The following is a 230,686-nucleotide window of genomic DNA, read 5'->3' as shown; positions in this document are numbered from 1 at the left end:
CATTTACATTAAGAAATGATATTGAACGCGAAAGAATAACTGCAAGCTGGAGAGGATATCGTCATCTCAGCGGGCTCAAAGTCAGAGGGCAAAGGACTAGGACATCAGGAAGAAAATCTGGTGCAGTAGGAGTTGCAAAGGGGGGAGGACAAGCAGCTCCAGTAAAGAAAGCAGCAGATCCAGCAGCAGCTCCAGCAGCAGCTCCAGCAGCAGCTCCAGCAGCAGCAGACTCATCGGAGAAAACTGAATAGGTGTTTTAGATGGGAGATCCAAAATATCCACGAAGAGTCTGGAGGAAGCCAAAGAGACCTCTCAATTATGAATTAAAAATGGAAGAGTTGAAAACTTTGGGTACATTTGGGTTAAGAACTAAACGAGAATTATGGAAAGCACATACTGAACTTTCAAGAGTAAGACACCAAGCAAGATCATTACTTGCATTAAGACAAGAGGTAAGAGCAGAGAAAGAACCAATTCTTATGAAATCTCTAGCAAGAATTGGGTTAGTTAGCAGCGACTCAACATTAGATGACGTTTTAAATTTGAATGTGAACGATTTGTTATCACGCAGACTCCAAACAATTGTTTCAAAAAGATTAGGATTTACAACACCATATCAAGCAAGACAGGCCGTGATTCACGGGCATATAATGATTGGAGAACGAAAAGTGAACATCCCATCATATACTGTTGCTGTTGAAGAAGAAGACAACATACACTTTGCACCGGAATCAAAGATACCAGAAATGTTAGAGAAGAACAAATCCAAATCTCAATCAGAAACACCTGCAGCAGAAACACCTGCAGCAGAAACACCTGCAGCAGAAACACCTGCAGCAGAAACACCTGCAGCAGATGAAGAAACCAATACAGAAAAATAATATCTAAAACAAGAATCATAAAAAAATAGTTCGTAGAAAAAAATATTCTTTCAAGAAATGGACTTAATTTTCTGCAGTAAATAATCGAGAATATTCTTTTTCTACCATTTCTAGAAATTTTAACTGATTATTCCCAGTCTTGAGCATAGATGAAATAATGCTACCTCCAGCACCAACACCTTCTTTTACAAATCCTTCAGAAAAAGATCTCAAACCGGAATATTTTGAATTTTTTAACCCAGGATCTACAGAGATTGCAGGCACATCAGCAATTTGCTTAACCATATTAGTAAAATTAGCATTTTTGTCATCTGTAACATAAGAAGTAGTTCCAATGACAGTAGATTTTTCATCAAATCCAATTTTAGATGCAAATGCCAGGACAGCCAACATTTGAGTTCCACCTGCCAACATAACATCAGATACACTAGAGGCTGAACTCAACATGCCAGATACAAATGGAATCATAGGATCTCCAACCTTTGAAATAATATGATATGGGTGTTCAGAAGTAATTCTTTCTAGAGCATTATTAACAATTTGATTTTTTAGTGCAGTAGGATTATTAGGCATGCTGGAGCTTACATTAGCGTCAAAACCAAGTGCACGTAAAACAGCTAATGCAGTAGTAGTCCCACCAGGAATACTTTCACCTATAATTAGGCAATCAGTTAACGAAGATAAACTACGTCCAACTATTCTTCCAAAATCAACTGCACGAGAAACTTGGGAGTCAGTTAAGGCATCATTAACGGAGATATTTTTTCCAGTAGGCAGTTGTGTCTCAATAACAGGAAGTTGAGGAACTACCTTACTTCCGGCATTAATTGTAAGATGAGGAATACTAGATGATTCTAAAGCTACTTTTGTCAATAATGCAGGAGTAGGTTTGCCATCAGGAGTCATAGGTATTTTTTCAATTGTTTTACAATAACCATAGTGAAGATATTCTGCATCTGCTGCGGGGGTAAATTTGATCAAATCAGAATTGGTTCCTGCCAAAGTAATTCCAGGAATCTCACATGTTTCAGTATATGAGGTAACAAAAGAAAAAAGAAATCGATTGCTAGATTTAGTATCATCTATGAATTTTTCAGCAGATTTAGAGTTTCCAAATAATTTGAAATTTTCCAAAAAATCACTAACCCATCATGTCTATGAATTCTTGCTCAGTCCTTTTTTGCAATATTAGGTTAGTTATTTTTTCTTGTCTAATTGTAGATGTTTCAGATGGACCATAATTATGACCGGGATACAAAACCAGATCATCATCTAGTGAATACAACACATCAAATAAGCTATGAAATAGATCTTTTGCACTTCCTCCAGGCAAATCAATTCTACCACAATTTCCCACAAATAACGTATCTCCTGTGAAAATTTTTCCATCACCAATCAAACAAATGCTGTCTTGTGAGTGTCCGGGAGTGTGAAGTACCTTCAATTTTGTGTTACCAAACTCTATAAAATCACCATCCTTGACCACCAAATCATTTTTCAGTTCAGAGAACTCATGTTGAATTACAGGTGCTTTGGTAAACTGAATCATTTCGTCATTACCCAATGTGTGATCAAAATGATGATGTGTGTTTACGATGTACTTCACATTAAGATTATGTTCTTTGATGATAAGTTCTAGTTCTACAAGATCCCAAGAAGGGTCAATTATTATTGCATCATTAGTATCGTCATCAGCTACAATATAGCTAAAGTTTTGCATATTTCCAACCTGAATTTGATATACTCTCATAATATACCAACTTCAGCTTCTGGAGGGATTCCAATTTTTTCTGCATACAGGTTTCCTGTTAAATCTCTACGTTTTGGAATACCTTGTTTCATTTTATGAAATGTCACCGTCATGTCACATTTTGTAAATACATTTGCAGTATTCCCAGTTTGTGGATCTAAACCAGATGGGACGTCTACTGCAAATTTAAAACAATTCATTTTATTGATATAATCAATTGCAGATGCATAAGGTTCACGTATATCACCTGTGATGCCCGTGCCAAAAATGCTGTCAACAATAATGTCGGGTTGAAAGTCAAAATCAAGTTTTGAATTCGGATGTAAATTAACTGATGGCATTTTTTTTAAAATTGACCAGTTCCAGGTGCTTTCTTCGGTTTTTATCATTTCAGGTGTTCCAAGTAAAGAGACAGTCACTTTTGCATCGTATCCAGACAGATGTCTTGCCATCACCAATCCATCACCACCATTATTTCCCATTCCAACAAAAATTAGAATATTTTTTGATTTTACATTTCCAAATTCGCCAATAAGTCGTTTAACTGATGCGGCACCTGCATTTTCCATCATGAATTTTTTTAAAAAACCCATATCATGACCTTTATTTTCAATCTGATACATTTGATCTACAGTAATATCCATACTTTACAAAAAAAACATGTCCAAATTAAGAGTTTTTCAAAAATTGAGAATAAAAATACCAAACGACTTTATCCTAGTTTTAAATATCAATATCATGACCTTAAAAAATGTAAAAATATCATTGAATAAAATTGCAAAATCCCTTGAAAGATTACAAGACGACAGAGAATTTTTACTGAAAAATTCAAGAGAAATCATCGTTTTATGTAGCAGATCAATCATTGCAACACATAAAGGAGATTTGAAAATAGGTAAAAAAAATGCACAGCAAGCTGAAGTTCTTTTAAAAAAATACCGAAAAAAATTAAATGTAAATTTGAAAAGGTATCTAGTTACCCCTGAGCAAGAATTTGTAGAAGCAATAGCGCTTATTGCTATTGCAGAAAAAAAAGAAATCCCATCTAGTCAAAAGCTGGCAGTCATGCCAGAATCATATGTATTAGGATTACTAGATTGTATAGGAGAATTAAAGAGAATGGTATTTGATAAACTTCGAAATAATGAAATCAAAGAATCAGTGCGTGTTTTTAACATAATGGAGAATTTGTATCTTCAGCTTTATACTTTTTCAATGTACGACAAAGTCGTAAAAGAAGCTCGTAGAAAAATAGACGTAAACAGAATTTTAGTAGAAGATGTCAGATCGGCCATCACAGAAGAAAAAAGAAGATCAGAAATGATAGAAACATTACAAAGTTTAGGAAAGTGATTTTAAGAATATAATGCGGGCGATGGGATTTGAACCCACGAACTCCTAAGAGACTAGCCCCTCAAGCTAGCGCCTTTGGCCAGGCTGGGCGACACCCGCAACAAAAATTCCATGTATGGTTTTTATAATCCTTGGTTACTTTTCCGTTCGTATGTTAATTCCTGTTAGATGTTTTACATGTGGAAATTTGATTGCAGACAAATACGAGGAATATGAAAATAAAATAAAAGCAGGAGAAGATCCTGCCAAAGTACTAGATTCACTTGGAATAGAGAGATATTGTTGTAGGAGAATGTTATTGACTACAGTAGAGACAATTCAGCAAGTAATCCCATTTTATGAAGCAATTGAAAGAAGAAAACAAGAAGTTCAATCGGAATTAGATTAATTTGGCCAAAATTACATCCATTAAAGGACGTATTCTATACAATAGTAGAGGTAGTAAAACAATAGAAATAGATGTTGAAAGTGACAATCAACACCTAGGAAGAGTTTGCGCTCCATCAGGAGCAAGTGTTGGCAAGTATGAAGCAGTCAGTTTTCCAGATGGAAAACCAGAAAAAAGTTTAGAAATTCTAAACAATAATACTCAAAAATTTGTAGGGTTGGAATCCTCAGATTTAAAAGAAATTCACAATACCTTGAAAAGTCTAGATGACACGAACAACTACTCAAAGATAGGAGGAGCATTAGCTTTTGCAGTTACAATTGCGGCAATGGAATCAGCATCAAAATCTTTGCAGCAACCATTGTTTAGAACATTGTCATCTGAAGAATCTTTTAGATTCCCATTCCCATTAGGAAATATTCTGGGAGGAGGAGCTCATGCAGGTCCCGGCACACCAGACATTCAAGAAATTTTAATTTGTGCAACGGGCTCAAAAAGCATAGAGGAAGCCATAGAGACCAATTTAGCAGTGCATAAAGAATTGCGCAAGATGCTTGAAAAGGAGGATCCTAACTTTACTAACGGAAGAGGAGATGAAGGAGGATGGGCTCCAAAATTAGAAAACCAAAAAGCATTAGAAATATCTGCAAGAGCTTGTGAAAGTTTAGGATTCACATTAGGAAAAGAAGTTTCGTTAGGAGTAGACTTTGCATCATCAACACAATGGAATGAAGAAAAACAAAAGTATTGTTACGACCGAGCAGGATTTGAAAATTCCAGAGAAGAACAAATTGATTTTGCTGCAAATATTATTGAAAAGTACAAACTGATTTATGCAGAAGACAGTGTTCATGAAGAAGCTTTTGAAGATATGTCTGAACTAACTGCAAAATTCCCAAAAACTCTAGTTACAGGAGATGACCTTACTGTGACAAATAAAAATATCCTTGGAAAAGCAATAGAAATGAAATCATGTAATGCAGCAATTTTGAAAGTCAACCAGGCAGGTAGTCTTTTTGATGCACTTGAATTTGCAGATCTAGCAAATAATAACAACATCAAATTAATCACATCCCATAGATCAGGAGAATCTACAGACTCTCAAATTTCACATATAGGATTAGCTACAAAATCAAAAATGCTCAAAGTAGGAGTAGTAGGAGGAGAAAGAGTATCCAAACTTAATGAGCTTTTACGTCTTTCAGAGCATGATTTAATACGCGGTATGGCAGAGATTTAGAATCATCATGAGTCAACAAGCAGAAACGACAGACATCAAGAAGAAAATACTCACCACAGGAATAAGAGTGGGAACTCAAGTTAAAACAAAATTCATGAGACCTTTCATAACAAAAGCAAGCCCAGAAGGCCTCTACATGCTTGACTTAGACATTACTTTAGAGAAAATTCAGACTGCTGCAAAATTCATCAACAGGTTAGGGACAGAGAAACTTATCGTATGTTCAGGAAGGCAATATGCAGAGACGCCAGTTGAAAAATTCTGTGAAATTTTAGGTTCAAAAAAACTGCTGGGCAGGTTTATGCCAGGCACCTTAACAAATCCAACATTACCATACTATATTGAACCAAGATTGGTTTTAATTTCAGATCCACAAGTAGACGAACAAGCAGTTACCGAAGCTACCAATGCAGGAATACCAGTTATTGGAGTTGCAAATACGGATAACATCACATCTAATTTGGATGTAATAATTCCTGCAAACAACAGAGGAAGAAAAGCTCTTGCAACAGTGTATTGGTTACTAGTTAGACAAATCCTAATTGAAAAGGGCGAATTAAAAGAGGATGAGCCAATGAAATATGAAATAGATGATTTTGAAACAAAGATCACCGAAGAGGAAATCGAATAGAATTACAAAATATCAAGGGTTCATTTGAAATCTAAAGCATCAGCACCTGGAAAAATAATTCTTTTTGGAGAACATTTTGTAGTATATGGAATAAAAGCAATACTTTGTACAATTGATAAAAGAGTAACGGTAACAGCTGAAAAAACAGATGAACAAAAAATTTCAATCAATTCAGCAATTGGGAATTTAACAGTAGAACCAAACCAAACCATAACAAAAATTGAGTCACCTTTAAAGCCATTTTATTTTTTAGCAAACAAGACATTACAAGAACAAAACCAAACAGGTGGAATTAAAATCACAATAGATTCAGAAATACCAGTAGGGTTAGGACTAGGATCATCATCTGCTTGTTGTGTTGCAGGAGCAGCGGCAATTTCAGGTTTGTTTGAAAAAAAAACAAGAGAAGATATCTTGAAAATTGCCATAGATGCAGAAAAAACAATTTTTAAAAATACATCAGGTGCAGACTGTACGGTTTGTACATATGGGGGTATTGTGCAATATGATGTTAAAAATGGATTTACAAAAATAAACACAGATTATAACTTAGGATTTGTAATTGGAAATTCAAACACTCCACATTCTACATATGAAGTAGTAAAAAGAGTAAAACAATTCAAAGACGAAAACAAGGAAGAATTTTCCAGATTATGTGAAGAAGAATCAAAGTTAATTCAAGAAGTATTGGTATTATTAGAACAGAATAAAATCAAAAAACTCGGTGAAAAAATGAATCAAAACCAAGAATATCTTGAAAAAATAGGAATATCAAATGAAAAACTAAGAGAAATGATCAAACTAGGGCAAAAGTCAACATATGGAGCAAAAATAACAGGTGCAGGAGGAGGAGGATGCATAATAACTCTCACAGACAAAACAAATCAAAATCAGGCAATTAGTCAATTTAGAGAACACAATCATGACTGTTTTGATGCAAAAATTGATTTTGAAGGACTGCATACTTTTTAATTGAATAGATAATTTTGAACAACATGATTCTAATAAAATTAGGAGGTTCAATCATTACAAATAAAGAAAAACCATTATCGGTTAGAAGAAAAACAATAGAAAATGTCTGTAAAGCACTTAAAAAAATTGAAGAGCCAAAAATAATAGTTCATGGAGGAGGATCTTATGGACATTATTGGTCTGTCAAGTATGATATGCATACAAAAGAAAAGAAATATGATTTGAAAGGAGTATCCATTGTCAAAAATTCAATGATTGAGTTAAACAAAATAATTTTGGATTCTTTGTTAAAAAATAAGATCAATCCCTATTGTTTACCACCAACAGACTTTATGTTTGGAAATAAACCCATACCTAAAAAAATAAAAGAGATGGAAAAAATTGCAAAATCAGGTTTAGTGCCTGTTACGTTTGGAGATGCCTTATGGCATGGTCAAAATAAAACATTTATCCTATCAGGAGATAAGATCATAACACACATTGCAAAAATTCTAAAACCAAAATTATGTATCTTTGCATTAAATGAAGATGGATTGTATTCTGATCTTAAAACAAAAAAATTGATCTACGAGCTAAAAGGAGAGAATCCAAAGATAACTCAGAACACCATGGATGTTACCGGTGGCATGACAAGAAAGGTAAATGAAGCAATAGAGATTTCACGGATAGGTATCAAGGTATTTTTTGTAAATGGAAACAAACCTGAAAGAATTGTAAAAGCGATTAAAAATAAGAAATATGAAGGTACATTGTTTAAGGGGAAAAGGAATGCCTGAAGAATTAGTGATTTTAGTAGACAAGGATGATAATCAAATAGGCCTAGAAGAGAAGGTAAAGTGTCACTTACCAAATGGAAAATTACATAGAGCTTTTACTGCCTTGCTTTTTGACCAAGATGGGAATTTAGCACTTGCAAGAAGAGCAAAAGAGAAGATGTTGTGGCCTGGAGACTGGGATGGAACGTTTGCAAGTCATCCGAGAGAATCTGAAAGTTATGTATCATCAGGCGAAAGAAGAATGCCTGAAGAATTAGGAATAAGTGGAAAATTAGATTATTTGAACAAATTTGAATACCATGTCAGTTACAAAACAATTGGTTCAGAAAATGAAATTTGTGCAACTTTGATAGGAATCATAGACAATCCTGAAAATCTAAAGAAGGTGGAAGGAGAAATAGATGAAATAAGATGGATTTCGTCAAAGAAATTACTTGAAGAAATAGCAACAAATCCCGAAATATTTTGTCCATGGATGCTTATTGCCATAGTATTAATTGAAAAATCTAGAAAAGATAAACTCGATAAACATACAAACATACTATCGACATGGATTAATAGTGAACTTCATGAAGGTCTAATGAATGCAATCAGTAAACATTTGCCTAATGATAAATGGAGAATAATAGATGAAAAAAACAAAACAGATTGAAAAAAATGCAAAGATTGTAAATAGACATCTCAATTTAAAACTCAAAGGAAATCCAAAAAAACTCTATGATGCAGCAGGTCATTTGATCGTGCATGGTGGGAAAAGACTTAGGCCATACATGGTTTTTCAAAGCTGTAAGATTTTAGGGGGAAGATCATCCAAAGCAATGCCTGCAGCTAGTGCTGTAGAAATGATCCACAATTTCACATTAGTACATGATGACATTATGGATAATGATGAAGTTAGACATGGGGTTCCTACAGTACATAAAAAATTTGGAATGCCATTAGCAATTCTTGCTGGAGATGTGCTATTTTCCAAAGCATATCAGGTAATTACTCAATCAAAATTATCCTCGGATGCAATCACAGAGTTAGTATCAAGGTTAGCTAAAGCATGTGTTGATGTTTGTGAAGGGCAATTGTTAGACATCAAAATGGCTGATGAAAAAAGAATTCCCACACAGGCAGAATACATCAACATGATAAGCAAAAAAACAGCAGCATTATTTGATGTATCATGTGCTATGGGTGCAATTTGTGCAACAAGAAAAAACAAGGACATTAGAAATCTTTCCACATTTGGAAAAAATTTAGGAATTGCATTTCAGATAACAGACGATCTTATTGGTGTAATGGGTGATCCAAAAATTACAAAGAAACCAGTAGGTAATGATTTGAGAGAAGGTAAAAAATCACTTCCGATTTTAATGGCCATTAAATCATCAAAAGGGAAAGATAAAAAAACTATTCTTAATGCATTTGGAAATTCAAAAATTACAAGAAAAGATCTTAACAAAGCAGTGGAAGTGATTCGCTCCATAGGAATTGAGGAGAAGGTTAGAAGGCAGGCACTTAGTTATGCATCTAAAGCTGAAAAATCATTAGAGACATACTCAGGACCAAACAAGAGAGAATTAATTGTATTATTAGACTTTGTAGTAAAACGAAGTGTATAAACAACAGGTAGAAAAATTTGGATGAGAAAATAAAAAAAGAGATAAGAAAGCTAGCTCTTCAAAATGCATTTGAGCATAAAGGTCAGACGCAAGATAAAGTTGTTTTAGGAAAGATTTTGGGAACAACTCCAGATCTAAGATCTAAAGTAAAAGAAATTTCTCAAGATATTTCAAAGATAGTAGAAGAAATTAATCAACTATCTACTGAAGAACAAAAAAAAGAAATTGAAAATGAATTTCCAGAACTATTACAAACAAAGAAAAAACCAGAGGAACGTGAAGGATTACCAGAATTAGAAAATGCAGTAGATGGAAAAGTGGTTACAAGATTTCCACCAGAACCAAATGGTTATCCGCATATCGGACATGCAAAAGCTGCTATCATTAATTCAGAGTATGCAAAAATGTACAACGGGAAATTCATTTTAAGAATGGATGACACAAATCCTGAAGCTGAAAGGATGGAATATCATGCAGCAATAAAAGTAGGCCTAGAATGGCTTGGAATAGAGTTCGATGTAATAAAAAACACCTCAGACGATATGGAAATTTTCTATGAAAAAGGAATTGAATTGATCAATTCTGGAAAAGCCTATGTGTGTACCTGTAAGAGAGACGACATAAGTAAGAACAGAAGAGAAAGAAAAGCTTGCAAATGCAGTAGAGAAGGTGATGAAAAAAATAAAAAAAATTGGGAGAAAATGAAAACAAAATTCAAGCCTGGAGAAGCTATTGTCAGATTTAGAGGAGACATGAAAGCAGATAATGCTGTAATGAGAGATCCAGTATTGTTTAGGATAATTGATGAAAAACATTACACAGTTGGTCAGAAATATAGAATCTGGCCTAGTTATGATTTTGCCGTAGCTATAGAAGACAGTATAGATGGAGTCACTCATGCATTTCGTTCAAAAGAATTTGAATTAAGAGAGGAAGTCATATACGCAATCTTAGACGCATTAAAAATGAGAAAACCATACCAAGGTTTCTTTTCCAGATTGGAGTTTAAAGGAATGCCAATTTCAAAGCGAATCATTAAACCATTGATAGAAGAAGGAAAAGTTTCATGGTACGATGATCCAAGACTACCAACACTTGAAGGCCTTAAAAGAAGAGGCATAAAGCCAGAAGCAATTAGAAAATTTATCATGTCCTTGGGCTTAACGAAGGCAAATACGCTAGCTCCGTTTGAATCACTTGAGGCATTTAATCGAAAATTTGTAGATGCAGATAGTAAAAGACTGTTTATGGTAAAAAATGCGAGATTACTAAAGATAAAAGATTTAAAAAAATCATCAATTGAAGTTTTGAATCATCCGGGAAAAAATGACGAAAAAAGAATAATTAAGATTGATGAAGAATTTTTTATTTCTGGAGAAGATGCAGATAATATTACACAAGAAGATGAGATTAGACTTTTAGGGTTAGGAAATATAAAAATTGAAAAAGAAGGATCAGAATTAGAAGCTAGATTTATTGGAGAAGAAGAATTAAAAGATATTCCAAAAATACAGTGGGTTCCAAAAAAAACTGCACATAAAATCAAGATGATAATTCCAAGAGTATTATTTAATGAAAATGAAGAGTTTGATGAAGAAAGTCTAGAAGAGTTTGATGTTTATGTTGAACCATATTATCTACAAATAAATGAAGGAGAAGAAGTTCAATTCATTAGATTTGGATATTGTAGAAAAGAATCCCAGACTCAAGCGATTTTTACTCACAAGTGATGATAAATGAAAATAGCACGATTTTTACATAACAATGCAGAAACATACGGTCTTGTTAATGGAACCAGAATAGCAACAAGAGATGAGATCACATACCTGACAGGTGTTCCTATCCCCCACAGTGTCAAAGATTTTCTTTTTGATGGATGGTATGATGAAATAAAAAACAAATTAGAAGATCTGCCATATACTGAAGATATTTCAAAAATCAAATTTCTGCCTCCTATCCCTAATCCAAATAAGATTATTTGTTTGGCATTTAATTACGTAGATCATGCCAAAGAACAAGGATTACAGGCACCAGATGATCCTGCAATAGTGATAAAACCTCGAACGGCACTAAACAGTACAGGAGCAGATATTGTGTGTCCAGATTTTGTCACACAATTAGACTATGAAGTAGAATTAGCAATGATAATTGGAAAGAATTGTAAAAACATTAGTGAGCAAGAAGCAGCCAAAGCAATATTCGGATATATGGTATTCAACGACGTCTCAGCAAGAGACATACAATTCAAAGACAAGCAATTCACTAGAGGAAAGAGTTTTGATTCCTTTGCGCCATGCGGTCCATGGATTACTACAGTAGACGAGATTGAAGACCCTCAGAATTTAAAACTCACTACAAAGGTAAATGGAGAAGTACGACAAAATTCATCTACAAGTAACATGTTCATAAAAATTCCCCAAATAGTTTCAAAAATATCAAGAGTTATGACATTAGAGAAAGGAGACATCATATCTACTGGAACTCCTGCAGGAGTTATGTTAAACAAACCTAATGCAGTATTTCTAAAAGATGGAGATAAAATAGAAATGGAGATTGAAGGTTTAGGAGTCTTAAACAACACAATAAAAGTTGTCAAGTCTAATTAAATAAGAGATTTTTTCATAAGATGAAAAGATAATTTATACTCTAAGGAATCCAAGAAAAGACATCGTTGATTGGAAAGAATTTGAATTTGATCATATTTTCCATCTTTTGCAAAATTTTGTAAGAATAAAATTATTTGTGAATCAGTTTGAGCAGAACCAGAAAACAAAGTAACAATCAATGTTTTTTCAAAGTGTTTTGAATCAGTCATAATTGCAACAGTAGTCAAATCATCTATTTTTGCTGAAATAATTTTTTTATTTGTAGAGAGATATGAAAAATTATTTTCATCCATTAAAACCCATCTCCAAGAATCAACATAACGAGAACACAATCCTAAATTAATTGAATTTGTAAAACATACAGATTCAAAATTAGATGTAGTTTTTGGTAATAATGAAAAAAAATACCAAGTCTGAAAGATTTCATAACCTAATGAAGCGGCCATTGTAAGGGAAGCATTATTTTTTGTATCAATAAGCATGGACGAAGATCTTATATTCTTCTTTTTTCCTATAAGTTCAACATGCTTTACTAAATCTGAGGCTACTTTTTGTCTTCGAAATTCATAATCAATTCGTATTCCTTCTATCCACACCTGATCTGGAAAGAAAAGAGCATGACAAATTCCAATTGGAATATCTTTTTCAAAAACAAATAGATTTCCTTCATCAATCCAATAATCCCATACTTTTTCAATATAATCTCCCCAAGAGAAGGTATTCTTACAAAATTTTAGGATCAATTTTCTATCTTCATTTCTAGCCTGTCTAATCATCATGTTCACGATATACGAAAAAATATTAAGAATGATCAGATAAAAATCACATTGGGAAAGATTTTTGCAGGTAAAACAACAGATATTGTTCCAGGTAAAATGATAAAGGTATCAATCGATGGAAGAGAAATCTTAGTTACAAACATTGATGGTAATTTTTATGCAACAGACGATTCTTGTACTCATTCAGGTGCCAGTTTATCTGAAGGTAAATTAGATGGCTGTACTATAACATGTGGATGGCATGCTGCAGAGTTTGATTGTAAAAGTGGAAAAATGACAAAATTCCCAGTAAAAATTAGAGATTTGACAGTGTACAGCACCTCTGTAGAATCTGATAGTGTATTTGTAGAGATGTAACTATATACCTCTAAATTTTAAGAAAAGATGTTAGAATGGCCGACGAAACCCAAAATAAAGAATCAATGAAAGAAGCAGTAGAAACATTAGAACAAATTGTGGCAAGTAACTCAACCCCAAAGACAATTAAAAAATCAATTACAGATCTAATTGCAGATTTAAACAACAATGAATATTCTTTATCTGTGAGAGCAGCAAACACCATTAGTTTGCTAGATGATGTGACCCAAGATCCCAACATGCCTTCCTATGTAAGAACACAGTTGTGGCAAGCAGTATCAAAACTGGAAAGTATAAGAGAATAAATGCAGTTAATATTCAGTACACACATTGAGGATTGACGAATATTTAGAAACTCTACCAACAAATTTAATCAATGGAGAAGATGCTCATCTTTCAGAAAAATCATTATTAGAAATTTTCAAACTTGTTGATTTACAACAAGATGATGTTTTCTATCATTTAGGATGTAGTAATGAAAAAAGCATCAAAATAGCAATTGAAGAATTTGGAGTACAAAAAGCTGTTGGAATTGATAACAATCAAAGAAAAATTGAGGATGCAAGAAAAAATCTCGGAGAGGAAAACAAAAACGGGAAATTAATTTGCAGCAACATAGAAGAATCAGATTTTTCAGATGCATCAGTTATTTTGTTTTGGTTCGCAGATGAGAAAATAATCAATACAATGATGAAGAAATTCAAGGAATTAAAAACAGGAACTAAAATAATTACAATATGGGGGCCACTTCCCAATTGTCTTCCAGATGAGGTAGATTTTCCATACGTAGTCAATAAAACCCCATTTAAGAAAGCAAATAGCATGCAAGAACAACTACTATCAATATTTAAGGTCAAATGTGTAGATTTTGTAACTGCTTGGGAATTTGCTGAAAGATATACAAAGGCAATAGGAGATCCTGCAATTAAGAACGATCGATTTTTAACAATTATTCAGACTCTGATAATATGGCTAAATGCAAAGAAATTAGGAGTTGCATGTGGAGATGAAATTCCAGAGTCAATTCAAACATATATCAGTATCATGAAGATGAATTTTGACATAGACTTCAGTCATATGCTAGACGAATAAGCATCATCTGCAATCCTTTTATTTTGTTTAGATGTGAACATAATATGGAAGAGAGGATTCACATCAATGTCTCAGCTATTGACTATGACAAAACCAGTAAAGCCTTAACACATCAGTTATCATTACTTGAAGAAATGGTACATGGAGAAGAAGATTTTGTAATGACTGATTCGGAATTTGCATTTGGATGGCATTTTTTTGTACTAAGTGTCAACAGATCATTAATTCAAAAATTAGTAGAGATGATGGGAAAAGATTTTGAAAAATTAAAGGGAAAAGGAACGGAAAAGAAATTTCTTGCATGGTTAATGAAAAATGTTGAAAGTAAATCCCCACGGTTTAAGCTTGCTTTAAAAGAGGAAATGGAATCAAGCAAGTATGGTATTTTTTAAAAATGCAGATCCGGAATAACCAATATTTAATTTTATAAAAGAAGAAAAAAATTGTTAAAAATCGATTCAACATCAAATTTAGAAATAAATCAGCAAATATCAAAAAATCATTTCTAATTGCTACTTTTTTTACATGTAGTCTATTACGATTAAGAAAACCAGTTTCATTTTTTGATAACTTCTAGTGTTGCTAGGACTACATACCACTGTATCAAGAAGCATGTCAAGTAAGTTAGGCATGATTCTGCATTATAATTCAAATACAAAAGTGAGGGCCTTCGAGGGGAATCGAACTCCTGTCCGAGGATCCACAGTCCTCTATACTAACCACTATACTACGAAGGCCACGATAATGAAAAAATATTCAACCAGTAATAATCTTTAACTTACGACTGGAAATTAGCCTGTAGATTTATTATTAACTAGGAAATAGCTAAAATATGCGATTATGGTGGATTGCCATGGCTATTACAATTGGACTCTCTTACGCAGGAGCCAACTATTTGATGCCATTCAAGTAGAAGTCAATTAGATCATTTTTTGTCACTTGAATGAAAAATTCAGTGTTGGGTTAAGCGATCGCTTTAAATTTGTTGTATTGTGCTACCAATCGACTTGAGAAAAGGATTCATCACTAACAGATTGCGTGCAGGTAGGAAATCTATAGAAAATACTATTGAGAATAAAATCGAAGTAGTAGACGGAAGAAAATTTGTCTGGACAGATTTACAAAATCCAGATAGAAGTGATGTTGAGAAATTGGCTCAAAAATACAATTTCAATAAACTAAACATAGAGGATTGTATGACTAAATTTGAACTTCCAAAATTAGATAGTTATAGTGACCATTTTTTTGTAATATTACATTTCCCACCAATATCTCAGAAAATTGGTATTTCAAAGAATAGTCAACTTTCAGTATTTTTAGGAAAAGACTTTTTGGTGACAGTACATCAAGGAGACTTGAAACCATTAGTAGAATTAGTAGATATTTGCAAATCAGATTCAGATATTGAGCGAAAAAATAGATTATTAGAAAAATCATCAGGATTCTTACTTCATGAGATAATCGACGTATTGGTAGATGATCTTTCACATACATCTAGAAAAATTATTGCGAATTTAGATGAAATGGAAGATAGAGTATTTGATGAAACAAAACCAGTAGCAAGAAGTATTGCATTGCTCAGAAGAGAGATCAACAGATTAAGAAGAATAGCAAATCCACTAAAGAAATTTGTTTTAGAGATTGCAAAAAATATCAAAAAATTCTCGGAACGAGGAGATGAGGAATTGACGTTATATTTTGATGATGTTATTGATCACATTGATAAAGTGATTGAGACGTTGGAGGAATCAAGGGAGACTATGGAAATTTACAAAGACACAGATTTTGTATTAAGTACTGAAAAAACAAACAAAGTACTTGCAGTGTTAACAATAATTTTTACTTTGGCTATTCCATCAACAGTTATCGGAACATTCTATGGAATGAATGTGAATTTACCTGGAGCCACAATGGGAGAGGGAGAAATGATGGTCTTAGGTCCATTTTCAACTTTCATTGTCATCATACTCGCATCGGCAATTCCTGCAGCATTGATGTTTGCATATTTTAGAAAGTTGGGATGGATCAATAGCTAAAGAAGCTGTTTAGAAAAATAGGATTACAAAAAATATCTTGTTCTTGATTTTTTTATTATGAGAATTACGAGATTAGATAAATACAAGACAATTTTATCTAAATTGTGGGTAAAATACGAATAAGAACCGGTAGAGGGACAGGCACCATGGAAGTTGACGATGATCCTAAGAATTGGTCCGGAGATGAATTTCGAAAAATTCAAAAAATAAGAAAGAGAAAAGCTGCAAATAGAATGGTGCATACAGGTAGAGGGACAGGTTCAAAAAAACTTGGGGACCTTCCAGATGCACGACCCAGACCATCAACAGAAGGAATGACTAGAATTACCGGTAGAGGGACAGGTTCAAGGAAAAGCAGAAACAAAGGATCAAAAGAATAACATCAAAAATTGGTTTTAATCTGAAATGTATAATTTTGGTATTAGATTTTGACATCAGGGTTATTGGATTTTAGCTTCTCCCAGTCTGCAAGAAAATTATCCAAACCAATAGTTGTTAGAGGATGTTTTAACATCTTTTCTAGAACTGCCGGGGGTAAAGTCACTACATCAGCACCAATTTTTGCAGATTCAACAACATGCAGTGGATGTCTAACACTTGCAACAAGAATTTCAGTTTTGAATTCATAGTTGGAGAAAATTTCTTTAATCTCTTTGATTAAATTCATGCCATCATGACCAATGTCATCTAATCTTCCAATAAATGGGCTAACATATTTTGCTCCAGATTTTGCAGCAAGTAAAGCTTGATTTGGAGAAAATATAAGAGTGACATTAACAGGGATACCCTGAGAGGATAACGATTTACATGCTTTTAATCCAGCAGGGGTCATTGGGACCTTAACTACCACATTATTACCATATTCACGAAGTCGTTTACCTTCTTCAATCATTCCATCATATTCGGTACTCACCACCTCTAAACTGACATCGCCAGAGATAATTTTGGTAATTTCAGACATTGCATTTTTAGGATTTCCACCTTCTTTAGACATCAAGGAAGGATTAGTAGTAATTCCATCAAGCAAACCCATATCATTGAATTTTCTTATGGACTCCAAATTTGCAGTATCAAGAAAAATCTTCATATCTTTTTATTCCTAATTTCTTTTACCTGTTTTGCCATATTAAAAGATGTTATTCCGTGTTTCTCCAATAGCAATCCAACCTCATTATCCCTTGCAGATTCACCGAACATATCTTGAGCTCCAATCCGCTTTATTGGCACAGGATAGGATTCAGAAACAGATTCTGCAATAGCGGATCCCAATCCACCAAAAATATTATGTTCTTCAGCAGTAACAATACAACCCGTCTCCCGTGCTGCTTTTTCTAAGAGGTCATGATCTATGGGTTTCACAGAGAACATATCCAAGACTCTACAAGAGATACCCTCATTATGTAAAATTTCTGCAGCCTCTAAAGCCATTCTAACAGTTATTCCACATGCTGCAATAGTACAATCAGATCCATCACGAAGAGTAATACCTTTACCAATTTTGAATTCTTGTGATTCAGAATGGACTAGAGGAGTTTTAGATCGTGCCATCCTCATATAAAATGGACCATATTCATTTGCCATCAAATGAGTTAATTTTGAAACTGCAACAGTATCAGAGGGAATAAAAACTCGGAAATTTGGAATCGCTCTCATTATAGCTATATCCTCAATTTGTTGATGAGATCCACCATCAGGTCCAACAGACAAGCCACCATGAGATACAACCAGTTTTACATTCAGACCTTGTCTGTTGGGAGGAGACGGATAAGCTACGTTATTTCTAATTTGATCAACTGCTCGTCCCGGTAAAAATATTGCATATGTACTGGCAAATGAAATCTTTCCAGATACGGCCAAACCTGCTGAAACAGTAACTAGATTTGCTTCTGCAATTCCAACATTAAAAAAGCGTTCTGGAAATTCTTTTCCAAAGCTAGAAGTTTTTAAAGAATCAGTAGTATCAGCACCCAAAACAACAACATTAGGATTCTCTTTGCCAACTTGAATTAAGCTCTTAGCATATTGAGTTCTCATATCAGTCATTACGGGATCATTCAAAGAAAACCTGCCTCCATTGCAATTTGTTTAATTCGTTCTTGTTTTTTTCCTACCACATGCAATCCTATCCATTTTTTTACCAAATCGGTTCCACCGGATTTTTGTGCTTTTTCTAGCAGCAAACGTCTTCTTGATTTGAGGACTTCCTCTCGAAATGCCTTTACTGCCAAGGGTAAATTATCTTGTCCTACGATAGCTCCACCACCAACAAATACCCTTGCACCATCAGCAAACACAGAACCAATATTTTCCAAATTGATTCCACCATCGGCTTCAATATAACCAGAAAAATTATGTTGCTTTAAAACGGAATTAATTTTAACCATCTTGGCATGAGTGCTTTCAATAAACGCTTGGCCCGATTTCCCAGGTACAACAGACATAACAATTAGCTGGTCCAAGGATGAAAGGAAATCATATGACCAAGATGGTAAATCAGTATCAGGGTTTATTGCAAGACCAACTCCAACTTGATGTTGTTTGAGTAAATCATGAATTTCTCCAAAACTATTTTCATCAGTTACTTCAGCATGGACAGTAATGATATCACTACCCGCTGCAATGTAGTCTTTGATATGTCGTTCAGGTTCTGTTATCATTAAATGAGAATCAAATGGGATTACAGTTAAAGATCTTAGTTCTTTGATTTTGTTGTGATCAAATGTTTTGTTTGGAACAAATTTTCCATCCATAACATCAAGATGAATATAATCAGCTCTTCCAGATACGCATCGTTTTACTTCATTCTCTAAATTATTCATATCCCCGGCAATAATTGAGGGAGCAATCATAAATTGTGAATCTAGTTCATCAAGAATTACGGGAATCACATCTGAGTCAGGAGCTTTTCCATGCCATTGAGGATTATCTTCCATATGCTCTATGGATTTTCCTTTTACAGTTCTTGAGATAATAATAGTAGGCATACCTTTTGTTGCCTTTGCTTTTGTGATAGCAGCATCAATTTGCTCAACTCTATGTCCGTTTATTTCAATAACATTCCAACCAAATGATCTCCATTTGTCACCAGTTTTCCATCGTGATGCATCTTTCCACATTTCAGATAGATCATCACCCTCAAGTCTTTCATCTAATGGCATAATTCGTTCAGTGTAAGAATCCTGTTGGATGAAATTTCGGTCAAGAAAGGCAGTTAGATTATCTACTTTGTATTTTGCTGCAGTCATGGCAGCTTCCCAAATTTGTCCTTCATCAGATTCGCCATCTCCAATTATGGTGTAAACATGATGATCTTTAGAATCAAGTTTTGCAGCTAGTGCAATGCCCACAGAATATGACAAACCAGTCCCCAAGGAACCGCCACAAAATTCAACCCCTGGACATTTTAAATCAGGATGACCCTGAAGTTTACTACCAAATTTACGCAATGTTTCAAGTTCAGATTCTGGGAAATAGCCTGCAACGGACATGTTAGAGAATAAACCAGGAGCTGCATGTCCTTTTGATAAGACCAAGCGATCTCTATCTTCCCATTGAGGGTTTGCAGGATCAAATCTCAGATGTTTACCAAATAAACAGCCTAAAATTTCTGCCATTGAAAAAGATCCTCCAGGGTGACCTGAACCTGCAATATTTGTAGATCGGATCACTAATTTTCGGGCTTTGAGGATGTTCTTTTTAATTTGATAATAATTAAGCCCCATCTGTAACAACATCTTTGTAAATTTAATAAAAATCTACTTCCAAGAAGATAAAATATGATCGCATAAATGTCTCATAAAACATTACAGGAAAATAATTTTTTGGGATTTTGATATTTGGAAAATCCATATTTTTAAATTCAAAAAAAATAGAAATCCCAACAACAAAAAAAATCAAACCCTCATAAGATATTGTAGAATTATGGGATTGTGAACATGTATAGAAAACCCTAGAAAATCATTTTTCCTTGCAAAATTTACAAATAAAACAAAGTAACAGAGAAAAAATACAGAATGCATTGAAACTGTTTAGAAAAAGAAAATTTTGATAAATCTAAATAAGTCGTTAAAATTAATCAGTCATATTGATTATTAAAGTAGACAACAAAATTAACAAAAAAACTCAAATGCTCTGTGTTTTTTTGGTAGAAGAAACAAAACAACTATTACAATTAAAAAAATACAACATCAATTCAGATCCTTCAGTCAATCAATCTTTAGGAGATATTGGGGGAAAACTAGGAAAATTAGGGCTAATCCCAACTCCCAAGAATAATCAATTTGATAGGGTATTGTTAGCAGGATTAGGAAAAAAAGATGAAATAACAAGAGATACGATTAGGTTTGTCACAGGAAAAATTGCACAAAAAGCAAGGGAATTAAAATTAAAAGAATTTTCCATAATTGTCCCTCCAACTTCAATAAATGAACCAGGTTCTGCTGTTTCTCAAATTGTAGAAGGAGCAAAAATGTCGCTATACAAATTTGACACATTCAAAAAAGAAAAAGCAACGGAATCTCCAAAATTAACAATTATAATTCCAGAATCAGAAGAGATTAAAAAAACAGCTAGAACAGCTGAAATTATTGCAGAAGGGGCAATATTCACTAAGAATATAGCAAATTTACCTCCAAACGAATGTACACCTAACACACTTGCAAATATTGCAAAAACAATTGCAAAAAAGAACAAGATGAAGTACACAGTAATATCCAAACAGGAATTAAAGAAGAGAGGCTTTGGAGGAATTACTGCTGTTGGACAAGGAAGTAAGAATGAACCAAAGCTTATCATCTTAGAACACATGCATGGACCTAAAAATGAAAAACCAATTGTCCTAGTAGGAAAAGCAGTGACATTTGATACTGGTGGAATTTCATTAAAGCCAGGAGAGAAAATGGATGAGATGAAATTTGACAAATGTGGGGGATGTACTGTTTTAGGAATAATGAAAGCTGTTTCAGAACTAAAGATTCCATTGAATATTGTAGGAATAGTTCCATCTGTTGAAAACATGCCAGGTGGAGAATCATATAGACCCGGAGACATTATCAAGTTGTATAATGGTAAAACAGCAGAAATACTAAATACAGATGCAGAAGGAAGATTGATTTTAGCAGATGCATTATCCTATGGAGAAAAACAATATTCTCCAAAAGCAATTATTGATTTTGCTACTCTTACAGGAGCTTGCATAATTGCATTAGGAACTAATGTAGCAGGATTAGTATCAAACAACAAGCAATTAACAGAAAAGCTGAATGAATCATCAGAGAGAACAACAGAAGAGATCTGGCAACTTCCATTGAATCAAGATTACATGGACATGATCAAATCAGATGTTGCAGACATGAAAAATATAGGAATTGGTAGAGCAGCTGGAACAATAACTGCAGCTGCATTCTTAAAAAATGCTATAGAAAAAACACCCTGGGCCCACCTAGATATTGCAGGAGTGGCATGGACACAAATTGCAACCAAAGAAAAAACATACAATCCAAAAGGGGCAACGGGATTTGGAGTAAGACTAGTTCTAGATTATTTGCAAAATTTATGAAACTAGTATCCACGACTGTTTCTGTCTGGTTTTCCAACATTTGGATTTCTGAATCCATGTTTTTCCATCATATGATTTAAAAATCTAATATCATCAGAAAAGATTTCACCACAAACACTACAATTTAGCAATAACCTTGTACCTGAACATCAATATTAAAAGATTGATTAGAAATTGAAAATGCCAGCACTGTTGCTTCCCAAGGGCTCTCGCATCTTAGTAGCACAACAGCGACGTTAGGTTTGACTTCCAAGTTCGGAAAGGGATTGGGTCGCACCCTAACGCTATGGCCGGCTTGAATTTCGTGCCAGAGTCTCATCTATTAATCTAACGCCATCCTGAAATTCTCAAAATAGGTATAAAACAAAGAAAATATGCAAACAAGACATGACACATAGAGTAGCAGTTTTAGATCAAGAATTGTGTCAGCCTAAAAAATGCGGTTTAGAGTGCATAAAATATTGCCCTGTCAATAAATCAGGAGCAGATTGTATTGTTTTAAACGAAGATTCAAAAAAAGCCCAGATTGATGAGGATATTTGCAATGGATGTGGAATATGTGTCAAAGTATGTCCATTTGATGCAATCACCATTGTAAACTTGGCCAGTGAATTGGCCACAGATAAAATTCATCAATACGGTCCCAATTCTTTTCGATTATACAAGTTACCTACACCAAAGAAAGGAGAGGTAGTCGGATTATTAGGAAGAAACGGAATGGGTAAAAGTACAGTTGTCAACATTTTATCAGGAAATTTAAAACCAAATTTAGGAAGATATGAAAATCCTCCAGAATGGGATGAGATTCTAAAATATTATAGTGGAACAGAGTTAAAGCAACATTTTGAAAAAATTAAACAAAACCAGATCACGGCATCAATAAAACCACAACAAGTACATCATGTTGCTCAAGCATTTAATGGAACGGCAAAAGAACTTATTGAAAAATATGATGAGAGAGGAAAATCAAGAGAATTAATTAGAGAATTAGGATTAGAGAATTCCTTAGAGCAAGATTTGAATGAGCTTAGTGGAGGAGAGTTACAAAGAATAGCAGTCGCAGTAGCCGCGTCAAAGGATACAGAATTCTATTTTTTTGATGAACCATCATCGTACAATGACGTTTTTCAAAGAACAGGAGTTGCAAGAGTAATTCAGAATTTGGCAAAATTAGGAAAAAGCGTGATGGTAGTAGAACATGATCTTACTTTGTTAGATTTTCTTAGTGATTATATCGAAGTACTATACGGAGAGCCTGCAGCATATGGAATTGTCTCTAATGTATTATCAACAAAAGTAGGAATCAATGTATTTCTAGATGGATATTTGCCAAATGAGAATGTCAGGTTTAGAGACAAAAAGTTTTCATTTGATATTTCATCCTCATCTACAGATGAATTTCAAGAAGGTAGTGAAGTTGTTACATATCCCAGACTAGAAAAAAAATACCCATTTTTTCAAGTTACAGTAGAAGCTGGAAAAGTTAGAAAAGGTGAAGTGCTAGGCATAATGGGAGCAAATGCTCTTGGAAAAACAACAATGATGAAAATGATAGCAGGTGTAGAAAAACCAGATTCAGGCAGCATTGATAAAAAAATCAAGATTGCATACAAGCCACAATATCTACAAAATAAAATTGATGTGGAAGTAATAGCAGTGCTAGAAAAAGCAAACAATAATCAAATTGAGGGAAGCATTGAAGAAGAACAAATTCTAGATCCTTTGAAAATAAAAAAATTATACAATAAATCTATCAAAAATCTTTCAGGAGGGGAATTACAAAAAGTGGCAGTTGCTTCTTGTCTTTTACAAAAAGTAGATCTTTATGCATTAGACGAGCCTTCAGCGTTTTTAGATGTGGAGGACAGAATCGCCGTTGCAAAATTCTTACAAAAATTTGTTCGATCATTTGGAAAATCAGCAATAGTAATTGATCACGATTTACAATTGATGGATCTAGTTTCAGATTCAATGGTAATATTCGAAGGCGAGTCAGGAGCATATGGAAAAGGAACATCACCTATGCCAAAAGCTGATGCAATGAACAGGTTTTTGAAATCATTGGATATGTCATTTAGAAGAGATGAGAAAAGTTTGAGGCCCAGAGTCAATAAACTTGAAAGCAGATTAGACAAAGATCAAAAGAAATCTGGAAATTTTTATTACAAAAATTGACTAGAATGCTAAAAAAGGCGCTAGAAGATGTACTTTCTACAAGTGAGAGTGAAGAGTTAATTTCAGCTTTTGATCAGATTGGGGATATCATCATAGTAAGAATTCCAGATTCCTTACTTTCAAAAAAAGATATCATCGGTCAGACTTTGTTAAAAGAAGTAAAGATTGTAAAAAGTGTATTTTACCAAGCCTCAGCAGTAGAAGGAGATTTTCGTACTAGAGATTTAGAAATTCTAGCAGGAGAGGATAAAACAGAAACAGAATACAAAGAATTTGGATGCAGATTTATTGTTGATGTTGAAAATGCATTTTTTTCACCAAGACTCTCAACTGAGAGAGAAAGAATTGCAAATTTAATCCAAAACGGAGAGGTAGTAAATAATATGTTTGGAGGTGTTGGTATGTTCTCAATACTTGCAGCCAAGAAAAAGAACTGTACAGTTTATAGTTTAGATATCAATCCAACAGCCTCAGAATTATGTGAAAGAAATATCAGATTGAACAAATTAAAAGGAACGGTGATCTCAATTAATGGAGACGCTTCAGAGACAATAAGAAAGCAACTGAATGATAAATCAGATAGGACGTTAATGCTATTGCCAGAAAGATCAGATGAATTTTTGGATGATGCGATAAAGACTACCAAAGATGGAGGAATAATACATTACTATGCACACGTACATGCCGACAAGAAATCAGAAGCTGGAAAAATTACAGAAGAACATTATTCGAATATTACAACAGTAAAATCTGAGATTCTAGGCTCAAAGATTGTAAGAGCTGTAGGACCTAGATATTATCAAACAGTCGTAGATGTAAAAATCTCAAAATAGTTAGTCATCAGACGTGATAGAAGCAGGAGATGGTTTTGTAGTGGCCATAACATACCCAATCCATGCAATCACTCCAAGAATTCCACCGGCAATCATAAGAATAGATAGTTGTAAAACAATAGGGCTCCATTCAGACAACATCAAAAGGTAGGCATAGACAAAGAAGCCACCAATACACAATACAAAGATCATTATCCCCATGCCTTTCCGTCTGTCCATGGCGGAAAAGTTGGCAGCGAGTTATTTATTGCTTTGAACTAGTTTAATTCGATTGCCATAAGATATGCATCTTCCCCATCTCTATAATAGGCATTTAGTTGCTGTCGTATAACAAAGCCAAGTTTTTCATACAATCTCACGGCATCAGTATTACTACAACGTACTTCAAGATAGAATTCATCACATTTTCGCAATTTTACTCCCGTAATGGATTCTTCAACAAGAGCTTTACCAATTCCTTTTTTTCTATATTCATCAAGAACTGCAACAGAAACTACGTGACCTTTTTTTACAAAACCTAATTTTTTAAAATTTGAGAAACCATATTCAGTTTTACACATGATGTAACCTACATGCTTACCTTCAATTTCTGCTACAATGAATGCCTCTGGAAGTTCGGCAAGCAGACTCTCATAAAAATAGTCAGAGTAATGTTCAGGAAGTGTTTTAAGATTAATTTCCATTACAGGAATAAGATCGCCTGATTCTGCTCTTCGAAGATTACATTCACCAAGTTGGCGAAGAATGACCTGCATATTATTACATACACAAGTATCAATATTTAATTTTAAACCAAAAGACCATTAATAGAAAGAATCAAGGAGGAGCATATGGAGGAATTTTCTCAAGAAGATGTCTCATCATTGGTCAATTCCATGTTTCATGTTAGTGATTTTACAAAGACGGAATTTTCATTAGAATTCAAAATTGAGGATTCGGATTTTCGAGAAAAATTCGAAGAGTTGGCAAGAAAGTTAGAGGATATGAATTATGTATGTAAATTAGAAAAAATAGAAAACGAAAAATTTGTTTTAATCCAGAAATTTACACGTAAAAAAAGACGATTCCTAAATTCAAAATGGTTACCAAGAATATTGTTTGCAGTAGTCATTGGATCTGTTATGTATGATGGATACCATATCACAGAAAGATGGAACACGATATTAGACATTGGAGAACCAATCAACATGGCAATAATTTATACAATTTCACTTATGGGAATAATAGGAATTCACGAACTAGGCCACATGATAGCAGCAAAAATACACAGATTAAAAACCACATGGCCATACTTTATCCCCGGAATACCAACAATCACACTATTCCCAACATTTGGAGCATTAATCTTATCCAAAGGATTAACAGTAAACCGAAGAATTCTTTTTGATGTTGCAATAGCAGGACCAATTGCAGGTTTGGTCATAGCTATTATTGTTGCATTATATGGTGCATATACTGCACCAGTCCTTGATCCAGATTTTGCAAAACAGATGTACGAGGAAGGATCTTTAGCTGATTTTAGTTTAGGAGAACCACTCTTTTTGAAAGGTGCACTTGCAATGTTTGGAAAAGGAGACACTACGGGAAATGAGGTAATAGTTACTCCAGTTCTCTGGGCTGCTTGGTTTGGCTTTTTTCTTACATTTTTGAACTTAATGCCAGCGTGGCAATTAGATGGCGGACACATGGCAAGAACAGTGCTAGGTCGGAAATGGCATAAATATATGACATATCTGAGTTTCATAGTTTTAGCGGCAATAGGATTTGGTTTTGCTGCATTGATTTTTTATTTTTTGAGTAGAAGTAATTTGAGTGCAGAACCACTTGATGATGTATCTCCGATAACAAAAAATAGAAAATTAGCCTACATAGGAATTATCGGATTGGCAGTATTGTGCGTACCTATACCAGAAAATCTATGTGTTCCAATAATTAGAACAATGTGTTTATTTTAGAAACATCATCGTAACAACAATCTGGCCCCATCAGTAACTACTGAAATTTTTTGTCTCGGACCTTGAGTTTTCAGAATGTAATCCATAGAATTTTTGATTCCATGCAGAGAAATTAGATTAAGTTTGTTAACATAGAATTCAGGAAGAATAGAAACCAAACCAATTTGAAATTTCTTTTGAATCTCGGATAAAAATAAGAGATTCTCCATTCCATCAATGTATTGTGTAGGATTTCTAAGTTGATCTAAGGACAATCTGCCCTCCATATATTTTTGAAGAGAGTTAGAGCCAAGACCAAGTTTACATTCAGCAACTAAAATAGCAAGCCCATCATTTTTTATAGCATTTGAACAATTCCACAAAGAAGAAAGAGAAGTAGAAAGAGAGTCATTGCTTGAATCTTTGCCAGTGCTTATTATCATAGTTTTTTGTGGTTCAATATCTTTAATCGCATGGGATTCCAATATCTTTGTGGTTGACATAGTTTCAGATGGATGACCAATTGTAAAATCAATTATCCCATTTGAATTTGCAACAATTTCAATTCCCTGAATGTCAAAATTATCAGAGAACTTTTTTGCTTCGTTCAGATTAGAAGGATGTTGTCCTGATGCAGGATTGTTTCCTTGACGTTTTGCATAAGCAGATAACATAGATTCGGTCCCAAATTTTTTAATCAGTCGGGTTGAAATGGTCTCATAGCCAAACAATCCATCAAATTCCATCTCTGCTAAAAATACTAAATTTGAAGAAGAGAGATCAGACCCATCAAATTCATTTATTGAGCTGCCTTCAGGCAAACCACTTTTTATTGAATTAATTATTGTTTTCTCAGCAAAAATTTTAGGAAAAGGGATTGATTTTTGTTCACACAACATGAATAGAGAAGAGATAATTTTTTGTATAGATTTGGAATTATGCAGAACCACAAGTTCTAATGGTTTTGATAAATCAATTTGTTCTAGTTTTTTGGTAATTTCAGGATCATCTAAGGTTTTTTCATCAGAATCAATTCTTTGATCAAGATTCTCAGCTCTTATATCTAAAACAACATCAGAATGACCATAATTCAGCCAAATCTCAGGCATGATTAAGAGACAATACAAACCAAAATAAATCCACTGGGATTAATAAAAATATGGAATTTGTAAAAGAATTTGCAAGATTTTTACACGAAAATGAAATTATAAAATTTGGGGATTTTACCCTAGCAAGTGGTAAAAAAAGCTCCTATTATGTAGATTTAAGACTAGTTCCAAGCTATCCTCAGGAATTTAGGAAGATGATAAAATATCTTGAAAAAGATATTGAAGAAAGTATAGGATTAGATAATTTTGATTCTATCGTGTCAGTACCTACGGGTGGTTTGGTAATTGCTTCTGCATTAGCAATAGAAACAGTAAAACCGCTAATTTACGTAAGAAGCAAACCAAAAGATTATGGGACTTTAAAGATGATTGAGGGAAAAATTCAACAAGGAATGACAGTCTTGATGATTGATGATGTTGCAACAACAGGAGGATCTGTAGTAAACGCAATAAAATCTCTAAAGGACGCAGATATCTCAATTAAAGATGCATATGTCATGGTAAATAGAATGGAAGGTGCAAACAAAGCATTGGAAGATTTGGGAGTAAAATTACATTCCATATTAGATATTTTGAAAATTTCAAATGCACTACATGAACAAGGTATTATAGATAAAGAAACTTTGACTAAAGTTAAAAATCAAGTAGAAGAGTAACTTGGCAGCTCAGACAAATGCCTTCCAATCATCAATTCAGATATAACTCTGATTCTTCATTGCAGCCAGTAAATTCTAAATTTAGTTATTTTAAAACTAATTGAAATAAATGGGCCCGAAGGTTCTCGCTTTCTCCAGCATTCGAAACCTCTAATTTTCTTAATTTTTTCAAGGTTTCAATAATCTATCGTCGTTATATTTTATAACAGTTTAGTATTCTAAATCATAATCTCTTACATGTTGTGCTGGGGATATAGTTATGGGGTTTTAAATAAGACCCACGTGGAAATGTGGTAAAAAATCACTTGGAATACTAGTGAGTTTTTTTTTAAGATTGCTTTAGATTCTCATTTTTTGGTTTGTCTCTAAATGGGCTTATTATTTTTGAACACAATAATGAACCCAAAAATAAATTAGGTATTGTTATTTCTGCAGTCCAATTACAACGATGCTCTCTTTCCAAGGAATTCCAAATTCTTCAAAACTCTCTTTTACTCTGGATTTACAATTTTCTGGAACGCAGATGTAAAACGGGATCCGTATTTTTTCAGAGGTTTGTGTTTTTGACAAACGTCTTGAAAAATCAGTAAACTGTTCTTTGGTGATCTGATCTGACAATTCATCACAGGTTTTTGTCAATCCAATGTATACCAGCCCGTTCTTTTTGTCTATTGCAAGAACATCCGGAGAATGGCGCTTGATTTTCATGGGTTTGCCATAATTTGGATAGTTGGCAAGTGAAACCTTCAAGCCTTTCTTCAGAAATTGATCAATTAACCGTTTAACAAGAAAATCGTGTTCCTTACTAGTCTGCATGCAGTCTCCATGTGGAGGCTGATTTTTTCTTCACAGTTTCTTGCGTGTTTTAACAGTAAAAGAGTGTTTGTACTGAGCTTTCGAATCTCAGTATTATGATAACTGGAAACTTACTTCTCGTGAATTCTCAGTCCCTTGTAACGGTTTCTTATTGTGACTTCTGTTACCCCAGACGAATCTGCAAGATCTCGCTGTGTTACAGGTATTTTATTTCGTATACAAGAAATGTACAATGCCGTTGCTGCAAGTCCCATCGGGTCTTTGCCTGAGGATTCATTTCGTTTTTTTGCAGAGTTCAAAATTCTTATGGCATCCCTCTTTGTCTTTTCAGAAATATCCAATTTGCTTGAAATCCTTGCAATGCACTGAACAGGATCTACTACTGGCATTTTGAGGTCTAGTTCCTGGTGTAGCAGTCTGTAGCATTTACTGATGTCTTTTCGTTTAACATTGGCAGCATAAGTTATGTCTACAAGGGTTCTAGGGGTTTCTGCGTCCCTGCAGGCAGCATAAAGAGATGCTGCAAGCATTGCAGAGATAGAACGCCCCCTGATGAGGCCCTTGTTTAGCGCCTTTCTGTAAATGTATGCTGCTTTTTCTATGACTCCTGGAGATATTGCAAGTTTGTCCTTCAGTCTGCCTAATTCGCTTAATGCCTGTCTTAAATTCCGATCTGTCGACTGAGCAGACTGGCTCCGGCTATCCCATGTTCGTAATCTCTCAATGGTGTGTTTCATTGACGATGTGAGAGGCCTTCCTGTTGAATCCCTGTTGATTGGGCTAATTACTGTAGACAGCCCCTTGTCGTGCCTTGTAAGGGATGTCGGACCTCCGGTTCTGGCAGAATTTTTGTCGCTTTCTGTTGAGAATGTTCTCCATTCCGGACCAGAACTCTGGATTTTCTCTGAAACCACATAGCCACAGTTCTGACATACTAGCTCGCCTACATCCTCATCAGACACTATGGAATCTTTTCCACACCTAAAACAAACGGTTTTACCGTTTTCTTGAACAACCATTATCGGCTGTTTCCGTCCTGATTTACCAAAATTTTATTTCCTTGTCACATACTTGCTTTTAGACATAAGATAGAAGGATTGTGTATGTATAAGAATTGTTGTATGTTTGTACCCACGTGGAAAAAATAATTTTATTCTGATGAAAAATAAGTATGGCAGAATCTGGCAATTATTTACTGTAAAATGATTTCAGACGGTTCCCTCATCTAGTTGTATCAAGATCAATCCGATATTCTCTATTTTAGACATGAACAAGTTTACATTTTTATCAATAAATGAATAATATGTTACCAAAGAAATGAAGAGATGTCCCTTATGTCAAACAGAATACAATGACGTGACACGAGTTTGTCCGTTAAGGCACTGTTCTAACTGTGGCTCATTACAATTACAGTCTCATAAAAAAAGGAGATTTCAAACATCACGAGCAAAACAGAACTTTGCATTCCTCTTACCTCCTTTGGGATTCTTTGTGTTGGTTTATGGCTATCTGTTTGTTCAAGGAGACATGATTCCCTTTCTCAGCATCGTTGCAGTTTATTCCGTGGTTTTTATCGGAATTTTGTTTAAAGTAACAATAAGAAATATCGATTGCAAAGAATGCAATGCAAAAAATTTTCCGTTTGTCAGTGACATCGACATTGATTCAGCCAAACTGAATGGAGATTTGGTCGATAAGGAAGATCTGACAAAGAAAATCGCCAAGACCGTTCTTGAAGGACTGTCCAAAGAGCAGAAAAAACACAACAAAAAAGATATCATGGTAAGAATAGTGGGTGCAGTTTCCCTGATAGTCATTGCAGGACTTGGAACTTTCTTTGTAAACCCTGATGATGTTTTGCTAGGAGAAATAATCGATTTGATAAAATCATTTCAATAAATAGAAACACTCATTTTTTCATAAAACCAGTTTGTGTGATTCTTTTGGATGGGTGCAGTTTTTACAGTCATCCTTGAAAGTCATCTCATCTGGTTTTTCTAAAGTTCAATACAGTGTTTTTCTTTGACATGTAAAACAAAATTTGAATTCCTTTTGGACGTAAAATCACAATATGTGCATTTGAATATTGATTGTTGTCTAGGTGATCCTGATTTCCTACTCATATCAAGTTCTAATTTCATTGATTAGTGATAAAACTTTTCTTTGAAGACGTTACTTCTTTTCGTTTTCTTCACGAGTTGGAAAAAAGAGAGAAAAAGAACAACTCACCTCCCTTTAATACTTGAACGACGTATAATAATATAGATATGAGTTTTAGAAGATGTGTTCACTGTAGTAGGGAATACGAAAGTCTGTATGATAGGCCTACCTGCTCCTCTGAATGTGCAATGGAAACATCATCTTCAATCGAGGTTAAAAGTGGTTAACAGTAATTTTCCAGAATTCTGCTCACCTCAGGTTGGAAGTCATGTGGAATCTCTCAAAAGTTATGCTTTACCAGATTTTATTCTGGCCCTTGTTGCAAAAGAATGCAAGTCAGAACTTGCCAAGAAAGGAAGAATTGATAAGAAATTACACAGTATGAATGAGGAATCTATAGACTTGCTGTACAAGATATTTGTAAAATGTGACAAAAATGAGTCAGGACAGTATGCATTGTACAGATTTTATGCATACATTGCCAGCATGTATTACAAGTGTGAAGTCTTGATCAATGAAAACATACTTGGAAAATCAGGAAATAACTACAAAGTTCCTGTAGCAGTAAAAAGCAATGGAATGTACATTTCAATTGCCGTAAACAAAGACACTGGGAAACAAGTAAACAAAAGGGATGCCACAAAATTTTACAACATGGCAGATGACATCAAAAAAGGAGAACACGGAACCATGTTGTATGATGCAATTTATGCTTCTTCGGTAGGATTCAACGGTGATGCCTTAGTGGAGCTTGAGAGATTAGATGAGGCAAGAGACAACGATTCTGAAAATCAATTAAATTTTAAAACAGCATATTTTGAAAACGATATTTACTCTATAATCTAGCGTTGAACTTCGTTTCAAGACTCATAAATTACAACAACATGTTTTGCAGTGTTTTTTAAAAACTAGGATTTATAGCTAATTTCGTCCAGTTCCTTCAATATTCCCTCTCGCTGCAACATTAAGTTCTGAATTTCAAACTGAATTGTTCTTGCATCCCATTTTGCATCGATCAAGGTCCAAATTCTTTCAAGAATCTCTTGTTCTGTTTCTATCTGATCATTTGTTAGTGAAGTTATTCTAATATCTTCCAAGTAATTCTATTTGTCATTCTGCTTAAAAAACTGGCGTATTCTGAAACAATGATCGAATCCAGCGGGTCACTATTCTGTTTGAAATGAAAGAAATTTTCTTGCACACATAATACTACAAAACTCTAGATTTTTGTCGATTGTTTTTTTACAAGTCAAACAAGAATTCATGTTAGAACCTAGTATCTTACGTGTCCTCTAAGATAGTCGTCATTTAGACACTCTATGCAGCAAAATTCCGAATTAAATAACTCAAATTCCTTTCTACAGTTTTTGCATTTAAGAATCATGAATATCCACGGTTCTCCCATTTTTCCATCTGTGTGCATATCATGCCCTGGTCTACGCTAACTTCTTGTTTGTTGATGATTAATAGAATTTTTTTAAATTCTTTCAAATTTTCATACAGGAAATTTGAGATTGCAGATGACTTGGACCTAGCTCCAACCACTCCAAAAGCCAATACGAGGTCTTGTGGCAGGTCAACCTCATTTCTGTATATGTATTCTTTTAGCCTACATTCAATATCGTCTGCAACCAAGACAGACGTTGTAAATGGAAATGTTTCATCCTTTGAGCCTTCTTTTACAGCAAAGATCTTGTTTGCAATGGGAACAGGATTGCCTTTTATTCTAATGGTAATTGGAATCTCTACAAGATTCATGTGAGTTTGAGTCATGACGACTTTTTGCAAATGTCTCCAACATTACAAAAACTGCAATTATCATAGCTAAAATAATTATTCATGAATTGGGCCTAGATAGACTTGAACCTGTCTGGCTCTGAATTGAACTGAATTCCAAAAAATCATTCTGCATTATACAACACGTTCCTCCCTATAAACTAGCGTTAATCTCTTGGTATAATAGGAGTGAATTCCCCACAAGATGTACTTGTCAAAATATGAATCACCAAAAGTTAACGTAAACATGAATGCAGCTAAAGGAGTTGTAATCGGAATTGTTATTCTTATTATCATTGGGGTAGTAGCTACCTCATCAGTAAAGATAGTTGATTCTGGCCATAGAGGAGTACTTTTGCACTGGAACGCAGTCGATCTGACAAACCCTCCACTTGATGAAGGTCTACACTTTGTTGTACCCTTCCAAGATGAAGTAGTGAACATTGAAGTTCGTACACTCAAATATGAAAAAGAGACTAGAAGTGCATCAAAAGATTTACAGACAGTAGAGACAACAGTTACTGTCAATTATCATCCTGACAAAGAGGCAATACACAGACTGTACAAGAATTTGGGACTTGACTATGAAAATAGAGTGATTCAGCCCGCAATTGAAGAAACTGTAAAACAAGTTACTGCAAATTATAATGCAGAAGAACTAATTACAAAAAGACCCCTAGTCAAACAAGACATTGAATCGTCTATCCGAGAAAGATTAAATCAATTCGATGTTGTGACAGAAGTAATCTCAATTACTGATTTTGAGTTTTCTCCGTTATTCTCTCGTGCAATTGAATCAAAGGTGGAGGCAGAACAAAAAGCTCTCAAAGCAGAAAATGATTTGTTAAGAATAGAAGTCGAAGCAAAACAAAGAGAGGCCAATGCCATAGGTGTGGCAAATGCAAACATTGCAGAGGCAAAAGGAGAGGCAGAGGCAATCTCAATTATCAATCAAGCACTTGCTCAGAATCCCAATTATCTGGAATGGTTGAAAACACAAGCGTGGGATGGCAAACTACCATTAGTGGTGGGAGAGGGTGGAACTCCATTTATTCAGATTCCAGTAACTCCATAATCTGAAAACCCGATCCTTTTTGAGATGATATTTTTGGTACCTAATCTACTTCGTTATTTTTTATGCATTGCAGCCTTGACATATTCATAATTCCGTCAGAGTATAGCGGCTAAAGAAAAATATTCTCATGCCAAAGCCGCCCGACTAGAAGTTATCATCTATATTTGAGAACACTGGAATAAAAGAACAGTCGTACAAATATTGAACGAATTTTAAGATCTGCTCTTTTCTTTGTATCTTGTGATATTTCATCTCACATAACAAATTGAATGGCTCTTTTGTTTAGTGAACTTTTGCGTTAACATTTATCCAATCAGTGTAATTTCAATGAATAATCAGTGACTTATACTACCTTGAGTGTGATAGAGTAATGGCAGACTATTTGGGTGACAACAACAAAAGAAAAGTTCATGATCTTCTCAATCAAAAAGAAAATTGTCAGATTGATGAAATTATGATAGTGCACAAACGATACTTTATTCCAGACACTTTTGTACAAGCAAATTCTGAAGGATACGATAGCTGTATTTGGTGCATTGGCGATTCCCAAGAGCAACACAATTACCAAGAGTAATGTGAGATTTAGACATAAAACTACAAAATAACGTCGATATATATCAGAGAAAGACTTGCCAAAGACGTGCTTAAAAGAATAATTAAAAAATTACAATTTGGTTTTTGCAATACTAAAGTTAGCGATGATATAGACAAATCCAGAAATCTGAAAAAAGAAACCATGGGAGAAATAAAAATAAATGAAATACCAATGTGAACATTGCAGCTTTCATTGGATAGGGACTTCGTATACTTTTGATGAGGTACGTGAACATGAAAAAACTCATTTGAAAAAGAAGACTTTATCAAATGATAATTTGGAGTAAATCCTGCAACGTTGTAATGTTATAGAATATAGGAAGATGAAAAGTTAGATTGCATATGCAGTTCCTTTAGTTTCAAAAAAAGTCAACCTTGTTTTAGTATCTATGTAATTGAAATTTCCTTTTACAGTTACCGCAAAATCGTTGTTTGGTTTTTTTACTTTCAGTACCTAAATATGTTCCACATCTATCACATTTTTGTTTAATCATTATTTATTTTCCAATCCATAAACATTACAATAAAAAGTCAAGTCACAACATCCTTTGATTTTTTATCTCTTGTCTCACAATCTATCTTTTGATCCAATTTCAGACTCTTGTATCGATTTCTAATGGTTACTTCTGTAACATTTGCAGCTTCTGCAATATCCCGTTGAGTCATATCCTCACAATTTTTGACACATGCCAAATACAATGCTGATGCTGCAAGACCCATCGGATCCTTTCCTGCAGACTCTTTATGGGCTTGAGCTACCTTGAGTACTTTTACAGCATAGCGCTTTGTCTTTTCTGTAATGCCAAGAATGCTTGCAATTCTTGCAATACATTGAATTGGATTCACCACGGGCATCTTTAGACCCAATTCTTGATGCAGTAATCTGTAATTTTTTGCAATATCTTTTTTCTTGAGATTGCCAGCATCTGCAATGTCTTTTAAGGTTCTAGGTGTTTCAGTGTCTCTGCATGCCGCATAGAGCGATGCAGCAATTATTGTTGATATTGAACGTCCCTTTACCAGTCCTTTTTCCAGTGCTTTTCTGTAAAGATATGCTGCTTTTTCAACTATTGAACTAGAAAGAGAAAGTTTGTCTTTTAATCTAGATAACTCATTCAACGCTTGTCTTAGATTTTTGTCTGCAGATACGTTGACCTTGCTTCTACTATCCCATGTTCTCAGCCTTTCGACTGTATTTTTCATGGTTGATGTAAGCGGTTTTCCCGAAGAGTCACGATTTATTGGATTGATGACTGTGGCAAGTCCCCTATCATGCATGGCAAGCGATGTCGGAGCTCCTGTTCTGGTAGGATCAGTACTGCCTCCTTCTTTTGCAAATGCTCTCCATTCTGGTCCTGAATCTTGTACTGTGTCAGAAACAACATAACCACATTTTCCGCAATATCTCTCCCCTGTTACACTGTCTGTTACTATCCCTTTTTTTCCACAACGTCCACATACAGTGTCAACGTCGATAATTTCTAAAACCAAAAATATGACCTGTAATGAATGGTTTTGCTTACTATAAGAACCGGCTTATTTTGTGATATTTTGTCAAATGTGCTACTTTTTTTCATTTTACTAACAAAACAAGATATTGAATCATAGTTTTGTCAAATACTAACCGTTCTTATAGATGGGAAATTGTGTCTAGTCATGTCACAAGACAGAAAGATGTACAAATGTACATGTGCAGACTGTGGTAAAGACTCTGAAGTTCCTTTTGAACCAAAGGAAGGAAGACCTGTATATTGCAGAGAATGTTTGCCAAAACATAGAAAGTAGAAGATTTTAGATTAGTTTCGTTTGATTAATTTTAAACTTAATTATTTTATTGAATTCTCATAACCTATTTTTTTACATACAATTTACAATCAGACATGCGGATCCAGTTTAAATTAGACACCAAAACCAAGTTTGTGTGTCAAACAATACAAAAGATACAATTTTCATTGGCAAGAAACCATTGATGACCTATGTCACTTCAGCTATAATTCAGCTGGCAACATTGCCTCTAATCACAATCAAAGCTAGGGGACTTAGCATTGCCCATGCAGTTGATGTGGTCCAGATAGTATTGCACAGAACCAATCCCGCATTTGTGATTGGAGATGTCAAAATTGATTCAGAGTCATTAGAGTCACAAGACGGTAGAACTAGAAATGTTTCAACAATTGAGATTTCAATAAAAAAGAAAACTGTATAATTTCGTCCCTTCAGGCTGCAAACGATGTCTTATCACAAGTGTTTTTGGCTGTTTAATCACAGATTTTTTTGTTTTTCTCAGCGTATATAGACAGTTTTTATCTATATACTTGTGCACATCAAGATTTATAGAATTACATAAAATTATATAGAAATTCAGGCACAAAATCTCAAAATTATGCCGGTATAAATAAGAGAAAAACTATCTAAGGTATGTTTAAAAAAATAATTGAAAAACTGCAATACGGTTCTTGCAAGGTCAAAATTGACAAAGAGTCAGACATAACCAAAAAAACAGAAAAAAAGAGTTCAAAGGATGTAGAAAAATAAATGGCATATCGCTGTAAACATTGCAATTTTCGTTGGGACTCATGGGATGGTAATTTCCAAAAAGTACTAGATCATGAAAAGACTCACAAAGGAAAGGGTGGTAACTGATGCTGACTTGTAACAAATGCTATAATGGCCATCATGATCAATGCATGGGAAAAGCTGGAATGTTTGATTGTGGTTGTGGGTGTCTTAAGAAATAATCTCAAACAAGAAAATGTTGTTAGAAAAAAACAGAGACAGTCTGAAAATATCTCTTAAAGGAGCTAACGTTCCATGAACATACAGAGAATGTTACAGAAATAATGGAAAAGCATTTTGGAAAAAGAACATAATAGCAAACCAATAATCATAAAGGATACAGAATCCAATACGGGCATAATCCTACTCAATACATGTGTAAATTGTGGTGAAAAATTCAAACCGGTAAACAGCATGACATATGAGACATTATGTGATTCATGCCAAAAAAATAAAATCTAACTAAACAATATGTCATGATTTTTGATATGGGTTAAACTATAGTGGTAATGATGCAATCATGGGTGCATAAAATATTCTTCAGTGCATTCTTTGCAACAAAACTCACTTATGAAAAGTTCAAAATCCTTTCCACAGTTTTTACATTTCACATTCATAACATCATCCATTATCTCAAAAGTGTCCCTTCATTATCAACTGGACTCCCAATACAATGGCTACATTGCACAAATCCTTCTTTTTCTGCCTGGTCAAGGTGTCTGGAACAAAGTAAACCCTGTCTTTTTTTTCACATAGTATAGCATGCATTCTGGTTTCATTGCAGCCAAATGGTGTGCAATCATACGGGATTTGTCGCCCATATAGCCTGCCAATATTACCTGCATCCTCTGTTTTGATTGGAATAAACGAATTGTACAACACAAGCAAGATGTTGTTTTAAATCGACACTTTCAGAGTGGAATAAGGTATTTTTGTCACATTTCAAACTAGTCATATATCATCAACTTCTTTTCTTCAAGCATTGAGTGCAACGCGTGTACAGAACGATACACATCTTCCTCTACTTTTCCGCCAGTACACACCAACTTGCCTGATGCAAAAACTAGAATCACGGTTTTTGGATCAAGCATCCTGTGAATCAGTCCTGGGAACTGTTCTGGCTCATACATGCTTCGTGGCAATGTCCTTACTGCCTTTTCTATGTTCACCCTGCCACCAAGATTGATGGATGCCACAATGTTTTGGACTTTTACTGTGGCTTCATTTTTTATCTTGATTCCTCCTTTTCGAAGCTTTTGAACCACTGTTTTTACGGCTTTTCTTGCCATGTCTTCTGATTTGGCACCTGTACATACCATCTTTCCCGAGCGAAAAAGCAATGTGGCAGTTTTGGGGTTTTTTAATCTGAAGACTGCACCTGGAAATTGTTCAGGATTCCATTCTATATCTGGGAATTTTTTTGTGACATCATCAAGATCTAGTTGTTGCTCAATTGTTGCAGAAGCAACAACATTTTCTATGCTGACTAGGGGTTTAGATTGAGCCATCGTCCTTTTGATTTGAGATATCTGGTAATGAGACCAGTATGATATTGGCTCCACGTAAAAGTATCTTGTCTGGATTTTTGACATCATCTCCAGATATGTCCTTAGAGTCAGTAAGGACGAGGTTCATCATTTGATCAAAACCTTGTAAATTCCCCTGTATTGTCCTATTATCTCGAAGTTTGATCACTATTACTTGGTCTAGATAGTCATCTAACGTGTTGATTATTTCAGAAGACAAATGCTACCTCGTTAATCTTTACCCATCTGTGTCTTGGATTCATTTATGCAACAGCCCCCACATTAGTTTCAGTCTTACACAAGTTCATCATGCATCTATGACAAAGATACTCGCCAGACGTATTCTTACAACCACAATCACAGGTACACGTATAATCATTCATAAATTGAGCCTAGAGAGACTTGAGGCCGTTTGGCTCTGAATTGAACTAAATTCCAAAAAATCATTCTGGTGTTGTTATGTCTATCCGTCCTATAAACGGGCGTAATGTCTTGGTTGTACTAATTTTCATCATTTCCCCTCTTGATTGCCGTTGTTCAAAACAACATAATTCCTTTGAAATTACAGATTACGATCAAGAGTTCTATTCACAATTTCGGAAAGTTTCGGGAAAATTCCCGAATTGATGCCGAATTGATATTGCTCATCGATCAAACTTTCGGAAACTCTCGGAACCTTTTGCCGAATTGATAAATTATTACTCCGAATTGATACCGAAAAGATAGTTTCTGAAACCTAACTGATGCCGAATTGATAATTCATCTCACCGAATTGATAAAAAATATCAAAAAGACAGTTCGTTACAACTGCTTTTCCAACATCAGCATATGCCTTCTGGGGTGTTGTCGTTTCTATTTTTGTAATGGTTGTACAACCACAGCCCTCCAAAGATTGCAATCACCACTCCGACAAAAATTAAGAAGGCCTTTACGATACCAGAGTTTCCATCAATGTTGACTCCTTTCTCATCTTTGAGATATTTTGCAAACTCTTCTGGCCTTTCCTTGAACTGTACAAAATTCCTCATACTGTTTGCACGGTATGTCCGGGGTTTCTTGTCAGGTCCCCTTTCTCTACTGCGAGGTTTTCTTTCAGCAGAATCTGTTTCAGGTTCATTATAACTTTCAAAGGTAGTTTCAACATCCACACTATTTTCTTCATCCATCATATTACGTCACCTCCCCTGGCCATGATGCTGCTACCAGAAATGATTTTTTCAATTGTTTTCTTGTGGAGATTCAATACTCCTTCTTGTGTTTTGTTTTTGATTTTGTTCTGCAAGGAGATTAGGTTGCTTCTGGATATTCCAAACTTGTAGGAATCTCGTGGTCTAATGACCAATATCATCTCTTCTAGATTGTCATAAACGGTACAATCTTGGTCTGGAGTGACTCCTAGAATGTTAGAAACATCAAGGTTTGCCACCTCCTTTCCAACATATTTTATCAAATTCCTGTCCAGTTTCATGCATAATCTGGGCAATAATCCCGTATCTACTCCAGATTTTGCCTCTATGTGGTTGGCATAATCATCCAAGGTTTCACCTAATGGCTTCCAGTAGGGAACAGTGTCTGCAGAGTCTGAGTATTTTTCTCCAGTAGAATAATTTGTAAACTGCATGTACTGGATGTATTTTCTCTGTTTTGCATCAAGATATGGAAGTACAGGAATTATCACGTTGCCTCTACCATCTGTCTTGCATCCTGCACCAACAAGTATTTTGTTGAAGGGTCAATAGATCTATGTGATTTATTATTTTTAGCAACGGAGAGATTTCTAGAAAACACGCCCTTAAGAATAAGAATAAAATTTAAAAAAGATCGTAGAGATCTGATACTGTTTTTGGAACCTGGATCAGATAAAATACAAATATTTGAAATCAAAGGCAGTGAATTAAAATCATCAAAGAAGGGTCAATTTTACACCACGTCTGTTTTTCAATTTGGAGGTAACAATAACAAATTAACAGAAGGCATAACAATAAACCGCTTAACAGAAGATGTAGAAATTTCAATAGGCAATAAAACAAATTGGTTTATGCTGTTGAAAATATTCTCCAACATAGCAAGATATGGTAGAGAAGGCACTCAAGATAAAAAAGGAATGATGGTAACCGTATCACATGAAATTCCTTATCCGATTATCAAAGATTTTATGCAAAATAGACCATTGACATAGATTAAAAATCAATATTTCATATTATGTGTTAATTCAAGTTCTTGCAGTTATTTTCAAGTAATTTTTTTTAAAAATTTATTTCAATTTTTTGGAAAAAAATATTAATTTAAATTTTAATCCACGTGGGTACACTTTCAACCACCTAAACTATAACCCCTTACATGTTGTGCTGGGGATATAGTTATGGGATTGAATAACGTACCCACGTGGGATTTTTTTTACACAAAAAAGCCTATCTCCCATTGGAAATCTTTACTGATTCCTTAAAACTAATCAAAATGAAATGTTATATCGATATCTCTACTAGTTACACCTTGTCCCTAGATATTGAATGTGGCAATTGTGGAAAGATAATAAAAACTATGAAACTACTCAGATCATTAAAAGATACAATGGGAAGTTTTTCAAACAGGTGCCCTTTCTGCGGAAAATTACTTTCTGTTGCAGATTTTTCAATAGATGTTGAAAAATTATAGAATTATTCTAATTCTTCAAAGGAACTATTGTAGCAGTTTGGGTTTGATTTGAGTTGTTCTTCTACAAGTTTTTTTGAAAAGTTGTGCTGCTCTATCATGTGTTTTGGAATGTCATTGCACTTTTTTTTGCATGTCCTGCACTTGTATTTCATGTCTTATTTTCATCCTTACAGCGAAACTATAGAAAACCAACAGGATCTCTTTTACACGGTTTTACTCAAAGTTCTCAACCCTAAATCCTGAATGACACGGTTTATTCAGTTTCATCAGGCAAGCATCAAAACTGATTATCGGTAAGAAATTCATGAATGGTAAACTCGCCATGGAAACGTCATTCCTTTCAGAAACATCTCAGGTTCATGGAAATTCAAATTATTCTTTGTGCCAAACCCACAAATTATTATGATCATCATCCTAATTATCTTCCATTTTTTCCAATACGTTGTTAATGAGAATGGGTTCAATCTTTACTTCTTGCTCTCTAATGATCACCATGGTTTTTTTAAATTCATGTAGTTTTTCATGTAGGAATTGCGATATTTCTGACGATTTGGAATTTCCTTCTGGAATCCCAAAAACTACCACAATATCATGAGGGGCTCCATTGTTTCTGTAGATGTATTCTTTGAGTTTGCATTCAATTTCTTCTCCTATTAACACGGATCTTGAAATTGTGAATTTTGCTTCTTTTGAATTTTCGTTAATCTCAAATATTTTGCATATTATTGGAATTGGATCTCCAGTTACTCTTACTGTAATTGGGATTTCAATTATGCCTGTTCTGACTTGATTCATAAGGTTTTCAAATATTCTCCATTTTGAAAAAAGACAGAAAAAAAATCATACAAAAATAGTTCACCCTAATCAACCTCCGTAATCTGATTAGCGATGGTTTTATTGTACATCGTCATCCCCACTTTCCTTTATCACCTTTTCAATAATCTCTATTTCGATATTCTCTGGATATTTGGCATAAATCTGAGTTGAATAATTCCTGCAAGAGTTAGAGGAGATGTCCTTGTCTGAGCCAACCACGACTGCCTCAAGATCTGATTTTACCAAAATCTTTGCCTTGTCTAGCTGCTTGTCTCCTGCACATATGTCAAACTGCATCATGGACTTTTCATGTCCTGCATTTACAAGTGAGCGAACCTGAACATGGGGTTCTATTGTTTTGGTCTCGGGAAATTCTGTATTGTGCGCGTGTATCTCAACAAATTTGTTGTAAATTCTCTCTGTTCTGTCATCTCCCTGATACTGCCAAACTCTGTCTTCGTAAAGATCCATGCAGTCCTGCAGGTAACTTATGAAAAAGTGCTCTTCTTGAAACTCAGATTTGTCTTGAACAACATAGGTGTTGTACAAAACATTGCACATGATAACTCTGGGATCAATAAACGATTCTTCTGGAGTCAATACTACGGGCTCTATGATTGACTCTTCTTTTATTGTGTCTATTGTCAATATGTTGTTTTCAATCAGAAATTTTATGGAATCAAGATATTCCTGATCAGATATTTTTTCTTCGCCATACCACAACGCGGTGTTTTTTACCCAAGCTGGAATAGATTCTCCTGAGGAATATGCAATACTACCAGAGAACAAGACCAGAACTGGGATTGCAACAAACAGTTTATTCATCGTCCAACCCAAAGTAACTACACATTACAGCAATTCCTAGCAAAACAACTATGGGCATTACATAAGATGAATATTTTTTATTCCAAAGAAGTCGTCGGTCTAACATCTAGGAAATCACCACTTTAACTTTGCACAAATTTTTCATGCAATCATTACAGAGATATTCGCCCGTAGGATTTTGACAGCCGCAATCGCAGACACACGTATAATCATTCATGAATTGAGCCCAGACAGACTCGTGGCCGGCTGGCTCTGAATTGAACTGAATTCCAAAAAATCACTCTGTTACTAGTAGTACATTCTGCCCTATAAACTAGCTATAATAGGCAACAAGTGCAATCAACATCATGTTTCTTAATCTGGCAGATGTGACCTTACAAGTGCCGCAAAGTGTTGATCTGTCTGTTATTGCCATAATGGTAAGCTCAGCTACGGCGATAATTCTTGCGTTTATGGTGTTGATTACATGGAAGAACATACGGGAGAATACAAACGCAACATATTCTCAACTATTACGGGGATTCCAGGAAGATCTGACTACTCGTCTTAACAAAAACTCTGTTCTCAAAACCACTGAAGATTGTGAGAGGTATGCAAATGACTACCTGAATACTGTAGATGAGATTGCGTTTTTGGCCATAAATGGAAAGATCCCTCAAGGGATTGCCAGGTATCTTGGAAGGTTCTTTGCATATGGTTTGAACATTATTGACTGGTACAACGGAATGGTGGGAGAGGATTTTCTAAAGACTGCCAAGAAAAACTGGCCAAACTATTTTCTGTACTGTGAGAAATACGAAATACACCTAAATCCTGAAGACAAGCTTCCAAAAATTATGCTTGATTACAATCAGCTACAAGACAATGAATCCCACTGATTGAAAACCAACACACTCCAGATGGTTATTGTCATTTCAGCAGATATGATTGATTTTAAAGAACACGAGTATTAAAAAAGAAGTTATTTGTCATGTTGCATACTATTCAAGAATTCGATTATTTCATCAATTATGGGTTCAATCTTTGTGTTCGATTCTGTAGATATTAGTACTATGTAATTGTTCATCGGAATCGTGACTATCTTTATTTTCTTTCTTTTTGACACCATGTAGTCTAGTGGTCCCAATACATCATCAAGATCTTTTTTCATGAATAGTTCTAGCGCATGCTCCATGCAGATCTTATACTGTTCTATTTCTGCAATTGGAACAATTCCTTTTTTGTAATCTCCTGCAACAAGATTTCCCATATTGTTTATGACTCCTACAAACCTGATTTTTGGAAAACCCAGAATATGCTTGCTTATAGATTCCCAATTTGGTATGCTTTCAAATGTTAATTTTGACATCACAATTAAGAGTATTCATCAGTATTAAGAGTATGTCTCATTGTCAATGAAATGAAAAATAGCCTTCAACATTTCACTAATTGTTATCGATAGTATGGAACCTGAATTTTTTCCATTATCTTCATGTCTTTTTGCATTCTAATCTTCTTTATTGCATTCTCAAAATGTTTGGACGTTACTTTAATGGAGTCTATTCTCTTTTCCATTTCTTTTTGTTCTGTATACTTTACAAGAAACTCATGTATTACAATAGATACTGCAGTGTTTGCAATAGACGCGACATCTGCGCCACTTAGGTCTTCAGTCACATCTGCAATTTTTTCAAGATCTACCCAATCAGGATTACTTCCAGATTCAGTTTTTTGAATCTTGTCGATTGGAATCTCCTTTGTAGTAATCTCTAGTATCTTTTTTCTGCCTTCTTTGTCTGGGAATGGAACCTGGATGATCTTGTCAAACCTGCCCGGTCTTAACAGTGCGGGATCAAGTATGTCTGCTCTGTTTGTTGCAGCTAGCACCACAACACCATAAAGACTTTCCATGCCATCCATTTCAGTCAAGATCTGACTGACAATTCTTTCAGTACCTGTTGTTTCTCCGCCAAATCCTCTAATGGGAGCAATTGAATCAATTTCATCAAAAAACACTACACATGGTGAGGCTTGTCTCGCCCTTCGAAATACCTCTCTAATGCCGCGTTCAGACTCTCCAATCCATTTTGAAATCAACTCAGGGCCTCTTACTGAGATAAAGTTAGATTCACTTTCTGTCGCTATCGCCTTTGCCAGCATGGTCTTTCCAGTGCCACTTGGCCCATGAAGCAAAATGCCTCGAGGTATCCTGTGGCCCATGTTGGCATAAAGAGTGGGATATTTCATCGGCCATTCTACTGCCTCTTGAAGTTCGCGTTTTACGTTTTGCAGCCCCCCTACATCTTCCCAAGACACATCTGGACTTTCTATAAAGACCTCTCTCATTCCAGATGGCATAACTTCTTGTAAGGCGTTTTGATAATCATCATTATTTACAACAAGTTTTTTCAAAACTTTAGCTGAAATTTTTTCTTCTGCCAAATCAATTTCAGGTAACAACCTTCTCAAACATTTCATCGCCGATTCTTTGCACAAATATTCCAAATCAGCTCCTACATATCCATGGCTTTTTGCGGCAATTTTTTTCAAATTTACATCTTCTGTCAATGGCATGTTTCTTGTGTGTATCAAGAGTATGTCATGTCTTCCTTTTTTGTCTGGTATTCTGATCTCTATCTCTCGGTCAAATCTCCCAGGCCTTCTCAATGCGGGATCAATTGCGTTTGGTCTGTTTGTGGCAGCAATAACAATTACTTTCCCTCTTACTTCCAAACCATCCATTATTGAAAGCAGTTGAGAGACAACCCTTCTTTCAACTTCACCGGAAACCTCATCTCTTTTTGGTGCTATTGAATCAATCTCATCAATGAATATTATGCTGGGAGCGTTTTCTCTTGCTTCTTTGAAAATTTCCCTTACCCGTGCCTCACTATCCCCATAAAATTTACTCATAATTTCAGGACCAGAAATACTGATGAAATGCGCATTGCTTTCATTTGCAACTGCTTTTGCCAAAAGTGTCTTGCCCGTTCCAGGTACGCCATAAAGCAGTACTCCTTTTGGGGCCTCTACACCTAGCTTTTCAAAAATTTCTGAGTGCTTTAATGGAAGCTCAATCATCTCTTTTACTTTTTTTACCTCCTCAGTCAAGCCTCCAATATCCTCGTAGGATATCATTGGAACTCCTCCCAAAGAGTCCCTTTTTTTGCCAACATGGAATAGAGTCTTGGCAGTAACAATCACAGCGCCAGCATTGGCAGGGATTATTCCCAGTATATGAAACGTAATCTTCCCGCCAAAATACGGCACCATTACAGTATCGTCTTTTGTAACCGGAATGTTCTCTAAAGAATCTGCAAGATACCTCTCTTCAATTGGCGGAATAGAGTCAAGTGGTGTAACAATAATTTTTTCTGCAGGAACTGCCTTTATCTTCTTGACCTGAATTGTGTCAGATATTGCAATTCCCAAATTATTTCTTGTAAGGCCGTCTATCCTAGCTATTCCCTTTTTTTCATCAGATGGATATAGCGGTAAACATTTTGCAACAGACCTTTTTTTACCTTTTATCTCGATGACATCGCCGGTTGTTGCACCAAGTAAATTCATCGAATCATAATCAAGACGAATTGCATTTCGTCCCAAATCTCGAGAATACGCTTCAATTGCCTTGAGCGAAATAGAATTTTGAGCTATACGTTATACTCTTTTACTAACCCTTATACCTTGTTAATTTGGAAAATCATCCTTAAGTACAATAATAACATGCATTATCTATACTTGAGAAATTGCCATCCATATTCAATGGTTTGAAAAAATCAAAACATAATCAAGAAGAGATAATACCAGACAACATTCTAGTGTATGAAAAAAACAGCTCAGGATACTGATTAAATGACGCTTGTAAAAGGTGTTTGGTACGACAATGAGTTGAATTACAAGTACGGTGATCATAAATTTGAATTGTTGCCAAACAGTAACGGAGTTTCAATTGTAGTGTTCGACCTGTCTGGAATCAAGGATGCATCTTTCTTTGATGAACATGGCGTTATGTAAGAAGATTAAACCCACTTGATGTTTCAAAATGAGACTGGAGCTAATCAGTTTTTTATAATTTTAAAAAATCAAATTACAGTAACTACGTGTACAGATTTACATCATAATTTGATGGGGTTTATTACTGTGAAAAACCCATCTGATGTTATGATAAAAACAAAACAAATTCTAAAAATATTTCCTGATAGCTTTGACAGGGAAACAATTTTGCTAGGAATCAAAGAAACTAGATACAACTGACCTAACACTGCTTTTTGAGAATAGAAGAAGGGCGATTCGTCTTATTGATGTGAATAGAGGTTTGAGACAATTACAATTTCTGTAAAAACAAGTCTAGGTTATAGCAATGTTTGATTTTTTATTTCTTGAACTACAGTCTATCTTTTGATCTAACTTCAGACTCTTGTATCGATTTCTAATGGTTATTGTTGTAACATTTGCAGCTTCTGCGATATTACATTGAGTCTTATCCTCAAAATTTTTTATACATGACAGGTACAGAGCCGCTGCTGCAAGACTCATGGGATCTTTACCTGCTGATTCTTTGTGCTCTTGAGCCACCTTGAGTACCTTTACGGCGTAACGCTTTGTCTTTTCCGTAATCCCAATCTTGCTTGCAATCCGTGCCACACATTGGATTGGATCCACAACAGGCATCTTTAGGTCTAATTCTTGATGCAATATCCTGTAACATTTTGCAATATTCTTTTTCCTGAGGTTGCCTGCGTCTGCAACGTCTTTTAGTGTTCTTGGGGTTTCAGCATCCCTACATGCGGCATAGAGTGAGGCTGCAAGCAACGGCGAAATTGAGCGTCCCTTAACCAGGTCTTTCTCTATTGCTTTTCTGTAGATGTATGCTGCCTTTTCAATAACCGAATTAGAAAGTGAGAGCTTGTCTTTTAACCTGGACAATTCACCTAATGCCTGCCTGAGATTCCTCTCTGCAGATGCATTGGCTTTGCTTCTGCTGTCCCATGTTCTTAGTCTTTCAACCGTATTTTTCATGGCCGACGTAAGCGGTTTTCCAGAGGAGTCACGGTTTATCGGATTGATTACTGTAGACAGTCCTCTGTCATGCATTGCAAGTGATGTAGGGGCTCCTGTTCTGGTAGGATCCGAATTACTCCCGTCTTTTGGAAATGCTCTCCATTCTGGTCCTGAATCTTGTATTGTATCAGAAAAAACATATCCGCATTTTCCACAGTATCTCTCCCCTGTTATGCTGTCTGTTACCATTCCATTTTTTCCACAACGTCCACATACAGTATCTACATTAATAATTTCTTGAACCAAAAATATGACCTATAACAATTAATCTTTCTTCCTATAAGAACCGGCGTATCTTGAGCTTTATTTGTAGAAATATTCAAAAAAATAAAATGACACATTTGTTTTGAATGAGATGAAAATCACGTTTTGCACATGATGTAAATACTTTGATTGGTTAGTTTGACAGTTCTAATTATTTTCCAATCTCTTTAGCGCAATGAGATGAACATGTGGAATTACCATACAGGCTTTCATATTCTCTATCACAATGAATACATTTTCTAAAACTCATGTATTGTATAGGTGCTTATAATATAAAAGATAGCACATCTTGTATGCATACAAATATTTTCATATTTATCATAATAAACAAGAATATCGTAATTATGATTTTAACATGAACATGATTCTTTACTCGTTCATGATATTTATTACAAAATAAATTTAGAAGATTCTGATTTTAAAATTATTTTAATTAAAAAAATAAAATTAAATAAAATAGATTGGGACAAATATCTTAAACAATTCCAAAAATATTCAATATGTAAAATTGGAATTAATCCGAAAAAGTATACGCCCTATTATAATATCAAACTAAATTGAAAGAATCCCAATCAATTAGCATAAAAGAGAAAGAATTGGTACTGGTCTATTTTTCTTTTTTACCTGATTCTTCTTTTTTTGGCTCTTCTTTTTTGTTGTCACTGTCTGCTGTCACTGTAGGGTTATTTTCTTTATTTTCCATATCTATATAGGCTGCTTTTACTATATATACCCAAACATTGATAATTTATAGAAATACAGAAAATTATATAGGATTTCAGGCATAAAATCCAGAAATTACGCCGGTATATATCAAAGAAAGACACATCAAAATCATGTTTGAGAAGATAATAGAAAAAATGAGGTTTGGTTCTTGCAAGACCAAAGTTACAGAAGATGGAGACAAATCTAAAGAATCTAAAAAGAAACCAGAGGAGAAAACAAGATAAAATGAAATACCAATGTGAGCACTGCGATTTTCATTGGATAGGAACTTCGTATACTTTTGATGAGGTACGCGACCATGAAAAAACTCACTTGGAAAAAACAGGTAAATCATATTTGAGGCATGCAAAATAATGTCAATTCGTTGCAAGGTCTGCAACTCTAAAAAGGTTGTAAATTCTGATCAAAAAAATTCCGATATAACTTGGGAATGCCCTACTTGCGGTAATCTTATCGATGATAATGGGAATATTGTAACTTCAATAAAGTAGAACTTTTTAATCTATTGTTTGTGATGCAGTACTTGCAAAAAACATCATAAAATTCTTCATTAATCATACAATGTAAAAAAACAATGGATACGTGTTATTATTCTATGAAATGAGAGCAATGGTTAGTGTGCCCTAACTTTACGCGCCTTTAATACAAACAACAACACAATTTAATTGATGAAAATTAACTCTTGCAGAAAATGTGGAAATTGCATGAAAGTGTATCAAAACTGCCATGTTTGCAAAAACCCGATAGAGTTTATTTGCCACAAATGCAATATCAATACAGAAAAGGAAATTCACTCTGATTGCATGATCAAAGAAACAGCTGTTGTGGCCTAGTGAAAATTTGTGACTATTTTACAAAAAATTGAAGAGATAAATCTAGTTTGCAATAACTGCAGCATTCCTAGGTTTGTAACTGACGGAGTAACAGGTGAAGTCGTTTGTTCTAGCTGCGGATGCGTCGTCTCAGAAAATGCGGTAGACAGAAGAGCAGAACGCAGAAACTTTTCGGATAAACCAGACAGCACAAGAACGGGTCCAGGGATATCCCTGAAAATGCATGACAAAGGTCTCAGTACGGTAATAGGTATGTTGAACCAAGATTCAGTGGGAAAGCCGCTTTCTGCAAAAACTGCACAAACGTTTGGCAGGCTGCGAAAATGGGACAGCAGATCCCAGGCAAAAAATTCAGCAAACAGGAGCCTGAGAAATGCACTTGAGGAACTAGACAAGGTACAGTCAAAGTTGGGACTATCCAGTATTGTGATTGAGAGGGCGGCTCTTTTTTACAGAAAAGCAGCGGAGAAGAATCTTCTTCGGGGCAGAACTGTAAAGGGGATGGCTGCAGCATGCCTGTATGCATCATGCAGGGATTTGGGCCACATCAGAACCCTGACCGAGATTGCAAAGCAGGTTCATATTCGAAGAAAAGACATTGCAAGTTCATACCGGTCGCTGTTTAAAGAACTTGGATTTGTAGTCACAATATCTGATCCAGTAAAATCCATCAGTAAGATTGCAAGCAAAATCGGAATCACAGAAAGGACAATACGTAAAGCAGTCCATATTTTAGATGCAGCCCAAGATGCAGGAATTGTAGCTGGTAAAAATCCAGAAGTTGTCGCTGCTGCTGCAATATATGCGGCATGCATCGTAACAGGGGAAACAAAATCCCAAACAGAAATATCTATAGCTGCAGACATCAGTACTGTTTCTCTAAGAAACCGAATTCTGGACTTTAAAACAGAGATGGGACTGTTCTCTGCGGTAAACTAGGTTTTTGGTTTTAGAACATAACATAACTTTGATGTGTCATGAACGATTCAAAAAAAAATTTATTGCAAACAAACATGAACAATCCCAAAATATCTCCCAAAGGAACTAACATTACTGGATATTACAGAGAATGTGAGGAGGGCAACTGTCACAGACTAATACCATGTCCTCATGTCCGATGTCAGGAACACAGAACAGACATGGCAATAAAGGACTGGAATGTACCCCATATTGAACCATGACAGAAATTTCTAAAATCAAACTAACTGAAGATGATTTTGTTTTGGTTGGAATGAACTACAATTATTTCATGATTCCAAGACTTGCATATACCAAAGAGAATCTTGAAAAACTAAAACGGCAGATACTTGACAATCAGAAGATGACAGCAGAATTAAGAACGATATGGGATGATGATGATAATGGAGTGCATGATGAATCTCTAGGGAAAGTCTCACAGGTGTTGGAAAAATATTTTGGCAAAAGAGAAGAATAGTGATAATGCTAGTACCACAAGGGATGTGGAATTTAGAATATCTATATCAAGCGAAGATATCGATAAAATCGAGACAAAAGTCAAGAATGATGACGGTGATGCTGAAACACAAAATAACTCTCTTGCCGATGGAGTGGTTTTGACTAATACGTGTGAAAACTGCAGCGTCAAGTTTGCCCCAAAAAATAGCATTACTTGTGAAGTGTGGTGTGAATCCTGTATCGGAAAAAAACAAAATGTGATTTGGATGGGCGTATTGCCAAAATGACTTTTGAGGTTACTGGGAAGAAATCTCAACTGACAGAAGAGAGGGTAAATCGCACTACTGAATACATGCACAAAGACATACCTGATGGCACTGAAGTCTGCATACTAAAGCACCCTTTGTCCGTTGAGGAATGGGATCAGATTTTGCAAAACCAGAAAATAATGGCAAGTTTGCTTGAGTTGCAGGATAACTCACAGCAAAGTCTTGATCACATGCAGAATGTTAATTTCATAATAGAACATGGTAAAAACAAGATAAAGCAAATACGCAGAAGAATTTCTGAAAACGAGGTAAAGCTAGAATCAATGGAATCTCATTCAGACTATGACTACAAGGACTTGCTCAAAGAATTAAACGAGGAAGAAAAAGAACACGAAAAGGACCTGAAACTTTTTGTGGATTTACTTTGCAAGTACAATATAACAATAAGATGATGTAAAAACTAGACATTGTCTTATGCTCAAGACTTTACAAAACCATATTTGTTATTTCTACCAATGATTGCCCCTTCGCATCATTCTGGAGTCTTTTTTTGTAACCATGCTTGTTCGTTTATTTTATGACATTTGCAGTCAGAAGCCTTTGTCTTGCAATTTTTTTGATGCAGTTGTTTTTTGCATTTGTTGCAGTTTGGATCTCTCCAGCTTGCCTGATTGCCGCAGTTTGCACAATACAAACTTAGTTTCTCCAAGAGATACGGCATATCTCTTTTTGCCATTCTTGTTTTTCTTTTAGTTGTGCAGATGAATTTTTTAACATACATTATCATGTTGTGCTGTCTTATAAGGATCAGGTATATGGTACGGAGTAATTACAGCGTAGCTGAGTAGTTAATTCAGTCCTTCCTTGCAGATATGCGAACTCACACCACTACGCTACTAATGTTATCTCAACATGTCTTATAGTATTTTCACATTGCGGGGGTTAATTAGGAAGAAAACACCATCAACATCATGAACAATTCTATTTCTTATAGGCAAAAAGCATGCTCAGACTGTAAAAGAATGAGATGTCATGATGGGTGTAATTGTGACTGTCATTGGGACCGTAACAGGTGAAGAATTGTCATACAACAAAGTGAATCGAGATACTTGCCCTCATAATGCAAAAGTCAAGATGGCAGGGTACAAGAACATGTATGAATGCACACGATGCCACAAATTCATTCCATATGATCCTGATACGGTATAATCATCTCTTATTTCTTTACCTGATTTTCTGATGACGTCGATCGTTATTTTATCCATATTTTTTCGACAATTTCGGGAAAATCTCCGAACTGATACCGAATTGATACCAATAATCGATCAAACTATCGGAAACTCTCGGAACCTTTTGCCGAATTGATAAATTATTGCTCCGAATTGTTACCGAATTGATAATCTGCTTAGTCCGAATTGATAATTCATTTTTCCGGATTGATATCGAAAAGATAGTTTCTGAAACCTAACTGATACCGAATTGATAAAAATTATCTCCGGATTGATAATTATCTTTCCGGTGCTGTTTTCTATCATTCCTGCAAATTAGATTCACATTTAATATAATCATGCACAGAATCTTGAATTATTCAATTCATGCAGTCGATTATGTAGGTAAATTAAGTGCTAGCCTTGCTTTTGTTGTTGTCTATGCGTTCCAAGTGTACAGAAGATACAAAGATCATAATATACGTTTGATATTGTTTGTGCAACCACATTCACATGGACATCTTTTTTGCAACTATAAATCAGCCCATGTCCATTCCGGGTATTCCTACACTACCTCCTGGTGGCGCCATTGCAGAACCTCGTGAGGATGCAACAACGTTGTCAATCCGTAGTATCATGTTTGCAGTCTCAGTGGCGGACTTTATTATCTGCTCTTTGACCTTGACTGGTTCCATTATTCGTAGTTTTTCAAAATCTGCAATAGTTCCGTTAATGACATCCACGCCGGTGAATCTTTCTCCAGCACTTTGCTTTGATCGCAGTTGTGTGATGGTATCAATTGGATTCATTCCTGCATTTCTTGCAAGTGCAAGTGGAATGGATTCAAGAGCATCTGCAAACCTTTCTACTGCAAGCTGCTCTCTCCCTGAAAGCGTCTTTGACCATTCCCTGAGTTTTAGTGCAATAAATGACTCAGGGGCGCCTCCGCCATAAACTATCTTTGGCTTTTCAATTACGTCCTTTACGACCATCAGTGCATCATGCATCGATCTGTCTGCCTCGTCAATTACTCTCTGAGTGCCACCTCTTAGAAGTATGCTGATTGCCTTCGGATTCTTGCATCCTTCAATGAACACCCAGTTGTCCTCCTCTACTCTTCTTTCCTCCACATTTTCAGCCAGGCCTAATTCAGCATCATTTAGATCATCTACTCTTCCAACTATTCTGCCTCCAGTGGCCTTGGCAAGTTTTGTCATGTCGCTTTCCTTGATTCTTCTGACTGCAAGCATTCCCTCCTTGCTCAGATAATGCTGAATAATGTCATCAATTCCCTTTTGGCACAAAACAACATTTGCACCAGTTGATTTTATCTTGCTTACAATATCTTTTAGAATCTGGCTTTCCTCTTCCATGAATGACTTTATCTGGTTGGGGCTTGAGATGTTCAGTTTTGCCTCAAACTCTGTCTTTTTGATTTCAAGTGCGTCATTGAGCAAAGCAATTCTTGCATTTTCAATTTTTCTTGGCATGCCACTATGAACGATTTCCTTGTCCAGTATTATGCCACTTACCAGTTCACTATCTGAGATGGAACCCCCTGCCTTTTTTTCTATCTTTATGTTGTCAAGATTTACCTTGAATTTTCCATTCTTTTCTTCAATGACTTTCAGTACGGCATCAACTACCAATTTTGCAAGATCGGTTGCTTCAATGGATACAAGCTTTGTCTGCATCGATGTGTTTGCAATCTTTTCAAGCGTTTCCTTGTCTTTTGACTCAACGCTTATTGTGATTTCAAAGAGGAATTCTATCGCTTTTTTTGAGGCCTTTTTGTAACCGTCGGCAATTATTACAGGATGAATCTCGTCATCAATCAGAGATTCTGCCTTTTCAAGCAAAGCACCTGCAAGGACTACCGCTGATGTTGTACCGTCTCCTACCTCGCTGTCTGTGGCCTTTGCCACCTCTACCATCATCTTTGCAGCTGGATGCTGCACGTCAATTTCCTTTAGGATAGTTGCCCCGTCATTTGTGATGGTGATGTCCCCTAGAGAATCAACTAGCATCTTGTCCATCCCTCTTGGACCAAGGCTTGTCTGAATAATTTCTGCAATCAGCTTTGCTGCCCTGATGTTGTTTCTTTGTGCATCACGACCACGTGATTGTTTTGTTCCCTCCTTGAGCAAAATTACAGGTACCCCTTCCGAAGTAGTTCCAACTTGAGACATTAGATTCTTCAGTTTAGTTTTGATGTATTTATTGTGAGGTCATGATTTTCATTTTTGAGTTAATATAGTTTTGACTTATGAGCCATACATGATTATTTCCGGAAAATATGAGGCTGATTTTTACCGAAAGGCAGTACATACAATCAAGGTAGACAATGAAGTCATGTAAGTAGTGCTACAAGAAGGCGTGTTTCCAACGTCATCAAAATCTTTGGTTCTTGGAAAGATTGAGGGCAAGCATGGGAAAATAAAATCAATTTGGAATTAGAAGAGCACGTGTTTGCAGAGGAGGAAAAAGAGATCACAATTGATCAGCATGGAAAGGAAAGGGAGATATCATACAAGGTACACTCCAACACTCGAAAAAATTATCCAAAAAAAATCCTGGAAAAAAATAACAAAAAGAATTTTGAATTTACCAAAAAATTTGCAATACAAAAACTAAAGGATCGATACTGCAAAATCAATTGTCATCTCATCTGTCGTTTTTGCAATTGTAAAATACATAATGTCAAGTAAACTGGCAAATCTCAAAGGCATTCGAAAGCTCCTTGGACTAGCCTCTGTCATAATTGTCGGAATAGAATTGGCATTTCTAGGTAGGCTGTTTGATCTGTATACAATTGCTGCAAGTGTGATTGCTTCAGTGGGAGTGGCTTTTGCACTTGTCTCTTTTGCATTGCAAAATCACCTCAAAAACATGGTGTCTGGCATTGGACTTTACTTGAACAAGAGAATTGACATTGGAGATATTGTGAAGATGGATGGCAAAAAGGGAAAAATAATTGAATTTCATTTGATGAAAACTGTGGCAATAATGGATGATGGAAGATTCATGAACATTCTGAATCTAAAATTTAATGAGATAATCACTCTGATTTCTCATGACAATAGCAGAAAAAAGTGAATTTACAATTATGGTGAAATGTAGTTTTTGTTGATCATTTCTGTATAAGAACCCATTTTTGACATGAGATTTTGTCATGAATGTCAAATGCAAGAACTGTGGAAAGGAGTTTGATCTTTTTACAAGCGAATTCTGTTGTAAGGGATGCTCTGAAAGGCATTATTTTAAAAATTAAAGGATGAAAAGAACATGGCAGGATACCTTGGGGACAAAAAAACGATGACTGTACACCATCTGGGTAATAGACAAAAAGAATGCAACATATACCATGTAGAAAAAATATACAGGCAGTATTTTACCCCTGATTTGTTGGAAAATGCAGTCTCCTTGGGCTTTAAGCCGTGTAAATGGTGCAATTAAGAAAACAGATTACTATGTTGTAGTTCTTGTAGTACTATTTTGATCAGGCATCCATTGCATCTCTGATTCTTTTTTTGATCATCAAAATATGTTGAAATTTACAGTCATTACAACAAAATCTTTCTGTGGTTCCGTTAAACACATCTCCACAATGCATACAGATTAGTTCCATTTTTTGTCAATTGTTCCCAGCACTAATCATAAGCCATCAGGTTTTTCTGTTCAAGCTCGCTATGAATTAGATTGACAGAACGAAGTATCTCGTCTTCTTTCCTTGCACCGACACAAACTAGTTTTCCGGATGCAAAAATCAGAATGACCGTCTTTGGGTCAAGCATCCTGTGAATCAATCCTGGAAACTGCTCTGGTTCATACATGCTTCTTGGAAGGGTTCTTGCAGCTTGCTCCAAACTTACCTTGCCCCCAAGGTTAATGGACGATACAATGTTTTGTACTGTAACTGTAGGATTGTTTTTTATTTTGATTTTACCTTTTCTTAGCTTTTGAACTACTGTGTTTACTGCTTTTACTGCCATCTCTTCTGACTTGGAGCCAGTACATACCATCTTTCCTGAACCAAAGAGCAGAGTGGCAGTCTTTGGATTATTTAGCCTGAAGACGGCTCCTGGAAACTGCTCTGGATGATATTCTACGTCTGGGAATTTTTTTGTAATGTCATCGAGGTCAAGTCGCTGCTCAATTGTAGCAGAGGCAACTACGTTGACTATTTCAATTATTGGTTTGGTTTGTGCCATGTTGATCTCTCAGAAGTTACCTGTGTCTTATAGTAGAAAAGTTAACAGTTTTTACGTAAATATGTGAAATCCAAGAATGCTATTTTTTGAATTGATTCCAAATGATTTTCAATTTGAGATGTACAGAATTCTGGAAAATTACTGTTAACCATTTTTTACCTCAGTTGCAGATGATATTTCCACGACACATTCAGAGGAACAAGTAGGCATGTCAAACAAGTTTTCATACTCCCTGTTGCAATGAACACATCTTCTAAAACTCATCTCTATATTATTATACATTGTTCAACTATTAAAAGCACATCCACTGTTCATTTTATTCGCTTTTTTTTGAATTTTATTTTTCTAGATTAACAATTGTGATTTTTTTGGTTACTGATTCTTGCATAACAAAGTGTTATTTACTTTGAGAGATGTCCAATCGTACTGATGATTATATCAACGGGTTCTCTCTGATTTTCCTCAAAACATGATGAACATTACCTGCCGAATTATGAAGTAGAATTATTTTTATCATGATGATGAAATTTTCAAACATTTATCTAAAAGTAAACTTAGACTTACTCCAACGTTAAAAACAAGCAATCACAAAAAAATTAGTCTTCCTCTGCAATAACTTTCTCGATTATCTCAATTTCTATGTTCTTTGGATGTTTTGCATAGATTTGTGTCTCGTAATTTCTGCAAGAGTTAGAGAATATGTCCTTGTCCGAGCCAATCAAAATTGTTTCAATGTCTGACTTTACCAAGACCTTGGCCTTGTCCAACTGTACATCGCCTGCGCATACATCAAACTTTATCATGACTCTCTCATTGCCAGTATCCACTATTGAGCTGATTTCAACATGAGGCTCTATCGGCAAAGTAGGAACAGACTGGATGTTTTGTTCGTGGATTTCAATGAACTTGCTGTAGACTCTTTCTAGCCTGTCCTCTCCTTGGTACTGCCATACCTTGTCCTCGTATAGATCAACGCAATCATTGACGTAGCTTATGTACGAATGTTCTTGGTTGAACTGGAATTCCCCCTGAGAGACATATGACTGATACAAGATATCGCAAGTAGTAATTCGAGGATCATTGAAGGACTCTTCTGGTGTCAATATTATGGGCTGCTCAATTAATGCTGTTGTTTCTTTTGGCTTTTCAATTATTATTATGTCATTCTCAACTAGGAACTTTATTGAGTCGAGGTACTCTTGTTCAGACGTGGTGCCATCCCCATACCATTTTGCTGTATTTTTAACCCAATCCGGAACGAGTTGCTCAGAATACGAGATGGTAAAAACACCTGCAGCTAGAACAAAAATGCAGAGAAAGGCAACCAAAAAGATATTCAATATGTTTCTATACCGATGGTTTTAATTCAACTTTTTGTTCATTGTACACACAAGAATCACCTTGATCAAACCAACACAACGGCATTTTTTACTTATATAATGTTGGAATATTTTCGTACAGAGTAAACAGGGTATTCAAACCTTGTATTTACGGCATAACTGCCAATTTTCTCATATGCAAAATCAGCATTTTTTTTCACAATTCTGTATATGCCTCTTCCGATTATCATGCTGTTTTGTTTTGCCAGGTGATTTATTTTTACACACCTGTTCACGGCGGTCCCAAACAAATCTATGTTGGGGGAAAAGTTTGTTTTCATTATGCTGACCTCCCCATAATCTGCACTTATTCGGTAATTTATTGGTGGCACTTCTATCTCCTTAAAATATTGATTAATCTCGCCATGAATCCCTGTCATTTTTAAACCACAATTCAAGCAATTGATGAATTCGGAATTTGTTTGCGTTTCGGCAAAATTTGGAAAATAAAACAAAAGACAGTCACCTATGTTTTTTATCACAAACCCCCTGTTTTGATCAATAATCTTTGCCATAATATTCAAAAAACTCCCGTAATACTTTTCAAGTTCTTTTGTTGTTAGCACTGAAGAAATCTCTGAAGAGTTTACGATGTCTATTACCCCTATACAATAATGCTCAGATTTTTTTAAGAAATTAACCATGTATTGAGGCGTCTTAGGATCAAATGACGTCATGGATTTGAGATAATCAATACCTGAAATAACAGATTCTTTCACTCAAAACGCTCCACATACTTTGTTTGCCTCACACTATTAACTGATGCTAATTATGAATCATGTATTTTTAGACGTTAACTGATGTTTTGTCAAGATACATACCCATAGTCTTAATACAAACAACAACCATACAATGTGATGTCAAAATTATTAATTGAAAACACTTCAGATTGGCGGTCTGCAAGCAAGTACATTTTGGGTTTGCCAGAAATCAGGTTTGTTGGAGTCATAAACGATATGGGGAATCTGGTCTTAGGTGAATACAAAAAAGGAATTGTTCCAATTGCAGAGGTTGATCAGTACAAGATGTGTATGGAGCATGCGCTGGAACTATTCATGAAAAAAGATCTTGATGGCACATTGGGACCGCTAGATTACATTGTATCAAAGAGAAAGAATGTAGCAATAATCACGATTCCGGTGAGCGATTATCTTGTGTTGATATCTGCAGAGCCTAATGCAAAGATTGAACCCATTATTGAAGAGATACTCCAAAAGTTAAAGATGCTCAATAGACCATAAAAACAATCAAACCATTTTGAAATGTCTGAACGCTTTTCTATCATTCCAAGTTTTTCAAATAATGATTATCTGTCTAAACTTCCAATACCGCTATCGGCAGATACTTGTTCATAGTTATTGGTGTGACAGTTAGGGCATACTCCTCTGGCAAATTTTTCATAGTATACAGTTCCACAGTCAGAGCATACTCTCAAATCTTTTACATCTATCATACCGTTTAACCAAGTTATGTAAACTTAAGCGTATAGATGCAGTTTAGCAAATTAGCACCAGTACAAATAGAAGCAGTAATACAATCAACTATGCTGTTTTGTGAAAAATGCAAAAATCGAAGACTGCCAAAATGAATGAAATTGGAGAACGCCACTCTAGGGCTTTGTGAAACTTGTGGCAATTTTGCTGATGTAAAAAACTATGTTATTCTTGAAGTTGAAAAGTGGTAGAGTTTAGATTATAGTAAACTGCTTTTTATTAGTTTTAAAATTAAGCCTTTCATCAACAATCCATTTTTAAATATTATTTTTGAATAATGGTTAAATTTTTGAAATGTCAAAATAGCATAATGGAGATAATGGGTCGTGGCTTCAAACAGATACTTCAAGAGTCTCCATTATATTTTCATCTTGGGCTAAAGTTTGCCGGTTACAAGCTGTTTAACAAGCGAAGTCCATTTTATGGGTCTGCTGATATCATCAACGTATGCAATTTACACTGTGAGCACTGTTACTGGTGGCTGAACAGAAAGGAAGAAAAAGATCTGACTCTGGAGCAATGGAAAAGCATCATCGATGAGAAATTTAAGAAAAATCATGTCTTTATGGTGACTCTTGTAGGAGGTGAACCTCTAATGAGAAAGGATGTTGTAGAGTTGTTTGTAAAGGAATTCCCAAAAAGAGCATGCGTTGTTACAAATGGAACATATCCAATTCCACATCTCAAAAACATCTACTTTTATTGGATATCGATTGATGGAGACAAAAAAATTCACAATCAAATTCGTGGCGACAACGCATGGGAGAGCACTCGAAAAAATGTTATTGACTATGTTAAATCAAATGGCAAAAATGCATGGAAAGACATCTGGATAACCATGACAATCAACTCTAAAAACTACAAAACCATAGAAAATGTAATTGATGACTGGAAGGATTATTCCAACAAGATTGGATTTCAATTTCACACTCCATTTATGAAAAACGATCCATTATGGATGCCATTTGGAAAAGAACGAGACAAAGTAGTAGATAGATTGCTGGAACTAAAATCAAATCAATACAAAGATTATATCGTAAATCCAAAACACCAACTGGAAATAATGAAGAAGAGCTGGGGCGGAAAAGGAACCACTCCAATTGACTGCCCTACATGGGCCATAATCTCAGTGGATCATAAGGGTAGGGAGAAACTTCCATGTTGTATTGGTAGTGCAGAAAAGGATTCTTTGAAACCAATATGTGAGCAATGTGGACTCGGATGCTATTCTGTACTGATGGGATATGGAATAAAACAATAAAGCAAAATATGGTTAGCACATAGTTTCTTTTTGAATTTTTACCTGTTCTATCAGGTAATGTTCTTGCACTCACATTTTTTCTGTTTATCAAACCTTGGGAACTTTAGTTTGTGACATACTTCGCAGTATAATTGATCTGTCATACATCTTTACGTCTGTTATAGTATTTCCCCTTTGACCATAGTTTGAAGATATGCATCTGTAATAGTTTTTGGATTCTCGTATTTTTTGATTTATCATGATCTTTTGATTTCAACAGATAACGTCTAGAATTCTGTCTGAGATGATAGCATTCTATTTTTTACAAATTATCGATAAATTCAACTACACTGATTTTTTTTGAATGATATTTCCTCCACTTTCATATCCACGTGGGTACTAAAATCAACACCTAAACTATATTCCCTTACATGTTGTGCTCCTACTTGAATTTGAACCAGTCAACTATTGATTATACTTTCCAAACCAACAATCAATCCTAAATAAAATCTACCATCAAATTATCAGTACATTTCAAACCAAATTCTAATGTTATTCTTATCACGGCAAAAATAAAATATATTCAAAAAAACTTTAGAAACAAAACCAAAGAACTACTTTATCACATAGTCAGTATTGTAGAAGAATACGAGGAGATGGGTTACAACCTTACTGTAAGGCAGGTATATTATCAATTGGTGTCAAGAGACATTGTACCTAACAATCTTGGATCATACCAGCTTACAAGTCGTGTTCTCAAAGATGCCAGAATGTCAGGTTTGGTAGACTGGGACACAATAGAAGACAGAGTACGGCAGACAATTATGCCAAACGAGTTTGATGATGTAACAGAGTTTATCAATGCTGCAATAAACTCATACAGGCTGCCAAGATGGAAAGACCAGGATCATTATGTGGAGGTAATTGTAGAAAAAGAGGCACTTGCTGGAATACTGCGTCCATTGACTAATAGATACCATGTTCTTTTGCTTCCAAACAAGGGATACTCTTCAGCTAGTGCAATTCATGAGGCAGCTCAGAGATTCATATATCAGACATCATCAGAGGAAAAACAATGCCACATATTGTATCTTGGTGATCATGACCCAAGTGGGATGGACATGGTACGAGACATACAAGACAGGTTAGATGAGCTTTTGTGTACTGTATCAGTTGAAAAGATTGCCCTTACAATGGAGCAGATAAAACAATACAATCCACCACCAAATCTTGTCAAAAAGTCAGATTCCAGGTCAAAAAAGTATGTCTCTGAATATGGAAACAAATCATGGGAACTAGATGCCCTAAAACCTGAAGTATTAAATGAACTGGTAGAGTCTAACATCAAAAAGTATCTTGATATGAAAAAATACGACGATGTAGTATCTCAAGAAGAACGTGAGAAACTGAGACTAGTTGAACTTTCTAGTGTTGTTTGAGGATAAAACAGATAGTTAAGTTAGTTTCCAAAATCTATTTACCAACCGATATGCGGTTCACTGGTTCAGTTCATCATAACGGTTCATCAAAAATACCATATTTCATGTATTATAATAAAAAGTGTGGGAACTATGCCGATGAACCGTGTTGGTGAACCGACATAATTGTTATTTTGTTCCAATATTCGGGGTCTATAGAGTCCAGAATCCTTTGAATCTTGTCTTGAGTGTCCTCATAGCACCAAACCTCGACTTTTGAGAACCATTGCAGATTCTTTGCCATGTTTGATTTGACCTGCTCTGGATGTGCTCGTATCTCTTGTGGTGACTCTATCTCTATTGCTATTCCATTTGCCACATCAAAGCTCTCGTTGTCAAGTGTTGGTATGGATATTGCATCTGGTTGCTCTATTGTGATGTCTTGCTTTAGGATCTCAAAATAACGTCCATGGTCCAGATGATGTTTTTTTGCCTCCTGAATCAGGAAAAACGATTCCATTCCTCCCTCGCGTTGATTCTCCAATGTTGGATTGAATAATTTTTCTAGCTTGTCTGAAATACTATGCTCGATTCTAGATGATGTTTTTGATGGACTAATTGATACTAATCCCATGTTTGCAAGATTTTGTAGTCGCACCTTGGCATCAGCCTTATTGACTCCTGAGATTCCCGCAATGTCAGATAGACTCGGACGATATGATTTGTTGTCTGTATCCTGTCGGTTTTTAATCAAATTGTGCATTACTATGCATATTTTATGGTGTTTTGGCTTGTATTCAGCAAGACGGATAGATGTCATTTCTAGAATCTTTTGACTCTTTTGGATATCAGTTGGACCTGTTGGTATTTGCCGTTGTTGTTCCTCCTCTTTTATTTCTGCCTTAATTTCAGTCTCTTGTGGTGTTTGCATGTACTCAGAAACTGGAGATGATGACGTTGTCGTTTTCGCATTTTCATTGTCATTATCTGTTCTCTCAAGCAGTTTTTCTATTCTGTCTACAAGCTCATTGTTGTTTATACGACACATGTCAAGTGTCTCATTGCAGTATCGGGATATTTGTGGAACGTGCACATCTTCAATCTCCTGCTTTACTGTTCTTTGCAGAAAATTGCTTACTGTTTCATCCATTTTGAGATTAGATGCAAATTCTGTTACCATGTCTTGAATAGAATTTGCATCTTGTTTGTGATCTTCTCTCATTGATGCTGCTGTCTCTTTGATGATAGCTACAGTCTGCTCCAGATGTTCTCTCATTGAATAAAGATCATCTGAAAATAGCTCTTCTCCTCTTTTTATTCCCCACGAGAATGTTTTCCATGATACTGCTCCGCATATGCCTGCTAGTGCAACTGTTAGTACTGTATCTAGAGGCTTCACATCAACAATTACCTGTGGTACCAGAGGAGATATCACAATACCATTTACAACTGCGATTCCCAGTATTGTGAGAAATCGTACTGCATTCTCCTCAATTCTGACTCTCTGCATCCTTCCTGACTGCAGGGATCCTCCTATGGCAAAAGGCAATCCAACCATACTGACAAGAGATACTATCAAAAGTATCATGTCCAATGGAGGCATCTTTACTGGCGTACCTCCTTCTGGTCACTCTTCTTCTTCAGAGTTGTATTTTCTTCTATTGCTTTTGTGTGATCTCTTTTCACGCAATAGAATAAATGATTTGCATATAAGCAGAAAATTTTCCAGTTTCCCCTTTTATACAAACCACAATACCATATCATGAAAGAAAATTATTCAAATCAAAAGAAATCACATGCATTATTACTTGCAGAGCTAGACAGACTGCAAAAAATTACAGGCAACAACCAACTGTTTGACCTCATATGGTCCCCTCAAAGTGATTCAGATATAGAGGGAAAAGTTGATGAAAACACAATTACAATTTATTCTGAAAACATTGCAGACGCAATGGACACATTGCAACACGAGTTTATTGACTATGTCGTTAGTCAGTCAATCAAACCGTATGTCAAGCTGGTAAACTTGTTGATGTCAATAATCACAAAAGATGCATATGAAACAAAAGAAGATGCAGTGGAATCTTTGTTGAGGTTAATGAATAATAATAATAATAATTGTTCTACATGCAATTAGTTATTTTCTTTCTGTCTTCGCATAATAACACGATTCTGTGCCAATTCCTTTATCGGTTCCCACCCTTGACATATGTAGTGTAATAGCTGCTCATCATTTTTTATTATCTTTCCATCATATTGTTTTTGTTGATATTGTATGTCTTTAGCAGATGTTGCAGACGACGTTAATGACATCATCTTTATTATTTCTTGTCTTAGTACATTTGTCTCTTGCTCAATGTCAGAAATTTTTTTGTCATATGCATTAGTCAAACTATTATTGTCTTCTCTTTTGTGTTTTTCAATTTTGATCTTTACAGGATCAATTCCATAAAGCTTTGCCTGTTCTCTCCACATATCAAGTAACATCTCTTTTTTGTTTTGAGATGAGCTGTTGTTCTTTTCACTGTTTAGGGTACACAGAAACTGTTGGCTTTTAGAGTATGCCCTTCTCATGTCTGAGATCATCTCATCAGTTAGTCTTCCCTTGTTTGTAGTGTATCTTGCCTCAATGTCTCCCTTGTGACCCATAAAGAACTGTCTGTATGCATGAGTCATCTTTCCATGGCTTTCAGCTAATAGCAATTGTGTGTCAAAGTATGCACGCAAAACATACGGTCTTGCTTTGGTTATGCTCCAGATTGCTTTTCTAATGTCTGCTGTGATTCGTGGTGTTGTGATTAGTCCTGTAGATGATTTGAGAGTTTTGCATTTGCCTCCTCTTCTTGATTGATATCCTTTCTCCAAATATATTACAGGTGAATTTTTGGCAAGGCTTTCTCCAGTTGAGATTCTTTTTCTCATGTAACCTAGAACATACTCACACCCTTCAGCAGGTAAGAATGTAAAGTACTTGTTTTTGGTCTTGCTTAGTGATGCCCTAACAGTTATCGCTGCAGGTATTTGTGCAAAACTGACTGTTTTACCATCATCTGTAATCACCAGATCATTCAGGTCAGCTAGCTTAAGACCGTCTGTTGCATCATAATTTCCCATAACTTGCGGTCTGATACCTGAAAATGCCATCAGACTGATACTGGCTCGAGTTCTGGGATTTGACACGTTGAGAATTGACTGCAGTTGCTCTTTTGTTGGTACTTGTTCGTCTTGTATATTTACTGGGATTCCTGCATTTGCAATTCTTATCTTTCTTTTTGGTTCTATGTAATTAAAGACAAGCCATGATTTTATTGATTTGAGTATTCCTTCAATGTAATTTGGTGCATAATTTTGTGATTCAAGCCATGACACATGGTCAAGTAACATATCTTCAAGCTTGATGACATCTCTTTTTCCAATTTTTACAAGAGAAGATGGCGTGGTGTCTGTCCGGTAACAAAACAGACTCAATCTTCGTAGTCTAATGTCTGCATTTAGCTTGCTTCCTCTACTTGTGTTATTATACCAACGTTGTACGTTTTTGTCATGCAGAAGATCTTTTGTTACAGGTTTCTTCTTCTTTTCAGACATAATTTTTCTCCATAACATCATATTTCATTTGCTTAAAAGCAGGTCTCGAATACTGGAGAATATGGGCCCGAAGGGCTTCGATCCCTTGGCTCACCGGTTATGAGCCGGTTACTCTACCAAGCTGAGTTACGGGCCCTAGCTAATGAAATTTTTTTTAGGGTATAAAATGTTATGAGGCTAGCAATACTCTTCGTAACAACTATCAAGCAACAAATGTTGTGCAGAGATTGATTTCTCAGCAATTTCAACAAGATCTTTAGAAGGAGTACTTGATTGTTCCAAGATATTTCTCCAAGATGCAGCGTGCCTAATATCAGCTTCAGTATGAAGTTTAAAGTATTCAGTTGCCGCATGGTTTGTCATGCCATAAAACTCAGCTAATCCATCAAGTTTTGTCTGACTAATTTTAGGAATTTCCTTTTCAAATGCATACATGGCACAAGACCCACTTTCATATGTATTCATTAAATCATTCAGGTCGGATACCGCATTACGGGTTTTTGTTAATCCTGAGTATTTAGTCAGAGTTTCTTCTGAAACACCAAGTTCGCCTGCAAATTTGATCCAAGGCAAGATATGATCAGATTCTTCTTGCTGATTTGCAATTAATTCATCAACTACAGATTCAGGTGCTTGTTCAATAATTGGACTCATAAAAGAGGGAACAGATTTAACCAATTGAAAATATTCCTTTGAATAGCCAGCCAAACTTTCTTGTGACAATTTGCCATCAGACCACATCTGATAGAATGGATGTTTTAACAAGCTTCTTTCTTCAATAATTTTGTCAATTTTACTAATAATACTCATATCTCATCTCCTAAATCGCCAATAAAAAAATCTTTGCGGTTTACAAAAGATTTTATGGTCAAAATTTTAAATTTTCTTGGGTTCCAGTGGTGTAGACCGGTCAAGCATACTGCCCTTTCAAGGCAGTGATCCCGGGTTCAAAATCAATCGATGAAAATCCCGGCTGGAGCACCAAGATTTAATTACTAATGAGAAAAATTTTTGATCAGGCCATCTTGGACAGAAAGAATATCGAGATCAATCCGCTACTTGAGACATATGGAAAATACATAGAGAAAATAGACAAAGCATTAGACAAAGAATTATCTCTTTACACAGAGTCTGAGTTCATTGAGCCTTTGAAATATTCTTTAGATGGAGGAAAAAGGATTAGACCAATCATTTTGGCTCTTGCTGCAGAGAGCGTAGGTAAAATTGATGAAAATACGCTAGCGGCAGCATGTGCAGTTGAATTTTTACATATGGAGTCGATAATTCATGATGATATCATAGATAATGAAACGATGAGAAGGCAAAAAGATCCTTTTCACATAAAATATGGATACAATACTAGCATATTGACAGGAGATTTTGTTTTAGGTTTGATTCTGGCAATATCATCCAGATTAGACAATGCTAGAATTACCAAGGACTTGGCAACAACTGCGATGTTAATGAGTGAAGGGGAAATGATTGAAAGCAGACTAGAGACAAGTGAAGATGTTACATTTGATGATTACCTCAAAGTAATAGAATACAAAACTGCAACTGCATTTGAAGTTGCATCTAGAACAGGTGCTATTATTGCAAATGGAAATGAAGAACAGATAGAAGCGTTGATGGAATATGGAAAAAATATCGGAATAGCTTATCAGATTAGAGACGATTTGTTAGATTGGAAAAACGAAGACAAGCTCTTCAATCTATTAATCAAGAAGAGTTCTGATCCAAGAGATGTTTTTAACAAGATGGAGGAATTGTTAAAAGAATATTCAGAAAAAGCAAGGAAAGGACTTAGAAAAATTCCAGATAGTGATGCTAAAAATAATCTAGATAATTTAATTAATTTTACTTCCTTTAACGCATAATACCAAAACCAATTACTGGTGAGGCGTATTCTACAAATTGAATAAGTGGTTCTGGATATACACCAAATCCAACCAAGAATACAATTGAGAAGATCATTACAGCAATTACAGATTTTGGTTCTGATACTCTCTTTTCAGTTTCACCTTCAAAGTACATCTTTCTAGTAATCCAACCATAATATGCAAGAGACAAAGCACTGTTAAGAACTCCTGCGATTGCAAGCCATGGGGCCCACCATATTGCAGAACTAGCATCTAAGGCACTTCCAAACAACACCAGCTTACTCCAGAATCCAGATAGTGGTGGAACGCCTGCCAATGCAAATAGAGCAATTACCATACCAAGAGCAGTAATAGGCATTCGTCTACCTAGGCCTTTTAGTTTATCAATATGGGTAACTGCAAGAGTAGTAACAATTCCGGCAATGGCAATAAATGCTGCACCCTTCATTACTGCGTGATTCATAATTTGATACAGTGCTCCTTGTAATCCTAAGGAGCTATGAGGAGCTACTGCCAATCCAATCAGAATATATCCAGCATGTGCAATGCTGGAATAAGCTAGCATTCTAGAAATGTTCTTTTGCATAATTGCTGCTATGTTACCAATAGTCATTGTCATGATTGCAATGACACCAAGCGCTAGAGTCCAGTCAAGATTTAGAACAACCATTCCGAGAACTACAATTCTAATAGTTGCTGCAAATCCAGCTTTCTTTGTTGCAGCTGCTAAAAGTGCAGTAATAGGTGGTGGAGAACCCTCATAGGTATCTGGCAGCCATTGATGGAATGGTACCAATCCCATCTTGAAACCAAATCCAGCAATAAACATTCCAACAGAAAGTAATGCCAGAGGAAGTAATGATGGATCAAGATTAGAGTAACCTTCTATGACTTCTCCAATATTTGTAGAACCTGTTAGACCATATGAGATAGATATTCCGTATACTATGATTGCAGAAGATAGGGCGCCAAATAGGAAGTACTTTAATGCAGCCTCATTTGAGCTAGGGTTCTTTTTCATAAATCCAACCAAGATGTATGTTGGAATACTCATGAGTTCCCATGCTACAAACAACATTACCAAATCAGTAGAGTAAGCTACTAGGACCATACCTATGGTTGAAAGTAAAATTAGAGAATAGTAGACAGCAGGAGAATTATGTTTTCTCATATAATTAAAAGAACCAACAGTAGTGAAGATAGCTACAATTAACATTGCAATTGCAAAGAATCCACCAAATGCATCATCAATAATTACATCTTCGGAAAATAATGCAGAGGATGCAATATTCTCATTGATGAATTGATATCCAACATATCCCATTGATACAATTAATGCGGCAAAAGCGATTATGGCATAGAATGTATTGGAACCTTTTTCCTTTCTTGCAATACTGATAATTGGGAGAACAATTCCAACGGTACCCAAAATTGCGATTAATACAAGTGGAGTGGAAGTAATTTCTAACATTTCATCTCTCTCCTACATCAACAATATCAGAATCACGAAAAGTAATCCTGCTCCAAATACGAACAAGTATGATTGTGAGACACCAGTTTGGGTTCCTTGAATGACTCGGGCACTCCAGCCAACTGCTTTCTCGAATCCATCATTCATACCGTAATCAATAGCTGTCTTTTCAAAGTATCTGAACACACCTCTTGCAAGCCATAATGGTGCAACAACAAAACACCAATAGACCAATGCGTTGAGATACCATCTGTTTAAGATGACTTTGTGAATTGCATAGAAGAAAATGTTAGAGTTAACAAACTTGACTGGATCAACCCATCTGCCTATGTAGAATACATAACCCAGTCCGATTCCAATTGCAAATGCCGCCAATGATGAACCAAGTGCAACTGGATTAAGTCCTTGTAAGAATTCAGGTAAGATTGAATCCTCAACAGCCACATGGTCAGCATGAATTCCAAATGAATGATCCAAGTATTCAGCAAATAGGTGATGCAATCCTTCTTCGGCAGAAAGTCCTATCAAACCAATACCGATGGTCAAGACAGCAAGAATTCCGTATGGAACCCACATTGATAATGATGCTTCATGTATATGATGTCCTTCTTCTTCCATTTTTTCAATATGTTTGCTCTTCTTTCCAAAGAAGACCATACCAATCATTCTTGTGGTATAAAATGCAGTGATAACTGCAGTTAAGACAGCAATAGCATAAAGAGGCATGGCCCATTCATTTCCAGATTCATAGACGGCTGCAAATATTGCATCCTTACTCCAAAAGCCGGTTGTGATAAATGGAGCACCCATTAAACCTAAACCTGCAGCCCACATGAAGGCATAAGTCTTCTTCATGTATTTTCTCAAACCACCCATATCAGTCATAAATCGAGATCCTACAATATGCAACAATGAACCTGCTGCCATGAATAATGAAGCCTTGAACATAGCGTGAGAAATTAAGTGGAAAAATCCTGCAGTATAACCATCAACGTATTGATGAGATAATCCTGCAACACCCAAAGCCATCATCATATAACCAATTTGAGATCCAGTAGAGTAGGCCAACACTTTCTTAATTTCAGGATTAACCATACCTTGAGTAGCCAAAAGTAATGCAGTAATTGCTCCAACCCAAGCTACAATTTCAAAGAACTGATCTGCAAGAATTCCTGCAGCACCCAAAGCAAATACAATTGGGCCTATCCTTGCAACTAGGAATACACCGGCTTTTACCATTGTTGCTGCATGGATTAAGGCAGATACTGCGGTAGGACCAGTCATCGCCTCCAACAACCATTCATTTAGAGGAAATTGTGCAGATTTACCTATTGCTCCACCAAAGAGTAAAACAAATGCAGGGACCAGTAATCCCTGAGCAGACATTGCAGTTGCCCACTCTGTGTCACCCATCAATTCTTTAAATCCAAAAGTGCCTGCAAACAAGAATATCAATAGCATTCCAGCAATCATCATCACATCACCTACCTTGGTCATGATGAAAGCCTTCATACCAGCATGAGTAGGAGCATAATAATCTAGCAATCCAAGGACAGTACGTCCTTCAGTACCAACATGATCTTTCTTCTTATCACGATACCAAAAGCTGATCAATGCATAAGATGCAAGTCCTACCCCTTCCCATCCAAAGAATACTTGAAGTAAGTTGTCAGAAAGAACAATCAATTGCATTGAACCAATAAAGAACATCATCCAGAACCAGAATCTGGTAATGTCTTTATCGCCTTTCATGTATCCAGTACTGTAAATCATAATTAGGAAGGAAATCCATCCAACAACATTTGCCATTATAATAGACAGAGGATCTGCCAAAACTCCTCCCTTGAGTCCGATTGCTTCAATCCACATAATTTGATCATGTATTTCGTAAGCTTCTAATGCCATTGGAATCATTGATGCAGCTGATAATGCACTCATCAATGCAAATCCAACTGCCACAAAACCAGTTGCATTCTTTGACACTTTACCAATACCTGGCATGATAAGTGCAGCAATGAATGGAAGAATCCATACTAACCAGGCACTTTCAGCACCTGCTTCAAATAACAATGTAGCAGACTCAGTAGCCATATCTAGACCCCCAACACTCCGTTCATGTAAGGAATAATAGTTTGCAAGAAGATATCAGGATAAATTCCAACAACTATACTAAATCCAGCCAACAACATCATTGGGGCGGTCATGTACCAGCTGCCTTCTGTTACTTTCTCCAAGTGTTCAGGAGTTTTTCCAAAGAAGACACGTTTTAGCATCCAAAGCATGTAAGACATAGTAAGTGCAGTGGCAACAAGTCCTAATCCGAAGATTACTGCTCTTAGTGTTGACCCTTCTTCGATAGCAGTCTCTAGTGCACCATAAAATAGAATCCATTCGCCCATAAATCCACTAGTTGGAGGTACGCCCATAATTGTTAATGCTCCAATAACTGCACAAACAGCAGTTATTGGCATTTTTCCAGCAAGACCTCCAAGTTTGGAAATACTTCTGGTACCAACTTTGACAATAATTATTCCGGCCATCATGAAGAGAATGCCTTTTCCAATTGCGTGAGTAACATACATCATTTCTGCTCCAGCAAGACCCAGAACAGAGAGTGAGCCAATTCCAAACAAAAGATAGCCCATTTGGCTAATACTTGAATATGCAAGAAGTCGTTTTATGTCATCTTGCATTAATGCCATAGCACCACCATAAATCATTGTAACAAGACCCCACATGTGGAACCAAATGGAAAGGTCAGCAAATGTAGCGGGCAGGAATTCCACTATTAATCTAAAGATACCGTAAGCACCAATTCCAATCATTGCAGGGGACAGTAGAGCACTAATTGGAGTAGGTGCAGAACCGTGGACATATGGAAGCCATACATGGAACATAAAGACAGCTAGTTTAACACCTAGCCCTATGGCTATTGCAACTGCAGAAGCCAGTACAACGTCTTGTGGAATTTCAGATTCCTTGATGTCTACAAAATCAAAGCTTCCTATGGAGAGTCCTATCATTAAGAATCCCAACAACAAAACAACCGCGCCAGCATGAGTCCAAAAGAGGAACATCAAGCCAATCTTTCTTCGAGGACCATCACCCCACAAGGCAACCAAAAAGAAACCAGGAATTAACATAACCTCAAAGAATATGTAAAATTCAATCAAGTTAGTAGCAAGTACAGTACCAAGCATTCCCATTGCAAATACCAAATAAAGTGCAAAGTAAAGACCAGATTTTGCATTTACATAATTAGAAAGAGAAGAAGACTCGACTACAGAAGATTGTCCACTTGAGGAAGAGTTGATTTTTTGTTCTTCCTCATATTGTTCGTGGAATTTGTGAATCATGTATGGCTTAGAATACAATGCCAAGATTGTAGACAGAACATAGATCATTATTGCAAATGGAGATGCGAGACCATCCATCAAGAAACCAAATTCGCCAAACAGATCTGTCCAAGGATAACGCTCTTCTACAGTTCCTGAAAGAGCGGCATTAATTACAAGAATGGTAGTATACAAAAGTACAGCAAAAGTAAACCACATGGCCGGAGTAGGACCTACTTTTCTTCCCAAAATGTATGCTATAGGAGACAAAAGTAGTGGCAAGAAAACTGCCTGTAATAATGCATATTCCATCAGCCTTTCAAACTCCTGAAATCTGCGATATCAACATTCTTGTACATACGATATGCAACGATAATCAATGATAATCCTACACCAACTTCAGCTGCTGCAATTGCAATAGAGAATAAAGCCATGGTTTGACCCCCACTGGCTGGTAAAAATCTACCAAATGCAACCAAGTGGAGATTTGCCGCGTTGATAATTATTTCAACTGCAAATAGCATTCTAATGAAGTTTCGTTTAACTGCTAATCCGTAAATGCCTATACCTAACAAGGCAACAGAAACAAGTGAAAAATCAACTAGTTCGTTGGTCATTCTCCACATCCTCTCTCTTTGCTAAAACCAATGCACCAGTCACAGAACCTGCTAAAATAAGACCCATCAAAATCAATGCAGGCCAATAATAAGTTACAAAGTCAATTCCGATATCACGAAAATCGATTGGAGGTTCATCGGTAGTAATTGTTTTGATTCCAGAATCCAAGAACACAGAACCTAGAGCAACCATAGTTACAAGCATCAATCCAATGCCAGCAAATTTTCGTCTTTTATCTTCAACTTTCTTAAAGATAAGTTCTCTTTTGACAAGCATAACGGTAAACAGAATCAAAACTGCAATTGAACCAACATAAACTGCTAACTGGAACAAAGCAACAAATGGAGAATCCAACAAGAAGAAGAAACCAGCTATTCCTCCAAGAGTTCCCATCAAAGCAATAGAGCCATAAATCAAAGAACGTAACTCCAAGGCAGCAATTGCAGATCCTATTGTAATAACAGTCAAAGCTAAGAATACAGCATCAGCCATGAGTTGCACCTCTATCTGTAATTTGGATTTCGCTATCTTGTTCAACATAAGGTTTCACTGCTAATTGTGCAGGAGTATAGATCAGTCCTTCCTTGGAGAAGGAAGAAAGTTCGTAATCATTGGTCATGTATAACGCATAGAATGGACATGCATCAACACACAGACCACAGAATACACATTTGCCATAATCGATTTGAGGCATGATTGACTTTTTATTTTGAGTCTGTTTATCTGGTACCTTAACCATGGCAATAGCCTCAGCCACACCTTCACATGCTATTGAACATAATTGACAACCAGTACAATGGTCATGGAAAAGCATATGTCTTCCTTTTAGTCCAGCAATTCCGACACCAGTAGAAGGATCAAATTGATATCCATCACCTACAAATTTTAGTTTCTCTTCTGGATAACGGAGGGTAAATCTCTTAATTGCTATGTGCTTGATTCCTGAATTTAATGCACGAATAATACCTGTTGCAGTTCCCATTATTGTAGTCCTCCCGGTCCTAGCACTCCAGCGTAAAGCAAGCCTAGTGCAATAAAGATGTTAACGAATGACAAACCAATCAGTTTGGTCCAACCCAGACTAAGCAACATGTCAATTCTGATTCTTGGGAAGACGCCTCTGGGCAGCAGAATAAAGAAAATGACTCCAACTGTCTTGATGACAAACCAGAAAGTACCATTTAACATTGCTTGATCAAAAAGAGGCAACCCAGGGAAAGGTCCGACCTTAACAGGGCCCATTTGAACTCCAACAAGAAGTTCTTCTGGGAAAGGTGGTACAACCATTGGTCCATGCCAACCACCAAGGAATAATACAACAAACAAAGCTGCAAAAGCGTATAATTTTAGATACGTTCCAAGTTGGACTAATCCATACATCATTCCAGAAAATTCAGTAAGCCATCCAGCTACAATTTCACTTTCGGCTTCTGGTAGATCAAATGGAATTCGTTCCAATTCTGCAAGCATAGTTATGAAAAATATAATTGCACCAACTGGCAAGAAAACTATCCAAGGGAAATTAGACTGACTCGCAGCTATTTCAGATAAATTAAGCGTTCCAGTAACAATTACAACTCCTAAAAGTGAGAGAATCAATGGAATTTCAAATGATACCATTTGGAACAAAGCTCGAATACCACCTATGAATGGGAATTTACTATTTGCAGACCAAGCAGAGAGAATTGTGATTATTGGGAAAAATCCAATTACAGCAAATACACCAATTAATCCAACATCCACGTCTGCAACCACCCATCCAGGAGCAACAGGAATTAATGCAACAAAAGCAGCTGCAGTTGCGACAAACAACACAGGCGCAGCCCAGAAAATAGGCTTGTCTGCCTTAGCAGGGATGATAATCTCCTTAGAAATAAGTTTTAGACCATCACCCATTAATTGTAAAATACCTTCAATTTTCCCACAATAGAAAGGACCTACTCTTAATTGTAATTTTGCTAGCATTTTCCTTTCAATGAAAATAGTACCTGCAGCTATTAATGCAGCAAAACCAAATCCAGGGAATGCCATTACTCTAAACATATCAGTTGCCATAAACGCATGAACAATTGGAAGTGTACGAGATGGATCTGCAAGCCAAGTCAAAGCTAAGAATGGTGTTAATAATTCGCCATCTATTACGGGCATTTCAATAAAGAATAATACAACTTGAATAGCTGGAATGCCTATAAGAGAAAGTATTACAACAACCCAGAACACATTATCAAGTAAAGACTTGATAAATTCACTTAGTTTGAATCTTGGTGCAATAACAGACATTATCTATCTGCCTCCACTGGCCAATAATTAAGACTCCAATAAACAGAAGGCATGTTACCCAGTTTTTCACCCTTAAGCAAATATGGTAAGGCTATCAGATTTCTAAATGAACCAACACTCATTTTAAGTCGATAAGGTTCAGGTTTACCATCAGATACAATATAACATCCTAAAGATCCTCTTCCTGATTCCACTCTTTTATACACCGAACCAATTGCTCCTTTTGGATTGGGTTTTAACTTTACACGAACAGAACCAGACTTTGGCATTTTTTGCAAAGCCTCTCTAATTATTTTACAGCTTTCCATCATATCAAGCCATGGAACACGAGAGCGAGCATACGAATCTCCTTCTTTCATAACATGAGTTTGAAAATCTAATTCATCGTAAACATCGTATGGTTCTTTTTTCCGTAAATCATAATCCACACCACTAGCTCTTAGAACGGATCCTGTTGTTCCAAGTCTAATTGCATCTTGTCTTGATAATATGCCAGTATCTTTAGTTCTTGAAATAAGTATAGGATTATCATAGAACACTGCTGCATATTCTTTGATACGTTTTTCAAAATAGTTTACTTGACGTAAACATACATCTTCAAAGTTTGGTGGTAAATCATTTCTGACTCCACCTGGAACAAAATGTGCATGTGTAACTCTTGCTCCAGTCATTTTTTCCATCAGATCAATTAAGAGTTCACGATCTCCGGCAGGCCACATAAACATTGTAGAGTGTCCTAAGAAAATACCATAAATTGCAAGCCAATACATGGTATAGATACATCTGTTTAATTCTGAAGCAATGACTCGAACATATTTAGCACGTTCTGGAACTTCGATTCCAAGTAATTCTTCAACTCCTAGAACATAAGGATAAAGAACATTACAAGAGTCATGAATCACAGGTCGTTCTAAGTGAGGAATATTTAGGATATAGTTTCGATACTCAGCCATTTTCTCTTCTCCCCTATGAACATAACCAGGATCTGGATCACATGCAACTATGTAATCACCATCAATTTGCACTACAATTCTCATATGACCAGAACCAGGATGTTGTGGTCCGACATTGAGAGTCATAATTCTCTCATCAACTTTTTGGAGTGCCAATCCAGGTGGTAGTTCTGCAGACATTATTATCTTCCCTTTATTGCAAAGTCCTTTCGTAATGGAGGTAAATCAGCCCAATCTTCAGGCAGTAAAAGTCGTCGATTATCAGGATGCCCATCAAAATACACACCAAACATTTCAAAAACCTCTCTTTCATGAAATTCTACACTGTAAAATATATCTCTAAGACTAGGAAGTTTAGTGGCATCATTTCCGGGGATTGGATCTTCTTCACGTTGTGCTCTGGTTGACAGTACAAGAATCTGTCTTGCTAACGAGGGATCAGTGTAAGATCCAATATGATAAACAACCTCAATTTCTTTGTCTTGAGGATGGTCTACACCAGAAACAGATTCGACATGATCATAATTTAGACCATCACGCACAAATTCAGCCACATCATGAATATTTTCCTTATCAGTATCAATTTGTATTCGATCCTCCTTTACAAAAGCAACCTTGACTTTGTCGCCAAATTTTTCAACAATTTTATCAGAAATACTTTTCTCAAATGCAGGTATTTCAGCGGGTTTTTCTTCTTTTTTTGCAGCAGGTTTTGCAGCAGGTGAAGGAGTAGACTTTTCTTCAGATTTTGTATCTGCAACAGGTTTATCAGAATCAGAACTCATTATACAAACTTCCTAGCCTTCATTCTCTTAATTTTTTCTTGTAATAGCATACATCCTTGAATGAGAGTTTCTGGTCTAGGTGGACAACCTGGAACATAAACATCAACTGGAATCACTCCATCAATTCCAGGAAGTACATTGTAAGAATCAAAATACAGTCCACCGGTAATTGCACAAGCGCCCATTGCAATAACATATTTTGGTTCTGGCATTTGATCATAAACTAATCTTAAACGAGGTGCCATTTTTCGTGTGATGGTTCCTTGTACAACAACTAAGTCACACTGTCTCAACGATCCAAAAGCTTCAATGATTCCAAAACGTTCAACATCAAATCTAGGACTTGATGCAGCACCAAACTCCACACTACAACATGCAGTTTCAATATGAACAGGCCAAAGAGACCATATCCTACCCCAATTGATGGCATATCCAAGAGGTTTATCAATTGCCTTCTCTAGAATATCACCTAGTTTACCTACGAAGACATTTGCATTTTCTGGAGTCACAAGATCTTTTAGCAATTTTTATCCCCTATCCCCATAATGATAGTTTGTATAAAAAACTACCATATGTTACGTCTCCCTGATTGATACAAAGCAAAAGCCATTGCGCCAAACATGATGGCAAGAAATCCAATCATTGGTAATGTCGCACTCTTTGGTAATTCCAAAAGAGCACTTCCCCAAGCATAAAGGAAAATTGCCATTACGTCAAAAATAACGAACATCAGAATATACGGATAATACTGCATCATGAAATGAGTTCGTCCTTCTCCCGATGGAACTTGTCCACATTCCATAGGCAAGAATTTAACAGGATTACTTCGTTTACGAGGAGAAATCATTCTAGAAATTATCAAAGCAGGTGCCATTGCTACAACTGCAAAACCAAACATCAATACAACGGTACTATAATTGCCCGCTAATTCCCCGACCAATTTAGCTTTTGACCCTAATTTTTGTATAAAAAGGTATGCTTCCCTTTTTCGATCAAATTTTACAAAAAATTAATTTTGTAAAGTACTTAAAAGGTGAAGGGTTAACCCGATCATGGCACTAGAGATCGGAGACACAGCACCCAACTTTGAGATTCCAGATACAGATTTGAAAATGCGTAGTTTAGAAGAATTCAAAGGGAAAAAAACTGTTCTATCATTTATTGTGGCTGCAAGTTCTCCTGTATGTGAAGTTGAATTATGTACATTCAGAGATTCATGGCAAGAGATAGCAGATCTTGGGGCTCAAGTAGTAGCAATTAGCAATGATGGACCATTTGCCAATAAAGCATTTGCAGAAAAACATAACTTCAAGTTCCCATTACTGGCAGATTACAACAGCAAAACAATAAAAGATTATGATATTTTGATGAAGGATTTACTCCATATCAAAGATTACAATGCAGCAAAACGTTCTGTTTTTGTCATAATGGAAGATGGAAAAATAGGATACAAATGGATATCAGAAGATCCATTGAAAGAACCAAACTACGAAGAAATTAAAAATTTCCTAAAATAGGAAAAAATTTCTTTTTTTATTCTAAGTCAGTAATAACGTCGCCTTTAGCAACTGTCATGCCTTCTTTGATTTTGAGATTTTTAACAGCGCCATCTTTGTGAGCCTTTACTGCTACTTGCATCTTCATTGACTCTAAAGTACAAACAACATCACCTTTCTTAATTGAATCACCTTCGGCAACTGCGATAGATACAACTTTTCCAGGGATCTGACTTTTGAGTGCTAGTTGAGCTCCGCCTGCACCGCTGCCTCCAGAGTTTTTGAAAACAACTTTGTCAAAGTGGGTATTCATGTTAAGTGTAAGGGGGACGTTGTCAATTACAAGATTCATTTCATTAGTCAAGGCTTCAAGATATTTTGCTTTATGATATTGGTTGTCTAGTATGAATTCTATTCCTTTTGAATCCATACTAAGTATTCTTAGTTGATGTTCTTTGTCATTAATTTTAATTAGATAGTCATTGTTCCCTAAGTTTTCAACAATTCTTCCATCAAATGATTTTTCCACGTCTTGTATTTTATAATTCATCAATCATCAATCCAATTTATTTTTCCAGTTTGAACTATTTGAGCTGTTTTGAACGAGACTCTTAAAGTATTCAGAGTGAATAATTCCTGCTGCTAGTGCTGCATCACTCTTTTCTTCTTTTTCTTTCTTCAAGTCTGCGGATAATCTATCAATCATATCATAACGTTTCAAAAAGTCAGTAGAGAGTTCGCCATTTTTGTATTCGTCAGAATTTAGAATTGTTTTGTAAAGAGGAATTGATGTCTCAACACCTTGTACATACATATCATTTAATGCAGTAAGCATTCTTGTTCTGGATTCCTCAAAGGTTGGTCCCCAAGTACAAAGTTTTGCCATTAATGAATCATAAAATGGTGATACAGTACATCCAGGATAAAGATAAGTGTCGCATCTAACGTTTGGTCCTGCAGGAATTGTCACATCTGGGACTGGTCCGGTTGATGGTGCAAAGTCCAAGAATGTATCTTCAGCATTTATTCTACATTCAATAGCATAACCATTCATCTTCAAATCTTTTTGTTTGAATGGGAGTGGTTCGCCGTTTGCAATATCAATCTGCAGTTTGACAAAGTCCAATCCAGAAACCATTTCACTAATTGGGTGTTCTACTTGCAGTCTAGCATTAATCTCAATAAAATAGAATTCTCCATTGTCTGCTCTTAAGAATTCAGCAGTACCAAGGTTGGTATAATTCACAGCTTCTGCAGCTTTTACAACTAGTTCTCCAATTTCTTCTCTTTTTGCTTCATCTACCACTGGAGATGGAGTTTGTTCAATTAATTTTTGATTTCTTCTTTGAATAGAGCATTCTCTCTCAAACAGATGTACTGCATTACCATGATGATCTCTACACATTTGGTATTCAATGTGTCTTGTTTTTTCTAGGAATTTTTCAACAATGATTGCAGACTTTCCAACAGCAGCAATAGATTCAGACGTTACTGTTTCAAAACCTTCACGAAGTTCTTTATCATTAGTAACTAATCTAATTCCACGACCTCCACCACCATAAACTGATTTCAAAAGGACGGGATAACCAATTTCATTTGCAATTTTTTCTGCTTCGTCAGCTGTATCTACTAATCCAGGACTGCCAGGAACTGTTGGAACTTCAGCTTTAAGCATTGCAGCTTTACATTCCATTTTATCACCACATAGATTCATAGAATCTGCGGAAGGACCAATGAAATTGATTTTATTTTTTTCACATAGTCTAGCAAAATCATCATTTTCTGAGAGGAAACCATAACCAGGATGTACAGCATCTGCACCAGAAGATAACATTACGTCAAGAATTTTTTCTTGATTAAGATATGATTTGGCAGGAGCTGCCTCTCCAATGTGATAAGATTCATCGGCTTTTTTCACATGTAAAGAATTGTAGTCCTCATCGGAATATACTGCAACAGTCTTAATTCCTAATGCATTACATGTTCTAATTACTCTGAGCGCTATTTCCCCTCTGTTTGCGATAACTACTTTCTCAATCATTTTAATCACAGGTTGATATTTCCATGTTTTCTAGGAAGTTGTTTCTCTCGTTTATTTGCAAGCATTTTAAGTGCTTTTATTAACATAGGTCGGGTCTCAGATGGATTAATTACATTATCAACAGTACCATGAGATGCTGCAACGTAAGGATTTTCAAATTTTTCTGTAAACTCGTCAATTAATTGCTTCTTGACAGATTCAGGATCACTAGCTGATGCCAACTCTTTTCTGTTCATAATTTTTACAGCTGCCTCTCCACCCAACACTGCACAACGAGCAGTTGGCCAAGCATAATTAATGTCAGTTCTAAGATTTTTGCTTCCCATTGCAATGTAAGCGCCACCATATGCTTTTCCAATAACTAAAGTAATTCTGGGAACGGTAGCTTCACAATATGCATAAAGCAATTTACTTCCATGCCTAATGATACCGTTGTGTTCCTGGTTAGAACCTGGCATGTATCCTGGAGTATCTACAAGAGTGATAAGTGGTATGTTAAATGCATCACAAAATCTAATGAAACGTGCGGCCTTGTTTGAGGAGTCAATATCAAGTGCACCTGCAAGATGCATTGGATTGTTAGCAACAATCCCAACCACTTGTCCATCCATTCTAGCATAACCAACAACAATATTTGGTGCAAACAACTCATGAATTTCAAAGAATTCGTTGTTGTCTACAATTGAATTTATGATATCCTTCATATCATATGGTTGAAGAGGATTTTCTGGAAGAACATTGATGAGATTGTTATCTAATCTATTTGGATCATCATCATTAGCAATTTTTGGGGGTTCTTCTGAATTATTTTGTGGAATAAATGAAATTAATTTTTTAATATAATCCATGCATTCGTATTCATTTTGTGCTACAAAATGTGCAACTCCGCTTTTTGAACCATGGGTCATTGCTCCACCCAAATCATCAAAGGAAATCTCTTCACCTAAAACAGTCTTTACTACATCAGGTCCTGTAACAAACATACTACCTGCTTTCTCAACCATTATAACAAAATCAGTCATAGCTGGAGAATATACTGAACCTCCTGCGGAAGGACCAATACTTGCAGTAATCTGAGGAATAACCCCAGAGGCCAATTGATTGTGATAAAATATGTCTGCAAATCCATCAAGACTCATTATACCTTCCTGAATTCTGGCACCACCAGAATCCATAATTCCAATAATAGGACAGCCTGTTCTTACTGCATGATCCATTAATTTGGTAATTTTTTTAGCACCCATTTGGCTCAATGTACCTCCAAGAACTGTGAAATCATAGGCAAAAACAAAAATTTGTCTGCCGTTAACTGTTCCATAACCACCAACTACACCATCAGTATAGAACTTCTTTTTTTGCATATCATACTCATGATAATGATGAGTAGCTAATGGGTCGATTTCTGTAAAACTTCCTTCATCTAATAAAAGATTAATTCTCTCTCTAGCAGTTAATTTGCCCTTGTCATGCTGTGCTTGAATTCGATCTTGCCCTCCTCCTTGTTGAGATTCATTATTTCGTTTTGAGTATTCTTCAATCTTTTCTGAATGCATGACCTACTATATCCCTTAAAGTATTCCTATATTAATTTAGTTTGGTGTTCTTCACACCATAGGAATTTATCAAAAAAATCAATAAAGCTAAAAAAATTACAAGCCTATGAGTTTAAAATTGAGAATTTTTTGTTTGTAGATTTCTTGTACTTGGTTAATGCAGAAGTATCATCAGAACATTGTTTGCACAAACAAAACGAGGACACGTTAGGTATGTCACAACTTTCTTGAAATTCACATTGGGAGCATCCTGCAGATTTGCCACAAACCATACATTGCAACTCGGTTATCTCGGCACATTTCTCGTGTTTTACTCCCAAGTCCTTTGCCCATAATCCAATTTCATTTACATTGATCTTTTCTTTGCATATGATACAAGTACCTGGAAACTTCATCGGAATTTTTCTCCAGCTCATTTTGTCAATTCAATCTCCTTTTCCAATATATCCCCAAACATCTCTTCAATTTCCAGATCCAAAGTTTTCTTATCCAAACAAAACAAAATACATGGTAAACAAAAAGTAATAACTGCACTAGAAGAAAAATGTAATTTTTTTGCCAAGATTGACGATAGTGATTTTAGTTTTGCACCATCCCAACGTATACGATTCAGTAATGGCCATGATATATTGTATTTAGAATATCTAATTCGATCATCACTGCGATACAGTTGAAGTAGAATTTCATTAAGATATCTTAAGAGTCGCCAATTTTGAGTTTTCAAGATCTTTCCGTAGAGGACATCAGCGTTTGAAATTATTTCCAAATATTTTGCTAGAGAAGAATTATCAATAGAACTTGTAATAATGCTAGAATAAAATGCATCTATCTTTTCTCTAGGATCAATTTGCATAGAATACAAAATTCCTCTAGCTTCTTCAATGGATTTAGCTTTGAAGAATGCATTAACACCATCTTCTATATTGATTTTTTCAAAAGAAGCTTCAGTTTGGGGATTAAAACCACTCACTAAAGATTGTGCCAAATTTATCATGGAGCGAATATCTCCACGAGATTGATCAATTACTTTAATCATAGAACCAGGGCTAAGTTTTGAGTTTTCTTTTTTGAGAATATTTTCAAGATAAATTCGCAGAAGTCTCAAAGGTATTTTTTTGAAGTAAACTGTTTTAACTGTTTTTTTGATATTTTTCATTTTATCTTGTGAGTCATCATTTGCTGCAAGAATTATCGGGACGGTTGGTTCTTTTAGAATATCAACAAGTGCAGCTGCACCACCATAATCACTTCGACCATGAATTCCATCAACTTCATCCACAAAAATCATAGGAGTTCCCAAAATGCTGACATTACTCAAGACAGGTGCAAGAATCTCATTTATCCTTGATTTACTACGTACGTCACTTGCATTAAGCCCAATCATATCGTATCCAAATTGTTTGGATAAAAGAAAAGCTATTGTCGTTTTTCCAGTTCCAGGGGGGCCAACAAGAAGAAGTGGTTTAGTACCTTTTTTCCATTTTGCCATCCATTCCATTACTAAAGATCTAGATTCTTCATTACCTATCATATCAGAGATTATCTGAGGTCGATGTTTTTCTGACCACATCAAATCAATCACTTTGGAAGTTGAGATTCAAATTCAGACCATTTGTTGGCTTTTTCTAGTTGATTATACCAATATTGATTGTAATGTTCAACGGTCAAAAATAAAAATTCTAAAAATTCTTTGTGAGAAAAATTTTCAGGCAGTAATTCAATTGCAAGTCTAGCATCTTTCAAATACAAATTGCTTTTCTCCAAAGTAATTTCAAATCCCTTCTTTACATCATTTGCCAACAGAGAATAATACAATGGCCAAGAAGGAATTTTTACAAATCCATTTTTGATAGAGTCTTCAATTTCATTACCACAGCCCACACCTTCAGCTGCTCTTGCCATACCCAAATAGAAAATTTCACCCAATGGATTTTCTGCCAGAGCCATATTTCTTCCTGCAGTCCCCATAACTGCCCTGTATTTTTTGTAAGATAGTGTCATTTCTTCTTCGGTAATGCTAGTGGGTTTTGACTTTAGTTTCTCATCAAGATATTGACCTATCCTAGCATCTTTGAATCCTTCTTCAAATTCATGAAGTACTTTGTCACCACCTTTAGAAATTTTATCTCGTGCGAGTTTTAGGATATATGGATTCATGAGCTTATAATCATCCAGATAATCTAGATCTTCATCTTTATCGACTATTCGATCCATGGGTTCACTTAGATCAATTGCAAGAATATGTCCCTCAACCATATCTTGTCTAAGTTGTGGGTCATTTTTTCCATAGTATTCAGATGCTCCATCAAATAAAGCGTTAAACACAGGAAAAGTCATTTTAACAAAATTAGAATTAAGAATTCTCAGAACTCTATCTTTCAATACCTCGGGATTTTCTAATTTTGTTTTGATTGGGTCAATCTCAGAAGAATTTAGGATTATTTCAGTGGAACCAACTTCATTGCCAAAAGATTGTTGTGTAGAATTGGGATTGGTATCAGACTTTATTTCATTGAGAAGTCCCTGAGCAAATCGTTCTGCAAAATTTGGAAATTCAGTTTCAGTTTCTTCCTTGTACTTGTTGAATAACTTGAAGCCTTTGGATTTAAACAAGCCTTGTTTTAGAATTTGTTTTCCAGGTTTAGTACTCATCAATGCTTCTTTGCTAACAACAGACTGATCTTTACCACTCACAAACTGTACCTTGTTTATTGTTATTTATGCTTTCAAAATTATTTACTTCACTTAAATTACGAGGATGAAAATATTTCATGTGGAAGTTATTGAGATCCTTCGCGAAGTATCAAATAGAATCTATGAAAACGTAAAAGATCTTGCAGGAACAGAACATGCTGCAGGTGACTTTGGCGTGGGGGCTGGAGGAGACATATCTCGCAATATAGATATCACTGCAGAAAGAACTGTTTTAGATTATCTAAAAGAAATTAACTTTGAATGCGTTGTACTTGGTGAAGAATGTGGCAGAGTAGAATTATCAAAAAATCCCAAAGGTTATGTCATAATGGATGCCATAGATGGTTCTGCAAATGCTGTACGTGGAGTTCCGTTTTTTTGTAGTTCACTTGCTTTTGCAACTGAAAATAAACTTAGTTCAATCACAGATGGAGTGATTACAAACTTGGCAAATGGGGAGATGTATTGGGCTTCAAAAAATAAGGGCTCATTTCTTGACAATCAGCAAATACAGGTAAATGATGCAGAACCAATTTACAAGATAGTTGGCATAAACACATCTGGCGCAACAACAGAATTAATGAAGCAACTACATCCCATTTTTGAAAATCACAACCACACTAGACACTTTGGAGCCAATGCATTAGAAATGGCATTATTTGCAAGAGGTCTAATGGATATTTTTATTGATTTGAGAGGAAAAATAAGAATACAAGATATTGCTGCGGGATACTTGATCGTAAAAGAAGCAGGCGGATTACTATTAGATGCAGATCTAAATCCACTTGATGCAGACCTTAGTTATGAGACAAGAGTATCATTTATTGCAGCAGCAAACAAGAAAATTCTGGATGAAATAATGGCTCAGATTAAGAAATAAAATAAATCCAAAATCAAAAAGTAGTAGAAAATACCGAATGTATTAACAGTCATAAGAGAAATATATTTATCCAAAGTCAGGAAAAATTCTTTCGATGGTAACTGAAAACAAGGCAAAAATAACATACATGGAACTACTAAAGGAGGATCTTGTTGTGATACGATTGGTTCCAGAAAATGGAATGCCCGAATACAAAACAGGGCAGTTTTTGACAATTGGCCTACCAATACCATCTGAGAAAAAAATTGTTAGAAGAGCATATTCTATAGCATCACATGCTGAAAACAGAGATTATTTTGAATTCGTAATTAGATGGGTTAGAAAACCATTACCAGGTCGTGTAACCACAGAACTATTTTATGCAAATGTAGGTGATGAAGTATTTTTAGGAGATCCTACTGGCGCGGCTCTTCAGATTAGTGACATATTACCAAATGGACAAAAAGATAACAGACGAGTCATCTGTGTTGGTGGAGGAACAGGACTAGCACCATTTATTGCATTTGCAAAACATTTTCACGATACTAATGACAAAAGAGAGGTAGTTGTTTTGCACGGTGCCAGTTATGTGGATGAATTAAGCTATAAACGATTATTGACAGATTTAGAAATGGAAAGTGAGAAGAGGGGAAGAGATCAATGGAATTTTAGATACAGAGCAGCAATAAGTAGACCAAAAGAATTTTTCAACAGATCTTGGAATGGTCACGTGGGAAGGGTTGAATCATTTTTCAAACCAGATAAAAAAACAGGTCTGTCACCTGTTGAAGAAATGGTTGGAGAAGAGATAACCCCAGAAAACACAATAATTTACATTTGTGGGTATCAAGGAACCATTGACGGGGTAATTGATTATCTAGGTCCCAAAGGATTTGTAACTGAACATGACAAAAAACCAGATGGTAGTTTTGCGATCAAGTACGAATCATATGGATAAAACTGCTGCCATAAGACATCCTATATAATAAAAAACTAATTTATCACTATACGAGACATACCTGTGGATTTTTATAGTGAGGATTTTTCATAAAAGTATGGCAAAACTCAAGTGTATGGATTATGGTTTTGAATGTGATTTTGTTGCAGAAGGGGAAATAGAAAAAGTAATAGAAGATTTTAGGAACCACACAGATGAAGAGCACGGAATTGATTATTCAAAAGAAGCAATAATGCAGTTCTTACTAAGAAAATCCGGATTATAGAAAATTAAGAATCCAATCGCTGCATGGTTGCAGATAGAATTGGAATCTCTTTTGCAATGATTTTTTCAATGGCAGGTACAATGCCAGATCTTGCTTTGGCACTCTCTTCATAAATTTCTGCAACTTGGTCTCTAAACAAAAGTTTGATTCCAGGAAGTGCAGTTATTCCTTCATCGACGGTTCTTGGATCAGAGATATCTAGAATCAAAGTTCCTTTTTTCTTTTCTTCCATGACAAGTCTTATTCTATCAAAAGTAATCAAAAAGTAATCAGAAGTAGTTGCAACAAAAATGATATCGTATTTATCAAATCCTGCCAAAACATCATCAAAATTAACTGGAGTTCCACCTAGCAATGTGGAGAACCCTGTCGCACGTTCGAGTGTTCTGCTAGTGACATCAAATTTGATTTCTTTTTCGTTTAGGGTTTTTGCAATCATGGCAGCAGGTTCACCAGTTCCAACAAGTAATACTTTTTTCTTTGCATCAAGTCCTGCTTTCTCATCAACAAGTTTTACTGCAACATCACCTAAAGAAATAACATCATTAGAAATACCAGTACTATCTCTCATTCTACGAGACAAGCGCATTACGCTTTCAAACAATTTGTTAAGAATTTTTCCAGAAAGGTCTTCTTCTTTGGCTTTAGAAAATGCCTCTTCAATTTCATCATATACTTCTTGTTTACCTACAACTATAGAATCAACACCAGAAGCTAAACGTAAAAGATGAAGATATACATCGTCACCCTTGTAAACTTCCAAGGTTTGATCAAAATGATCAATGTCAATTTGTTCTAGGGAGGACAAAGAAACCCACGTATCCTTAATCTTGTTTAGGACAAGAGTTTTACCTTCTGCTCTTCTTACATCAGGAGAATCTTCAGTTTTAACATTGCTTACAGTAAAAATTTCAACTCTGCTTGCAGTTTGAATTATTACACATTCATCAACACCAGGAATTTTTTTAAATTCTTTGGCAGCTGCAATTACATCTTTGAAAGCAAATTTAGATAAAGCAAAGAGAGGTACATTCTTGAAGGTAACTCGTGCATTCATTACATCAAAACTTACATTATTCATATTTCATCAACCTTAAGATTTTACCTTCTTTCTTCCATCTTTGGCTGTCCTAAAAACATTCATTCCAATAAAATAATTTTCGTGCAATGATTCTAAATAGGTAATTTCATTTTCTGCATCATTAATTTCTTTTTCAGTTGATTCTGGATTATTCTTTAATTTTTCAAGTTTTTCTTTTGCCTCTTCCATAAATGAATCCACTCCCCTTTCATAATTTGAAAGTCCACCGAATTCGGGACTCAGAACATGTTCAGGAACATATTGAGGAGTTTGATCTTGTGGAATCTCTGCCTTCCTAGTAAGAGATTCTTGTTCCTCAGCTGACAGTATTGGCCTTGGAAATCTATCTTTTTTTGCCAAGAAAAATTCAGGTTCTCCCATTTCTCGTCTAAAAATTTCTTCGCCTTGACGTTTGAAGGTATAATCAAGACCTTTTGCATTATCAGCTTTTACTTCATCTGCAATTGCCTTGTATTCTGCTTCAGCTGCTGCTTCTGCTTCGGCTTTGGCTTTGGTTGCTCTTTCAAGTGCTTCCCTGGCTGCAGCTTCTGCCTCTTCAGCTGCTTTTAGTGCAGCCTCTGCTTTGGCTGCTGCCTCACCTGTTTTATCTTCTTTAGGGGCAAAAGTTTCTTCAGGTGCCTTAGTTTCTTCAGATGCTGATTCTGCAGTAGTTTTTGACTCTGCTATAAGGTCTTTCTTTTCCTCAGACATCAAAATTATCTGAAATTCCCTGAATTTTAATATTCGTGTAAGAATAGTGCCGATTTCTAATTTAACACCACAATTTATCATAAAATATTGATTTATGTCTAGATAGATCGTAAAAATAAAAAATTTAGTGGCGCCCTCGGCGGGATTTGAACACGCGTCTCAGCCGTGACAGGGCCGAATTCTAGACCGGGCTATACTACAAGGGCACAAGTAGTTGGAGCAAAATTGCCAGATTAAAAGTTTCTGCCATAACAAAAAATTTTGTAAAAGACTAAATTATACACGAAGGAGATTTTCGTGAGGGTCTATGGCGCAGCCAGGTAGCGCACCGGACTTTTAATCCGGTTGTCAAGGGTCCGAATCCCTTTAGACCCGCTACTTTTTCTTTTTAGTTATAGAATCTATTTGACTTTGTAAGGATGCAAGTGAGGATTGGATATGGTTTTCAAGACTTGTCACATTAGTTCTAAGATCATTAATTTTTTGGACCCTATCCTTGATCATTCTTTTTTGTTCATCGTAACCTGAAGAACCAAAAGACTTTCTCTCTTTTAAAGAGGAGACAACAGTGATATCGGAAATAATTGCAGACAAGACCTTTGGATCAACTTCAGTATCTTTAACAGAATTTTTTATGTCAATCATAGATAATTTAGAAACGGGTTTTTTTGATTGATGAGCATATTGTGTTAATAATCCTGCAATTTTATGAGTTATTCTAAATGGGATTCCTTTTTGAACTAGTTTTTCAGCAACATCAAGTGCCACAAGATTACTAGATTCTGTTACTTTCTTCATTTGTTTTTTATTTATTTTGAGTGTAAGCAAGATTGATTTCATAATAATCAATGCACTGATTGAAATTTTAGAGGTAGACCAAATAGAAGATTTGATTTGCTGTAAATCTCGTCCATATCCAGATGCAAGACCCTTGACGGTTGTCAACATCATAGTCAAATTTCCGATAACTTCTGCAGTTTTTCCTCTTGTTAATTCCAAAATATCAGGATTTTTCTTTTGAGGCATAACACTTGAAGGAGATGTGAACTCATCAGCAAGTTCAATAAAAGAAAATTCAGAGGTAGACCAAATAACAAAATCCTCTGCAATCTTACTCAAGTTAGTCATCAAGATTGAAACAACGGACACATATTCCAAAACAAAATCGCGAGTACTTGTAGCATCAATAGAATTTTCCACAATACTATCAAAACCTAACATGGAAGCTGTACTTTGTCTATCTATTGGGATGCTAGTTCCACCAACAGGTCCTGCACCCAAGGGACTGTGATTTACTCTCTGAAATGTTTCATAAAGTCTTTCAAAATCACGAAGTAGCACATCAGCATGTGCCAAAAAATAGTGAGATAAAAGACCTGCCTGAGCTTGTTGAAGATGTGTGTAAAGAGGCATTATTGTTTTTTGATTATCTTTAGCTACAGAAACCAGTGCTTCAGATGTATCTAAAATACAGTTACATAAAACAAGAATATCATCTCGAATCTTCATTCTTAAATCCAATACAACCTGATCATTTCTTGATCTTGCAGTATGCATTTTGCCACCACTGGCCATACCTGCTTTTTGAATTACCAAGGATTCAATTAATTCATGTATGTCTTCAGTATCAGAGGATTCAATATCACCAAATTCAGATTTCTTCAAATCTTCTAGAGCAGATAATATTTTTGTTACATCTACTTTTGAAATAATTTCATTTTGGTATAACATCAAGGTATGTGCTTGACTGCCAATAATATCGTAGAGTGCTATTTGAGAATCATCTCTGATTGATGAAACATATTCTAAAGTAATACCACTCAAATCAGAGTTCAAACGAGAACGATACATTACCTAGGGTTCTAGAATGGTTATATATAGCATCGATGCTTTTGCCGACATGAGCCAAGATATCAAACAGCTTAGAGTCAAGATCTTTGACGAGTTATCAAAAATAGTAGATCCTGAAATCAATACCTCAATTGTCGAATTGGAATTAATTGACGAAGTGGATATTAACAATAATGATGTAAAGGTTGATTTACACTTGACCAGTCCTTTCTGTCCTGCTGTTTTTGGATTCAAGATTTGTCAAGACATACACGATAATCTGTTAAAAGTTGATGGAGTAGATAATGTCAAAGTGAATGTTTCAAATCACTTTATGGCAGAACAGATAAACAATCAAGTAAACAACAGTCCAAATCCTAAAAAATTAGGTTAACTTCTAAATCCTAGCAGGTAGCCTCTTAGTAGTTGGATACCCATTGCAGGATCAACACCCTTAGGACAAACTTGACTACAAGAACCAGCAAAATGACATCTCCAGATTCCGTGAGATTCGTCAATAACCTTTAATCTAGAATCTTTTCCTTTATCTCTACTATCTGCAACATACCTATATGCTTGGGCCAATGCTTGTGGACCAACAAATGAAGAATCAGTAGCCATAGTAGGACAAGCAGAATTACACAATCCACATTTGATACAATTGGCAAACTGTATGTATTGTTCCAATTCTTCAGGAGATTGTAAGAATTCTTTTGCATCGGATTCTAATTCAGTGTCATCTCGTATAAGATAGGGTTTGATCTTATGATGAGTATCAAATAATCTTTCGAATTTAACTGCGAGATCTCGAATAATAGGAAAGTTGTTCATAGGTTCCACTGTAACTATATCAGAATCAAGTTCACTAATTTTTGTAAAGCATGCTAGTCTTGGTTTTCCATTAATTATCATGCCACATGAACCACATGTTGCTTGTCTACAGGAATATCTAACGGCCACAGAATGATCAAAATGTTTTTTCACCTCTAAGATTGCTTCTAGAACTGTAGTCCATTTCTCATAAGGGATTGAAAATTCCATAAACTTGCTAGAATCATCTTTTTCTGGATTAAATCTGGCAATTCTTAGAGTGATAGATTTTGATGGAGATAAAGGAGTAGATGTCTGTTCATCTGCAATACTAGAAACTTGAGCCACTTCTATACCATCCCCATGTTTGTCATAATAATTGTTCTGGAACCATATGCTATCAATGCAATCATTGCTGCAAAACAACCATAAGATACAGCTTTTTCATAGGCCTTTCCTTGTTTTAATTCTAATAAGATAACTCTAAGACCATTGAATCCATGAATAGATAGTAAAATGAGGATTAGTTCCAACATTATTGCGTATGGAATAAACCTGTAATTTGCAAGCACATTTTCATAATCTAATGATTCAGCATATCCTTGTGTCATACGCATTAGAATATGGACAGCTACCAAAGCAACAGCTGCCAAAGCAGTCCCATAATGAATTTTCATAATTGTACTTTCTCTCATATCATTCACCAAACATTACTGCCATACCATACATCATTGCAATTGCTGCAAGAATAATTGCAGAATAAATCCCTATCTTATGTCGGTAGTTTTGGGATGCTGGATCATACGGATAATCAGGTCTAGCAGGTTTTCCAACACCGACTCCACCATGTCCTAACATCACTCGAATTCCATTTACAGTATGAAAAACACACATAGCAATTACAATGGACATGATGATGTGTCCCTCAGTGCCTCCAATGAGATCCATGAATTCATCCCATCCAACTCGTCCTCGAAGAATGTTGCTTGTTTCATAAATATGACCTATAAAATATGCCAAAAGTCCCAGTCCACTTAATCGCATTAACCAATACGCTACTCGTTCAATTCCAAATCGTCCAGGATTTGCCATCCCTTTGATGCCTTCTTTATGTTCGTCTTGAGTCATCTAGTATTTTCTCTCCACTGGTTGATACTTAGTAATTGTGACAGGGTGGGTTTTCATAATTGGTTCGTTTGGATCATAATAAGCAAGGGTATGATGTAAAAAGTTTGCATCATCACGTTTAGTATAATCAGTTCTGGCATGTGCTCCACGAGATTCTTTTCTGTTAATGGCACCAAGTAAAACAATTTCTGCTACACGGAACATGGAATCTAACTCCATAACATTGGTGAAATTTGTGTTATACTCTTTTGCTTTATCATCAACATGTTTCCAAGTTTGTTTTTTTAATTCTCGAATTTTCTTAAGACCTGCAACTAGATCAGTCTCGTTTCGGTAAACGTATGCTTTTTCATTCATAGTATCGGTTAATTCTTGTCTTATCTCATATGGATTGGCATTACCATTGCCTCTAAAGATTCCATCATAGATTCTTTTTTCTTCAGATGCAACCAAATGATGTGGCCATGGATTTGATGAAGTAAGATTTTGAATATAATCTACTGCCAATTCTCCTGTTACTTTACCCCACACAATACATTCAGATGTAGAATTAGCACCAAGGCGATTTGAACCATGTACACTATTACAAGCTGCCTCACCTGCAGCCCAAACTCCTTGAATTTCTGTTGCACCATTAATGTCAGTATGTAGACCTCCCATCATATAGTGACATACTGGTCTAATGTCTAGTAGTTCTTGAGCAGGATCAATTCCTGAAAATTTTATGGATATCTCTCGGATTCCTCCTAATTTTTCTTTAATTTTTTCATCGCCAATGTGTCGTAAATCCAGTTTCATACAATCAACACCGGTTTCATGCTTAAACCCACGTCCTTCTAAAATTTCAGTCATGATTGATCTTGAAACAATATCACGTGGTGCCAACTCCATTTTACTTGCAGCATATTTTTTCATGAATCGTTCTCCTTTGTTATTTAACAAATAACCACCTTCACCTCGTGCACCTTCTGTAATCAAAATACCTGAAGGTAAAATTCCAGTTGGATGGAATTGTACAAATTCCATATCTTTAAGGGCCATTCCAGCACGTAATCCCATATCAAGACCGTCAGGAGTAGAAGATAATGCATAAGTTGAAAAGCTGTATAAGCGTCCTGCCCCACCAGTTGCAATTATCAAAGCTTTGCCCTTTATTGTATAAAATGTACCAGAGGACAATTCAATTGCAGTAACTCCCATGAATTGTTTTTGATCATGAATAATCGAAGTTACAAACCACTCATTTAGATATTCAATATTTTCAAATTTTTGGCAAGTGTCATACAATGTTTGCATTTCAAAAAATCCAACTTTATCAGAAGCATAAGTTGCTCTAGGAAAGCTGTATCCTCCAAAATTCCTTTGATCAATTCTTCCATCGGTTCTTCTAGACCAAGGCATTCCCCAGTGTTCTAATTGATGCACTTCCTTTGGCATCTCCACACAAAGTCTCTCTGCCACATCTTGATCTGCTAGAAAATCACTTCCTTTTACAGTGTCATAAACATGAGACTCGATTGTATCTCCTTCATCTTCAAATAGTACAGCTGCAGTTCCGCCCTCTGCAGAAACAGAGTGTGAACGCATGACTTGTAATTTAGAAACAATGCCAATTTTGAGATTAGGTCCCTTCTTTGCAGCAGCTATTGCTGCTCGCAAGCCTGCAAGGCCAGATCCACATATTATTAGATCAAAATCTACAGAATCAACCATTTTTCAGACAACCTTGCTAAGAGCGGGTTAAATATGTAGTAATTGACAAAAAATCTTCGAAATATTCAAATATATCACTAGTGATATTGCTAGTGATGATATCAGAATGGTTTCAAAGAGTAGGAAGCTCAGTACCGAGAGGATTTTCCAGGTATTTCATTTTAGAATTATTGAAAGAGAAGCCCCATACTGGAAAAGAAATAATTGATTATGCAGTAGAGCAAAGCAATGGTGTTTGGAAACCATCACCGGGATTAATCTATCCGCTACTTGGAAGATTGTTAGATGAAGAGTTAATTGAAGAAACAGAAGGTAGGTATCAGCTAACCAAAAAAGGTGTGGAAACAGCCCAAGACGTAGACAAGATAAATGAAATTGTGAAAAAACAATTAGACGTTTTGTTCAGATTAGGAAATGTCGGAAAATTTGTAGCAATGGATCTTCTTGAAAAAATATCTACAATGGGATCTATTCTTAGTTCAAATATTACAAATATGACAGAAGAAGAAACTCAAAAATATAAAAAATTCCTTCAAGAAGAATTAGCTAAAATTGATCAAATGAATTCTCAGAAGAAGGGGAAAGAGAGCAAAATTGAATAAGAATAAAATTTGAAAAGTAGAAATTAATCTCTTTTTTCATATCTGGTAATGACCTCACTTACTAGACAGCAGAAGTCCATAGTTTTTGGATCGTGGTTAGGTTGGTCATTAGATGGATACGACCTGGTGTTGATGTTACTTGTAATTCCATTAATTAGCACATTATTTTTTCCTGCTGAGGACCCAACATTTTCACTATTGACTACCTTTGCAGCTTACATCATCACTTTAATTATGAGACCTTTTGGAGGAGCATTTTTTGGAAACTTTGGGGACAAACATGGACGAAAAAAAGCTATGATAATTACTATAATGGGTTTTTCGGCTGCAACGTTTGCAACAGGACTACTACCAACTTGGCAAATGGTAGGTGTTCTTGCTCCAATTTTACTAATTGGATTAAGATTCATGCAGGGATTTTTTGCAGGAGGCGAATGGGGCAGCGGAGCTGTAATAACTATGGAAACAGTACCCAAAGAAAAAAGAGGAATACTTTCAGGATTTTTGCAAAGTGGTTTTAATTTTGGATTTGTACTTGCATCAGTGGTATTTTTTGGAGCCGTGTCATTATTTCCAGAAGAACAATTTGTAGACATTGGTTGGAGAGTGATGTTTTTCACAGGAATAATTCCTGGCATAGTTGCTTTATTTGTCAGATTTAAGATGAATGAGTCAGAGGTCTGGCTAAAAAAACAAGAAAGCAAGAAAACAGAAAAAGCACCACTAAAGAAACTACTTTCCAACAAAGACGGCAGAAAGAAATTCATTTTTTCTCTTATTTTGATGACCGGTCTGATGTATGCATATTATACCTCAATTGGATTTTATCCAACATTTTTGCAAAATTACGTTGAAGTAGAACAATTTCAAGTTTCGATGTTGATGATAGTGGCTACAACTACATCCTTGTTTGGACAAATATTTACGGGATATCTTAGCCAAAAAATTGGCAGGAAGAAAACAATTTCAATTTTTGCAATAGCAGCCATTATTGTTGCAATTCCTGCATTTTTTGGATTGTATTATTCGGAGACTGTTTTTGAAAGAATAGCATATACAATAATTCTGATAATGGTTGCAACTACGGGATTTGGACCAATACCTGCATTTTTGTCTGAAAGATTCCCTACGGAAGTACGCAATAGTGCAAGTGGATTTATTTACAATGGGGGTTTGATTTTTGGTTCGTGGGCGCCATTAATTGCAGTGACAATGATATCCAAAGGAGTTGAATTGATTCCAATATTTCTAGGAATAAATGTGATAATTGGTTCGGTGATTATTTTGATTGGTGCAAAAATCAATCCAGAAACAAGAGATGTAGACATCACGAAATAATACAAGAATTTTTAAAATCATAAATAATTCAGTGAAAAAATAGAAACGTGAAAAGTTTACGTAGAATGTTAAAATCAAAAAAACCACTTGTCATTCCAGGGGTTTACGATGCAATTAGTGCCAAGATTGCCAATAAAGTAGGATTTGAAGCTATGTTTCAAACTGGATACGGCACATCTGCATCTTTGTTTGGAATGCCAGATTATGGATTCATCGGTGCAACAGAAACAATAGACAATGCAAGAAGAATTTGCAGAGCATCAACAGTACCCGTAATTGTTGATTCAGATACAGGATATGGAAACGCGCTGAGTGTTTGGAAATTAGTTAAAGAGTTAGAAGCGGCTGGAGCATCAGGTATATTTCTTGAAGATCAGAAATGGCCAAAAAGGTGTGGCCACATGCAGGGAAAAGAAGTAGTATCACAAGAAGAATATACTGAAAAATTATCAGCAGCAATGGATGCAAGAGAAAGTAAAGAATTCATAATTGTTGCAAGAACAGATGCAAGAGCAACAGAAGGACTAGATGCGGCAATCGAACGAGGATTACAAAACAAAAAGACTGGAGCGGATGTAATTTTCGTTGAAGCACCAAAATCAATAAAAGAAATGGAGAGGATTGGGAAGGAGATTAACGCGCCACTAGTTGCAAATATGATTGAGGGAGGAGAAACACCACTGACTCCTTCAGAAACATTATCTAAAATGGGATTTAATATCATACTTTATCCCCTATCAGTATTGTATGCCAACACCTATGCAACTTTGAATATATTAAAAGAGTTAAAGAAATCCGGAACAACTACAAAATACAAACAAAAAGTTGTAAATTTTGATCAGTTTAACGACTTGGTAGAACTCTCAAAATTCAAAGACATGGAGAAAAAATATAGATTTACAAAAAGAGAATAAAAGAAAAAATTTCAAGTAAAGTTTCTTTATGCTTGATTTCTCTTTACTTCAATTTCTATTGTTGAAACGTTTCTAGTTCTACCGTCTTGCGATTCTAATGACTCTGAGCCAATTTTAATTTCGCCTATAGAGTATCCTGCATTTTCAGTTTTTCGTGCAATGATTTGAGCTACATCCACAGCACGTCCAATGCTGAGTCCTCTAGCTTTGATGTTGACGGCAGGCAAGTTTGCCAATTGAATTAGCGTTGATGTTACATATGCCATCAATGGTTTCTTACCAATGAATATGGTGTCTCTGGCTTCGGTTGACATACGATTTTAGGTATTTAAGGATAATTTAAAGCTAAGAGGATTTTTTCAGAATCAAATGAAAAAAATTGAAAGAATTGAACTGTTATTAACAGTAAAAATTGAATTTAATGAGAACTTGGAAAATATTATGAAAGTTTTGGAATTTGGCAATAGTAAAGAAAAAATTAGAATATTAGAGGGTTTGCCTGAAACCGAGGACGAAAATATTATTGAAAAAATAATTTCAAGATTAGATGATGACGATATTGAAGTAAGAGGAGAAGCCTTTAGTTGGCTCATACTAAACAAAATGAAAATTACAAAATTCTTAGTAAAGGCACTTGGTTCACCAAGTAAAAACATCAGAGGTTTTTCAGCATTAGTATTGGCAAATAGAAATGATGTGGATTCAATTCCAGAAATCATGAGACTTGCAAATGATGAACGATCTATGGTTAGATCCTGCATAGTGGGTGCTTTAGGATATCTAAAAGCTCATGAGGCCAAAGAGATAATACTTAAGTCAATTTTTGATCCAAATCTAGAGGTTAGAAAGAGCGGACTTCAGGCAATGATTGATTTGAAAATTCCAATTTCAGATAGCAAGATGAAGGAGTTTATTGAAAAAGATGAGGATTTAGAGATGAAAAAATTAATGGTAAGAATAAAAGAAATTAGTGGACCGGAAGGGATTTGAACCCTTGATCCGATGCATGCCATGCACCTATCCTACCAGACTAGACGACCGGCCCATTATCAGAATTCTGATTGAATAAGATTTTTCAAATTGGTTATTAACGTTTAGCGGTTAATTCAGATTTAGTTTATACGATTAACACAATATATTTAACCGTCAATATGGTGATTGAATCGTTATGGTAGTGGATAACAAAGCAACTGTCACTTATGTTCAATTGTTAAAAGAAGATCTTGTAATAATCAGATTTGTTCCAAAAGACGGTCCAGTACCTGAATACAAAACAGGACAGTTTATCACATTAGGGTTACCTAATCCGACAGAAGGTGGAAAGATTGTAAGAAGAGCATATTCAATTGCATCTCATCCAGAAAATAGAGATTACATTGAGCTTGTTATCAGATGGGTTAGAAAACCACTTCCAGGAAGATTGACTACGCAAATATTTAACGCAAAAGAAGGTAGTGAAATTCTTTGGTTAAAACCAACTGGACGAGCACTGCTAATTAGTGAAGAATTGCCAAATGGAGAAAAAGACAACAGAAGAATTGTCTGTATAGGCGGAGGTACAGGTATTGCACCATTTGTCAGTTTTGCTCAACACTTGCATGACACAGGAGATAAACGAGAGATTATTGTTTTACACGGTGCTAGTTATGTTGATGAATTAAGCTACAAAGATTTGTTAACTGATTTAGAAAATGAGAGTATTGCAAAAGGTAAAGATGTTTGGAATTTCAGATACAGAGCAGCAATAAGTAGACCACAAGAATGGTTTAACAGATCTTGGTCAGGTCAAGTAGGAAGAGTTGAGACATTTCTAAGACCAAGAGAGAATGGAATTTCGCCACTAGAAGAGTTAATTGGAGATAAGATCACAAAAGAGAATACAATATTCTATGTTTGTGGATGGCAAGGAACAATAGATGGAGTAATGGATTTCTTAAAACCAAAAGGATTCGTAACAGAACATGACAAACGTGAAGACGGAAGCTTTGAAGTCAAATACGAATCATACGGATAAAAAAATCAGGCCATCATTGAAATATCAGATTCACAAGTTCAGATCAGTTTGATCACTGCTCTCTATCTTGCTCACTTAAATCCTGTAACAAATGCTCATGTGGAGATAATTTCAGAACTAATAGACAAAGCAGACAAGGTAAAAGTAATGCCAGTAGTTTTCAAAGATGATAAAAGAGAAATCAACAGTAAAAGCTTTCCATTTAACTTTCAAACTAGAAAGAAAATGCTAAAGGCAGTTTTTGGAGATAAAGTAAACGTTACAGACGACTATGCGTTTTTTGCGCCATTTAAAAAATACATGCCCCCACTTTTGTCACCAAAGTCATGGCAATTAAGAAAACAGGTTCTCAGAGGAGTTGAAGGAGATTATTTTTCATACACAGGAGACAAAGCAGAAGGATACATGCTGAAAATTTACAGATTAAAGCCAAAAATTGGAAAAAGACGCTCATTATCTGCCACATCTGTAAAAGAAAAGCTCTATGAGGCAGCATTAGACAATAAATCATCATCTTGGAAGGAAGACGTTCCAAAAAGTGTTGTAAAAATAATAGAAGAAGACTGGGAAACAGTCCAGAAATTTGCAAAAATGGAAGATGAAACCACAAGAGTTGCAGGAATGAAATTTCCAAAGGAAGGATGGTCAAAAAACAAATGACAGTTAGACTAAATCACAAAGAATTCTTCTAATACATATTATTTAGCAGAGGGGATGATTGTAAGTATCAATAATTTCAAAAAAATTATTGTAATTGAAAATAGATTAATACGCACTTTGATAAAATTTTACTATGAAGCTTCCACTTTCAAAATATGTTTGGTTTGATGGAAAATATATTCCAGTAGAAAAAGCTAAGGTTCCCATTACAACTCATGCAATTCATTATGGAACCTCAATCTTTGAAGGAATTAGAGCATATTGGAATGAAAAGAACTTGTTCATATTCAGACTTGAAGAACACGTAGAAAGATTCAGAAGGTCAGGTCAGTTTTATAATATTTCATTAAATTTTTCTGATGAGGAAATTACCAATGCAATAATAGGAATATGCAAAAAAAATAAAATAAAAAAATCTTGCTACATAAGACCATTTTATTTTGTTGGAGATTACGGAATAAACTTGCATGTTACCAAGGATGCACCTACCAGTGTTGCAATCTTTTCTTTTCCTTTTGGAGATCTATTTAACAAAAATGGCATAAGTGCAGGGATTGTGTCGTGGAGAAAATTTTCAGATGCATCAACACCAACACAAGCAAAGATGGGAGGAAATTATCTTAATTCAATAATTGCAACACAAGAAGCAAAGAGAAATGGAGTTGATGAGGCAATATTACTTGATCATGTAGGAAATGTCAGTGAGGCCCCAGGTGAGAATATCTTTATTGTAAAAAATGGTCAATTATTGACACCGTTACTTACATCATCTGCACTTGATGGAATAACACGTGATGCAATAATTAAAGTGGCAAAAGACTTAGACATAGAAGTCCTGGAAAGAAACATCACAAGAAGTGAGCTATTAGCTGCAGAAGAGGTTTTTTTGACTGGAACAGCTGCGGAGATCACGCCAGTCACATCCATAGACTCACAGATAATAGGAAACAAAAAGCCAGGAGACATTACAAAAAAGATGATGCAAGAATATACAGACATCGTAATGAATCAACATGATTCGTTTGCACATTGGTTAACTGCGGTGTATTAGATGAAAATTGTGCAGATAGGAACTGGAGGATGGGGTAAGAACCATACCAGAATTTTGAGCCAGTTAGGAGTACTAACAGCAATATGCGATTCAGATAGTAACAGAAGCAGAGAATATGCAGAAAAATATTCTGTGAAGAGTTTTCAATCAATAGATGACGTGATAGCATCAGAGGAGTTTGATGGAGCTATAATTGCAACACCTACATCAACTCATGTAAAGATTGCAAAAAAATTGCTGGAAGCAAAAAAACATGTTTTTGTTGAAAAACCAATGACTTACAAAGCTGAAGATGGAGAGATGCTTGCAAAGCTTGCACAAAAAAATAAAGTTATTCTCACATGTGGATACATTGAACGATTCAATCCAGCAGTAGATACAGTAAAGACAATCATTGATGAAAAAAAATACGGAGAGTTAGTCATGTTAGAATTTCATCGAGAAAATAGAATGCCTTTACATATAAAAGATGTTGGAATAATCTACGATACATCTGTACATGATATTGATACTGCAAACTGGTTATTTGGAGACATGCCACATGTGGTATTTGCAAGAGCAGGTAAAATAAGACATGAACATGAGGATTTTGCAAGCATCATGCTAGGATACAGCGATGACAAAGTTGCCATTATTTCATCAAATTGGATTACTCCGAAAAAAATCAGAAAATTCAATGCAGTATGTACAGACGCAGTAATTTCATCAGATTTTATAACACAAGAGATCATTATAGAAAAAAATGAAGAAAGTACTACAATCCAAAATGAAAAGAAAGAGCCACTATTACTAGAAATTCAAAGTTTTTTGGGAGCAATTGAAGGTAAAAATCAACAACTAGTTTTGTCTCAGGAGGCAATCAATGTTACCAAAATTGCCGAAGCTGCACTTTTATCTAGTCAGAAAGGAGTTCCAATATACCTAGATCTAAAATGAATAGGAAAATGATTGATATTTTAGCATGTCCAATTGATAAAAACCATCCTTTAGAATTATTTGAAAGCAAAGCAAAAGAAGACATAATTTCAGAAGGGGCATTATTTTGTACAAAATGTTCTAGGTTTTATCCTATTATTGAAGAGATACCCATCATGCTTCCAGATGAATTAAGAGATAAAAAACATGAAATGGAGTTTCTTAAAAACAACAAAGAAGCACTGCCTGAAAAGATAATTTCAAAAGGAAAACCATGGCATTTGTGAAAACATGACTGTTACAAATTTTATTTCAGAAAAGACAAGGATTGGAAAAAATGTCAGGATTTGGCATTTTGCATATGTTGGAGACGATGTGGAAATTGGAGACAATGTAAAGATAGGATCCCTTGCACATATCGATTATAATGTAAAGATAGGTGAAAATACAAAGATTGAAGGACAAGCATACGTTCCTCCTCTTTCACGAATTGGAAAAAATGTATTCATTGGACCAGCAGCAGTTCTCACAAATGATCCTTATCCAATGTGTGATAAGATGGTAGGAGTGACAATAGATGACGGAGCAATTATTGGTGCAAGATCAGTAATCAAAGCAGGGGTAAGAATAGGAGAGAACAGTGTTGTTGCAATGGGAGCAGTGGTTACTAGAGATGTTCCAGACAATACAGTGGTGATTGGAGTTCCTGCAACTATACGATATACTAGAGAAGAATATGACAAAAAACAAAGAAAATGGAAGGAAGATTAAGAATTAATTTCTTTTTTGAATATCCAGTTTTTTAATTTAGATAATATCAAAATCCACAGTATAACCAATATTACTGCAATTATGGCCTTTATTCCAGAGGAGATAAGCCAATCTAGATCCCCAAATCCAGATACAGAGATAGGTCCCAGTACAGTTACCATTATTCCACCTCCGATAAGAATTAGAACCCACATTGCAAAAAGAAATCCAAATATTCCTGCCTTCATATAGAAATCCCCCTTGTCATTAATGCAGTAATTATTGCCAAGGATCCAGAAAACACCGCGAGTTTGAATATCGCCATTGCTACTTGTTTTTCAGAAAGAGGGCCACCTGCAAGAATCAATCTAACCAAAGTTACAGGAGCAGATTTGTCATTTGTGGCTTTTAGTTTCATATCATCTGTGTGTTCGACTGGCTTTCCCTTTAGCTGTCTGTGTTCTACGATTCGTTTTACACTAGACAAAAACAAAAATGAATTGATAACTGCAGGCAACAATACGACTGCGGCTATTATCTCCACCCCGCCAATAATTGCAATACAACCATACATTGCACCCAATGTTAAAGCGCCTGAATCACCAGGAAAAATCTTGCTTGGAATTTTATGGAATTTGTAAAATGCCAATGAGACAAAACCTAGAGGAAGACTAACTATGGCAATCTCATAATTTTCCAAAATGAAAAGACAGATTGATAGTGTAAAGCTTGCAATCACCATGAATCCACTGGCAACGCCATTTAGAACATCAATGGAGTTTATTGTATTTCCTGTAATTGGTATCATCAAAAATATCAATGCAATGTAGAGCGCAGGTATCTGAACCGAACCAAATAAAGGAAAAGACAAATCCGAATCATACACACCAAACACAAGAATTGGTATTGCAGCTATTGCAAGGGTTACAGGTTTAAACCAACCACCCATAACTTTTCTATCATCTATAAAGCCAATAATAAATGCAGCAAAAGTGGTAATAATTAGCGCAAGTATTTCATTTATCTGAAAAAATCCGTAAAGAATTAACTGAGATGCTAATATTCCTACAATTATAGAAGGACCACCTGGACGCACTACCATCACATGCTCTTTCTTATTTACATCTTGGACTGCCAGATTTCTATTTTTGAGGAATTTTATTAAAAATGGAGTAAAGAAAGACACTACAAAAAAAGCAACAATACAAGAGACAATTGCAGGGAGTACTAATTCAATCAATATCTAATCCTTCGTAGTTCAATCTTTATGTTATCTGCAATTGTTGAACCAATTTTATCTATTTCTGCTAATTTATTCACAGGAATTTTTGTCAAATCATCCAGATTCCTGATATTGTTTTTGTAAAGAATTCTAGCTCGAACCCTACCAATTCCTTTGACTCGTACAAGATCAAGCAGTTCTTCACGAATTCCGTAGACAATCCTTTTTCTAAGATTATCAAGTTCATCCAGCAGATCTGCGCGCTCTACATGTTTTGAGATCTCCCGTAGACAGTAAGAGAGCCAATTTGCAGTCTCTGCCATCCTGTGCATGTCCCCAGATTCTATGCCCAAGTTATCAGAAAGGGATAGCTCAGAAGATTCTGTTATCCATGCATTTAAGGCAAGTAGGCTTCTTGAGCAGTCATATTCTGAAATAGATTCGAGTAATTCTGAAGAATTGTTCTCAATTAAGACACTGGCAGCCTCATAATCCTTGTTCCGTAGCGAAAACTTTGGAAAGAATTCATCACATTTTGATATCAGGTGCAAAAATCCAAATGTGTGTTTGCCATCTGGAGAGATATTTTCAACTGCGTCTCGAAAAGACGTTGCAGTAAGAGGATCAATATACAACATTGATGTCTTTTTTCCAAATTCTGTTGCAGCATATCTTTCACCTTTTTTTACTATCAGATATTCGCTTGAAAGAAATCGCAATGAGATGTCAATTGCAAACTTTATGGTGGGCTTGCGTGATTGCATTCCACCCAATGTCTGCAAAAAAAACTCCAGAATCTCATCTTTTTTGATTCCAGGATTTGTGACCACAACGCTCAGAACATGAGTACGCAAAGACTTGTCATCAGTTATCTTTGATATTATTGGTTCAGGTTCTCCATTAATGTAATAGTCAATCAGATCCTCAGTGTTTCCATTTCCAACAATAATTGATTCACCATAGTCATCATACTGCGGTCTGCCTGCTCTTCCACATAGTTGCTTGTATTCTAAAATACTGATAGGTCTGTTTGCCCCAACCTTTGCATTATATCTATTAATGTTTGAGATTACAACTCTTCGGGCAGGAAGGTTCACTCCGGCTGCCAAGGTAGGAGTAGAAGACAATAGTTTGATTGTCCCTTTACGAAATTCTGTTTCAATTGTATCTCTGCAATTTTGGTTAAGCCCAGCATGATGAAATGCAACTCCTTTTTTTATGAGCAATGCAAGTGTCTTTACTAATTCAGTATGTTCATTTTCAGACAGGATTTTCTTTGAGGTTTTCTCTAAATTTTTCAGATCTTTTTTTTCTAAAACCTGGGAAACTGCATCTGCTGCCTTTGTTGCAAGAGATTTTGAACGAGTTCTAGTTTCGGCAAAAACAAGAGATTGCCCACCTTCTTTTACTGACTGAACCCCAAGGTCAATAGGAGTTCCACGTATGCTTCGTTCAACCTCAAATGTTTTGCCATCACTCATAGTCACTTCTCCTCCATCACACACACCTTCAGATAGCGGTACTGGTCTCCAGTCATTTTTTACTAGATTACATCCAAGCCAGTCAGCTAGTTCTTCAGAATTGGTAATTGTTGCGCTAAGACCTACAATCTGGGGTTTTGTTTCTAGTAATTTTAGCTGAGTTAAGATCATCTCCAACGTTGGACCGCGACTCTCATCTCCAATCAAGTGGACCTCATCACTGATAACCAGACCAATATCCTCAATCCATTCAGCACCGTGCCTGATAATAGAATCCATTTTTTCATTAGTCAAAATCAAAATATTGTTTTTTTCTAGATTCTTTTCTAGATTCTCAAAATCCCCAGTAGAAATTCCTACCTTGATTTTTTTGCCTAAAGGAATCTTTTCTAGTTTTTTGAACTCTGTAAATTTTTCAGCTGCCAATGCACGTAAAGGGCTTAGATAGATCACCTTTTTGCCAATACCATTATGATTAAAATCATCATTATCACTATTATTTTTGGAGAGGTGACTTAGCATTGCAAGCATCGCTATCAGAGTTTTTCCACTTGCAGTAGGTGCAGAAACAAGAATATTTTTTCCGTCCATCAATCCCAACTTTACGCTATCTGCCTGTGGCGGATAGAGTTTTTCAAAGCCTTGAGAATGTAGAAATTCAATTGCAGAATCAGGTAGAACTAATTTGGCTATTTTCATACTCGGTTATAATGACCGGGTTTTGATTCATAAATAGATGCTTCTCTGAGCATTCTTCTAATGTAGTTTCTTGCTTCTTCTTCTGTGAATTTTTCAGTCTTTTCAAGTTCCTTGACAAACGCTTTTTCCTCAACGGGTACCTTGTTGTCACCTTCAAGTCCTTTGAGGATATCCATGAACAACTGCATCTTGGATACTTCACTTCTGGGTTTTCCTTGTAGCACACCAAGATCAACTTTACCTGTGTTAACATCAACACCCGCATCTTGCAACATGCTCTGAACTAGAAATATTGCGCGTTCGGCATCTTCTTCTTCAACTTTATCTTTCATCAGAAGTCTTGCTCTGGCAGTAGACAACCTAATAATTCCTTCAAGTTGTCTAGGAGTAACCGTAATCATCTCTTCAGATTCTACATTTCTCATTTGCAAATAATAGTCTAGAATTTTCTCCTCTGCTTCTTTTGTAAGATCAGGTGAAGAACGTTTTGCGTACGCAAGATATTTTGTCAGTAAATCAACATCAATAACTGAGCGCTTGTCTGTTCCCTGAGGAGTATGCAGTTCAATAATGTGTCTTGCAATTTTTTCATCTCTTTCTTTGGTAGGAATATCCCTTACAACAAAAATAAGATCAAATCTTGTAAGCAATGGAATAGGGAGATTTACATTTTCAGTGATATTTTTGAATGGGTCATATTTTCCATACATTGGGTTTGCTGCAGCCAAAATAGAAGTTCGGGCATTAAGTGTTGCAACAATACCTCCCTTTGCAATACTGGCTGACTGCTGTTCCATCACCTCGTGCAGGGCACTTCTATCTTCAGGTTTCATTTTATCAAATTCATCTATACTTACAAGACCTTGATCACCTAGAACAACTGCACCTGCCTCAAGCATCATGATTCCGGTTTTATCTCGTACTACAGCAGCAGTAAGTCCTGCTGCAGTTGAACCTCTTCCTGAAGTATACAACCCTCTTGGTGCGATTCTTGCACAAAACTTTAGCATCTCACTTTTTGCAGTACCAGGGTCTCCGACTAAAAATACGTTAATGTCACCCCTAATCTTACTTCCATCTCCAAGGGGCCTTTGATTTGATCCTACAATAAGCAACAAAATCGCCTCTTTGATTAATGACTGTCCCTGAATATGGGGTGCAAACGAATCAATAAGTCTCTGATATACATCTGGACTCTGTCCTAATGCCTTGATCATTTTTTCTTCTTCAGGAGAAATTTCCTCTCTTTCTATTTTACGAGATGTTTTAGATCCACGACCACCTAAAAATTCAATATTATTTCCTTCAATTCTTAATCTGTATAATCCGCTGTGTCCTCTCTGCACTCCTGAAACAGATTCTTGTTCAACACGAACAATACCAGTTAGGATAATTCTATCACCTGGACGAGAATTATCGACAAGGTCTTGCCTAATTGTAACATCAATGTAGTGAGGAAGTTGGCCAGGAGGTAGATCCTCAGGAAGTTCCTGGAGTCTTAATATTTGAAAGTCAATGAATTTGCTTGCCTCAGGTTTTAGCTCAAAATCTCGTTGCTTACAGTTTGGATTATCACATACTACTGGGATTTTTACATCCATTCCCTTTAGTTGGATTACTTTGGTTTGGTGTTCATCAGGACAAACAAAAACAAGTTCTTTTGCAAGAGGTTTTACTTCAGATGCCCTCACTACCATTCCAGAGACACTGGTAATTTTTCCAATTGTCTCTGCATTGATTTGTCTTAGACTTCTTTGTAGAGGATAATTTACTAGTCTTACTCGAACTTCATCTTTAATTTTTTCAGCATATTCAGGAAATCGTATCTGTAATGCTTCTTTGATTGCTCTGGAGAAAGCATCAAAGATTCTGTCTGGATCATCAGAGAACATGGTTTCTATTTCTGGCTCCAATACCAAATCATTGTAATCGACTATGATGTATTTTGCATTCTTTGGCATCATCTCATCGATTGCCTCTATGTACTTGTAATTTCCAAACTTGTCCTTGAATCTAGTAAGAAAGTCTCTTACCTTATCAGACAATGCAGAATCAGTAAAAGTGCTGGTTTGTTGTTTACTCATTTTGATCTCCCCTTATCTGTTTTTCAAACTCTACGCTATTGTCGTAGATTGTTTTGTAAAAGATATTTTCCTCGACTGTTAGCTTGTTGTATAGATCAGAATTGAGTTTGATAGAGTCTGCAAGCTTTACTAGTTTGCCTCGTCTCATCCTAAATAATTCAAGCATCATACTTTCAACGCGATCAAAATCATCTCGATTCAGATGTTTCATGGACTGCTTTAGTTTAATGTAGAAATGTGGATCAAGTCCAGATATTTGATAATCTCCTGCCATCTTTTCTTTTGACAAGGCTTGTTTGAGTGCCGTTATCATGTCAGGAGCATCGATTGTGGCCAAGTTGTTATCAGCCAGAATCTGGCCAATCCATTGGGGCATATTGATTACCTCTCCTTGAGTTCCTTCAGTTTTCATTCCTGCAACATTAAATTTGATATCTTGATTAACTGTAACTTTAGCATCCTTTAGGGCATATCCAATAGAATGCACTTTTGCTACTTTCTCTATTTCCATTTGAGATCACTTATCATCTCTTAGATCCTCATGTATGGGATCGATCAATTCTATTAACAATTTAGTGAGATCAATTGATCCTAATTAACCTCCGCCTGATCGCACAATGAATACCGATTTTTGAGATTTTAATGTAAGGTATTTTGCAATAACCAATCCGGGTTTATTAATGGGGTTTGAGCCAATTGAACTGGTATGTCCGTAGAAGCAGGAATGTGGGTAGAAAAGTATCGACCTACCAAACTATCAGAGGTAGTAAACCAGACTGATATAGTAGGTAGTCTCGAGGCCCTAATCAAAGATCCCACAGAGATGCCGCACCTAATGTTTTCAGGATCGGCAGGAGTAGGAAAAACAACTGTTGCACTTTGCATTACAAGACAGATTTTAGGAGAGTATGCCAATGACTACACACTTGAGCTAAACGCATCAGATGAAAGAGGAATCGGCATGGTCCGAGAAAAGGTAAAAAAGTTTTCAAGATTTGCAGGCATGGCAGATGTTCCATTTAAGATAATCATACTAGATGAGGCCGATGAGATGACTTCAGATGCTCAGACTGCACTTAGAAGGATCATCGAGGATACTGCAAAGATTTGCAGATTCATACTAATTGCTAATAATATTTCAAAGATAATCGATCCAATCCAGAGCAGGTGTGCAATCTTCAAGTTTACTTCAATTTCAGAAGAAGATGTAATTGGCAGACTAGAGGAGATTGCAAAAAAAGAGAAAGTCAAAGTAGACAAGAAGGGATTAAAGGCAATCTATGACTATTCAGAAGGAGACCTAAGACACGCAATCAACATCTTGCAGGCAACTGCAAGTTTGGGTGCAATAAATGAGACAAACGTAAAGGCCACGTCAGGACTTTCAAAGACTAGCGATGTTGGAGACGTGCTAAAGTTGGCGCTATCTGGAAAGGTTGCAGAGTCAAGAGAAAAGATGATTGAGTTAATCAAAGTATACGGAATGTCTGAATCAGACTTTCTAAAATACATCAACTCGGTAGTCTTCAAATCAAAGCATTCTAACTTGGCAGAGATTCTGGAGATAATTGCAAAATACGATTATAGAATTCTAGTTGGCGCAAATCCTGAAATTCAATTATCTGCAATGCTTGCAGAGATAGCAAATGTAGAAAAGTAGATTTTTTGTGTATTTTTTAATTAAAAACAGCGGATTTGATTCACATAAATGCTTCTATATGTTTTTCAAATTGGAAATTGATAGGAATACTCCACGGATATTTGTTAGAAGGTTCAGGAAGTAACATTTGGACCAGATCCATTGTTAGATCATTATGCAGAAATGGAGAAACCGTTCACCTTGTTTGCCAAGAAAATCACCCTGAGAAATATGATTTCATATCTGAATTTCACTACCATTCAGATGATTCTGACCAAGTAAAATTCTCTCGAGATGTTCCTTATGAAGGAAAATGCATAATGCATAAGCCTCAACTAGGAGATGTACTTCCGGTTTATGTTTGGGATAAATACGAAGAGTTTCCAAATGCCACCCCAATGATAAAACTATCAGATTCCGTAATCGAGGAGTATGTAAGACGCAATGCGAAAGCTGTGTTAAGCATAGTAGAGCAGTATGGACTAACTGCATTGCATGTAAATCATGCTGTCCTGATGTCAGTGGTAGCTCAAAGAGTAAAAAAGATCACTTCCGTTCCTTTTGCAATAATGCCGCATGGAAGTGCTTTAGAATATGCTGTTAAAAAAGACAGAAGATTTTTGGATCTTGCAACTAGTTCGTTTGAATCTGCAAAAAAGATTTTTGTTGCCAGTGAGGAGATGAGAAACAGACTTTCAGACATTTTTCAATCCCTTCCTGAGATCAACCAGAAAATGGTTCGACTTAACTTGGGAGCAGATACAAGCCTTTTCAAACCAATTTTACATGACATGCGAGTTCATAACATAGAGAAGCTTTGCAAAAAATTACAGTCTGTTTCTCGCGGAAAGGTGAGAAAACAATCAGCGATACTGAGAGAAAGTCTTCAACCTGATCTACAATTACAAGAGATTACAGAGTTGATTACATCTACAACGGATTATCAGATAAAAAATCCAGACGAGGATATTGAAATCAAACTAAGAGGAATAGATTGGAAGCATGACAAGATCATTCTGTTTGTAGGGCGTCTCATAGCTGGTAAAGGAATCCAATCTTTGATAGCATCTCTGCCATTGATTTTTCATATGCATCAGGATGTAAAAGTGATAATTGTTGGACATGGACCTTTGCGTGAGATCATGGAGATCTTTTTGTGGTCCTTGGAAAAGGGTCAAAGAGAGTTAGTCAAGAGAATTGTCATGTGGGGCAAATCTCTTGAAGGAAACATAGACAACATATCTTCTTTTGAACATGTTCAGTCATTTTTTGATGTTTTGGAAAAAAACAACGAGTTAGATTCGTACTATCAAAAAGCAAGAGCATATGTGAACTCTGACAGAGTACTCTTTACAGGTTACTTGGGACACGAGGAACTATGCCATCTGTATCCATGTTGTGATATAGCCATCTTTCCATCTATAGTAAAGGAGGCAGGACCATTAGTATTCTTGGAGTCAGTCGCCTCTGGTTGTTTTCCATTGGGCACATATTTTGGCGGAATGGCAACAAACATAGATTCAATTTCAAAGAAACTGCCAAACCAGAAAGATACAGAACTAATGAGGATCAGCATAGAAAAGGAAGATACCATTTTTGACATTGTCAAAAACATTGATGGAGCATTATTGCTTGACGGAAAGTATCGATTTAAGTTAAGTGAGATAGCTCATGAACTGTATGATTGGAGTAGTATAGGGAAAACAATTTTGGCAGAGCTGAAATCAATGCACTAGTTTTCGTCAGATCATATGTGCAAATCAATCAATGATCAAACAGTAACTGGATTCATAGAACCAATGCAGGAAAAAAATTTGTCATGAGGTATGACGGTTTATGGTTTCAGACAAATTCAGATATCTAAAAATTCAGATTGCTGGCAGATCTATTTTTTGATGTTTGAGTTTGGTTTAGATTGATTTTCTCGGTTGTGTGACTACATAGTTCGCAGGCAACAAAAACCAAAACGCAAAGTGCCTAGAAGGTTTTTGGTCTTAAGCTCCAAAATGTAATTCTTTTCTTGTGTATTGAATCGATATACAAAAATAATTTAACTGGGATTTATCCAATCATTTTTGTAATATTTTTATCAAAAAAACTAATTTCATCTAAGTCCCAAAGTTTCTATCATTACACGCATCTGTTCTTTTACAATCATGTCAAGATTTTCAATTTTTTTTGTTAACTCTTCAATATCTGCTCTTAGTTGATTGTTTTCATCTTGAAGTTGTTGGTTAGCAGACTTTAGTGCAGTATTCTGACTTTTTAGTATTTCAAGTTCATTGTTAGATGTTACGGTTAGATCATTTATAGATGATGATATTCCTGAGGAGGGTTGAATAGATTGCTGTGGATTTGATTCAGATGCCTCATTGCTAGATTCATTTGATGTGGAAAAAGAGTTTCCAATATCATTGTTGCTATCATCATTATTCATAAACGTGGTAGTTTCCTGAATACGGCCATTATACGTCACTTCAACCGTAAATTCACCATTGATTTGCCATACAGACGATTGACGTTGTAATGGCGAAATTATTGCCTCAAAGGAATTATCATTATCAATAGAAATGCTTCTTGCATACACAATTACATCATCAGAGGAAATCACTCTCAAACCAAGAGGGATAGTTTGACTAGAATTATTTGTTGTTCCAAATATCTTGACGGAATCATTGGGACCATATACTGTCTTGTCAGTGTCTAGCGTAATCTGTAATGTTTGCAATGTTGGAGATGATTGTTGTGATTGTGTTTCATCAATAGCCTGTGCATTATCAGAGGATACTATTGTAGCTTCAGCCATATCTGAAGGCATACTTTCACCAAATGAATTAATTGCAGAAACACGGTACTGATATGTCAATCCCGCAGTAAGACCAGTGTGGGAATATGATGTGATGGAAGGATTTCCTGTATTTGTAACCAAAATTGAATAGTTGAACTCTTCACTTGTCTTTGATTCTATCTTGTAGCCAAGCAGTGGTGATGAACCAATATCAATTGGTGCAGACCATGACAAGTTGATTCTGTTTTGTGAGATCGTAGTGGCTTGCAAATCTACTGGTTGGGCAGGAACATTAGTTGAGGACGAGGATGATATGATATTTGAGTCATTGTTGATACTATTATCATCCTGCGTGGAACTAGAATTGATTTCATCCTTCTCAGGATCTGTTATCAGCGTATTTGCAAGATTTTCACTAGATGGTTCACTTGTCCCAAGATCATTTATTGCGTAAACACGATAGATGTAGGTAGTATTTGGAATTAATCCGATGTGGGAGTATGTAGTATCAGTACTTTCTGTACTATCTATTACTGTAGAATAGGATGAATCATTAGCGGTTCTTACTTCGATTTTATAACCAGTAATTGAATTATTATTAACTGAATCATTTTCTGGTGCAGACCATGACAAGTCTATTTGAGTAGATAATACAGGTTTAATTTTTAGATCAGTTGGACGATCAGGAACATCATCAGGTGCTGGAAAGCTAGAATTAGTATCGTAGTTGTCATTACTATTATTTGATGTTGAGGAAGAAGATAGAGTTACAGTAGCTGTCTCAGAAACGTCAGTTGCACCACGTAGATAATTGGCAGCTACTACAAAGACATATGATTTATCTGTCTTTAGATCAGATATAGTGTGGTTAGTATCAGAACCAATGATGCTGGCAATTTCAGTATATACACCAGGTACAATCTCTTGTTTTATTATGTATCCCTGAATAATTTGACCATATGTTTGAGTAGGTGGATTCCAGGTTAATTCAATGGATGTTGAAGATACTGCCTTTGCCACTAAGTCAGTTGGAACATCAGTATTCTCAATGTCTGTATTTTGTGAACTAATGCTATTGCTGAAAGTTTTCACAGTGGTACTGCTTGAAGGCTCACTTTCTCCTGCAGGACTTATTGCCAAGACTCTATATGCATAAACTGTATCAGGAATCAGATTCGTGTGAGAATAAGTAGTATCATCATTTCCAGTGTTTTCCACAATTATTGAATAGTTTGGGTCAGTGTTTGTCCTTGCCTCAATCTTGAATCCAGTTATTGAAGTGTCACTTTCATCAGACAAGTACCAAGAAAGATCTACCTGTGTGTCTGAAATTACGTTTGCCTTTAGATCAATGGGAGGATCTGGTACGGTATCAGACAATGGTGGAGACGAAGAGTCTTGTTGATTGTCCTCAGACTCTTTGTTAAAATTATTATCAGAAGATGAGGATGATGAAACAATCTCAAATTCTACAGAATCCTCAACATCATTATAACTAATTATTATTTTATAATTTCCCGGTATCCAGGTAATTGTATCATATGAGGTAGAAAATACATTATCGTTTACGGGAGTGTAGGCATTTATGATAGTGTTACTATCAGAATCAATAATTTCAATCTCTACTATGTTAACTTGTTCATTAACATCTTGAAGATCAAGAGTACCAGATATTTTGACCAATTCGCCTTTGAAATAAACTGACTTATCAGTATTAACATCAGCAAACGCCAAAGAGGGAGTAAACAAGACAACAAAAAATAATAGTACTGTACTTGCAACAAATAAAGAATTGTTTTGATTGGACACCAACTTATTTCTAAAACTTATTTTCCTGTGTATGATAAAACAATAATTGTTTGTTAGCGGTATGGTTTTATTTTAAATAATTTGTTTGTATAAAATTGTATGTGTTAGTGATACTTTCAGATCATTCAAAAGAAATGCAAAGGAGGTAGTTGTTGGGAATAAGACTAGATTGTGGGGAATAACCTATAACATATTCTCATTTCTTAACGAAACGGACTAAAGTAGTTAAAAAAAGGATTCATTATAATTTTATTTTTTGTTTGTGGTGCGGTTTTATTTTATGTAATAATAAGATGTGAAATAGGAAATAAAAGATTACAACATAAAAATAAAGAATGTCATGAATTGGCTAATCGAAATATGTTTAAAGTAAATTCGACATAAGCAAAATACAAGTGAAATTTAGATTAAAATTATTCATAGTATTATTGGTTGTATCAATCATTCCAATATTTTTAGTAGGCATAATTAGTTACTATGACAATCAAAGAACAATAACAGAACATACATTAAATAATTTAGAATTTTTTATAGAAAAAGAGAAGAAGAATATTACAAATACGATAAATTTTCATTCGGAACGATTAAACTTTATCTCAAATAGAGCAGAAATATTACAAACAATTCAGGACTATAAAAAACCGTCTGCAGATGTTAATCGAGAAAAAATTGATGAAGTTTTAGAGATAATTAAAAATGTTGTTGGAAATGCTGAAAAAATTTCTATCATAGGTGTAGATGGAACAGTTTTGACATCAACTAAAATTTCAGAGATAAATCAAGAACAGGCCTATGAGAAATTTGAAGAAATAAAAAACTCAGATCAAATAACAATAGATTATATTTTGACAAATGAAGGACGTCCAGTGATATTATTTTCCAAGGGGTTGATTTTAAACGAAAGCATGATTGGTGTTATTTTTGTAGAATTTCAACCAGAGAGTATATTTGGACAAATTAATGTAAATGCACTAGGCAGAACAGGAGAATTTGTCATTGCAAAAAAGACCCAAGAAAACAAAGCCTTGTTAATTTATCCATTGATAATAGAAGAAGATACAATTTTACAAAAAACAATTTCAATGGAAAGACAAAATATTCCCATAGTTCAGGCACTTTTGAATAATCAAAACAGTTTCCTGAATTTAGTTAACGATAACGATGAGCCAATTTTAGCAGCAACTGGATATATTGAAGAAGTAGGTTGGGGAATGGTTGCAAATATCAGCAAATCTGAGATTTTCTCATCTTTACAATTTAGTGTGTTGATTTTGATTTTTGTTATAGCTGCGATCAGTATTGCAGTTGTGATAATATCGATACTATTATCCCAAACTATTGCAAGACCTATCAAGGAAATGGTAAATGTTTCAGATCAAATAACACGTGGGAATTTAAACGTAAGATCCAAAATCAACACAAAGGATGAGTTAAACATACTCTCAAACTCGTTAAACGATATGATTGAATCGCTGGAAAAGAAAATAAAGATTGAAGCTGAATTAGAGGACTCAAAAAACCAGTTAAGAAATGAAAGAATCAAAACAATAGGTATGCTTGCATCACAAATCGCACATGATATTAAAAATCCATTATATATAATAAAAAATTCAATTGAGATAATTCGTAAGAAAAATCCAGAAAATAAGATCATCATACGAGAGATCAATCGAGCAAATCGAGGGATAGCAAGAATATCACACCAAGTTGAAGATGTTTTAAATTATGTCAATCCAACACAAACAAGATTTATCCCAGGATCATTGCTAAAAATCATACAGTCTACGATGGATACAGTGAAGATACCTGAAAAAGTAGAGGTAATCCTGCCTAAAAAGGACATTCTTGTAGAATGTGACGCAGAAAAGATGGAATCTGTTTTCAATAATATCATATTAAATGCAATTCATGCAATAGGGAACACAGTAGGTAAAATAACAATACGATTAATGCAGGATAAAGATAATGCAATTATAGAATTTGAAAATACAGGACCCAACATTGAGGAAAACGTGCTACCAAAAATATTTGAACCATTATTTTCTACCAAAGAAAAAGGTACAGGGTTAGGATTAGTAAGCTGTAAGAATATAATTGAAACACATGGAGGAAATATATCGGTCAGATCTAATCCAGTTATTTTCAAGATCAAAATTCCGCTCAAACATGAAAACACTAAGAAAACATAGTAATAGATAAACCAATGATAAGGAAAACTACACAATGCCAGAAAAAAAAATAATTTTAATTGCAGACGATGATTTAGATGTCCTGGAATCCACTCAATACATGCTGCTAGAGGAAGGATATGATGTCATAACGGCAAATAATGGTGAAGAAGCAATTAATGCATATAAAATACACAATCCAGGAATTGTTTTACTGGACATAAGAATGCCAATTATGGATGGTTATGGGGCTTTTTTTAGCATAAAAAAATATGATCCAGATGCAAAGATAGTTTTCATTACAGCATTTTCTGTGGACAGCCAGAAAGCAGAAAAGGCAAAAGAGATGGGGTTACTAGATTTGTTGCAAAAGCCTATTGAATTTGAAAAGATAATTGAAATAATCCAGAAATATTATTGATTAAGAATCATGTCCATAAGTAAGATATTGTCCAATCTTTTTTTGTAGTATAGTTTTGATTCTTCAAAAAATGTAAAGTACCAATTTTGAAGATCTTTATCACCAAGAAGTATTTTTTGAAGTCTTTCTACGTTTGAATGGAGAACTTTAGTTCCAGTTTTTGTGGCCCTGTATAGTAAATTTGTATAAAACCACAATGAGATTTGATTAGCAAGATCAGATTCTTCAATATATTCAAAATTTTTCTTATATTTCACAGAAAGATAGGACATCAATTCATACAGAGGTGGATTTACTCTCAAAGCAATGTCCAAGTTATTTAATAACAGACCTTTAGACAAAATTTGAATTTTATAGACATCTTTTCCTATTACTGATTTGAGATAACCCCATTTGCCAAAAACTTTGGGCAGGATAGCAGCATATTTTGATGCCATGATATCAATCTGATTTTCGGTCAAATTCAACACATCTAAACAATACAATATTCCATGCAAGGTCAACCTGTACTTATCACCAGGATATCTTTTGTAGCTTTTTCCATCTTTTGTTATCAAACCCATATCCAAAATACCTGAATACGGTTTCCCTCTATCGGTTCTTCCAACTAATAAGCGTCTGTACTCTTTTTCCTTGGTTTTTGTTCTAGACAGATCTCCTGCAAATTTAATTTTAGCCATTTCCCAAGTTGTCAATAAACCGTTTAATGCTAAAATTTCTAACAGTTGTTGAACATTTTTTTTATGTTTTAATGATGTGGTTTTCAGATAAACAGAACCATATAATTTATGAGCAGTAGGACGTGTGTACAGTTTGTAAGATTCAAGATTTCCATTGTTTGGTTGGAAATGCAAGTTATGTGGAGTCATAATACAAGAGATAACTATCACATTAGTTAATTAACTTACTATCTAATCAGAAAATTTTTTTTGAAACCACACCGCAATCAGAAAAATATCTTCAAATAATTCTTGTGACTAGAGATAAATGAATAATTGAGATAGGGTTAATAAAAAAAATACAAGTCATTGGTCCTAATTTGTTACCTATCTCAAATAATTCCCTTAACAGATTAAATGAAATACATAATTAGATTCTAGTCCAAGGGGATTCACTGTCAATGTTGTAACAGTAAATTAATTAGTGAAATTCCAATAGAAATGTGAGATGATAAAGAAAAGCATTGGGTCTAATTTTTTATAAAACGTGACCTATGTTGAGAAAATTTTGTTTGGTGCAGGATGTGCTTTTCTAGTATCCCGCACCCAAGCGCAGAGAGAGGGATTTGAACCCCCGTATGCTTGCGCACACAGGCTCTCAAGGCCCGCGCCCTACCGAGCTAGGCGACCTCTGCAAGAATTGTTGCAAAATGGTGATTAAAATTTGTTGAGGATGAAATAAAAATGAAATTTCAAAAAGAAGAAAAAAGAAATAGTTTCTTTAATCGTGTGCGTGTGGGTTTACAGAACCAGATTCCATCTTTACAAAAGTACCATCTGCTTTTTCGTGATACTCTTGGTATGATGGTTCAATCAAGATTGCGTGAGTTGGACATGCTTCTTGGCAAGCCATACATTGTGTACAATCATGCTCTCTGATTGGCATTGATTTGTCAGTATAATCAAGACGCTCATCTTGTTCAGTCAGACCAGTTCCATCAAAAGTTGCATCCAAGCATTCTGCAGCTGGAATGTCTTTCTCAGTTCTATACCACTGGAATGTTTGAACAGGACAAACACTCATGCAAGATCCTGCTGCAACACAAGAGTCCCAGTCAACTGCGACTGTGGTACCGTGAATTCCAAGTGGAACTTGTTCTTCACCGCGTGCCTCATATGCTGCTTTGACATCATCATTTGAAAATGCCTCACCATCGGTTCTACCGTGTCCCCAAATGAAGTGTTTGTTTTCACCATCAGAATGACTGGTTCTTCCAACAACTTCTAGGTTTTCGACGAATTTCTCATCTATTGGCATGAAGTGGTTTATTCAAAATATTATTTAAAGCTAGACAAAATTAGTCGCGACTAAATCCATCATCATAAGATCACATTAATAAAGAAAGAAAATAGGAAATTTGAAAATAATTTTTCTAGTCGTGTGCGTGTGGGTTTTCAGAGCCTGCATTCATCTTTTTGTAGGTACCTGCTGCCTTTTCATGTGCCTCTAGATTTGACTGGTCAACTTTGATGGCCTGTGGCGGACAAACAGAAACACATGCCATACACCAGATACAGTCATGCTCTCTTATTGGATCTGCCTTGTCTGTGAGGTCTTTTCTTTCATCTTTGACAGAGCTGCCAATTCCCTCAAAAGTTTGACCAACAACATCTTTTGCTGGAATATCTTTTTCCGTTCTATACCACTGAAATACCTGAACAGGACATGCTTCAATACACGCACCATCTGCAACACAAGAGTCCCAGTCAACTGCAACCATTGTACCGCTCACACCAAGTGGAACTTGTTCTTCTCCTCTTGCCGCGTAAGCTGCCACAACATCTGCATCAGCAAACACTTCTTTTTGTGAGCCATCAGTGTTTGTCTTTGTTCCAGGACCCCACATAAAGTGGAAATTTCCATCTGGATCTGAAATTTTTCCAATCGGCTTTAGGCCTTCAGGAAAATTCTCTGCTATTGGCATGATTTGAAATCGCTGCAGATATTATTTAAAGCTAGACAGGAGTAAAACAGTAAACCTTGTAAATTATCAGTCATGAATGGAGTTTCCTTACGTTCATAACGTTGTATGATCTATTCTGGAAGAGAAGAAACTATGGATATTATCAAGTATGATGTGTACAGAGGACCAAATCTTGGAGTATACACAGTAGTAAACGATTCGACTCTTTTGTTGCCAATGGGTTTTGCACAGACAAAGGCTGAAAAACTTGCAAAGTATCTTGAGGTGGATAAATATCACTATACATCAATTGCCAACACCAGACTGATTGGTGCACTATCAGTGATGAACAACAAGGGAATGCTGTTGCCAAAAACTGCATTTAGTTCTGAATATGACTTTTTGAAAAAAGAGACAGATTTAGAAATTGGGGTGTTGGATTCAAAATTTACAGCTCTTGGAAATATCATATGTGCAAACGACAAGGGAGCAGTAGTTTCCCCATGGCTCTCTCAAAACGATTGTCAGACAATAAAGGACGTATTAGGCATAAATGAGATTATTCAAAAAAGGATTGCGGGATTCAATCAGGCAGGAGCAGTAATGGTTGCAAATAACACTGGTGCTGCAATCCATCCAGAGGCAGACGAGGAAGACATGAAGAATTTTGCCAATGTTTTAGGCGTAAAAGTGGAGCAGAGTTCAATTAACAACGGAATTCCGTTTGTGTCATCAGGAATTCTGGCAAATAACAAAGCCATAGTTGTAGGTACACTAACCACAGGACCTGAAATTATGATGCTTACTCGGGCATTTCTTAATTGAGAATAGATTTTGGATCCTCTGTGAGTTTTTCTAAAGATATAGTGCCTTCCTTTCCATCTTCCATATCACGCAACAAGACATTTCCCTCCTCTAACTCGTGAGGCCCTACAATAATTGCAAGTTTTGCTTCTCTTGCAGACTCCATCTGTTTTTTTAGATTTCGTCCTGCCAAGTCAATGTCAGCTGGTATGTTGTTTAGTCGCAACAAAGATGCAATAGAAATTGCAACCTTTTGCATTTCATCATTGATGTACATTACTGCAATTCTTTGTTGTGTTGATTCTGCAATTACATTTTGTTCTTGCATTGTCAGAATAATTCTCTCAACCCCCCCTGCAACTCCTGTTGCACCGATGTCTTCTCGGCCAAAGGCTTTTGTCAGCTCGTCATAGCGTCCTCCACCTGCAAGTGCACCAAGTGAGGAGTTCTTGTCAAATACTTCAAAGACCATTCCTGAATAGTAATCAAGTCCCCTAACAATTCCAAAATTAATTCTGATGTTAGACACTCCACGATTTTCCAAAGAGTCAAAGAGCGCTTTGAGTGAATTCCATGAATCTGAATCCAATGTAATAGTGTCAAATAATTTTTCAACTTCTACAATTGTTCCCTTTATTTCTGAGAACTCTAGTATTTGCTGTAACTTTTTCTCATTGTATCTATCCTTGAATTCATCTATGATTTCTTGTTTTGATTTTTTCTGAATCTTGTCCACTGCTCTTAGCATATCGCCTACTAGTTGAGAATCAACTGAATCAAATGTCTTGTTGATAAAAGACTCTACTAACTTTCTGTGGTTAATGTCAATTGTAATGTCTTTGAGTAATAGCGAGTCAAAGAGTCTAGATGTGATCTCTATAATTTCTGCTTCAGATTCAAGGTTTGGTTTTCCATATACTTCAATATCCCACTGATGAAAGTATCTGTAGCGTCCCTTTTGAGGCTCATCATATCTGAAGACTCCACCAAAACTTGAGAGCTTGGCAGGTAGTTTCATTGACTTTTGAGAGGTTGCGTATCGGGTCAGGCCAACTGTAAAGTCAAATCTCAAGGCTATCTCCCTGTCTCCTTTGTCCTTGAAATAGTAGATTTCATCTTTTATTGCAGGACCAGACTTTGTCTCAAGAACTGAGAGCAATTCAATTGGTGAGGGGTCCATAAATGAGAATCCGTACAGATTTGATAGTTGCTTGAAGTGACTTCTTACGTGTTCTATGTTGGCGTTTTCCTGTTTTTCAAAGTCTTTCATCCCACGTGGAAGTTCCAAGATATTGATTGGACTTGATCTGGAAATTTAAGCATTAGTGCGATACAAGACGACAGGGCAGGTAAACTATGCAGAACTATGCAGCAAAATTTTTTGTCGTGTTATCTTTGTTAACAGAAACCTAAAATGTTTTTGAGACGTAATTGAAGGCTATGGCAAATGTTGTTTCAAAATAAGAACGGATTCAAAATGAGAAAGATGGAGGACCATACACAAAAGATGAGAGAACAAAAAGACAAAACGAGGTTGCCAGACTACACTTTGAATACGGATATTCTGCTGTAAAGATTGCAGAGATGATGAAAGTAAATCGCAACACAATAAACTCTGACATAAAGTATCTGTATTCTGAAATCAAAAAGGAACTAAAGCAAAACACAGAGAACTTTGTTTTAAAGCAAATTGCCAGACTGGAAGCACAGAGAACAAGAATTGAAAACAAATTAAGAAAGGCAGAATTGAAAATATCATAAAACAGGAAAAACTTTTGCTTGATGTTGATTCAAAGATAAACAGTTTTCTAATTAAGATAAATACAAACAATGAAAATGAAGAGTCAAGTCCAGACATTCAAGACAAAAAGATTAAGGAATTTGTTTTGTACATACTTGTAAAATACAACAGATGTGATAACCAACACGGTCTAAGCGATGAGAAGATTGCAAGTGGGATCATAAATATTTGGAGATGTTCTGCAGAGAACGCAGAGAAAATACGATCATATTTGGATGGCATGGGCTTGAAGTACTGCCAGAAACGCCATGAAGGAAGTTTTGTTTATGATTTTCTGGAATTTGCTTTTATGCAACGATATGTTTGTCCTGAGGATTCCTTTTTAGAAGATTTGCAGGAATTGACTGCAATACAGAGATGGTATAACACAGAATCGATAAAACTAGATCTCTCATACTATGAGAAATACGGTAAAGAAGAAAAGTGGTCCGAAGAAATCTTTGAGATACATGAGCAAGAACATCAAGAAATTAGTAAAAAGGCTGCAAAAGACATAGGTGCAGTTACAACAAAATTGCTCAATAGTTTTTCAGACCAAAATTCACATGATAGGTTTGTGAAATTCATAGACGTGTTCTTTGCCGAGAAATCATTGCAGAGTGTAAAAACAAAATATACATGATAACATATCCTATTGAGAATAGATCAGAAAACTTTCCTCTGACATGGCGAAAATAATTCAAGCGCTTAACACATAAAAATTCCTTTGACAATTGACAAGCATGGCAGAAGGAAAATTTGGAACATCAATTAACTGCATAGATGGCAGAACACAGATTCCAGTAGCCCAGTGGATAAAGGACAACTATTCTGTTGATTATGTCGACATGGTAAATGAGCCTGGATGTGACAAGCTGTTACCAGGAGACAACACTGCAAAGATTGAAGAGGTAAAAACAAAAGCCTTGATTTCAGTTAATGCACACAAGTCATCTGTAATTGTCGTTGCAGGACATCATGACTGTGCTGGAAACCCAATATCAAAAGAGGAGCACATCACTCAGATAAAACAATCAGTTGATGCCATAAAGGCATGGGGTTTGTCAGTTGAGGTTGCCGGTGTCTGGGTAAATGACCAGTGGCAGATAGAAAAAGTTCAATAATTTCTGGATATAGAAGATAGGAAAATTACCATCCAGAAAAAATCAATATTTTTTAAAAATTTATCATTAGAAGAGGGTTTTGTCAAAAAATTAAGAAATACATGAAATTCCTATAAAGACCATGAATAACCAATTGAAAAAAACCTTGTCAATAAAGATAAAGAGATTGGACATGTTTCCAAATCATTTTTTTGGAATTGTAGAGATAGACAAAGAAGAGTACAAGATTAACATTCAAGGCCAGAGCGTACTAAGAGAGCAACTAATCAAGTTGCCAGTACAGTTTAGAGATGAAAAGGCATTATTACACCTAAGTGGAGTTAATGAAGGAGCTTTCTTTGAAGACATTGTTAACTATCAAGGAGAATCAGAGTGGGTAGAAATTGACTCAGATAGAATCTTGTATTATTTGGCAGATCATCAAGATCAAATTAAAACCATAGATGTTCTAAGTAGATTCTGAATAATTGATTATTCTAAATAGCATTTAGTATTTGCACTTGAATGCCTGTAGATGTAACAACAACACAAAAATCCATAGTGTGTCCTCAAACACTTTTGTTTTTACTCGAGAATGATTTTTGGATAAGAGACTATAGAAATCCAACAATGAGATAATAAAAAAATAATTTATCTGATAAAAAACCATAGTAATTTTGAGAGTAAGAAGAAATGGGAAGCATAACTAGTCTGGAAAAGATACTGTTTAATGGAACTTTAGAGGGAGGCTGTCTCATCTAATGTCAGTCCTGACTGCATCAGAAATAGCAGAATTGGAAAAAGAATGTAGTTTAATTCTTGAAAATGACGATGTAAAGTTTGTCGGGGGGATAAACAATCTGGGTAACCTTATTGCGGGAGGCTTTAGCAAGAAAATGAAATCAGTAGGATCCGAACAAACATGGAAGATGATGTACATGCAGCTGAAACTGGACATTGAGATGAGAAAAGACTATGATGAATTATTTGGTCCGGTAAGATATGTCATATCCAAAAGAAGAGATGTGGAGAAGATATCCATACCTGTGGGATCTCATATGATTTTGGTTATTACCAAACTGAATTTTGAGATTGCAAAGATTGAGGAGATTATTGCTACTTTCAAGTCGATTCTAGATAATTCATCTTGACTTGGGCAAATTTGCATTTTATACTCCACATATACCAAAAAATTGATTAGAGATTATTGGTGGAAATAACTATTGGACTATGAAAGATTTTGCTCACAGATACTAAAAATTGATCCCAAAATTCGATTTGCATCAGTATATGATGAATGGGCCAACAGGGTTGGAGGAGGAATGCGTGAGGGAGTAGAAAGCCTGCTTTCAGACCATGCCGAAAAAGAACTCGTCAGCCTCTCGATAATGGATTGGAAATCACGAAAGGACACATCAAAATGGCTTGGCAAGACAAAGTACACTCTTGCTGAATACGATACAATCAAACGATTTTCATTTTATCTGGGCAATGACTATTTACTTCTTGTGTCATGTGAAAAAGAAACAGACACAAACATTGTGGTTGACGAGGTAATACGTTTGTACTATGAAAACCAAGAATAATTTTCAAGATTATAACCAAAAGCCAGCGCTAGTATCTTGGTGATAGCCCAAGTGAATAAGGATTGTTCTCATTTACAAAACAGAAAATAGACGAGAGACAGTTTGACTATGTTCTTGGAAGGATACTCAGTCTCAACCTTGTGGAAATTGCAATTATTGACGTTATGGACACTGTCAGTATCATTACAGCTATTGTTCCAAATTCAGGAACTATTTTGGTTCCAGTTATGGTGAATGATTTTGCACTAGATGAAACTTCATTGATTACCAATACGGTAACGTCATCACTAAATTCTTGAGTAAATTCGTCTGTCATGACTCCATCAATAGACACTGAGGATATTCCACTGATCAAACTAGAAGGAAGAAACAAGGTCAACGTGTTATCATCGTTTAATGTATTTCCTTTTAATTCAAAAGAAATTGATTTTGTACTCTCATCAATACTTGCGTGATCGATTAATCGATTAAACTTGTATTCAATATCAAAAATATTAGCACCTTCTCCAAAATCAAGACCTACGTTAGGCAAGACACTGTGACCACTAACTACACTTACAAGACCGGTTCTCCACGGATGTAGAGTACAATAATATGGAAATTCTCCTATTTCTGTGAATTTTTGTACAAAGAACTTTCCAGGATCAATCTTGCCACTATCAAAAATTCCATTAGGACCATCCAGAGGATTCCCAGAAGTAACGGTATGAGCAACCGTATCTCCATTTCTCCAAAAAATCGTATCATTTACTATGATCTCAATGAATCCTGATGTGTCTCCATCCTTCTCACTTGACCAATGAAATGGAGAGTCCTTGTCAGCAGAACCAGAAGGGATATTGACGTCATATGATAACTCGGCAAATACAGTTGATTGTAACGGAATTGTAATCAACACTACAAGCATCATAACCCAAATCAGTTTTCGCAATTACAGTACCTTGAAAATTTTTGGATTTAAAGATAGAATATGATTTTCAATGATGAACACAAAATAATTTATCTTCTTTTAGTCTCTCCTGCTATGTCTCCCACAATCTCTTCTAGCAGATCCTCTACAGTAATTATGCCTTCTAGGTTTTCATGTTCATCTAAAACAATTGCCATGTGGCTTGCATTTTTTTTAAGAGATTTCAGTAAGTTACTTATCCTTTCGCTTGAAAAAACAAAAAAAGGTTTTCTTGCAATCTTTCCTAGTTTGGTTTTCTTGTATTCTTTTTCAGGCAAGCGTGCAACATCCCAAAGATGTAAGATTCCTACAATGTTTTCTGGAACCTTTGAATAAACAGGTATTCTTGAGAATCTTTTTTCCCGTATTTGTAAAATAGATTCAGACAAGGATTTGTCAGCATCCAGTGAAAAAAGATATTCTTTGGGAGTCATTACCTTGCGAATTGGTTTGTCGTCAAATTCAAGTGCGTTGTGTACCAACTTATGCTCTTCACGCTCAATTGCCTTCTCAGACAATCCCAAATCAATTACTTCCTTGATGTCTTCTTCAGTAATTGGTTTTGGGTATGATGAACGTCCAACTAGTTTCAAGAATGCTTTGGTAAGATACTCTAAAAGCAATACAACAGGATACATTAGATAAGTAAACACAAGAAGGAATCTGCTAAAGCGCAGAGCCACTTTTTCAGACTGAATGTTGGAATATGTCTTTGGCAAAATTTCACCAAATACCAATATGACAAAAGTCATGAGTCCAATGGCAATTCCAACACCTTGATCTCCTAATAGCTTGATTGAAACGTCTGCAGCCAGTACTGAGGATGCTACGTTAACCAGTGTGTTTCCCAAATTTACACTAGAGGTCATTCTACTTGGGTTTGATTTTAGCTTGTATAGGGCAAAAGCACCACGCACTTTTTTGTGATAAAGCATCATGACCTTGGCGCGTCTGGTTCCCACAATTGCAATTTCAAGGCCACTGAACAATGCATAGAATCCAATAAGAACCACTATTGCAACGATTTCGATAAATTCCAATTGAATAAAAATGCTCTTTTGCAAAGTTAAATGATTTCTCAAATTCCATAACTGAGTTTTTTAGATATGTTAAATATCAAGAATCTGCAAGTAAAATCAATGACATATGTAGGTGAGTTAGATGCGTGCGAGTCTTGCAGAAATGTGTTTGCAAAAATGGTAGGAACAACCAATATTCTGGTGAGTTTGTGAGAAAAATGTCTAGAGTCTTTGATCATATTTTAGTACCATATAACGACACACCAGGAAGTCAGAGGGCCTTTAGAAAATCAATTCAGATAGCAAATTTATCAGGTGCAAAGGTTACAGTCCTCACCTGTATTGAAGATTGTCACATGTTTGGGTTTTTTAAAACCAAGGCAAGCAAGATAGCATTTGAAAGAGAGAGAAGACTGGTAGTGGGGAAACATGCAAGCATGAAAAATTTTGCCGAAAAACACGGAGTTTTGATGAATTCCAAGATAGTAAAAAATGGGATTGCAGGTGAGAAAATACTTGAATTTGCAGACAAACATGACGTTGATCTAATTGTTATGGGTAAAAAGAAATCACCATCACACTATGAAAGGATACATTATCATAGTACAATAGAGGCCGTATTCAGAAATGCACATTGTGCCACCTTAATTGTGTGAGAAAAACATAGAAATCTCAAATATCATCCATAAAAATTTCAGACAAAATAAAAAACACAAGCAAAATCACATGATTGAAAAAGATAGAGGTCACATCATACATGGACAAGTGTCTATTGATAGAAAAGTTTCTTTTTAAAAAAGACCTTCCATACCAGAAATTAGAGGGAAAAACATTTGAGGATGTCGAATTGGCTCGCTATATCATTACGGCTCCAGATGACCTAGCTCCAAACATTATTGATAGTCTTTCAAAGATAGTAAACACAAAACAAAGAGACATATTCATAACAACAAATAAAATTGATGCAACCGTATCTGAATACCTACATGACCTTGTAGGTAAAATAAAAAAGCCAAAAAAGATACCCCAAGTGGTAGAGGAACTAATTCCTCAGACAGAACCATTTGTCCATTTCAAGAAAGATCTGCTCATTATGATAATGATATCCACTGTAATAGCTTCAGCAGGATTGTACATGAATAGCCCAGCTGTGGTTATTGGTGCAATGTTGATTTCTCCGCTAATAGACCCATTGACTGTTTTTTCATTTAATGCAGCAATTGGGAGGCCAGAAAAAATGCTTAGATCGTTTGTTTCAGGATTCGTATTAATCGTTACAGTAGTCGCGGTAAGCTCTACTGTTTCACTTATTGCAATACAATTTGTAGAACTACCAATTACGCATGAGATTGAGACCAAAACTTCACCATCACCAGTTGACGTGATACTTGGAATACTGTTAGGAGTGGCGGCTGGAATTGCAATGGTATCAATAATTCCAGGAATTCTTGGAGTGGCCATTGCTGCTGCACTGGTTCCACCAGCCACAGTAATTGGAATCGGATTAGCACTGTTTAATTTTGACATATTCAGTGGCTCATTATTGCTTCATCGTCAAATGTAGTAGGTTTAGTTTTGGGATGTACCATCGTCTTTCTTTTGAGGAATTACCCCCAGAAAATATCATGAAAGATCAACTGCAAAAAAATATTTGACAGGTACGATATTATTTTACATTTGTTTGGGAATAGTTTTGGTTATTTTGAGTGTATTCTTTATCGATTATCCATTTTAGGGACAGAACATAACATAACAATTAAGAAAATTTCGAATGGTTAAGATAAGCAAATATGTCATTGCTTTATCAGCACCTTCTCATCAACAGAAAAAATAATTGTATTTTATTCAATGACTCGAATTAGCTCTTTGAGTTTTCTTCTGGATTTTGGAGACTTTTTCTTGTCAGGATAACCAATACAAAGAATCGAAGAAGGCTTTAATTCTGTACCAAGAATCTTCTTTACTTTTTCTTCATCAAACATTCCTATCCAAATTGTGCTTAACCCTAATCCAGATGCTGCAAGCAATGCAAAAGATGCTGCAATAGTTGCATCCTGCAGTGAGAATTTCTCTAAAATTTCGGTGGGAAATTTCAGTTTAACTCGCGAGGGATCAGTACAAAATACCATAACAACAGGGGCATTTACGTAAGGTTGTTTGTTTGCAGCTTCTACAAGTGCTTCTTTTGCAGAATTATTTTTTATTAGAAATACTTGAAATCCCTGAAAATTCCCTGCAGTTGGGGCCACATCAGCAGCCGAGAGAATTTTGTCAATTTTCCAATCTTCAACCTTGGCCTTGTCAAATTTTCTGGTTGAGCGTCTTGTAGATAATATTCTAAATAGATCAGTAGGAGAAAGATCTTGTTGGAATTTCTGTGGTTCAGAAGAAAGAATTGCCTGAATTAAAGATTGTTTGGATGATTTTCTTTGTGAATTGGTATTATTTTTTGGTAAATCTTTGTCATCTCGTATCCATACTGACGGATAGAACTCCTTTGTTCCCACGTATACGTATTGAGGCTCATGAGGAACCTTGACAAATTCCAATACTTGTTCCTGAATTAAGGTGGTTTTCGCCTCAAGTAATCTATGATTTTTTAGAATAAACTCAGTAACATCAGAATTGATCCTGATCATGCTAGATTGATCTTCTAATTCTACTTCGCCAGTGCCATTAGACTTTAGAATTTCCACCAGATCCTCTAGTTCTTTTTTGTTTAGGATTACAACATCAGTGTCATCCTCATCAATTCCTTTCCAGACTAACCTGCATCCATCTTTAGAAAGGTATGACGGTTCTATGGTATGAAATTCCATAATATTATTCGTTTTGAACATTATAAAAAAGGAGTAGGTTGAAACTGGAAGAAAAATAAAAAATAATTTCTGGTTGGAAAACTAGCTTTCTTCGTCTAGTATCTTTCCCAGTTTTTTGATTGTCATCTCTTCTTGTTTGAGATGTTTTTTGAGGAGTTTTTGATGATCACGTTTGTGTTTCAGATACACTTGACGTAACCTTCCTCGAGTTTTTGCATTTTTTAGCTGCTTGTCATAATCTGCATGCAGTTTTCTAATGCTTTTACCAAGGTCATCTATCGTCTTCTTTCCGTTAGATGACACTGTTGATGTGATTAGTTTGGAAGTCACAAAAAGAGTCGAGTAAAATGTTCTACTAATACCGAGTTGGTGTACAATACTAGACTACAAATATCAAAAACCAGTTAAGCAATCAAGGTTTGGAATAATAGTTCACAGTACATTCCATACTGCAAAAATCAGAATTAAACAAATCAAAATCTTTTCCACAGTACTTACATTTTACTTTCATTGTCTCAACCTTCAACTATGATTCCATGTACTTTTCCAAAGCCAAAATTTCAAAAATCCTTTAATCCTCATCATTATCATCATTTTCAAATAGTTTCTTGCGTCTTTTCTTATTCATCAAGTTCTCTGTTGGAGAAAGTTCTACAAACTCGTTTTTAATCCAAATAACAGTTGACTAAAATCAGAATGAAATCAACCAGATACCTTAAGATTGTCTCTATACAAAATTCTTTTCTCTTAATATCATCTTAGTTTACTTTGGTATGTGGTACAACAAATTATGTTAAACATACATAGCCAGAAGAGTAATCAAGACCATCGTTTTCTGGTTGGAAGGGAGGCCGAAAGCCTTCTTCCAACCAAAGTAAACGACGTTGCGGCAATAGACATAATGGGGTTATCTTGGATCTTTTCAAACAAGACGTTTCATAGTGAGACTTTCATTGGAGGAAGAAATGATTGACTTATCATTGTAGGCATTGCAGTTTTGTTTGGGAATCCTGGGAAGGTGACTTTCAAAAAGTATTAGCGCATGAAAAAACTCACAAAAACCATTCAGGCCAAAAAAGATCAAAAAAACAAAATGATAACATCAAAACATTGGAGATAGAGATCTGATCTTGGCATACATAAAGACAATTCAAGAAAATTGTACACATTTTCCATCCATTGTTAATCCAGAGTTGGGAAACAGAAGAGAATGTGTATTGTGCAAAAAAATTTTAGACTAGCAATAAAATGAAAAAGGTGGAAATTTTAAAATGAATTTAGTTTTATTCCAGAAAGTATCTAGTGAAAATCCCCGAATACCAATTTCCAGATATATCTATAACAGAGGAAAATAATTTTGACAGGATATTTTGGAAAGAGATCAGACATGATTGTGCATCATCTCAAATACATGAAACCCGCATGTGGAATTCAAGAGGTGTCAAAGGAGGATCGCATGTATTTTACTCCTGACACGCTAGTCAATGCCAAAAAAAAGGATTTACACCATGCAGATTCTGTATCAAAAATAATCAATAGTTTTTTGGTTTTGTTTCAATAAGACAAACCTGCTTGTAACGTTCTTCACAAAATAACACAGAAAAAAATATTCCCAACATCCATCATGAGGCTTTGGGTTTGGACTCATTTTTAACATCCTGAAGTTTTATCGTTTTATCAAAAAACAAGCAAGCAGTAAGATCTCCTGTGACATTAATCATTGTTCTAGTCATGTCCAAAATCCTGTCAACTCCCAAGATCAGCACGATTCCAACTGGAGGAATTCCTGCAGTGACAAGTATTGAGGAAAGTATCACTATTCCGGTTCCGGGAGCAGAAGGAGCTCCTATTGATGCTGCAAGTGCGGTCAGTGCAATTAAAAGTATGGTGGTAAACCCCAAATCAATATTGAAGAGCTGGGCAAGGAAAAATACTGCAACTACTTGGTACAATGCAGTTCCGTTCATATTGATTGTTGCCCCCAAAGGAATAACAAACTGCGAAACTTCGGGTTTTACTTTTAGTTTCTCTTCAGCAGTCTTTATGGAGACAGGCATTACGGCAGCAGAGCTTGATGTTGAAAAACCCAGTAGCATTGGATCCTTGAGTATTCCCAATGTTGAGCCAAGAGGTCTTTTGGTAAAAAACTTGATTATGATCACATAAACAATCAATACTCCAAATAGTCCGATTACAACAGTTACCATGTATACTCCCAGTCCTACAAGTGCAGAGACACCAAGTTTTGAGGTAATGTCTGCCATCAATCCAAAAGCTGCAAAGGGCGCCAAACGCATTGCCCATGACACTACCTTCATAGTGATATTTTGTACTCCATCTAGCAATTCCAGAATTGGTTCAGAGTTTTTCTTGGGTAATGATATCAGTGCCACTCCAATAAACAAGGCAAAAACGATTATGCTTAGCATCTCACCTGAAAGCATTGATTGTAGCGGGTTGCTGGGAATAAAACCAATAATGCCTTGAGGGATATCACTTAGAGTAAAGTCAGTTTGTTCTACAGTATTTTCAGCTTCCTTGATTCCAAAGCTTTCAAACAATAAAGAACTGTCAATATAATTTCCCGGCATTATTGTGGTTGCAACCAAAATTCCAATTGCCATGGCAATTATGGTGGTGATTATAAAATACACGGTAGCTCCAATGCCGATTGATCTTAGTTGTTCCATATTGCCTGTAGATGTTAGGCCGCGGATTATGGATGCAAAAATAAGTGGAATTATAATCATTTGGATTATTTTAAGAAATAGATTTGCAGGTATTGACAACCATTCTGTGATTATCTGAACAGACTCCTTTGGTACCAAATTTGCTTCGGGGCCCAGAATTATTCCTAAAATTAAACCAAAGAAAAGACCAACTAGAACCTGAGCCCATAATTTTTTCTTGACTAGGTATGTGATTTGGGGAATGCGGTACTCAAACGATTTTACGACCATTAATTGCTAAATGTCTAATAATTTATCAATATTACAAGACGACATGATTCTCCAAAGTGATTATCAAACTTGGTTTTCTAATATTTGAGTAAAATAATTTGTATTGTTTTTTAAATTCATGTTTCTAAAAATAGAAGATCTTTCAGTTTCTCAATTTATGACTGCGTATCCAATTTCAGTTGAATCCAATGTCTCCTTTAAGACAGTCGTTGACTTTATGTCTGAAAGAGGATTTGGTAATCTTGTAGTTATGGAAGGAAGAAAACCCACGGGAGTCTTTACAGAAAGGGAGGTTCTAAGACACATAGTAACAAACAATGCAGATCCAAACACTCCAGTCAAAGACATAGGAGAACAACAGTATGAAGAAGTCAATCCTGGAACATCCATGCTTGATGCAGCAAAAATGATGACATCAAAAAAATCTCGACTTTTAGTCTTTGCCGAGTCCAAAAAATTGGTTGGAATAATCACGGCTACTGACATTTTAAGGGCTTTTCAAAAAATAGACAATAATCCGTCAATAAAACCATTCATTAGCAAGGATCTGGCTAAGTGCAATTCAAAAATATCAATCAAAGAAGCTGCCAGAATTATGTTCGATAAAGGTGTTGGAAGTCTAATCATAACGGATTTTGCATATTATGGGATCTTTACTGAGAGAGACATCCTGCATTGTCTAAAAGAAAATGTTTCATTAAATGATTCAATTAACGCGCACTCTTCCTGGCCATTGATAAAGGCCGAACATACTGTTAATGCAAAAGGCGTTGCACGTGTTATGGCTGCAAACAACATTAAAAGACTTGGAATCACTTATGAAAAAGATTTGATTGGAATTATTACTGCAATTGACTTGATTGATGCATACCAAAAAGGTTCAAGATCATCACATATATCGCATTGGAATGAAGTAAAGTAGCAGTTTTATGGTAAATTTGGTGACAGTTAGTTATTTGATATCAAATCCCAGATAAAGCCAAACAATTCTCTAATCATTTACCTTTGTTTCTCAAAAATCCAGATAACTAGAAATCTAAATATTCTTTGACTAGGTGTTAAACCATCTTTTGCATCGGTTACTTGTGATGGTTCTACTGTCTTTCTGAATGCCATTTGGATCTCTCTGTTACGTCCTTATTGGGCGAGCATTAGTTTAAAAATTCAAGGTCAGATCTTTTCAACATCTATTAACAATATTGGACAGGGACTGTTTTCTACAATCTTTCTTGAGACGCTTCCCAGAGACAGTAGTTTCTTTACTCCTTTTAGCTTCCTTCTTTTTGCCATTACCACAAGGTCCACATTTTCCTGGTTAATTACATCTAAAATTATCTCAGCTGGATCCCCAACAACTACCATAACATCAGATCTTACATCTGCCTTAAGGTCAGCAATCTTTTGTTCCAGCTCTTTTTTTGCCTCTTTTTTGATAGATTCATTTGCATCGTTTATGCTTCCAAGAAGCTTCTCTTTCTGATCTTCGGACAATCCCATTGTCCTAGGTCTGTGAATTTCTTCAACTATGTGCAATACTATCAATTTGGCAGAGGAGGCTTTTGCGCTAAATATTGCATGATTAAGTGCCTCATCTCCTGCAGGAGTACCTGCATGCGGTACAAGGATTGTTTTATACATTATTCCTGTGTCAACTCCTCATAATTTATTTTTATTTTGTCAAAAATTGACTGTTTGCATTGCGGACATTCTAGAATGTGGGTTTTTCCGGCCTTTATAGAAAAAACATTTCCGCAAGATTTGCAGACACGCAAGTCATCAATGTAAATCATTATTACATCCTCTTCTCGGTTGTGAATTTTTAACCTATCGATAAAAATCAAAAATGATTTTCAAAAAAATAATTTCTCCCATTTTTGATTATTTTATTTCAGCAGTTAAGACGGGCCATATTCCAAATTTGGTTTTTCTGTATCTTGTTTTCATTCATTTCACCTTCTCTTAAAGATCTAAGCAAGATCTTATTTGTACTCCAATATCTTAGAATCAAAAGATGGTCTTGTTTTTTGATTGTATTTTTGCTGTTTCAGATTTGTATAGAGTACACATGCCAAATTCCAATAAATGGAAAGTCGATGTTATTGCCTCAAACATTTAGGAATCATCCCTTTTTTCACCGAACATGGAAGAACGTCTGAAGATCTTCTGGCAACGGACACATTCGTATCTATCCTCAAATCCTGTCATCTTTAGTTTGGAATCATGGGTGCAGGTATCCTGAATCAGTCTGTACGACAATTATTTTGCCTCCACTATTTTAGATTCTTCATGACTTGTGTCAGATCTTGTTTTTGATTTGGTTTGTTTGTGAGTCTTTTCATGAATCAATACATCCTCAAAATTACCTCCACCTGCATCCCAGGTAAAATCACAATATCTACAATTGTACGTCGTTGGATATTTCCACCTCTTTATCTGCAAAGATCCACGAAAGACCCATCAAGTCCATTGCACCAATCTTTGCTGCATCGTTTTGAAGGGAATTTTTGAGCTTGTTTCCAGCACAAAAGACAGAATTTGATTGGGTTGATTCTTGCACATGTTTGTTTATTGCGATTTGTTGTGTCATGAGACAGTTATTTGAAAAGTTGGTATTAAAAATGGAGAATTTTGAGCAAAGGTAATTTCAAATAAACTACTTGATTTTATTCTGAATATAATCAACTTGTTTGCTTGATGATGAAACATATCAATTCTTTCTAATGTTATATTCTAGATGTATTGACACCAGTTTATGAAACAAGAAACAAAACAAAAGATGCCAGTAAATACTTTCTTTGGGTTATCAGAACAGACAGTAACAGAAATTTGTCAAGATATGTTTGATGTCCAAAGATGTCTGGATACAAATACAATCATAATAAGAAATGCTATCGAAAATACAAAACATAGAAAAGCAAACAGGACAGAAAATGAGATATTAAGTAGAAGAGAAGATGCTAAATCAAAATTTTCAGGACTTTCAGGATTAGAAAAGTTAGAAGGTTTTAAAAAAATTGCATCAGGCATGCCAAAATCAATTCAAAGTGATGCTGCCAAGGGATTCAAACAGGTTAACAAAAACATTAACAAATTTGCCAAGTTAACAATTGAAAAATCATCAAATATAATATCACATGGCAAAACCACTATTTCAGAGAATGCCCCAAGAGCAATTGGTTGGAGGAATACATCTATGAAGGGACTGCAAAATAGGAAGAAGATACATTATCAGAAAGATTTGGATTTGCTAAAAAGGCTGGCAGAGTTAAAACAGGAAGGAATATTATCTCCAAAGGGGTTTACTCAAAAGAAGAAGCAGATTCTGGAAAAAATAGGAGAATGACAAAGAATGAAGGTGGAGATAGTAGAATCAGACAACAAGTCAGAGCTTGACAGTCTGATTAACGAATGCATTCAGGATAGAGATGTTTTTGACATCAAGCTTACCACTACTGTGTTGCATGAGGAGAAGATACAATACACTGCATTGATACTTTTGAGGTTATGACAATGACAATTCTTACCCCCAAACAAATACAGGATCTTGATGTTGCATGTCAAAAGCTGGCAGAGGAAGGCAAAGTAAGACATGTAGGGGTTATCAATCAATTGGGACACCTTGTTGCAGGAGGATTTCGAAATGGAATAACTCCAATGTTAGAGGATGAAAAGGTACGCATGACATACATGCAAATGCAGCTTGATTTTAAAATGAGGCAGGAACTTGATGACGTTTTGGGACCAATTGACTATATTGCATCAAGGAGGACAAAACAATTGGTCATCAGTGTCCCAATAGGAGATAATTTGGTATTGATTACAGCAGAGCCAGATGCAGACGACAAAAGAATAATCAAGAAGGCAGAGGAGCTCTTTGATGACATCACAATATCCACAATTTAGAACGACTGTCCTTTAGAAAATTGGTTTTTTCTGTTTGTTGGGGTTGTGGTTTTATCTGTTAGTAATTTATCTTGTTAAAAAATTGGACCAAAGTTCTTTCAAACATATGATTTAGTTCATCCAATCTCTTTTTATCAATTGTTAAGGTATCGTGATCAAACCATTCCTCTGACATATACAAGCTTCTATTCATCTCAATTTGTATCCACGGTATTGGATTGCCACCATATGTTCTTGTAATGTGTCCTCCCTTAAACGGGTCATTAAGAGAAATATCATTTTTATCAATTGAAAATGAATCTGAAACACAATCTGCTAGCAACTCAATCATCTCTGCTGAAGACGTTTTTCCATCTTGGTTAGACAGACAAAAAAGTGGTCTTTTCTTTTTATTTCCATCAGGAGATATTTCAGGTGCAATTTCTGCCATAGAATGGCAATCAAGACACAGCTGCAAGTCTAATTCACGAATGCTTTTCTGAATTTCTCTGTGATATGGTTTGTAGTATGTATCAATTATCAGTTTTGTAAGTGAATCATCAGGGGATTTTCCTTCGAGATAGATTGGTTTTTGGTAGCAGGTCATGCTTTTTATCAATCCGTCAGGATTGGTTGGAGGAAGATCCTGCAACGATCTATTCAAGTCAACAAATGCCCTTGCAATGTCAGTTTTGATAACTTTCTGGACCATACTGCCAACATCATACATCTCAACAACAAAAGGATCTGAATCATCAAACTGGTCTTTCTCTGTAATGCAAAGATGTCCATCAAGTTCAGGAGGCCTCTTTGTTCCCCCATGTGGAATAGATAACAAAACAGGAAGGGTTTTGCTCAATTCAAACCCTCGGCAGTACCATCACGTCGGACTTCTGCAACGCCTTGAAAACCCTGTTGTGTCTGCATTTTCATGGCTGCGTGTATTGCTCCATGATAAAACGAATATCGTTCTTTCATGGATATCTCATAACCCATATCTTTAAGATAGTCTACGATTTCATGACTAAATCCTCCCTCTTCAAGACTTACTGTCCCACCAATTGCACAATGGAATCTTGGCCTGTCAATTGCTTCATTCATTGGAAGATTTCCATCAACTATCCTTGAGAGGAATTGTGTTATTGTGGAAAAAATTCGCTGGCTGCCAGGACTGCCAACTACCATCCAGAGTTTTTTATCGTGAAATATCAATGAAGGAGAAACCGAAGTCCATGGAATTGCATTTGGTCTAATGTAATATGGATGGTTTGCATTTGAGAATTCAAATGCAGACATGTAATTATTGTAAAGAAAGCCAAGACCGTCTGCTGCTGCTTTTGAGCCGTATGCAAGCTCAATTGATTGGGTAATTCCCACTGCGTTTCCTTCATCATCCATAACTGAGAGATGAGTAGTGTCTTCACCTCCAAAATCAGGATCAACCATTGGCAGAGTAGCATCCATTGAATCATGGATTGATTCGGCCATCTGTTTTGCAAAGTGTCGTTGCAAGTCCACATTTTCATTTGTCTGATCATAAGTGTGGCGCTGAAGTGGTTGTTGTGTCCTGTACAAAAAAGCCTTTCTGAATGTTTCAGCAACAAAGTGATAGGAACTCATCTTGCCGCTGCGCAAAAATTTCGAAGGCAGGTGATTGAGCATCATAAGGGTAAGCAATAATGTTCTGCCGGCTGCAGGGGGTGGCAGGGTAACTACTGATACACGTCTGTATTTTCTGCTTAGAGGTTTTTTTTCAATTGGATCTCTTATGAAAACAAGATCTTCTTCACGAACAAGTCCACGATTATTTCTCATGTCTTGATCAATTTTTTTAGCAATATCTCCTTGATAGAAACTCTCAAAGCCGTTCTCAGATATGATTGACAATGTATGTGCAAGATCATTTTGTATGAACCGGTCTCCAACGTCATATGGGACTAGTCCATCTTTGAGAAAATATTTTGCTCCTGATTTTGATTTGATAGAAAGAAAACTCTCCAGTTCTCTTATTTGTAAATCATGTTGTAACTGTGTAATCTTGTAACCCTTTTTTGCAATTTGAATTGATGGTGCAACTATAGTTTGCCATTCTAGTCGTCCATATTTTTTGTGCATATAGCCTATTGTGGATAAGGTACTTGGCACTGTTGTTGCCTTGTAGCCTATTTTGCGATTCCTCTTTCTTGTATAGACTGAAGAGTGAGCTAAAGAAGGAGATCTGCTGGAACCATCCACTGCGACAGACTTGCCATTTATGTGAAGTATAGCCAATGACTGCCCTCCAATTCCAGATGCCTGAGGTTCGCACACCCCAAGTGCAAGTGCAGTAGCACATGCAGCATCCACTGCGTTTCCTCCTTTTCTCAGCATTTCAACTCCTGCCTTCGTAGCATCTGGAAAAGCAGATGCAACCATCCCTCTCTTTGCAAAAGAGAATTTTTTACTCGGATTGACCTTGAAGGAGTTCTCTATACGTTCAATATCCAATTTGTATCATAACTCCTTTCCACAATGTGGACATGTTCGCTTCTTTTGCCTTTTTTTGCGTAACTCTTCAGTAAATGCAGAGGCCATTATGCCTGTCGGTATTGCATATACTGCAATTCCAAGGACGGCTACTGCACCTCCAACTATCTTTCCCATTACAGTGACAGGATAAGTGTCTCCATAGCCAATTGTAGTCAGCGTTATTATTCCCCACCACATTGATGCAGGAATGCTAGAAAATATTTCTGGCTGGGCCTCGTGTTCTGCATGATACATCAGACTGGATGCAAAAATCAGCACAATAAAGAGGATAAAAAATGCAACAGACAGATCTCCTGCCTTTGCCTTGAATACCTCACCTAACGTCTGCATCGGATCAGAGTATCGGGCAAGCTTAAACAGTCTGAATAATCTGAGGAGACGGATTATCCTTATGAAACGAACATCTGCCACCACAAACGGCAAGAAGAAGGGAAGTATTGCGGCCAAATCCACCAGCATCATAGGAGTAAAGACGAATCGAAGTCTTGCATATCTTGCATTTTGATATTTTGGATTTAGCTTGCAAACAATGATTCTTCCAGCGTATTCCAAAGTAAAGATTATGACTGAAAAAACTTCAAACGGAGTAAACAGATAGCCATATTCATCTAAGACAGATTCTTCTGTTTCTATAATCACAAAAAGGACATTTACTGATATTAGAGTAATTATGAAAATCTGAAATCCTTTTGTAATCTTGTCGTTAGTTGTCCCTTCAAGAATTTCATATGCACGTTGAATTATTCTGCTGGTTATCTTATGTCACAACCATTGTTTTTTCTTAAACCATCCAACCATTACAATCACAATTGCCATCATCACGCCAAGCATCGCAAAGTAACTGCCTTCCCATTCTAACTCTGGCACATAGCTAAAATTTGTACCATAAATTCCTGCGATGAAAGTAATCGGGATGAAGATGCTTGCAATTATTGTCAATGTCTTCATTACTTCATTCATCCTATTGCTTACGCTGGACAGATAGGTATCAAGCAATCCTCCAACCACATCACGCAAGCCTTCGATAGTATCAATTACCTGAACTGTATGGTTGTAGGTATCTTTGAGATATGTTTTGGTCTCTTCATGGATCAATGTTGTATGACTGCGTTGAAGGGTGTCTATTACTTCTCTTGCAGGCCACATCGACTTGCGCAACATGATCATTTGTCTTTTTAACATCTGAAGCACATGTAGTGTACTCTGAGAAGGGTTTTGCATCAATTCGTCTTCAAGATTTTCAGAGATGTCACTTATTTTCTCTAATACTAGAAAATAACTATCAATAATTGCATCAAGTAATGAATATGCAAGATAATCTGTTCCTAGCTTTCTAATTGTTCCAGTATTTTCTCTTAATCTCTTTCGTATCTGTTCAAAGAAATCATCTTTAATCTCTTGAAAAGTCAGGATATGGTTTTTGGCAAAGATCATGGAGATTTGTTCTAATTCGATTTTTCCCTTTTCCTCGTTGAAGTGAGGCATTTTGAGCATCAAAAACACATGATCATCTGATATTTCTATAGAAGGTCTTAGTTCGGTATTCATTATGTTGGCCTGATATAGAGAATGCAAGTCAAACGCATTACCGAATTTTTGAATAACATCAGGATCGTGAATTCCTGTTATGTTAATCCATGATACGTTAGCCTTACTTTTTGAATCTAGACATTTTTCAACAGAGGTGTTGCTAATTTTATTAAACTCCTCAGAATCATACTCTATAAGGTCAATCTGGATTTTTTCAACTTTTTTCTCCCCTACATGTATTAATTCTCCAGGACGTTGTCCTATTGTATCTGCAATAGTATTACGTGGTACCTTCTTCTTTTTATTCAAAATGTCTGTGAACTTTGAAAATTCGCCAAATCCAAATTCATGTGTGATTTCAGAGACTTTGGCAGTTTTGCTGGTAATTCCTACAATGATAAAACCAGCTGTGATTGAAAACAGTATGCTGATACCTAGTGGTCCAAAGTCACCCGCAATGGCAGCTTGGTAAATTGCTTGTACATCAGTTACAGAATCTAGTTTTACGATGGATCCAATTATCAAATCTAATAAAAAGAATAGAAATGAAATAATTGCTCCAATTACAATTGCAGTAAGAGGAGTTATTTTTGGAGGAATCATAATGTTTTCCTCGTCTTTGTATGGTGAGAAATACTTCCTGTACTTTACGATTAAAAGTGCTATGGAAGTTATGATTATCGTGGATAATATCCACCAAGCTATAAACCATATGCCCTGATCTGATCCAATCTGTTCAATTCCTGCAATCAAATCCTGTACGTTACCAGTAAGAGGAAGAGAAAGCAGAGAGGTTGCAACACCAATTACTATTTGGTAGACAAAAGCAAAAACAAATCCTATAACAAGTCGATTGATAAGCAGTCCTATTTTATCCTGCATTACAACTCCTCATTTTCTGAAATCTTTTTAATTTTTACAGCAACTGGTTTGTTTTTTGATACTTTTTCAATCTTGATTGACAAGTTGTCGATTTTAAGCGCATCACCTGGTTTTGGTATATCATGTAACTTTTCATGCAACAAGCCGTTTAGTGTAGAATAATCATCTCCTTGAGGTATCGTGGACTTGAATATTGTATTTATAGTGTCAATTTCAATATCTCCATTTGTGATTATTGTATTTTCATCGACTTTTTCATAAAGTGATTTCACAGAGTCTGTTTCATCATGTATTTCTCCTACAATTTCTTCAATCAAATCTTCAAGAGTGACTAATCCTTCTACTCCTCCAAATTCATCAACAACAATTGCCATGTGAGTATTTTTTGCTTGCATTTGTCGTAGAAGATCGCTCATGCGCTTTTCCTGAGAAACATAGATGGGTTCTCTAACAAATTCTCTTAATTTTCTTTTTTGTAATTCTGGTTCTTTGAGGTGGGTCAGAATATCTCTTACATGTAAAATTCCAATAATGTCATCTAGGTCTTTTCCATAAATCGGAATCCTTGAATGCCCACTTGCATGAATAATTTCAGCTGCATCAATTAGTTGCATTTCAGATTGAAGGCTGAACATATTTGGGCGAGGCATCATGACAGACCTAATCACCCTATCATCAAATTCCAGAGCTCCATGAACTAGATTTGTTTCATGCTTGTCTAATGCCTCATCTCTCCTTCCTTGATCTATTATTCCACTAATTTCCTCTTTTGTGAGTGCCGGAGGGAGGTAACTGCTACCAGTAATTCTTATGATACCACGGGAGATCTTTTCTAAAATCCATACTGCTGGATAAAATACATAGCTAAATGCCAACAACACCTTAGCAAATCTCAGTGCTATCTTTGTGGCATTTGCATTGCAATATGTTTTTGGTGTAACCTCCCCAAATATTATCACCAAGAATGTCATTATACCAACTGCAATACCTACACCATTTTCTCCAAAAATTTGGATGGAAACAACTGTTGCCAATGAAGCAGATCCAATGTTTACCAGATTATTTCCCAGGTTCACACTTGACATCATCCAACCAGGATTAGACTTTAGTTTATGAAGTGATTTTGCACCTTTTGCTTTCTCTTTTACCAACCTCTCTACTGTAGCTTGGGAGGTTCCAACTAATGCTACCTCAAGTCCACTAAAGAAACCAGACAATCCAATCAGAGCAGCAAGTGCAGTAAGTTCGTATTCGAGGGCCACGTTATTCAGAACATTTGTAAAGGATTGATGTCAACAATGCAGATCTTTCAACAATACTGTCATGAACAATGTATTCCTGAGGGGAGCGGTACTTGTGTCCTTTGGGTCCAAATCCATCCAATGCAGGAAGTTCTGCAGGAACATTGCTGATATCTGAAGACATTATTTGCTCATGTCGTTTTATTTTGATTTCATGTTTTTTAGCCAAATCTTCTATCAGTTCATAAAATGAAGTGTCTGATTCTTCTTCCATTACAGGTGGTCTGGTCTGAACTTGGTTTATTGCAATCTCTAGTTTTGGTGATCCTACTTCCCTTTTTTTCATAATGCTTCTAATCTTTGAATCAAGTGATTGTCCAAGTTGGGGGGTTTTGTAGCTTGATATCAAAGATAAAGTCGCATAGTTTGGCGTGTGGCCATGAGAACCTTGGGCAACAATGGAGGTAGTTCTCAATCTGTAATCTTTTTCATCTTTTGAAAGCTTCTCAATTGCAGAAATCTTTTTTCCCAGTACAGGTATAATTCCATGAATGTCTGCAGACGATGTCTGTTGTGTGGTAAAGCGAATCTGATAGTCGTTTCTGCCATAACAGGTAGTGATTATTCCACCTTCCTTGCTGGCGGACTTGAGGCCAATAATATATCTGGATTTTTTGGAGTATTGTTCTACCAGCTCTTTACTAAATCGTCCTCCAAGACTATCATCGGTGGTTAATAGTATTGCACATTTTACTTTACGAAGTTTTTTTGCAAATCGTAGAGCATGTAATGCTCCAAGCATTACAACTATGCCACCTTTACTTTCTGCAATTCCAGATCCAAGAATTTTGTCTCCACTTTCGTAGTAATTTATCAGATCATTTGGTCCATAGTGAGTATCCATATGAGATACAATCAAGACATCATTTTCTGGTTCATCGTGATTTGTAAAAAATCTAAAGTCACCTACATCAAACTGTTTGTGAACATGCTCATTGAATCCCAAATGTTTCAGTCTTCTGGAAATAATGTTTCCAAGTTTGTTGATATTGTCAATGTTATAGACATGCGTGTTTAGGTTTACAAAATCCCTTAGATTTTCTTTGAGGCTTTGCAAGTGTCCTCGAAGATAAGTCCTCGCAATAACACGCAAAGGTTTTGACATGTCAGGTTCTTTTTCTTGTACCGGAGTGGATTCCCCAAAGTATCGCATGACTGCAACGTCAAGAATTTTGTTGATGAGGGATTCATAGGTGTATTTTGCAGTCTTTGCAGCATAGACAAGAGAGCCACCCATACCAAGACTTGCCATAGAGTTTAGCTCCAATATGTAAAAATTTTCATCCTTGTCCATTCTGATATCAACTCTAGTATAGTCATAAAGGCCAAGCGAGGTAAACGCATTAACACATAATTTTTTTAGCTCCTCAGTTTTTTCCTTGGAGAGCGGAGCAGGACAAGTTTTGTCAATTCCACCTTTTTTTACCTTGTCGCCTTTAGTTTGAATTTTGTCAGGATCACCCAGGTTTATCTCCACTATTGGCAAAACTTCAAGATTTGGAGAATTCCCAATTACACCCACTGCAAACTCTCTTCCCGGAATAAACTGCTCTACCAGAATATCTTGCTGATATTTTTCAATCTGTTTTGCAACTGCAGGTCTCAGATCATCCCAATTGTCTACTACCTCCATTCCCATTGATGTAGATTCTAGTTTTGGTTTTACAATTACGGGAAACACAAGATCGTCAAACTTGTCTTCAGCTGTTCTAAACACCCAAAAGCCAGGAGTAGGAATATTGTTTTTTTGTAGCACGATCTTTGTCATTACCTTGTCTTGGACTATTGCATGTCCTGCAGGCCCCGAACCAATGTAGGGGATTCCAAGCATCTCCATCATTGCAGGCACATGTGTGTAACGATTCTGTCCTTGCAATCCATATGCCATGTTAAAGACCATGCCAGGGGCATCACCATCAATTACTCTTGGCATGAACTCTCGCAACTCATCAGCCAAGTGAATGTCTCCTTCGATTACCTTGACTGTGTGACCGCCCTTTTCCAGTGCTCTTGCAACTCTCTCTACAGCCTTTGGACTGTAGTGCTCTTTGGTGGTCATGCCAAAGACATTGATCACATCATCAGGATCGATCTTAGATTCATTGTAAATTAGTGCTACTTTCAAGACATATCAATTGTTATTTGGTAAAATTTAAACTAGATCGTATTATGAATTTTGAGATTTTTTCTGCATCCATTGTTGTTCATTTATAGCATGGCACTTGCAGTCTTCTGCCTTTCCTTTGCAATCTTTTTGGTGTAGAGGTTTATCACACTTGTTACAATCAGGATCTCTCCAGCTTGATTGGTTACCACAATTTGCGCATCTCATGCTTTATTGCTTACCTTTGACCTTTGTTCTTTTTTTTCAAAAAATCTCTTCGTTTTTGAAATTTTTCATCATTATACATTGAACTGCCACATATCTCCATTATTCTATGTTCAAGATTTTGGCTCATTCTAATTCTTCCTGCTTAGATTCAGTATCAGAATATCTGTTTGGATAACTTGTTCTTTTAACATATTCAAAATATTTCATTTCTTACACATTTTAGGAAAATGAGTTATTAAGAAAGAACAATTTTGATTTAATTCTAGATTTTGTAAATCATTTGACTTTGTATTGTACGAAATCAAGTAGATTACCAAAATAATAATACCAAAAAATCATGCAAATTTAAAGAGGAAAAACAAGCAATAGAATAAATTTCTACGTATTATGAGGATGAAAAATGATGGAATGGTAGGATGCAAAGAATTTGTATTTTTTTACCAATAATTAATTGACTATACTCCGAATATAGTCATCTAGTTCATTCCAGTTTGATTGAGAACAACTCGAATTTGGTTTAATATGATGAGGGTTTTAAGGATCAAGTGAACGTGTCAGGATCAGAAAAATCAAATGATAGTGAAGGTAAAATACTTAGTTTATTTTGAGGATAGCAAAAACAAAGGAAAGTAAAGATTTGCGAAAATTTGTCATTGACCAACAAGTAGAGGACATCGAGATGCCTGAGAATCTCAAGCTAAACACTTTCTTGCAGGAGTTTCATTCAGACTGCAAGCATCCTGAGTGCAGTTTTGGCTTCTACGGGTTTGCCTTTGGCCAGTCCCCGTTTCCAGTACCTGAACCGGTAAAAAGGGCATTAATAGAAAATGCCGACAAGGGTGCATATGCAGGAGTTCCTGGAATTCAGGAATTGCGTGAGACGATTTCCAAGTATAATAAAAGAAATTTTGACATAGATGTTGATCCAAGCCGTGTCTATGTAGGACCTGGAACAAAAGAGCTGATATTCAACTTGTTGGAGATTCTGCATGGCACTGTAATACTTCCAACACCTGCATGGCTTGGCTACCTTCCACAGATCAGGTTCTTGAAGAAAAACTATCACATGCTTCATGTTGCAAAAAATGGAAAGATTACCCCAAATGATCTTGAGCATCTTACTTTGAGATTACATGACAGGCAAAAGATTCTGATTCTGAATAATCCAAACAATCCCACAGGTCTGATCTATTCTAGATTGGAATTAGAAGAGATTGCAGATGTCTGCAGAAAACATGACATCTTGGTTATCTCAGATGAAATCTATGCGCTTACCACATATGACATTAACAAGTTTGTCAGTATGGGAAAAATTTACCCTGAAGGAACCTTTGTCACAAACGGCCTATCAAAGTCACATGCTGCAGGTGGATACAGACTGGGATATGTTGTATTCCCACAACATGCGACAGAACTAAAGAAACAGTTCAAAAAAATTCTTGCCACAGAATACACTGCCACGTCAACTCCAATCCAACATGCTGCTATTGCAGGATTTTCAGAGAGTAGAGAGATGGACGAATACTTGGAAATAACAAGGAGAATACACGAGATAATGGGATGGTACACATATGAGGGATTAAACAGGATTGACGGAGTCAAGACAACAAAGCCGGAATCTACATTTTACTTGTTGGCTGATTTTAACGCGTATTCTGATGATTTTCTTGCAAACAAGATTACAAACTCCCAGAAATTCTCAGAGTCTTTGATTCAGCATCCATATCACACTGCTCTGGTGGGAGGAGACAGTCTTGTCTTGGAGAGAACGGACTTTAGTGCAAGGATTGCCTTTATTGATTATAACGGGAAAAAAGCAATGGAAAATTATGTTGAATGTCAACCAAAGACCAATTCAGACAAAATAGAGTTTGTCAAAAACAATGCTCCAAAAATTGTGGACGGAATTGCAATGATAGAACGATATCTCAAGGATCTGAAAAAAGAGACAAATTCGAAAATATCACACCAGAAAACAACAGATGGAGAAACAGTTAGCATACCTTGACATCGTCTGATGTGAAACAGGCAAATTAGAAATAAAACAAATATCCAACAAGGCAGGTAAGAAAAATGACAACTCCAAAAATTGTAGATATATTCAGTAAAAAATGTGATAAAATATTGGATGATGAACCATACATTAGATTTGCAGGAGTAATCAACAGGTATGGCCGACTTATTGCAGGAGGATTCAGAAAGGGGGTGGAGCCTTTTATTGATGACAGCAAATCCAAAATGGTTTACATGCAGATGTGCCTGGAATGGTCAATGAGAAAAGAGTTTGACGATACACTGGGGCCAATAAAATGGATCGCATCAAGAAGGGAAAATGTCGTAATGGTCAGCATTCCAATAAGTGAGCATCTCTTGTTAATATCGACAGAACCAGTATCCCAAGTGGGAAGCATATCAAAGAGAGCAAGAGAAACGTTTAGAGAATATTTGTGAAACGTCATTTTACATCTGAGTAAAATATTGAATATTCAAAATCATTGTTGTTCTTCAAAATCTATCATATATATGAAAGCAAAAAGATGTCACAGTTAATATTTTCACAAAACTGATCTCAAATATGAAAATAGTTGTTATCAAAGATGATGAAAAAATAGCCATTCATCACGAGCCTAGAACCGTGATTGTTCATCCAAAGGCAAGGACAGTTGACTTGTATGGTTCTGACGAATCAGATTTTATGACATATTCACTTGTAAAAGATTCCGTAGATTGAATAATTGACGAAGAACACGATACTAGAGAAATGATCCTGACATTGTATGTAGAATAAAGAAAAAAAGCTAGAAAAGTTATGATGATGATCTAGCTGGAATAATTGATGGCCACATTTCTATGATGTTCCTGTTCAAGGATGCAAATTCGGCTGCGTTTGCATTTAGCGCATTTAGCGTCTGCTTTGCAGCATCCATGGATGCAATTGCAATCTTGTTTTGAACATCAATGGCAGTCTTTGATTCCTGTTTGGCATCACTTGCAATCTTGATTGCAGCCTCTGGCATGCTTGCTTGAATGCCTGCTCTTGTTGCAAACCCTCTCTGGATATCTATTGCTGAACATGCAAGATTCTTGCATACCTCAAGATATTCTTGGTACAGGTTGGAGATTGACTGGTGATACTGCGGAATGGCCTTTTCAGCATACGTGTATATGCTGTCAGTGTATGCTTTCCACAATCCATAGAAATCACTTGTGCTTTCTGTGACAGATTTACTACTCAATAACATTACACCTCCTCTCAGGGTAAGCTAAGTGAAATGGGTAGAAATGGTCGGTAAATATCCAGTTCAGGCCAATCAGATCAATTGCCTCGACACTTGGTTTTGTTAGCAATGGAGTGTTTTTGGTATCACCATACATCAGATCAGAAATGTTTCCAATGTTTTCAGCTGCGGTTAATGAGATTTGATTCATGTAAGGGCATTTGAGTGTCAGATTATTAAACTAGAATAGTTTTGATTCCAAGAGATATTTTGATAGCTGGTTGATTACATTCTGCATGAAATCAAATCATATCAGATTATTTATCAGATACACAGATGTACACCCAGAGAGAGCACAGTCACTCATGTTAACTGTCATCTTGGTGAGTTTCTGTCTTCTCTCGTTTCAAATTAGAGAAAACCATATTTGTCCTTGTTGGATCAGAGATAACTTCTAATTTGATTCATCTTAATTGAGATTTAATGGCCTACAGAACTGTCAGTCAAGACACATGCACTCATGATGCAAAATTAAAGATGCCTGGATTCAAAGACAGATACGAATGCACACGTTGCCAAAAAATATTGGTGATTGATTCAGAGTAGTTTTTCCGTAGTTGAATTTCAGTCTAAAAAATAAAGTCAAGAGTATTTGAGAAATTATTCTTGGCAATGGCTTTTATAATTTCTGTGGTTCTGTCACTTCTATACTACGTTTGGCTTTCTTCGAGAATTCTTGTTTTGATCAAGTAAACTAAAATTCGATTACATTCTTCTATCAGTATTCATGATGCCATATCAATAAAAATTGGTTTAGGTGTTTAACACCTATAATGACACAACACCACAAATGTGTTCAGATTATTTTGCATCTGAATCATCCATTTTCTCATCCTCTTTAAGCAGACTATCCATGATGTGGCTGTGAGAAATTTTATGAAACACAAATACGCTGTCAACAATCAGAATTATTGCCAGCCCAAACCCAATTGCAGATATGGCCATAGATAGAATTTCAACATCCGCGATTTCTGTAATGTATGGTTGAACTATTGCTACCATTATCAAAATTGTCACAGTAAAGAAAATGTTTCGAACTAGTCTGTGCATTGGTTTTCGTTCTATTTCGCTAGTGTCTGTAGGTAGTAGTTTTGTAGATATCGTATCTGAGATAATGGTAACTATTTTTTCAATCCTTCCCAAAAGAGAGATTATTGGATATATGATTAGAATTATGCTCATTATTGTCAGCAATAATTCAGGTTCAATTAGCAGAGGTATTCCAGATTCAATTATTGTCCTTGTGATGTCTTCTTTGAAATAATCAATTGCGGCTAAAATAGCAACAACTATTACAATATTTATGAACAATTTGGGACCATGTTTTTTCAATAAGTTATTTAGTTTATTGTCATCATCAGACGATTCCATAAGTTGATTGAAGAACCTTCCTACCGTAAATATTGGATTTAGCACGGTCAATGGAACATAACTTGACTTGTCAACCAGTGTTGGAAGTATCTTGAGCAATAAAGGCATGCAAAGCATCGTGGCAAGGGTCACCAGCATCGTTACAGGATAAAGGGAATCACGTACGGCACCGCTATCCACTGCCTGTTTTGCCATGATAAACGAGAATTCCCCTCTGGGAACCATGACGGATCCTACCGTAGAGGCACCTACAAAATCATGACCAGACATTGTTGAGCTGAAAAAGTTTCCAACAAACTTTCCAACTACTGCCAGAATTATTATCGGAATTGAGATAAGGGCAACTTCTGGGATTGTTGTAATGTTTACCAGCATTCCAATTGACACAAAAAATATCACTCCAAAAAAATCCCTTAATGGAAGCACCTTTTCAATTATTGCCTCTGAATGTTTTGAAGACGCAATTATCATGCCCATGATAAAAGCACCAATTGCGGAGCTTTGTCCCAGAAAATGAGCTAGCACTGCCAAGCCAAACCCTAATGCCAGTGCGGTAATGAACGGACCTTCTGGGATGTCCAATTTTTGAATTTTGTCCAAAAGTTTCGGTATGAGCTTGATTCCAGCTGCTACTGCAATTACGAAGAATGCAAGACTCTGAAGTATCATGATGCCGACATCTGCGATTGCAATGTCTGCACCTGCTGAAGCATTGCCAAGTATGACTAGCAGTAAAACGGCAGCAAGATCCTCTACAATCAAAATTGTGATTACTGTATTGAATTCCTTAGTCTTTACAAGTTTCATATCCCTCAACAATCTAAGTGAAATTGCCGTACTGCTAATTGCCAATATTCCAGCAAGATACAGAGATTCCAGATGAGACCAGCCAAAAGAAAATGCACCCACATATGCCAAAAAGAACATTATTGACAGCTCTGACATTCCAACTATGATTGCCTTGATTCCTGCACGACGAAGTTTTTGAAGACTGAATTCCAGACCCACCACAAATAGCAGAATTATAATTCCCAGCTCTGCAAGCAAATTGATTAGTTCAACATCCTCTACTATTCCAAGCCCATATGGACCTGCAATCATTCCAATTATAATGAAGCCAATTATGGTGGGAAATTTTATCTTCTTCATTATTCCTGCACCAATCATACCTCCTCCCAACAATAACGCTAGAAGTGCTAAAAATTCGGTAACACCTGCTCCTGCTGCCAACTAACTCCGTCCTATGAACTTCATAGTGTACCTATTTAAACTCAAAATAAATAGGCATTTGATTATGAAATGATTTTGCATTAGGGAATATTAGAAAAGTATCTGAATGAAGTCTTCATAATTTATGATAAAATTATATAATTTCAAAAGCCAGTATAGTGTAAAATTGTAAAGCAGTTCTTTTCAGTGCGAATTTTCATTTTACTTTTCACCATTTTGCTTGTTTTCTTTTTTTGGATCTCCTGTCCCGTATTCATCAAGGACACGCTTTCGCTCTTCATCGTATTTTGAAATCTCGTCATATTCTCGCTTTTCATCTCCCTGATAGATTGTTCTAATTGGCCAAGGAATTCGTATATCGTATTTTTTAAACTCCTTGTACATCATCATGCGCATGTCGCTTTCTACCTTGAATTGTGATCCATAGTCCTTAACATACACCCACATTCCAAAATACAACGCAGAGTCATCAAATTTTCTGAATCTAACCTTTGGCTGCTCCATATCCACTAAAACGTCCTTGTCACATCCACAGCTTTTTTTACCTTCCAGAAGATAGGGGCACTGTTCTTGGATGATCATGTGTGCTCCCTCAGAATCTGTAATCTCCTTCATGGCACGCTTTCCTATCTTCATCATTATTGCTGCAACTTGTTCGGGATCGTTCAGATAAGATACGCCAACATCAATCTCTGCTGGAACCAGCTTGAAAGAGGTGGTATAGTTTATGATTTTTGATGTAACCAATTGCTTTGTTGGTATTACTGCCAGAGATTCGTTTAATGCATGTCGTATGTATGTTACACGTGGGGTGATTTTGTGAACATACCCATTATATCCATCAACCTCAATCCTATCTCCTTCCAAAAACATTCTGTCCTTTCTGATAAAGACATATGCAAAATAATTCTCCATGGTTTCCTTCAGAGCAAAACCTATGCCTATTGACAAGCCACCAGTGGCAGTTGCCAAAACCACAAGATCTACTTGCCACCACGCAACTATTCCCAAAAATACTGCAACATTGACAAAAATAGGAATCCATTGTCTGAATGACTTGGGTATGTCTTGTACTCTTTTTTGTGCCCATCCTGGAGGTTTTTCTCCAGGTAAAACGGGTGCATAACCAGCAAGTCGTTTTTGCTCGGCCCATATATCAAACGGATATACCTCCTGAGGAGTAACACCCAACCTCAACTTGTATCCAGAGAAATTATTTCCAGATGTGCAGTCTTTAAGATATTTCAAGTATTTTTTAGTTTCAGATTTTCTCCATTCTTTTAATGGGTCATCTACTAGCTGCTTGTAACTTCCAATGGTAAATCCACGTGTAGTTCTATGCTGTTCCAGACTCTTTCTTCCATCTTTTGTTTCCAATAGTTTCTGAAATGTCTCATTGGACATGGTTTTGGGAGGATGTTTTGGCGGAACCCACTCAAAGATCCGGTGGAAAAAGTTTTGTTCGTCATCAGCAAATCCGGTCATCATCTTCCACGAATCAAAATCTGTTCGTTCTTGTTTTGTTCTGTCATATTTTGTAATTAAAATTGGAATTAGTTGTGAAACTGCATAGCCTATTGAAAAAATGTTCAGAGAAGATAGCAACTTGGCAAAAACCTCCCTATGGGTTAGGCTGTCACTTGCCTCTGACTCTAGGATCTCCACCTCTTCATCAAAAAGCTCAAAGGCCTGAACGTGTACGTTGATTGCAGTAATTAGAACAATGGCAAAAACAGGCAACATTACTTTTCTTGCAAATTCTGCCAATTCGGGATGAATGTGGCTGATCTCTTTTGAGTTTACCCATCTTGCAAATTTTTTGTGTATCAAAATGATTGAAATTAAACCCAGGACAAGAACAATCAGTGAAATTTGAATCGAAAGAGAAGAGAAGACAATCTCACTTAGTGTTTGAAATTCCCCAGTACTGATATTCGTGATTGTGTCTTCTGCCACAAAACCACATCAATTTTTCTACATTTATGAGTTCCAGCGTTCAGCACATACAGTAATTAGCTAATTATCAGCAGAAAAACATCATTTGTGGGCAACAGACTTCTTCCTTTGGTTTTGTTTAACGTAAATTATCCACCATTAGGAATTTTTCTTATAAAGAATCAGGTTATTTAAGGACTCTAAGCGTGAACGCAATTAACAATCCCTACACTTACTCTCCAGTACAGGATTTTAGGATACGACGTCAAAGTATTCAATAAAAAATACAAGATAAATAACTAAAATGGCATAATTTACAGCCAAATTATTTTTATTGAAAATCGATTTATCTACAAGTGAGGAATTATTAAAACATGAAAGACGAAGATAACGATAAGAATTCTGTAAGGGGATCATTACCAAAAAAGGGATTCCTTGAAAACATCGCAAAAAAGGCAGACGAGTTAAAGGACAAAAGCATTGAGCTTGGAAAGATTGCTGCAAAAGAAGCAGAAGAACTAGGGGAGAAAATTGATGATGTCGTGGACGACAGTTGGGATGAAGTCAAAAAACTAAAACCAAAATCCTATGAGTCAAAAAATGACACAATAGACCTAATTGAAAGACTTGCAAAGTTAAAGGAGCAGGGAATCATAAACGAAAAAGAGTTCAACGCAAAGAAAAAGGACCTGCTTGATAAGATCTAACCCAGTATCTTCTTTGTAATCCCATCGATTCTGAGAATTCCTATCTTCTTTTTAGGATCAACACATCTTGCCTCATGGATTGGAACATACACTGTAGTTATCTTGTCAATTATGAATTGCTCAGAATTCATTCGGACATCTTGTGGACTTATTTTTTGTAGTTTTATCCTTAGTTGGTCAATGCATCTCTCTTTAGTTAATTCTTGATTTTTTACATTTTCTGAATTCTGCTCTAGAATTCTTGTGGGATAGTTCTCAATGTTTTTGGAGTCAATCTTGTGTGGAAATTCCTTTACTTCGCGACCATGATGATCCAGTGTAATACTACCGTTTTGCCTTTGTACTGCATGCTCCTCTACTTCCAATTCAACTTCTTCCTTGTCTATTCCTATGCCTTCCTTCATCTTGTCTCCAAACTTTTCTAAAATTCCAGATTTTGTCTTGATTGGAAATATTCCATCACCCATGATTATTTCAATTACATCTCCGCTGACATCTATCTTATGTGTGGCCTTGCGGTAAAAGTCAATCTCATATCTGCCAGAAATTATCATGTATGATTCATACGCAATTATATTTGAATGAACATGTATCTCATCAGGCTTTGGTCTGTTAAACACAGAACCAAACAATGAGGTTTTTTTGTTGTAAATAATATCGTCTAGTTTTTCTGGCTCTAGAAAATTCTTCAAAACAATGATTTTCTCCTCTGTATGAGAAAGGTCAACAGCAGATGCAGGAATTTTGTCATCATGTAGCAGGTGTTTGTTTTCCTCAAGGGGTTCTGCTTCCTCGTCATTTTCTTCTTTGACCAATTCAAAATCAGCATCACTAGGTTTGTTGTCAATCCAGATACGGTATGGTTTGTCAAGTAGCGGCAGTAGGATATCATTGAGTTGTTCTGCACACTTGCCAATCTCTTTTGCATCCATGTTATGGACCATTATTCTTGTGTTTCTATCATCATTGTAAATGCTAAGAATATTCTCAGGATCAATTACTGTGGAAACTATTTCCTTTATCTGTTCATCGTCAAGTCTGTTTGTCATTATTTATCACTTTTATGAAATGGTCCTTTTTAGGTCATCTTTTTGATCCAATTATTCCATAACATAATTGACCAATCAGCAGTTCATTACTCAGTTGAATCTTAGGACCTTTCATGTTTGTAATATCATTCATCACAAAAAACAATTCGCTTAAACGCATTTATGAATATCTATAGGAATAAAATATTACTGGTATACTTCAAGTAGAATTTTGTGCAGATCTATCTTTGCTTGATTGATTTGTTTTTGCAGATCCATTACTTTTTCAGAAGACTCATTGATAGCTGTTTGTTGTTCATTCTTATCTAAAGTACTAGATGTTAATATGGAGTTTAGTCTTTGCTGCTCTAATTGCATGAGGTCCTGCAGGTCCCTTATTTTTACCTCCAACTCCATAATCGTTGAGGATGTTGATGTCTGTCCTGCCAGCGTAATGGATATAGAATTAGGGTTTATGGCGTTTATTTTGGATGTAGTTACTTGGCAAGAGTTGGCGACAATCTTTTCTGCCATTCTGACAGTTTTAGACTCTGCGTCTGATGACAACTCCACTACAGGAATTCTCAGAACATCGTCTTTTGTGCATACCTCAAAGACCACGTTAAAGGCCATTATTCCTTCAGGAGTTTGTTCTGGTTGAATCAAAGCCTCATGTACTAAAATTATATCAGAAAGGACTGTCTCAACGTCCACTCCTGTTATTGATTTTCCCGCTGAAATTTGAGAAATGCCATTTGCAGGAGTTACATTAAGCAATAACAGATATTTTTGCAGATCTGCTCTTGTGTCCTTTAATTCATTTCTCAGATCCGTTATCTGTTTATGTATTGCAGAGACTTTTTTTGCTCTATCGTTACTTGGCGCTTCATTGTTAATTGCAGATATTTTTTCTCGTTGTTCAGAAAGATCCAGTTTTAGTTCTTCAATTTTATTTTCAAATTCTGTTATTATTTCTGTTACTCCACCTTGATTTAACAACCTTGCATTAATGGTGTTTGGGTCAATTGCCCTAACTTTGACTGCAGTTGTATTACATGCTTCTGCAGATATGTCTCGTGCAAGTTTTACAGATTTTGTTTCACTATCAGATGTGATTATAACTTCAGGACGCTTTATCTTCTCGTCAATCGAACAAATCTTAAACACGTAATTATTGATAGTTATTTTTGAGAATCCTACTGCATCTCCAGGATTTGTAGGGGCTTTAGTAGTTGCCAAATGGGTTATTGTACCAACAGGTTTTGGGGTTTCTTTTAGCAAGAGTGCAATCATTTCAGGGTTTGGATTTTCTATAATTCCCCTATCTACTAAAGGATCTACTGCATCAGGTTTTACACATACAGCATTTCCGTTAGATGTCCTAATTACTTTGACAAGGTTTTCCTTGCATACTATTTCGTTTACGGTAAAACTCATATCCATTTGGTGATTGGGTGCTATAACATCTGCAAATGCATTTTCTGACATGGCTGTAACGGATACAAAAATAACAAGAATTGAAAACAAACCAACGTGAGTTTTATTCAACATCATTAGTTTGTCCATGGACTTTTAACCTTACCGTAAATAAAATATCTAAACATAGACGTAACCTTCGTTATTTTGTGTACCAAGTTTGTTTACACACATACCTTCAAAAAGTTGATTATTTTATTCCCTTTAGGAGCCCATACAGTTGTGTTCTTTTTTCTAGCAAGTCTTCGCGTATTTCGCTTATTTCGAGGGTTAGTTTGACTGCCTTTTGTTCTGCAGCAGAATCAAGTTTTACAGAGATCAACTGTGCGAGTTCACTTCTTTTGCCTGCAAGGTTGGTTTGCATTTCCTCAATCTGTTTTTCAAGAGTGGATACCAGAGTAGATACGCCAGAGTTTCCACTTATTTTGGATTGAATCGATTCAGAATCCACGGCATTAATTTTTGTGATTCCCACTTGGCAAGAGTTTGGAATTATTCTCTCGACTAATTTGACCTCAGCTGAATCGGAATCTGAAGTTATTGTAATTATTGGCAATCTGACTGCTGATTTTCCTGAGCATGCCTCAAAAACAACATTGAATCTTTTGAGTTCTTCGTTGTTGGGATCAGGTTTAACTATGGCTTCTGTCACTGAGATTAATTCAGTACTCATGCCATCTAATGGCTTTCCAGTAATAGATTTTGGAATGTCAATATTTGATGCTTTCATGTTTGGAGGCACATACAATGCCATCATAAATTGGCGTAGTTTGTCTTGAACAGTTTTCAATTCTTTTTTAAGAGATGCAATGTTGTCAATGTTTTCTGATTTTGGTGCCTGCCCATCTGAAGTTGTAATCTTTTGCTTTGCTGCTACAATTTTTGCTTTGAGTTCAGAAATCTTGGTTTCAAGCAACTCTATTTTATCTGAGATTCCTCCCTTATTGAGAAATTCTGCAGAAATGGATGCGGGGTTTGATGCCTTGATTAGTACAGAGCTAACATAACAGGAATTGGCCTGCAGCATACTGCCTAGTTTGACATTCTTTGTCTCACTATCAGATGTTACAAATATTGTAGGAGCCCTGATGGGTTCTGCTTTACTGCATGCTTCAAAGACATAGGAATATCCAGAAGCACTAGATTTTCCAGGTGCAGGGTTTTTTGCCAATTGTTTTATAACTGCAACCGTGGTAATTGTTCCGGCTGGTCCCTCTTTTGCTAGTTTCTTCTTTGCCTTTATCTCGTCTAGTTGTTTGCTTGATAGACCCTTGGCCCAACCCTGATCTGAAAGCTTTTGAGCAGAAGAAGGTTTCACACAAGCAACATGTCCAGTAGATTCCTTAGTAACCTTTACCAGATCTTCTTTGCAGAAGATATCCTCAGGTAAAAAGTCAAGTTTCATTTGTTCTCTTGGACTTATTACGTCAGCTAAAGCCGGTGAAGAAAATGTTCCTGAAAATAAGATAACGCCTAAAAATAAAGCCACAATAGGATAAGCTGTCTTTGTTTTCATTTTTCCTTGCATCCCCTAATATTTATCCTCAACAATCAAGTTCTGATTTGTTTTCATGAAATTAGCATTTAACAATTTCGTATTAAAGAATGTATGATTTTGATGTAGCCTCAAAGATAAGAAACTAGATGACTTGATACTAGATAAAATCAAGTAGTGCCCTTTTGGTCCAATCCTATGTTTTTAAGAAATTTGTTTGCTTCATTTAGAGCATGTTTTTTTATTTTTATTCGGTCCTCTTTTTTTATGGATTTTGACGCCAAATGTAGCATTTCATCCATAAGGTGAATTCCTCCCTGTGCTCCTTTCTTTAACCCGAGCTGATACAGCATTGGGAGTTTGCCCAAGTCCTTTGTCACATGCATAGAAAATTCTGGCACTTTGGCATTTTTGTCTTCAGGAATTTCTACTTCCACAAACTTATCTACTGTTTTTGAAAGGAGGTTCTCTAGATTTTCACCTAGGTTACGCTCAAGTTTTGTATCTTTTTCTTTTCTTGCCATCATTACGATTCTCTTGATTTTCAATAGTGCCTGGTTTGTCTCAACATTGTCAAAATCGTTTGCAGTTAATTCAAGTCCAAAGTCCTGGTTAAACGTAGTTGTGATATACGAAATTGCTTCTTTTCTGCATGAAGCTTTGGTTGTTCCAAATGGGCAGTTATCACAGTTTGTGGTAAAATATCTGGCTCCTCGTTTTCCAAAACTAGACAATACAATTTTGTCCTGGTCTCGCAGCTTTCCAATTGTTCGGGATACAAGCCCCTCATCAATCAATAGCGCTTGGGAAATTTCTTGGTTGGAATAGGAACCCTCATCAATCAAGTCTAAAATTTCTTCTTCTAGCTCTCCTGGAGAACGACGAGACTGTTCCTCGATTGCATCTGCCAAATAGTGTGGAACAAGTTTGTCGTTCTTGTCATGTTTTATTTGGAAATTTTTTCCATCATACTCTGTATCAAAACCAGACAGTGTCTCAGTCTTTACTATTTTGGTCAGAATTTTATCTAGATTTTTAATTTTGAAATCTGTCAAGAGCTCAGACAAATCTTCTTTGGAAATTTTTTGTTTTCCATTTGCAAACAAGTGGTATAATGCCCATCTGACCTTTCGCTCATCACTTCTTTCAATTAATCTTAAAAGATTACAAAAACCATCAATTCTCTTCCATTTGATATCAGAGATTTCATCAGGTAAATTTTTGATAAGCATAGTCTTGTCAAGCTTCTTGGAAAAAACATCAAATAGTTTTTTGATTTCAGATTTTTTTATTTTTGAGATATTTTTTATTTTTGTACTTTTGGAAAACCCAGAAAAGAGATCATCTTTGGTCAGTACGGTATCAGATCTAAGAGACTTTGTTTCATATCTTAGAAACTCTAGAAATTCCATGTCTTTGCTTAGTATTGATGATGGAGGAAAAACCCTTAGCCCATTTAGATTGGAAATCGAAAGTCCCATACACATGATAAATAAGTTGACTATTTATGCGTAGTAAATCATCTAATTGCAATAATCTAGGCATAGGTTAACCAGTATATCTTATCTGATGTTACCACAATTTTTAGGTGTATTATATCCAAAATTCATTTCACATTATTCATGCAAACAGCAGAAATCCTCTTAGAGGCAAGGCAACCGGAGTCCGAAAATATCTTGGTTCAAAGCATACCAAGACAAGATGGTAAAAAACTTTGGAAACAAAATGGACTTGCTTCTTATTCTTGGCAAGAGATGAGAGGATTATCATTTTTGCTGTATGAGGATTGTGAAATCTAATGCAGAAGATTATTGATGTTTTTCAAAATCGACTCAAAAGAAGAAGAGTCTCATTTGAATTTGATGAAGAATTGTGCAACATGTACAAGTGATAGGAGAATCAAGAATTGAAAATGTGATAGTTTATCACAACAATTCTTTTTTTACTGCGTCATATCGCAGAATCTCAACTTTTTTCTTTGGTCCAATTAATCTTGCCTCATATATTGGAACGTAGATTATAACAATCTCATCTACTTTGAGATGTTCATTAAGATCACGAACATCATCAAATTGTTCATGTGTTTGCAATTCCTTAGCCAGTTTCTTGATTGCGACTTCTTCTGTTATCTCAAAGTCTCTTACGGTATTTTTCTTCAGGGTCCGTTTGGGATAGCTTTCAACATCTTTGGTGTTTACTTTGTAGGAAAAGTTTCTCTCCTCTCCATGATGGTCTAAAACTATTTCTGTTTCTTTTTCTACAAAGACGTGTTCTTCAAGATTTATTGGTACCATATTTTTTCGTATTTTTCCACCAATTCTGGATGAAGTTGAAAAGTTTGATGCAGAAAAGATACCGTCTTCAAAGACAAGCTCTTTTACATTTTGATCCACTTTAACTTCATGTAACGCTTTACGAAAAAAATCTTCACTATATTTTCCGGATAATATCATAAGTGGCTCATAAATCATAGTGAGCGAATGCACATGAACCTCGTGAGGCTCTGGAGTTTTTAAGAATCGCCTAAAGGCTCTTGTTTTCTTTTTGTCTAATATTTCTGTCACTTTTTCTTCCTGTACTAGTCTTCTGAGAGGTCTATTAACACAAGGAAGAATTGTATTCATGCTAGATTTATGAAACTAGTTGACTTTACTTAGTTCTAGATTAACTGAAATGTTTCCGAAATACATATTTTGAGTTAATTCTGCAGATTCTGCCTCGCTAAAAAGAAAGAAAAAACCTAGTACTGATGAAGAATAATTGGTAATCAACATGTCTCAAAATAAAATTAAGCATCCAATAGCTTGAGACATGTATTTATTTTTTAGAGATGTTCTTTTTTATGATGTTGATTTTTCATCATTCACATTTGAGGGTGCAATTCTTTAATTTTATTTGGCCATTAGAGACATGTATTATAGAGGGATAATTTTCAAACATTACGATCTTTTTATTTAGTACTCTAAAATCACTATTTTTGATAATGACATCCTGTGCCAGATGTAATAAAAAACTAGGTATGTGGAAAATTACGCCAAAACCAGATTGGCAGATAGACGGAAAAATCTGCATCGAATGCAACAAATACATCTGTGAAAACACATCATATTACGAAGCAGAGTACAAAGAAGATGAGCCGGACTTTCCAAAACAAAAAGGCACACTAGCAATACAAAACTTTGATGAGAAAAGAAGAGTATTATTTCTTGCAAAAGATGAGGTTCAGTTTGAAATCCTATTGCAGGCGATTCAAAAGTTTGAAAATATTGATTACACTGAAAAATCTACAAAAAAGAAAATCTCAAGCTTGGGATTAAAAGACAAATCAACATCAAAGCATTTACAAATCACATTTGTTGGAAATAACGGAGTTTATTCTCCACTATTTCACATAAAAGATTTTGAAGATGCAAAAAAATCCCTTAACCTCCACATACAGAAATATTATGAGGATTCTGAAAACATATCCCCTCCACAAGCAATGATAGATGCTGTAAAAAACGCAAGAGGAATTGATTTTATAGGTTCAGATATTTCTAAGAAATTAAACGACAACAGTAATGAAATAAAAAAAATCAAAAAATATCTAGACTCAGATGAACGAATTCTTTATGTCACAAGGAAAGTCAAAGAAAAACAAGCTAGTTCTGCAACTAATGCAGATCTAATTTTTGCAACCGATAAAAGAATTATCACTACAGGCAATAGTGGATTTGGAACAAAGAATACAATCAAGGATATGCCGTTTGACTCTATTAGTTCAATAAAACTTCAAGAAGGATCACCATTGTCATCCTCATCATCCATAATTTTTAATGGTGCAGGATTTACCAAAATAGATGACATCAGTCAAGCTTCCATTAATAGAGCTTGGGGAATTGAAGAGGAGACCATCATTGATTCCATCCCAAAAACGGATGCTAAAGAGTTTGTAGATACCCTACGAAAACAAATAGAAAAAAATGGAATAAAAAATCTAGAGTTTACACATACTATAAACTAAAATTCAATTGCATAAAAAAATCCTCAAGGCTTCAATAACAGAAATCCCAAAAGAACACTCAGACCGATGAAGATAGATATTGTGAATATGATATATTTTTGGGCCTTTTCTTTCTCGTAAAACTTTCTTGGTGTAACTCCCACAATGAAAAAAACTACCATCATGCCAAGAACCAACCCAATGATATTTGCAACAGTAAGGGTCAATGCACTTGAAAACATATCAAAATTCCATAATGCAATACCGATACCTGCAACCGTGCCAGGTGGCACCAAGGCTGCAGCAATTGCCACCCCAACTAGAATGCCAGGAATGTTTGTGGACATTGCGATTCCTCCTGCAAGTCCCAAAGCAATTGCCACTGCCAAAAAGACAGGGGAAATCTCGGTTCGTGACAATATCTCGTTGGTCATTGGCAGGTCCGCAAACTGCAGAGCAATTGCAGTTAAGAGCGCACCTGTTGCAATAACTGCAACTAGGAGAATCAGACCAGAGACTAGCGACTTTACCATCTTGTCGGTTTTTCCAACTGCGGTGTTGAAGGAAAACGCAGAGATTGGTCCCAACAGCGGGGATATCAACATTGCACCAATCACCAATGATGCATTATTTGCAAACAGACCTGCTGCTGCAACTCCTGCTGCAATGACTATCATGAACAGTAGATTCTTGTTAAAGTTCACATTGGGGTCGATTATTGACTCGTATTCCTCAATCAGTTTCTTTGTTTTTGTCTTTACTTGTTTTGCTTCAAGTTCTTTTACATAGTTTGACAAATAGTCTGATAGTGTTGCCTCTATTGCCAGACTTGTAACGTACAGTTCCTTTCTTCTTGTGTCAATTATTTTATTGAGTTCATTTGTAAGCCCGCTAGATAGGGAATCGGGACATATTCCAGTGTATCGCAAAAGCTTTTCTTCTTCTGCGAGGGTTAGCTCAAGATGAAACGGGATTTTGTACTTTTTGAATACATATTCTATACTTTGACCCTGCTGCTCATAGCAGACCACCTCAATCTTTCTCATTTTGTATGAATTAGTTAGAACTGTTTTAGATATTATCTTTATCAATTGACCTCAAAAAATACTGCAGGTTTACGACAATCTGATAATAGTAATATCTCCATTCGGAAGTAAAATACTATTTGTGATTACTGGATAATGAATACAATCCAAAGGGTATTGTAAAAAACAATCAAGGAATAATTTGTGAGACATCTGTCAAATGAACATAGCATAAAGAAAGATAAAATTTTTAGATTACATTTCAGGATCAAGATAAATATTTGATTGGATAAAACAAGACCGATGATAAAAACAACATTGCTTGCGGTATTTGCTGTCTCTGTATTGTTGACAGGAACTATTGCAGATACTGCAGTAATAGTTCAACCTGCAGAGGCACTAAAAGGACAGGGCGTATCCTCAGCACAATATGGCAAAGCCACCAAGAATATTGTGTGTGGTGACAGACTGTGTTCTGAAGTAGAACAGCAAAAGCCAAAAGAAGAGAAAAAGAAAAAAGAGCAAGTAAAGGAGGAGAAAAAATCCAAAGAGTCTGAAAAAGCAGTAGACCATCCACTAAGAGACAAAAAAGCTGAAAAAATGGCAGCAGATACCACTTCAAGAGCTGCAAAGACAGTTACAGGAGTAGTGACGTCAGTTCAAGATTCTGGCCAAGGTCATGAGGGATATCAACTAGCCATAATTCTTCAACCAAGCGAGAACGTCTATCGCGGTCATCTAAGTTATACAGCATCTGAGAATGTTCAGCTTGTTGCATTACATGGACCACTAAAACAAGGTATGGCAAAAGGACAAGCTACATGGACACCAGACGGTAAAACTATCTATGGATTAACCTTTGTAGATAATGAAAAATCATCTGGATTTTGGCAGTTTTCAGGTAATGCACTTGCATTACATACAAAAAATACTGAACCATTCTCTGCTACATATGCTGTAACATACACAGAATTATCACAAGAAAATGATAATGTGATAATGGGCACTAAAACATCTAAACAAGACACAGGAATTGGACATGAAAATCATCAACTGATGCTTCTATTGCCCTTTAGTGATAAGCCTTACAGAGGAAACATCACGTTTGATGCATCTAAACCAGTTCAGATGATTTCACTTATCGGTCCACTACCAGACGGATTGCCTCCAGGCATGCAAACATGGTCTGCTGATGGAGAGTCCCATTACGGAATGGTGCTTGGTCCATCAAAAAGTGCAGGATCTATGGTATTTTCAGGCAATGCATTTGGATTTCATAGTATGGAATCTGAACCATTTACTGTAAGCTATTCATTAGTACTAACGAAATAGCATAGAGACTAAAAATTCTCTTTTTCTTTATTGTTTTTTAAGAGATACTAATTCAAACGTATTTGGAAACCAATATGCGGCAAAACATGATCCTCCAAGCCAAAAAAGAAAAATTGGCATTGATTGAAAAAAAGGTGATCTAGTTGGATGATGAGAAAACTCAGGAAATAATTGATTTTATCAATATGAAATATGACAAGGAAGTCCCAGGACCGGTGAAATTTGTGGTAAAAAGAAAGGCAAAGAAAATAAAGACATTAGACCCAAAAGACTTTCCCGAATCATTTAGGAAATGTACAATCGAGGAATTGATTTTGATTCTAAAAGACGCACATGAGAAAAACATGTTACGGTTTTAAGGATGGAATAACTCTACTTTAACTAATTTTTCACCTTTCTTTTCGATATCACTAATGGTATGAACTAACATGATGTGTCAGCTGATCATGGTAGTAAAAAAGATTATAATTTCTGAATCTACGGAGAATCAGATTTTTAATCTAAGAAAGTAATTATCAATTCATTTAGCACAAGGTTTGTTTATGATAAAATACAAACTAATTTAATTATGTCAAAACACATTTCGTACATTGGCAAAAGGCATTATTATTGGAGCAATACTGGTAATTGTCACAATAGGATTTCTTCTAACATATACTAATGCATTTGAAGTTCTGAAACCAGAAGTTGAATATTCAGTAGACAAAGCAAAGAATGCCATATCTCAGGTAGACGGGGCAGACGTGGTACAAAGGGCAGAAGAGGTTACTAGCAAGATAAAAAATACAACAGACAAGATAAGAGTCAGCAATCCTCTTGAGCTAAATGAATAGAACAATAATCAATCAAGAAATCATGTGACATTGATAATGGATTCAATTGGAGGGCTAAGAGCAGCAGGATTATCCAAGCTACTCCACACGAATATTGTTACTGCGTACTCTCCAGATTGTTGCGGAATCCATGAAACAGAAGGTGAAAATGACTGTCCTTTTGTCAGGCTTCCAGTAATCCAGGATAGTGACTCTACTGCCCCAGATGAATCCTGGATTTGGGCAAGATACACAAAGGGTTGAGTGGGAATATTTCTGTTGGAAAGATTTGCAGTAATCTGAATCTGCTGATCAGGTTTTAGTTGAGCAACATTACTGCCAAACGAGTCAGTTACATATCCATTAACAGATTCCTTTTCAAGTAATTTTAAAAAATAAAAGAAAATAGAGAGAACTTTTCCTAGTTGCTTCCTATTGTAAATACCACGTTTGCAGTAGTACTCACGTCTCTGTCTGATGAGAAGATTGGTGCACTAAAAGATGACTTTGTTGCAAATTCACCATCAAATGCTGCTGCTGACTCGTACATTGGGATTGGCAATGGAGAGGAACCAAATTCAGATAACGATACTGCCTTGACACCAGTTATTGAATAGTCAAGTGGTGCTAGAGCATTTTCTGCCTTTGCCTTTGCGTTGAGTATTGCCTGCTCAATTAGTTGATCCTTGAGTTCCATGTGCATCTCAGGAGATAAGGTAAAGGATACACTGTCCACTCTGTTTGCGCCTGCATTTACTGCACGGTCAATGACATCTGGTGCTATGTTCAGCTTTGCAGTCTCTACAGTTATGGTGTTAGTCACCTCATATCCTACAAGTTGCTGTTTCCATCGCTTGGTTATAGGATCCTCATATCCCTCATACACAGGGTAAATGTTAAACTGTGAAGTGCTTATCTCGTCTTCTGTGATTCTAGTTGACTCTATTGCACGAATGATTGCATTCATTGTTTGAGAGTTTGAATCAAGTGCTTCCTTTGCAGTAGGCTTTTGTGTCTCTACTCCAAATGTAATGACAAGCAAGTCTGGTTCCACTGAAGTTGTAGCAATGCCAGTTACTGAAATCAGTCGCTCATCAACAGATGAGGTGTTTTCTTGTGCACTGACGGCATTTCCATCAAGATAAACAGAACCTGCTGAAACAATCATGATTGCAGCAAGAACTGCACTTATTGCAAATGCTTGTGTTTTTGATGTTTTCATGGTTTTGGTTGCATTAATTCAAAGATAAGGTTTGATGAAAATAGAATTTTACCGTAATTGTTAAAAACCATACAAAATTTTCAGATCTAAAAAATTAGAAAAAAGTTATCTGAACTTTTTCCCTCTAGCTTTTGTTCGCAGAACTACACCACAGCAAGGACATCTTACCCCAAGGGTTTTCATAAATACTCCACAGTATGTGCATCGCTTGCAGAACTGGTACTTGTCACCGTTTGGAATTTTAGAGCACGGATAATCTGCACAATATCCCCTACACATACGTCCCATTACCTGATACCTCCCAAAGAAGATGATGATGATGGCGATTGCGATGGCCTACTGTCAAGATGGTCATGGCAACAAGGACATCTATGATATCTTGAGATTATAGTCTCCTGGCAGTGTGGGCACCATTTCTCAAAAGTGGATGTGTGAGACGTTCTGAACTTTGATTCAGCAGAATAATACCTGCAAACGCTCCTGCATGCCTCATGCATTTGCTATCACCTCTACGTTTCTTTGTCGTCTTTTGATATTGACTCGGGACCTAGTTCTCATCTTTAGGCCACAGCAAGGGCACCTCAAGTCATTAATCTTAAAGAAGACTGCACAAAAGTTGCATCGCTTGTATCCTTGAGCATATCTGTTTGCATTTCCAAACTTGTTCTCGGCACTAATCCGAGAACAAATTCCCTTACACTGCGGAGGCATCAACACCTCTCCTCTGGAATTCTTGGTGTTCTATTGGAAATTGGGAATTGCAATCCTTGCAGAATATCCCGTAATTGTCAATTTTTACCGCCAAGCTGCCACACTCCAAGCAAATTCTAACAGCGTTATTCACTATCTCTTTTTTCATCTCAAACTGCATATTCTCTCTAATATCTACACCTAACATGTATACCATTAGGAATTATTCCTATTTAGGTATTACTCCTAATTAGGAATTATTCCTATTTAATAATAAATATTAAATAGAAAAGAATCCGAATATCAGTATGCAGCAGCTAGAGCAGGTGATCGCATTGCTAAGAGATGACGGATTTAAGATAACACCACAGAGAACTGCAATAGTTGATTATCTGCTAAGAACAGAAGATCATCCAAGTGCTGAGCTAATCCACAAGGTTGTCCGAAGAAAATATCCGATGGTCAGCCTGTCTACGGTCTACAAGACACTTGAGCTGCTAAGGGAGAAAAAACTTGTAAACGAGATTGAAGTTGAAGGAGAAGCAAGATTTGATGCCCACATAGATGAGCATATCAACTTGGTTTGTGTTAGTTGCGGCAAGATAGAAGATGTCGATGAGGAGCTGTTAAAGGAGATCCAGATAAAGGCAGCAAAAAAATCAAAGTATATTATTTTACAGAGTAGTTTTGAGTTATCAGGTTATTGCAGTTTGTGCAAAACCAGGCATAGCAAGTAAATTAAAATTAAAAATTAAAAAAAGTATTCAAAGTTTTTTCATTTAAAGAAAATAATGTTGTGTCAGCAGAATTGATTAAAAAAATTCTAGCCAACAATATTTCTTGCTACCTTGTCATGACACGTACACTTACAGAACCTGTAGAAATTTCCGTCATGCTCTGAATTGCAAACACTACAGCCCTTACCTTCAGCCATTTTTCACATCACCAAGAGAAAAAATGATTTGAGAAGACATTACTTTTTGCCTATTTCTTCTCAGCTGGAATTTCCTTCTCAGTTTTTGCTTCTGGTTGGGTTTTTTTTGGCTGACTTTCAGGTCTTATCTTCTGAATTGCCTCAAGCAAGTCCTCCTGAGTAATCTTGATTTCCTTAAAGTTCTGGGATTTGCCTTCAACGTATCTCTTGAGTGCCGTTATTGCAGCCCTGTTTGCAATTGATTCTATTTCTGCACCGCTGAATCCTTCTGTTCTTTTGACTATCTCAGAGACTTGCACATTGCTGTCAAGTGGTTTCTTTCTGGTGTGAATCTTGAATATTTTCTCCCTGCCTTGTGCATCAGGATTTGGAACACTAATGATTCTGTCAAATCTTCCAGGTCTTAGCAGCGCATCATCTACAATGTCCAGTCTGTTGGTTGCACCGACAATAAGCACATCATGAAGCTCTTCTAGCCCATCAATCTCAGTCAGTATTTGGGATACCACATTTTCTGACACGTGTGAAGAGTCGCTTCCGCTTCTTCTTGGTGCCAGTGCATCAATCTCATCAAAGAAGATGATACATGGAGCTGCCTGTCTTGCCTTTCTGAAGATTTCTCTTATTCCTTTTTCGGATTCGCCAACCCACTTTGAGAGCAGTTCTGGTCCCTTTATGCTGATAAAGTTTGACTCTGTTGTTTTGGCAAGTGCCTTTGCAATCAATGTCTTACCAGTTCCAGGAGGTCCGTGTAACAACACACCTTTTGGTGCAGCCACATCTACATACTCATATGCATCCTTGTGTTTGATTGGCCATTCTACTGTCTCGCGAAGCTCCTCTTTTAGATCATCTAGTCCTCCAACATCATCCCATGTGACATTTGGAATTTCAACTAGTACTTCTCTGAGTGCAGATGGCTTTACTTCCTTTAGCGCATCTCTAAAGTCCTCATCTGTAACTTTGATCTTTTGCAGAATCTCAGAGGAAATCTTTTCTTGATCAAGATCAATGTCTGGCAGAATCTTTCGCAGGGATCTCATTGCAGCTTCTTTTGCAAGAACCTCAAGATCAGCCCCTACAAATCCGTGCGTTATCTTTGCAATAGAGTCCAGTTTTACTTTCTCGTCAATTGGCATTCCTCGTGTGTGGATTGCAAGAATATCTCCTCGTCCCTCCTCATCAGGAATTCCAATCTCGATTTCCCTGTCAAATCTTCCAGGTCTTCTTAGGGCAGGATCAATGGAATCAGGTCTGTTAGTGGCTGCAATTACTACAACCTTTCCTCTTGTTTTCATGCCATCTAGCAGCGTCAATAGTTGGGATACCACCCTTTTTTCCACCTCGCCTGTGACTTCCTCTCTTTTTGGCGCAATAGAGTCAATCTCATCAATGAAGATGATGCTTGGCGAGTTCTCTTCGGCTTGCTTGAAGATATCTCTGATTCTCTCTTCGCTTTCTCCATAGTATTTGCCCATTATTTCAGGACCGCTAAGAGAGGTAAAATTGGCATTAGTCTCCCCTGCAACTGCCTTTGCAAGCAAAGTCTTTCCAGTTCCAGGAGGACCGTACAGCAATACGCCTTTTGGAGCTTCTACACCAATCTTTTCAAACAGTTCTGGATGCCTCATTGGCAGCTCTACCATCTCTCTAATCTTCTGGACCTCATTTTTGAGGCCGCCAAGATCATCGTACGTTATTCTTGGGATAGTGGTGTCGACTGCTTTTGTCATCGAACCTAGCTTGAAAACAGTTTGCTCAGTTACAATGACTGGTTTTGAAGGTTCGGTACTAGTTACAATGAACTGAACCTTTCCTCCCATTTGCGTGTTAAGGGAGATTGCATCACCTGTTGTAAAAACATGGTTAAGATAATTGTGAACCATGTACTCTTGCAAACCATCTGCCTGAATTTTTTCAGTTGGAGACAGGACAATCTGTTTTGCGTCTGCAGCCTCTACGTTTTTGATCTTTATTTTATCTCCTATTCCTGCACCAATGTTTTGTCTTGTGATTCCATCTATCTTGATTATTCCTGCACCATATTCTTCAGGAGAACCAGGCCATAGCTTGACATGGGATTTTTTGTTATAGGTCAATTCCAAAATTTGGCCCGTAGTCCATTTGTTGTCCTCAATAATTTTAGGATCAACTATGGCTCTACCTCTTCCCACATGCTGTTGTGGAATCTCATCAATTTTTAATTCAATTTCACTCATCTTAATTTTCACCTACAAAAAATAGAATAGAGGGAAAGTCTATTCGACATTCACCTTTTTGCCTTGTGGCTTTTCTTCTTCAAGAATCTTCAATGTGACTTCCAAAATTCCGTTTTTGTAAGAAGCCTTTACAGAATTCTCATCTACCTTGACTTTCAGTGGCACCTGAGAATGATACTTTTTCTTGCCCTGCTCTGCATCAATTTTGACGGTATTTTTTTCAAACACAACATTGATGTTAGACTTGTCAACTCCTGGCATCTCAGCTATGAGTTTTACAGTCTTTTCTTTTTCATCAACAACAGTATCCACGTTAGGATCTCTTGTATCAGAATGTGGAAGCAGACCAGGCTTTACGTTTCCGTACTCCCTTACAATCGGCTTACCGTCAGGGCCTGTAGTCATCGTATATCCATAATAGTATGGACCAGACACTGACCCTGTATTTTTTGCATCATCAAAGAGATCATCCAAGTTTGCAAAAGAATTGGACATTCTCTTGAAGATTCTATCGAATTCATCATCAAAGAACATTGTCATATTCACCTATTGTATGTAATAGGTATTACATTATATAAGTTTTAATGTAAATTACGTGTTTTATTACATTAAACTAATATAATTGACACGGTACTAGAAAATCAATGAGGGTTTCAAGCATGTCTGTGCCCGAGGTAGTCAGAGAAATCATAACACGAAATCGTTCAATTTATGATTGCATGAAGATGGATCTGATAAACTATACAGCCTTGGCAGTAAAGATTCAGCCAGAGATTGAAAAGATTCTGGGAGACTCTGTTAATCTTAACACCATAGTGGTTGCAATCAAAAGATATGCTGATTCGTTTGCAATAAAAGAGGAAGTAAAAGACGATTATGTTCTAAAAAATGCAAGACTTGCCTTGACTGACGGCATTGTGGATATCAAATTTTCAATGAAGGATTCTGAAGAGATGGATCCTACAACAATTCTAGACCAGTTCTCCAAGATTACAGACAATTATGAATTCTTCAGGGTTTCAGATTCGTTTAGGTTTCTTACAGAAGACATTGATGAGATTCGTCAGATGCTCAAGCAGTATCCAAACAGGGAAAACATGTTCAGAACAGGACTTGCAAAAATTAAGATTTCAATTCCTCCAAATCAGAATCGCTCAGATGTGGTATCATTTGTTGCAGAGATATTGCATTTTGAAGGCATTGAGATTCGTAATGCATACTTTAGTCAAGACAGCATAATCATAGTGCTAGATGAAATACATGCATCAAAAGCCTATGACATATTGCGTTCAGAGATAACCAAGACAAAGGCACAATACTAAATTTAAAAATTCATAATAATGGAATACGAAAGTATTCAACTACAGAGAATGTAAGAATTCATGCTTTGCCCTTTAGAGCAGATGTAATCACATTATTTACCACCTGAGAGAAGCTTACAGAAGAGGTAGTGTCTTTTAGCAGTTTTGCCTGTAACCCACGCAATTTTTTGTAATTATCATCACCTATCATTATTGTAACTCGTTTTGGCATATTTGGATAAAGTATTTTATTCAATAAAAGGGATTCTGCATATTTATGATTAGATTAATTACATAAAGTATTAAAAGTAATATAATTTTTTGAAAAAAAGCAGAATGGAAGATCTTATTCAGACTTTAAGAGAAATGGAGTATGAACGGTTCTAAAGGATACGCATCTTGCATGAATTGACTACACTCAAGGGTTCAGGTAGGGATTGAAAGAAGAATTCATGGACTTGAAGAAAAGATTGACAAATTTTCTGAAAAAAACAAAATTTCTTGTATTTGCGGATATGATATCAATAAAATTCGAGGCAAGAAAACCTTGAAGAAAGTGATAAAATCTCACGGATATGTTATGCTTGATAATCCTCACATGTTGTTTAAGAGTGGAATTTGAGATCATATCACCTAAAAAACCGTAATCAAACCAATAGACGGCTTTTTTTAGAAATGTGTGATGCCAGAAAACAACACAAATCCACGAAACCCCCAACAAAACAATGCAATCATACAGAATTTCCATCGTAAAATGAAAAATCATAACAGATTTTCAAGAAAAAAGTCAAAATCTTATTAGTGAGATCCAGCTATAGCTATTGGCTATGGCTAAGATAAGAATTCACTCTGGACGAGGCACTGGAACTATCGAGATAGATAAAAGCGCTACCAACTGGGCAGGTTCTGAATTTAAGAAAGTGCAAGAAGCAAGAAAAAAGTCAGCTGAGGACAAGTATGTTACTGTAGGTAGGGGAACTGGAAAGATAAAGTTCGGAGATATTCCAACCACTAAATCCAAATCAACAAAAGGTATGTGGGTCAGCTCGGGAAGAGGAACAGGAAGAAGAAAACTGTAGTGCTTTAGAACACCAAAGAAGATTTTCTCTGAATTTTGTGATCTTGTGATGTCAAAAAATTTTTAGAATAAAAAAGTAAAGTTGTTGTTTTCTTTATTTGAAGGAGCGTACCTTTCTAACAACTTTGCTGTGATCAAAGGATGCAGTTGTAGTAATGTACAAGATGTGATTCTTTCCTGCTGGAAGAACTATTCGTTTTACTTTGTCATATTCGGCAACCACATATTTGCATGGACCAAGTGATCTCAAAAGTTTTTTTCGTTGTTTCCAATCATTGGCTGCAGCCTTTAGCGATGCAAGACTCTGTTGTTTTGAGACCAAGATATTCACTTTCTTTGAACGAGCTGAATAAACTAACTTACCCTTAAGGTCGCATACACTAACGACTCTTACAGAAGGACTAACTTTTAGAATTTTTTCAGCTGCTTCTTGAATTTCCATAGAGTGTAAAAAACATAGTAGATGATAAGATTTGCTAATTTTTTTTCTAAAAAACTAATTTTGTTTTAGGTTAACCTCAAAGAATTCCAAGGTCTTTTGCCAAGCATCTGCTGTCTCCTCAGGTGCATATCTATCACCTGAAGGATTTGCAAATGCATGATCTACACCGAGATAGATATGAATGTCATTTGAGATTCCAAGGTCGTTTAGAGCAGATTCAAATTCATGGACCTGGGATGGAGGTATTCCTTGGTCAAGTTCAGCAAAGATTCCAAGTACAGGCCATTGAATTGAAGACAAATCTTCAGGTTCGGTAACAAGACTTCCATAGTATATTACCGTTGCATCAACATCACTGTTGTTTAGTGCAAGTTGTAGGGATTGTGCTCCACCCATGCACCATCCTATCGAGCCTAGACTAGCGGTATTGTGTTGCTCATCAAGATATGCTGCTGCAGAATTCATGTTGCTTATCCATTCAGTCCTGTCAAAAGAACCGATTAGCTGTCTTGCCTCCTCAGGCGTTGTTCCTATTTGCCCATCATAGAGGTCCACTGCCAATACGACATAACCGTGTGATGCCAGTTTTTGGGCCATCTCTTTGATGTTATCATTAAGACCCCACCACTCGTGTATCATGATTATTGCTGGGAATTTCTCATCTGCTGTAGGTTTTGCTAGAAATCCATTGGTGTTCTCAAGATACTGCACAACTGCTGTATCCACCTCAAAGATTCCAGTCTCAAACACTGCGGAATTATTGTTTTCATTTTTTTGATAATCTGGTAAGATGTGAATTGCCCATCCTCTCTGGATTAATTTCTCAACAGATGACGGTTTTATGCAGGCAGGTTCTCCTGTTGAGAATTTCAAAACTAATTCAAGTCCTTCAGTACAAGTTACATTTGCTGGATTTACCCCTTGTTGAATTTGTTTTAGGGGAGGAGGAAAATATGCGATGGCACTTGCAGAGTTATATGTAAAAGATGAGAAAGCCAAAGATAGACCAAGAAAACATACAAGAAGAAGGTTTTTCACAAATATAGTAAATCGTTGCAAAATATAAGAATGATTTTTTCGATCATTTGTTCTAAGATTTCATTACGTCTTTTTGCATTCTTTTTCAAGACAGAAAAAGAAGTTACAACAAGTTTGTAAATAAAGAGCAAAACTAGTAAATTCAAAACAAACAATGTTTTTTGTATTTAGAAAACAAATTTGGAATGAATTTGGATATTTTCTTTAATATTTTACATCCTAATTGAATACAAGCGCTTATTCATATCCGCTCAAAAAAACCGACCAAACCCCTGGCTGCTCTCCCTTAGACACAATTTTTTGCAGCCAGGAATTATCATAATAGAAAATCACAATATTTCAAATGTAGAACATTTTGAAAAAATGCATGGTAAATAATTAAAAGACAAAATCAAGTAAAATCACCGTCGAAATGAAAAATGACAAAAGCTGCCCACATAGACTTGCAGTCAACAGTATTATCTGCAAATGTTGTGGACAACCCCAATGTGATCTCTGCATCAAAGAACATTTGGCATTTCATATTGAAAATAACGACAAAGAGATCAGATGGGAGGATATGGAATAAATGATTAACCGTAAAACATCATCCATATTATTTCAGCAGGATGATCCTGGTTTACATTCCAAATGTTGGCATATTAAAAAAACCGATTACTTCAAGATCAATCAGATATCTGTTTACGGTTTGAATGAGAAATCAACGTAACTTCCTCGTGGTATTTTTGGGTAGGAATGAACATCTTTGCCCCTTCATCAGTCATTGCAGTAATTTTTGTCAAATGCAATTCAATAATTACTCCTTTGTGTCCACCCACTTCAATAACATCCCCTATGTCGATTTCTGGGTTCAGATAAATTCCAATGCCTGCAACTGCATTTTTTAGATTATTTTGAAGTGACCAAACAACAAGTGCAAAGGCGACACCTACAGATGCAATAATTTCAGTTGCAAAGCGAAACAAGTCAAAGTTAAGACCCAAAAATGCAATCTCGCATACAACCAATCCTATTCCCACTAGTTTCAGCATCTTCTGAGTTCCTTTCAGTCTCTTGAGCTTGATTTTGATGACTGCTCTGATCACAAGAAATATCGTTAATGAAATTATGATGGATAAGATTCCATAAAAAATACTTTCAAGATTCATTTTTCATCAAAAAAGTCGTGACATAATAAACATTCTCGTTTGTTTCTCAAACCCGGCATCTTAACTGATGCTACATGCTCACATACTTTCTTGCTCATTTTCAACACATTCCATATTTTACAGGCCTATGTTTCGACCAGTAAAATTGAACAGTCTACTTTTTCTTGAACCTTTTTTACAGTTCCACCTATTTTGAAAAATGATTTGTAATCAGCAGATTTTTTTTTCATTTTTGCCATCACTATAAGATCGATATTTTCTTCGGTTGCATATTTGATGATGGAATTTGCAGGATTTCCAGTTCTGAAAATGCCCTCACATTTTACACCCTCTTCTCTGCATTGAGATACTCGTTTAGCCAAAAATTTCCGGATAGTTTCTTGCATGTTTGTCATGATTGACTCTATTTGAACATGGGTCGTGGCATCATTGTAATCAAGTTCTTCAAAAAACGGATTTGACCAAGGCTTGATCACGTTGAGTATGATGATTCTTGACGAATCTGATTTTGCGATGTGTATTGCATGCTTTAGTGCTTGGTCTCCTGCAAGGGTGCCTGCATGTGGAACAAGAATGGTCTCATACATTGTTATCAGATCTCCGTGTCATACAATAACCCTTTTTTCCAATGTATCAAATGCCCATTTGATAAGTTCATGTTTTTGATGTGACCATCTGTAGTGTGCCGAGGCGTGTTTTTTGTTTGCAGACATTTCAGGATACGAGCACAATTGACAAGAATCCGAGGTGTCAATTAGGTGTTCTATGATATCTTCTTTGTGGCTTGCAAGATGAATTGACCATGATGTTTGGGTGGCCGTAATCTGTTTGCCATGATCACAATACATACATCTACTCTGAAAATATGTCATTTTGAATTTTCCTACTTTAACTCCTCTAGTAGATATGTATCAAATTTGAGATGGGGGTTATCTTGCATTATTTTTATCAATTTAGTCCATACTTTGTATGCGTTATATTCTACAAAACAGCACAGTAGGGTCACATATTCTATCATGAGAAATTATTATGCATATTGATATTTCAATAATACAAAAATTGCCTTGATTCTTTTCAAACATAACCAGTTGATTATGATCTGAATCAAATCAACTACATTTTGGTTATAATAAAAAAACGGCCACAAACATGACTACAAAAAAAGCACAAGACCAAATGGATTCACATATGATCTTCTATTGAAATTCATCATAAAATGGCTTTTCAACTAATATTTCGTGCGTAATTTCTGCCAAATAATGTACATTAAGCTAATTGATGTCATCTAATTCAGGATCAAAAAATTGGGAGGGGCTGCAATTCCTCCAAAAACAGAAACTGCAGTCAGTGCAAATAATGCGAGTGTTTTTGGCTGTTTGCGTTAGCATTCCAAACTAGCTCCAAAGCATTTGTTGCACAATATCTCGTCAGACTTGGAAAGTGCGACAATCACATTGCTTGCCCAACATCTATGACACAAACCCACAAAGGTAGCAGGGTGTGGAAAGGAGGAGACCTCTCTTTTAGGAGAATAGGACTTTCCTTGATTTATGCAAGAGTTGTCACTGTGGGACATAGTACCTTCTCGTTGTACATGCATTGATTATGGAATCTAACTTCTGTTGGTTCGAGACATTTTGTACAAACTAGCTGAATGGGTTGATCGCAATGAGAGCATTGCTTTTTCATATCTAGCTCGCCTCCACATTGTCTGCACATAGTATCAGGCATCTTGTCTCACCTCAAGGAAAATTTCTCCTACCAAACTTCCATTTAGAAAGAATCTCTTCAGAACATGAAGAGAATTTTTCCATTGAAGACTTTACAGAGGCTTTGATTTGATTTAATGATGAGCGTTCCATCATGTTTGCAACCTCCGTTTTATTCGATTGTTACTAACTTTCCCTTTGGCTTTTCTTTTGCCATTGACAAAGTTATCTCCAAAACTCCGTTTGTGTATTTGGCTTTGGCAGAGTTTTCATCTACTTTTGATGGCAGAGGAATTTTCTTTTCATACTTTCTTTCTCCATGTTGGGCCGAAACCAGTACTAGTTTATCTGACACATTTAGTTTGATGTCAGACTTTTCAATTCCTGGCATCTCTGAGACAATCTTAAGAGTATGATCCTTGTCGTTGACTGAGACATCAACATATGGATCTCTTACCGTAGAGTCTGAAAGAGAGCCAGTTGGTTTTGTATTTCCCCACTCAGTTACATGAGGAATACCATCTTCACCTACGGTCTTTACATAACCGTAGTAGTATGGTCCAAAAGTTTGGACTGTTTCATTTGGAGTTTCAAAGACTTCTCCCATTGAAAAAAAGGGGCTCGATAATCTTCGAAATGTTTTTTCAAAGTGGTCATCAAACATCTTTTAATCACCAGTGAATGTAATATTTATGACAAAATATAAGTATTTTGCATATAGTATCCATAAATAACAAATTGTAATATATATGACAATATCAAAATATCATATCTTGAATTGATACAAGCAACTGGCAGTTCTAGAATATGAAAACGGGTTTTGTAAAGATGGCAAATGATTACAACATATTTTTGCAGATCATATAGAAATCATTCATCAATCTTCTGAAATGATTGAATCACGTTATTGAAGAATACAAATGACAACAAGGCACCTGTTCCTGCAAGGATTGACAACATGATTACAAAATCAGTTCCTGCCAACCCAGTCATACCTGCATAAGGATCCAAATAAGGAGTTCCAGAACCTGCTCCAGGGTTAGATACTACTGAATCCACCTTTGTCTTTGCAAGATAAAGTGACTCATCCATAGAGTTTGCAAGGCCAGTTCCAGAAATTTTAATTGGCAAGCTAAATTGAGAATACCAGCTATGTATTGGTTCTAGCAGTCTGCTTTCAGCCGATACCACTACTAAAGACATTGCAGCTATTGCAGAAATAATCCCCATTCCAAATACCCTAGATATTGAATTAAAAGAACGCATCAACAACTTGCTTTTTTTTGTCTTCTCGGTAATTTTTGAGGGAGTAATTACAATTGCAAGTTTTGATGCCTTGTAATAATTCATGTCACGGGCCTTTGAGTTTTTCTCAATTTTAGAAACACATACTAGTTCAATTTGTTGCATTTTTTCTAAATAGTGTTTGACTAGCTGCAACGACATGTTTGTTTTTTGTGCAATCTCATTTGCAGTCATCTCATCATCAAATAATAAATTCAAAATCGAAACGCTTGATTTGTTTGAAATAACTTTGGCCAGAATTTTCATTTTTTCATCATCTAAAGAAAAAATGTTTACAGCATCCACAGTGTTTGAATTTTCATTACTCATAGATGCATAATATAGGATGACATAGTATGTAAGGATTAGTAAAACAGAAATTTCATCAAACCCTTTATGCAAAATTTACGTAATTGGTTCAATGAGTGGAAAAAATATAATCATAACAGGAGTGATGTTAAGTATTTTGATATTACCTTCTGTTAGCAGCCTTGCATTTGCGCAGTACATTCCATCTTCTGGATACACAGGACTTGAGTATTATCTCAAGATTTCAGAAGACAGAGTAAGAATTGCAAATGAAAATCCCAGTACAGGCTCAGGCACTCCGATGTTTGCAGCAGACGGAATACTTGGTGCACTGATTCTATCTACAGGCGTATTTGGAGGAATTGCGGCAGCATTTTTTGTAAGAGGTCGTAAGGGAAAATACGCTGCCATAGGGAGGGGATAGTCTTCTCTTCCAATTTTTTTATTTTTATTTTTGCTGTTTAATTATATGGGGAATCATTGTTGTTTTTGCCAAGTTTAAAACCACGTTCTAAAAGCTTGTCAATGGATGATTGTTTTACACATGCAGGAGTGTTATGATCACTAATGAGCAATTGTAGTGATTCCAGACAAATTGTATCTTCTGGAGATATTCCAACCTTGTGTTGATGTATTGGTTTAAGATAGTCTTGTTCGTCAAAGCCAACTGTTCAAGGTTTTCCAGGATATGCATACTCACTACACCTAAATGCAAATTCAGCACTTGAGAGAGACAAGGCAAGTACAGCACCCAAAAAGAGTGCAATGATTGTTTTTTGTTTCATGTGTAATATATGGTAAAAATTGAATATATCGAGGATGTTTAGATTGCAATCAAATGCAAGTAAAAAAGAAAATTATTGAAAATTATTTTGACTTTTGAGTTTTGAAAATCTGTTTCTTGCCTTTGTACGCAAAATTGTTTTACAGCAAGGACAACGCAATCCACTAACTTTGAGAAAAATTTCACAATAGCTGCAGCGCTTTTGTCCTTCCTGATATTTCAGTCTCATCGAAGTGCCATCTCCTTTGAACATCTCACAAATCCCTTTACATGAAGTCGCCATAGTTGTATTTACTGTAAATTTTGATTTAGGTGGCAGGTTTAGATTGCAAGTATTTGCAATCAGAACAAAACAGTTCTTGCAACAATATACGTTGCAATTGCAAACAGTACCACTGCAAATAGATGTACCAGATTTTCTTTTGAAATTTTTCCAGAAACCTTTATTCCAACATAGCTTCCAATAATTCCTCCAATTACAAATAATATTGCAATTACAAGATCAATGTTACCTTCTAGAAAATATCTTCCAGCAGTGACAAATCCAAATGAACTGACCGAAACTAATGACGTTCCAATGGCCTGGACAATATTTAATCCTCCTGAATACATCATAGTAGGAACAATCAAAAATCCTCCACCTACTCCAAAATATCCAGCAAGAATTCCTACTGAAAACCCATGAAATGACAAGTTCTTTTTTAGTAAAACCAATTCAGAGTTTCCACTAGTAATCTCAATTTTTGAGGATTTTCTTTTAATCATCAAAATTCCTACAATTCCCATAAAGACTGCAAACAAAACCAAAAGATTTTCTGCAGGAGTCCACAGTCCCAATTGGGAGCCAATTAGGGTTCCAGCAATTCCAGGTATCGCAAATGAAATTCCTTTTTTGAGATCAAGATTTTTCTTTTTTCTGTGATTTATCAGGCTAATTGCGGCAATAATTCCAACGGCAAGTGCTGATGTGCCAATTGCAACATGAGTGTCTTTTATGCCTACTACATACAACAGTAAAGGTACTGCTAACACAGAACCACCTCCGCCAATTAATCCAAGGCTACTTCCAACCAAAACCCCAGAAATTATTGATAGAAAAATAGTCAGAGGTTCTAAAATGACCTCAGCTGACATCTACTGCACACCTATTTGGACCAATCTCCAAATCAGGAATCTCTGAGTGAACTAGTTTGAGTTCCCCCTTGTTTACGGTGATGATTTTTCTATAATTCATTGGTCTAGGTAGAGTGATTGCCACTATTTTTTGGATAAAGTCTTGTTTTGAGATGTCTAGCCATGGGAGTTTCTTTGATTGTTGTATGGTTGACACAAATGCCTCTTGGCTTGCTTCAACATTTTCACCATGATGAGTTGGAAATACCATTGTATGGTGAGGTAGGACGAGTAATTTGTTGTGCAAAGAATTGTAAAGTTCCTCAGTAAATTCTTCTGCCTGGTCTCTTAAATCAGGCCTGCCTATTGATTCTACAAACAAGATATCTCCTGTAAAGACATACTTTTCATCAACTACATAGCTTAGACTTCCAGGAGTGTGGCCAGGAGTATGAATTACCCTAAGGTTTGATTGTCCAAATGAAAATTCATCGGAATCACCAACAAAATCCGCATCAAAAGCATATCCTTCATACTTTGAGAGATGTAACTTTGCACCAGTTGCCTGTGCAAGATCTCTTGCAGCAGAAACATGATCTGCATGTTGATGAGTATCAAACACTCTAGTAATTTCAAATCCTTGTTCTTTTGCAATGTCAATGTATTTTTCAAAAGGATAAAGAGGATCAATTACTATGGCTTTACCTTTTGATTCTACAATATGGGACAAACAGCCTTTTCCAACTTTTTGAATTTGTATAATTTTGGTCGGATCTTTTACCACTGTAACTGGTTTGAGAACCTGATTCCATCCAGCTAAACCATCTTCAAGAGTTTGAGAATCAATACCAATTCTTGCTAATGCAAAGCTTGCAACCATTGCACGATTTCCATGCGGACAAATTGTTACTATTTCCTTGTCTTTTGGAATCTTTTCAAGTGTTTTTGAATCAAAAAGATCTTCTAATGGGATGTTTTTACTTCCGGGGATTTGATATTCTGAAAACTCACTTGAATCTCGCACATCTAAAAGAAATACAGAATCTAATTTTTTTGCAAGCTCATCAGGAGCGATTATCTTTCCGGTTTGGCCTTGAGACAATTTCCCTTTCCAAGAAGAAAACCCACCTGCTAGAAAATAGGCATTTAGTCCAAATGACGCCATCATCTTAGCAGTCTCTTTGGCAAAATCTTCAGGCTCTGAAATCAAAATAATTTTTGTATTTTTTGGGATTTTAGGCATGATTTTCTCTTTTGATTGAGCATTACAGACAGCATGAACGGAGCCTTTGATGTGGGATTTTTCAAAATGATCCTTTTCTCTAAGATCAAACAAAAGCAAGGGCTCTTGTTTTATGAGATATTCTGAAAGTTGTTCTGATGATACTTCTAAATTTTGAGTTGATTGTTTCATAATTAGAATAGATTTTTTTGAGATATAATCAAGAAGTTTATACTGCAAGCATTTGTATTCACTTTAAGGATTGGCAAAAAAGACATCTACAATCACATTTAGAATTGATCAAGAATTTGAGAAAGGATTGAGAAAGGAAGCAGAAGAAAAGAGAGTCAGTTTAAACACACTAGCAAACCAGATCTTGGGAGACCATGTAGATTTGGGACAATTTATGAAAAAATTTGGAATAATAGAGATGAGTAAAGGATCATTCAAAGAATTACTTAACGTACTTGATGAAAAAAACATCATAAATTTTGCAAAGACTATTGGTTCAAAGGAACCAAAAGATTTCATACTGTTCAAATGGAAAAAACTCTCATCTGAATCAGTTTCCGGATTTATCAAGATGTATTTTGAGCATTGTGGTTATGGAATGTGCGACATATTAACAGAGGAAGGAGAAAACACAGTTAGTGTTCATCATGATTTTGGTAAAAAAGGCTCAATTTTCTTAAAATCATTTCTGGAGGCTATCATTCAGTCAACATTAGAAAGAGAATGTAAAATTACAATATCAGAGAATTCAGTTTCACTTACTTTTTCAAATTAAGATTTTCTTTCAGAATTTATTCTGTAAACTCATACAGCATTTTAAGAATTAGAACAGGTTTAGATTTTATTCAAAAATAATTTCATAGTTCTGAATCAGTAGAGGTCTGAATCTAAGTTAGCATTTAGAATCATGATGTCATCTTTTACTAAATGAATGAATTTGTTGTTAAAAATAAAAAGATAGGAGACTATTCTCCACAGTTACAGTCTGGTCCGCACATACATGGTCCAACTTCACCTGAACAGATGCAAGCTCCGCCTTGATCACATGCACATCCTTCTGCACAATCGCATGTTGTTCCATGAATCATTTTCTCATGTACTGATGTAGAAGCACCACCCATTGAAACAACAGAGTAAGTGATTGCAAATGGATCAGGATTGAATGTGTGAGCTGCTAATGCATTTCCCGTAAACATCCAAGAACCCATCTTGCTTTGTTGGTCAACAAGTGTTAGTGCAAACTTTGTCTCACCATCTGGAGTCCAGATAGTCTGTCCCATAACCTCGTCTTCAGTCAATGGTCCATGAAGTGCAACTAGTTGAACGTTTTCAGATGCAGAGTAGGTTAGCATTCCTGCGTATCCGTCAGAATTTGGAGGAAGCAGAACTGCAAGTTGATGGAATTCATGTCCTTTACCTGGATCAGTTTCAGATTGAATTGTTCCTGAATATGCTGTCATTTTATGACCACTCATACCGTGGGAACCATGTCCTGATGTACCGCAAGAAGAACACATACCGTCAGCTCCGTGTTTCATGTCACCTCCACAGCATCCTTTATCACCGTGTGAACCAGGACTTGGTCCAGCACAATTACATCCTGCACCACAAGAGCAGGTTCCATCTTCTGAGCAGTTACATGTCATTTCATTAGAACCATGTTTCATGTCACCACATGTACAGTTTGGTCCGCACATACATGGTCCAACTTCACCTGAACAGATGCAAGCTCCGCCTTGATCACATGCACATCCTTCTGCACAATCACATGAACCATGCATTCCATGTCCATCAGAAACTTTAGCATAATGAACAGAATATGAAATAATAAATGGATCAGGATTGAATGTGTGAGCTGCTAATGCATTTCCCGTAAACATCCAAGAACCCATCTTGCTTTGTTGGTCAACAAGTGTTAGTGCAAACTTTGTCTCACCATCTGGAGTCCAGATAGTCTGTCCCATAACCTCGTCTTCAGTCAATGGTCCATGAAGTGCAACTAGTTGAACGTTTTCAGATGCAGAGTAGGTTAGCATTCCTTTGTACATTTTTTCTGAAGGTGCCAACAATACTGCAAGTTGATGGAATTCATGTCCTTTACCTGGATCAGTTTCAGATTGAATTGTTCCAGTAATGGTTTTCATTCCATGATCTTTCATTTTAGAACTATGATCTGATGTACCACAAGAAGAACACATACCGTCAGCTCCGTGTTTCATGTCACCACATGCACAGTTTGGTCCACACATGCATGATCCTGCTTTGCCTGCACAGATACAAGCTCCGCCTTGATCACATGCACAACCATCTAAACAATTACACATTTCTCCATGAATTCGTTTATCAGGAACTGATTCAGGAGATGAGGATATTCCTTTTTGTTCTTTTCCATATTTTGGAATTACAGCATCTGTTGGGGCTTGTTGTCCTTCCCATGCCTCTCGTCCTCCAGGAATTTCAGAGCATAATCTATCACCACATACCATTTCTTTAGTTTTAGAACCGTATGATGAGATAGAAACTCCTTGAGATTTGAGTGCATCAACAGATTGAACTGATGTTGATGTTAAAATTGCACCAGACAAAAGAATTGTCGTAGCAAATAGTACCGCTAGGGCTGTTAATTTCATTGGATTGATTATGATTTTTTCTTATAAAAGAAGAAGATGCAATTTTCATCATTGGAAAAGTGGTACATTCATAGAATTGTTTTCAATTATGGAAATTGTATTTTCTCTTTTATTATTAAAAAAGTAATTTAGAACATGAATTATTTTGTAATTTTTCTTGGATTATTGGTAGTTTTGTCATCACAAAGTGTTTTTGCAGAAGAGGTGCCATCTTGGATAAAAAATTCAGCTGGTTGGTGGGCTGATGGTTCAATTGGGGATGCCGACTTTCTAAATGGAATTCAGTATCTAGTAAATGAAAAGGTAATCTTTGTGGATTCAAGTCTTTTAACCGAAAAAAAATCTGAAGAAATTCCTCCATGGATAAAAAATTCAGCTGGTTGGTGGGCTGATGGTTCAATTGGGGATGCCGACTTTCTAAATGGAATTCAGTATCTTGTTTCAAATGGAATAATTTCTGTAGAGTCTAAAAAAGAATCTGAAAAATTAATCATCGGAGGTTTTGATTTAAGCAATGCAGGACCATTTGAAGGAAATTCAGATGCGGCATTTACTATCATTATGTTTAGTGATCATCAATGCGAAAAATGTGTAAATTGGCTAATACATGAAAAAAAAGTCTTAAATGAAAAATTAATTGAATCCGGTACTGTGAAATTTTTCATACTAGATTATCCAATGTTAGGTGAAGACTCGGTTTCTGCTGCAGAGGCTTCCTATTGTGCCTTAGAACAAGGAAAATATTTTGAATATCTCAGCATATTGTACAGAGAATATTCTGGAGTTCAGAATGGATGGGCTAGCACAGATGCATTAATGGAATATGCAAAAGGATTGGACCTAAATTTTGATGAATTTGATAGTTGTCTTTTCTGGGATCAGCAGGCATTAAGGGTAGATTTTAACAAAAAAGTTGCATTATCACACGGAGTTGTAGGAACGCCAACATTTTTTGTTATAGGTCCTAATGGAGAAATGGAAAAAATTGCAGGACCGCAACCTCCAATGATTTTTGAAGCAGTCATAAAGGAGATGAGTTAAGATTTCTTTTTTTGAAAAGTATGAGCTAGCTCTCAAAGTAGTATTTTCAAATTTCAGATACCTTGCATTATTTGCATTGTTTTTTTCTGGTCTGTTTATTCCATTAATCTATGTGACAGAGTACCTGTTCTTTGAACCATATGTATTGTTCTATGTTCCTGAATATGAGATTCTCAATTTTCTATCAATTTTTGTAATATGTGCTTTGACGGGTTTGGTACTTAGTATGTCAATTTTTAGAATAAGGTTCCTGCAAGCTAGCACTAAGAAGCTTCGAACAGGATTGTTAGGTTCTATTGTAGGTGCCGGAGCAGGAGCATGTTGCGGAGGCATAGGAATTGCATTAATCTCAATTTTTGGAGCAGTAGGAGGAGTAGCAACATCAGTTCTTACAAATTTTGAAATACCTCTAAGAATAACATCTATTGCAATACTTGTTTTTACTTATTTTATGATAATAAAAGACCTCAACAGAGAGTGCAAAGTAAAATTTGATAAATTTAGCGAGAAATAAAGAGAAGTTTTTGTTTTTTAGATTTGATTCCATGAAAGTTTGAGATACCTATGAGGATGAGATTTGGTTAGTATCCACTCAAAACAAAATACTCTGATAGAATGCAACAGTAAATGTTGTTATTCCAATACCAAAGGCAAAAAGCCCATACAAAGAATACTTTGTGATTTTATTCATATTTTCAATTCACATTCAGAATATTTAAGGACAATTTTGTAGAGCATAGAACTATTTTTAAGAAAATGTTTGGCTCACAGACAAAATACCGTTCACCTAGTATTGTCCGAGTTATTCATAAACAATTTTATGATTAATGGAGCAATTGCCATCCTGTCTCATACTGCCACCAGTAATATCACAAAGAAGAGGGAATTCTAAATTATCACAAAAGACCCTGTCATCTTTGCCTTCACCAAGAGAATGTGATCTAATATCCCCACCATAAATTTTACATAGATTTACTTCGACTTGAGTACCAGGCATGAATAATCTAAGCTTGATTTTTCCTTCACGCAGTAATTGATATTCTTCTTCAGATGTTAAACAAACTGGTTCATAAGTATTTGATTTGTAATTTAACAGCAATCCATCATTGCAACGAATATCTTTAATGCTGACTCCATGTTTCATTTGGTCAATTGGGGAGGCAAATGTATATTTCTCAAATAGTTTTTTGCATCCATCACAATTAGTTACAGTACATTTTCCATTTTTCCACTCATAATATGCCTGCTTTTCATATTCGTACACTCCATGACACTGTTCTGGAGTTGTAACCTTGAAGAAATGTGGAATTGACTTGTCTCGTATGAGTCCAACTTGTGTTTTGACAAAATAGGCAGGAACATATTCATCTGGACATTCATCAGTCCAAAAATCAAAACAGGGTTCATCAGGTAGAGATTTGACTGGATCAGAATGTTTGAATCTTGGTTCAGGCATAGGATTTGTCCAAGAGACTACAATATCTTGATGCATCATTTTATTTTCTGATTCAGGAAAGATGCAAACAGGTTGATAGGTATCGGCTCTGAATTTCAAGATTCTTGGTTCATTGCACAAAATATCAGTATAGAAAGATCCATTTTTGAATTGTTTGTGTGGAGAAGGTATCACATGAATTGGTAAAAGATCCTCAGTAATTTCTGGTCTATTTTCTTCATAAAATGGATTGAGTGATTTCTCACACAGTCTAGGATCATGGTGAACGATAACTTCGGATATCCGTTGGTTTTCAATCCATTCGGCCATCAAAATTCGATAAGTGTCATTGTGAACTATTTCATAACAAACTATAGCAGGAAAGCCATCAAAATTATTCCTCACCTCTTCTGATTTGTTTGGATAGTCATAATCTACAAACTTTTCATCAGCAAAATTTGAAAAATGATTCATTAACACTTCATCAGTGATTCCTTCTCGGTATTTGACAAAGGGACCAAAGCATGGTCCTTCTTTTTCATCTGAACATGAAGCATGAGCATACTGGGTTTCCAAATTATCCACAATAACGATAGAAGACAGCGTAAAGATTGCAATAATTATCAAAAGTCTAATTTTCAATTACTGAAGCTGGATTTGTGATGTTCATAAGTACTTCGTATCTTTTACTCATGTGGTAGTTTGCAGCAACTGTTTTCAAATTCCAAACTTCTAATCCATAGCTCGCATTACAAAAATTTGGTTTAGTCTAACACTGTTTGGAAATCATTGACCATCTGCTTTTTAGACAAAATTCTTAGATATGAATAGGCAAGTAGAAGAAGCAGTTGGATAGAATAAAAACAATTTTGAAAATCATTGAAGATAACCCAGGCATTCATGTAAGGGGGATAATCAATGAAACAGACCTAAAAAATGGAGTAATTGTTCACTATTTAGACAAGCTTGAGAAAGATGGAAAAATCAGATCAAAGAAATATTCAAGATACAAGCGATTCTATTCTCTAGATATTGAGGAAGAAGAATACAACATTATCAGAAACCTAAGAAAACCAACAAAAAAAGAGATTCTTTTGTTCATTATTGTAAAGGGAAATGCAAGCTTTAAGGAAGTTTTATCAAAAACACAAAAGAGCCCATCTACCATTTCATGGAATCTTTCAGACCTAGTCAACAATGGCGTGATTGAAAAGTTTGCGCAAGATCAAAGAACATCATACAGAATTAAAAATGTCAATCTCATCAAACATACATTTAGAAAGGAATTTTCAAAATTGTTGGAAAACAAAAAAGAGCATTCTGAAGACATCTTTCTTGCGTTGTAATATTTTTTTAATTCGACAAAGTCACCATTTTCCCTATTACTGAAAAATGTGAGAAACAATATTTTATGGATTTGATTGAGAGTTGATTTGGTTCATTAGATCATCCATGAATTTTTGATGTTCATTAACTTGATCTCTAATCATTTGCTGTACTTTAGGATCATTCATGTCTGCGGACATCAACTCGTTCATGATTCTTTGATGTTCAAGTTTTTGTTGTGCAAACTGTTCTCGTAATTCTGGATCCTGAATCATCATCTGACTCATGCCCGAACCTGTCATCATTCCCATGTGTTGCCCCATCATTCCCGAACCACTCATGTTTTGACCCATCATCATGTTCATCATTTCTGGATTCTGCATCATTGATTGCATCATTGTTTGATGCTGTGACATTGTGTTCATCATTTGCTGTCGCATTTCTGAATCATCCATCATAGTATTCATCATAGGACCCATCATCCCCTGCATGTGCTGCCTATCGTCAATCATCATAGAGTGCATTTGCTGCATGTATTCTGAATCCTGCATTGCCTCCTGCATGAATTGCCTGTTCTGACCCATACTATCTCTCATATCTTGTCTGAATTCAGGATCTGACATCATTTCTGGCATCTGTTGAGATGACATCATCATTGGAACTGAGGACGAGTTTTGTAATGCTGCAAATCCAATCCCTATTCCTGCAATAAAGACCCCAACTGTAATTCCAATCCAAACGTATTGGCTCACCATTGATTCTGGACAGGTTTTTTCACTCTTATACAGAACACATGTTTTTCATACTTGATTATCACCCATAATTCCATACAAATAGAAAATGTAAGTAGCATACCAATACTATTTCACAAAAAATAGAATTACAAAAAATATTAAATCATAATCAGTTTATTTTCAATAGCAATGAGACTCATTCTTTTTACAATTATGACACTTCTGCTTGCAAACACCATTGCAACTACATTTGCAGATACAAACGAATCTCCTCTAAAACAATCAAAAACGATATCAGATATCCATGACATAAAATGTAAATCACATTTGACACTGATATTCAAGGCAAATGGTTGGATTCCTGCATGTGTCAAGCCAGCAAGTGTGGAGAAACTAGTAGAGAGAGGATGGGCAGCAGACCATGATCCACACCACAAGATGATGAGTATGACTATGCCTTCTGAAAAAATATTTTTCACATTACAGGGAGATGACCAAATCGGTAACTTTGACAAAGAAAAATTGGACGCAGGTACTATGATGACATATATCACATCAAATAATGATGGCTCTCTAGTTTTGGCCACAAGCAGTGGCTCTGATACGGTTTTTGCATTTGACATGCAACATGAAAAACTAATTTCAAAAATCGCAGTTGGAGAAGACCCCAAAGGAATCAAAATTCATCCAGATGAAAACATTGCCTTTGTTGCAAACGAATCTTCTGGAACAATTGGCGTGATTGATCTGAAATTATTTGAAATGATACAAGAAATCCAAGTGGGACAAATCCCACACAACATTCGTTTTGATTCTATGGGAAATATTGCATATGTGACCATACAAGGTGAAGACAAGATAACAGTGATTGATGTGAAGAGTCTTGAAATAACGGATTGGATACCAGTTGGAAAATTACCACACAATCTTGATTTGTCACCTGATGATCGATACCTCTACACTGCAAATATTGGAACCAGTGATGTTGCAGTAATTGATCTGCAAACCAAGGAGACAGTCAAGAGAATAAACGTAAGCACAGGGCATCATGGCATAGATGTCTCAAATGACGGAAAGAGAATCTACGTGTCAGGAATAGGTTCTGACAAAATGAACGTGATTGACGTAAAGTCTCTAGAATTGATAAATCAAATAGATGTAGGGCAAGGACCACACGGAATAAGAACTAGTATAGATGGAAGCAAAGTGTTTGTAGGAGTGACTACAACTAATGAAATTCTTGTCATCGATACAACAACATTTGAAGTTAAAGATGTAGTTCAGTCTGGGAACAAACCATTCTGGATTGCAGTTCCAGAAAATTCATAAGTGTTAAGAATTTTTCTAGTTTTTATCTAGAAAGAATCTGCAAGAAATGAGAAAATTAATCATAGATTCCATAAATTTAGATTGTCATTCTAAAATGATAAAACACAGATCATAGTTATTAGATTTTTTAACATATACTATTTTATGGGCTGCAGAGGAATTTGTGAGAGATACAGAGCCGAGAAGAAACGATACTTTGAAGGATCACGAAGATGTACCTGTTGTGATGTTTATCTATTTACACAAGAAAACAGGTGTCCTTGTTGTAATACACCTCTGAGAATGAAACGAAAGGCCAAAAGCAGAATCAAATTAAAAAATAATCAACAGAATTAGATGAAGGACATAGAACAAAGAAAAATTTGTTAAAAAGCAGAGGATAACAAAAACGTGCTCTGACTATTTTGCAAGTTTTACGTATTATTATCTGCCAGAGTAACCTTTTGATTAATGGAATTGTGAAATACAAGATCAAATGATTCAATCATCATCCCGTTTTCAACAAGGGCATCAATGGTGTCTACCAATTCTCCTGTTTGAAAGTCAACAACAGAAATAGTTCCAGAATTTATTCCATCCAGATTAAGCAAGTTATTTTGAACAAACATGTACTGGTTGTCAGAACTAAACAGTACGTGGTGTGCTCCGGCATCTGCAGGCAAGGTTCTAAGCAGTTCTGGCTTTTTGGGATCCTCTAGGCTATACTCGTTTACAACGCCAGGATTTGCAAAGCTAACATACAGATTCTCGCCTGGTCCAAAGGATATGGCAAGAGGCATCGCATGTCCACGTGTTTTTCCATCATCTACAAGCATAGTATCAAATGATTCAGTTGCATCATTCCAACTCATCGTCCATAACGTAGAGTCATGCATTCCAGATACATATGCAACGTGTTGTGTCGGATGAAACTGCACTTCGACTGGAGCGCTAGGTAAGTCTTTGTCTTGTAATAACTCTACAGTAGACAAGATTTCTCCGGTGCTGTACTCTACTACGGTTACGGTGCTGCCAAAATCATCAAGTGATGGGGCAACAGTTTCTGTGAAGATCATTCGGTCTATTTTCTCATCAGCTGAAATGCCGTGAGGATATCTCACAAAAACCTCAGAGTTTTCTTCTTTTTCCATAGAGATTTTGCCTATCTGTTTGTCTGTTTGTCCATCAAAAATTATCACCTCATCTGATCCCATACAGGTAAGGTAGAATTTTTCTCCATTTTTGTCAAAGTACATGTCTTCTCCCACAACACATGAGCCAGTGTCAATTAGAGTTACATCAAATATCGAATTTTCATGTAGATTGATTCGGTAAAGGCCAACCCCTCCAAGAGATGTGTTGTAGAGTTTGGAACCGTCATAATTGTAAAATGGATGGTGCATTAGTACACCTGCTCCTATTGGAACATCCTGTAGTATGTCTCCATATGTTTCTGAATTAGGATTAATGTCAACTATTGCCAATCCGTCTTGTTGTCTAGATTCCCCTATTGCTCTGTAGTTTATCAATGCAGTCAAAGGAGAAGTGTCTTCTGAATTATCTTGTATTGTATTGTTTTGTGTATTTTCATTTTCAAAATTAAAGTTACTAACTATAACAATTGCGACGGCTATGGCAATTATTCCAATTCCAATACTTCCACCAAAAAGAGCCTTTCTTGCCAACAATCCAAACTGCAACATTAAGATAATTATGTATTTGTAAAGAAAGTAAGAATGTTTGAGAAATTATCCTATCTTACAGCAGCTTTTGGATTGTAGGCCTCTTGCTATCCAGTAAATAGAAAATATCAAAACTCCAACTGAAACGAATTTCAGCTCCAATCCCTGCATTGGAAATAATGATAATCCTCCAATTGCACCCAAGATTACTGCCAAAGGTGCAGTGCATGCAGGACAGCCAGGAGTAAATGCCGCAAAGGCGCCGCCTAGAACCGCAGAAGAATTGGACTTTACAGAATTCATCATCCTCATTCTCTTAATTTTAAATGCCATCATTGCAAAGTTGATTCCTGCCAAGGCAGATATCACTATGGTCAATCCGATTGAGGTTGCAATAAAGGAAGGAGACAATTCAACTGCAACATCAAAGTGAGTTGGCAGCATAGACATTGTCAGATAGTAGTAAATGATCCCCAATCCAAGAGCACTGATAATTGTAATCAAAGCATACCGTCTTATGGTCAACACATTTGATATCAGTTGTAATTTGCTTACCAAGTAGATTCAATTTGTATTTCATAGTATTTTAACTATCCACGCATCCGCCAAAGATTATTAGCCATAAAATTTCAGGAAATGATATGGTAGAGTTCTCATCTGAAGAAAAGACAATACTGGTCCAGCATGCCATCAAAAAATACGAAAATGAGGAAACACTAATTGAGAAATTAAAAACAGTGCTATCTGAAAAAGACATCCAGAGAAACATTGACACCCTGATTGGAACCCAGAGAGTAAGAAGGATAGGCCCAGAAATACTTCAAAATAACGAAAGCCATACAGAGCTGCCAGATCTACCCGAGAACCTAAAATCAACAATTGAGAATCTTTAATTCAAAAAGACATCTGTAAAAATCGCAATTCAAAGGTAGGATATTCTGTTTTTAAAAAAACACCATTTTTGAAATATTTAACTTGAGATTTAGCCCATGCTTTCACAATATTTCACAATACGTAAGTTGACTTAAGATTGTTCAAGGTCAACCGATTGCCCATAGTCCAGTTTTATTCAAATTCCTCTTGTCTTAATAGTGGAATTTTCTTATCAAAACCAAATGAAAAAATCTACAAAAAAAGAAATTCTGTCTGACTTTGTAGGTTTGCTAAAAGAGATCGAAAGCAAACCTGCTGAAGACATAGAGAATAAGATGAGAAAAATAATAAGTAAAATCAGACCTCTGATTCATCACATATGATACAACTTTGTTTTAGGGTTATGCCAAAAGTTATAGCATAATACAAAAAATGGCATCCATACAGATAGCTATTTTTTAGAGCAATACAAAGAATTCTTAAAGTACTCATAAACAAAGTAATCATATGAATAACAACCGAGTTATGCAGTTAAGTCTATCATTTATGATAATGGCAATAATGATGTTTTCTTTTTCAGAAAGTTCGGCATTTGCACACCCACATCCCGGCACCATTCTAGTAGAGGAACAGCACAATCATGATGCACAAACGGAGATTATGCCTTTGGATGCCACAACAGGGCTAGAAAAAACAACTGTATTTTTCCATGCTTCTTCATATAACACACTACCTTGGGGATTTGTCGAAGGCAAGATTGAAAATCCAGTACAAGGACACCCAGTGATAATTCAGATTTTCAAAGATGGAGAGGCAGTTCATTTTGCACAAACAAGTGTAAATGAAAATAACCAATACCAATACAAGTTCAGGGTTTTAAATTCAGATAGCGAAGGCCAATCAACGAAGATTTTTGATGGAGATTATCTAGTTAAGATCTTCAAAGTAGTATACCTAGACCAGAGAAATCAGGTTTAGAATCCACGTAGTCCCTGTGGACGCATTATCTCTGGATGTTGTTTCATCCATTGTATCTTCTCAAGCATTGCTTGTTTGTCTTGTGGGAATGTTCCCTTTATAGTGTAGGCGTTTGAACCATGGTTTGCACGAAAGACAATTGGGTTCTCTTCGTTAGTTTCAATTTGATCTATAAGACCATAGAGTTCCTCTAGAGATTCATCATCATTGATTCTGATAAATGGCTCTCCAAATTTGTCAAGAAACTCTTGCTTTATTCCATTTTCAAGGTAAAGCGTTAATGCTCCAACATAGTCAGGAGAACAAGCACTGATTACTTCGGCCGTTCCACGAATGTGTTCTTTGGAGTAAGTTCTTCCACCAAGACCCAAAATAACCATGCATGACATAATGTATCCTGCATTTTTTGCCTTGTTTACTGACTTGATTATGGTTTTGGCTATTGCTCCTTTTGTTACTTTTTTTAGAACAATATCAGAACCACTTTCAATTCCCAGATAAAACATGTCTAGTCCTGCTTCACGCATTTTCTTGAGCTCCTCGTCTGTCTTTTTGAGAATATTCATTGGCATTGCATAACAAGAAATTCTCTCAATGTTTGCAAATTTCTCTCGAATGTATTTTACAATTTTAATCATAAATTCTGAATCAATGTTCAATGCATCACCGTCTGCAAGAAAGACTCTTCTGGTATCTGGAAGATAATTTGCCATCATGTCAATCTCACCTTTTATCTCCTCCCAAGATCTTTCAGAATAATCCTTGGAGCGATACATGTCACAAAAAGAACATTCGTTAAAGGAGCATCCCAGTGTAACTTGGAAAATTAGTGATCGTGCCTCAGATGGAGGGCGGTATAGAGGAGCATCATAGTTTAGCATCAATTTCTATTCAAAGGGTTTTGGTTGATTATGTTTTTTATACTTTTTACCCCTTTGATAGGCACACCAACAACAAAAAAAGAAGATAGGGCAAATTAGAATTCAAAATACGGTATTGGATTTTCCTTGATTTTTCTGTAAGGGAATTGGACAAAAGTACATAAGCGCTCATCAGAATTTTTGACTAAATGGAACCAACGTCTTTGGTACTCTCTATTGTGTCAATTGCAAACATGGGAATACTTGGAATTCTAGTTGCCATGTTTGGAAGGATGTACATCAATACCAAGGCACAGCTTCCACTGGGAATGATTGTGGTGGCAGCCATGTTGTTTCTGCACAATGTCATTGGCGCAATGGCTTACTTCTCGATGGAGGAAATTTTCTCACACGACATATTCCCGTACATGCTGGGTGTTGGGATTGCCGAACTGGTAGGACTGCTGATTTTCCTCAAGATCACACTTGATTAAAACTAGTCAAAGCTGGCACAGAATCAAAAAAATGACCTGCAACACTGTTTTTTAATTCTAGGATGTGACTCTTGCATAGCATCAATTGTATCACAAGGTATATCGACAGCAATCCTCAGATATCTGTAAATCAAAGTGTAAAGATGTCAAGGTTGTACAAAAATGAAGGTTAGTGTTTATGTTGATGGATCGGGGGGAACCAACTCAGGATATGGCTACTTTGTAAAAGAGACAGGAGAGTCATTTTATGAGAGAAAAACAGACATTACAAACAATCAAGCCGAATACATGGCAATTATTTTGGCATTAAAGAAGTACGTAGGGTCTAATGACGAGGTTACAATTTACAGCGATTCAAAAAATACTGTCAATCAGTTAAATCATGAGTTTGCAATCAACAATGAGCAATTACGAGATCTTGCAAGACAAGCATGGGAAATAATTGGCAAGTTTTCAAACATCTCAATAGTCTGGGTTCCAAGGAAAGATAACCTGGCAGGAAAGATGTTGGGAAGTTAAGTACTTCCTAAATTCAAAATTTCTCTCAGGAATAACTTTATTACACAATCACTTGGATTCAATTTAACATGGCAGAATCTGTATTTTTATCACCAAAATCAATTGCAGTAATAGGAGCATCTGACAAAAGAGGAAGCGTCGGAGCTACCATCACATCAAACATTATGAATGGATTTACCGGAACGGTATATCCAATCAGTCCATCAAGAGATAAGGTATTTTACAAAAAAGCATACAAGAGCGTTCTTGACGTTCCAAAATCAATTGATCTAGCAGTTATTGTCATAAAAAATACCCTGGTTGCACCAGTCCTAGAAGAATGTGGCAAGAAGAAAGTCAAAGGAGTAATCATCATCACAGCAGGATTCAAAGAAGTCGACGAGGAAGGTGCAAAGAGAGAACAGGAGATTAAAGATATCGCTAAAAAATACAACATCCAGATTATAGGACCTAACTGTCTTGGAGTCATGAATCTTGATCCAAAGACAATGATGAATTCAACATTCCTCAAGGTCACACCAAAAACAGGGAAAATTGCACTGGTTTCACAAAGTGGAGCAATTTGTGCTGCACTTGTAGAGGATGCAAGTGCTCAAGGAATCGGTTTCTCTGCAGTTGTTAGTTTGGGAAACAAAGCTGCAATGAGCGAAGTTGATGTATTGAAGATCTTAGCTAAGCATAAGCAAACAGAGGTTATCGTAATGTATCTTGAGGATATGGGAGACGGCCAGGAATTCCTCAAGGTCTGTAAAAACATCACAAAGAAACTCAAAAAACCCGTATTGGTTCTAAAGTCTGGTCGTAGTCCAGAGGGTGCCAAAGCTGCGATGTCCCACACCGGAGCTTTGATGGGCTCTGATGAAATTTATGATGCGTTACTCAAACAGTCAGGTGCAATAAGAGTAGACACCATGGAAGAATTATTTGATTATGCAACTGCTTTTTCAAAACAACCACTCCCAACAGCAGGTGGTTTAGTTATTGTTTCAAATGCAGGTGGGCCTGCAATAATTTCCACTGACGCATGTTCTAAATTCGGAATAAGGATGGCCAAAATTGACAGTATTCGTCCAAAGATAGATGAGGTAATTCCTCCTTGGGGCAGCTCTAGAAATCCAGTGGACATTGTAGGTGATGCAGATTTTAATCGATTCAACAATGTATTGGATCGTGTACTAAAACATCCAAAAGTAGGATCAGTCATTACCATGTGTACTCCTTCTGGAACTCTCAATTATGACAAACTTGCAGAAGTAATTGTTGAGATGTCCAAGAAATACAAAAAGACAATGCTTGCAAGTTTAATGGGATTGGATGAGGGAATTACTAACAGGGAAATCCTCTCCAAAGGAGATGTTCCCTATTACACATACGCTGAAGGAGCAATTAGAACTTTGGCGGCAATGAAAAATTTTGCAATTTGGGTAAATAGCGATGAAGGTAAGATCCCAAAATTCAAAGTAAACAAAGCAAAGGCAAAGAAGATCTTTGACAAAGTCAAAAAAGAAGGAAGACCAAATCTTTTAGAAGAAGAAGGACAAGAAGTTCTAAAGGCCTACGGATTGCCACTTCCAACAAGCGCACTTGCTACAACTGAAGAAGAAGCAGTAAAGATTGCAAATAAAATTGGTTATCCAGTTGTAATGAAGATTGCATCGCCACAGATAATTCACAAATCAGATGCAGGCGGAGTCAAGGTAAATCTAACTAACGATAAAGAAGTCGAAGGTGCATTCAAAACAATCATCAAAAATGCCAAAAAGTACGACAAGAAAGCCGAGATCAAAGGAGTGTTGATTGTAGAGATGGTTAAGGGAGGAAAAGAGCTAATCATTGGTTCAAAGTTGGAGCCAGGATTTGGTCCGGTAATCATGTTAGGAATGGGAGGAATCTATGTCGAAGTTCTAAAGGATGTTACATTCAAGCTGGCCCCTGTAACTGATAAAGAAGCTGATGATATGATTGCATCAATTAAAACTCAAAAACTGTTGCAAGGAGTAAGAGGAGAAAAACCCTCAGATATTGCCAAACTATCTGAATGCATTCAACGCTTGTCCCAACTGGTTTCAGATTTCAAGGATATCAAAGAACTAGATATGAACCCAGTTCTAGTCATGGAAAAGGGCAAGGGTTGTCGCATATTGGACGTTCGTATAGGACTCTAAGCATATTTTATTCCCAAATGTTCGCTTTGAGATAATTAATATTTATACAACATCAACGCGTACCATATTACATGGCTAATGTGCTAAAGACTATCAGAACAGGCGACGACTATATTGAAAGCCTAAGAGGAAGAGATCTGAAGGTCTACTTGTTTGGTGAATTGGTAAAAGAACCAGTTGACCATCCAATTATCAGACCATCAATTAACGCAGTTGCTGAAACTTATGACCTTGCAGTACGTGAACAAGAATTGGCTTCAGCTGATTCATCTATTACAGGATTGAAAGTTAATCGATTTTTGCATATTGCAGAGAGTGCAGAAGATTTAGTTTTACAAAATAAGATGCAAAGAAAACTAGGACAAAATACCGGAACTTGTTTCCAGAGATGTGTCGGAATGGATGCAATGAATGCATTACACTCTACTACTTTTGAGATTGATGAAAAACATGGAACAAAATACCATGAGAGATTTTTAGAATTTGTAAAAATGGTTCAAAGAGAGAATCTAGTGATTGGAGGTGCAATGACTGATCCAAAAGGAGATAGAAGCAAAGGACCTTCAGAACAAGAGGATCCGGACTTGTTTACCAGAATTGTTGAAACAGATGACAGAGGAGTCTATGTCTCTGGCGCCAAAGCACACCAGACAGGTTGTATCAATTCACATTGGATTATCTTAATGCCAACAATACGATTAACAGAAAACGACAAAGACTGGGCAGTTGTAGGTGCAATTCCTGCAGATGCAAAAGGTGTCACATACATCTACGGAAGACAATCTTGTGACACAAGAAGTATGGAAGAAGGAACAATCGATGAAGGAAATGCGAAGTTTGGTGGTCAAGAGGCCCTGATAATATTAGATAGAGTGTTTATTCCATGGGATAAGATCTTCATGCATGGAGAGTACGAGTTTGCCTCAATGTTAGTTGAAAGATTTACTTGTTATCACAGACGTAGTTATGTTTGTAAAACAGGATTAGGCGATGTCTTAATCGGAGCTGCTGCAACAATTGCAGATTACAACGGAGTTCCAAAGGTATCTCACATCAAAGACAAGATAATTGAGATGACCCATCTTAATGAGACAATATTTGCAGCAGGAATTGCCTCATCACACCAAGGACAAAAGATGAAGTCAGGTGTTTATCTCAATGATGACATGTTGGCTCAAGTATGCAAACACAATGTTACAAGATTCCCCTATGAGATTAGCAGACTTGCACAAGATATTGCAGGAGGCCTAGTAGTTACACTTCCATCTGAAAAAGATTTCAGACATCCAGAGGCAGGCCCACTACTAAAGAAATACCTTGCAGGAAGAAAAGGAGCAGACGTAGAAAACAGAATGAGAATTCTCAGATTAATTGAAAATATGACACTAGGAAGAAACGCAGTAGGCTATCTTACCGAGTCAATGCATGGAGCAGGATCACCACAAGCACAGAGAATCCAAATTCAAAGACAGATGCAAGTAGGTTACAAAAAGAACCTTGCAAAAAACCTAGCAGGAATAACAAACGATATTGAAGAACCAAAAGAGTCATCTGAGTACTTTAATCGTGTTTTCAAAACAAAAGACTCTGTAATGTAGAAAGTTACAAGCCAATACACGCAGATATCCTCAAAATCATTAATTACAAAAAATAAAGATGGAGAATTTTGGGTAGTTGATAAACAGTACTATTCCTGAGACTAACAAATTATCAGGAGTCTTTTTTAGTAATTTTCACCTACTTTATACGACAAGCAAGCAGGACGATCTATTGTCTCGAAGTGACATAATGTGAACCTGTTTGCCTGAACCTTACTGCTGATCTTTTGGTTTGTCTTTATTTTTGTCAGTTTTTTCCTTGTCTGAATCAAGCGATTCCTCAGACTTTGACTCAGATTTTTCTTGATCTTCAGGCGTGTCTGGACTATCAGTGTACTCAGAGTCTTTTTTTAATTTGTCAAGATCAAGTGAATCATGGATAGTGCTTTCATTGCTGTTACTGCCATCATCATCTGATTTTGTTTTGTTTAGGAAAGAAAATTCCTCATCAGGTTTATTCTTTGTAAAGTGTTTGATAGCCATAATACCAATCACCACTGCTATTATGATATAGTTGATTGGAGGTTTTAGTAAATTGGTCAAATAGCCCACCTGAGGAATAATATATTGAACTGTTCCAATGTATTCATCTTTAGTAATTGGAAAGTCAGTTCCAGGAATGGATGCGGAATTTGCATCTCCCTTTGTCCTAACAGTTTTTGGGTCCTCATCAAGGATGGATGCCACTCTATGTACAATTACTCGATTATGATCAGAAGGCCTATCAAATACAATAATATCACCTATTTCAACTTCTGCGAAAGGAGCATGTCTTTGAACTACTATAATATCGTCTTTTTCTAAAACTGGAACCATACTTCCACTTGCAACCACATAAAACGGGTTTGGGGCTCCAAATGCCAATATCAGTACTATTACAATTACTGAGATACCAGTTCCGACGATAGCTGCGTCCTTAATTATTCCCCTAGACTTTTTTCCCAAATGTTATCGCCTGAATGTCATTAATTTTTCTAATTTGTCATTACAACTTGGTTCCGCATTCTTCACAGAATTTAGAGCCAGGATTATTTACAAATCCACATTGAGGACATTGTCCTGGTTGTGTTGCTGTAGGTTGTGGAGTTGATTCAGGATTACCAAGAAGGATTATTTCTCCAATTTTTTTTATGCTGGTCCAAGGAACACTACCTTCTGTATCATCATTTTTTGTAAGTACTAAGACCATTGACTGAGTAGAGTCAATTCCAACTTGTTTTGCAATGCCAATTTTGTTTGCATTTTCATCATATACTGCTCTTCCCTCAATTGAGCTAACATAATCAGCAGGACCAGGTTGTGTTGTAGGTTGTGGGGTTTCTTGCGCTGCTGTAGATGCTGGTGGTGCAACTTCTTGAGGTGGAGGTGGTGCAGTTGTAAAATCTTGAGCTGTTGTTGTTGCAGCTGCTGGTGGTGCAACTTCTTGAGGTGGAGGTGATGCAACTTGTGCATCAAGAGGTTTTGCTTGTCCGACATCGCCTGCCTCATCTTGTTTCTTAAATTCTCTGTATTCTGCAATAGCAGAATTACAAGAAGTACAAAGATATTGTCCTCTTTCTGCAAGAATTAGATTTTCTGCAACTTCCTCATTTGGATTTTCAAATTCAATCTTGGGAGATCCTTCAAACTCTTTCTCACAAGTATTGCAAAAATGTTTAGAAATTTTATCAGCATCTAATCTTCCTATAGGTGCTAAAAACAGGTCCGGTCCACCAAGATTGCCTTTCATTTGTTGGTCGTCGTTAATTTTGGCCATCACATAGCCGCCGGAGCCTCTTAATTTTTTAATTCTAAGTTCTGAACTCATACCTGATTTTTATCAAAACGTCATTTAAGTATATATCAAAACCAATCATCCTACAAAAAATATGGTGTAAATTCTGGTGAACGTTTTTAGGGATGATAGATGAATCATTAATACAATGGGAATTACACAAGTTTCAGATGCAAAAACATGGGAAACAGATGTCATCAGTTCTGATATTCCTGTATTTGTAGACTTTTGGGCCGAATGGTGTGGTCCATGTAGAATGGTAGGTCCTGTAGTTGAGGAACTAGCTAGCGACTATGAAGGCAAAGTAAAATTTGTCAAAGTTAATGTTGATGAGGCCAATGAATTGGCATCAAAATACAATGTGTTTAGTATTCCAACCTTAATCTTACTAAACAAAGGTGAAATAGTTAGTCAGCAAGTAGGGGCAGCTTCTAAAGAATCATACAAAAACATGATTGACAGAGCACTAGCATAAATTCAAAAAAAAATATTTTTCTTATTTTTGATTTTTCTTGATGCAAAAATAATGATAATTTCATAGTTATTCTAAGATTCTAGAATAACCTGATGTAATCGCTGATTCCTTTAAATCAAATTTATTTTATGATCGTGCATGACAAAAACAAGTCTGGTAGTATTCATGGCAGCAATCATGGTTGTTGGAGCATTAGGTATTTCTCAAAGTCCTGAAGCTGAGGCCCTCAAATCAAGCGGGGTCAAAGTTTCACAGTATGGCTCTAATACCAACATATGCGGATTGATATTATGTTCTGAATACCCAGGTGGAAAAGAAGCATATCAAAAAAACTGGGCGTCATCATTTAGGTTGGGTCCTGCAGAACAAGCAGGCAGTTACCAAGTTGAATCCGAAACAAAAAAAATGTCAGTTTCAGCACATAATGTTGATGAAGAATTCCCAGAGCAATTAGATGTGTTCATTCACAAGTTTGAGATAGATAAGATCTCAGCTGAAGAAACAATGAACGGCATCACAGATATTTACAATCAATACGCGGATGCCAAAATAACAACTGATATCATTGATGGAGTAGGTGAGAAAATCAACCTATACAAGTAGGGTAAGCTCAGTGTGGAAGAATCAATTGAAGCAGTGCATCTAACTGCTGAACCACAAAATGTCAACCCTGAATACCAAGGGGCATTAGATGAGATAATCCACAAGTTTGAGATAGATAAGATCTCAGCTGAAGAAGCTATAGTTGGAATCAAGGAAGTTCATGATGGTTTTGTTGGACTATACATCACATCTGATCTTATAGAAGATATCACCATTCAACTAAACATCTACGAATCAGGTAGTGATTCAACAAGTCATGTATTAGACAAAATTCATGAAATAGTTAAAGAGGCCGAAGCAACACTTGCAGAACTTGAATCAATAGAAGAAGAAAAGGTGGCAAAAGAATTACCACCAAATACTGTTGATATGCCTGTAGGTGCAGGAGTTACAGGATGTGAAGAACATGATGCATGTTACACACCAACGCAGCTAACAGTATCAGTAGGAACAACAGTGACTTGGATTAATTCAGATGGTTCAATACCACATACTGTAACTGCAGGTTGGCCTGATTCAGACTCAATAGGCCTTGATTATCCAGGCGGAAATGGATTTGATAGTGACTTTATGTCCGGCGGTGCAACATTCGAACATACCTTCGAAGTACCAGGAGAATATGATTACTATTGTATGCTTCATCCATGGATGATTGGATCAGTCACAGTAGAGTAACCACCTCTCTTTCCTTTCTTTCTTTTGTATAAAATAGACATACTATTTTTCAAATAACGAACATAATTAGAATAAAAACAGGCTGCATAAAGCAAAACAAGATCCTAAAGTAATTAATATTCCAAAAATGAAGTGGTTCTATGTCATTTGGTGAAGTCGATACACTAAACATGTTATTTGACAAACTACAAAGTTTGTTTGATGAATCTCAGGGATACTATGAATCATTTTTAGATACCAACAATATGTACAAGCAAGGACAGCTCAGCGATAAGGAATTCTTCCAAAAATTGGGTGACTATGTTGTAGCATATTCTGCATTAGAATTTCTTGCAATCAAAGTTATTTTCGAAATGAGAAAATCCATGGCTTCAGGAACTGGAAATACACAGTCACCAGGATTAATGCCTGGAATGGGAAACCCTGGAATGATGGCAGGAGGCATGGCAGGAATGCAACAACCACCAAGATCTGGCACTGCACAAAATCCCGTGGGTGGTTCTCCTCCAGGAATTGTTTCTGCACAAGAAGCATTTGGTGAAGTAGGTACATTGCCTACACCGGATCCTGCATTGATGCCAAGAAGAACCATGACACAAAATCCAAATCAAGCTGGAGGAAACGGTTGTCCAACATGTGGTGCCGAACTTAGACCAAATGCAAAGTTTTGCACAAAGTGCGGTTCTAAACTATAAAATTAAAAATTAAATCAAGAAAAATTATTCTTGAGTGGTTCCGCATTCAGGACAGAATTTTGCCGTTGCAGAAAGACTTGTTCCACATTCAGAACAAAACTTGCCATCTGTCTTCTGTTCAGTGTATGCATTACCAGTAACTGCAGAACTACGTACTGCTCCTGATGGTTCATATTTTTCATCGTCAATTAGAACAGGTTCAAAATCTTGTTCTGTCAAAAATGTCATCATTCTTGGAATTCCTTTCCCTTCATTTTTTGGATCAGGCACAGAATCACCTAACCAAAATGCAAACCTCATCAAAGTAAGCTCAGGTGTAGAGAATGCCAGAGTATGTTTTGACATGTATTCTTGCGCAGCTTTTTTGCCGTCAAAAACTTCCATGATGAGAGTATTTTTTATTTATGTATAATAGTTTCTGGAGAAAATTTCTTTGAAAATGGTGGACCGGGAGAGAATTGAACCCTCGACATCCTCGTTGCGAACGAGGCATTATACCCCTAAACCACCGGCCCCGAGATAACTCAAAAGACAGTGTTTTTATTCATTTTCTCAACGAATAATAGACTGGAAAACAAAAATCGTTTAGATGACTTTTGATACCATAATTACAGATTCACATATCATTCTTCCAAGTGGATTAATCGACAAAAATATCGTAATCGATGATGGAAAAATCGTCAAGTTTACAAATGATATGCCAGCATGTGACCACAAAATAAACGGAAATGGTTTGGTTTCAATTCCTGGAGCAATTGACACCCATGTACATTATGGGGTATATTCTCCAATAAACCAAGCAGCAAAGACAGAGTCTCATGCTGCAGCAATTGGCGGAATTACAACCATGATGAGAATGCTACGTCTTGGAGAAAAATTTTCAGAGTCGTTGCAGCCACAACTTGATGCTGCATCACAAAATCACTATGTGGATTATACCATTCACGCATCAATTTTCACTCCTGAACAAATCAGCGAAATGAATCTTTGCGTAAAAAACAAAATCACATCTTTTAAAATTTACATGAATCTTGGAGGAGAGGTAGGACATGTGTATATGGACATGCCACCAAATTCATCAGACCTTGTTTCAGCCAAAGTAAATGTAACCAATGAAATTGTAGAGCAGACCGTGAAAACTGCTGCGTCATTGAAATGTCCCGTATTGGTTCATGCAGAAGATTATGAGTCCTGTGGTTGCGGAATTAAAACTGCAAAAGAGAAGAAAAAAGATGGGTTGTCTGCATGGTCTGAAAGCAGGTCACCTGAATACGAAGTAAAGGCAATCAAAACGGTTTCAAAGTTTGGAAGAGACTATGACTGTGTCATCTATTTTGTACATATTGGTTCAGAGCTGGCCCTAAAGCAAATTGAGGAGGAACGTAAACTGGGTACAAAAATTTTTGTTGAGACTTGCCCTCATTATCTTACATTATCATATGAAAAACAACAGGGCTATCTTGCCAAAGTTATGCCTCCAATAAGAACAGAACAAGATACCAAGGCAGTCTGGCAGGCACTAGCAGGCAATAGAATTGATACAATTGGAACAGATCATGTTGCAAATCAACTCAAACTAAAACTTGGAGGAGAAGATGTGTGGGGAGCACTGGCAGGATTTCCAGGAATTGGAACAGTAATGCCAATATTACTAAATGATGGAATAAATCAAAACAAAATAAGTCTAGAACAGTTAGTGAAATTTACAAGCTATAATGCAGCAAGAATTTTTGGTATGTACCCACAAAAAGGATCATTGGAGCCAAATTCAGATGCAGACATTACCATGATTGACTTGAAAAAAGAGAAAAAAGTAACTTCAGATTTGTTTGGAGGATTCTCAGATTATATCGTATATGAGGGAAGAAACCTAAAAGGATGGCCTGTCAAGACTATTGTTAGAGGCAAGTTGGTTGCAGAAGACTTTGAAGTGGTTGGTAAATTAGGTCACGGCAAACTGGTAACAAGAAGTATCAACTAGATTTAGAATAATTTTTATGAATTAGATTCAAAATGGCAATTGGTGAAATACAGTTCTCTTTGCATGCTTGCTGTTATCTTGGGCATGTTGTCATTTGGAATTTTTTACGAGTCTAGTTTTGCTCAAAAGGATTTGCCTCCATTGCAGCAATGGAAAAAATTTGCAGATCCAGATATGTTAAGTTGCAATGAAGGATATTTGCTATTGCAAAAAGATAATGGATTTCCAGCATGTGTGAGTGTATCCACGTATTTCAAATTAATTGAACGAGGTTATGGCAAGTTTGATTTCATGTTATTGGATAATCATCCAGGAATGATTAATCAGATAATTGATAAAATATTGAATGAGCAAAAACTAGCACATCACTGGCATGAGATGATGATTAAAAATCCAGCCGTTTTAACAGAAACATTAGAAACTTGGAACGTCAATATGAAAGAAAATCCTACACTTTTAAGAAATATGTTAGGACCAATGACAAGTGATCCAATACTTCGAGAAGATCTAGTCACCATAATGAAGAATCATTCAGAAATGGAGGATGCCTTAAAACAAAATGACAGATGGATGATATCTGTACACCATCCTATTGGTAATAATCACGGATGTGATTGGTGTGCAGACCACGATATAAAACAAAAGTATGACTTTTCCCATGATAGCACCAATTCAGATAAAATGATGATTTTGATACATCAGTTATGGGTAAACACATCCACAAGTAAACAAATCAACGAAAGGATGTTAGAGAATCCATCTCATCTGGCCGCAATAGCTCAACAACTTATGGAACCAATGGCAAATTCAATAATGAATGACCAAGTTCTTCGTCAAGAAATGATAAATCTGATGTTGAAAAATCATGATTTTATGAATTCCATCAGGCATGAAAACCCTGTAAATGATCAACATTAGACTGACAAGTTGTTTCTTGTTAGAATTTTGCATAGAATCAGAGATAATTTGTAATTAAGAAAGAATGAGACTAGAGAATATCAAATTTGCCGTTTGTTTTTGCCCTATAGATAATGTCTGGTTTTCTCAGAAATATTCCAGATTCTAAGACTCCAGGGATTTGTTTAATTTTTTGAGTTAAAGCCTTGGGATTCTTTATTGTCCCAAAATCACAATCCAAGATTATGTTTCCATTTTCAGTAAAGAAGGGATAGCCCCTATCCAGGGTACGCAGATGTGCTTTCCCATCTAGATTAGCGATTGATCTTGTAACAGAACTTCTTGCTAACGGATGAATCTCTACTGGAACTGTTCTGGTAAAATTTTTGACAAACTTTGTCTTGTCGGCCATAACAACCACCTTTTTGGCTAGACTGAACAAAATGTTTTCTCGTAACAGGGCACCACCTCCACCTTTAATGACATATTTTTGGGGATCAATCTGATCAGCCCCATCAAAAACAACATCAATCTGTTTTACCTGATCAGATTCTACCAAAGATATTCCAAGATCTTCTGCAACTAGTTTAATTTGCAAGGAGGTAGGAACTGCTTTGATTTCATATTTTTTTAGGGTGATCAGAGTTGACAGAGATTTCACAAGTGCAGTTGCAGCTCTTCCACTACCCAATCCAATCACACTACCATCTTTAACTAATCTCAAAGCATCGTTTGATAATGCCGAAATGGCATCATCGTAGGACAATTATTCTACCTCGGCTTGGTCTAGTTTTGAAAGAACTCTCATGATGTCTCCCTTTATTTTTTCCAAATCATCTGTATCATCATAAAACTCATCATCATGAGCATCAAGAGGTTTGGTTTTTGGTTTTTCTTGCGGTTTTGGTTCTGGAAGTGCCTTGTGTTCTGTAATTTTTGCAACTTGCTTTCTTAGATCTGGTTGTGGTTCAAGTTTGGATGGTTGCTCTGTCTTCAAATTGATTTGAGAACCAGTTTTTGGTTCTTCTTTAGCAGGGGTAATTTCAGATCCAATACTTTCCTGTAAGGTTGTTTTCTTAATGGATTCTGTATGAGATGGTGATGGTACTTCTTTGATAGTTTCTTGTTCTAGGTTTTTCTTTACAATTTCTTTTTTAGGTTGAATTTCTTCAAATAGGGATTCTTTGGGTTGTGTTTTTGAAACATTTGTTAGTGTTGTGAATTCAAATGATTGTCTAGGTTTTGGTGATAATGATGATGATTGTTTTGTGGTTTCTGCAAAGGGATTAGTTTTAGCAGAATCTGCTATGTTGTCCTTATTGTCTGCTTTTTCAAATGTAAATGTCTCTTTGATGGATTGTGAGAACTTTTGTTTTGGCTCTGATTGTTTTTGGGTTTCTTCACTTGGTTTTTGTGTAGATGTTACCGAATCTATTTTTGCACTTGTTATTTTTGAGGACAACTCATACAGTCTATCGTCCAGACTGGAGAGTTTTTGATCCATCAAAGTTATCAAGCCATCACCTACTGGACCCAAATCTGGATGTTTGCTTGCGGCCTCAAGTTTTTCTAATTTGGCCAAAATGACTCCAAGTTGGTGCTGGTATTTTAATAGCAGTTTATCTTTTTGAATTTTTGAAAATTCTGAATCTGTCTGATATAATCTAGAGATTGTTTTTGTAAGAATGTCTTTTTCAATTTTTAAAGAATTTATCTGAGATCTTATCTGAGAGCTGGCACCTAGGCTGAGTAATTGGTTTTTGTTTTTGGGAGCTCTTCGAATAGCAGCAGCAGTAGCCACACCTCCAGCTAAGGAACTAAGAATAAGAGCAATTTCTTGCATTTATGCGTACCATTTAATCCAAGAATATTTTCTTCGTTTGGCCTCTGGGAATCCACAACTAGCGCATTGATGGTGTCGTTTGTGAAGAGAGTTCTTGCCGCATCGTCTGCAACGAATGTGAACTTTTTTCTTTGTAAAACCACCCATGGATGTTGTTCCTTTCACCATTTCAAATCACCTAATTCTGTGCAGGTGGAGGAGATATCATAACTACGTTGTCTCCTCTCACTACGATGGTTCCAAGGCCTTTTGACTCGCCTTCAGTTGGGATTTCTTCTGAAGAATCGAGTAGCAGGTTCATGTGCTGGTCAAAACCAAGCAAGTTTCCCCTAATTGTCTTGTTGCCTTTGAGTTTTATCAATACTACCTGATTGATACTCTCATCCAACACTTTTACTGCCATATCAACGGACATCTATTTCACTTATTGGCTATGCTAAAGAGGGATTATATTAAAATTTCATTGGTGTAACTATGAGATACCCTCAGTAAGGCAAGTTTGACACTTTTTACTCAGATTCTGAATAATTTCATTCAGTATTTTACAACCATCTCGTTTTGTTGCGCATCTCGGATCTCCCCAGACTCCATTTTTTGTAACGGATGGAAAAGATTTGTTTGCTTTTCTTCCAAGATCTGCGATTTGTTTTTTTGTCAAATCTTCTGTAATTAGTCCTCTTTTTGCCATTGACATCTTTACATTTTTTGAGATGGCCAGCATAAGAGATGTTTCCACAAACCCTGCATGATCAAATTCCCGTTGCATAAAATGCCAATACGAAAATGGAAATACATTGATTTTATTTTTTGTCAGTTTCCTTATTTTCAAATCAATATTTTTGATTGGTTTTAGGTTTCCGTGATGTCCATTGATTATGAAGACATTATGGATATTATTTGCCAAAAGAGAGACACATAAATCAACCAAGACTGAACGTAGGGTAGATTCTCTTACACTAAGATTGAAAAAAGGAGCATGCTCAAATGAGACGCCGCAAGTAATGGTTGGAAGCAAAAGATATCCATTTCTGTCGGCTAGTCTTTTTGCGACTTCACTTACAATATCTGAATCGGTAGAGATTGGAAGGTGTGGACCATGCTGTTCTATTGAACCAATAGGAATTACGGCGGCAAGATTTTGTTTCTTTTTGATTAACCTCCTAAGGTTTGGATCTAGTTGAGAGTAAATATCAGTCATAAAAAGTCATTTGGATTTTATGTGAACTTTTCTCCAACGAACTTCTAGTTTATTCTCAAGATGCATCTTCATTGCCTTGAGCAAAGTATCTGCCTCTAGTTTTTGTCCTTTTGCTTTTATCTTCTCAAGAGTGTCATTTGGATCAACCTTAAAGGAGTCTTGGAAAATTATGGGTCCTTGATCTAAGTTCTCAGTAACGTAATGAGATGTGACTCCAACAATTTTTGTGCCTCTCTCATAAGCTTGTGCATAAGCTAATGCGCCAGGAAATGCGGGTAACAAGGAAGGATGAATGTTAATAATTCTATTAGGATACCTCCAAACAAAGTTAGGACTAAGAATTCGCATATATCTTGCAAGGGAGATCAAGTCAATTTCGTAGTCTTTGCATATCTTGATAATTTCCTCTTCTGCTTTTTGTTGATTCTTTTCTTCAATTGCAATAAATGGAATCTTGGCTTTTTTTGCCAATGGCTCTAGTGTTTTTTCTGTTCCAATGATAACTGAGATTTTTCCCTTTAGAGATTTTTGATTGGCAAGAATTGTTTGAAGACAAAGTGGTTCTTTGGTAACAAATACTGCAATATTTTTCTCAAGATTTGTCTCATGGTGTGTACTTACATCCATTTTTTCTCGTTTTGCCAGATCTTGTATTTCTGCATCAAAACTTTTCACATCAATTTCTTTGGAAAATGATACCTCCAAGTACATTCCAAATAATCCTTTGATCACGTTCTGGTTTACTTTTTCAATATTTCCTCGCTTTGAAAATGCAAAATTCGTAAAAGATGCAACAATCCCTTCTCTGTCTTTTCCAACAACCGTAATTCCCACAACTATCTTCTTCATGACTTTGACTATCAAAATTTCTCATTATTAATCATTAACCAAGATACAAAATGGTGCGGGAGGTGGGATTTGAACCCACGAACTCCTAAGAGATAGGGTCCTAAGCCCTACGCCTTTGACCAGGCTGGGCGACTCCCGCAACGAATTTGCTGTTAAACACAAACTTAATCCTTACTAGGCAAAGACGCAAGAAATCAAGAAACTCAAAAGAATTGAAAAATTTTGTCATCTCTGAAACTATTCAAAATTGATTTGTATGTATCGAACTGGATGATCAGATAGAGATTTATGCAAATCTGCAATATTTCGCTCTTTAAAATTTAGATCACAGCGATAACATTTCCAAGAGGACAAAGTTTGACTCATAGCAGAAAGAATAATCATAAGAGTATAAAACAAACGTAGAATTTGTCAGTGAGATCTAAATACCAAGATTTCTAAATAAAATTGTATTAGAGCTGTCATCAGAATCTAACGTTTCTGATCTTAAGGTCTGATACAAATCAATAGTTAGATCTATATGCTCATTGAAAATTATCATTTAAGATGACAGAAAAAAAATCATGGTACAATAATATTCCTTTTCTTGAAGAAGATATCGAAGAACTATAATCCAGTTAGAAAACTCAACATTAACAAAAGCAAGCAGAAAAATAAAATAGAATTATGTAGTTTCACTACACAGTTTTGTGGCACCTACGGCATCAATATCAAATCCATCACTTTTCTGATAGCCAGTTGTGTCAGTAATTCTAACATGAGAAACACAACCAACATCGGACAGATCATAGCCGTATTGATGAACATGTGAACCATCGTTGTTATACTGTGTATGTTTTAGCGCAATCCAATTTTGGTCATCATCACTTACTTCTACGATTGCATGTTCTGTGAGTGTTTCGTCATTAGTAGTTTCATATACAATTAATTTGTCAGTTATGGAATCAGAGAAACCAAGAGTTACTTGACCTCCTCTTCCCAGAGATAATGAATTCTCAATATCGTGATATGAGTTAGGCTGGTTTAGTGCATTTACTGGTACTGAATATTGAGGATAAACATGACGCTCATACTTTCCCTTGCCTTTAGTATAGTCAGATACCCAGTCGGCGAAATATTCTGATTCAAGATCCGTTTTTTCAAATACAGCTTGCTGTACAGTAGCAACTTTTTGTCCCTCTAACAATTTGATCTTATTCTTGAGTACAGATATCTCATCAAGCAGTTTTTGAATAAGGACGGTTTGTGAGTTTTCAGGGTCAGTAGTTATGGAATCAGCAGTAGAATTCGTTGTTTGATTCACAGACGAATTGACATTCTTAGCAGACGTGGTAAGATCGATAAAGTTAACGGTTGATTCTTGTTCATCCACATATCTAGGAAGTTTTCCATTTTCATCAAAGTGTCTCTGAATATCAGGATTAGAGAAACCAGATTGAACATTAAGATCTTTTACTAGTTTTACCATGTCTGATCGTGGAATTTGAAGTGCATCATGATATGCATTTCTTGCTTCTTGCAACGATCCTCCGTTTCGTAAAACATCACTCATAACGATTTTTGCTGAGGATATCTTCTCTTGCTGATAGTCAAACAGACCTTGGAAGATGTACTTTGTGTTATCATCTGAGACTTTTTTTAAGAAATTGTTAAATGCGGCAACAGAAGTGAAATCTTTGTTTTCTTCAAACATTTGTTCTAGTTCTCTATCTAAGATATTCATAGCAATGTTTCTTTGTTCGTCAATAAATTTTTCCTGATCCATTTTTTGTTGAATGTCAGAAAAAGTCTGTCGTGATTTTTCTATGTTTTCAAGAATCTTGGCAAAAGCAGGATTATTTTCAATTCCACCAGGTGCAATGGAAACAAAATCATCTTCGCTATCAGCAAACACGTAGGTAATTCCGTACACTGCAGATAACAAGGTGAAAATCGCCAAAGATGAAGCAAGTATTTGTGGGTTGAAGTGAAGGCTTACATTTGTCATTAGGAATCTAAACCAAAAATTTGCAATAACTAGTAGGAAGAAATTATCAGTAACAATGATTCTAGACTTTCTTTATTTTATTGGTTAAAAATTACAGGATAACGTCTTTTTGTTTGTAGTTGAATAGATACTCACAAATTTATCCACAATATGGAATTATCATGGCAAAATTTTTTGGAACTAATGGAATCAGAGGAGTTTTTGGAGAAAGTCTCACATTAGAGTTTATTCATGATATGACACTATCTATTGGAACGTACTTCCAGAAGGGACCAATATTGGTAGGATTTGACGGTAGAAATTCAAGTCCCATAATTTGCAGAATTGTAACTTCGACATTGAATTCAATCGGAATTGATTGCAACATAGCAGGAATCGTTCCTACACCTTGTTTAGAGTTTGCCGTAAAAAAACTAGGGTACATAGGAGGAATGATGATAACTGCTTCTCACAATCCCCCACAATACAATGGAATAAAGCCTGCAGGAAAAGACGGAGTTGAGATTTCACGAGATGATGAGCTGATAATAGAAAAGATATACGAAGAGAAAAATTGGATTAAGAATCCAGTAAGATGGGGGGAGACTGGAAATGAAGAAAAAACAATTCAGACATATCTAGAAGGAGTAGTATCACAAATAAATTCTGAAAAGATAAAATCAAGAGAAATCAAAGTTGTGTTAGATTTGGGAAACGGTACTCAAGCAGTAGCCGCACCAGATCTTTGTAAGATGTTAAACTGTAAAACATTGCTTGTAAATTCCACAATAGATGGGAACTTTCCAGGTCGCGGATCAGAACCAATTCCGGAAAATCTATCTTTATTATCAAAGACCATTTTGCAGAATAATGCAGATGTAGGTATTGCATTTGATGGAGATGGAGATAGGAGTATTTTTTGCGACAACAAAGGGAATATTTTGACCGGAGACAAATCAGCACTTTTACTTGCAAGACACATCCTAAAAGACAATCCAGGTTCATTGGTTGTAACTTGTTTGAATTCAGGTAACGCTATTGAGGAATTAACTTCACAGTTTAAATCTGAGGTTATTCGTACCAAAGTAGGGAGTGTAGAAGTTTCAAGGAAGATGATTCCAACAAAAGCCCTGATAGGTTTTGAAGAAAACGGAGGTTTCATGTACGGAAAGCACAATCAGGTAAGAGATGGATGTATGACCTTGGCTTTGATGCTTGAGATGCTTTCCAATTCAGAAAAAACACTGTCCGAAGAAATATCCACCTTGCCTCCATCCTTTACTACAAAGGATAAGATACCATGTTTGCCTGAACAGACAAGGAATCTAATTTCGGTTCTATCAAAAGAATTTCCCACCTCAGATACAACAGACGGAATCAAAATCATGATCAGTCCAGAAAAATGGGTAATGATCAGACCAAGTGGCACAGAGCCAATCATCAGAATCTATGCTGAAGCTAAAAGTAAAGAAGAATTAGATGGTTTAATGTCTGAATACCTAGAAAAGATCAAGTCCATTATTTCCCGATAACACTTTTAAAACCAAACGAAACGATGGAGAGAATGGAGAATGAACCCCAAGGGTGACGAAATATGGGAAAAGCATATTATGTTAAATTTGAAACACCAGAAGATCTGGTAAATCCAATCTTGGAGGCTGTTAGAGTTGCATCTACCAGCGGCAAGGTCAAAAAAGGAACAAATGAAGCCACTAAAGCAATCGAACGAGGAACCAGCAAACTAATTGTAATAGCTGAAGATGTAGAACCTCCAGAGGTTGTGGCACATCTTCCAATTCTATGTGAGGAGCAAGGTGCAGCATTTGCCTTTGTTCCAAGTAAACAAGAACTAGGCAAATCATTAGGAATTGACATAACATCTGCCGCTGCAGCAATTTTAGATGCAGGTGATGCACAGCATATTGTAGACCAAGTTGTATCTTCTATTGCTAAAATCAAAGGCGGAAAGACTGATCAATGAGTACTACATCTGAAGAAGTAATTCAATCTGAAATTATTCAAATCGTCGGAAGAACAGGTATTGCAGGAGAAGTAATACAAGTCAGGATTAAAGTATTATCTGGGAAAGACAAGGGAAGGATTCTCACTAGAAACGTAAAAGGATCTGTCAGACTAGGAGAAATTTTGATGCTTCGAGAAACAGAAAGAGAAGCCAAGAAGATAAAGTAGGTGTGAAAGAAAATGAGTCTTTTAGTTAAGCCATGTAATTTTTGTGACAGACCTGTTGCAAAAGGTTCTGGTACAATGCTTGCAAAAAATGATGGAACCGTTTTGTGGTTTTGTTCTGCAAAATGTAAGAAAAATGCTTTAGAGTTAAAACGAGATCCTAGAAAACTCAAGTGGACCAAGAAATACGTCAAAGGCGGAATCAGAAAATAACAGAAACAGGAAATTGGCAGAAAAAACTCTATTCATTGTAAAGCCTGACGCGGTAGCTAGAAACCTTGTTGGGGAAATAGTTGCAAGATTTGAAAGAAAGGGATTCAAAATTTTAAAACTAAAGATGTTTGTGTTTTCTCAAGAACAAGCAGAAAAATTCTATGATGTTCATAAAGACAAACCTTTCTTTGGTGAGCTTACATCATTTATTACATCAGGTCCGGTAGTTGCTGCCATTATTGAAGGAAATAACTCCATTGCCACTACAAGAATCATGATTGGTGCTACAAAATCATTTGAAGCTGAACCAGGATCAATTAGAGGTGACTTTGGATTGGGATTTAGTGAAAATGTAATACACGCATCAGATTCTCAGGAAAGTTTTGATCACGAATCGAGGGTGGCATTTGAGTGATCTGATTTGCAAATTCGTCAGCCCATAGTGGCAGTTTTAGGTCATGTAGACTCTGGCAAAACATCGCTTTTAGACAGAATTCGAGGTACAGGAGTACAAGGAAGAGAAGCAGGAGGAATCACACAGCATATTGGCGCAAGTTTTCTTCCAACTGAGACAATAAAGGAAACGTGTGGTCCACTATACAAGAAACTTGAACAATCAGAGAATAAAGTTCCTGGAATTTTGGTAATTGATACACCAGGACACGAGGTATTTACAAATTTACGTTCCAGAGGAGGTTCAGCAGCAGATATTGCAATTTTAGTAGTTGATGTCAACCGGGGATTCCAACCACAGACAAATGAGAGCTTGAAAATTCTACAAAGCAGAAAGGTTCCATTCGTTGTGGCATTGAATAAATGTGATCAGATCTCAGGGTGGCGAAAATCAGAATCCATGTTTATTTCACAGGCAATTAAGGAACAAGATGCATCTATTCAAGCCGATCTTGATCAAAAAATCTACGATGTAGTTGGAACCCTTTCCATATTAGGATACAAGTCTGAAGCATTTTACAGAGTCAAAGACTTTAGGTCCGAAATTGCAATTGTTCCGATATCTGCAAGGTCAGGTGTAGGAATACCTGAATTGCTTAGTGTTTTGGTGGGCTTAACACAACAGTATCTGCAAAAAAGATTAGAACAGATTGAAAAGGATCCACGTGGAATCGTGTTAGAAGTAAATGACGAGGTAGGTTTAGGCCAAACAGCAAACATAATTCTCATTGACGGTACAATAAAAAAAGAAAACAGCATAGTAGTTGCAAAAAGAGATTCAGTGATTGTAACCAAACCAAAAGCATTGTTGCTCCCAAAACCATTAGATGAAATGAGAGATCCCAGAGACAAATTCAAGCCAGTATCCCAAGTGGATGCAGCCGCAGGATTAAAGATAGCTTCTCCAGAGCTGGAAGGAGTTCTTCCAGGCAGTACACTTTATGTTGCATCCAATAATGAAGAAATTAAAAAATTTACTGAACTTATTGAGTCAGAAATGAAATCTATGTTCATTGATACTGAGAGCAACGGTGTGATTCTCAAATGCGATACCATTGGATCATTGGAGGCAATAGTTGAGATGCTAAAAAGATCACAGGTTCCAGTTGCAAAGGCAGACATTGGGTCGGTAACAAGGAGAGACATAATGGAAGCAAAGGCAATTAAAGAAAAAGACAGGCATTTAGGAGTTGTTTTAGCATTTAATGTCAAAATTTTGCCGGACGCAAACGAGGAATCGGAAATTAGTCATGTAAAATTATTTGAAGATAAGGTAATCTACAGTCTAATTGACAATTACAATAATTGGGTAGAAGAAGACACTGCACATGAAGAAGACGCAGTTTTTGCAGAAATGACACCAGTCTCAAAGTTTACTTTTCTTAAAGGATTTGTTTTTAGAAATAACAACCCTGCAGTTTTTGGCATACGTGTAGATGTAGGGACATTAAAACAGAAAATTCCTTTTATGAACAAAGATGGTAGACGTGTAGGCATAATCCATCAGTTGCAGCTTGATGGAAAAACTGTAACTACAGCAAAAGTTGGAGAAGAGGTTGCATGTTCTGTACAGGATGTGACTATTGGAAGACAAATATTTGAAGAAGAAGTATACTATACTTTTCCTCCATCTCACGAAGCAAAACAACTTTTGAATAAATTCATGCACAAACTCAATCCTGAAGAACAGGAAGTATTAACTGAAATAATAAGAATTCAGAGAGAAAAAGAGCCTGCGTATGCTTATTGAGCAGAGTGCTTTTTGCAGATCATGTGTATTCCAGGTGCACCAACTGCACCCATCATTTTGTCTACTATTTGTCCTGCTTTAAACATGATAAATGTTGGAATTGATTGAACCCCAAACTTCATAGAAATATTTTGATTCATATCGACATTGACACGAGCAAATTTTATTTGCGGGTATTTTTTTGAGAGGCTCTCAAATACAGGATGCATCATCTTACATGGGCCACACCATTCTGCCCAAAAATCAACCAAGGTTGGATTTTCTGCAGATACTACCTGATCAAAATTTGACGAGTCAAGATCAACAATGCCCTGGTCTACCTTGAGTTGACTTTGTGCTTTTAGCATTTCTTCTAATTTTCTTTGTTTAATCTTCTCTATTTCTGGATCCTCAGACAATAAATTTTAGAAAATGGTTCTACTAAAAAATCTATATTAAAAGACTAGTCATCGGACTCTGTTTTTGTTGAGAATGGCTCATAACGTCGAGATTTGCAAATAGGGCATTGATCTACGTATCTGGTAAAACTTACAGATGTGTACGCGATACCACAATCACCGCAAATTCTAAGATTTCTGCTTAATTTCCCCATAGGTTACTAGAAAAAACATTATGATTAAAACCTAACTTTTACTTTCTATTACCAGAATTGCCACCATGGTTTTGCTTTTGGTTTTTCAATAATTGTACATACACCATCAATTAATTTTGTTCCAGGTCCACATATCCCATACTTCTTTTCTTTCTTGGTATCATCTGCTGGTTTCTTATCATCATCTACACTAGATGAAGGATCTTCTAGTCCTACTGCCTGGTAAATAGAGTCATACTCTGGGAAGTTATCATCAAACCACTCTTTGTAGTTTGGTTCGTTTTGGTATCGGTCAACGTAGCTCTGAGGGTCCTTTGTCTGGTCTACAAATGGTGCTGGAATTTGCAGTGGTTCTTCTAGTCCTACTGCCTGGTAAATAGAGTCATACTCTGGGAAGTTATCATCAAACCACTCTTTGTAGTTTGGTTCGTTTTGGTATCGGTCAACGTAGCTCTGAGGATCCTTTGTCTGGTCTACAAATGGTGCTGGAATTTGCAGTGGTTCTGGTTGTGTAGGTGTAGGAGGTTGTGTTGGTGTAGTGGTGGTTGTAGTATCTCTAACATTAATGGTTATTGTCTTTCTATCAGATGAGGAATCCTTTTTTGCAACAATATCAAATGTGTAAGATTTTCCACCATCAGAGCTAGAGGGAGTCCATGAGAACTGTCCGGTATTTGAAATGATTTTTGCTCCAGATGGAGGATTTTTCTCCAAACTAAAGACAGCGTTTTGAATTGAGCTATCAGTAAGTCTTACTGTAAATGAAAGTAGTTTATCTTCATCAATTGAAAGATTTCCTATAGGACTAATTTGGAGTCCAGTAAATTGGGCGGTAGCTGAGACCTCATTTGATGCATCACTTGTTCCTTTGGTGTTAATAGCCGAAACTTTGTAGGTATATTTTGAATCTGTTATCAAATTTGTATGGGAATAAGTTCTGGCAGTAGTCTTTGTATCTGTAACTAGTGTAGTGTATTGGCCATTATCTCTTTTTACCTGAATCTTGTAGCCGGTAATTGGTGAATTTCCATCCTCACTTGGTGCACTCCATGCAAGATTAATCTGGGTAGAACCAACAGGAGTAGCTGTTAATTTTATTGGTGGAGAAGGAACCGTAACATCCACAGATGTAGATGTAACTGGTCCATCATCAGTAGTATCAACAGAGTCTTCAGTAGGAGTTGCAGACGCAGTGTTGGAAACTCCTGTAGAGCCAAATCCAATATTAGCACTCACAGCAAAGGTGTAGGTTTTGTCAGTTTGTAAGTTCGATACCAAAAATGAGGTAGTCTTTGAATTTGTATTTCCTATCACATCATAAACACCAGGAGTAATTACTCGTTTTACTTCATAACCACTTATTGATTGACCAAACGTTTCTGAAGGTGCAAGCCAAGATAGTTTTATTTGACTTTTTGAAATTGCTGTGGCAGACAATGCAACAGGAGTGGTGGTAGATTCAGGTTCTGCTGAAGCTATCGATGAAGATGAGCTAGTACCCTCTTTGTTTATTGCATAAACTCGATAAGAATATCTTTCATCATCATCAAGGTCTTTATGGATAAAAAGTGTTGAAGTGCTAGCAGTATTTGCAATAGCCGTTTGGTAATTTTCCGAACCTAATTTGAAATCTATTTTGTATCCGGTTATTTCAGATATGTCATCATCTAATTTTGGAGCATTCCAAGTAACGGCAATTGAAGTAGGAGATACTGGAAATGCCTCGACATTTTCAGGAGGATCTGGTACATCTTTAGAAGAAGAGCTGCTACCACTTCCACTACTGCTACTAGTTCCATCAGCATTTGGTAATGCAAGCATCTGGATACGATGATTGTTAGTGTCAGCTACATACAAAATTCCATTGTCTTCATCTAAGGCTAGTCCAAAGGGAGAGCTAAACTCTCCTTCATCATTGCCTGAAGAACCAAATTCTTCTACAAAGCATACACCATCAATAACTTCATCAGTATCACTTGGACATGTGTTGCCTGAAACAATCTCAAATACTTGAATTCTATCATTTTCGGTATCTGCTACATATAAGATATCATTGTCTTCATCATATGCAAGTCCAGATGGTTCATTGAACTTTCCGTCACCAGTACCAGAAGAGCCAAAGTCATCTACAAAACAGACTTCGTCATTGACTACTTCATCTGTTCCGCTTGGGCAATTGTCTCCATCTGTTAGTTCATACATCTTAATTCTGTGGTTGTCAGTGTCTGCAACATACAGAATGTCATTTCCTTCATCAATTACCATGCCAGAAGGATCTCGGAACTCATCATCACTTGATCCTGTATCTCCAAAGTTAAATCTAAAGTCACCAGCATCATCAAATATAGAAATTGAGTCAGTTGAAGAGTCTGCTACATAGATGTAGTCACTTGCCTTGTGTACTGCAATTGCGCTAGGAGTACCCAAGTATTCGTCATCATCACTATCAGAAGAACCAAATTCTAAATTATCATAATTGCCATTTTCTTGGAATCTTTGAACTCGATTGTTGTCAGAATCTACTACATAGATGTCTTCATTGTCTTTGTCAATTGCAATTTTGGTGGGGGAATTGAATTTCCCATCAGAAGAACCAGAAGAGCCAAAAGTATCATCAAAACATACCTCATCTTCAATTATCTCATCTGTGCCACTAGGACAGTTACTTCCACCTGTCAGATCATACATCTTGATGCGGTTATTCTCACTATCTACAACATACAAAATATCGTTACTGTTTATTGCAAGATCTGTTGGCGTATCAAATCTAGTATCACCAGTTCCTCTTTCACCAAACTCATTTGAAAATGAGAGAGAATCAGAAGAACTTCCAGTAAGTGAAAGTAGTTGTATTTTGTTATTAGAGGTGTCTGCTACGTACAAAATTTCATTATCTTTGTCAAGTGCCAAACCAGATGGAGAATTAAACTCACCATCATCATTGCCTGAAGAACCAAATTCTTCTACAAAGCATACACCATCAATAACTTCATCAGTATCACTTGGACATGTGTTGCCTGAAACAATCTCAAATACTTGAATTCTATCATTTTCGGTATCTGCTACATATAAGATATCATTGTCTTCATCATATGCAAGTCCAGATGGTTCATTGAACTTTCCGTCACCAGTACCAGAAGAGCCAAAGTCATCTACAAAACAGACTTCGTCATTGACTACTTCATCTGTTCCGCTTGGGCAATTGTCTCCATCTGTTAGTTCGTAAATTCGAATTCTGTCGTTGTCAGTATCTGCAACATACAAGATTTCATTTGCATCATCAATCACCATTCCAGAGGGATTCTTGAATTCATCATTTGAGCCATCATCATCAAAACTGAACTTAAAATTACCATTATCATCAAATACAGAAATTGAGTCAGTTGAAGAGTCTGCTACATAGATATAATCAGATTTTTGATGAACAGCAATTGCGCTAGGAGTACCCAAGTATTCGTCATCATCACTATCAGAAGAACCAAATTCTAAATTATCATAATTGCCATTTTCTTGGAATCTTTGAACTCGATTGTTGTCAGAATCTACTACATAGATGTCTTCATTGTCTTTGTCAATTGCAATTTTGGTGGGGGAATTGAATTTCCCATCAGAAGAACCAGAAGAGCCAAATGTGTCATCAAAACAAACCTCATCTTCAATTATCTCATCTGTGCCACTAGGACAGTTACTTCCACCTGTCAAGTCATACATCTTGATGCGATTGTTTTCACTGTCTACAACATAGAGTTTTTTTCCATCTTCACTTATCGCAAGATCTGTTGGATTATCAAATTCATCATTATCATTTCCTTTTGAACCAAATCCATCAGAAAAAGAAAGATCAGCAAAAGAAAATTGAGAATAATCAGCAATGCCTAAAACTAATGCACCCAATACAAAAGAAAATAATAATTTCTTAATCATGTTCTTTTTTTGATTAGATTTTAGGTTATTAAGAATTAGGATCAATTTTGACACATTAACAAACTAAGTAACTTGACTACAAATTCATTGAACATGCAAGATCTAAATTTTAAGGAATTTCTTACTCTTGTAAATTAACATTGCTGGTGCAGCTACATACATTCCTAAATTCATAAGAATCACGCTTATACCATATCCAACAATTTCAGATTCAGAATCTGCCATCGACATCACAGAAAGAGAAAGTAACATTGGCGTGATTACTGCTTTGGTGAATTCTTTGAATACAGGATTTTCCCTTTGCATGTCGGCAACAGCAGGAGAGAACAAATAATAGAATTGGTTAAAACCAGTCATAAAGGATGTGCCGGATTCAGTAGTCATTAATTGGTTATCACGAACCTCCCTTAGAAATTGGACCTGTGGTGCCAATTCGGAATCATATGCAGCAGTAGCAATCAAACAGCCACCACCATTTTGATCTTCAATAATCATACACATTCCGTCAATAAGGTCTGTACCCTCTCCACATTCTCCAAACTCTACAGTATCTTCAGTAGGAGTTTCTGATGAAGGTTCGTCTAACCCTACTGCTTCATAAATTGTCATGTCAGGATAGGTCTCGTCAAACCACTCTTTGTATGTAATTTCTTTTTCATATCTGTCAATGTAATATTGAGGGTCTTGGTTTGGGTCTACAAATGGTGCCAATTCTTTTGGTTTCTCCAACCCTACTGCCTGGTAAATAGAGTCATACTCTGGGAAGTTATCATCAAACCACTCTTTGTAGTTTGGTTCGTTTTGGTATCGGTCAACGTAGCTCTGAGGATCCTTTGTCTGGTCTACAAATGGTGCTGGAATTTGCAGTGGTTCTTCTAGTCCTACTGCCTGGTAAATAGAGTCATACTCTGGGAAGTTATCATCAAACCACTCTTTGTAGTTTGGTTCGTTTTGGTATCGGTCAACGTAGCTCTGAGGATCCTTTGTCTGGTCTACAAATGGTGCTGGAATTTGCAGTGGTTCTGGTGGTGTAGGTGTAGTTGGCTGTGTAGGTGTAGTTGGCTGTGTAGGTGTAGTTGGCTGTGTAGGTGTAGTTGGTTCTTCAAAAGCTTTCTTTACTGTAATGATAACTCTGTCCTTGTCTTCTTGTGAACCACTGTTTGCAATAACATCAAAGCTATAATGTACATCTTGGATATTTCCATGTGATGATGTAGGAGTCCAAACAAATTTTCCAGAATCAGGATCAATGGTTGCTCCAGAAGGTTCATTATCTAAACTATAAACCACATTTTCAATAGAACTATCAGTAATACTTGCAGTAAAGGTAACTGTTTTGCCTACTTCGATGGTTTGATCTGGTATTGTTTTTAATGATAAAATAACATCAGGAACAAAAAAAACCTTCTTGCCATCATATTCAAGTTCCATTGTTAAGCCATCCTCTACTCTTTCGCTTCCAGTAAATGCAACTGCTTCATAAACGCCTTCTCGATCAAAAATTGAATCCACAGAACGAGGTAAAGTTTCAAAAGTGCCATCATCATTTGAAGATGGATCAGAGACCATTGAAGTATCTCCAGAAGAACTTCGTATAACAACAAAAACAGATTGCTTACCTGTTGACTCTTTTCCTGTAAATACAATTGACTCATCATCCGTGAAAAAAGGTTTTGTTAAATCTAATGAAGTGACTTCAGCAAATGCAGGAGTGAAGGTGAATAATAATATAAAAATCACTGTAGAGCCAATTAATGGTGTATTCATCATATTTCCATGAATTTGTCTATTTTTAAAAAACACGTATAATTTCTTCTATAGATTTGCAAAGAAATGTTTACAAAAACTACAGGTCAAGAAGAAATCTCATAAAAACACCATCATTTTTTGCTTCTTTGATCTCCATATCGTAAAAAGTAGGTGCCTTTATCTCGACTTTGAAGTTGTGTTTTTGAAAATCCAAAGGTTCTCCATATGCAACTGCTTGAATAGCGTAGTCTTTGTGTTCAGCATTTGAGTTTATTTGAAATTCAATTCTCTTTATTGCAAATCCTTCGGTAATCAAAAGAAACGGAATTTCTTCAAGCCAGCTAAATAAGAGATATCTTAAATCTTTTCCTTTGGCTGAAAATTCTTTTTTTTCAATTTCTTGAACCTTATCTTGGTCTAATGTAAGATTGATTACAGCATCAGCTGCAACTAAAAAGGCTTCATGGAGATCTTTTGCGTTTACCTCAATTATAGCATCAGTAGCATGATCCAAGAATTTGTAGCTCAATTACAATTCTGAAAATGATACTGACTATTAATTGATGATTCTTTGATTTGTGTTATTTATTATTTTAAAATTAGAAATCAAAAGAAGAAAGACTATGAAAGCACTCTATTTTGATGGAACAAAAATGATTTTTGATAAATCGTATCCAACTCCAGAGTCCAATGAATCATTAGTAAAAGTTAACTTGGCAGGAATTTGTGGGACTGATTTGGAAATTATGAGAGGATATATGAAATATCAGGGAGTTTTAGGTCATGAATTTGTGGGTACAGTAGTTCAATCAAAAAATAAAGAATTGATTGGCAAGAGGGTTGTAGGCGAAATCAATGCAGGTTGTAAAAAATGCGATTCATGCTTAAAGGGAATGGAGAGACACTGTCCTGATAGAACAGTTCTAGGAATTCTTAATCGAGATGGTGCTTTTGCAGAATTTTTGACATTACCAAATGATAACTTGCATGTTATTCCAGATTCGATTACAGATAGCCAGGCAGTGTTTGTTGAACCACTTGCTGCAGCATTTGAGATATTAGAACAGATCCAATTAAAACCCACATGGAAGGTAGCTGTGGTAGGAGACGGAAGACTAGCTCAACTTATTCTTCAAGTTTTAAAGTTGAACTCTCCAAACATTACATGTTTTGCACATCATGAAGAGAAATTGAAAAGTGCAAAGAGACTTGGAATAAAAATAAAAATAAAATTAGATGCAGAAGACAAAACTTCTTTTGATCTAGTTGTAGAAGCAACAGGAAGTAATTCGGGATTTTCTGACTCTATGAATCTAGTAAAACCAAGAGGAACAATAATTCTAAAATCCACCATTGTATCTAGAGAAAATTTGGATCTGACGCCTGCCGTAGTTAATGAGGTTACCTTAGTTGGTTCCAGATGCGGCTTATTCAAACCAGCTATTGATGCACTAGCTACAAACATAATTTCTGTTAATGAGATGATAGATTCTACTTTTCCATTAGAAGATTTTTCAAAAGCAATAGAGCATGCAAAAAAACCTGATACTCTCAAAGTTTTTTTAAAACCATGACAAAAAAAATAAAAAAAATAATTTCCAACAGAGTTGGAGATTATCTAGTTCTTACAATGTTGATTTTAACTACTGAGTTTCCCCATTCATGGACACGTTCTTGGAGATCTGCATCACCGACAATCCCCACATGTGGAATAATTACTCCATCTTCAGCAATTGCAGGATTGCTTTGGTCAGTTCCATCATCACCAGATGATACACCTATTGCTCCTTGACATGGTGGAACCATATCTGCAAAGTCTTCAGTATTCATCTCAGTTCTTGCATCATATGCCATTCCATACAATGTCAATTGCTTCATTGGAAGCTTGACTGAATCAATTCCTGCAAATCCATCATTTGTGCAAACTAGCATGCTTACATACGAAAGATATCTCTGGTTGCCTGAAGTTGAAATCTCAAATGTTTCTGTGTTAGAAAGACCTGTCTCTCCAGGATCATTTGCTGGAACTAATGGTGTTTCTCCCTGGACAATATCAACTACACCTTTCTTTTCTTGTAACATTTCAACTAGAGGAGTTACATTACCATTCTCTGCTAGTTGTTGGAGTTCACCGCTTGCCATTTTACCTACTGTAAAAAATCCAGCATCTTTGGTATGTGTTACTAGAAGTGGAGGGGTTAGTGGTTGGCCGGGGGTTAGATTTGTGATTGTAACCTCGTATGTCTTTTGTTGTACCGCACTAGATTCGGGAATTCCCGCTATGCTCACAACAGATAGCATTGCAACTATTGCACTCATAGCAAAAATACTTGTCTTTTTTGTTTTCATTGAAAAATTATTTCTGAAAAATTACCTTAAGCATTTTTCCAGTTTTCACCCCAATCTCTAGGCTCAAAAAACAGCAATTTTGGGAATTTTTTCTCGTAAAGTAATTTAGTAAGATTTCGTTGGCAAAATCCGTGGAGCCATTTGATTCCTTTCTTGTATGGATTGCAGATTTTTTAGGATCGCACCTTTATGAAGGAATATTTCTAGCAGCCTTACTTGAAACCGTAGTTCCTCCAATTCCAACATTAGCAGTATTTCCAACTGCAGGATTTCTTGCATCACAACAACAAATTCCTTTGATAGGAGTAATTCCAATGATTCTTCTTGGTGCTACTGGTGCCACAATTGGAACTTCTGCAATATACTTGATTGCGTTAAAACTAGGAAGAGTAGTTTTATTGAGTTATCTTAACTATGTCAAAGTATCTGAAAAAAAGTTAGAACGTGTTGAAATATGGTTTGAAAAATATGGAGATAAAGCAGTTTTCTTAGGAAGAATGGTACCAGTAATGAGAGAAATGATTTCTATTCCAGCAGGTTTGTTGAAAATGAAAATACCAAAATTTGTCATGTATACTTTTGCAGGATCACTGATATGGTCTGCAGGAACTATTCTTGCGGGTTATTATTTTGGAGAAGCAATAGGACTTGCAATCTAAATGAACATTAACAAATTATTTTTCATAAGGTCAAATGAAAAAATTAGAAAACAACTGTTTTAAATTAAAAACTATTCAACGTTCTTTGTTTTTTTTCTTCCCAAATCAATTCTCTCATACCTAGTTTTGTTCGCAAAGAGTTTGCAGTAGCAGGACTAAATCCTTCATAGTGATTGTTAGCCATTATTGTTGCTACAGGGATGTTTTCAATTTTAGATAATTTTTTTACTAGGTGAGAAATCAAACTATCTCTATTTTTTATTACTCTTCCAAATTTTGAATCAGGAATGGAACGATCCCCTATTAATCGAATATATAGATAATCAGAAGTAATAGAGAACGGATTATCTATTCCATCAATATCATTCCAGACCAGACAGTGATTTTTTTGTTTAAGATAAGACAAAGAATCTTTAGAAAACCAAGAGGGATGTCTGCCCTCAATAGGATACAAAAAATTATCAGGTAAGATTTCAAAGATTTTATCCAATCTAGGTTTTGCCTCCTCAAATGACAAAGAAGGAGGAAGCTGAAATACTAGAGCATAGATCTTCTTATGAATTGGAATAAGAGAAGACAAAAATGCGAAAATTTCAGAACTAGCATTTTCAAGCCGCTTTTTGTGCGTAATTACTGATGGAAATTTAGCCGTAAACCTGAAATGTTTGGGCGTATCTGTATTCCATTTTTGAACCAGTGCAGTATCAGGTATCCTATAAAAAGTAGAATTGATTTCAGTTATGTCAAAAATTTTGGCATAATATTCTAACCAGCTTGAACTCTTCAAGATTCTTGGGTAAAAAGTTCCTGACCAACCCTGATAGCTCCAACCAGTACAACCAATCTTTATGTTCAATGTTTTTGCATAAAACTACTCTTCTTTTAAACCTCAAATTTTGGTTTACTTGCAATGGATTTTTTGAAAACAATATCAGATGTCTTTTGTTGTTAACACTAGAATCTTTTTGTAGTAAATTTTTGAAAGCTGACTATTGCGGAACAACCTTTACACAGCCTTGCAGGTATGCTAAGACAGGTAAACAATCGCCAGCATTTGGACAACAGGAGATTGTGTCAGCTTTCTGTTACATATATGCATTCATCACATAAAAAAGAGATCATTATCTCAAGAAAATAAAATGAGTTTGTACAAAAATCACAATGAAATTTTCAACTAAGATTAGAAACAATTATTCAAAAAGCAAAAGCTATTTGTCAATTTTGATAAATTGATTTTCTATCATCCACATTATATTTTTGGAAAATTCATCATCAGACAAATTGTTTTGTGACCAATTACCAGTATTTTCTCTTAACCAAGAGGGTAATTCAGATTCGGATATTTTGTCATAAGCAACTATGTCAGATGAGATTGTTATCACATTCTTTTCCAAAAGAAATTCTATTGCTGTTGAGAAAGTCTGATCTGAAATATGTTTCATGGACCACCATTTTGCAGTTTGTTTAAACCAACTTGGTATGTTTGAAGAACTCTCAAAGAATTGTTTTCCATCTTTGGTTGTACATTTTTTAGGAATAGATTCAGTAATTATATTTCCTGCCTTGAGACAATCCATAAAATTATTCACATTATGTTCTAGTGGAATAATTTTCAGAATTTTATCATCATTGGGTTGAGGCAAACCTCTACCATCCTTATTGCTTGTAAGTAGATATAGAAATCCATCCGGACCGGTTTGGACATCTCGTAACCTACCAAACTCATTTTCAAAGAGTTTTTCATGTGAAACAACTACATTATTTTTTAGATCAAAATCAATCATGTGTAAGTGGCTGCCTCTAAGGGTTGCCACAAAATATTTTCCTGACCATTGCGGGATTTTATCCGAATCATAAAATTCAGATCCTGATGGTGCCCAAGTTTCATCACCAGTATGTAAAATTGGATTTTCAAGTCCCTCTAGAGACTCATCTCCAATAACATCAGGCCAGCCATAGTTTTTTCCAGGTAAAATGACATTAATTTCATCATGTGCAGAACCTCTCCATCCTGAAGGGCCATGTTCTGTGGCAACAAGATTACCTGAATCATCCCAATCAATTCCTTGTGGGTTTCTATGTCCTATTGAATAGATTGGGGAATTAGGCCAGGGGTTATCTCGAGGTATTGTTCCATCAGAATTAATACGTAAAATTTTTCCTGCATAGGAATTCAAATCTTGAGAAAGATCTACGTTTCCTGCATCACCAGTGGTTATGTACAGTTTTTGATCAGGGCCAAACTGAATTCGTCCTCCATCATGAAATGGGCCTGCAGGAATGTTTTCAATTATTATTTTATCTTCAATTGCTTCCGCATCAGAAACAACATATCTAACAACTTTGTTAGAAGGAAACAAAAATTGATCCTCAGTATAGTAAACATAGATGTATTGATTTTCCAAAAAGTTAGGATCAACTGCGACACCTAGCATTCCCCCTTCTACGCCTGCGACATTAAGAGACAGTATTGGATTTGGTGCCAGTACGCCATCCTCAATGATCCTAAGGTTACCATGTCTCTCTGTAAAAAAGACAGTTCCATTTGGGCTCCAATCAATGCTCCAAGGGATTGTTAGATTATCAGCTACCGTCTCTACTTTTACACCAAGTGAAGGATACTCTTGTGCATATGCAGTTGAGATAAAAGAAAAAAAGAAAACTAGTAAAAGTAATTTTTTCATGTATTTTGTAATTTAATTAAACAATAAAGGTTTGTTACTGCGTTAGTTTCTTTGCAGTTGCAAAAACATTTGACCATTGTCTCCAGGTTAGTCTTCCTGTTTGTGTATTTTGCTTTGAAGGATGATATGAAGTGAGAATTTTAATTGCGTCATATTTGAAGAGTTTGTTGTGACCGAATTTTTGAGGCTTTACAGAAAACAGCTTGCATGTAGCATCATAGGCTATTTTCCCCAAGCAAAGAACAACTGTCACATTGCTCAAAATTTCTTTTTCTTGTTTTAGATAGTCAAAACATGTGTCCATCTCCTCTCTTGTGGGTTTGTTTTGTGGAGGTGCACATCTAACTGCAGCCGTGATATAGGCATTTTTTAGGATTAACCCATCTCCCCTTGTTTGACTGGTTGGAATAGAGGCAAATCCGTGCCTGTGCATTACTTTTGCAACCCAGTCACCTGATGAGTCTCCAGTAAACATTCTTCCTGTCCTATTTCCACCGTGGGCTGCAGGAGCCAGACCGACAATCAACAGTTTTGCATTAACATCTCCAAATCCAGATAGAGGTTTTCCATAATAGGTTTCATTTTGAAATCTTCGAACTTTATTTTTAGCAACTTCTCTTATGTATAATGAGAGTCTTGGACATTTTTTACATCTTGTAATTTTTCTATTAAGAAACTTTATTGTTTGCAATCGAAAAAACATTACAAGAATTTTATAAAAAGATTTTTTGAAATTATTTTTTATCTTTCTTGAATTGGATCTCTATCCAAATTAATTCCAATTGAAAGGGCCCACTTTGATATTTGTTCAACTAATTCATTATCTTTTTGTGTAAACATATGTAAACCAGGTCTACTGCAATAAAAGAAATTACTATCAACTTATCTTTTATTCATGGAATTTCTTATGAAAAATAAGATATCAACAAGGACGAATCTGTTATTTCTAAACATTACAAATGGAGTTTAGGTGAATTAGGAAGGCGGGATTTCTTATTCCTAATAATATTTTCTATGATCTCATACGTTATTTTTTATATAAAACAATAAAACAACATTACAATGAAAAATACACAACTTCTAAGTGCTATTTTAGCAATGATCCTAGTATTTGGAGTAACGTCTGGTTCTGCATTTGCTTATGATAGAAATGAAGATGACAGATACGATGATGATTCCAAGGATGATGACAGATACGATGATGATTCCAAGGATGATGACAGATACGATGATGATTCCAAGGATGATGACAGATACGATGATGATTCCAAGGATGATGACAGATACGATGAAAAAAAATACAAGCATGATGATCTAGAAGACAAACTAGAAGACTTTTGTGAAATGAATGATAAAGAGCGCCAAGAATTCATTGAGGAGCATCCACGAATGTCAGAGTTTGAAGATAGGCTTACAGGTTATTGTGGGTTATCTGAAGATGAACAAGAAGATGCATTAGAAAAATTCATTGAGGAAAATGTATACGAAGTTAGAATTCAAAAGACTGATTCAGAGATGAGAGAAAAGCTAGAGAGATACTGTACAATGTCAGACCAAGAAAAAAGAGAATATCTAGCAAATAACGAAAAAACAAACGAACATGCTGAAAAAATG

General features: G+C 36.0%; 258 protein-coding genes, 10 tRNA genes, 1 rRNA gene and 1 pseudogene (1 of these 270 cut by a window edge). 126 read left to right on the top strand and 144 right to left on the bottom strand.

Annotation, left to right across the window (positions count from 1 at the left end):
* Positions 1-251, top strand: the 3' portion of a protein-coding gene (locus ACOQN3_RS01660) for a 30S ribosomal protein S13 (RefSeq protein ID WP_420544755.1). 301 nt of this gene lie to the left of the window's left edge; 251 of the gene's 552 nt are visible here — the last part of the coding sequence; its start codon lies beyond the left edge, outside the window; its stop codon occupies positions 249-251.
* A gap of 9 nt (positions 252-260) precedes the next feature.
* Positions 261-881 carry a 30S ribosomal protein S4 gene (locus ACOQN3_RS01655; RefSeq protein WP_420544754.1) on the top strand — a complete coding sequence of 207 codons (621 nt, stop codon included), beginning with the start codon at positions 261-263 and terminating at the stop codon, positions 879-881.
* A gap of 63 nt (positions 882-944) precedes the next feature.
* Here ACOQN3_RS01655 and cobT read toward each other — a convergent pair whose 3' ends face one another.
* Genes cobT through ACOQN3_RS01640 form a run of 3 tightly spaced genes read right to left on the bottom strand, consistent with a single transcriptional unit; the run spans position 945 to position 3,275 of the window.
* On the bottom strand, positions 945-2,015 hold the full coding sequence (cobT, locus tag ACOQN3_RS01650) for a nicotinate mononucleotide-dependent phosphoribosyltransferase CobT (RefSeq protein WP_420544753.1): 1,071 nt from the start codon (positions 2,013-2,015) through the stop codon (positions 945-947).
* Between the two features lie 7 nt (positions 2,016-2,022).
* Positions 2,023-2,631 (bottom strand): MBL fold metallo-hydrolase, encoded by a 609-nt coding sequence (locus tag ACOQN3_RS01645; protein ID WP_420544752.1) that lies wholly within the window; start codon positions 2,629-2,631, stop codon positions 2,023-2,025.
* Positions 2,628-3,275 (bottom strand): NAD(P)H-hydrate epimerase, encoded by a 648-nt coding sequence (locus ACOQN3_RS01640; RefSeq protein ID WP_420544751.1) that lies wholly within the window; start codon positions 3,273-3,275, stop codon positions 2,628-2,630. Before ACOQN3_RS01640 ends, ACOQN3_RS01645 begins: the two co-directional genes overlap by 4 nt.
* A gap of 94 nt (positions 3,276-3,369) precedes the next feature.
* Here ACOQN3_RS01640 and ACOQN3_RS01635 point away from each other — a divergent pair, with 94 nt between their 5' ends.
* On the top strand, positions 3,370-3,984 hold the full coding sequence (locus ACOQN3_RS01635; RefSeq protein WP_420544750.1) for an RNA-binding protein: 615 nt from the start codon (positions 3,370-3,372) through the stop codon (positions 3,982-3,984).
* A gap of 14 nt (positions 3,985-3,998) precedes the next feature.
* Here the strand turns inward: ACOQN3_RS01635 and ACOQN3_RS01630 are convergent.
* Positions 3,999-4,083, bottom strand: a tRNA-Leu gene (locus tag ACOQN3_RS01630).
* A 52-nt stretch (positions 4,084-4,135) separates the two neighbouring features.
* Here ACOQN3_RS01630 and ACOQN3_RS01625 point away from each other — a divergent pair.
* From ACOQN3_RS01625 to ACOQN3_RS01585, 9 genes are read left to right on the top strand one after another with little or no spacing between them, the layout of a single operon-like run.
* Positions 4,136-4,372, top strand: a complete 237-nt coding sequence (locus ACOQN3_RS01625) for a DNA-directed RNA polymerase subunit N (protein ID WP_420544749.1) — start codon at positions 4,136-4,138, stop codon at positions 4,370-4,372.
* Between the two features lies 1 nt (position 4,373).
* Positions 4,374-5,612, top strand: coding sequence for a phosphopyruvate hydratase (gene eno / locus ACOQN3_RS01620; RefSeq protein ID WP_420544748.1), 1,239 nt, complete (start codon positions 4,374-4,376; stop codon positions 5,610-5,612).
* Positions 5,613-5,619: 7 nt separating this feature from the next.
* Positions 5,620-6,243, top strand: coding sequence for a 30S ribosomal protein S2 (gene rpsB / locus ACOQN3_RS01615; protein ID WP_420544747.1), 624 nt, complete (start codon positions 5,620-5,622; stop codon positions 6,241-6,243).
* Positions 6,244-6,267: 24 nt separating this feature from the next.
* Positions 6,268-7,215, top strand: a complete 948-nt coding sequence (mvk, locus tag ACOQN3_RS01610; RefSeq protein WP_420544746.1) for a mevalonate kinase — start codon at positions 6,268-6,270, stop codon at positions 7,213-7,215.
* Positions 7,216-7,238: 23 nt separating this feature from the next.
* The gene (locus ACOQN3_RS01605; RefSeq protein ID WP_420544745.1) at positions 7,239-7,991 is read left to right on the top strand and encodes an isopentenyl phosphate kinase; all 753 of its coding nucleotides are present in this window, start codon (positions 7,239-7,241) and stop codon (positions 7,989-7,991) included.
* Entirely contained in the window at positions 7,984-8,643 is a 660-nt protein-coding gene (gene idi, locus ACOQN3_RS01600; protein WP_420544744.1) for an isopentenyl-diphosphate Delta-isomerase, read from the top strand. The genes ACOQN3_RS01605 and idi overlap by 8 nt, the downstream gene beginning before the upstream one ends.
* The gene (locus ACOQN3_RS01595; protein ID WP_420544743.1) at positions 8,621-9,601 is read left to right on the top strand and encodes a polyprenyl synthetase family protein; all 981 of its coding nucleotides are present in this window, start codon (positions 8,621-8,623) and stop codon (positions 9,599-9,601) included. Before idi ends, ACOQN3_RS01595 begins: the two co-directional genes overlap by 23 nt.
* Before the next feature lie 17 nt (positions 9,602-9,618).
* Entirely contained in the window at positions 9,619-11,331 is a 1,713-nt protein-coding gene (locus tag ACOQN3_RS01590) for a glutamate--tRNA ligase (RefSeq protein ID WP_420544742.1), read from the top strand.
* A gap of 6 nt (positions 11,332-11,337) precedes the next feature.
* A complete protein-coding gene (locus tag ACOQN3_RS01585) occupies positions 11,338-12,207 on the top strand; it encodes a fumarylacetoacetate hydrolase family protein (protein ID WP_420544741.1) in 870 nt (289 codons plus the stop codon).
* Here ACOQN3_RS01585 and ACOQN3_RS01580 read toward each other — a convergent pair.
* Positions 12,204-12,986: a GNAT family N-acetyltransferase gene (locus ACOQN3_RS01580; protein WP_420544740.1), complete on the bottom strand. Its 783-nt coding sequence runs from the start codon at positions 12,984-12,986 to the stop codon at positions 12,204-12,206. The two genes, ACOQN3_RS01585 and ACOQN3_RS01580, sit on opposite strands and share 4 nt — an antisense overlap.
* 48 nt (positions 12,987-13,034) lie before the next feature.
* Here ACOQN3_RS01580 and ACOQN3_RS01575 point away from each other — a divergent pair, with 48 nt between their 5' ends.
* The 4 genes from ACOQN3_RS01575 to ACOQN3_RS01560 are packed head-to-tail and all read left to right on the top strand — an operon-like array spanning position 13,035 to position 14,827.
* A complete protein-coding gene (locus tag ACOQN3_RS01575; protein WP_420544739.1) occupies positions 13,035-13,343 on the top strand; it encodes a Rieske (2Fe-2S) protein in 309 nt (102 codons plus the stop codon).
* 35 nt (positions 13,344-13,378) lie between these two features.
* Positions 13,379-13,648 (top strand): UPF0147 family protein, encoded by a 270-nt coding sequence (locus tag ACOQN3_RS01570; RefSeq protein WP_420544738.1) that lies wholly within the window; start codon positions 13,379-13,381, stop codon positions 13,646-13,648.
* Positions 13,649-13,673: 25 nt separating this feature from the next.
* Complete coding sequence (locus ACOQN3_RS01565; RefSeq protein ID WP_420544737.1) at positions 13,674-14,435, top strand: class I SAM-dependent methyltransferase; 762 nt, start codon at positions 13,674-13,676, stop codon at positions 14,433-14,435.
* Between the two features lie 44 nt (positions 14,436-14,479).
* The gene (locus tag ACOQN3_RS01560) at positions 14,480-14,827 is read left to right on the top strand and encodes a hypothetical protein (protein ID WP_420544736.1); all 348 of its coding nucleotides are present in this window, start codon (positions 14,480-14,482) and stop codon (positions 14,825-14,827) included.
* Positions 14,828-15,100: 273 nt separating this feature from the next.
* Here ACOQN3_RS01560 and ACOQN3_RS01555 read toward each other — a convergent pair.
* Positions 15,101-15,172, bottom strand: a tRNA-His gene (locus ACOQN3_RS01555).
* A 270-nt stretch (positions 15,173-15,442) separates the two neighbouring features.
* On the opposite strand from ACOQN3_RS01555, the gene ACOQN3_RS01550 reads away from it, so the two are divergent.
* Both ACOQN3_RS01550 and ACOQN3_RS01545 read left to right on the top strand, forming a co-directional pair.
* The gene (locus ACOQN3_RS01550; RefSeq protein WP_420544735.1) at positions 15,443-16,471 is read left to right on the top strand and encodes a magnesium transporter CorA family protein; all 1,029 of its coding nucleotides are present in this window, start codon (positions 15,443-15,445) and stop codon (positions 16,469-16,471) included.
* A 104-nt stretch (positions 16,472-16,575) separates the two neighbouring features.
* The gene (locus ACOQN3_RS01545) at positions 16,576-16,851 is read left to right on the top strand and encodes a hypothetical protein (protein ID WP_420544734.1); all 276 of its coding nucleotides are present in this window, start codon (positions 16,576-16,578) and stop codon (positions 16,849-16,851) included.
* Positions 16,852-16,892: 41 nt separating this feature from the next.
* Here ACOQN3_RS01545 and fsa read toward each other — a convergent pair whose 3' ends face one another.
* The 3 genes from fsa to ACOQN3_RS01530 are packed head-to-tail and all read right to left on the bottom strand — an operon-like array spanning position 16,893 to position 20,193.
* Positions 16,893-17,558: a fructose-6-phosphate aldolase gene (gene fsa, locus ACOQN3_RS01540; protein WP_420544733.1), complete on the bottom strand. Its 666-nt coding sequence runs from the start codon at positions 17,556-17,558 to the stop codon at positions 16,893-16,895.
* Entirely contained in the window at positions 17,555-18,529 is a 975-nt protein-coding gene (locus tag ACOQN3_RS01535) for a transketolase family protein (RefSeq protein WP_420544732.1), read from the bottom strand. Before ACOQN3_RS01535 ends, fsa begins: the two co-directional genes overlap by 4 nt.
* Positions 18,526-20,193 carry a ribulose-phosphate 3-epimerase gene (locus ACOQN3_RS01530; protein ID WP_420544731.1) on the bottom strand — a complete coding sequence of 556 codons (1,668 nt, stop codon included), beginning with the start codon at positions 20,191-20,193 and terminating at the stop codon, positions 18,526-18,528. The genes ACOQN3_RS01535 and ACOQN3_RS01530 overlap by 4 nt, the downstream gene beginning before the upstream one ends.
* 362 nt (positions 20,194-20,555) lie before the next feature.
* On the opposite strand from ACOQN3_RS01530, the gene ACOQN3_RS01525 reads away from it, so the two are divergent.
* Entirely contained in the window at positions 20,556-22,028 is a 1,473-nt protein-coding gene (locus ACOQN3_RS01525) for a leucyl aminopeptidase (RefSeq protein ID WP_420544730.1), read from the top strand.
* A gap of 178 nt (positions 22,029-22,206) precedes the next feature.
* Here the strand turns inward: ACOQN3_RS01525 and rrf are convergent.
* A 5S ribosomal RNA gene (rrf, locus tag ACOQN3_RS01520) occupies positions 22,207-22,326 on the bottom strand.
* Positions 22,327-22,415: 89 nt separating this feature from the next.
* Between rrf and ACOQN3_RS01515 the strand changes: the two genes are divergently transcribed.
* Positions 22,416-24,203 carry a ribosome biogenesis/translation initiation ATPase RLI gene (locus tag ACOQN3_RS01515; protein WP_420544729.1) on the top strand — a complete coding sequence of 596 codons (1,788 nt, stop codon included), beginning with the start codon at positions 22,416-22,418 and terminating at the stop codon, positions 24,201-24,203.
* A gap of 5 nt (positions 24,204-24,208) precedes the next feature.
* On the top strand, positions 24,209-25,036 hold the full coding sequence (locus tag ACOQN3_RS01510) for a class I SAM-dependent methyltransferase (RefSeq protein ID WP_420546578.1): 828 nt from the start codon (positions 24,209-24,211) through the stop codon (positions 25,034-25,036).
* On the opposite strand, the gene ACOQN3_RS01505 is transcribed toward ACOQN3_RS01510, so the two are convergent.
* Together ACOQN3_RS01505 and rimI are read right to left on the bottom strand one after the other, a co-directional pair.
* Positions 25,037-25,255 carry a transcriptional regulator gene (locus ACOQN3_RS01505; RefSeq protein ID WP_420544728.1) on the bottom strand — a complete coding sequence of 73 codons (219 nt, stop codon included), beginning with the start codon at positions 25,253-25,255 and terminating at the stop codon, positions 25,037-25,039.
* Positions 25,256-25,293: 38 nt separating this feature from the next.
* Positions 25,294-25,791, bottom strand: coding sequence for a ribosomal protein S18-alanine N-acetyltransferase (rimI, locus tag ACOQN3_RS01500; protein ID WP_420544727.1), 498 nt, complete (start codon positions 25,789-25,791; stop codon positions 25,294-25,296).
* A gap of 75 nt (positions 25,792-25,866) precedes the next feature.
* On the opposite strand from rimI, the gene ACOQN3_RS01495 reads away from it, so the two are divergent.
* Positions 25,867-26,991, top strand: coding sequence for a site-2 protease family protein (locus ACOQN3_RS01495; RefSeq protein ID WP_420544726.1), 1,125 nt, complete (start codon positions 25,867-25,869; stop codon positions 26,989-26,991).
* Between the two features lie 5 nt (positions 26,992-26,996).
* Here ACOQN3_RS01495 and ACOQN3_RS01490 read toward each other — a convergent pair whose 3' ends face one another.
* Positions 26,997-28,079: a transcriptional regulator gene (locus ACOQN3_RS01490; RefSeq protein ID WP_420544725.1), complete on the bottom strand. Its 1,083-nt coding sequence runs from the start codon at positions 28,077-28,079 to the stop codon at positions 26,997-26,999.
* Between the two features lie 50 nt (positions 28,080-28,129).
* On the opposite strand from ACOQN3_RS01490, the gene pyrE reads away from it, so the two are divergent.
* Positions 28,130-28,735, top strand: a complete 606-nt coding sequence (gene pyrE, locus ACOQN3_RS01485) for an orotate phosphoribosyltransferase (RefSeq protein WP_420544724.1) — start codon at positions 28,130-28,132, stop codon at positions 28,733-28,735.
* Positions 28,736-29,158: 423 nt separating this feature from the next.
* On the opposite strand, the gene ACOQN3_RS01480 is transcribed toward pyrE, so the two are convergent.
* Together ACOQN3_RS01480 and ACOQN3_RS01475 are read right to left on the bottom strand one after the other, a co-directional pair.
* Positions 29,159-29,551, bottom strand: a complete 393-nt coding sequence (locus ACOQN3_RS01480; protein ID WP_420544723.1) for a hypothetical protein — start codon at positions 29,549-29,551, stop codon at positions 29,159-29,161.
* 110 nt (positions 29,552-29,661) lie between these two features.
* Positions 29,662-30,570 carry a transcription initiation factor IIB gene (locus tag ACOQN3_RS01475; RefSeq protein ID WP_420544722.1) on the bottom strand — a complete coding sequence of 303 codons (909 nt, stop codon included), beginning with the start codon at positions 30,568-30,570 and terminating at the stop codon, positions 29,662-29,664.
* Between the two features lie 337 nt (positions 30,571-30,907).
* On the opposite strand from ACOQN3_RS01475, the gene ACOQN3_RS01470 reads away from it, so the two are divergent.
* Both ACOQN3_RS01470 and ACOQN3_RS01465 read left to right on the top strand, forming a co-directional pair.
* Positions 30,908-31,450: a hypothetical protein gene (locus ACOQN3_RS01470; RefSeq protein WP_420544721.1), complete on the top strand. Its 543-nt coding sequence runs from the start codon at positions 30,908-30,910 to the stop codon at positions 31,448-31,450.
* Positions 31,451-31,930: 480 nt separating this feature from the next.
* Entirely contained in the window at positions 31,931-32,557 is a 627-nt protein-coding gene (locus ACOQN3_RS01465; protein WP_420544720.1) for a hypothetical protein, read from the top strand.
* A gap of 62 nt (positions 32,558-32,619) precedes the next feature.
* On the opposite strand, the gene ACOQN3_RS01460 is transcribed toward ACOQN3_RS01465, so the two are convergent.
* Together ACOQN3_RS01460 and ACOQN3_RS01455 are read right to left on the bottom strand one after the other, a co-directional pair.
* Complete coding sequence (locus ACOQN3_RS01460) at positions 32,620-32,808, bottom strand: hypothetical protein (protein ID WP_420544719.1); 189 nt, start codon at positions 32,806-32,808, stop codon at positions 32,620-32,622.
* Positions 32,809-33,091: 283 nt separating this feature from the next.
* On the bottom strand, positions 33,092-33,499 hold the full coding sequence (locus tag ACOQN3_RS01455) for a hypothetical protein (RefSeq protein WP_420544718.1): 408 nt from the start codon (positions 33,497-33,499) through the stop codon (positions 33,092-33,094).
* Between the two features lie 199 nt (positions 33,500-33,698).
* On the opposite strand from ACOQN3_RS01455, the gene ACOQN3_RS01450 reads away from it, so the two are divergent.
* Both ACOQN3_RS01450 and ACOQN3_RS01445 read left to right on the top strand, forming a co-directional pair.
* Positions 33,699-34,562 carry a prohibitin family protein gene (locus ACOQN3_RS01450; protein WP_420544717.1) on the top strand — a complete coding sequence of 288 codons (864 nt, stop codon included), beginning with the start codon at positions 33,699-33,701 and terminating at the stop codon, positions 34,560-34,562.
* Between the two features lie 370 nt (positions 34,563-34,932).
* Positions 34,933-35,136 (top strand): hypothetical protein, encoded by a 204-nt coding sequence (locus ACOQN3_RS01445; RefSeq protein ID WP_420544716.1) that lies wholly within the window; start codon positions 34,933-34,935, stop codon positions 35,134-35,136.
* 551 nt (positions 35,137-35,687) lie between these two features.
* Here the strand turns inward: ACOQN3_RS01445 and ACOQN3_RS01440 are convergent.
* Positions 35,688-36,647: a transcription initiation factor IIB gene (locus ACOQN3_RS01440; RefSeq protein WP_420544715.1), complete on the bottom strand. Its 960-nt coding sequence runs from the start codon at positions 36,645-36,647 to the stop codon at positions 35,688-35,690.
* 165 nt (positions 36,648-36,812) lie between these two features.
* Between ACOQN3_RS01440 and ACOQN3_RS01435 the strand changes: the two genes are divergently transcribed.
* A complete protein-coding gene (locus ACOQN3_RS01435; protein WP_420544714.1) occupies positions 36,813-36,941 on the top strand; it encodes a CxxC-x17-CxxC domain-containing protein in 129 nt (42 codons plus the stop codon).
* Positions 36,942-37,077: 136 nt separating this feature from the next.
* Positions 37,078-37,362, top strand: coding sequence for a DNA-binding protein (locus tag ACOQN3_RS01430; RefSeq protein WP_420544713.1), 285 nt, complete (start codon positions 37,078-37,080; stop codon positions 37,360-37,362).
* Between the two features lie 983 nt (positions 37,363-38,345).
* On the opposite strand, the gene ACOQN3_RS01425 is transcribed toward ACOQN3_RS01430, so the two are convergent.
* From ACOQN3_RS01425 to ACOQN3_RS01405, 5 genes are all read right to left on the bottom strand, one after another.
* On the bottom strand, positions 38,346-38,600 hold the full coding sequence (locus tag ACOQN3_RS01425) for a hypothetical protein (protein ID WP_420544712.1): 255 nt from the start codon (positions 38,598-38,600) through the stop codon (positions 38,346-38,348).
* Positions 38,601-38,659: 59 nt separating this feature from the next.
* The gene (locus ACOQN3_RS01420) at positions 38,660-39,220 is read right to left on the bottom strand and encodes a TATA-box-binding protein (RefSeq protein WP_420544711.1); all 561 of its coding nucleotides are present in this window, start codon (positions 39,218-39,220) and stop codon (positions 38,660-38,662) included.
* The gene (locus ACOQN3_RS01415) at positions 39,207-39,458 is read right to left on the bottom strand and encodes an LSM domain-containing protein (RefSeq protein ID WP_420544710.1); all 252 of its coding nucleotides are present in this window, start codon (positions 39,456-39,458) and stop codon (positions 39,207-39,209) included. Before ACOQN3_RS01415 ends, ACOQN3_RS01420 begins: the two co-directional genes overlap by 14 nt.
* Before the next feature lie 601 nt (positions 39,459-40,059).
* Positions 40,060-40,407, bottom strand: coding sequence for a hypothetical protein (locus ACOQN3_RS01410; protein WP_420544709.1), 348 nt, complete (start codon positions 40,405-40,407; stop codon positions 40,060-40,062).
* Complete coding sequence (locus ACOQN3_RS01405; RefSeq protein WP_420544708.1) at positions 40,404-40,916, bottom strand: hypothetical protein; 513 nt, start codon at positions 40,914-40,916, stop codon at positions 40,404-40,406. The genes ACOQN3_RS01410 and ACOQN3_RS01405 overlap by 4 nt, the downstream gene beginning before the upstream one ends.
* 165 nt (positions 40,917-41,081) lie before the next feature.
* On the opposite strand from ACOQN3_RS01405, the gene ACOQN3_RS01400 reads away from it, so the two are divergent.
* Both ACOQN3_RS01400 and ACOQN3_RS01395 read left to right on the top strand, forming a co-directional pair.
* Positions 41,082-41,417, top strand: a complete 336-nt coding sequence (locus tag ACOQN3_RS01400) for a hypothetical protein (protein ID WP_420544707.1) — start codon at positions 41,082-41,084, stop codon at positions 41,415-41,417.
* A gap of 314 nt (positions 41,418-41,731) precedes the next feature.
* The gene (locus tag ACOQN3_RS01395) at positions 41,732-41,893 is read left to right on the top strand and encodes a hypothetical protein (RefSeq protein ID WP_420544706.1); all 162 of its coding nucleotides are present in this window, start codon (positions 41,732-41,734) and stop codon (positions 41,891-41,893) included.
* Positions 41,894-41,895: 2 nt separating this feature from the next.
* Here the strand turns inward: ACOQN3_RS01395 and ACOQN3_RS01390 are convergent, their stop codons facing one another.
* The 3 genes from ACOQN3_RS01390 to ACOQN3_RS01380 all read right to left on the bottom strand — a co-directional run bounded on the left by ACOQN3_RS01390 (position 41,896) and on the right by ACOQN3_RS01380 (position 43,534).
* The gene (locus ACOQN3_RS01390; protein ID WP_420544705.1) at positions 41,896-42,045 is read right to left on the bottom strand and encodes a hypothetical protein; all 150 of its coding nucleotides are present in this window, start codon (positions 42,043-42,045) and stop codon (positions 41,896-41,898) included.
* 262 nt (positions 42,046-42,307) lie between these two features.
* Positions 42,308-42,688, bottom strand: coding sequence for a hypothetical protein (locus tag ACOQN3_RS01385; RefSeq protein WP_420544704.1), 381 nt, complete (start codon positions 42,686-42,688; stop codon positions 42,308-42,310).
* Positions 42,689-42,787: 99 nt separating this feature from the next.
* Complete coding sequence (locus ACOQN3_RS01380; protein ID WP_420544703.1) at positions 42,788-43,534, bottom strand: plastocyanin; 747 nt, start codon at positions 43,532-43,534, stop codon at positions 42,788-42,790.
* Positions 43,535-43,881: 347 nt separating this feature from the next.
* On the opposite strand from ACOQN3_RS01380, the gene ACOQN3_RS01375 reads away from it, so the two are divergent.
* Positions 43,882-44,412, top strand: a complete 531-nt coding sequence (locus tag ACOQN3_RS01375; RefSeq protein WP_420544702.1) for a hypothetical protein — start codon at positions 43,882-43,884, stop codon at positions 44,410-44,412.
* Between the two features lie 83 nt (positions 44,413-44,495).
* Here ACOQN3_RS01375 and ACOQN3_RS01370 read toward each other — a convergent pair whose 3' ends face one another.
* Both ACOQN3_RS01370 and ACOQN3_RS01365 read right to left on the bottom strand, forming a co-directional pair.
* Positions 44,496-44,882, bottom strand: a complete 387-nt coding sequence (locus ACOQN3_RS01370) for a DUF6659 family protein (protein ID WP_420544701.1) — start codon at positions 44,880-44,882, stop codon at positions 44,496-44,498.
* A gap of 83 nt (positions 44,883-44,965) precedes the next feature.
* The gene (locus tag ACOQN3_RS01365) at positions 44,966-47,170 is read right to left on the bottom strand and encodes a CDC48 family AAA ATPase (protein ID WP_420546577.1); all 2,205 of its coding nucleotides are present in this window, start codon (positions 47,168-47,170) and stop codon (positions 44,966-44,968) included.
* A 198-nt stretch (positions 47,171-47,368) separates the two neighbouring features.
* Here ACOQN3_RS01365 and ACOQN3_RS01360 point away from each other — a divergent pair, with 198 nt between their 5' ends.
* Together ACOQN3_RS01360 and ACOQN3_RS01355 are read left to right on the top strand one after the other, a co-directional pair.
* A complete protein-coding gene (locus ACOQN3_RS01360; RefSeq protein ID WP_420544700.1) occupies positions 47,369-47,530 on the top strand; it encodes a hypothetical protein in 162 nt (53 codons plus the stop codon).
* Positions 47,531-47,548: 18 nt separating this feature from the next.
* Entirely contained in the window at positions 47,549-47,770 is a 222-nt protein-coding gene (locus ACOQN3_RS01355; protein ID WP_420544699.1) for a hypothetical protein, read from the top strand.
* 93 nt (positions 47,771-47,863) lie between these two features.
* Here the strand turns inward: ACOQN3_RS01355 and ACOQN3_RS01350 are convergent, their stop codons facing one another.
* Entirely contained in the window at positions 47,864-48,823 is a 960-nt protein-coding gene (locus ACOQN3_RS01350) for a transcription initiation factor IIB (RefSeq protein ID WP_420544698.1), read from the bottom strand.
* Between the two features lie 969 nt (positions 48,824-49,792).
* Between ACOQN3_RS01350 and ACOQN3_RS01345 the strand changes: the two genes are divergently transcribed.
* The 6 genes from ACOQN3_RS01345 (at position 49,793) to ACOQN3_RS01320 (ending at position 52,537) form a co-directional block, all read left to right on the top strand.
* Positions 49,793-49,921: a hypothetical protein gene (locus tag ACOQN3_RS01345; protein ID WP_420544697.1), complete on the top strand. Its 129-nt coding sequence runs from the start codon at positions 49,793-49,795 to the stop codon at positions 49,919-49,921.
* A gap of 488 nt (positions 49,922-50,409) precedes the next feature.
* Positions 50,410-51,339: a transcription initiation factor IIB gene (locus tag ACOQN3_RS01340; protein WP_420544696.1), complete on the top strand. Its 930-nt coding sequence runs from the start codon at positions 50,410-50,412 to the stop codon at positions 51,337-51,339.
* 74 nt (positions 51,340-51,413) lie between these two features.
* Positions 51,414-51,581, top strand: coding sequence for a hypothetical protein (locus tag ACOQN3_RS01335; RefSeq protein WP_420544695.1), 168 nt, complete (start codon positions 51,414-51,416; stop codon positions 51,579-51,581).
* Positions 51,578-51,835 carry a hypothetical protein gene (locus ACOQN3_RS01330; RefSeq protein ID WP_420544694.1) on the top strand — a complete coding sequence of 86 codons (258 nt, stop codon included), beginning with the start codon at positions 51,578-51,580 and terminating at the stop codon, positions 51,833-51,835. Before ACOQN3_RS01335 ends, ACOQN3_RS01330 begins: the two co-directional genes overlap by 4 nt.
* A complete protein-coding gene (locus tag ACOQN3_RS01325) occupies positions 51,816-52,103 on the top strand; it encodes a hypothetical protein (protein ID WP_420544693.1) in 288 nt (95 codons plus the stop codon). Before ACOQN3_RS01330 ends, ACOQN3_RS01325 begins: the two co-directional genes overlap by 20 nt.
* On the top strand, positions 52,100-52,537 hold the full coding sequence (locus tag ACOQN3_RS01320; RefSeq protein WP_420544692.1) for a hypothetical protein: 438 nt from the start codon (positions 52,100-52,102) through the stop codon (positions 52,535-52,537). The genes ACOQN3_RS01325 and ACOQN3_RS01320 overlap by 4 nt, the downstream gene beginning before the upstream one ends.
* 80 nt (positions 52,538-52,617) lie before the next feature.
* On the opposite strand, the gene ACOQN3_RS01315 is transcribed toward ACOQN3_RS01320, so the two are convergent.
* Entirely contained in the window at positions 52,618-52,821 is a 204-nt protein-coding gene (locus ACOQN3_RS01315) for a hypothetical protein (RefSeq protein ID WP_420544691.1), read from the bottom strand.
* Between the two features lie 296 nt (positions 52,822-53,117).
* Between ACOQN3_RS01315 and ACOQN3_RS01310 the strand changes: the two genes are divergently transcribed.
* The gene (locus tag ACOQN3_RS01310) at positions 53,118-53,294 is read left to right on the top strand and encodes a hypothetical protein (RefSeq protein WP_420544690.1); all 177 of its coding nucleotides are present in this window, start codon (positions 53,118-53,120) and stop codon (positions 53,292-53,294) included.
* A gap of 538 nt (positions 53,295-53,832) precedes the next feature.
* On the opposite strand, the gene thsB is transcribed toward ACOQN3_RS01310, so the two are convergent.
* The gene (gene thsB / locus ACOQN3_RS01305) at positions 53,833-55,482 is read right to left on the bottom strand and encodes a thermosome subunit beta (RefSeq protein WP_420544689.1); all 1,650 of its coding nucleotides are present in this window, start codon (positions 55,480-55,482) and stop codon (positions 53,833-53,835) included.
* A gap of 508 nt (positions 55,483-55,990) precedes the next feature.
* On the opposite strand from thsB, the gene ACOQN3_RS01300 reads away from it, so the two are divergent.
* Positions 55,991-56,389 carry a mechanosensitive ion channel domain-containing protein gene (locus ACOQN3_RS01300; RefSeq protein ID WP_420544688.1) on the top strand — a complete coding sequence of 133 codons (399 nt, stop codon included), beginning with the start codon at positions 55,991-55,993 and terminating at the stop codon, positions 56,387-56,389.
* Positions 56,390-56,943: 554 nt separating this feature from the next.
* Here ACOQN3_RS01300 and ACOQN3_RS01295 read toward each other — a convergent pair.
* The 3 genes from ACOQN3_RS01295 to ACOQN3_RS01285 all read right to left on the bottom strand — a co-directional run bounded on the left by ACOQN3_RS01295 (position 56,944) and on the right by ACOQN3_RS01285 (position 59,602).
* Positions 56,944-57,504: a TATA-box-binding protein gene (locus tag ACOQN3_RS01295; protein WP_420544687.1), complete on the bottom strand. Its 561-nt coding sequence runs from the start codon at positions 57,502-57,504 to the stop codon at positions 56,944-56,946.
* A 596-nt stretch (positions 57,505-58,100) separates the two neighbouring features.
* A complete protein-coding gene (locus tag ACOQN3_RS01290; protein ID WP_420544686.1) occupies positions 58,101-58,844 on the bottom strand; it encodes a plastocyanin in 744 nt (247 codons plus the stop codon).
* 92 nt (positions 58,845-58,936) lie between these two features.
* Positions 58,937-59,602, bottom strand: a complete 666-nt coding sequence (locus ACOQN3_RS01285; protein ID WP_420544685.1) for an adenylate/guanylate cyclase domain-containing protein — start codon at positions 59,600-59,602, stop codon at positions 58,937-58,939.
* A gap of 138 nt (positions 59,603-59,740) precedes the next feature.
* On the opposite strand from ACOQN3_RS01285, the gene ACOQN3_RS01280 reads away from it, so the two are divergent.
* Positions 59,741-60,124, top strand: coding sequence for a DUF6659 family protein (locus ACOQN3_RS01280; protein WP_420544684.1), 384 nt, complete (start codon positions 59,741-59,743; stop codon positions 60,122-60,124).
* Positions 60,125-60,189: 65 nt separating this feature from the next.
* Here ACOQN3_RS01280 and ACOQN3_RS01275 read toward each other — a convergent pair whose 3' ends face one another.
* The gene (locus ACOQN3_RS01275) at positions 60,190-60,336 is read right to left on the bottom strand and encodes a hypothetical protein (RefSeq protein ID WP_420544683.1); all 147 of its coding nucleotides are present in this window, start codon (positions 60,334-60,336) and stop codon (positions 60,190-60,192) included.
* Between the two features lie 350 nt (positions 60,337-60,686).
* Here ACOQN3_RS01275 and ACOQN3_RS01270 point away from each other — a divergent pair, with 350 nt between their 5' ends.
* Positions 60,687-61,637 carry a radical SAM protein gene (locus ACOQN3_RS01270; RefSeq protein ID WP_420544682.1) on the top strand — a complete coding sequence of 317 codons (951 nt, stop codon included), beginning with the start codon at positions 60,687-60,689 and terminating at the stop codon, positions 61,635-61,637.
* A gap of 635 nt (positions 61,638-62,272) precedes the next feature.
* A complete protein-coding gene (locus ACOQN3_RS01265; protein WP_420544681.1) occupies positions 62,273-63,055 on the top strand; it encodes a hypothetical protein in 783 nt (260 codons plus the stop codon).
* A gap of 130 nt (positions 63,056-63,185) precedes the next feature.
* Here the strand turns inward: ACOQN3_RS01265 and ACOQN3_RS01260 are convergent, their stop codons facing one another.
* Complete coding sequence (locus tag ACOQN3_RS01260) at positions 63,186-64,637, bottom strand: hypothetical protein (protein ID WP_420544680.1); 1,452 nt, start codon at positions 64,635-64,637, stop codon at positions 63,186-63,188.
* A 159-nt stretch (positions 64,638-64,796) separates the two neighbouring features.
* Between ACOQN3_RS01260 and ACOQN3_RS01255 the strand changes: the two genes are divergently transcribed.
* The gene (locus ACOQN3_RS01255) at positions 64,797-65,171 is read left to right on the top strand and encodes a hypothetical protein (protein ID WP_420544679.1); all 375 of its coding nucleotides are present in this window, start codon (positions 64,797-64,799) and stop codon (positions 65,169-65,171) included.
* Here the strand turns inward: ACOQN3_RS01255 and ACOQN3_RS01250 are convergent.
* The 3 genes from ACOQN3_RS01250 to ACOQN3_RS01240 form a co-directional block, all read right to left on the bottom strand.
* Positions 65,168-66,622: a hypothetical protein gene (locus ACOQN3_RS01250; RefSeq protein ID WP_420544678.1), complete on the bottom strand. Its 1,455-nt coding sequence runs from the start codon at positions 66,620-66,622 to the stop codon at positions 65,168-65,170. The two genes, ACOQN3_RS01255 and ACOQN3_RS01250, sit on opposite strands and share 4 nt — an antisense overlap.
* Before the next feature lie 62 nt (positions 66,623-66,684).
* Positions 66,685-66,758, bottom strand: a tRNA-Ile gene (locus tag ACOQN3_RS01245).
* A 41-nt stretch (positions 66,759-66,799) separates the two neighbouring features.
* On the bottom strand, positions 66,800-67,432 hold the full coding sequence (locus ACOQN3_RS01240) for a TenA family transcriptional regulator (RefSeq protein ID WP_420544677.1): 633 nt from the start codon (positions 67,430-67,432) through the stop codon (positions 66,800-66,802).
* 80 nt (positions 67,433-67,512) lie between these two features.
* On the opposite strand from ACOQN3_RS01240, the gene ACOQN3_RS01235 reads away from it, so the two are divergent.
* Positions 67,513-67,606, top strand: a tRNA-Glu gene (locus tag ACOQN3_RS01235).
* A 14-nt stretch (positions 67,607-67,620) separates the two neighbouring features.
* Positions 67,621-68,499: a polyprenyl synthetase family protein gene (locus tag ACOQN3_RS01230; RefSeq protein ID WP_420544676.1), complete on the top strand. Its 879-nt coding sequence runs from the start codon at positions 67,621-67,623 to the stop codon at positions 68,497-68,499.
* On the opposite strand, the gene ACOQN3_RS01225 is transcribed toward ACOQN3_RS01230, so the two are convergent.
* From ACOQN3_RS01225 to ACOQN3_RS01175, 11 genes are read right to left on the bottom strand one after another with little or no spacing between them, the layout of a single operon-like run.
* Positions 68,489-69,973 carry an NADH-quinone oxidoreductase subunit N gene (locus tag ACOQN3_RS01225; RefSeq protein ID WP_420544675.1) on the bottom strand — a complete coding sequence of 495 codons (1,485 nt, stop codon included), beginning with the start codon at positions 69,971-69,973 and terminating at the stop codon, positions 68,489-68,491. The genes ACOQN3_RS01230 and ACOQN3_RS01225 overlap by 11 nt on opposite strands.
* A 12-nt stretch (positions 69,974-69,985) precedes the next feature.
* Positions 69,986-72,064 (bottom strand): NADH-quinone oxidoreductase subunit L, encoded by a 2,079-nt coding sequence (locus ACOQN3_RS01220; protein WP_420544674.1) that lies wholly within the window; start codon positions 72,062-72,064, stop codon positions 69,986-69,988.
* Positions 72,065-72,066: 2 nt separating this feature from the next.
* A complete protein-coding gene (locus ACOQN3_RS01215) occupies positions 72,067-73,620 on the bottom strand; it encodes a complex I subunit 4 family protein (RefSeq protein ID WP_420544673.1) in 1,554 nt (517 codons plus the stop codon).
* Complete coding sequence (gene nuoK / locus ACOQN3_RS01210) at positions 73,620-73,925, bottom strand: NADH-quinone oxidoreductase subunit NuoK (protein WP_420544672.1); 306 nt, start codon at positions 73,923-73,925, stop codon at positions 73,620-73,622. The genes ACOQN3_RS01215 and nuoK overlap by 1 nt, the downstream gene beginning before the upstream one ends.
* Positions 73,906-74,418, bottom strand: coding sequence for an NADH-quinone oxidoreductase subunit J (locus ACOQN3_RS01205; RefSeq protein ID WP_420544671.1), 513 nt, complete (start codon positions 74,416-74,418; stop codon positions 73,906-73,908). The genes nuoK and ACOQN3_RS01205 overlap by 20 nt, the downstream gene beginning before the upstream one ends.
* Positions 74,411-74,908 carry a 4Fe-4S binding protein gene (locus tag ACOQN3_RS01200; protein WP_420544670.1) on the bottom strand — a complete coding sequence of 166 codons (498 nt, stop codon included), beginning with the start codon at positions 74,906-74,908 and terminating at the stop codon, positions 74,411-74,413. Before ACOQN3_RS01200 ends, ACOQN3_RS01205 begins: the two co-directional genes overlap by 8 nt.
* Positions 74,908-76,206 (bottom strand): NADH-quinone oxidoreductase subunit NuoH, encoded by a 1,299-nt coding sequence (gene nuoH / locus ACOQN3_RS01195; protein WP_420544669.1) that lies wholly within the window; start codon positions 76,204-76,206, stop codon positions 74,908-74,910. The genes ACOQN3_RS01200 and nuoH overlap by 1 nt, the downstream gene beginning before the upstream one ends.
* Positions 76,206-77,339 carry an NADH-quinone oxidoreductase subunit D gene (locus ACOQN3_RS01190; protein ID WP_420544668.1) on the bottom strand — a complete coding sequence of 378 codons (1,134 nt, stop codon included), beginning with the start codon at positions 77,337-77,339 and terminating at the stop codon, positions 76,206-76,208. The genes nuoH and ACOQN3_RS01190 overlap by 1 nt, the downstream gene beginning before the upstream one ends.
* Before the next feature lie 2 nt (positions 77,340-77,341).
* A complete protein-coding gene (locus tag ACOQN3_RS01185; protein ID WP_420544667.1) occupies positions 77,342-77,944 on the bottom strand; it encodes an NADH-quinone oxidoreductase subunit C in 603 nt (200 codons plus the stop codon).
* On the bottom strand, positions 77,944-78,468 hold the full coding sequence (locus ACOQN3_RS01180; RefSeq protein ID WP_420544666.1) for an NADH-quinone oxidoreductase subunit B: 525 nt from the start codon (positions 78,466-78,468) through the stop codon (positions 77,944-77,946). The genes ACOQN3_RS01185 and ACOQN3_RS01180 overlap by 1 nt, the downstream gene beginning before the upstream one ends.
* Before the next feature lie 41 nt (positions 78,469-78,509).
* Positions 78,510-78,842, bottom strand: coding sequence for an NADH-quinone oxidoreductase subunit A (locus ACOQN3_RS01175; protein ID WP_420546576.1), 333 nt, complete (start codon positions 78,840-78,842; stop codon positions 78,510-78,512).
* A 154-nt stretch (positions 78,843-78,996) separates the two neighbouring features.
* On the opposite strand from ACOQN3_RS01175, the gene ACOQN3_RS01170 reads away from it, so the two are divergent.
* A complete protein-coding gene (locus ACOQN3_RS01170) occupies positions 78,997-79,461 on the top strand; it encodes a redoxin domain-containing protein (protein ID WP_420544665.1) in 465 nt (154 codons plus the stop codon).
* A gap of 16 nt (positions 79,462-79,477) precedes the next feature.
* Here ACOQN3_RS01170 and ACOQN3_RS01165 read toward each other — a convergent pair whose 3' ends face one another.
* The 6 genes from ACOQN3_RS01165 to ACOQN3_RS01140 all read right to left on the bottom strand — a co-directional run bounded on the left by ACOQN3_RS01165 (position 79,478) and on the right by ACOQN3_RS01140 (position 85,728).
* Entirely contained in the window at positions 79,478-79,990 is a 513-nt protein-coding gene (locus tag ACOQN3_RS01165) for an acetyl-CoA carboxylase biotin carboxyl carrier protein subunit (RefSeq protein WP_420544664.1), read from the bottom strand.
* A gap of 6 nt (positions 79,991-79,996) precedes the next feature.
* Positions 79,997-81,481 carry an acetyl-CoA carboxylase biotin carboxylase subunit gene (locus ACOQN3_RS01160; protein ID WP_420544663.1) on the bottom strand — a complete coding sequence of 495 codons (1,485 nt, stop codon included), beginning with the start codon at positions 81,479-81,481 and terminating at the stop codon, positions 79,997-79,999.
* A 5-nt stretch (positions 81,482-81,486) separates the two neighbouring features.
* Positions 81,487-83,034: an acyl-CoA carboxylase subunit beta gene (locus ACOQN3_RS01155; RefSeq protein ID WP_420544662.1), complete on the bottom strand. Its 1,548-nt coding sequence runs from the start codon at positions 83,032-83,034 to the stop codon at positions 81,487-81,489.
* Between the two features lie 104 nt (positions 83,035-83,138).
* Positions 83,139-83,450, bottom strand: a complete 312-nt coding sequence (locus ACOQN3_RS01150) for a hypothetical protein (protein WP_420544661.1) — start codon at positions 83,448-83,450, stop codon at positions 83,139-83,141.
* Positions 83,447-84,604 carry an AAA family ATPase gene (locus ACOQN3_RS01145; protein WP_420544660.1) on the bottom strand — a complete coding sequence of 386 codons (1,158 nt, stop codon included), beginning with the start codon at positions 84,602-84,604 and terminating at the stop codon, positions 83,447-83,449. Before ACOQN3_RS01145 ends, ACOQN3_RS01150 begins: the two co-directional genes overlap by 4 nt.
* An 8-nt stretch (positions 84,605-84,612) precedes the next feature.
* Positions 84,613-85,728, bottom strand: a complete 1,116-nt coding sequence (locus tag ACOQN3_RS01140) for a hypothetical protein (protein ID WP_420544659.1) — start codon at positions 85,726-85,728, stop codon at positions 84,613-84,615.
* Between the two features lie 79 nt (positions 85,729-85,807).
* Here ACOQN3_RS01140 and ACOQN3_RS01135 point away from each other — a divergent pair, with 79 nt between their 5' ends.
* The 3 genes from ACOQN3_RS01135 (at position 85,808) to ACOQN3_RS01125 (ending at position 87,810) form a co-directional block, all read left to right on the top strand.
* Entirely contained in the window at positions 85,808-86,608 is an 801-nt protein-coding gene (locus ACOQN3_RS01135; RefSeq protein WP_420544658.1) for an inositol monophosphatase family protein, read from the top strand.
* Positions 86,609-86,702: 94 nt separating this feature from the next.
* Positions 86,703-87,545 carry an FAD-binding oxidoreductase gene (locus tag ACOQN3_RS01130; RefSeq protein WP_420544657.1) on the top strand — a complete coding sequence of 281 codons (843 nt, stop codon included), beginning with the start codon at positions 86,703-86,705 and terminating at the stop codon, positions 87,543-87,545.
* A gap of 97 nt (positions 87,546-87,642) precedes the next feature.
* Positions 87,643-87,810: a DUF1059 domain-containing protein gene (locus ACOQN3_RS01125; RefSeq protein WP_420544656.1), complete on the top strand. Its 168-nt coding sequence runs from the start codon at positions 87,643-87,645 to the stop codon at positions 87,808-87,810.
* A 4-nt stretch (positions 87,811-87,814) separates the two neighbouring features.
* Here the strand turns inward: ACOQN3_RS01125 and ACOQN3_RS01120 are convergent, their stop codons facing one another.
* From ACOQN3_RS01120 to ACOQN3_RS01110, 3 genes are all read right to left on the bottom strand, one after another.
* The gene (locus ACOQN3_RS01120) at positions 87,815-88,891 is read right to left on the bottom strand and encodes a glutamyl-tRNA reductase (RefSeq protein WP_420544655.1); all 1,077 of its coding nucleotides are present in this window, start codon (positions 88,889-88,891) and stop codon (positions 87,815-87,817) included.
* 12 nt (positions 88,892-88,903) lie between these two features.
* On the bottom strand, positions 88,904-89,602 hold the full coding sequence (locus tag ACOQN3_RS01115) for a hypothetical protein (RefSeq protein WP_420544654.1): 699 nt from the start codon (positions 89,600-89,602) through the stop codon (positions 88,904-88,906).
* A gap of 128 nt (positions 89,603-89,730) precedes the next feature.
* Positions 89,731-89,808: transfer RNA gene (locus ACOQN3_RS01110), tRNA-Asp, on the bottom strand.
* A gap of 95 nt (positions 89,809-89,903) precedes the next feature.
* Between ACOQN3_RS01110 and ACOQN3_RS01105 the strand changes: the two genes are divergently transcribed.
* Positions 89,904-89,977, top strand: a tRNA-Lys gene (locus ACOQN3_RS01105).
* On the opposite strand, the gene argH is transcribed toward ACOQN3_RS01105, so the two are convergent.
* A complete protein-coding gene (argH, locus tag ACOQN3_RS01100; RefSeq protein WP_420544653.1) occupies positions 89,978-91,453 on the bottom strand; it encodes an argininosuccinate lyase in 1,476 nt (491 codons plus the stop codon).
* Positions 91,454-91,502: 49 nt separating this feature from the next.
* Here argH and ACOQN3_RS01095 point away from each other — a divergent pair, with 49 nt between their 5' ends.
* Positions 91,503-91,826, top strand: coding sequence for a metal-sulfur cluster assembly factor (locus tag ACOQN3_RS01095; protein WP_420544652.1), 324 nt, complete (start codon positions 91,503-91,505; stop codon positions 91,824-91,826).
* Here ACOQN3_RS01095 and ACOQN3_RS01090 read toward each other — a convergent pair.
* The 4 genes from ACOQN3_RS01090 to ACOQN3_RS01075 are packed head-to-tail and all read right to left on the bottom strand — an operon-like array spanning position 91,823 to position 95,083.
* A complete protein-coding gene (locus ACOQN3_RS01090) occupies positions 91,823-92,590 on the bottom strand; it encodes a succinate dehydrogenase/fumarate reductase iron-sulfur subunit (RefSeq protein ID WP_420544651.1) in 768 nt (255 codons plus the stop codon). The genes ACOQN3_RS01095 and ACOQN3_RS01090 overlap by 4 nt on opposite strands.
* Before the next feature lie 2 nt (positions 92,591-92,592).
* Positions 92,593-92,937: a succinate dehydrogenase gene (locus tag ACOQN3_RS01085; protein ID WP_420544650.1), complete on the bottom strand. Its 345-nt coding sequence runs from the start codon at positions 92,935-92,937 to the stop codon at positions 92,593-92,595.
* 1 nt (position 92,938) lies between these two features.
* Positions 92,939-93,370: a succinate dehydrogenase gene (locus ACOQN3_RS01080; protein ID WP_420544649.1), complete on the bottom strand. Its 432-nt coding sequence runs from the start codon at positions 93,368-93,370 to the stop codon at positions 92,939-92,941.
* The gene (locus ACOQN3_RS01075; protein ID WP_420544648.1) at positions 93,371-95,083 is read right to left on the bottom strand and encodes a succinate dehydrogenase/fumarate reductase flavoprotein subunit; all 1,713 of its coding nucleotides are present in this window, start codon (positions 95,081-95,083) and stop codon (positions 93,371-93,373) included.
* A gap of 95 nt (positions 95,084-95,178) precedes the next feature.
* Between ACOQN3_RS01075 and ACOQN3_RS01070 the strand changes: the two genes are divergently transcribed.
* The 3 genes from ACOQN3_RS01070 to ACOQN3_RS01060 all read left to right on the top strand — a co-directional run bounded on the left by ACOQN3_RS01070 (position 95,179) and on the right by ACOQN3_RS01060 (position 97,937).
* Entirely contained in the window at positions 95,179-95,685 is a 507-nt protein-coding gene (locus ACOQN3_RS01070; RefSeq protein WP_420546575.1) for a PadR family transcriptional regulator, read from the top strand.
* 48 nt (positions 95,686-95,733) lie between these two features.
* Positions 95,734-97,023, top strand: coding sequence for an MFS transporter (locus ACOQN3_RS01065; RefSeq protein ID WP_420544647.1), 1,290 nt, complete (start codon positions 95,734-95,736; stop codon positions 97,021-97,023).
* A gap of 65 nt (positions 97,024-97,088) precedes the next feature.
* On the top strand, positions 97,089-97,937 hold the full coding sequence (locus ACOQN3_RS01060; RefSeq protein WP_420546574.1) for an isocitrate lyase/PEP mutase family protein: 849 nt from the start codon (positions 97,089-97,091) through the stop codon (positions 97,935-97,937).
* A 26-nt stretch (positions 97,938-97,963) separates the two neighbouring features.
* Here the strand turns inward: ACOQN3_RS01060 and ACOQN3_RS01055 are convergent, their stop codons facing one another.
* Positions 97,964-98,251 (bottom strand): DNA-binding protein, encoded by a 288-nt coding sequence (locus ACOQN3_RS01055; RefSeq protein WP_420544646.1) that lies wholly within the window; start codon positions 98,249-98,251, stop codon positions 97,964-97,966.
* A 55-nt stretch (positions 98,252-98,306) separates the two neighbouring features.
* Here ACOQN3_RS01055 and ACOQN3_RS01050 point away from each other — a divergent pair, with 55 nt between their 5' ends.
* Complete coding sequence (locus ACOQN3_RS01050; RefSeq protein ID WP_420544645.1) at positions 98,307-98,927, top strand: HEAT repeat domain-containing protein; 621 nt, start codon at positions 98,307-98,309, stop codon at positions 98,925-98,927.
* Here the strand turns inward: ACOQN3_RS01050 and ACOQN3_RS01045 are convergent.
* Positions 98,909-98,982: transfer RNA gene (locus ACOQN3_RS01045), tRNA-Ala, on the bottom strand. The genes ACOQN3_RS01050 and ACOQN3_RS01045 overlap by 19 nt on opposite strands.
* Before the next feature lie 123 nt (positions 98,983-99,105).
* On the opposite strand from ACOQN3_RS01045, the gene ACOQN3_RS01040 reads away from it, so the two are divergent.
* The 6 genes from ACOQN3_RS01040 (at position 99,106) to ACOQN3_RS01015 (ending at position 103,348) form a co-directional block, all read left to right on the top strand.
* The gene (locus ACOQN3_RS01040; RefSeq protein ID WP_420544644.1) at positions 99,106-99,951 is read left to right on the top strand and encodes an FAD-binding oxidoreductase; all 846 of its coding nucleotides are present in this window, start codon (positions 99,106-99,108) and stop codon (positions 99,949-99,951) included.
* Between the two features lie 48 nt (positions 99,952-99,999).
* Positions 100,000-100,611 carry a hypothetical protein gene (locus tag ACOQN3_RS01035; protein ID WP_420544643.1) on the top strand — a complete coding sequence of 204 codons (612 nt, stop codon included), beginning with the start codon at positions 100,000-100,002 and terminating at the stop codon, positions 100,609-100,611.
* A 133-nt stretch (positions 100,612-100,744) separates the two neighbouring features.
* On the top strand, positions 100,745-101,662 hold the full coding sequence (locus ACOQN3_RS01030; protein WP_420544642.1) for a branched-chain amino acid transaminase: 918 nt from the start codon (positions 100,745-100,747) through the stop codon (positions 101,660-101,662).
* Positions 101,663-102,598: a Gfo/Idh/MocA family protein gene (locus ACOQN3_RS01025; protein WP_420544641.1), complete on the top strand. Its 936-nt coding sequence runs from the start codon at positions 101,663-101,665 to the stop codon at positions 102,596-102,598.
* An 8-nt stretch (positions 102,599-102,606) separates the two neighbouring features.
* Positions 102,607-102,864: a Trm112 family protein gene (locus ACOQN3_RS01020; RefSeq protein WP_420544640.1), complete on the top strand. Its 258-nt coding sequence runs from the start codon at positions 102,607-102,609 to the stop codon at positions 102,862-102,864.
* Between the two features lie 4 nt (positions 102,865-102,868).
* Entirely contained in the window at positions 102,869-103,348 is a 480-nt protein-coding gene (locus tag ACOQN3_RS01015) for an acyltransferase (RefSeq protein WP_420544639.1), read from the top strand.
* Here ACOQN3_RS01015 and ACOQN3_RS01010 read toward each other — a convergent pair.
* From ACOQN3_RS01010 to ACOQN3_RS00990, 5 genes are read right to left on the bottom strand one after another with little or no spacing between them, the layout of a single operon-like run.
* On the bottom strand, positions 103,345-103,575 hold the full coding sequence (locus ACOQN3_RS01010) for a hypothetical protein (protein ID WP_420544638.1): 231 nt from the start codon (positions 103,573-103,575) through the stop codon (positions 103,345-103,347). The two genes, ACOQN3_RS01015 and ACOQN3_RS01010, sit on opposite strands and share 4 nt — an antisense overlap.
* Positions 103,572-104,567, bottom strand: coding sequence for an MraY family glycosyltransferase (locus ACOQN3_RS01005; protein ID WP_420544637.1), 996 nt, complete (start codon positions 104,565-104,567; stop codon positions 103,572-103,574). The genes ACOQN3_RS01010 and ACOQN3_RS01005 overlap by 4 nt, the downstream gene beginning before the upstream one ends.
* Entirely contained in the window at positions 104,564-106,729 is a 2,166-nt protein-coding gene (locus ACOQN3_RS01000; RefSeq protein WP_420544636.1) for a DEAD/DEAH box helicase, read from the bottom strand. The genes ACOQN3_RS01005 and ACOQN3_RS01000 overlap by 4 nt, the downstream gene beginning before the upstream one ends.
* Positions 106,726-108,813, bottom strand: coding sequence for a minichromosome maintenance protein MCM (locus ACOQN3_RS00995; protein WP_420544635.1), 2,088 nt, complete (start codon positions 108,811-108,813; stop codon positions 106,726-106,728). Before ACOQN3_RS00995 ends, ACOQN3_RS01000 begins: the two co-directional genes overlap by 4 nt.
* On the bottom strand, positions 108,806-109,324 hold the full coding sequence (locus ACOQN3_RS00990) for a hypothetical protein (protein WP_420544634.1): 519 nt from the start codon (positions 109,322-109,324) through the stop codon (positions 108,806-108,808). The genes ACOQN3_RS00995 and ACOQN3_RS00990 overlap by 8 nt, the downstream gene beginning before the upstream one ends.
* Before the next feature lie 195 nt (positions 109,325-109,519).
* Between ACOQN3_RS00990 and ACOQN3_RS00985 the strand changes: the two genes are divergently transcribed.
* Together ACOQN3_RS00985 and ACOQN3_RS00980 are read left to right on the top strand one after the other, a co-directional pair.
* Positions 109,520-110,473 (top strand): replication factor C small subunit, encoded by a 954-nt coding sequence (locus tag ACOQN3_RS00985; protein ID WP_420544633.1) that lies wholly within the window; start codon positions 109,520-109,522, stop codon positions 110,471-110,473.
* A 101-nt stretch (positions 110,474-110,574) separates the two neighbouring features.
* Complete coding sequence (locus tag ACOQN3_RS00980) at positions 110,575-112,188, top strand: glycosyltransferase (protein WP_420544632.1); 1,614 nt, start codon at positions 110,575-110,577, stop codon at positions 112,186-112,188.
* Between the two features lie 368 nt (positions 112,189-112,556).
* Here the strand turns inward: ACOQN3_RS00980 and ACOQN3_RS00975 are convergent, their stop codons facing one another.
* The gene (locus tag ACOQN3_RS00975) at positions 112,557-115,049 is read right to left on the bottom strand and encodes a fibronectin type III domain-containing protein (RefSeq protein WP_420544631.1); all 2,493 of its coding nucleotides are present in this window, start codon (positions 115,047-115,049) and stop codon (positions 112,557-112,559) included.
* A gap of 395 nt (positions 115,050-115,444) precedes the next feature.
* On the opposite strand from ACOQN3_RS00975, the gene ACOQN3_RS00970 reads away from it, so the two are divergent.
* Together ACOQN3_RS00970 and ACOQN3_RS00965 are read left to right on the top strand one after the other, a co-directional pair.
* Complete coding sequence (locus ACOQN3_RS00970; protein WP_420544630.1) at positions 115,445-117,238, top strand: ATP-binding protein; 1,794 nt, start codon at positions 115,445-115,447, stop codon at positions 117,236-117,238.
* Positions 117,239-117,272: 34 nt separating this feature from the next.
* Positions 117,273-117,638, top strand: a complete 366-nt coding sequence (locus ACOQN3_RS00965; protein WP_420544629.1) for a response regulator — start codon at positions 117,273-117,275, stop codon at positions 117,636-117,638.
* On the opposite strand, the gene ACOQN3_RS00960 is transcribed toward ACOQN3_RS00965, so the two are convergent.
* The 4 genes from ACOQN3_RS00960 to ACOQN3_RS00945 form a co-directional block, all read right to left on the bottom strand.
* Positions 117,632-118,507, bottom strand: a complete 876-nt coding sequence (locus ACOQN3_RS00960) for a hypothetical protein (RefSeq protein ID WP_420544628.1) — start codon at positions 118,505-118,507, stop codon at positions 117,632-117,634. The genes ACOQN3_RS00965 and ACOQN3_RS00960 overlap by 7 nt on opposite strands.
* Before the next feature lie 401 nt (positions 118,508-118,908).
* Positions 118,909-118,992 (bottom strand) — tRNA-Ser (locus ACOQN3_RS00955).
* A gap of 86 nt (positions 118,993-119,078) precedes the next feature.
* Positions 119,079-119,615, bottom strand: a complete 537-nt coding sequence (locus ACOQN3_RS00950; RefSeq protein ID WP_420544627.1) for a 4Fe-4S dicluster domain-containing protein — start codon at positions 119,613-119,615, stop codon at positions 119,079-119,081.
* Between the two features lie 115 nt (positions 119,616-119,730).
* Entirely contained in the window at positions 119,731-120,282 is a 552-nt protein-coding gene (locus ACOQN3_RS00945; protein ID WP_420544626.1) for a 4Fe-4S dicluster domain-containing protein, read from the bottom strand.
* 132 nt (positions 120,283-120,414) lie between these two features.
* Here ACOQN3_RS00945 and ACOQN3_RS00940 point away from each other — a divergent pair, with 132 nt between their 5' ends.
* Positions 120,415-121,086: a translation initiation factor IF-6 gene (locus ACOQN3_RS00940; RefSeq protein WP_420544625.1), complete on the top strand. Its 672-nt coding sequence runs from the start codon at positions 120,415-120,417 to the stop codon at positions 121,084-121,086.
* Here ACOQN3_RS00940 and hisS read toward each other — a convergent pair.
* Positions 121,079-122,353 carry a histidine--tRNA ligase gene (hisS, locus tag ACOQN3_RS00935; RefSeq protein WP_420544624.1) on the bottom strand — a complete coding sequence of 425 codons (1,275 nt, stop codon included), beginning with the start codon at positions 122,351-122,353 and terminating at the stop codon, positions 121,079-121,081. The two genes, ACOQN3_RS00940 and hisS, sit on opposite strands and share 8 nt — an antisense overlap.
* Positions 122,354-122,649: 296 nt before the next feature.
* On the opposite strand from hisS, the gene ACOQN3_RS00930 reads away from it, so the two are divergent.
* The 6 genes from ACOQN3_RS00930 to ACOQN3_RS00905 all read left to right on the top strand — a co-directional run bounded on the left by ACOQN3_RS00930 (position 122,650) and on the right by ACOQN3_RS00905 (position 125,534).
* Positions 122,650-122,826: a hypothetical protein gene (locus tag ACOQN3_RS00930; protein ID WP_420544623.1), complete on the top strand. Its 177-nt coding sequence runs from the start codon at positions 122,650-122,652 to the stop codon at positions 122,824-122,826.
* Positions 122,827-122,840: 14 nt separating this feature from the next.
* Positions 122,841-123,488 carry a hypothetical protein gene (locus ACOQN3_RS00925; protein WP_420544622.1) on the top strand — a complete coding sequence of 216 codons (648 nt, stop codon included), beginning with the start codon at positions 122,841-122,843 and terminating at the stop codon, positions 123,486-123,488.
* Positions 123,489-123,588: 100 nt separating this feature from the next.
* Entirely contained in the window at positions 123,589-123,969 is a 381-nt protein-coding gene (locus ACOQN3_RS00920) for a carbonic anhydrase (RefSeq protein ID WP_420544621.1), read from the top strand.
* Positions 123,970-124,141: 172 nt separating this feature from the next.
* The gene (locus tag ACOQN3_RS00915) at positions 124,142-124,432 is read left to right on the top strand and encodes a hypothetical protein (protein ID WP_420544620.1); all 291 of its coding nucleotides are present in this window, start codon (positions 124,142-124,144) and stop codon (positions 124,430-124,432) included.
* A 277-nt stretch (positions 124,433-124,709) separates the two neighbouring features.
* Positions 124,710-125,099 (top strand): DUF6659 family protein, encoded by a 390-nt coding sequence (locus tag ACOQN3_RS00910; protein ID WP_420544619.1) that lies wholly within the window; start codon positions 124,710-124,712, stop codon positions 125,097-125,099.
* A gap of 72 nt (positions 125,100-125,171) precedes the next feature.
* The gene (locus tag ACOQN3_RS00905) at positions 125,172-125,534 is read left to right on the top strand and encodes a hypothetical protein (protein ID WP_420544618.1); all 363 of its coding nucleotides are present in this window, start codon (positions 125,172-125,174) and stop codon (positions 125,532-125,534) included.
* A 106-nt stretch (positions 125,535-125,640) separates the two neighbouring features.
* Here the strand turns inward: ACOQN3_RS00905 and ACOQN3_RS00900 are convergent, their stop codons facing one another.
* Together ACOQN3_RS00900 and ACOQN3_RS00895 are read right to left on the bottom strand one after the other, a co-directional pair.
* On the bottom strand, positions 125,641-126,465 hold the full coding sequence (locus ACOQN3_RS00900; RefSeq protein WP_420544617.1) for a PEFG-CTERM sorting domain-containing protein: 825 nt from the start codon (positions 126,463-126,465) through the stop codon (positions 125,641-125,643).
* Between the two features lie 68 nt (positions 126,466-126,533).
* Positions 126,534-127,523, bottom strand: a complete 990-nt coding sequence (locus tag ACOQN3_RS00895; RefSeq protein WP_420544616.1) for a hemolysin family protein — start codon at positions 127,521-127,523, stop codon at positions 126,534-126,536.
* A gap of 197 nt (positions 127,524-127,720) precedes the next feature.
* Between ACOQN3_RS00895 and ACOQN3_RS00890 the strand changes: the two genes are divergently transcribed.
* Complete coding sequence (locus tag ACOQN3_RS00890; protein ID WP_420544615.1) at positions 127,721-128,158, top strand: universal stress protein; 438 nt, start codon at positions 127,721-127,723, stop codon at positions 128,156-128,158.
* A 101-nt stretch (positions 128,159-128,259) separates the two neighbouring features.
* A complete protein-coding gene (locus tag ACOQN3_RS00885) occupies positions 128,260-129,066 on the top strand; it encodes a DUF389 domain-containing protein (protein WP_420544614.1) in 807 nt (268 codons plus the stop codon).
* A gap of 277 nt (positions 129,067-129,343) precedes the next feature.
* Here ACOQN3_RS00885 and ACOQN3_RS00880 read toward each other — a convergent pair whose 3' ends face one another.
* Positions 129,344-130,321, bottom strand: a complete 978-nt coding sequence (locus tag ACOQN3_RS00880) for a nitroreductase family protein (protein WP_420544613.1) — start codon at positions 130,319-130,321, stop codon at positions 129,344-129,346.
* Positions 130,322-130,402: 81 nt separating this feature from the next.
* Positions 130,403-130,651, bottom strand: coding sequence for a hypothetical protein (locus ACOQN3_RS00875; RefSeq protein WP_420544612.1), 249 nt, complete (start codon positions 130,649-130,651; stop codon positions 130,403-130,405).
* A gap of 445 nt (positions 130,652-131,096) precedes the next feature.
* Between ACOQN3_RS00875 and ACOQN3_RS00870 the strand changes: the two genes are divergently transcribed.
* Together ACOQN3_RS00870 and ACOQN3_RS00865 are read left to right on the top strand one after the other, a co-directional pair.
* Complete coding sequence (locus tag ACOQN3_RS00870; RefSeq protein ID WP_420544611.1) at positions 131,097-131,294, top strand: hypothetical protein; 198 nt, start codon at positions 131,097-131,099, stop codon at positions 131,292-131,294.
* A 414-nt stretch (positions 131,295-131,708) separates the two neighbouring features.
* Positions 131,709-131,882 (top strand): hypothetical protein, encoded by a 174-nt coding sequence (locus ACOQN3_RS00865; protein WP_420544610.1) that lies wholly within the window; start codon positions 131,709-131,711, stop codon positions 131,880-131,882.
* Between the two features lie 61 nt (positions 131,883-131,943).
* On the opposite strand, the gene ACOQN3_RS00860 is transcribed toward ACOQN3_RS00865, so the two are convergent.
* Entirely contained in the window at positions 131,944-133,281 is a 1,338-nt protein-coding gene (locus ACOQN3_RS00860; protein WP_420544609.1) for a dicarboxylate/amino acid:cation symporter, read from the bottom strand.
* Between the two features lie 118 nt (positions 133,282-133,399).
* On the opposite strand from ACOQN3_RS00860, the gene ACOQN3_RS00855 reads away from it, so the two are divergent.
* On the top strand, positions 133,400-134,203 hold the full coding sequence (locus ACOQN3_RS00855) for a CBS domain-containing protein (RefSeq protein ID WP_420544608.1): 804 nt from the start codon (positions 133,400-133,402) through the stop codon (positions 134,201-134,203).
* 248 nt (positions 134,204-134,451) lie between these two features.
* Here ACOQN3_RS00855 and ACOQN3_RS00850 read toward each other — a convergent pair whose 3' ends face one another.
* Both ACOQN3_RS00850 and ACOQN3_RS00845 read right to left on the bottom strand, forming a co-directional pair.
* Complete coding sequence (locus ACOQN3_RS00850; RefSeq protein WP_420544607.1) at positions 134,452-134,919, bottom strand: universal stress protein; 468 nt, start codon at positions 134,917-134,919, stop codon at positions 134,452-134,454.
* A gap of 757 nt (positions 134,920-135,676) precedes the next feature.
* Positions 135,677-135,868: a hypothetical protein gene (locus ACOQN3_RS00845; RefSeq protein ID WP_420544606.1), complete on the bottom strand. Its 192-nt coding sequence runs from the start codon at positions 135,866-135,868 to the stop codon at positions 135,677-135,679.
* A gap of 165 nt (positions 135,869-136,033) precedes the next feature.
* Between ACOQN3_RS00845 and ACOQN3_RS00840 the strand changes: the two genes are divergently transcribed.
* The 3 genes from ACOQN3_RS00840 to ACOQN3_RS00830 are packed head-to-tail and all read left to right on the top strand — an operon-like array spanning position 136,034 to position 137,184.
* Positions 136,034-136,624 (top strand): hypothetical protein, encoded by a 591-nt coding sequence (locus ACOQN3_RS00840; RefSeq protein ID WP_420544605.1) that lies wholly within the window; start codon positions 136,034-136,036, stop codon positions 136,622-136,624.
* A 6-nt stretch (positions 136,625-136,630) separates the two neighbouring features.
* Positions 136,631-136,789, top strand: coding sequence for a hypothetical protein (locus tag ACOQN3_RS00835; RefSeq protein WP_420544604.1), 159 nt, complete (start codon positions 136,631-136,633; stop codon positions 136,787-136,789).
* Positions 136,790-136,791: 2 nt separating this feature from the next.
* Positions 136,792-137,184, top strand: coding sequence for a DUF6659 family protein (locus ACOQN3_RS00830; protein ID WP_420544603.1), 393 nt, complete (start codon positions 136,792-136,794; stop codon positions 137,182-137,184).
* A 58-nt stretch (positions 137,185-137,242) separates the two neighbouring features.
* Here ACOQN3_RS00830 and ACOQN3_RS00825 read toward each other — a convergent pair whose 3' ends face one another.
* The 6 genes from ACOQN3_RS00825 to ACOQN3_RS00800 form a co-directional block, all read right to left on the bottom strand.
* Entirely contained in the window at positions 137,243-138,022 is a 780-nt protein-coding gene (locus ACOQN3_RS00825; protein ID WP_420544602.1) for an N-formylglutamate amidohydrolase, read from the bottom strand.
* Positions 138,019-139,650 (bottom strand): gamma-glutamyltransferase, encoded by a 1,632-nt coding sequence (gene ggt, locus ACOQN3_RS00820; RefSeq protein ID WP_420544601.1) that lies wholly within the window; start codon positions 139,648-139,650, stop codon positions 138,019-138,021. Before ggt ends, ACOQN3_RS00825 begins: the two co-directional genes overlap by 4 nt.
* A 6-nt stretch (positions 139,651-139,656) precedes the next feature.
* Positions 139,657-140,388: an ion transporter gene (locus ACOQN3_RS00815; RefSeq protein WP_420546573.1), complete on the bottom strand. Its 732-nt coding sequence runs from the start codon at positions 140,386-140,388 to the stop codon at positions 139,657-139,659.
* 66 nt (positions 140,389-140,454) lie between these two features.
* On the bottom strand, positions 140,455-142,104 hold the full coding sequence (gene corA, locus ACOQN3_RS00810; RefSeq protein ID WP_420544600.1) for a magnesium/cobalt transporter CorA: 1,650 nt from the start codon (positions 142,102-142,104) through the stop codon (positions 140,455-140,457).
* Positions 142,104-143,366 (bottom strand): hemolysin family protein, encoded by a 1,263-nt coding sequence (locus tag ACOQN3_RS00805; RefSeq protein ID WP_420544599.1) that lies wholly within the window; start codon positions 143,364-143,366, stop codon positions 142,104-142,106. The genes corA and ACOQN3_RS00805 overlap by 1 nt, the downstream gene beginning before the upstream one ends.
* A 1-nt stretch (position 143,367) precedes the next feature.
* Positions 143,368-145,530, bottom strand: coding sequence for a M20/M25/M40 family metallo-hydrolase (locus ACOQN3_RS00800; RefSeq protein ID WP_420544598.1), 2,163 nt, complete (start codon positions 145,528-145,530; stop codon positions 143,368-143,370).
* Between the two features lie 886 nt (positions 145,531-146,416).
* Between ACOQN3_RS00800 and ACOQN3_RS00795 the strand changes: the two genes are divergently transcribed.
* The 3 genes from ACOQN3_RS00795 to ACOQN3_RS00785 all read left to right on the top strand — a co-directional run bounded on the left by ACOQN3_RS00795 (position 146,417) and on the right by ACOQN3_RS00785 (position 148,468).
* On the top strand, positions 146,417-147,745 hold the full coding sequence (locus ACOQN3_RS00795) for a pyridoxal phosphate-dependent aminotransferase (RefSeq protein ID WP_420546572.1): 1,329 nt from the start codon (positions 146,417-146,419) through the stop codon (positions 147,743-147,745).
* A gap of 65 nt (positions 147,746-147,810) precedes the next feature.
* The gene (locus ACOQN3_RS00790; protein WP_420544597.1) at positions 147,811-148,188 is read left to right on the top strand and encodes a DUF6659 family protein; all 378 of its coding nucleotides are present in this window, start codon (positions 147,811-147,813) and stop codon (positions 148,186-148,188) included.
* A 124-nt stretch (positions 148,189-148,312) separates the two neighbouring features.
* Positions 148,313-148,468, top strand: a complete 156-nt coding sequence (locus ACOQN3_RS00785; protein WP_420544596.1) for a hypothetical protein — start codon at positions 148,313-148,315, stop codon at positions 148,466-148,468.
* 76 nt (positions 148,469-148,544) lie between these two features.
* Here ACOQN3_RS00785 and ACOQN3_RS00780 read toward each other — a convergent pair whose 3' ends face one another.
* Together ACOQN3_RS00780 and ACOQN3_RS00775 are read right to left on the bottom strand one after the other, a co-directional pair.
* Positions 148,545-148,973 (bottom strand): hypothetical protein, encoded by a 429-nt coding sequence (locus ACOQN3_RS00780; protein ID WP_420544595.1) that lies wholly within the window; start codon positions 148,971-148,973, stop codon positions 148,545-148,547.
* Positions 148,966-149,166: a hypothetical protein gene (locus ACOQN3_RS00775; protein ID WP_420544594.1), complete on the bottom strand. Its 201-nt coding sequence runs from the start codon at positions 149,164-149,166 to the stop codon at positions 148,966-148,968. The genes ACOQN3_RS00780 and ACOQN3_RS00775 overlap by 8 nt, the downstream gene beginning before the upstream one ends.
* 272 nt (positions 149,167-149,438) lie before the next feature.
* Between ACOQN3_RS00775 and ACOQN3_RS00770 the strand changes: the two genes are divergently transcribed.
* The gene (locus ACOQN3_RS00770; protein WP_420544593.1) at positions 149,439-149,561 is read left to right on the top strand and encodes a hypothetical protein; all 123 of its coding nucleotides are present in this window, start codon (positions 149,439-149,441) and stop codon (positions 149,559-149,561) included.
* Between the two features lie 255 nt (positions 149,562-149,816).
* Here the strand turns inward: ACOQN3_RS00770 and ACOQN3_RS00765 are convergent, their stop codons facing one another.
* Together ACOQN3_RS00765 and ACOQN3_RS00760 are read right to left on the bottom strand one after the other, a co-directional pair.
* Positions 149,817-151,616: a cation:proton antiporter gene (locus ACOQN3_RS00765; RefSeq protein WP_420544592.1), complete on the bottom strand. Its 1,800-nt coding sequence runs from the start codon at positions 151,614-151,616 to the stop codon at positions 149,817-149,819.
* A gap of 201 nt (positions 151,617-151,817) precedes the next feature.
* Entirely contained in the window at positions 151,818-153,572 is a 1,755-nt protein-coding gene (locus tag ACOQN3_RS00760; protein ID WP_420544591.1) for a mechanosensitive ion channel family protein, read from the bottom strand.
* A gap of 353 nt (positions 153,573-153,925) precedes the next feature.
* Between ACOQN3_RS00760 and ACOQN3_RS00755 the strand changes: the two genes are divergently transcribed.
* Positions 153,926-154,258 (top strand): SHOCT domain-containing protein, encoded by a 333-nt coding sequence (locus tag ACOQN3_RS00755; RefSeq protein ID WP_420544590.1) that lies wholly within the window; start codon positions 153,926-153,928, stop codon positions 154,256-154,258.
* Here the strand turns inward: ACOQN3_RS00755 and ACOQN3_RS00750 are convergent.
* The 4 genes from ACOQN3_RS00750 to ACOQN3_RS00735 form a co-directional block, all read right to left on the bottom strand.
* Complete coding sequence (locus ACOQN3_RS00750) at positions 154,255-155,307, bottom strand: hypothetical protein (RefSeq protein ID WP_420544589.1); 1,053 nt, start codon at positions 155,305-155,307, stop codon at positions 154,255-154,257. The two genes, ACOQN3_RS00755 and ACOQN3_RS00750, sit on opposite strands and share 4 nt — an antisense overlap.
* Before the next feature lie 186 nt (positions 155,308-155,493).
* On the bottom strand, positions 155,494-156,852 hold the full coding sequence (locus tag ACOQN3_RS00745; RefSeq protein ID WP_420544588.1) for a hypothetical protein: 1,359 nt from the start codon (positions 156,850-156,852) through the stop codon (positions 155,494-155,496).
* A 100-nt stretch (positions 156,853-156,952) separates the two neighbouring features.
* A complete protein-coding gene (locus ACOQN3_RS00740) occupies positions 156,953-158,278 on the bottom strand; it encodes a hypothetical protein (protein ID WP_420544587.1) in 1,326 nt (441 codons plus the stop codon).
* A gap of 149 nt (positions 158,279-158,427) precedes the next feature.
* Positions 158,428-159,738, bottom strand: coding sequence for a hypothetical protein (locus tag ACOQN3_RS00735; RefSeq protein WP_420544586.1), 1,311 nt, complete (start codon positions 159,736-159,738; stop codon positions 158,428-158,430).
* A gap of 141 nt (positions 159,739-159,879) precedes the next feature.
* Here ACOQN3_RS00735 and ACOQN3_RS00730 point away from each other — a divergent pair, with 141 nt between their 5' ends.
* The gene (locus ACOQN3_RS00730) at positions 159,880-160,056 is read left to right on the top strand and encodes a hypothetical protein (RefSeq protein WP_420544585.1); all 177 of its coding nucleotides are present in this window, start codon (positions 159,880-159,882) and stop codon (positions 160,054-160,056) included.
* Between the two features lie 126 nt (positions 160,057-160,182).
* On the opposite strand, the gene ACOQN3_RS00725 is transcribed toward ACOQN3_RS00730, so the two are convergent.
* Positions 160,183-160,650 (bottom strand): hypothetical protein, encoded by a 468-nt coding sequence (locus ACOQN3_RS00725; RefSeq protein ID WP_420544584.1) that lies wholly within the window; start codon positions 160,648-160,650, stop codon positions 160,183-160,185.
* Positions 160,651-161,240: 590 nt separating this feature from the next.
* Between ACOQN3_RS00725 and ACOQN3_RS00720 the strand changes: the two genes are divergently transcribed.
* The gene (locus ACOQN3_RS00720; RefSeq protein WP_420546571.1) at positions 161,241-162,260 is read left to right on the top strand and encodes a PH domain-containing protein; all 1,020 of its coding nucleotides are present in this window, start codon (positions 161,241-161,243) and stop codon (positions 162,258-162,260) included.
* A 23-nt stretch (positions 162,261-162,283) separates the two neighbouring features.
* Here the strand turns inward: ACOQN3_RS00720 and ACOQN3_RS00715 are convergent, their stop codons facing one another.
* Positions 162,284-163,285, bottom strand: a complete 1,002-nt coding sequence (locus ACOQN3_RS00715; RefSeq protein ID WP_420544583.1) for a TIGR00341 family protein — start codon at positions 163,283-163,285, stop codon at positions 162,284-162,286.
* A gap of 282 nt (positions 163,286-163,567) precedes the next feature.
* On the opposite strand from ACOQN3_RS00715, the gene ACOQN3_RS00710 reads away from it, so the two are divergent.
* The 4 genes from ACOQN3_RS00710 (at position 163,568) to ACOQN3_RS00695 (ending at position 165,672) form a co-directional block, all read left to right on the top strand.
* Complete coding sequence (locus ACOQN3_RS00710) at positions 163,568-164,596, top strand: hypothetical protein (RefSeq protein ID WP_420544582.1); 1,029 nt, start codon at positions 163,568-163,570, stop codon at positions 164,594-164,596.
* Positions 164,597-164,739: 143 nt separating this feature from the next.
* The gene (locus ACOQN3_RS00705; RefSeq protein WP_420544581.1) at positions 164,740-164,955 is read left to right on the top strand and encodes a hypothetical protein; all 216 of its coding nucleotides are present in this window, start codon (positions 164,740-164,742) and stop codon (positions 164,953-164,955) included.
* Positions 164,956-165,186: 231 nt separating this feature from the next.
* Positions 165,187-165,429, top strand: coding sequence for a hypothetical protein (locus tag ACOQN3_RS00700; RefSeq protein WP_420544580.1), 243 nt, complete (start codon positions 165,187-165,189; stop codon positions 165,427-165,429).
* 36 nt (positions 165,430-165,465) lie between these two features.
* The gene (locus ACOQN3_RS00695; RefSeq protein ID WP_420544579.1) at positions 165,466-165,672 is read left to right on the top strand and encodes a hypothetical protein; all 207 of its coding nucleotides are present in this window, start codon (positions 165,466-165,468) and stop codon (positions 165,670-165,672) included.
* Positions 165,673-165,829: 157 nt separating this feature from the next.
* Here the strand turns inward: ACOQN3_RS00695 and ACOQN3_RS00690 are convergent, their stop codons facing one another.
* The 4 genes from ACOQN3_RS00690 to ACOQN3_RS00675 form a co-directional block, all read right to left on the bottom strand.
* Positions 165,830-166,630 (bottom strand): SIMPL domain-containing protein, encoded by an 801-nt coding sequence (locus ACOQN3_RS00690; RefSeq protein WP_420544578.1) that lies wholly within the window; start codon positions 166,628-166,630, stop codon positions 165,830-165,832.
* A 105-nt stretch (positions 166,631-166,735) separates the two neighbouring features.
* The gene (locus tag ACOQN3_RS00685; protein WP_420544577.1) at positions 166,736-166,918 is read right to left on the bottom strand and encodes a hypothetical protein; all 183 of its coding nucleotides are present in this window, start codon (positions 166,916-166,918) and stop codon (positions 166,736-166,738) included.
* A gap of 201 nt (positions 166,919-167,119) precedes the next feature.
* Positions 167,120-167,341, bottom strand: coding sequence for a hypothetical protein (locus ACOQN3_RS00680; RefSeq protein ID WP_420544576.1), 222 nt, complete (start codon positions 167,339-167,341; stop codon positions 167,120-167,122).
* Positions 167,325-167,528, bottom strand: a complete 204-nt coding sequence (locus ACOQN3_RS00675; RefSeq protein WP_420544575.1) for a hypothetical protein — start codon at positions 167,526-167,528, stop codon at positions 167,325-167,327. The genes ACOQN3_RS00680 and ACOQN3_RS00675 overlap by 17 nt, the downstream gene beginning before the upstream one ends.
* Before the next feature lie 100 nt (positions 167,529-167,628).
* Between ACOQN3_RS00675 and ACOQN3_RS00670 the strand changes: the two genes are divergently transcribed.
* Positions 167,629-168,057 carry a Fur family transcriptional regulator gene (locus ACOQN3_RS00670; protein WP_420544574.1) on the top strand — a complete coding sequence of 143 codons (429 nt, stop codon included), beginning with the start codon at positions 167,629-167,631 and terminating at the stop codon, positions 168,055-168,057.
* Between the two features lie 247 nt (positions 168,058-168,304).
* Here the strand turns inward: ACOQN3_RS00670 and ACOQN3_RS00665 are convergent, their stop codons facing one another.
* Positions 168,305-170,473 carry a CDC48 family AAA ATPase gene (locus tag ACOQN3_RS00665; RefSeq protein WP_420544573.1) on the bottom strand — a complete coding sequence of 723 codons (2,169 nt, stop codon included), beginning with the start codon at positions 170,471-170,473 and terminating at the stop codon, positions 168,305-168,307.
* Between the two features lie 39 nt (positions 170,474-170,512).
* Positions 170,513-171,013 (bottom strand): archaeal heat shock protein Hsp20, encoded by a 501-nt coding sequence (hsp20, locus tag ACOQN3_RS00660; protein WP_420544572.1) that lies wholly within the window; start codon positions 171,011-171,013, stop codon positions 170,513-170,515.
* A 119-nt stretch (positions 171,014-171,132) separates the two neighbouring features.
* On the opposite strand from hsp20 (ACOQN3_RS00660), the gene ACOQN3_RS00655 reads away from it, so the two are divergent.
* On the top strand, positions 171,133-171,795 hold the full coding sequence (locus ACOQN3_RS00655; protein ID WP_420544571.1) for an ACT domain-containing protein: 663 nt from the start codon (positions 171,133-171,135) through the stop codon (positions 171,793-171,795).
* Positions 171,796-171,853: 58 nt separating this feature from the next.
* Here the strand turns inward: ACOQN3_RS00655 and ACOQN3_RS00650 are convergent, their stop codons facing one another.
* Positions 171,854-172,030 (bottom strand): hypothetical protein, encoded by a 177-nt coding sequence (locus ACOQN3_RS00650; RefSeq protein WP_420544570.1) that lies wholly within the window; start codon positions 172,028-172,030, stop codon positions 171,854-171,856.
* Positions 172,031-172,601: 571 nt separating this feature from the next.
* Between ACOQN3_RS00650 and ACOQN3_RS00645 the strand changes: the two genes are divergently transcribed.
* A complete protein-coding gene (locus ACOQN3_RS00645) occupies positions 172,602-172,853 on the top strand; it encodes a hypothetical protein (protein WP_420544569.1) in 252 nt (83 codons plus the stop codon).
* Positions 172,854-172,946: 93 nt separating this feature from the next.
* Here the strand turns inward: ACOQN3_RS00645 and ACOQN3_RS00640 are convergent, their stop codons facing one another.
* Both ACOQN3_RS00640 and ACOQN3_RS00635 read right to left on the bottom strand, forming a co-directional pair.
* Complete coding sequence (locus tag ACOQN3_RS00640; RefSeq protein ID WP_420544568.1) at positions 172,947-173,294, bottom strand: hypothetical protein; 348 nt, start codon at positions 173,292-173,294, stop codon at positions 172,947-172,949.
* A gap of 54 nt (positions 173,295-173,348) precedes the next feature.
* Positions 173,349-174,332 carry a dienelactone hydrolase family protein gene (locus ACOQN3_RS00635; RefSeq protein ID WP_420544567.1) on the bottom strand — a complete coding sequence of 328 codons (984 nt, stop codon included), beginning with the start codon at positions 174,330-174,332 and terminating at the stop codon, positions 173,349-173,351.
* Between the two features lie 412 nt (positions 174,333-174,744).
* Between ACOQN3_RS00635 and ACOQN3_RS00630 the strand changes: the two genes are divergently transcribed.
* Complete coding sequence (locus ACOQN3_RS00630) at positions 174,745-174,900, top strand: hypothetical protein (protein WP_420544566.1); 156 nt, start codon at positions 174,745-174,747, stop codon at positions 174,898-174,900.
* A gap of 97 nt (positions 174,901-174,997) precedes the next feature.
* Here ACOQN3_RS00630 and ACOQN3_RS00625 read toward each other — a convergent pair whose 3' ends face one another.
* The 7 genes from ACOQN3_RS00625 to ACOQN3_RS00595 form a co-directional block, all read right to left on the bottom strand.
* A complete protein-coding gene (locus tag ACOQN3_RS00625; protein WP_420544565.1) occupies positions 174,998-175,480 on the bottom strand; it encodes a mechanosensitive ion channel domain-containing protein in 483 nt (160 codons plus the stop codon).
* Between the two features lie 125 nt (positions 175,481-175,605).
* A complete protein-coding gene (locus ACOQN3_RS00620; protein ID WP_420544564.1) occupies positions 175,606-176,067 on the bottom strand; it encodes a universal stress protein in 462 nt (153 codons plus the stop codon).
* A gap of 18 nt (positions 176,068-176,085) precedes the next feature.
* Positions 176,086-176,352: a hypothetical protein gene (locus tag ACOQN3_RS00615; protein ID WP_420544563.1), complete on the bottom strand. Its 267-nt coding sequence runs from the start codon at positions 176,350-176,352 to the stop codon at positions 176,086-176,088.
* A gap of 509 nt (positions 176,353-176,861) precedes the next feature.
* Complete coding sequence (locus tag ACOQN3_RS00610; RefSeq protein WP_420544562.1) at positions 176,862-177,056, bottom strand: hypothetical protein; 195 nt, start codon at positions 177,054-177,056, stop codon at positions 176,862-176,864.
* Between the two features lie 166 nt (positions 177,057-177,222).
* Positions 177,223-177,345 (bottom strand): hypothetical protein, encoded by a 123-nt coding sequence (locus tag ACOQN3_RS00605; RefSeq protein WP_420544561.1) that lies wholly within the window; start codon positions 177,343-177,345, stop codon positions 177,223-177,225.
* A gap of 16 nt (positions 177,346-177,361) precedes the next feature.
* Positions 177,362-177,853 (bottom strand): archaeal heat shock protein Hsp20, encoded by a 492-nt coding sequence (gene hsp20, locus ACOQN3_RS00600; protein ID WP_420544560.1) that lies wholly within the window; start codon positions 177,851-177,853, stop codon positions 177,362-177,364.
* A 206-nt stretch (positions 177,854-178,059) separates the two neighbouring features.
* Positions 178,060-178,803 (bottom strand): ArsR family transcriptional regulator, encoded by a 744-nt coding sequence (locus ACOQN3_RS00595; protein WP_420544559.1) that lies wholly within the window; start codon positions 178,801-178,803, stop codon positions 178,060-178,062.
* Positions 178,804-178,894: 91 nt separating this feature from the next.
* Here ACOQN3_RS00595 and ACOQN3_RS00590 point away from each other — a divergent pair, with 91 nt between their 5' ends.
* Positions 178,895-179,206 (top strand): hypothetical protein, encoded by a 312-nt coding sequence (locus ACOQN3_RS00590; RefSeq protein ID WP_420544558.1) that lies wholly within the window; start codon positions 178,895-178,897, stop codon positions 179,204-179,206.
* Positions 179,207-179,908: 702 nt separating this feature from the next.
* Here the strand turns inward: ACOQN3_RS00590 and ACOQN3_RS00585 are convergent.
* Together ACOQN3_RS00585 and ACOQN3_RS00580 are read right to left on the bottom strand one after the other, a co-directional pair.
* Positions 179,909-180,700, bottom strand: a complete 792-nt coding sequence (locus tag ACOQN3_RS00585; protein ID WP_420544557.1) for a sulfite exporter TauE/SafE family protein — start codon at positions 180,698-180,700, stop codon at positions 179,909-179,911.
* The gene (locus ACOQN3_RS00580; protein ID WP_420544556.1) at positions 180,690-182,141 is read right to left on the bottom strand and encodes an MBL fold metallo-hydrolase; all 1,452 of its coding nucleotides are present in this window, start codon (positions 182,139-182,141) and stop codon (positions 180,690-180,692) included. The genes ACOQN3_RS00585 and ACOQN3_RS00580 overlap by 11 nt, the downstream gene beginning before the upstream one ends.
* A gap of 22 nt (positions 182,142-182,163) precedes the next feature.
* Here ACOQN3_RS00580 and ACOQN3_RS00575 point away from each other — a divergent pair, with 22 nt between their 5' ends.
* Positions 182,164-182,688, top strand: coding sequence for a toxin-antitoxin system HicB family antitoxin (locus ACOQN3_RS00575; RefSeq protein ID WP_420544555.1), 525 nt, complete (start codon positions 182,164-182,166; stop codon positions 182,686-182,688).
* Positions 182,689-182,878: 190 nt separating this feature from the next.
* Here the strand turns inward: ACOQN3_RS00575 and ACOQN3_RS00570 are convergent, their stop codons facing one another.
* The gene (locus tag ACOQN3_RS00570; protein WP_420544554.1) at positions 182,879-184,543 is read right to left on the bottom strand and encodes a hypothetical protein; all 1,665 of its coding nucleotides are present in this window, start codon (positions 184,541-184,543) and stop codon (positions 182,879-182,881) included.
* Between the two features lie 135 nt (positions 184,544-184,678).
* Here ACOQN3_RS00570 and ACOQN3_RS00565 point away from each other — a divergent pair, with 135 nt between their 5' ends.
* Entirely contained in the window at positions 184,679-185,584 is a 906-nt protein-coding gene (locus tag ACOQN3_RS00565) for a DsbA family protein (RefSeq protein WP_420544553.1), read from the top strand.
* 112 nt (positions 185,585-185,696) lie between these two features.
* Positions 185,697-186,098, top strand: a complete 402-nt coding sequence (locus ACOQN3_RS00560; protein WP_420544552.1) for a hypothetical protein — start codon at positions 185,697-185,699, stop codon at positions 186,096-186,098.
* Between the two features lie 288 nt (positions 186,099-186,386).
* Here ACOQN3_RS00560 and ACOQN3_RS00555 read toward each other — a convergent pair whose 3' ends face one another.
* Positions 186,387-187,661, bottom strand: coding sequence for a hypothetical protein (locus ACOQN3_RS00555; RefSeq protein ID WP_420544551.1), 1,275 nt, complete (start codon positions 187,659-187,661; stop codon positions 186,387-186,389).
* Positions 187,662-187,867: 206 nt separating this feature from the next.
* Between ACOQN3_RS00555 and ACOQN3_RS00550 the strand changes: the two genes are divergently transcribed.
* Positions 187,868-188,365, top strand: a complete 498-nt coding sequence (locus tag ACOQN3_RS00550) for a winged helix-turn-helix transcriptional regulator (protein ID WP_420544550.1) — start codon at positions 187,868-187,870, stop codon at positions 188,363-188,365.
* A gap of 63 nt (positions 188,366-188,428) precedes the next feature.
* Here the strand turns inward: ACOQN3_RS00550 and ACOQN3_RS00545 are convergent, their stop codons facing one another.
* Complete coding sequence (locus ACOQN3_RS00545; RefSeq protein ID WP_420544549.1) at positions 188,429-189,097, bottom strand: hypothetical protein; 669 nt, start codon at positions 189,095-189,097, stop codon at positions 188,429-188,431.
* Positions 189,098-189,268: 171 nt separating this feature from the next.
* Here ACOQN3_RS00545 and ACOQN3_RS00540 point away from each other — a divergent pair, with 171 nt between their 5' ends.
* Entirely contained in the window at positions 189,269-190,408 is a 1,140-nt protein-coding gene (locus ACOQN3_RS00540; protein ID WP_420544548.1) for a YncE family protein, read from the top strand.
* Positions 190,409-190,821: 413 nt separating this feature from the next.
* Here ACOQN3_RS00540 and ACOQN3_RS00535 read toward each other — a convergent pair whose 3' ends face one another.
* Both ACOQN3_RS00535 and ACOQN3_RS00530 read right to left on the bottom strand, forming a co-directional pair.
* Complete coding sequence (locus ACOQN3_RS00535) at positions 190,822-192,072, bottom strand: YncE family protein (RefSeq protein WP_420544547.1); 1,251 nt, start codon at positions 192,070-192,072, stop codon at positions 190,822-190,824.
* Between the two features lie 63 nt (positions 192,073-192,135).
* The gene (locus tag ACOQN3_RS00530; protein WP_420544546.1) at positions 192,136-192,627 is read right to left on the bottom strand and encodes a hypothetical protein; all 492 of its coding nucleotides are present in this window, start codon (positions 192,625-192,627) and stop codon (positions 192,136-192,138) included.
* Positions 192,628-192,710: 83 nt separating this feature from the next.
* On the opposite strand from ACOQN3_RS00530, the gene ACOQN3_RS00525 reads away from it, so the two are divergent.
* The 3 genes from ACOQN3_RS00525 to ACOQN3_RS00515 all read left to right on the top strand — a co-directional run bounded on the left by ACOQN3_RS00525 (position 192,711) and on the right by ACOQN3_RS00515 (position 193,920).
* On the top strand, positions 192,711-192,962 hold the full coding sequence (locus ACOQN3_RS00525; protein WP_420544545.1) for a hypothetical protein: 252 nt from the start codon (positions 192,711-192,713) through the stop codon (positions 192,960-192,962).
* A gap of 222 nt (positions 192,963-193,184) precedes the next feature.
* Entirely contained in the window at positions 193,185-193,325 is a 141-nt protein-coding gene (locus tag ACOQN3_RS00520; RefSeq protein ID WP_420544544.1) for a hypothetical protein, read from the top strand.
* A gap of 124 nt (positions 193,326-193,449) precedes the next feature.
* Entirely contained in the window at positions 193,450-193,920 is a 471-nt protein-coding gene (locus tag ACOQN3_RS00515) for a hypothetical protein (RefSeq protein WP_420544543.1), read from the top strand.
* Here the strand turns inward: ACOQN3_RS00515 and ACOQN3_RS00510 are convergent.
* Positions 193,917-194,804: a radical SAM protein gene (locus ACOQN3_RS00510; protein ID WP_420544542.1), complete on the bottom strand. Its 888-nt coding sequence runs from the start codon at positions 194,802-194,804 to the stop codon at positions 193,917-193,919. The two genes, ACOQN3_RS00515 and ACOQN3_RS00510, sit on opposite strands and share 4 nt — an antisense overlap.
* A gap of 185 nt (positions 194,805-194,989) precedes the next feature.
* Here ACOQN3_RS00510 and ACOQN3_RS00505 point away from each other — a divergent pair, with 185 nt between their 5' ends.
* The 4 genes from ACOQN3_RS00505 (at position 194,990) to ACOQN3_RS00490 (ending at position 199,556) form a co-directional block, all read left to right on the top strand.
* A complete protein-coding gene (locus ACOQN3_RS00505; protein WP_420544541.1) occupies positions 194,990-195,274 on the top strand; it encodes a hypothetical protein in 285 nt (94 codons plus the stop codon).
* A 162-nt stretch (positions 195,275-195,436) separates the two neighbouring features.
* Entirely contained in the window at positions 195,437-195,793 is a 357-nt protein-coding gene (locus ACOQN3_RS00500) for a reverse transcriptase-like protein (protein ID WP_420544540.1), read from the top strand.
* A 68-nt stretch (positions 195,794-195,861) separates the two neighbouring features.
* Positions 195,862-197,958, top strand: coding sequence for a 4-hydroxybutyrate--CoA ligase (locus tag ACOQN3_RS00495; protein WP_420544539.1), 2,097 nt, complete (start codon positions 195,862-195,864; stop codon positions 197,956-197,958).
* A gap of 71 nt (positions 197,959-198,029) precedes the next feature.
* Positions 198,030-199,556 (top strand): 4-hydroxyphenylacetate 3-hydroxylase family protein, encoded by a 1,527-nt coding sequence (locus ACOQN3_RS00490; RefSeq protein WP_420544538.1) that lies wholly within the window; start codon positions 198,030-198,032, stop codon positions 199,554-199,556.
* 213 nt (positions 199,557-199,769) lie between these two features.
* Here the strand turns inward: ACOQN3_RS00490 and ACOQN3_RS00485 are convergent, their stop codons facing one another.
* A complete protein-coding gene (locus ACOQN3_RS00485; RefSeq protein ID WP_420544537.1) occupies positions 199,770-200,501 on the bottom strand; it encodes a signal peptidase I in 732 nt (243 codons plus the stop codon).
* A gap of 40 nt (positions 200,502-200,541) precedes the next feature.
* On the bottom strand, positions 200,542-201,363 hold the full coding sequence (locus tag ACOQN3_RS00480) for a PRC-barrel domain-containing protein (protein WP_420544536.1): 822 nt from the start codon (positions 201,361-201,363) through the stop codon (positions 200,542-200,544).
* A gap of 115 nt (positions 201,364-201,478) precedes the next feature.
* Between ACOQN3_RS00480 and trxA (ACOQN3_RS00475) the strand changes: the two genes are divergently transcribed.
* From trxA (ACOQN3_RS00475) to ACOQN3_RS00460, 4 genes are all read left to right on the top strand, one after another.
* Positions 201,479-201,805, top strand: coding sequence for a thioredoxin (gene trxA, locus ACOQN3_RS00475; RefSeq protein ID WP_420544535.1), 327 nt, complete (start codon positions 201,479-201,481; stop codon positions 201,803-201,805).
* Between the two features lie 138 nt (positions 201,806-201,943).
* Positions 201,944-202,408 (top strand): hypothetical protein, encoded by a 465-nt coding sequence (locus ACOQN3_RS00470; RefSeq protein WP_420544534.1) that lies wholly within the window; start codon positions 201,944-201,946, stop codon positions 202,406-202,408.
* A 12-nt stretch (positions 202,409-202,420) separates the two neighbouring features.
* Positions 202,421-203,083: a cupredoxin domain-containing protein gene (locus ACOQN3_RS00465; protein WP_420544533.1), complete on the top strand. Its 663-nt coding sequence runs from the start codon at positions 202,421-202,423 to the stop codon at positions 203,081-203,083.
* A gap of 140 nt (positions 203,084-203,223) precedes the next feature.
* On the top strand, positions 203,224-203,778 hold the full coding sequence (locus ACOQN3_RS00460) for a zinc-ribbon domain-containing protein (RefSeq protein ID WP_420544532.1): 555 nt from the start codon (positions 203,224-203,226) through the stop codon (positions 203,776-203,778).
* Positions 203,779-203,802: 24 nt separating this feature from the next.
* On the opposite strand, the gene ACOQN3_RS00455 is transcribed toward ACOQN3_RS00460, so the two are convergent.
* Both ACOQN3_RS00455 and ACOQN3_RS00450 read right to left on the bottom strand, forming a co-directional pair.
* Complete coding sequence (locus ACOQN3_RS00455) at positions 203,803-204,162, bottom strand: zinc ribbon domain-containing protein (protein WP_420544531.1); 360 nt, start codon at positions 204,160-204,162, stop codon at positions 203,803-203,805.
* A gap of 56 nt (positions 204,163-204,218) precedes the next feature.
* Positions 204,219-204,293, bottom strand: a tRNA-Ala gene (locus ACOQN3_RS00450).
* A gap of 74 nt (positions 204,294-204,367) precedes the next feature.
* Between ACOQN3_RS00450 and ACOQN3_RS00445 the strand changes: the two genes are divergently transcribed.
* Entirely contained in the window at positions 204,368-205,759 is a 1,392-nt protein-coding gene (locus ACOQN3_RS00445) for a dihydroorotase (RefSeq protein WP_420544530.1), read from the top strand.
* A gap of 42 nt (positions 205,760-205,801) precedes the next feature.
* Positions 205,802-206,677 (top strand): hypothetical protein, encoded by an 876-nt coding sequence (locus ACOQN3_RS00440; protein ID WP_420544529.1) that lies wholly within the window; start codon positions 205,802-205,804, stop codon positions 206,675-206,677.
* A gap of 70 nt (positions 206,678-206,747) precedes the next feature.
* Here ACOQN3_RS00440 and rpiA read toward each other — a convergent pair whose 3' ends face one another.
* The 8 genes from rpiA to ACOQN3_RS00400 form a co-directional block, all read right to left on the bottom strand.
* Positions 206,748-207,422 (bottom strand): ribose-5-phosphate isomerase RpiA, encoded by a 675-nt coding sequence (rpiA, locus tag ACOQN3_RS00435; RefSeq protein ID WP_420544528.1) that lies wholly within the window; start codon positions 207,420-207,422, stop codon positions 206,748-206,750.
* A complete protein-coding gene (locus ACOQN3_RS00430) occupies positions 207,423-208,499 on the bottom strand; it encodes a hypothetical protein (protein WP_420544527.1) in 1,077 nt (358 codons plus the stop codon).
* Positions 208,500-208,667 (bottom strand): 50S ribosomal protein L37e, encoded by a 168-nt coding sequence (locus tag ACOQN3_RS00425; protein ID WP_420544526.1) that lies wholly within the window; start codon positions 208,665-208,667, stop codon positions 208,500-208,502.
* Between the two features lie 10 nt (positions 208,668-208,677).
* Positions 208,678-208,914 carry an LSm family protein gene (locus ACOQN3_RS00420; protein WP_420544525.1) on the bottom strand — a complete coding sequence of 79 codons (237 nt, stop codon included), beginning with the start codon at positions 208,912-208,914 and terminating at the stop codon, positions 208,678-208,680.
* A 57-nt stretch (positions 208,915-208,971) separates the two neighbouring features.
* Entirely contained in the window at positions 208,972-209,697 is a 726-nt protein-coding gene (locus ACOQN3_RS00415; protein WP_420544524.1) for a creatininase family protein, read from the bottom strand.
* Positions 209,698-209,703: 6 nt separating this feature from the next.
* Positions 209,704-210,546, bottom strand: a complete 843-nt coding sequence (locus ACOQN3_RS00410) for a formyltetrahydrofolate deformylase (RefSeq protein ID WP_420544523.1) — start codon at positions 210,544-210,546, stop codon at positions 209,704-209,706.
* A gap of 51 nt (positions 210,547-210,597) precedes the next feature.
* Positions 210,598-210,685: transfer RNA gene (locus ACOQN3_RS00405), tRNA-Leu, on the bottom strand.
* A 525-nt stretch (positions 210,686-211,210) separates the two neighbouring features.
* Complete coding sequence (locus tag ACOQN3_RS00400; RefSeq protein WP_420544522.1) at positions 211,211-212,533, bottom strand: hypothetical protein; 1,323 nt, start codon at positions 212,531-212,533, stop codon at positions 211,211-211,213.
* Positions 212,534-212,694: 161 nt separating this feature from the next.
* Between ACOQN3_RS00400 and glmM the strand changes: the two genes are divergently transcribed.
* From glmM to infB, 6 genes are all read left to right on the top strand, one after another.
* A complete protein-coding gene (glmM, locus tag ACOQN3_RS00395) occupies positions 212,695-214,044 on the top strand; it encodes a phosphoglucosamine mutase (RefSeq protein ID WP_420544521.1) in 1,350 nt (449 codons plus the stop codon).
* A 62-nt stretch (positions 214,045-214,106) separates the two neighbouring features.
* Complete coding sequence (gene rpl7ae / locus ACOQN3_RS00390) at positions 214,107-214,493, top strand: 50S ribosomal protein L7Ae (protein WP_012214608.1); 387 nt, start codon at positions 214,107-214,109, stop codon at positions 214,491-214,493.
* On the top strand, positions 214,490-214,702 hold the full coding sequence (locus tag ACOQN3_RS00385; protein WP_420544520.1) for a 30S ribosomal protein S28e: 213 nt from the start codon (positions 214,490-214,492) through the stop codon (positions 214,700-214,702). The genes rpl7ae and ACOQN3_RS00385 overlap by 4 nt, the downstream gene beginning before the upstream one ends.
* A 12-nt stretch (positions 214,703-214,714) precedes the next feature.
* Complete coding sequence (locus tag ACOQN3_RS00380; RefSeq protein WP_420544519.1) at positions 214,715-214,912, top strand: 50S ribosomal protein L24e; 198 nt, start codon at positions 214,715-214,717, stop codon at positions 214,910-214,912.
* 13 nt (positions 214,913-214,925) lie between these two features.
* Positions 214,926-215,327 carry a nucleoside-diphosphate kinase gene (ndk, locus tag ACOQN3_RS00375; protein ID WP_420544518.1) on the top strand — a complete coding sequence of 134 codons (402 nt, stop codon included), beginning with the start codon at positions 214,926-214,928 and terminating at the stop codon, positions 215,325-215,327.
* Between the two features lie 6 nt (positions 215,328-215,333).
* Positions 215,334-217,115 (top strand): translation initiation factor IF-2, encoded by a 1,782-nt coding sequence (infB, locus tag ACOQN3_RS00370; RefSeq protein ID WP_420544517.1) that lies wholly within the window; start codon positions 215,334-215,336, stop codon positions 217,113-217,115.
* On the opposite strand, the gene trxA (ACOQN3_RS00365) is transcribed toward infB, so the two are convergent.
* The 4 genes from trxA (ACOQN3_RS00365) to ACOQN3_RS00350 all read right to left on the bottom strand — a co-directional run bounded on the left by trxA (ACOQN3_RS00365) (position 217,109) and on the right by ACOQN3_RS00350 (position 223,909).
* Positions 217,109-217,513 (bottom strand): thioredoxin, encoded by a 405-nt coding sequence (trxA, locus tag ACOQN3_RS00365; RefSeq protein WP_420544516.1) that lies wholly within the window; start codon positions 217,511-217,513, stop codon positions 217,109-217,111. The two genes, infB and trxA (ACOQN3_RS00365), sit on opposite strands and share 7 nt — an antisense overlap.
* A 242-nt stretch (positions 217,514-217,755) precedes the next feature.
* Positions 217,756-221,631 carry a fibronectin type III domain-containing protein gene (locus ACOQN3_RS00360; RefSeq protein ID WP_420544515.1) on the bottom strand — a complete coding sequence of 1,292 codons (3,876 nt, stop codon included), beginning with the start codon at positions 221,629-221,631 and terminating at the stop codon, positions 217,756-217,758.
* 102 nt (positions 221,632-221,733) lie between these two features.
* Positions 221,734-223,401 (bottom strand): Ig domain-containing protein, encoded by a 1,668-nt coding sequence (locus ACOQN3_RS00355; RefSeq protein ID WP_420544514.1) that lies wholly within the window; start codon positions 223,399-223,401, stop codon positions 221,734-221,736.
* Between the two features lie 76 nt (positions 223,402-223,477).
* Positions 223,478-223,909 (bottom strand): archease, encoded by a 432-nt coding sequence (locus ACOQN3_RS00350; protein ID WP_420544513.1) that lies wholly within the window; start codon positions 223,907-223,909, stop codon positions 223,478-223,480.
* A 94-nt stretch (positions 223,910-224,003) separates the two neighbouring features.
* Between ACOQN3_RS00350 and ACOQN3_RS00345 the strand changes: the two genes are divergently transcribed.
* Positions 224,004-224,954, top strand: coding sequence for an MDR/zinc-dependent alcohol dehydrogenase-like family protein (locus tag ACOQN3_RS00345; protein ID WP_420544512.1), 951 nt, complete (start codon positions 224,004-224,006; stop codon positions 224,952-224,954).
* A gap of 40 nt (positions 224,955-224,994) precedes the next feature.
* Here the strand turns inward: ACOQN3_RS00345 and ACOQN3_RS00340 are convergent, their stop codons facing one another.
* Positions 224,995-225,729 (bottom strand): spondin domain-containing protein, encoded by a 735-nt coding sequence (locus ACOQN3_RS00340; RefSeq protein WP_420544511.1) that lies wholly within the window; start codon positions 225,727-225,729, stop codon positions 224,995-224,997.
* A 119-nt stretch (positions 225,730-225,848) separates the two neighbouring features.
* Between ACOQN3_RS00340 and ACOQN3_RS00335 the strand changes: the two genes are divergently transcribed.
* Positions 225,849-226,388, top strand: a complete 540-nt coding sequence (locus ACOQN3_RS00335; RefSeq protein WP_420544510.1) for a DedA family protein — start codon at positions 225,849-225,851, stop codon at positions 226,386-226,388.
* A 64-nt stretch (positions 226,389-226,452) separates the two neighbouring features.
* On the opposite strand, the gene ACOQN3_RS00330 is transcribed toward ACOQN3_RS00335, so the two are convergent.
* From ACOQN3_RS00330 to ACOQN3_RS00320, 3 genes are all read right to left on the bottom strand, one after another.
* On the bottom strand, positions 226,453-227,244 hold the full coding sequence (locus ACOQN3_RS00330) for a DUF72 domain-containing protein (protein WP_420544509.1): 792 nt from the start codon (positions 227,242-227,244) through the stop codon (positions 226,453-226,455).
* 352 nt (positions 227,245-227,596) lie between these two features.
* Positions 227,597-229,072 (bottom strand): PQQ-dependent sugar dehydrogenase, encoded by a 1,476-nt coding sequence (locus tag ACOQN3_RS00325; RefSeq protein ID WP_420544508.1) that lies wholly within the window; start codon positions 229,070-229,072, stop codon positions 227,597-227,599.
* Between the two features lie 34 nt (positions 229,073-229,106).
* The gene (locus tag ACOQN3_RS00320) at positions 229,107-229,763 is read right to left on the bottom strand and encodes a uracil-DNA glycosylase (protein WP_420544507.1); all 657 of its coding nucleotides are present in this window, start codon (positions 229,761-229,763) and stop codon (positions 229,107-229,109) included.
* Between the two features lie 371 nt (positions 229,764-230,134).
* Between ACOQN3_RS00320 and ACOQN3_RS00315 the strand changes: the two are divergent.
* Positions 230,135-230,686 (top strand): annotated as a pseudogene (locus tag ACOQN3_RS00315) (ABC transporter substrate-binding protein); the annotation flags it as partial.

It is taken from the genome of Candidatus Nitrosopumilus sp. (assembly GCF_965223225.1).
GTDB lineage: Archaea > Thermoproteota > Nitrososphaeria > Nitrososphaerales > Nitrosopumilaceae > Nitrosopumilus.
Note: the sequence above shows the minus strand (reverse complement) of the source record. Positions and strands in the feature narration are given on the sequence as shown.

Coding starts and splice junctions, on each gene's coding strand:
- ACOQN3_RS00495 (WP_420544539.1), top strand. CDS start 195,862: ATGGCAGAATCTGTATTTTTATCACCAAAATCAATTGCAGTAATAGGA.
- ACOQN3_RS00520 (WP_420544544.1), top strand. CDS start 193,185: ATGAAAAAATCTACAAAAAAAGAAATTCTGTCTGACTTTGTAGGTTTG.
- ACOQN3_RS01310 (WP_420544690.1), top strand. CDS start 53,118: ATGATGGGTGTAATTGTGACTGTCATTGGGACCGTAACAGGTGAAGAA.
- ACOQN3_RS01185 (WP_420544667.1), bottom strand. CDS start 77,944: ATGAGTTCTGATTCTGATAAACCTGTTGCAGATACAAAATCTGAAGAA.
- ACOQN3_RS00930 (WP_420544623.1), top strand. CDS start 122,650: ATGATGAAAGTAAATCGCAACACAATAAACTCTGACATAAAGTATCTG.
- ACOQN3_RS01125 (WP_420544656.1), top strand. CDS start 87,643: ATGGCAAAACTCAAGTGTATGGATTATGGTTTTGAATGTGATTTTGTT.
- ACOQN3_RS01605 (WP_420544745.1), top strand. CDS start 7,239: ATGATTCTAATAAAATTAGGAGGTTCAATCATTACAAATAAAGAAAAA.
- ACOQN3_RS01075 (WP_420544648.1), bottom strand. CDS start 95,083: ATGGTTGATTCTGTAGATTTTGATCTAATAATATGTGGATCTGGCCTT.
- ACOQN3_RS01530 (WP_420544731.1), bottom strand. CDS start 20,193: ATGGGGCTTAATTATTATCAAATTAAAAAGAACATCCTCAAAGCCCGA.
- ACOQN3_RS00630 (WP_420544566.1), top strand. CDS start 174,745: ATGAAAAATGACAAAAGCTGCCCACATAGACTTGCAGTCAACAGTATT.
- ACOQN3_RS00505 (WP_420544541.1), top strand. CDS start 194,990: ATGGAACCAACGTCTTTGGTACTCTCTATTGTGTCAATTGCAAACATG.
- nuoK (WP_420544672.1), bottom strand. CDS start 73,925: ATGACCAACGAACTAGTTGATTTTTCACTTGTTTCTGTTGCCTTGTTA.
- ACOQN3_RS00360 (WP_420544515.1), bottom strand. CDS start 221,631: ATGATTAAGAAATTATTATTTTCTTTTGTATTGGGTGCATTAGTTTTA.
- ACOQN3_RS00490 (WP_420544538.1), top strand. CDS start 198,030: ATGGCTAATGTGCTAAAGACTATCAGAACAGGCGACGACTATATTGAA.
- ACOQN3_RS01085 (WP_420544650.1), bottom strand. CDS start 92,937: ATGAGAGAAAGTACAATTATGAAAATTCATTATGGGACTGCTTTGGCA.
- ACOQN3_RS00610 (WP_420544562.1), bottom strand. CDS start 177,056: ATGTCCCACAGTGACAACTCTTGCATAAATCAAGGAAAGTCCTATTCT.
- ACOQN3_RS00960 (WP_420544628.1), bottom strand. CDS start 118,507: ATGACTCCACATAACTTGCATTTCCAACCAAACAATGGAAATCTTGAA.
- ACOQN3_RS00620 (WP_420544564.1), bottom strand. CDS start 176,067: ATGTATGAGACCATTCTTGTTCCACATGCAGGCACCCTTGCAGGAGAC.
- ACOQN3_RS01510 (WP_420546578.1), top strand. CDS start 24,209: ATGCTAAAAAAGGCGCTAGAAGATGTACTTTCTACAAGTGAGAGTGAA.
- ACOQN3_RS00690 (WP_420544578.1), bottom strand. CDS start 166,630: ATGAAAACATCAAAAACACAAGCATTTGCAATAAGTGCAGTTCTTGCT.
- hsp20 (WP_420544572.1), bottom strand. CDS start 171,013: ATGACAATGTTCTTTGATGATGAATTCGATAGAATCTTCAAGAGAATG.
- ACOQN3_RS00940 (WP_420544625.1), top strand. CDS start 120,415: ATGGATATTATCAAGTATGATGTGTACAGAGGACCAAATCTTGGAGTA.
- ACOQN3_RS00945 (WP_420544626.1), bottom strand. CDS start 120,282: ATGCCAATAGCAGAGAATTTTCCTGAAGGCCTAAAGCCGATTGGAAAA.
- ACOQN3_RS01580 (WP_420544740.1), bottom strand. CDS start 12,986: ATGATGATTAGACAGGCTAGAAATGAAGATAGAAAATTGATCCTAAAA.
- ACOQN3_RS00325 (WP_420544508.1), bottom strand. CDS start 229,072: ATGAAAAAATTACTTTTACTAGTTTTCTTTTTTTCTTTTATCTCAACT.
- ACOQN3_RS00715 (WP_420544583.1), bottom strand. CDS start 163,285: ATGAGAAAGATTGAGGTGGTCTGCTATGAGCAGCAGGGTCAAAGTATA.
- ACOQN3_RS00470 (WP_420544534.1), top strand. CDS start 201,944: ATGACAAAAACAAGTCTGGTAGTATTCATGGCAGCAATCATGGTTGTT.
- ACOQN3_RS00845 (WP_420544606.1), bottom strand. CDS start 135,868: ATGACACAACAAATCGCAATAAACAAACATGTGCAAGAATCAACCCAA.
- ACOQN3_RS00885 (WP_420544614.1), top strand. CDS start 128,260: ATGGACAAGTGTCTATTGATAGAAAAGTTTCTTTTTAAAAAAGACCTT.
- ACOQN3_RS00965 (WP_420544629.1), top strand. CDS start 117,273: ATGCCAGAAAAAAAAATAATTTTAATTGCAGACGATGATTTAGATGTC.
- ACOQN3_RS01265 (WP_420544681.1), top strand. CDS start 62,273: ATGGGTTACAACCTTACTGTAAGGCAGGTATATTATCAATTGGTGTCA.
- ACOQN3_RS00755 (WP_420544590.1), top strand. CDS start 153,926: ATGAAAGACGAAGATAACGATAAGAATTCTGTAAGGGGATCATTACCA.
- ACOQN3_RS01295 (WP_420544687.1), bottom strand. CDS start 57,504: ATGGCACAAACCAAACCAATAATTGAAATAGTCAACGTAGTTGCCTCT.
- ACOQN3_RS00420 (WP_420544525.1), bottom strand. CDS start 208,914: ATGTCCGTTGATATGGCAGTAAAAGTGTTGGATGAGAGTATCAATCAG.
- ACOQN3_RS00920 (WP_420544621.1), top strand. CDS start 123,589: ATGGCAGAAGGAAAATTTGGAACATCAATTAACTGCATAGATGGCAGA.
- ACOQN3_RS01095 (WP_420544652.1), top strand. CDS start 91,503: ATGAGCCAAGATATCAAACAGCTTAGAGTCAAGATCTTTGACGAGTTA.
- ACOQN3_RS01215 (WP_420544673.1), bottom strand. CDS start 73,620: ATGGAATATGCATTATTACAGGCAGTTTTCTTGCCACTACTTTTGTCT.
- ACOQN3_RS00445 (WP_420544530.1), top strand. CDS start 204,368: ATGACTTTTGATACCATAATTACAGATTCACATATCATTCTTCCAAGT.
- ACOQN3_RS01360 (WP_420544700.1), top strand. CDS start 47,369: ATGACGCTTGTAAAAGGTGTTTGGTACGACAATGAGTTGAATTACAAG.
- ACOQN3_RS00670 (WP_420544574.1), top strand. CDS start 167,629: ATGCAGCAGCTAGAGCAGGTGATCGCATTGCTAAGAGATGACGGATTT.
- ACOQN3_RS01505 (WP_420544728.1), bottom strand. CDS start 25,255: ATGGACAGACGGAAAGGCATGGGGATAATGATCTTTGTATTGTGTATT.
- ACOQN3_RS00565 (WP_420544553.1), top strand. CDS start 184,679: ATGAATTATTTTGTAATTTTTCTTGGATTATTGGTAGTTTTGTCATCA.
- ACOQN3_RS00795 (WP_420546572.1), top strand. CDS start 146,417: ATGCCTGAGAATCTCAAGCTAAACACTTTCTTGCAGGAGTTTCATTCA.
- fsa (WP_420544733.1), bottom strand. CDS start 17,558: ATGAAGATTTTTCTTGATACTGCAAATTTGGAGTCCATAAGAAAATTC.
- ACOQN3_RS01255 (WP_420544679.1), top strand. CDS start 64,797: ATGAAAGAAAATTATTCAAATCAAAAGAAATCACATGCATTATTACTT.
- ACOQN3_RS01240 (WP_420544677.1), bottom strand. CDS start 67,432: ATGAGTATTATTAGTAAAATTGACAAAATTATTGAAGAAAGAAGCTTG.
- ACOQN3_RS01640 (WP_420544751.1), bottom strand. CDS start 3,275: ATGGATATTACTGTAGATCAAATGTATCAGATTGAAAATAAAGGTCAT.
- ACOQN3_RS01345 (WP_420544697.1), top strand. CDS start 49,793: ATGAAATACCAATGTGAGCACTGCGATTTTCATTGGATAGGAACTTCG.
- argH (WP_420544653.1), bottom strand. CDS start 91,453: ATGTATCGTTCTCGTTTGAACTCTGATTTGAGTGGTATTACTTTAGAA.
- ACOQN3_RS00415 (WP_420544524.1), bottom strand. CDS start 209,697: ATGACTGATATTTACTCTCAACTAGATCCAAACCTTAGGAGGTTAATC.
- ACOQN3_RS01040 (WP_420544644.1), top strand. CDS start 99,106: ATGGTAGTGGATAACAAAGCAACTGTCACTTATGTTCAATTGTTAAAA.
- ACOQN3_RS01635 (WP_420544750.1), top strand. CDS start 3,370: ATGACCTTAAAAAATGTAAAAATATCATTGAATAAAATTGCAAAATCC.
- ACOQN3_RS01490 (WP_420544725.1), bottom strand. CDS start 28,079: ATGCCTGAGATTTGGCTGAATTATGGTCATTCTGATGTTGTTTTAGAT.
- hsp20 (WP_420544560.1), bottom strand. CDS start 177,853: ATGTTTGATGACCACTTTGAAAAAACATTTCGAAGATTATCGAGCCCC.
- ACOQN3_RS01275 (WP_420544683.1), bottom strand. CDS start 60,336: ATGATAGATGTAAAAGATTTGAGAGTATGCTCTGACTGTGGAACTGTA.
- ACOQN3_RS01560 (WP_420544736.1), top strand. CDS start 14,480: ATGGAAGAGAGGATTCACATCAATGTCTCAGCTATTGACTATGACAAA.
- ACOQN3_RS00865 (WP_420544610.1), top strand. CDS start 131,709: ATGATTGTGCATCATCTCAAATACATGAAACCCGCATGTGGAATTCAA.
- ACOQN3_RS01390 (WP_420544705.1), bottom strand. CDS start 42,045: ATGAAATACAAGTGCAGGACATGCAAAAAAAAGTGCAATGACATTCCA.
- ACOQN3_RS00850 (WP_420544607.1), bottom strand. CDS start 134,919: ATGTATAAAACAATCCTTGTACCGCATGCAGGTACTCCTGCAGGAGAT.
- ACOQN3_RS01280 (WP_420544684.1), top strand. CDS start 59,741: ATGTCAAAATTATTAATTGAAAACACTTCAGATTGGCGGTCTGCAAGC.
- ACOQN3_RS00855 (WP_420544608.1), top strand. CDS start 133,400: ATGTTTCTAAAAATAGAAGATCTTTCAGTTTCTCAATTTATGACTGCG.
- ACOQN3_RS01150 (WP_420544661.1), bottom strand. CDS start 83,450: ATGAGCTGGAGAAAAATTCCGATGAAGTTTCCAGGTACTTGTATCATA.
- ACOQN3_RS00400 (WP_420544522.1), bottom strand. CDS start 212,533: ATGACAAATGTAAGCCTTCACTTCAACCCACAAATACTTGCTTCATCT.
- ACOQN3_RS01225 (WP_420544675.1), bottom strand. CDS start 69,973: ATGTTAGAAATTACTTCCACTCCACTTGTATTAATCGCAATTTTGGGT.
- ACOQN3_RS00840 (WP_420544605.1), top strand. CDS start 136,034: ATGAAACAAGAAACAAAACAAAAGATGCCAGTAAATACTTTCTTTGGG.
- ACOQN3_RS00645 (WP_420544569.1), top strand. CDS start 172,602: ATGGCTAAGATAAGAATTCACTCTGGACGAGGCACTGGAACTATCGAG.
- ACOQN3_RS01055 (WP_420544646.1), bottom strand. CDS start 98,251: ATGTCAACCGAAGCCAGAGACACCATATTCATTGGTAAGAAACCATTG.
- rpl7ae (WP_012214608.1), top strand. CDS start 214,107: ATGGGAAAAGCATATTATGTTAAATTTGAAACACCAGAAGATCTGGTA.
- ACOQN3_RS00455 (WP_420544531.1), bottom strand. CDS start 204,162: ATGGAAGTTTTTGACGGCAAAAAAGCTGCGCAAGAATACATGTCAAAA.
- ACOQN3_RS01270 (WP_420544682.1), top strand. CDS start 60,687: ATGGAGATAATGGGTCGTGGCTTCAAACAGATACTTCAAGAGTCTCCA.
- ACOQN3_RS00750 (WP_420544589.1), bottom strand. CDS start 155,307: ATGACAAACAGACTTGACGATGAACAGATAAAGGAAATAGTTTCCACA.
- ACOQN3_RS00860 (WP_420544609.1), bottom strand. CDS start 133,281: ATGGTCGTAAAATCGTTTGAGTACCGCATTCCCCAAATCACATACCTA.
- ACOQN3_RS00665 (WP_420544573.1), bottom strand. CDS start 170,473: ATGAGTGAAATTGAATTAAAAATTGATGAGATTCCACAACAGCATGTG.
- ACOQN3_RS01375 (WP_420544702.1), top strand. CDS start 43,882: ATGTTTCTTAATCTGGCAGATGTGACCTTACAAGTGCCGCAAAGTGTT.
- ACOQN3_RS01645 (WP_420544752.1), bottom strand. CDS start 2,631: ATGAGAGTATATCAAATTCAGGTTGGAAATATGCAAAACTTTAGCTAT.
- glmM (WP_420544521.1), top strand. CDS start 212,695: ATGGCAAAATTTTTTGGAACTAATGGAATCAGAGGAGTTTTTGGAGAA.
- ACOQN3_RS00380 (WP_420544519.1), top strand. CDS start 214,715: ATGAGTCTTTTAGTTAAGCCATGTAATTTTTGTGACAGACCTGTTGCA.
- trxA (WP_420544535.1), top strand. CDS start 201,479: ATGGGAATTACACAAGTTTCAGATGCAAAAACATGGGAAACAGATGTC.
- ACOQN3_RS01010 (WP_420544638.1), bottom strand. CDS start 103,575: ATGAAGGCAGGAATATTTGGATTTCTTTTTGCAATGTGGGTTCTAATT.
- ACOQN3_RS00525 (WP_420544545.1), top strand. CDS start 192,711: ATGGTAGAGTTCTCATCTGAAGAAAAGACAATACTGGTCCAGCATGCC.
- ACOQN3_RS00590 (WP_420544558.1), top strand. CDS start 178,895: ATGAGTGGAAAAAATATAATCATAACAGGAGTGATGTTAAGTATTTTG.
- ACOQN3_RS01050 (WP_420544645.1), top strand. CDS start 98,307: ATGAAAAAAATTGAAAGAATTGAACTGTTATTAACAGTAAAAATTGAA.
- rimI (WP_420544727.1), bottom strand. CDS start 25,791: ATGCAGGTCATTCTTCGCCAACTTGGTGAATGTAATCTTCGAAGAGCA.
- ACOQN3_RS01420 (WP_420544711.1), bottom strand. CDS start 39,220: ATGGCTCAATCTAAACCCCTAGTCAGCATAGAAAATGTTGTTGCTTCT.
- ACOQN3_RS01445 (WP_420544716.1), top strand. CDS start 34,933: ATGGCAGACTATTTGGGTGACAACAACAAAAGAAAAGTTCATGATCTT.
- ACOQN3_RS00770 (WP_420544593.1), top strand. CDS start 149,439: ATGGCCTACAGAACTGTCAGTCAAGACACATGCACTCATGATGCAAAA.
- ACOQN3_RS00570 (WP_420544554.1), bottom strand. CDS start 184,543: ATGAAATTAACAGCCCTAGCGGTACTATTTGCTACGACAATTCTTTTG.
- ACOQN3_RS01145 (WP_420544660.1), bottom strand. CDS start 84,604: ATGTGGTCAGAAAAACATCGACCTCAGATAATCTCTGATATGATAGGT.
- ACOQN3_RS01300 (WP_420544688.1), top strand. CDS start 55,991: ATGTCAAGTAAACTGGCAAATCTCAAAGGCATTCGAAAGCTCCTTGGA.
- ACOQN3_RS01080 (WP_420544649.1), bottom strand. CDS start 93,370: ATGACTCAAGACGAACATAAAGAAGGCATCAAAGGGATGGCAAATCCT.
- ACOQN3_RS00605 (WP_420544561.1), bottom strand. CDS start 177,345: ATGATGGAACGCTCATCATTAAATCAAATCAAAGCCTCTGTAAAGTCT.
- ACOQN3_RS01475 (WP_420544722.1), bottom strand. CDS start 30,570: ATGGTTGTTCAAGAAAACGGTAAAACCGTTTGTTTTAGGTGTGGAAAA.
- ACOQN3_RS00480 (WP_420544536.1), bottom strand. CDS start 201,363: ATGAGTTCAGAACTTAGAATTAAAAAATTAAGAGGCTCCGGCGGCTAT.
- ACOQN3_RS01115 (WP_420544654.1), bottom strand. CDS start 89,602: ATGTCTGAGGAAAAGAAAGACCTTATAGCAGAGTCAAAAACTACTGCA.
- ACOQN3_RS01385 (WP_420544704.1), bottom strand. CDS start 42,688: ATGAATCAAGTCAGAACAGGCATAATTGAAATCCCAATTACAGTAAGA.
- ACOQN3_RS00915 (WP_420544620.1), top strand. CDS start 124,142: ATGTTTCCAAATCATTTTTTTGGAATTGTAGAGATAGACAAAGAAGAG.
- ACOQN3_RS01015 (WP_420544639.1), top strand. CDS start 102,869: ATGACTGTTACAAATTTTATTTCAGAAAAGACAAGGATTGGAAAAAAT.
- ACOQN3_RS01410 (WP_420544709.1), bottom strand. CDS start 40,407: ATGATGGATGAAGAAAATAGTGTGGATGTTGAAACTACCTTTGAAAGT.
- ACOQN3_RS00710 (WP_420544582.1), top strand. CDS start 163,568: ATGATAAAAACAACATTGCTTGCGGTATTTGCTGTCTCTGTATTGTTG.
- ACOQN3_RS00995 (WP_420544635.1), bottom strand. CDS start 108,813: ATGAGTAAACAACAAACCAGCACTTTTACTGATTCTGCATTGTCTGAT.
- ACOQN3_RS01480 (WP_420544723.1), bottom strand. CDS start 29,551: ATGCAGACTAGTAAGGAACACGATTTTCTTGTTAAACGGTTAATTGAT.
- ACOQN3_RS00680 (WP_420544576.1), bottom strand. CDS start 167,341: ATGCCTCCGCAGTGTAAGGGAATTTGTTCTCGGATTAGTGCCGAGAAC.
- ACOQN3_RS01355 (WP_420544699.1), top strand. CDS start 47,549: ATGTTTCAAAATGAGACTGGAGCTAATCAGTTTTTTATAATTTTAAAA.
- ACOQN3_RS01200 (WP_420544670.1), bottom strand. CDS start 74,908: ATGGGAACTGCAACAGGTATTATTCGTGCATTAAATTCAGGAATCAAG.
- pyrE (WP_420544724.1), top strand. CDS start 28,130: ATGGAATTTGTAAAAGAATTTGCAAGATTTTTACACGAAAATGAAATT.
- idi (WP_420544744.1), top strand. CDS start 7,984: ATGCCTGAAGAATTAGTGATTTTAGTAGACAAGGATGATAATCAAATA.
- ACOQN3_RS00385 (WP_420544520.1), top strand. CDS start 214,490: ATGAGTACTACATCTGAAGAAGTAATTCAATCTGAAATTATTCAAATC.
- ACOQN3_RS01495 (WP_420544726.1), top strand. CDS start 25,867: ATGGAGGAATTTTCTCAAGAAGATGTCTCATCATTGGTCAATTCCATG.
- ACOQN3_RS01655 (WP_420544754.1), top strand. CDS start 261: ATGGGAGATCCAAAATATCCACGAAGAGTCTGGAGGAAGCCAAAGAGA.
- ACOQN3_RS00910 (WP_420544619.1), top strand. CDS start 124,710: ATGTCAGTCCTGACTGCATCAGAAATAGCAGAATTGGAAAAAGAATGT.
- ACOQN3_RS01380 (WP_420544703.1), bottom strand. CDS start 43,534: ATGAATAAACTGTTTGTTGCAATCCCAGTTCTGGTCTTGTTCTCTGGT.
- ACOQN3_RS00785 (WP_420544596.1), top strand. CDS start 148,313: ATGAAAATAGTTGTTATCAAAGATGATGAAAAAATAGCCATTCATCAC.
- ACOQN3_RS01120 (WP_420544655.1), bottom strand. CDS start 88,891: ATGAATAATGTAAGTTTTGATGTAATGAATGCACGAGTTACCTTCAAG.
- ACOQN3_RS01020 (WP_420544640.1), top strand. CDS start 102,607: ATGATTGATATTTTAGCATGTCCAATTGATAAAAACCATCCTTTAGAA.
- nuoH (WP_420544669.1), bottom strand. CDS start 76,206: ATGTCTGTTATTGCACCAAGATTCAAACTAAGTGAATTTATCAAGTCT.
- ACOQN3_RS01025 (WP_420544641.1), top strand. CDS start 101,663: ATGAAAATTGTGCAGATAGGAACTGGAGGATGGGGTAAGAACCATACC.
- ACOQN3_RS00515 (WP_420544543.1), top strand. CDS start 193,450: ATGAATAACAACCGAGTTATGCAGTTAAGTCTATCATTTATGATAATG.
- ACOQN3_RS00355 (WP_420544514.1), bottom strand. CDS start 223,401: ATGATGAATACACCATTAATTGGCTCTACAGTGATTTTTATATTATTA.
- ACOQN3_RS00775 (WP_420544594.1), bottom strand. CDS start 149,166: ATGAATCAAATCTCATTAACCGCAGCTGAAAACATTGGAAACATTTCT.
- ACOQN3_RS01330 (WP_420544694.1), top strand. CDS start 51,578: ATGACAGAAATTTCTAAAATCAAACTAACTGAAGATGATTTTGTTTTG.
- ACOQN3_RS00790 (WP_420544597.1), top strand. CDS start 147,811: ATGACAACTCCAAAAATTGTAGATATATTCAGTAAAAAATGTGATAAA.
- ACOQN3_RS00720 (WP_420546571.1), top strand. CDS start 161,241: ATGACATCCTGTGCCAGATGTAATAAAAAACTAGGTATGTGGAAAATT.
- ACOQN3_RS00695 (WP_420544579.1), top strand. CDS start 165,466: ATGGATTCAATTGGAGGGCTAAGAGCAGCAGGATTATCCAAGCTACTC.
- ACOQN3_RS00460 (WP_420544532.1), top strand. CDS start 203,224: ATGTCATTTGGTGAAGTCGATACACTAAACATGTTATTTGACAAACTA.
- ACOQN3_RS01030 (WP_420544642.1), top strand. CDS start 100,745: ATGAAGCTTCCACTTTCAAAATATGTTTGGTTTGATGGAAAATATATT.
- ACOQN3_RS01190 (WP_420544668.1), bottom strand. CDS start 77,339: ATGTCTGCAGAACTACCACCTGGATTGGCACTCCAAAAAGTTGATGAG.
- ACOQN3_RS01220 (WP_420544674.1), bottom strand. CDS start 72,064: ATGGCTACTGAGTCTGCTACATTGTTATTTGAAGCAGGTGCTGAAAGT.
- ACOQN3_RS00740 (WP_420544587.1), bottom strand. CDS start 158,278: ATGAAAACAAAGACAGCTTATCCTATTGTGGCTTTATTTTTAGGCGTT.
- ACOQN3_RS01170 (WP_420544665.1), top strand. CDS start 78,997: ATGGCACTAGAGATCGGAGACACAGCACCCAACTTTGAGATTCCAGAT.
- ACOQN3_RS00735 (WP_420544586.1), bottom strand. CDS start 159,738: ATGGGACTTTCGATTTCCAATCTAAATGGGCTAAGGGTTTTTCCTCCA.
- ACOQN3_RS00745 (WP_420544588.1), bottom strand. CDS start 156,852: ATGGACAAACTAATGATGTTGAATAAAACTCACGTTGGTTTGTTTTCA.
- ACOQN3_RS00685 (WP_420544577.1), bottom strand. CDS start 166,918: ATGGGACGTATGTGTAGGGGATATTGTGCAGATTATCCGTGCTCTAAA.
- ACOQN3_RS01570 (WP_420544738.1), top strand. CDS start 13,379: ATGGCCGACGAAACCCAAAATAAAGAATCAATGAAAGAAGCAGTAGAA.
- ACOQN3_RS01515 (WP_420544729.1), top strand. CDS start 22,416: ATGACACATAGAGTAGCAGTTTTAGATCAAGAATTGTGTCAGCCTAAA.
- ACOQN3_RS01625 (WP_420544749.1), top strand. CDS start 4,136: ATGTTAATTCCTGTTAGATGTTTTACATGTGGAAATTTGATTGCAGAC.
- ACOQN3_RS00985 (WP_420544633.1), top strand. CDS start 109,520: ATGTCCGTAGAAGCAGGAATGTGGGTAGAAAAGTATCGACCTACCAAA.
- thsB (WP_420544689.1), bottom strand. CDS start 55,482: ATGTCTCAAGTTGGAACTACTTCGGAAGGGGTACCTGTAATTTTGCTC.
- ACOQN3_RS00835 (WP_420544604.1), top strand. CDS start 136,631: ATGAAGGTGGAGATAGTAGAATCAGACAACAAGTCAGAGCTTGACAGT.
- ACOQN3_RS01315 (WP_420544691.1), bottom strand. CDS start 52,821: ATGGCAAAAAGAGATATGCCGTATCTCTTGGAGAAACTAAGTTTGTAT.
- ACOQN3_RS01165 (WP_420544664.1), bottom strand. CDS start 79,990: ATGAATTATAAAATACAAGACGTGGAAAAATCATTTGATGGAAGAATT.
- ACOQN3_RS00830 (WP_420544603.1), top strand. CDS start 136,792: ATGACAATTCTTACCCCCAAACAAATACAGGATCTTGATGTTGCATGT.
- ACOQN3_RS01585 (WP_420544741.1), top strand. CDS start 11,338: ATGAAAATAGCACGATTTTTACATAACAATGCAGAAACATACGGTCTT.
- ACOQN3_RS01065 (WP_420544647.1), top strand. CDS start 95,734: ATGACCTCACTTACTAGACAGCAGAAGTCCATAGTTTTTGGATCGTGG.
- ACOQN3_RS01595 (WP_420544743.1), top strand. CDS start 8,621: ATGAAAAAAACAAAACAGATTGAAAAAAATGCAAAGATTGTAAATAGA.
- ACOQN3_RS00425 (WP_420544526.1), bottom strand. CDS start 208,667: ATGGTGAAAGGAACAACATCCATGGGTGGTTTTACAAAGAAAAAAGTT.
- ACOQN3_RS00500 (WP_420544540.1), top strand. CDS start 195,437: ATGAAGGTTAGTGTTTATGTTGATGGATCGGGGGGAACCAACTCAGGA.
- ACOQN3_RS01435 (WP_420544714.1), top strand. CDS start 36,813: ATGTCACAAGACAGAAAGATGTACAAATGTACATGTGCAGACTGTGGT.
- ACOQN3_RS01160 (WP_420544663.1), bottom strand. CDS start 81,481: ATGATTGAGAAAGTAGTTATCGCAAACAGAGGGGAAATAGCGCTCAGA.
- ACOQN3_RS00410 (WP_420544523.1), bottom strand. CDS start 210,546: ATGAAGAAGATAGTTGTGGGAATTACGGTTGTTGGAAAAGACAGAGAA.
- ACOQN3_RS00585 (WP_420544557.1), bottom strand. CDS start 180,700: ATGTCAGCTGAGGTCATTTTAGAACCTCTGACTATTTTTCTATCAATA.
- rpsB (WP_420544747.1), top strand. CDS start 5,620: ATGAGTCAACAAGCAGAAACGACAGACATCAAGAAGAAAATACTCACC.
- ACOQN3_RS00340 (WP_420544511.1), bottom strand. CDS start 225,729: ATGAAAACAAAAAAGACAAGTATTTTTGCTATGAGTGCAATAGTTGCA.
- ACOQN3_RS01335 (WP_420544695.1), top strand. CDS start 51,414: ATGAACAATCCCAAAATATCTCCCAAAGGAACTAACATTACTGGATAT.
- ACOQN3_RS01320 (WP_420544692.1), top strand. CDS start 52,100: ATGACTTTTGAGGTTACTGGGAAGAAATCTCAACTGACAGAAGAGAGG.
- ACOQN3_RS00730 (WP_420544585.1), top strand. CDS start 159,880: ATGCAAACAGCAGAAATCCTCTTAGAGGCAAGGCAACCGGAGTCCGAA.
- ACOQN3_RS01175 (WP_420546576.1), bottom strand. CDS start 78,842: ATGTTTGGTTTTGCAGTTGTAGCAATGGCACCTGCTTTGATAATTTCT.
- ACOQN3_RS00880 (WP_420544613.1), bottom strand. CDS start 130,321: ATGGAATTTCATACCATAGAACCGTCATACCTTTCTAAAGATGGATGC.
- ACOQN3_RS00640 (WP_420544568.1), bottom strand. CDS start 173,294: ATGGAAATTCAAGAAGCAGCTGAAAAAATTCTAAAAGTTAGTCCTTCT.
- ACOQN3_RS00675 (WP_420544575.1), bottom strand. CDS start 167,528: ATGTTAGGTGTAGATATTAGAGAGAATATGCAGTTTGAGATGAAAAAA.
- ACOQN3_RS00540 (WP_420544548.1), top strand. CDS start 189,269: ATGAGACTCATTCTTTTTACAATTATGACACTTCTGCTTGCAAACACC.
- ACOQN3_RS00890 (WP_420544615.1), top strand. CDS start 127,721: ATGTCTAGAGTCTTTGATCATATTTTAGTACCATATAACGACACACCA.
- ACOQN3_RS01060 (WP_420546574.1), top strand. CDS start 97,089: ATGTTAAAATCAAAAAAACCACTTGTCATTCCAGGGGTTTACGATGCA.
- ACOQN3_RS00990 (WP_420544634.1), bottom strand. CDS start 109,324: ATGGAAATAGAGAAAGTAGCAAAAGTGCATTCTATTGGATATGCCCTA.
- ACOQN3_RS01250 (WP_420544678.1), bottom strand. CDS start 66,622: ATGTCTGAAAAGAAGAAGAAACCTGTAACAAAAGATCTTCTGCATGAC.
- ACOQN3_RS00595 (WP_420544559.1), bottom strand. CDS start 178,803: ATGAGTAATGAAAATTCAAACACTGTGGATGCTGTAAACATTTTTTCT.
- corA (WP_420544600.1), bottom strand. CDS start 142,104: ATGCAGGATAAAATAGGACTGCTTATCAATCGACTTGTTATAGGATTT.
- ACOQN3_RS00615 (WP_420544563.1), bottom strand. CDS start 176,352: ATGACATATTTTCAGAGTAGATGTATGTATTGTGATCATGGCAAACAG.
- ACOQN3_RS01260 (WP_420544680.1), bottom strand. CDS start 64,637: ATGCCTCCATTGGACATGATACTTTTGATAGTATCTCTTGTCAGTATG.
- ACOQN3_RS01000 (WP_420544636.1), bottom strand. CDS start 106,729: ATGAAAATAGCCAAATTAGTTCTACCTGATTCTGCAATTGAATTTCTA.
- ACOQN3_RS01070 (WP_420546575.1), top strand. CDS start 95,179: ATGATATCAGAATGGTTTCAAAGAGTAGGAAGCTCAGTACCGAGAGGA.
- ACOQN3_RS00655 (WP_420544571.1), top strand. CDS start 171,133: ATGTCTGTGCCCGAGGTAGTCAGAGAAATCATAACACGAAATCGTTCA.
- ACOQN3_RS00430 (WP_420544527.1), bottom strand. CDS start 208,499: ATGCAAGAAATTGCTCTTATTCTTAGTTCCTTAGCTGGAGGTGTGGCT.
- ACOQN3_RS01370 (WP_420544701.1), bottom strand. CDS start 44,882: ATGTCAAAATTAACATTTGAAAGCATACCAAATTGGGAATCTATAAGC.
- ACOQN3_RS00950 (WP_420544627.1), bottom strand. CDS start 119,615: ATGCCAATAGATGAGAAATTCGTCGAAAACCTAGAAGTTGTTGGAAGA.
- ACOQN3_RS01130 (WP_420544657.1), top strand. CDS start 86,703: ATGGTAACTGAAAACAAGGCAAAAATAACATACATGGAACTACTAAAG.
- ACOQN3_RS01230 (WP_420544676.1), top strand. CDS start 67,621: ATGAGAAAAATTTTTGATCAGGCCATCTTGGACAGAAAGAATATCGAG.
- ACOQN3_RS00625 (WP_420544565.1), bottom strand. CDS start 175,480: ATGAATCTTGAAAGTATTTTTTATGGAATCTTATCCATCATAATTTCA.
- ACOQN3_RS01205 (WP_420544671.1), bottom strand. CDS start 74,418: ATGGCTGATGCTGTATTCTTAGCTTTGACTGTTATTACAATAGGATCT.
- ACOQN3_RS01155 (WP_420544662.1), bottom strand. CDS start 83,034: ATGCATTCAGAAAAGATTGAAGAATACTCAAAACGAAATAATGAATCT.
- ACOQN3_RS00345 (WP_420544512.1), top strand. CDS start 224,004: ATGAAAGCACTCTATTTTGATGGAACAAAAATGATTTTTGATAAATCG.